This is a genomic window from Streptomyces sp. RLB3-17, assembly GCF_007113425.2.
GTDB classification, from domain to species: Bacteria; Actinomycetota; Actinomycetes; order Streptomycetales; family Streptomycetaceae; genus Streptomyces; species Streptomyces mirabilis_D.
Genome location: NZ_CP041610.2, coordinates 11,144,159 through 11,374,844, shown reverse-complemented (window position 1 = coordinate 11,374,844; position 230,686 = coordinate 11,144,159). Strand labels below are relative to the sequence as shown.

Here is a 230,686-nt window from a genome sequence, read left to right as displayed (position 1 = left end):
GAGCACCGAGCTGGTGCACGTCCGCGCCACGGCCTGCTGAACCACCCGCTTGCCGAACCCACAGACCAACACGCCCCAAGATCAATCGCGGGTCAGCACGTTGGAGCGCCGCGTGCTTCCTCTCGCGTGGAGAGGACCACCGTCCGGACGGCCGTCCACCGGAATGCGGCCCTCCCCCCTCCCCCCGCCTGCTACCTCCGTGTCTCGATCGCTAATATCGGGCCATTCTTCGATTGCCGTCACAGAAATGACACATTTTTCGGGCGTTGGCAACACCCGTTCGCCCCGGGCCTACGCTGTGCCGGTGACCAGTGTCGATGTCGCCGCAGGACCGACCGCCGAGAGCGGTCCCGAGCCGCGTACCCAGTCCCTGATGCTGACCTTCTTCGGTGCTCATGTGCTGGGGCGGCCGATCGCCGTGTCGTCAGGGAGCGTGATCGCCGCTCTCGGAAGGTTGGGCAGTACCGAGGAGGCGGTGCGGACCACCCTGAACCGGATGGTCAAACGCGGCCTGCTGGAGCGTCGTCGCCAGGGCCGGAAGACCTACTTCGGGCTGACACCGCACGCCGTCCAGGTGCTGACGGACGGAAGGGACCGCATCTGGCGGACCGGCGCGGTGAACCGGGACTGGGACGGCCGGTGGACGATGGTGGGCTTCTCACTGCCCGAGGCATGGAGCCGCGAGCGGCACGACCTGCGCTCCCGGCTGATCTGGGCGGGCTTCGGCCCACTGCAGAACGGCCTGTGGGTGGCCCCGGCGCGCGTCGACGTCCGTGAGATGGTGGCGGGTCTCGGCCTGGAGCCGTATCTGCGGGTGTTCCGGGCAGAAGTGGAGACGCCCACCGACGTCCGTGAGGTGCTGGAGCAGGCGTTCGACGTGCCGGCCATCGGTGCACGGTACCGGGCGTTCCTGGAGCGCTGGGACCGCACCGACCCGCTTCCCGCAGCGGTCTCCGGCGACGAACTCGCAGGCCAGCTCCTGCTGCACACCGACTGGCTGGACCTGGTGCGACGGGACCCGCATCTGCCCGCCGAGCACCTTCCGGCGGACTGGCCCGCCGCTCAGGCGGAGACGGTCTTCCGCGGCCTGGCCAGCCGTTGGGAACGCCCGGCCGCGCTCGCGGCCGCCCGACTGCTCGACACCCTGACACTGGCCTGATCCGCGCCCGGCCTTCGCCCTCGAGTCCCGTGCATCCACACGCGGACCCGTCTGACGCATTATTGGGCAGTCTATTGACGGCGATGAAAAAAGAGCCCTACATTCGCAGCGCTCTTCCCGCTCGCTCCCCCACTCGGTCCCCCTCGACTCGCGGAGCCGCCGCCATGCCCCGACCCCGTCTTTCGACCCTCGCCGCCGCCTGCGCAACCGCCCTCGCGACCGCCCTGATCGGGCCGGCGACCAGCGCCCAGGCCACGACCGCCGATCACTACTCCGGCACCCTGTCCGACGGCGCCACCTGGATCGCGGACAAGCCCACGCGGTGGAACGGCAGCCTGCTGCTGTTCAGCCACGGCTTCGGACCGACCACCGCCGCCGACGCCCCGTCGACCGCGGTGCGCCAGGCCCTGCTGAACGCCGGCTACGCGCTCGTCGGCTCTTCCTACGACCCGAACGGCTCGATGTGGGCGCTCGACTCTGCCGAGCGGGATCAGTTCGCCGCGCTCAACACCTTCCGCCGACAGGTCGGTACACCAACCCGGGTCATCTCGGTGGGCCAGTCCATGGGCGGCCTCATCAACGCTCAGGTCGCCCGCGACGGCGTGGGCCGCGTCGACGGCTCGCTCGGCCTGTGCGGCCTGGTCGCAGGCGGCGTAGATCTGGACAACTACCAGCTGGACGCCGAGTACACCCTGGCCGCGTTCTTCGACCCTGCCGATGCCGACAAGCTCGTGAACCTGGACAGCCAGACCGACGCCGGGGCCCTCGCCGACCGGCTCACGAAGGCGGTGGAAACGGCGCAGCAGACCCCGGCGGGACGCGCCCGGATCGCCCTGGCTGCCGCCTACCTCAATCTGGCCGACTGGGCTCCCGGCCGGCAGCCGCCCGCGCGCGACGACTTCGCGGGCCAGGAGGAGCAGCAGTACGCATGGCTGGCTCAGGGCCTGCTCGGGTTCATCGTCCCGGCGCGCTGGTCGGTGGAGCAGTCCGCCGGCGGCAACACGTCCTGGAACAAGGGCGTCGACTACGCCGGGCTGCTGCGCAAGTCCGCCCACGCCAAGCAGGTCGAGGCGCTCTACCGCGACGCCGGGCTCGACCTGCGCAACGACCTGAACCGGCTCACCCGCGGTGCGGACGTCACAGCCGACCCGGCCGCAGTGGCTCATCTGAAGCGGACCTCCACGGCCGGTCAGGGCCTGGCCGTACCGCTGCTGGACATCCACACCACCGCCGACCAGCTGGTGCCCGTCGAGCAGGAGTCGGCCTTCGCCGGGCGGGTGCGCAGGGCCGGAGACTCCGCGCTGCTGCGACAGGCCTATGTGGCACGTCAGAGCCACTGCAACTTCACCATCGCCGAAGTGCTCGCCGGGCTGCACGTCGTGGAGCACCGGCTGGAGACCGGGCACTGGGACAACTCCGCCACCACCGCCGAACTCCAGCACAGCGCCGACGAATTGGGCCTCGACGGCGCCGCCTTCACCGACTACCGGCCGAATCGTCTGACCGGTACCCGCTGATCCCGAAGCGTCCTCTCCCCGTCCCAAGCTCGCGCACCTCAGGAGCCCTCCGTGTCGATGACGACCGAACCCGCCGCCAGAACCGCCACCGGCCGCGGCCTGACCACCGGCACCCTGGTCGCCGGTCTCCTCGCCGTCTGCCTCGCCCAGATCGGTCTGGCCATACCGGCCACCCTCAATGGGCTGTTCCAGTCCGACCTGCACCCGGTCGGCTCGCAGCTCACCTGGATCTCCGACGCCTTCCTGCTCCCGGTCGCCGTACTGGAGCTGACCTTCGGCCTGCTCGGTGACCTCTTCGGCCGCAAGCGGCTGCTGGTCGGCGGCGCTTCGCTGCTGGCCGTGGGCGAGCTGGTCAGCGCCACTGCCTCCGGCATCCACCAACTCTGGGCCGGACAGGCCCTGGCGGGCCTGGGTGCCGCCGCCCTGTTCCCGACATCGCTGGCCATCCTGGCCGCCGGCACCACCTCGCCCGCACAGCGGGCCCGGGTCATCGCGATGTGGGCAGCCCTGCTCTCCACCGGCGGATTCCTCGCCCCGCTGCTCGGAGGCATCACCGCCACCTACGGTTCGTGGCGATGGTCCTTCGTCGTGGTCACCGCCATCGCAGCGGCAAGCGCCGCCGTCAGCGCCCTGTTCGCCGTCAACTCCAGTGCCCCCGGAGGGCGTTCACTCGACGTAGCGGGCCAGCTGACCATCGGTCTCGGCTTGTTCTCCCTGCTCTACGCCATCATCCAGGGCCCGACGGACGGCTGGGCCTCACCCTCGATCGTCATCGCCTTCGTCCTGGCAGCCGTGTTCCTCGCCGCCTTCGTCCTGGCCGAGAAGCGCGCCAAGTCCCCGCTCCTTCGCCTGGACCTGTTCCGCAACCGCGCCTTCGCGGTGGCCTCGGTCGTGGCCGTGGTGGGCATGTTCGCTTTCCTGGGCACCGCCTACGCCGTCAGCATCCGGCTCGGCCCGGTACAGGACCAGGCCCCGATGCGGACAGCACTGGCATTCGTCCTGCTCAACGGCATCACCCTGGTGATGCTGCCACTGACGGAACGGCTGCTGACAACCGCGGCACCCGGGCTGCTGCTCGGCGCGGGACTGCTGCTGATCGCGGCGGGAGACTACTGGGCGGCCACACTGCCGATCACCGACAGCACCTTCACCTCGCTGATCCTGCCGCTCGGACTCGTCGGCCTGGGCTTCGCGATCACCGTCTCGTCGATCACGGCAACAGCTGTCAACACCGTGCCAGTACACCTGGCCGGCATGGCCAGCGCCACCACCAACCTGCTGCGAGACTTCGGCTTCACGCTCGGCCCCGCCGTCATCGGCGCCGTGGCCCTGAGCCGCGCGGCAAACAACTTCTCCGACTCCCTGCACGACTCCGCCCTCCCCGCGGCACTGAAAGGCGCAGGTACGGCCGTACTCGAAGAGGGCGGCCCACTCGCGGTCAACGGCGCCTCCACAGCGTCACCCAAACTGGCCGACCTGCACCCACTCGCCCTGGACGCCCTCGGCCACGGCTACTCCATCGGCTTCATCGTCTGCGGTTCAGCCGCACTGCTCTCCGCACTACTGGCCCTCATCACACTCCACAGCCGAACCACCCCACACGCCGATCCCACAGAGCGCTAGTGCCAGATCCCCGCTTGGGTCCGGTGGTTCTCCGTCACGGTCGCAATCGCTTACCGCGCCCGGGTGGCACGCCAGGCGTCCACAGGCCTCGCGCGGTGGAGCCCGATGATCCAGCCGTGCCTCCCCCTCATTCGTGGAGCGATCAGGAACAGCCAGCAACAACTCGTTCTTCGCGTCCAGGAACATCGCGAGGTTGTTCGCCGTGAATGGAGGAGCCCGAGCTCCGAGTCGCCGGGGCGCCACCCGCGTAGGCGGCGAAGTGGCCGCCAGTCGGGGAAGCGCCGCCGCCGGCCGGCCTTGCGGATCTGGGTAGGGGGATCCGAACCCGTTCCAGCAGCGTGAGGACGGCCGGGCACTGCAACCGCGGCCCCAACACCCGTTCCAGCGACGGTTGGACCTGGGCGAGCAGGCCGTGCAGCCGGTTCGCGACCCGGGCGGCCTCGCCGGCGCGCGGGCGGCGTCGGCGATGATGAACGCGTCGCACGCGTCGGTCTTGGCCTCACCCGGGTAGAGGTCGTCGATCCGCCGCACCGTCGGCCCCAGCAGATCAGCGACCGGACATCCCACGTCCTGGGCCACCGCCGGCGGCAGAGCCCCGATCGATTCCGGCTGGTCGACGACCACTAGCCAGTGGCATGAGTGCCGTCATCGCATCCCGTGAGTTCAGTCGGCCGGTCTTGCCCTTCACCGATGGGAGCCTGCCCCTGGGCGGTCCGGCACTGTGCGGGTCCGCGTGCGGAGCGCGTCTTGACCGGTCGGGTGCCGACGCGCTCCTGTCCCGCAGTGGCCGGACACGCTCCGGTCAGCGGCTGGCGATGAGCTCGAGTGTGTCGATCACGCGGTTCGAGAAGCCCCACTCGTTGTCGTACCAGGCGACCACCTTCACGTGCCGGCCGTCGACCCGGGTGAGGGCCGAGTCGAAGATCGACGAGGCCGGATTGCCCGTGATGTCGGAGGACACGAGCGGGAAGTCCGAGTACTCGAGGATGCCGGCGAGCGGCCCATCCGCCGCGGTGCGGTACGCGCTCAGCACGTCGTCGCGCGTCACGTCACGAGTGACGGTCGTGTTGAGCTCGACAATCGAGCCCACTGGCACCGGCACACGGATCGAATCGCCCGACAGCTTGCCGGCCAGGTTCGGCAGCACGAGGCCGATCGCCTTGGCGGCGCCCGTCGTGGTCGGCACGATGTTGACAGCGGCGGCTCGGGCACGACGGGCGTCGCGGTGCGGACCATCCAGCAGGTTCTGCTCCTGCGTGTAGGCGTGCACCGTCGTCATGAAGCCGTGCTCAATGCCGGCGAGCTCGTCGAGTACCGCGGCCAGCGGAGCGAGCGCGTTGGTCGTGCACGAGGCGTTCGAGACGATCGTGTGCAGGTTCGGGTCGTACGTGTCGCTGTTGACCCCGAACGCCAGCGTGACGTCGGCGCCGTCCGACGGCGCGCTGACCAGCACCTTCTTCGCGCCCGCAGCGAGGTGGGCGCGGGCAGCCTCCGCCGACGTGAAGCGGCCGGTCGCTTCGAGGACGACGTCGACACCGAGTTCGGCCCACGGCAGCTGCGCCGGTTCACGCTCGGCGAGCACCTTGATGCGACGGCCGTCGACGACGAGGGCGTCCCCGTCGACGGTCACCGGGCGACCGAGCCGGCCGGCCGTGGTGTCGTAGGCGAGCAGCCGTGCGAGAGCGGCGGGCTCCGTGAGGTCGTTGACGGCGACGACCTCAAGAGTGCTGTCGCGTTCGAGCAGTGCGCGCAGTACGTTGCGTCCGATGCGGCCGAATCCGTTGATGGCGATGCGAGTCATAAGTGCTGTCCCTTCGGTTCGGCACCAAGGCTCGCTCGGGGCACTCACCGGTGACAGTGGCGGGATAGCCATGGTTCAAAAGGATCGCGCCAAGGGCGCCGACGGCGGGGCTACTCACCCTGGGCGAAGGTGCGCCGGTACTCGCTCGGCGTGGTGCCGAGGATGCGATGGAAGTGCAGTCGCAGATTCGCACCGGTGCCAAGACCGACGTCGGTGGCGATCTGCTCAACGCTGCGCTGCGAACGCTCGAGCAGCTCGCGGGCCATGTCGATGCGGGCCCGCATGACCCACTGCATCGGCGTGTACCCGGTCTCCGCTACGAAGCGCCGCGAGAACGTGCGCGGCGAGACCGCCGCCTGCCGCGCCAGTACCTCGAGGGTGAGGGGCTCGTCGAGCCGGTGCAGCGCCCACTCGCGGGTGTCGGCGAATCGCTCACCGAGCGGCTCAGGCACGCTGCGGGGCACATACTGCGCCTGACCGCCACTGCGGTAGGGGGCTGCGACCAATCGCCGGGCCGCGTGGTTCGATGCGGCCACCCCGAGGTCGCCGCGCAGAATGTGCAGGCACAGGTCGATGCCCGAGGCGGCGCCGGCCGACGTCAGCACGCTGCCCTCGTCGACGAACAGAACGTTCTCGTCGACCTCGACGAGCGGATGCCTCGCCACCAGCGCCCGTGTGTAGTGCCAGTGCGTCGTGGCACGCCTGCCGTCGAGCAGGCCGGTCGCGGCGAGCGCGAAGGCGCCCGTCGAGATGGCGGCAAGCCGCGCGCCCCGGTCGTGGGCAGCGATCAGCGCGTCGACGACTGCCTGCGGCGGATCGTCACGGTCCGGGAACCGATAGCCCGGGATGAAGACGATGTCGGCCCACGCAAGTGCGTCAAGGCCGTCGGCGACGTGGTACGAAAGGCCGTCGCCACCGGTAACGAGACCAGGCGCCGCGCCGCACAGTCGCACCTCGTACGGCATGCTCGCGCGCGTGGTGAACACCTGCGCGGGGATTCCGACATCGAGCGGCTTCGCACCCTCGAGCACAAGGACGGCGACGCGACGCAGGCGGGAGGCTGACACGGAGACAGGGTACGCAGGGGTGCGTCCGTGCGTCGGGTTGGCCGGGCGCGCAGGGTCCGGGTGGAGCCCAGGTCTGAAGGAATCAGAGCGGCTCCGCAAGCTCGGACAAATTGCCGTTCGGGAGCGCGGCTGAAGCGCATGATCATTCGAGCGGACTCGCCTCACGTGCGGGCAGGGCAACCGATGAACAGACCGGTGCCATGCCCGCGCCCGAGGAGCCGCCGCCCAGGTCGGCGACCGAGCCTCCCCCACGGCCGCCGAAGTCCGGGTTTCTGGACAAGGCGGCATACATCGCGGCTCCCGGGACGGTGGCCATCGGGGTGCTTTACTACTTTGGCAACGTCTACCAGCGCGCGTACTACACCACACTCGGGGTGATCCCCGAAGATCTGCAGTTCTCCGTACAGGCCATGCTGGCCGAGAGCCCGGACGCCATCTTCCTGCCGCTGTGGTTCCTGCTCGTGTGCGGGCTGATCGTGCTGCTGGTGCTTGGCTCGGCGGGACAGTCGCTCAGCGAGCCACGGCACGCGACCCGTCGCAGCAAGGTGATCCTCTGGCTGCTGGGCTCGGGCCTTGTCCTGTTGCTGCTGGGCTTCCCTGTCTTCTTCTGGGAGAAGAATCTCCCCACGCTTCCGGGCGGCTGGGCCGCTCAATTCGTGCCTGCGATGCTGGCGGCACTGGGCGCGGCCTTGGCCTTCTTCGCCGTACAACTGCTTCTCACCCACGACGGAGGGACACACGACCGGCCCGGCCGCATAGGGGACCGGCTGTGGCTGTCGGGAGGAGCGGTCCGTATCGCTACGAGTACATCGGCTTCCGCCTGATCGCGAAGTCGCCAAGCCGGTACTACCTGGTCTCCAAGACCGCGGACTACAACAGCACCAAGGTCGTGCTCCTCCCCGACGACGACACCGTGCGGGTGGAGCTGAGCTAGGGGTTGGGTGTCCCCGTGACGTCGGGAGTCGGCGTCGACTCCGTGCCGGTGGCGGTGGGCGAGGCGGGCTCGCTAGTCGGCACCCCGGTCGTGGCCGTCGTCGGCTTCGACGCTCCCACCACCTCCCCGGAGAGGGGCACGGTGAGCGTCGTTCCTTGGGACGTCACGGCCGTCAGAGTCACGCTGAACCGTCCCGGCTCCTCAGCGGTGTGCGAGAGCGTGACCTGGCAATTCTCGCCGGGCTGCAGCTCGACGTTCTCGCAGCCGTTCCCGGTGATCGAGGTCTCACCGGTATCGGTGGCGGCGGCGAAGTCCAGCAACGTCGTCGGCTGAGGTGTCGGCTGCCCGATGGGATCGTCACGCCTTCCGTCGTCCTTGCACCCCGCTGCCGCGGCCAGCGCGGTGAGCATCGCTGTCACGGCAAGGCGTCGGGCGATCACAGACGTCATGGCGTCGGTCCTCCGCTCCCGTCGGTCCGGCTGGCTGGCTGGCTGGCTGGCTGGGCCTCAACCTGGCACACCCGAGGGCCGACACCGATCGGCCCCGCCAGGGGAAACGGCGTGCGCACTCGAAGGGACACCCGAACAACACGAAGGGCAGTCACCCCCGAGAGGATGACCGCCCTTTGCTCATGCTGCTCGCCTACTGGGTCGTACGGGCCGTAGTCGTAGTCCTCCCCCGGCGGGCCGCCACCCGTGCAGCGCCCTTGTGTCGACTGGCCGACGGCCCGGAGTGTCATCACTCTCCGACGCCCAAAGCCGCACCATGCAGGACACCTCGATGCACCAGGCGCTGCATATGGGGTGAGTTCAGATCCGCCAGGAGCGGATGCGGTCGGCTGCGTCGTACCCGTCGACACGGCCGGCGTCGATGTCGCGGGCGAGGTCGATCAGCGCACCGTACGGCGGGTCCACGGCCTCGCCCGCGGCGCCCATGTACGCCGTGACGAGCGCGGCACCGTACAAGGCGTTACGTGCCGGGAGGGGGCGCAGCCGGATGATCGCGTGCATCAGGGCCGCCGCCCGCCAGGCGTTGTCGACGGCGACGCCGACCTGGGGGGTGTTGACCCGGTGGCGCGCGACGGCGGCCACGAGGTTGGAGAAGTCGTGGACCGAAGGGTGCTTGGGCAGCACTTCCGACTGGCGCTCCAGCAGCCAGCGGATGTCGATATGGAGCTCCACGGTCAGGCAGCAGTCCGTCCAGAGGCGTCCAGCCGGGCGGGAGCGTCGTCGGGAAACGCCGCGTCGAACGCGGCCGCGTTGTCGGCGACGAACGCACGGAAGACGTCGGCGGCGCTGTCCAGGCGGGGATCGCGGACCGCGTTGTGCGCGGCCTCGGTGATGAGAGCGGTGACCGTGGTGCCCTCGGCTTCGGCACGCTCCTGCAGCTGCGCGTGGAGCTCTTCGGGTACGCGGATTGTCACTGACTTCGACATGTTCCGACCGTACAGCAAGGCGTACAGCACGGGGATAGGTGCGACGAAACCGAACCCGAACGAGGCACCTTCCCACCTCGGGCCGAGGCGCCGATGACACAGACGATGTGGGTGGCCGCTTTCCGGGAACGGCGCGTCCAACCAGTCGTACGGCCACCTCGTGGGGCAGGATCCTGCGGACCGTCCAAGCCGACGCCGACGCGGCCGGCCGCATCGACTGGTCCGTGGCGAGCGTGGGATTCCACCTCCCATCGCGCCCACCAACACGTCGTCGGAGCGCGCAAGAAGCCGCCGCGAGTGACGGGAAGGACGCACGCCCCGAAAGCACCTCCCCGACGAGGGACTCGGACCCTTCGGGGCGGACTGCCACAAACGTAAGAGCGAGATCGAACGGACGATGACCAGGCTCAAGAACCTCCGGGCCGTGGCCGCGAGGTACGACAAGCGGGCCTGCGTCTTCCACGGCAGCGTCACCGTTGCCGCGATCCGGCTCTGGCTTCGTCCGTGATCCGCTGGATGAACCCTGGCGGTGAGGTGCTCGAAAACCAGTGGAGCAGCGCCGCATTGCGCCATTACCGTGCTGCCGAACCAAGTCGTCTGGTCAAGGACGTGCCGTTGTACACCCTGTGAGACCTCCCGAGCGCTGATTTGTCGCGCGTCGCGCATGTGCGCCGCGCTCCTTTTTGCTGCGGACTTCTCACTGAAACCGGTGTACTTCTGTGCTCGAAAACTGGGTGGTCATGCCCACCTGCCTGCCGCTCGTTCGCCGCCGTTGCCACGCGTGCGCGTCCGAGCGATTCCGGACAAGCGGTAAATTTCGCGTCAACGCCAACCACAAGCTCATCGACGCCTGGCTCCTCGCGCTCTGTACCACTTGCGGGGAAACGGCAAAGATCGCGGTCCTGGAGCGGATGAACGTGCGCTCCGTACGACCTGAGCTGCTGGACCGGATGCATGACAACGACCCTGGCCTGGCAGCTGAGTTGCTCCAGGATCCGGTCGTGCGGCGCCGTAGTCGCATCGCCCTCGACTGGGACAACGCCTGGCGCCTCGACACCGGCGGATCGGATCACCTGGACCGCGAGGTGATCGACGTCTCGGTCCGCTTTGCGGCGCGGATCCCTGTCCGGCCGGTGCGACTGATCGCTGAAGGGTGCGGTCTTTCGCGGGCCGAGGTCGAGAGACTGATCATGGAGGGGAAACTCGTTTCGACAGTCCGGCTGAGCGGCAAGCTCTCCGGCGACTTCACCTTCACGCTCAAGCGCTGAGCCCTCCTCGGGACCAAGGACCTGTCCGGCAGCATCCGCCGGACAGGCCCTAGCTCGTAGCTGCGTTGGGGCGTTCGCAGCCGTTTCGGTGGCAGGGCGTCGTCCCCGTCCGGTGACAGTCGTATCTCCTGACCGGGGCCGCTTGCCTGGACGTTGAACTGGTGGCGGCCACCCCTGCCGTCGCCGACCAGCGGCGTTGGGCAGGACTTGAACCGCTGCAGAGCAGAGCCCCGTCCCGGGCATCACTGCTGCACGCCCGAACCGGCAGAGGAACGCACCTCTGATGACCCCGTCTTCAGGCCCGCGACCACCAGGAACTGCGTCTGGCGCCGGTCTGGGCGATGGACGGGCGTCCGGATGCCTTGGCCGGCTCCACCGCCCGTTGGGGGCCCTTGATCAGACCTTTGGCTTCGGCCACTTGGTGTGGTCAGCCACTTTGACGGCGACGCCGCTCCCCGATCAGCTCGGCCGCCTTTTCGGCGATCATGATCGTGGGTGCGTTGGTGTTTCCGCTGATGACAGTCGGCATGACCGAGGCGTCGACGACACGGAGCCGCTCGACTCCGTAGACCTCCAGGTCCGCATTGACGACGGAGTCGTCTCCGGTTCCCATGGCACAGGTGCCCACTGGGTGATACGACGTGGCACTCCACCTGCGGACGTGCTCTTCGAGAGCCGCGTCGTCCATGCCGTCCAGACAGTCCAGGTCGTCACTGGCCGGCAGGTACGCCCGCGCCAGGTATGCGGCGAACGGTGCGCAGTGGGCGATGCCGATGACCGCTCTGAGTCCGGCGACCATGACCGACACATCCGCGGGTACGTCGAAGTAGCGGGGATCGATCAGCGGCGGGGCCTGCGGATCAGCCGACGCGAGACGGACGGTGCCGCGAGTCCGCGGGTTCAGGGGGCAGCAGTTCATCGTGAACACCGGCCGGTCGGGTACTTCCTCACCGCTGAGAATGAGTGCCGTGGCTCCTCCCACCAGCTGGACGTCAGGACGGCTGTTGCCGTCCGTGACGTTGAGGAACGCGCCGACCTCGCCGTAGTTGGAGGCGAAGGGCCCGTCGCCGTGGGCGCGCCACCGTTCGAGGTTATCCGGGGTGAGCAGGTCCCGGACGATGTCAGTGGAGTTGCGGGTGTCCCACACGACGGGAGCCATCAAATGGTCTTGCAGGTTCCGTCCGACCCCCGGCAGGGGGACGCGGACGTCTATGCCCACATCGTGCAGCTCGTCGGGGTCGCCTATGCCCGACAGGAGCAGCAGCTGGGGCGAGTTGATGGATCCGCCGCAGAGCAGGATCTCCCTGTCGGCGTGGGCCGCCCGCTCCTGTCCGTCCCGGAGATAGGTGACGCCGGCCGCGCGTGATCCGTCGAGTGTGATCTTTGTTGCCAGGGCGCCGGTGCGCACCGTGAGGTTGGGCCGGTCAAGGGCCGGGCGCAGATAGGCGTCGGCCGCGGACCACCGTCGCCCGTGATGGCATGTCACCTGGTACAGGCCGGCGCCGACGGGGGACTCACCCGCGAAGTCGTCGGTGCGGTCCAGCCCCCATTCCACGGCCGCGTCGAGCCAGGACCGTGAGAGTTCGTGGGTGTAGACGCGGTCTTCGACGTGCAGGGGTCCGTCCGAACCATGGTAGGGCTCGCCGAGGCGGCGGTTCGACTCGGACTTCACGAAATACGGCAGGACGTCGTCGTAGCCCCAGCCTCTCGCACCGTACTCGTCACGCCAGCCGTCGTAGTCGTGCCGGTTGCCCCGGGTGTAGATCATGACGTTGGTGGATGACGACCCGCCCAGCGTCTTGCCCCGGGGCCAGGAGAACGTGCGGCCCGGCTGGGGCTGCTCGACCGTCCGGTAGCTCCAGTCGGAATGCGATCCGAAGAGCATTCCGAGCGCGGCCGGGATGTGGATGAGTTCGTCGGTGTCGGGGCCGCCCGCTTCGAGGAGCAGCACGCGGACGCGGTCGTCGCGGCTCAGGCGGTCGGCGAGCACACAACCGGCGCTGCCGGCGCCCACGATGACGTAGTCGAATCCTTCGGTTCCGGTGGAGGTCATGCTGGCTCCCTCGCCCGCCGGATGGTCGTCGCCCGGACTCGCCCGAGCCGGGCGACGCATGCCGGCCGCCGCATCAGGGGTGGTATATCGACTGGACTTGCTGGTATGCGTGAAGCCCCTCGGGCCCCAGTTCGCTGCCGAGTCCGCTGGCCTTCCGGCCTCCGTAGGGGGAGGTGAGGTCGGGCAGATAGCCGTTGAGCCCGACGGTGCCGGTGCGGATTCGGCGGGCCACCTGGGCACCGTGGTCCACGTCCGTGGTCCAGACGGTGCCGGCGAGGCCGTAGGCCGACTCGTTCGCCAGGCGCACTGCCTCGTCCTCGCCGTCGTAGGACGTGATCGTGAGGACGGGGCCGAAGATCTCTTCCTGCGCGATGGTCGATGAGTTCTCGACGTCGGCGAATACGGTGGGTTCGACGAACCAGCCTCGATCGAGGCCGGGCGGCCGGCCTCCTCCGGTGGTGAGCCGAGCCCCCTCGTTGAGGCCTGTCTTGATGTAACCCAGCACACGTTCGCGCTGGCGCAGGCTGACGAGCGGGCCGATCTGGGTGTCGGGGTCGAGCGCGTCACCGACGACGGCGTCGCGGGCCATCGCCGTACAGAACTCGACCACTTCCCGATACCTGCTGCGGGAGGCCAGGATCCTGGTGCTCGCGTAACAGGTCTGACCGTTGTTCAGCAGGCTGGCCATGAAGAACTGCTCTGCGTTCGCGGCGAGGTCGGCGTCGTCGAGGACGACGGCGGCGGACTTGCCTCCCAGTTCCAGGGTCACCGGCCTCAGCAACTCGGCGCATGTGGAAGCCACTTGGCGCCCCGCTCTGGTGGATCCGGTGAACGACACCTTGTCGACGCCAGGATGGGAGACCAGATACGCGCCGGTGTCGCGGCCGCCCGGAACGATGTTGATCACGCCGTCGGGGATGCCCGCTTCCTTGACCGCCTCCGCCAGCAGCACCGAGTCGAGGACCGTCTCCGGCGCCGGCTTGAGGACGAGCACGCAACCGGCCGCCAGAGCAGGGGCTATCTTGAAGAAGGCGATGGTCTGAGGGAAGTTCCAGGTCATGATGGCGGCTACGACGCCTGCGGGTTCCCGGCGGACCAGGGTGGTGCCGCGGGGCAGTCCGGTACGCAGTTCCTCGCACGGCATGCTGTCGGCCAGACCGGCGTAATAGCGCAGCAGGGCTGACGGCACCACACCTTCGAAGGACCGCGCGACAGTGATCGGCATGCCGTTCTGCGCGCTGACGGCGTCGGACGTCGCCCCCTTCCTGGCATCGAGCGCGTCCGCGAGACGGATCATGGCGGCCGCGCGACGTTCAGTGCCCCAGGAGGCCCAGCCGGTCGGTGGGTCGAATGCGGCACGAGCGGCCCCGACCGCCCGGTCGATGTCGCCCTGGGAACCGTCCGGTACGGCACCGAGGTGGTCGCCGGTACTCGCGGACACGACGTTGATGACGCGATCGCCGGACGTGTGCACCCAGCGTCCGCCGATGAACAGATGGTTGGGATTCATGGTGAACTCTCCCCTCGGCATGGCCGTGGGACCACGGCACTCCGTGGTGTTCGATACGTGGATGACCAGCGAGCACGAGGGCCCTCAGCGCGGTACGCGGGCCGCTGCCGGTCTGACTTTCCTACGCCGCGGCCCGGCGCGTCGAACCTGCGAGCGGGCCACATCTGCGACGCCCCTTGCGGCTGGTACCGGCCTTGCGAGGAGCGCTTTCACGATTCACGACTGAATGAATGCGACATTACACCCATCTGGGGTAAATCGTCACCAGATGGGTAGAATATAGGCAGAAAGACTTTGGTCGCCGCCCGATGAGGGAAGGCCGGACCGACGGCTCAAAACCTCACGCCATGCCAGTGAGCATCGAGGTCGGCAGACCGGGTCCCGGTGCGCGACAGCGCGCCATGAGCAGGACGCCTCAAGGAGAGCTCGCACATCATGAGGACATATGGCGGAGCAACGGCGGAACAGCGCACATCGCTCCGCCGTCAGCGCCTCATGGAAAGCGGTCTCGAGCTTTTCTCCAGCCAGGGATACGCCCACACGTCGATCAGCGCGGTACTCCGCCACGCCGGACTGAAGGACAGGTACTTCACGGAGAGCTTCTCATCCCTCGACGATCTCATGGCAGCGCTCATGAGAGACATCTACGAGGAACAGATCACCCGATGCACCGAGGCGATCGGCACAGACCAGCCGCTGCGCGACCGGGCTCGAAACATGATCGACGTCATCGTCGGGCTTCCCCTGCAAGACCCGAGAAAAGGTCGCGTCAAACTCGCGGAATCTCTGGGTGCCGGACCCCTCACAGCACGCGAACGCCGTCTGGGCCTGCAGCGCATGAGCGGCCTCGTGGACTCTCTCCTCAGGGAAGGGCTTCACGATCCCCGGATCGACACCGCCACCATGTCCGTGGCCGTCGTGGGCGCGGTCAGCGAGATGCTGCTGAGCTGGTTCAACGGAGTTCTGGACATCTCGCGAGAGGAGCTGGTGGATCAGGGCCTTCTCCTCTTCGAGGCCATCACCTGCATGCCCGGCGACGCCCCGTCGGCCGCGTAGGGCACGCGCCGGTCGAGGGGATCGGAGCCCGATCCGCCGCCGATCCCCACCGCAAAGGGGGCCGGACCGGCAGGACACCTGGACGAGTTGCCGTGGCAGAGCCTCGTCGCCCGCGCCTGGTGGAGGTGGTGCAGGAGGTGAGGGCCTGGGCCGCTCGCGTGGCGCGCTCACCACCAAGCCCCACCTGAGTGCGGACGCCCGCTGCCGCCCGTTGTCCCCAGTCGTCACGCCAGGGCATTGGGCCGACTGCACCCAGTTCAAGCCCGTGTGGGATGTGTCCCGATTCCGCGAGCAGGTATACCACCACTCCATCCAGCGAGTGTCCAACGAGCGAGACCCGATCCAGACCCAGCACGTCCATGAGCCCCAGCGCGTCATCGCGCATCAACTCAAACAAGTACACCCCAGGCCGACCGCTTCGGTCGTGACCTCAAAGGTCGGGCGCATACAGATACCACCGATCCGCGAGACCGCCCACCGCGAATGGAAGAAGCGCGCGACTCGCCTGGCACACAGCAACTACAGCGACCGGGCGAGTCGCGCGTACAGGTGCGATGTGTGTCCCTGCGGCAACCCGGGTGCAGGGCCTGCCGATCACGGAGTTGCGGCGTTCTGTGATCAGAAGGGGGACCTGTGCCCGTGTCGTGGGCGGTCCCCTAGTGGGCATCGGCGGATGTGACGAGGAGGCCGCCGACGATGGTGCGGATGGGGTTGAGATCGCGTAGGGCGTCGCTGGGGCAGTGGGCGGGGTCCCGGTCCCAGACGGTGAGGTCGGCGAAGCGGCCCGGAGTGAGGGTGCCACGCAGGCTCTCCTCGCCGCACAGGCGGGCGGCGTTGGTGGTGTGCAGGGCGAGGGCTTCCTGGTAGGTGATGGCGTGCTCGGGGCCCTTGACGCCGATGACGGTCTGGCGGGTGGTCATGCCCCAGACGGAGCGCATGGCGCCGAACTGGCCGACGGGGAAGTCGGATCCGGCGCTGACCTGGGCGCCCAGGTCGATCCAACCTCGGGCGGGGAAGAGGCGGGCGACGCGTTCCGGGCCCCAGAAGCCCTCCTCCACCTCGGCGGTGTCGTGCAACAGCGGCTGCTGGATGGTGACCGGGATGCCCAACTCGACGGCGCGGGCGCGCTGTTCGGGGCCGGCCAGGCCGCCGTGCTCCATCACCAGCGTGCCGACAGGCAGGCCGGGGTTGCGGGCCAGGACGCGTTCGTAGACGTCCAGAAGGATGCGGACCGCGCGGTCGCCGTAGGCGTGCGTGCCGACGCGCCAGCCGCGGCGGACCACGGCCTCGACCGCCTCGACCAGCGCGCCGGGCTCCCAGGTCAGCGTGCCGGAGAAGGAGTGGTCGCAGGCGTACGGCTCTTCGGTGGCCCCGGCCTCCAGCCCGCCGTCGAGCCCGAACTTCACTCCCCATACCCGCAGCCACGGGTCGGAGCTGTAGCGCCATTCCTCCATGACGTCGAGCAGATCCTCCACCTGGGCCGCGCTGGTCATGCCGAGTGCCGAGATCAGCGTCCGCACCCGGGTGCTCAGCGCCCCCGCCTCGCGGGCGGCGAGCAGCACCCTGTAGTCCTCGGGGGTGACCGCGCAGTCGCGCACGCTGCCGATGCCGGTGGCGGCGTACTGGCTGGTGGCCAGGCGCAACCCGTCGATCCGCTGGGACCGGTCCGGCGCCGGAACCAGGCGCTCCACCAGGCCCAGAGCGTTGTCGATCAGCCGACCGTCGAGCCTGCCGTCCGCGTCGCGGCCGATCACGCCGCCGGGCGGTACGGGGGTGTCCTCGGTGATGCCCGCCAACCGCAGCGCGTAGGTGTTGACGACGTCGTTGTGGCCGCCGCGCTTGACCAGGACCGGGTGCCGGTCGGTGGCCCGGTCGAGTTCGGCCGCGGTGGGCATGCGGCGCTCGGCCAGGTTGAGTTCCTGCCAGTTCGTGGTGGTGCGGATCCACTCCCCCTCCGGGGTGACCTCGGCCCGCTGCCGGATCAGGTCCAGGAACTCGGAGATCGTGCGTGCCTGGTGCACGGGAACGTCCTGCGCGCCGAGCGCGGCGTAGATCAGGTGGGTGTGAGTGTCGTCGAACGCGGGCAGCACCGTGGCACCCGGCAGGTCGTGGACCGTGGTGCGAGCGGTCACCCAGTGATCGAGTCCGTTCGGGTCGGGGGACAGAGCCGCGATGCGATCACCCCGTACGGCCAGCGCCCGCTGCGGGGCCCGGCCGGGCACCAGTGTGTGCACCGCGTCGGCCCGGATCACCAGATCGGCTCCGTGGTCAGTCATGGTCTTCTCCCCACCATCTGAAAGTCGTCGTTGAGGGCGTGTCAGGGGCCGCAGGGGGTCGGGTCCGCGCCCGGCCGAGGGGTCGTCCACCACGTCCGCCGACAAGACCGTTCTACGGACTCTCTGCCGATTCACATACATTCCAATGCCGGAAACACAGAAACTACGCAACACCTGCCGCCCAGAATGCTGATCATGCGCCAAACACTCGACGACCCGGACCGTCGGCTCGCGGCTGCCGACTGCCCTTCTCGCCTCGCCTCGCCGCGCGCCTCCTGGCACGAGCTGGCCACGCCGCCCGGGCCTGTCCGAGCGCACCGCCGTACGCCGCACGGCACCGCTGTACGCCGAAGGCACATCGCGCGCGACGGTCGTCCGCGACCCGGCGCCACCGACAGCGCCTCCCCAGCCCTTCGGCATCGACACCACGCTGATCACGGCGCACACCGAGGACGGCGTTCCGCGGTGGCCGCCTTCCAGGACGATGACGAGAGGCCCGATGCACCCGGTCGAGCCACAATCCGTCGGGGCTGGAGCACGTAGCGCGTCGCCGACAATCTCGCTCCCCGGATACGCTCCTCCCCAGAGGAAGAAGATCACTGAGGGGTTGGGGTGCCGAAAGTACGCCAGGATCTTGATGCTGTGGATCGACGGATCACGGCCGTGCTGCTGGCGTCCCCCCGCGCCTCCTGGCGACATGTCGCCGACGTCCTGGGTGTTTCGGAGCGCACGGTCGTGCGTCGCGCCGCACCGCTGTTCCACGACCAGACCCTCCGGGCGACGGCGGTGCGCAACCCCGCCCTCTATCCCCACCTCATCCCCATGGTGTTGCGTATCCGCTGCCGCCCCAATCGGATCACGGCCATCGCCGCCACCCTCGCCCGGCGCCGCGACACCGTCTGGGTCGACATCCTGGGCGGAGGGGACGAGATCTGCGCCGTGCTCTTCCTGAACGGACCCGATGCCCGCAACGAGCTTGTGCTGCGCGACCTGCCTGCGACCGCGGCCGTGCAGTCCTGGACGTCGTACGACCTGCTGAAAGTCTTTCCCGCAGGGTTCGCCTGGAGCGCGGGACTACTGACCCAGGAGGAGTCCGCGCAGCTCTGGCCCGGCTTCGACGCCTCCCCCGAGCCCCTGTCTCCGCTACCGGAAGATGACGTACTCATCGATGCGCTGATCGAGGACTCCCGGATGACGTACGAGGAGCTCGCCAGCCGCACCGGCAAGACTCCACGGACCGTACGTCGCCGCCAGGACGCCCTCGTGGAGGCGCATGCCGTCCGGCTGGCCACCGAAGTCGATCTCGCCCTGCTGGGAGTGCACGCCGAAGCACTGCTGTGGATCAAGGCGATGCCAGGGGCATTGCAGGAGACCGGGCAGATCCTCAGCCGGCATCCCCAGGTGCGCTTCACCGCCGCCACAACGGGCTCCAGCAGTCTGTTGGTGGCCGTGGCCGCCGCCGATCTGAGCGCGCTCTATACGTTCCTGACCGGCACGGTGGGGGCCTTGCCGCATATCTCCGACATTGAGGTGACGCCCATTCTCACCGGCGTCAAGCGCACGGGCCTGGTACGTCCCGCCGCGCTTTCGTTGTGATGGCTTTCCACTGCACGCGGATCGGCCAGGGGCAACGGACCCGCCGCCCCTCGCTGCGCTGCGCCGGTCATCGGCTGAAGTCGCTCGGCGGTGGACGCGTGCAGAGTCCTCCAGAGCTTGGCGGCGCCCGGCATCACGATGAAGACCAGGAGCACCAGCACTCCCAGGGTGAAGGGAAGCGGACGCAGCCACTCGTTCCACTCCGTGAACCGGTCGGCGAGTGTCAGGGAATACAGCCGGTCCGCAGGGTAGATGGTTGCCAACAGGACGAGGAACTCGGCCCAGTGGGGCAGGGTTTCACGGCCGAAGACGTGCTTCATGGTTGTTTGCCTTCAGCCGAAGTGTCGGATTGCGGTGGCCGCAGGCGCGTACGGAAGCCAGTCGCTCGCGGAGCCGGTGGCGACGAATGCGAAGACAGCCGTGGCGAAGGAACGCCCCAGTGCCCGCTCGGTGTCAGAGGGCGTCCACAGCATCGGGCTGTAGGGGTAGCTGTCGAACGCCAAAGAGGAAGGGCAGTTCGACACAGCGCGCGGCACCGAGACGGCCGGGATCCTGGGCGGGGTGGTAGTCGAACTGGTAGACGTACGTGGCGTTGCCACCGGCGCCGTGGTGGTCGGCTATCTGCAAGGCGCCGTTGCGGAAAAGCTCATCTGTCTGCAGTGCGGTGAAATCCTGGGTGGGAGTCGCGCGTGCGGAAGTTCGATCGCTTGACTTGCTCCTCGGGCTGAAGCCCGAGGATTCTGGCCTTCTCGTCCGTTGTTGTGCCGCTACACGGCACGGGGTTCGGGGGAGAATCCATGGCTTCCTGCTTCGTTGCACTGTGCCGGGACGAGTCTTGGTCTTACCTGCGCTCCACAGGCTGCGACCGCCAGTCCGGCGGCCGTTTTCACGTTCTTCGCGGCATTGTGGTCCCGGTCATGGACCGTGCCGCACGCGGGGCAGGTCCACTCCCTGATGTGGAGAGGTTTGGGGCCGTCCTTGACGCCGCAGGCGGAACAGGTCTGGGAGGTCGGCTCGAACCTGCCGATCTTCACCAGGGTGCGCCCGTACCTGACCGCCTTGTACTCCAGCATGGCCACGAACCGTGCCCAGCCCGCGTCCTGCACGCTCTTGGCCAGCCTGGTGCGTGCCAGTGCCTTGACCGCCAGGTCCTCCACACCGACCGCTTGGTTCTCGCGGATCAGCTGCGTGGAGAGCTGGTGGTGGAACTCGCGGCACGCGTCGGCCGCTTGCGCGTGGGAGCTCGGGGGACGATCCGGGTGCCTTACCGGGGCCGCTGGAGCACGCTCCCGGCCGGGAAGCGGGCGGTGAACTCCTCCCACGCCAGGATCCGACCCGTCGGAGAGCAGGCCAACGCCACCCTGAAGAGTTGGCGGCTACTGCGCAAACTCCGTTGCAGCACCACCCGCATCACCGACATCGTCAAGGCCGTCCTGGCCTTGCACCTTGCCACGGGAGCCTGAGGTCGCTGCGGCCGGAGGCATGGACAAGGACAGCGCCACCATCAACGACAGCAAGGGAGACCGCTCACCGTGACAGACGTCAGAGTCACCTACGACAAGAGCGTGAACGCAGCGTACATATACCTCACCGATCCGCAGGCCCACGTGAAGTCCGCGCGCATGTATCCCTGCGATCCAGTGGACGTCGACGGCATGATCAACCTCGACTTCGACGAGCAGGGCCGCCTCATCGGCATCGAGGTGTTGGCGGCCAGTTCAAAACTGCCCGAGTACCTGCTCCAGTCCGCGGAGCGACTGGACACCGAAGGTGCATGACCAGTCGAGCACCACGCTCGCGGCGAGCAGGTTGGAAAAGGCTCAAGGCAGCTGAACCCTTATCGTGGTGGGGGTGATTCCGGGTCGGTGATGCGGACTTCGAGGTCGGCGATGCGTCGGTCCTGGAAGCGGCGATTGGACCGGGCGGCCTTCAGTCGTTCGTCGTGATCCTGCCCTGCTGAATGCGTTTCCGGGGACTACCGGAGCGGTCGTTGACGTACATCAGCCGTCTGCAGCGTCCGCCCCCGACGAGACGCTGCGCCCGGACGACCGCGTGGTCGCCGTCTGCGACAACGCTCACGAACAGCTCGGACCCCGGGTTCCCGACCGTCTGCACTGGTCGGTACCCGACCCCACCCGCACCGGCACCGACGACGCCTTCGCCGACGCCCTGAGTGATCTCGCCGACCGGGTCGACCGGCTGGCTCCCGCCGTCCGCCCTCCTGGAGGCAGCGATGACTGGAACCGCGTCCACCCCGCCCCGCAACCTGAGCATCGACCAGCAACTCGCCCTGCGCACCGCCGCCACCCACCTCAGCCGCGAGTTCGACGGGATCTTCGGCCAGGAGACCATCGAGCGCTTCCTGCACACCAGCTACGACCAGTTCGACGGCCGCCGCACCATCCCCAACTTCCTCCCGCTCATCGCCGAACGGTTCGCCCGCCAGCGCCTGCGCGCCCTGGCCAAGGTCGAAGGCCACCACACCGACGGCAAACCCGTCCTGCTCTTCCTCTGCGTTCACAACGCCGGACGCAGCCAGATGGCCATGGGCTTCTTCCAGCACCTCGCCGGGGACAATGCCGTGGCCTGGTCGGGCGGCTTCGAACCGGACTTCGAGTTCAACCCGTCGGCCATCGCCGCGATGAGCGAACGCGGCATCGACATCTCCCGCGAGTTCGCCAGGCCCTGGACCGACGAGGTCGTCCGTGCCGCCGACGTCGTCGTCAGCATGGGCTGCGGCGACGCCTGCCCGGTCTTCCCCGGCAAGCGCTACCTCGACTGGACCCTGGACGACCCTGCAGGCAAGGCCGTCGACGACGTCCGCCCCATCCGCGACGACATCGAGCGACGCGTCCGCGGCCTTCTCGACGATCTCGGCGTCCCGGCACAGCACTGACTGCGGACATTGGTACGGCGGCCGGCCCACGACTCGTCTTCGCCGACGTGCACAGCGACTGGGGCGAGGGGGGCCATGCGGGGTCGTATCGGCTAACGGCGTGGTCGGCGAATGAGGCCGGGGCGTGTTGGGCGGCGGTTCGGCTGGTCGGTGTTCAGCAGGCCACCGTCCGGACGAGTACCAGCTCGGTGCTCGGTTTGCGGGCGGTGGGCCGTTGGGCGGCACGGTCGGAGACCAGAGAGGCGATGGCGCGGTGGTCGTCGGCGTAGTGCTCGCGGTGGCCGAGGTATCGCTGGAGTGGGCGCCATTGCTTGTACTCAGCGTTGGTGTGTTCTACGCAGATCCGGCGGGAGGACTGGCGTCGGCGGATCTCGCGCCAGGCGTGCTGATCTCCAAGTGAAGCATCGGCCTTGCGTTTGCGCGGCGGCGCGCTGACCTGGTGAGGGAATTCGTTGGCCAGACCACGGTAGCCCTCGTCGACCTCGGCTTTCACAGTTGGATGGAGCCGGAGGTGTTCGGCGATGCCTTCGGTGCGCATTGCCGTCTGATCGTGCATACGGCCCGGCCGGACGGCGCCGGAGAAGAGGGTGCTGCCCTGGCCGTCGCTGATCGTGGTGGTCTTGATGGTGTTCTGTTTCTTCTTACCCGACACGAATGCGCGCCGTCCGGGCCGGTTCGCCTGCGGGCGACGGACCTGGGTCTCGGTGCCGTCGATCCGCAGGATGACTCCTTCGGCCTCGGCGTAGGCGAATACGTCCGCCAGGGTCCGCAGCCGTAGGCCCGGCCGGTCGGGGACAGCGAAACCGCGCGCGGCCAGCAACGGCCGCATCTCCCCGATCGCCTCGGTGACGGTGAATCGGCCAACGCCGTACAGCTGCGCAAGCGCAGCATGTGGCAGCTGGGTGCGCAGGTGAACCAGGGTGACCAGTACCCGGTCGGTGAACACCAACTCGTACTTCGGGCCGGCGCCTGCCGCTCGGCGACGTGCACCGCCACGCCGCTTGCCTGGTACGGACTCGCGACGGGACGACCACGGCGCGGCCAACTCCGCGATCACAGTGCCAAGATGCGCACGGGCCAGACCGCAGAAGGCGTGATGGGACAAGGCCGCACGAGCCCACTTCGTTGTCACACCCGAAGAACCCGTGCGACCACGGTCACGTCACGGCCCAAGCCCCCGAATACCTGTGGGGCCGGGCTCCGTCACTGCCCTACGCTGCCGCGCACGCAGTGCAGTCCCACTGTCACCCGTGCGAGTCGATGCCTGCCAGGAAGTCGGTGACGAGCTGCGCAAGTTCGGCAGGGCGCTCTTCGGGGACGAGGTGGCCGCACCCGGGAAGAATGACGCCCTCTGCATCAGGGGCGAGCCGCCGGACGAAATCGATCATGTTCTGTCCGAGGGAGCGTTCACCCGCGATCGCCAGGACGGGAACGTTGAGCGGCACCTGGGCGGCGTCGCGGACCTGGTCGGCGCTGGCCCAGGTGTTGACGTAGTACGCGCAGCTGGACCGCACCGCGTCGTCGTCGCTGTACGCCTTCACGTAGACGGCGATGTCCTCATCAGTGAGGGAGCCCGGGGTGGCACGGCACATCTGGGTGAGCATCCAGGTGAAGAAGGTCTCCTGCCCGCCTCCGCCGATGAGCTGTTGCGGAAGCTCGGGAGTGGCAAGGAACGGGAAGAACCACAACGGGTTCCAGGCCCGGGAGAAGTTCAGCAGATCCTCGCCGCCGGCTCCGGGGATGCTCGCCTCCAGCGCGGTGAACGAGACCACCCGGTCACGCGCGGTGGCGGCCAGGTAGTAGCCAATGGGCGTGCCCCAGTCGTGCCCGATGACATGCGCGCTCGCGATGCCAAGGTGATCGAGCAGGTGGCGGACGTCGGCGGCCGCAGTGGCCACGTCGTAACCATCGGCTGGCCGCTCGGTCTCCCCCCAACCCCGCAGGTCGGGAGCGATCACCAGATGGCGCTCTGCGAGCACCGGGATCAGGTGCCGCCACTCGTACCAGGTCTGCGGCCACCCATGGAGCAGGACCACGGGATCCCCGGCGCCCGCAGTGACCCAGTGCATCCGTATCTGCTCGATGTCGTCGTAGTGATGCTCAAGTGCCACGAATCGCTCCTCGCATCCCTCTGGAAGACCAGTGTTGATCGTACTGAGGGTCCTGGCGCCCCTGCTTGGCATTCACACACTGAGCCTCGCGAGACGCCGCCACCTCCGACTGGATCGGCACCGGTGCCCGTGGACCAGCACGGTGCGGACCTGACGCGGAGCCGATCCTGCACGGCTCTCTGTCGCGATCGAGTTGCGTGGTGCCAGCACCGAGCAGAGCCACCTCGACCTTCAATCGCCGACCACGTCGTAAGCACAGCGACGTGAGCGGTGCACACCACCCCTGCCGGCTGTCCCGGCCAACGCCATGATCACGACATCACCCGACCATCGCCACGCAATCTCGCGTGGCCGTCATGCGCGCCAAAGAGCCGGGCGCAGGCAAAGCAGAAACGCGTGGGGGCGGCGGGCGGAAGGGAGGTACGAATCCTCCGCGCTGGGATTAAGTCGGGCGGTTCGGCCTCTGCGGAGAGCGTATCGCCCGTATCGCCCGTACCCTTCATGGTGTCTACGGCGTCACATAGCGGGCGCCAAACCACTGGAGGCAACACCACGTGCTGATTGCTCAGCGTCCGTCCCTGACCGAAGAGGTCGTCGACGAGTTCCGCTCCCGGTTCGTGATCGAGCCGCTGGAGCCGGGCTTCGGCTACACCCTCGGCAACTCCCTGCGCCGGACCCTCCTGTCCTCGATCCCGGGTGCAGCGGTCACGTCCATCCGCATCGACGGCGTTCTGCACGAGTTCACCACCGTGCCGGGCGTCAAGGAGGACGTCACCGACCTGATCCTCAACATCAAGCAGCTCGTCGTGAGCAGCGAGCAGGACGAACCGGTCGTGATGTACCTGCGCAAGCAGGGCCCGGGTCTGGTCACCGCCGCCGACATCGCGCCCCCGGCCGGTGTCGAGGTGCACAACCCCGACCTCGTCCTCGCCACGCTCAACGGCAAGGGCAAGCTGGAGATGGAGCTGACCGTCGAGCGCGGTCGCGGCTACGTCTCCGCCGTTCAGAACAAGCAGGTCGGTCAGGAGATCGGGCGCATCCCGGTCGACTCGATCTACTCGCCGGTGCTGAAGGTCACGTACAAGGTCGAGGCGACCCGTGTCGAGCAGCGCACCGACTTCGACAAGCTGATCGTCGACGTCGAGACCAAGCAGGCCATGCGTCCCCGTGACGCCATGGCGTCGGCCGGTAAGACCCTGGTCGAGCTGTTCGGTCTGGCTCGCGAGCTCAACATCGACGCCGAGGGCATCGATATGGGCCCGTCCCCGGTGGACGCCGCGCTCGCCGCCGACCTGGTCCTGCCGATCGAGGAGCTCGAGCTCACCGTTCGTTCGTACAACTGCCTCAAGCGTGAGGGCGTCCACTCCGTGGGTGAGCTCGTCGCCCGCTCCGAGGCCGACCTCCTGGACATCCGCAACTTCGGTGCGAAGTCCATCGACGAGGTCAAGGCGAAGCTGGCCGGCATGGGCCTGGGCCTCAAGGACAGCCCGCCCGGATTCGACCCGACCGCCGCCGCACTCGGTGCGGACGACGGCGCGGACGCGGGTTTCGTGGAGACCGAGCAATACTGAACGCTGCGCTGCGCCGGTCGTAGAGACGCTTCGCGCACCGGCTCACCTCCGCTCGCGCGGAGAGCACGCGTACCTGGACCGCGTCTTCTGGGACCCGGTCGGTTCGCCTCCGCTCACGCGGAGAGCACCGCTGGTTCTTCACCGGCGCCCGCTCGGTCGGCGGTTCACCTCCGCTGGAGCGGAGGTGGGTCGCTGTCGATCGAGGCCCAGGCCCAGGGCACGTCGTGCTCTACGCGCCAGCGGAGGTGGGTCGGGCTTCAACTTTCCCTGCTGGAGGATCTCGGGGTGCTCTCCGCGCCAGCGGAGGTGGGTCGAACACCCGGGGCCGTGACCCCGTAGACAGGTGGTGCTCTCCGCGCGAGCGGAGGTAGGTCGGCAAGGAGTCGGTCACCGTCACCCTGTCGCAATGTTCTCTCCGCACCAGCGAGCTGGTCGTCCTTGATATCGAGCGTGAGTTCCCCGTCTGTGTTCTCCTTCCTCAGCGGCGGAGGTGCCATTGGCGAGCATCTGCCCGTCGACGTCGTGCTCTCCGCCGCAGCGGAGTTGGGAGTCCGCTGCTCTGCTCAACGACGAGATTCGTCTCCCTCGCCGCACGCACCGAGCCGTGCCATCAAGCGACCGGGTGCGTCGGCAAGCATGTTGTTGAGCTGCTGGACGCCCGGGAGCTGGTCTGGATCTCGTGTCCGCGGCCAAGATCCGGGCCATTCCCGGAGCAAGTCGCCAACCGCTGCCGACAACGCTCCCGTCTCCGCAGGTCAGAGCAGGCGCCTCGCGTGTATCACCATGAGACGCGGTGGCCTCCGGGATGCACGGGGCAGGCACAGGGCGCAGAGACATCACCGCCCTCCTTGTCTCCCAGCGAGACGGAACCCAACCGGCACCAGACTGCCCGACCAAACAAGATCACCAAAGGCAGTCGCCGAATCCGCCAAGACCGCGTCGGAGTGGACCACGGCGGCACCATCCATGTGGACAAATACGATCAGGCCCTGAAAGCCGCGCATCAGGCCGGCTTCCCCCTGTTCTGCAAACCGGCCTCACTGCCTGGACCTGGTCCGTACCGGACAGTGCCGCCCTCGACTCGCCCGTCGAGGACGGTTTCCTGCTACTGGGGCAAAGGTGCGAGGGCCGCGGCCCCGCGCCTGGCGGCGAGGAGGAGGCCTGCCGCGATGACGGCCGAGGCCAGGCCGAGCAGACCGACGGCGGCGGCCAGGGTGCCGAGGGCGGACTCGGCCGCGATCAGCACCAGCGGGCAGATGAACTGACCGATGAAGAAGGACGCGGTCCACAGGCCGGTGCCACGGCCGCGGTCGGAGAAGTCCAGCTTGGACATGGCGATGGTGAGCAGGGAAGGCAGCAGGAGGCCGGTGCCGAGGCAGTTGAGTACGGCGCCGGCGATCAGCAGTGGCGCGCTGTTCGCGAGCCACATCACCGCGAACCCGGCCGCGCACAGGGCGAAGACGAGTGGCAGCCGGGGCCCCGGGGCTCCGCGCAGCTTGGCGAAGGTGATCGCGCCGGCCACGGTGGCGGCGCTGGCGATGGATGTGGCCGGCCCGATCACGCTGGTCGCCGTCACGCCGAGGTCGTCCAGCAGGTAGGCCATCTCCACCGGGACGGTGTAGAAGACGAGGGCCCCGAACATGGTGAGTCCGCAGATACCGGCCAGCTGTCTGAAGGGGAACGAGCGCTTCGGGACGGCTGTGGTGTCCGTGCCCTCCCCGTCCTCGGCGGCGGCACCGGTGGCCGCGGTCGGCTTCGGCAGCCCGATGGCCATCAGGGGGGCGATGAGCAGGCTGACGGCGTAGATCCAGAACGGGGTCCGCCAGCCGGCCGACCCCGCGGCACCGCCGATGACGAAGAAGGCGGTCGCGGAGGCGGAGGCGCACATGGTCTGGAGGGCGAGGTAGCGGTCCCGCACCCGGCCGGTGTAGTAGTCGCCGATGAGCGTGGTGCAGCAGGTCATGATGGCGGCCTCGGCGATGCCGACCAGGGCGCGGCTGGCCACGATGGCGCCCAGCGACTTCAGCCACAGCGGGGCGGTGCCGAAGACCGCGTACAGAACGGTCGCGACGATCAGCAGACGCTTGCGGCCGAGCCGGTCGACGATGACGCCCGCGAAGGGTGCCAGCAGGCCCAGCGCCAGGGCCGGGACGGTGAGGGCCATCGGAACCAGGGCGGCCGCGCCGGGCACGTCGGCGAAGTGCTCCTGCATCTTGGGCAGCACGGGCGCGATCAGGACGGCCCCGAGGATCGGCAGACAACTGCCGGCCATGAGGAGAGCGACGCGCAGCCGGTGCGCGGCACCGGACGTCGGAAGGGTCGCGAACGGCGGCTGCGCTGATTCCGCGGGAGCGGGCGGGGACGATGGCGATGGCACGGAAGAGGGCATGCGGGAACTCCATGTGGCGAGGGGACGGGCACGCCACCGGGGAACAGACACCCCGAGAGGGGGAGCGTGCGGAGGAACTGGGGTCGACTATGAGTGAGCGGCCCAGCCCTGCCTAGCCTCTGTCCGATCGATCTGCCGGATCGCGATCATCCTTGCCGTGGATGGTCTCCGCGACCCGTGCCGCCGTCTCCCGCAGCCAGATGTGCGCCGCGTCGTGCGTGTGGACCGGGTGCCACCAAAGGGCTTCCCGGAGTGGCACGGCGTCGTAGGGCGGTTCCATAACCCGTACGGGGACGAGTCCGTCCAGCCGGTCGGCGAGATGCCCCTGGATCAGGGCGACCCGGTGGGTGCCCGCGACTAGGAGGGGCATCAACTGGAAGCTGTCGACGGAGACTTCGACGTGCGGCTCGATCCCGAGCATGCCGATCTGGCGGGCGGCGGGCGCGTCGTACGTGCGCTGGTACGTCACCCACGGCAGCCGGGCCAGGTCGTCGAGGGTGAGCCGCTCGCCGACCTCGGGGTTGTCGTCGGCGACGAGATAGACCCAACGGTCCCGGTAGAGCTCCACGGCGGGAAAATCGCCGATGATGCCGTGCGGCAGCAGCAGCCCGTCGGCGGTGCTCAGCAGCGCCCCCGTGTTCTCGGTGATGTCCGTCGGGGACTGTCTGAAGCGCAGCCGGACCCCCGGCGCCTCGGTGTGGACGACACGGGCGAGGTCGGCGCCGAAGACGGCCACCGCGTAGTCGGAGGCGAGCAGGGTGAACTCGTGCTCCTCATGGGCAGGGTCGAACACCGCCTGGCTGGTGAAGACGCGTTCGAGCAGGTCGCAGGCGGTGACGGTGCGGTCGAGGAGGGCCAGGCCGAGGGCGGTCAGTTCGTAGCGTCCGCCGACCCGGGAGAGCAGGTCGTCGTCGAAGTGGCGGCGCAGCCGGGCCAGGGCGGCGCTCATCGCGGGCTGACTGAGGCCGATGCGCCGGCCGGCTCTGGTGACGTTGCGCTCCTCCAGGAGGGCGCGCAGGGCGACGACGAGGTTGAGGTCCAGGCTGGCCAGGTTCACGCGAAATCCCGGTACGGAGGAGGAGACTGCGGGCCCGGGTATTCGCCTCCTGGATCCAGAGCATCCAGGGAATCGATTTCCCCGATCGCAATTTACGGGCCAGATTGGTGGCACCGCAATCGGGAGGACAACTCCGTGAAATCCGCAGCCGCGTCGGCGCCCCTCTTCGCCGGTCCGTTCGCCATCGGCACTCTCTCCGCTCCGGGCGGCACCGCGTTCCCCGGCCTCGCGGTGCCGGACGGCCGCGTGCTCGACCTGCGTACGGCGCTGGCCGAGCCCGCGCTGACCACCCTCGCCCTCCTGGAACGCTGGGACGAGGAACTGCCGCGCCTGCACGGCTTCGCGGGCGATCCCGCCGGTGACTGGCTGCCGCTGGACAGCCTGTCCGTGCACGCGCCCGTCGAGCCCCGGCAGATCTTCCAGTCCGGCGCCAACTACCGGCAGCACGTGATCGACCTGGAGGTCGCGCACCGCGCCCCGGACGACCCGCGCACCGTCGAGGAGGCCCGAGCCGAGATCGCGGCGATCATGGACAAGCGGGCCGCCGAGGACCTCCCGTACGTCTTCATCGGCCTGCCGACCACGATCACGGGCCCCTACGACGACGTCGTCCTGCCCTCCTGGGCCAAGAAGCCCGACTGGGAGCTGGAGCTGGCCGCGGTGATCTCCCGCCCCGCCTACCGGGTCACGGTGGAAGAAGCCCTTGACCACGTCGCGGGCTACACCATCGCCAACGACCTCACCGACCGGGCCACCGTCTTCCGCCGGGACATGCCCGCCATCGGCACCGACTGGCTGCGCTGCAAGAACGCCCCCGGCTTCACCCCGCTCGGCCCCTGGATCGTCCCGACCGGGTCCGTCGCCGACCCGTCCGACCTGCGGGTCACCCTGAAGCTCAACGGCGACACCATGCAGGACGAGTCCACCAAGGACATGATCTTCGGCGTGGCACGGTTGGTCTCGTACATCTCCCAGACGGCCCAACTCCTGCCCGGTGACCTGGTGTTGACCGGCAGCCCGGCCGGGAACGGCATTCACTGGGGCCGGCTGCTGCGCGACGGCGATGTGATGGACGGATCCGTCACGGGGCTCGGTGCCCAGCGCACCCACTGCGTCGCGGAGGAGGCGCCGTGAGCGACCACGCCACCACTGTGCCCGACGCGAAGGACGCCGAGGGCACGATCGCCGAGGCCGCCAAGGCGTACTCGAACTGGGGCCGTTGGGGCGCGGACGACGTCCTCGGCACGCTCAACTTCCTGGACGCCGACAAGCGCCGCGAGGGCGCGGCCCTCGTCCGCGACGGCGTCAGCTTCTCGCTCTCCCAGCGCTTCGACATGAACGGCCCGCAGAAGGGTTGGCGGCGACGTACGAATCCGGTGCACACCATGCTCGACACCGGCACCGACGCGGCCCTGGGCAACCAGGGTTTCCCGCACGGCATCGGCGGCGCCGACGACATAATCGCGATGCCGCTGCAGTGCTCCACCCAGTGGGACGGTCTCGGTCACATCTTCGACCACGGCAAGGCATGGAACGGGCGGGCCGCCGACAAGGTCGTCACCTCCGACGGCGACCTCGTCACCGGCATCGAGCACATGGCGCCGCACGTGGCCGGGCGGGGCGTCCTCCTCGATGTGGGCCTGGTCGTCGGCCGCGACGGCGAACTGCCCGACGGTTTCGCCATCACCGAGGAGCACCTGACCTCCACCGCCGAGGCGCACGGCGTCACCGTCGGCCGCGGCGACCTCGTCCTCGTCCGCACCGGACGGCTGGCCCGCGCCCGGCGCGACGGCTGGGGCGAGTACGCGGGCGGTCCCTCGCCCGGGCTGAGTTTCACCACCGCCGGCTGGCTGCACCGCAGCGAGATCGCCGGGATCGCCACCGACACCTGGGGTTTCGAGGTCCGGCCCAACGAGTTCGACCACGCCTTCCAGCCGCTGCACCAGGTCGCCATCCCCAACATGGGCCTGCTCATCGGCGAGATGTGGGACCTCGACGCCCTGGCCGAGCACTGCGCGGCCGACGGACGGTACGAGTTCTGGCTCACCGCCGCTCCGCTGCCCATCACCGGAGCCGTCGGCTCCCCCGTGAACCCGATCGCCGTCAAGTAACGCCCCGTACGGGCCGAGTGGGCCGCCCCGACGGCCATATCCATGCCATATCCATGCCATCCGGCCCGCACCACCGCCCCCGCCGCTCGAAGTCGCGCGGCTCCACCGCAGGGAGACCCCATGACCGACCCCCGCCCCCGCTCCCGGCCCCGCACCGTCCTCGTCATAGGCGGCGGCGCCTCCGGCAACGCCGTGACCGTGCTGCTGCGGCGAGCGGGCATCACCGTGGACCTGATCGAGGCCAGGCCCGACTGGAACGTCCTCGGCTCCGGCATCACCCTCCAGGGCAACGCGCTGCGCGTACTGCGCGAACTGGGCGTGTGGGGCAAGGTCCGGGAGAGCGGCTACGCCTTCGACTCGGTGGGCCTGGCCACGCCCGACGGCCACGTGTTCCACGTCCAGCAGGACATCCGTACCGGCGGCACGGACCTGCCCGCGACCATCGGCATGCGGCGGCCCCGGCTCCAGGAGATCCTGTGCGAGGCGGTCCGGGCCAGTGGTGCGACGGTCCACCTCGGCACCACCGCCGACGAGCTGGTCCAGGACTCGGCGGGTGTCACCGCCCGCTTCAGCGACGGCACCGAGGGCCGCTACGACCTCGTCGTCGCCGCCGACGGTCTCAACTCCGCGACCCGCGCGATGATCGGCATCAGCGAGAAGCCCGAGCCGACCGGCATGGCCATCTGGCGCGTCGCCGCACCCCGCCCGGCGGGCGTGGAGCGCACGGACCTGGCCTACGGCGGGCCCTGCTACATCGCCGGCTACTGCCCCACCGGCGAGGACACCATCTACGCCTATCTCGTCGAGGCCAACCGCGACCGCGCGTCCATCGACCCGGCCTCCTACGCGGACGAGATGCGGCGCCTGGCAGCCCCGTACGGCGGCGCCTGGCCCGAGATCGCCGCGAGCATCACCGACCCGGCCGAGGTCAACTACACCTGGTTCGACCGGCTGCTCGTCGAGGGACCCTGGCACCGCGGCCGGGTCGTGCTGGTCGGCGACGCCGCCCACGCCTGCCCGCCCACCCTCGCGCAGGGCGCGGCCATGTCCCTGGAGGACGCCTCCGTACTGGCCGAGCTGCTGAGCGCGGAGGAGTCGTGGGACTCCCCCGGGTCTCCCGGGTCCCTCGACAACCTGCTGACCCGCTACCACGAGCGCCGCATCGACCGTGTCCGCATGGTCGTCGAGGCCTCGATGCAGCTCGGCCAGTGGCAGCTGGACGGCGTCCGCGACGCCGATGTCCCCGGCCTGATCGGCCGCACGATGTCCGTCCTGAAGGAGACCCCGTGACGACCCCGGACACTCCGGCCACCCCCACCGTCGACGTCCACGCGCACGTCCTGCTTCCGCAGGTCGAGAAGGCCGTCGCCGGACACCCCGGGCTGGCCGCCGCCCGCGCTCTCGACGCCCGCCGCAACGGCCCCGACGCGCTCGCCGTCAGCGGCCCGATGGTCCGCGACCGCATCCCTCTGCTGACCGACGTCAAGGCCCGGCTCACCGCGATGGACGCCTCCGGCGTCGACGTCCAACTCGTCTCGCCGTCCCCGTCGCACTACCACTACTGGGCCGACGAGGACCTCGCCCGCACGGTGTGGGAACTGGCCAACACCGGCACCGCCGCCCATGTCGCCCAGGCCCCCGACCGGCTGCACGGACTGGGCCTCGTCCCGCTCCAGCACCCGGACCTCGCCGTCGAGGCCCTCGACGACGCCCTCGGCCTGGGCCTGCGCGGAGTGGAGATCTCCAGCCACGCGCCCGGACGCGAGCTCTCGGACCCGGCGTACGACACGTTCTGGGCACTCGCCGAGACGACCGGGGCGGTGCTCTTCCTGCACCCCTTCGGCTGCACGCTCGACGAGCGCCTGAACCGCTGGTACCTGTCCAACACGGTCGGCCAGCCCACCGAGAACGCCGTCGCGCTCTCCCACCTCATCTTCTCCGGCGTACTGGACCGCTATCCCGGCCTGAAGGTGATCGCCGCGCACGGCGGCGGCTATCTGCCGACCCACATCGGCCGCTCCGACCACGCCTGGCGGGCCAGACCGGACACGCGGGGCTGCGCGTTGGAGCCGAGCAGCTACCTCAAGGGGCTGTACTTCGACTCGCTCGTCCACGACCCGCATGTTCTGCGCGAGCTGATCCGGGTGGCCGGCCCCGACCGGGTCCTGCTCGGCTCGGACTTCCCCTTCGACATGGGCACCGAGGACCCGGTCGGCGCGCTGCGCGCCGCCACGGACCTGCCCGACCCCCACTTCCACGCCGTACGCGGCGGCAACGCGGCAGCGCTGCTGCGCCTCTCCTGAGCCTGAGGAGCCCCGACATGACCGACGCCCGCCCCGGCCGCCTGCCGAACCACCCGCCCAACCGCCTGCTCACCCATCTGCGCCACGTCGACCTCGCCGTGCCCGACTACGACAAGCAGCTCGACTTCTACGCCGGAGTCTGGGGCCTGACGAAGGTCGCCGAGGACTCGGGCATCTCCTTCCTGGCCGCCGAGGGCAGCCCCGAGAGTTACGTCGTACGGCTCCGCAAGGCGGACGAGAAGCGGCTCGACCTCGTGTCGTACGGTGCCGCGTCGGCCGCCGACGTGGACACGCTCGCCGAGCAACTCCTCGCGGACCGCGCGCGGTTGATCTCGCAGCCGGGCAAGGTCGACACCCCCGGCGGCGGCTACGGCTTCCGCTTCTTCGACGGCGACGGCCGCACCGTCGAGGTCTCGGCGGAGGTCGAGGCCCGGCAGCACCGGCGTATCGAGGAGAAGGAGGCCATCCCGGTCCGTCTCTCGCACGTCGTCCTCAACTCCCCCGACCTGGACGCCACCCGCTCCTGGTACGAGCGCCACCTCGGCTTCCGGCTGTCCGACACGCTCAGCTCCCCGCACATGGGCCAGGTCATGCACTTCATGCGGATCAGCAGCCAACACCACTCGATGGCCATCGCCAAGGGCCCGCACACCTCCCTGCACCACGTCTCGTTCGAGCTGCGCGGCCTGGACGAGTACATGCGCGGCTCGGGGCGCGTGATGCGCTCCGGCGCCCGCAAGATCTGGGGACCGGGCCGGCACATGGCCGGCGACAACACCTTCACGTACTTCCTCGACCCGCACGGCAACACCGTCGAGTACACGACGGAGTTGGAGGAACTCGACGAGGACACCTGGCATCCGCACGTCTACGACTTCTCCCGGCCCGAGGTCACCGACCAGTGGGGCACGGCGAACCCGATGAACGAGCTGATCGCCAAGGAGTCCTTCAACGACGTCGACCCCGGCGTCTTCGTCGCCCCGCCGGTCTGATCCCCCTCTGCTCCGGGGGCGCGGAAAAGTCCATGCCTGACTCCCGCCGCGCCCCCGGTCCACTCCTACGCCACACCCCAGGACCGCCATGCGCTTCGCCACGTACGAACACCACGGCCGCCGCAGCGTCGCCACCGTCGACGACGACGACACCCTCCACCCCGTCCCCGGCCACGACTCGCTGCTCGACCTGCTCCGGGCGGGCCCCGAGGCCCTGCGCGAGGCGGGCAACGCAACGCTGGACGCACCGGACGTGCCGGGCTGCCCGCATGTCTCGGAGGTGCGGCTGCTGCCGCCTCTCCAGCCGCCGTCCGTACGGGACTTCGTCACCTTCGAGGAGCACGTCGAGGGGGTACGACGCAGCATCGACAACGCGGCCGGGGTCCCCGACGCCTGGTACGACGCGCCGACCTTCTACTTCACCAACCCGTACGCCGTCATCGGCCCGCACGACGACGTGCCCGTGCCGCCCGGCTCCTCGGTCCTGGACTTCGAACTCGAAGTCGCCGCCGTCATCGGCGTCGAAGGCCGCGACCTCACACCCGAGCAGGCCCGCGACCACATCATCGGCTACACCATCTTCAACGACTGGTCCGCCCGCGACCTCCAATCCGCCGAGATGAAGGTGGGGTTGGGCCCCTGCAAGGGCAAGGACACCGCCGCCACCCTCGGCCCGTACCTGGTCACCGCCGACGAGCTGGAGCCGTACCGGGACCGCGACGGTTTCCTGCGGCTGGCGCTGACCGCCTCGGTGAACGGCGAGGTGGTCGGCGAGGACCTGCTGTCCAACATGAGCTGGACCTTCGAGGAGATGGCCGCCTACGCCTCGCGCGGCACATACGTCCGTCCCGGCGATGTGCTCGGCTCCGGCACCTGCGGCAACGGCGGCTGCCTTGCCGAGCTGTGGGGCGTACGAGGCCGACAGGATCCGCCGCCGCTGAAGCCCGGCGACACCCTCACCCTCACCGTCGAGGGCATCGGCACTGTCTCCAACACCGTCGTGCCCGGCGCCGGACCGATACCGATCCCCCGGGCCCACAAGCGCCCGCGGCTGCGCCCGTGAACGGCGGGGCCGTGAACCGGCTGGACGGCAAGGTCGTCGTCGTCACGGGAGCCGCGCGCGGGCAGGGCGCGGCCGAGGTCGAGGCGCTGACCCGGGCGGGGGCGGTGGTCGTCGCCACCGATGTGACCCGGGCTCCGGGCTGTCTGCGCCTGGACGTCACCGACGCGGCGGAGTGGGCGACGCTCGCCGAAGGGCTGCGTCGCCAGTACGGAGAGGTCCACGGCCTGGTCAACAACGCCGGCATCACCTGGCGCGCGCGGCTCCACGAGGTCACGCCCGAGGACTTCGACCGCGTCCACGCGGTCAATGTCACCGGCCCGCTGCTGGGCATCCGGCACCTGGCGCCGTTGATGCCGCCGGGCTCGTCGATCGTCAACATCGGCTCCGCCGCCGGGCTCACCGGGCACTACCCGGTCGCGTACACGGCCAGCAAGTGGGCGCTGCGTGGCCTGTCGAAGGCGGCCTGTGTCGAGCTGGGCCCGCGGGGCATCCGCGTGAACACCGTCCATCCCGGCTTCATCGAGACCGAGATGACCGCCTCCGCCGCGCCCGCCTTCCGCGAGGCGAACATCCGCGAGACGCCGCTGGCCCGCACCGGCACCGTCGACGAGATCACCCCGCTGGTGGTCTTCCTCCTCTCCGACGACGCGTCCTTCATCACCGGCGCCGAGATCCCCGTCGACGGCGGCTTCACCGCCCACGGCGGCGCCAAGTCCATCTCCGACGCCCTGCGGCCGGCCCCCGACTGACCTCACCCCCTGCCTGACCTCCGACTGAAAGGACCCATACGTGAACAAGGTGAGCGCGAGCGCCGCCGCGGCGGTCGCCGACATCCCCGACGGGGCCTCGCTGGCAGTCGGCGGCTTCGGCCTGTCCGGCATACCGGCCACCCTCATCGACGCCCTGCACGCCCAGGGCGCCACCGGCCTGAAGGTCGTCTCCAACAACTGCGGTGTCGACGGCCGGGGGCTGGGCGTTCTCCTCGCCGAGGGCCGCGTCAGCCGTGTGACGGGCAGCTACGTCGGGGAGAACAAGGAGTTCGCCCGCCAGTACCTCAGCGGTGAACTGGAGGTCGAGCTCGTCCCGCAGGGCACCCTCGCCGAGCGGCTGCGAGCCGGCGGCGCCGGCATCCCGGCCTTCTACACCCCGGCGGGCGTGGGCACACAGGTCGCCGACGGCGGTCTGCCCTGGCACCACGCGGCAGACGGCAGCATCGCCGTCGCCTCTCCGGCGAAGGAGTCCCGCACCTTCGCCGGTCGCGACCACGTCCTCGAACACGGCATCACCACCGACTACGCCCTCGTCCACGCGTGGCGCGGCGACACCCACGGCAACCTGGTCTTCAACAAGGCCGCCGACAACTTCAACCCGCTGGCCGCCATGGCGGGCCGGATCACCATCGCCGAGGTCGAGGAACTCGTCGAGCCGGGCGCCCTCGGCCCCGACACGATCCACGTCCCCGGCATCTTCGTCCAGCGGGTCGTGGCCCTCGCCCCCGCCCAGGCTGCCGACAAGCACATCGAGCACCTTCGAATCTCCGCGTCTTCGACACGAGGGACCGTACGCACATGAGCTGGACCCGCGACCAGATGGCCGCCCGCGCCGCCGCCGAGCTGAGCGACGGCAGTTACGTCAACCTCGGCATCGGCCTGCCCACTCTCATCCCCGGCCACCTCCCACCCGGAGTGCACGTCGTCCTGCACTCCGAGAACGGCATCCTCGGCACCGGTCCGTACCCCCGCGAGCACGAGGTCGACCCCGACCTCATCAACGCGGGCAAGGAGACCGTCACCGTCCTCCCCGGCGCCTCCTTCTTCGACTCCGCGCTCTCCTTCGGCATGATCCGGGGCGGCCACATCGACACCGCCGTCCTCGGCGCGATGCAGGTCTCCGCGACCGGCGACCTCGCCAACTGGATGATCCCCGGCAAGATGGTCAAGGGCATGGGCGGTGCGATGGACCTCGTCCACGGCGCCCGCCGTGTCATCGTCCTCATGGACCACACCGCCAAGGACGGCAGCCCCAAGATCCTCGACGAGTGCACCCTGCCCCTCACCGGCAGGGCCTGCGTCCACCGCGTCATCACCGACCTCGGCGTCATCGACGTCACCGACAGCGGCCTGCTCCTCGTCGAGGCCGCCCCCGGCGTCACGCCCGAGGCCATCACGGCGGCCACTGCCGCGAAGCTGCACACCGCCACCTGAGGCACACTGACCTGGCCGCGGCGCACAGCCGGGCCAATAACGGGCCTCGCCTGTGACCTACCCGGACGCTGGTGTGTGGCACGTTTCGCTCGTATTCCGGTCCCACGCCCTATGCGGACTCACAGCCCAAGCATCAAGCGGCGTCGGCGAACAGCCCCTGTATCGATTTTCACGCCGGCGGGGCATCACCGCAGGTGAACGGTCGACTCCTATAGATCGTCAAGCGGTTGGAGATGTCGATGGTGCGCCACTGAAGGCGCTGGTGAGGTGGCGGTAGACCTCGCGCGCGATGAAGCGCTCGAGGCATCTCAAGATGTCCTTCGTCTTGAGCCCTTCGAGGGTGCGACGTAGTCGCGGGTGCGTGGGTCGTGACGCATGCGAACCAGCACGATGGTGTGCAGCGCGCGGTTGGCCTGGCGGTCGCCCCCGCCTCGGTCAAGCTCCTGCGCACAGCGCGGGCGCGCGCCGCCTCGACGGCGCGGCCTGCCTCCTGTCTCCGCCCCGGCTGGCCGCGCCCGGCGGCGCGCTGCGTGCAGCGGGCAAGCACGAGAAAGCCTGCACAGCCCGGAAGGCGGACACGGCGGCATCGCTGAGCGGCTTACGTGGCACGAGCGCGGCCGTCTGCGGCCATAGTGGTAGTGCTGTCGATCAGGCCAGCTGCGGGAGGGGTGGCGTCCGGGCCAGGCGATGTCTCCGGGCGGAAAAGACTGGCGGGGCCGAGCGTCGTACCGCCACCGTCACGGATGTGGGAGCGTGAGCGGACCACCCCAGAGAAATCGGCTGAGGGGGAGCTGGCTGCTGCCGCGCTGTGGCCGAGCCCGTCGTGGGCGCTCCGCTAGGCGCACCGCCGTGGGGCTGCAGGATCACTGATGCCTAATCAGGTCTGATTGCGACGTTTGGCTTCGGGCGACCTGAAACAAGGGTGTACGACTGAGTGCCGGTCTAGATCCAAATACCTCGGCATCAACGCCATCCGCCGCGGCCCCGCACAGCGAGCCGGGTACCGTATGCCCGAACAGCACACCGCCGGACCACACGCGGGTGTGGTCGGGACCGACGGAGAGGGCTGGTAGGAAAGCTATGGAAGAGCCGCGTCGCCTCGGCGGCCGGTACGAGCTGGGCCATGTGCTCGGCCGTGGCGGCATGGCAGAGGTCTACCTGGCGCACGACACCAGGCTCGGCCGCTCCGTGGCGGTGAAGACGCTGCGCGCGGACCTCGCACGCGATCCGTCCTTCCAGGCCCGGTTTCGCCGGGAGGCCCAGTCGGCCGCCTCGCTCAACCATCCCACGATCGTCGCGGTGCACGACACGGGCGAGGACCACATCGACGGGGTCTCGATCCCGTACATCGTGATGGAGTACGTCGACGGGTCGACGTTCCGCACGCTTCTTCACAGCGGCCGCAAGCTGCTGCCGGAGCGGTCCATGGAGATGACCATCGGCATCCTCCAGGGCCTGGAGTACTCCCACCGCGCCGGAATCGTCCACCGCGACATCAAGCCCGCGAACGTCATGCTGACGCGCAACGGCCAGGTCAAGGTCATGGACTTCGGCATCGCCCGCGCCATGGGTGACTCCGGCATGACGATGACGCAGACCGCCGCGGTCATCGGCACCGCCCAGTACCTCTCCCCGGAGCAGGCGAAGGGCGAGCAGGTCGACGCGCGCTCGGACCTCTATTCGACCGGTTGCCTCCTCTACGAGCTGCTGACCGTACGTCCGCCCTTCGTGGGCGACTCCCCGGTCGCGGTGGCCTACCAGCACGTACGCGAGGAGCCGCAGCCGCCGAGCGTCTTCAACCCCGAGATCACGCCCGAGATGGACGCGATCGTGATGCGGGCGCTGGTCAAGGACCCGGACTACCGCTATCAGTCCGCCGACGAGATGCGTTCCGACATCGAGGCCTGCCTCGACGGCCGGCCGGTCGCCGCCTCAGCGGCCATGGGCTCCGTCGGCTACGGCGGCTACCCCGGCGATCAGCCGACGACGGCTCTGCGCACGGACTCCGGCGCCGGCGCGACCACGATGCTGCCGCCGATGAACCGCTACGACCAGCGCCCGGACCGCCGCCGGCAGAAGAAGAACAACAACACGTCGACGATCCTGCTGGTCGTGGCCGGTGTGCTGCTGCTCGTCAGCGCGATCCTCATCGGCAAGTGGCTGGGCAAGCAGTTTTAGTCTGAAAGAGCGCTTTGTCCCGCCGGTCGTAACCACTGGCACTGACAGCGCCACGAGGCTCCGACCGAGTACCGCACCGGGCCGCCCCTGGGCCGTGCGAGGCCGACCGGCGGCGAAAGGCGACACCCACAGGTGACCGCCTCCACCCCGCTCTGGCCTGGGCTGGCGGAGTTGATCTGCGAGACCGGAAGGGTTATGCCTGCACCCGGAGAACTGAGCTGAAGTGCGCTAATCCCAATGCCGTGACTCTGTTGGTGATCTTCGGCGAGTGCTGACAGTCGCTTCGGTCGGTGCTTCAGTGGAGGCAGCGGGGTGGTGCCGAGGTCGGGGCGGGCCTGATGTCGTTGCAGCCGAGGGACTACCAGCGGATTCCGGCGCGGACGGTGCGCACGGCGTGGGCGGCGTGCCCGAAGGGAACCCCCGCGATGCTGGTGCGGGATCGCCTCGATGTGCTGTTCGAGGACGAGGAGTTCGTGGATCTCTATCCCGCTGATGGGCGGCCGGGGTTCTCGCCGGGGCAGCTCGCGCTGGTGTCGGTGCTCCAGTTCGCCGAGGACCTGTCGGACCGGGCGGCTGCTCAGGCGGTGCGCACTCGGATCGACTGGAAGTACGCCCTGGGGCTGGAGTTGGAGGACACCGGGTTCGACTACTCGCTGCTGAGCGATTTCCGAGCCCGCCTGGTGCAAGGCGACGCGGCGGACCGGATGTTGCGTGTGATGCTCAAGCGGTTGACCGAGGCGGGATTGCTGAGGGCTGGCGGGCGGCAGCGTACCGATGCGACGTATGTCCTGGCCGCCGTGCGACGGCTCAGCCGCCTGGAGCTGGCCGGGGAGAGTCTGCGGGCCGCCCTTGAGGGACTGGCTGAGATCGCGCCGGAGTGGCTGCAGCCACTGATCGAACCCGAGTGGGACAAGCGGTACGGGCGGAAGATCGAGATCAGGAAGGTGCCCGGTGGACCGGAGGCCGTGATCGCGCGGGCGGAGACTTTCGGACGGGACGGGCAGAAGGTGCTGGCCGCCCTGTGGTCCCCCGACGCACCGGGCCGGCTGCGAACTCTGCCCCAGGTGGAGGTTCTGCGGCAGGTGTGGGTTCACCACTACTACTGGGACGAACAAGGACAGCTCCGCTGGCGCGACGGGCACGCGCTGCCACCGGCGAGCCTGCGCTTCGATTCCCCCTACGACACCGACGCGCACTACTGCACCAAGAACGGCACCGAGTGGAGCGGCTACCGCGTGCACTACACCGAGACCTGCGAGGAACAGCGGCCCGAGATCGTGGTGCACGTGGCCACCACGATCGCCCCGGTCCAGGACGGCCAGCTCACCGAGCAGATCCACGACGACCTGGCCCAGGCCGCCCTGGTCCCGGCCGAGCACGTGGTCGATGCCGCCTACATCACCCCGGCCCGCGTCCAACGCGCCCAGCAGACCCATGGGATCACGCTGCTCGGCCCGATCGTCGCCGACCACAGCCAGCAGGCCAAGAGCGGCGAGGGCTTCGGAAAGTCCGCCTTCACGATCGACTGGGATCTACGGCAGGCAACGTGCCCCCGCGGAAAGACCAGCACCCCGGCGAGGACGCTCCGCATCAAGGGCCACGAATACCTCCAGTTCCGCTTCGCCAAGGCCGACTGCCTGGCCTGCCCGGACCGCCACCCGTGCACCGCCTCGGCCACCAGGCCCCGCTCGATCGCCCTGCTCCCACGGCCGCTGCACGAGATCCAGGTCCAAAACCGCCTCGACCAGCAGACCGAGCAATGGCAACGACGCTATGCCATCCGCGCCGGCATCGAGGCGACGCTCTCCCAGACCGTCCGGAGCAACGGCCTACGCCGCACCCGCTATCGAGGGCTCGCCAAGACGCACGTCCAGCACGTACTCACCGCCATAGCCTGCAACCTCACCCGCACCGCCGACTGGATCGCCGAAACACCCCGTGGACGCACACGATCAAGCCGATTCCACACCCTCTGCACCGCAGCCGCCGGATGACTCCTGAAGATCACCAACAGAGTCATGCCGTTGCTTTATGCAGTCGCGGGGTGGGGCCGTTGGATGCGGACTGCTCGGGTGCCGGTGTGGGTGGGTTGGGGCCAGGTGTGGTGTTCGGCCCGTTTGAGCCGGTAGTTGGACATCTTGCGCTTGATGACGCGGGGCTGGCTGCGCAGGCGTCTGTGCGGCAGGAGGCGTTCGAGCAGGTCATGCTGGAGCAGGACGAGGGTTCTGACCAGCAGCTCAGGGGGAAAAACTGCCCGGCGTGACGGTCACGCTGCGCCGGGCGGAGCGCAGAGTTTCGGTGAAGGAGATCCGGTCGGCGTCCAGGCCCCGGGTGGCGGCGGTTCTGGCCATCAGCTCACGCAGTGCGTGGTGGACGAGCAGGTGGGCCCAGATCTGCTGCACGACACCGTCGGGGGTCTTGCTGCTCAGCACCGTGCGGCCCCCGCGTTGATGGGTCTTGAGCTCGGCAAAGACGGCTTCTGCTTCCCAGCGCTCTTGGTAGAGCGCGGCCAGCTGGCGGGCGGGATAGCGGCGGGCATCGCTCAGGGTGGTCACCAGCCGGTAGTCCTCGGCCGCCCGGCCGGTGCCGTGCAGCTGGTAAGCCACCACCCGCACCGTGACCGGATCGGTGTGAGTGCGGTCGCCGGCGGCGTGGATGCGCGAAAGCCACGATCCATCACGCAGCATCCGGTCGACGGGCAGGACCCGGTTGGCGGGCACCCGCCACAACAGATCGGCACCGCTGCTGGTGAAGGCCCGCCACAACGGCACGCCCAAGAACTCCCGGTCGGCCAGGATGAGTTGACCGGGTCCGCAGGATCGGCAATCGGTTGACCAGGGTGACTTCGCCAGTGCGGCAGCCGGCCAGTTCCGCGTCCAGCACGAGGTGGGTGCCCACCTCGATCAGGCAGGCCATCCGGACCTGCGGAAAGCAGGACTTGTCGTGGCCGCTGCTGTTTCCGGGACGGCCGAAGGCGGCCTCGTTCGCCGGGCTGTCGGCCACGTCCCAGCAGGTGGCATCCACCGCCAGCAGCCGCAGTCCGCGCCAGAAGCAGCCCGGAGCAGCCTGGGTGCCCATCGGCTTGGCGGTCGTGGCAAACAGCACCCGTAGCGGCTCCGATCCCAGCCGCTGACGGGCCCTGAACAGCGACGACTTCGCCGGGATGTGCCACTCGCCCAGCAGTCCCCGGCCTCGCAGGCCCTCGACCAAGTGCCGCATCACTTCCAAATACGGCGCCGGTGAGAACAGGGCCAGTGCGAGCACGAACTACACCACCAGCCGGGCCGGCAGCAGGCGTCTGCGATGCTCCGAACGACCACAGGCGGCCACCACACGATCCACCAAACCCGGCGGACACACCCAGGTCAGCAGGCTCAACCCCGATAACTCACCGACATCTGCAGACACCCGAACCACCCCCGGAAGCACTGCACAGCAGCGTACGCCGACCAGCTAACGCAACGGCATTGGCCTTAGCCCAGCGCCACCGCCAGCGTCCCGGTCCGCCCGGGATCGGGTGTGGTGTGCGTCCAGCCCCGGTCCGAGGCGGTGCTGCTCCAGCGCCGGCCGTCGAACGTCACGGATGTGGCGTGCAGTTCGGTGGCGTGGCAGACCAGCCACAGGGCGAGGGACCAGCCCGTGGAAGGCTGATCGGTCGGGATCGGGTAGCTGACGCTGCCGCCGTCGGTCGTGGGCAGGGCGGCCGGCGCGCCGCCGAACTCCCGCCGGACGGCTGCCGCGACACCGCCACCGTCACCGGCCTCGCTCGCGGCGCCCGCCGCACCGCTCCCTGCGTCGGAGGGAGTTGGATTGGCCCCGCTCACCGTGCAGCTCAGTGCCGGCCCCTCCCGCCCCGTCAGCACGTCGGCCAGTGTCGCCGCCACGGCCTCGTGCTGGGCGTATGCCTGTGGGTAGCCGCTGTGCTGGACCTGCTGCGCGGCGACGGTGACCGGCAGGCCGCGGTAGTCCGGCACCTTGACCAGCGCGTCGAAGAACCTGCCCGACGTGTAGACGGGGTCGCTGATCTGTGCGGGGCTGCCCCAGCCCTGGGACGGGCGCTGCTGGAACAGGCCGAGGGAGTCCCGGTCCCCGTACGTGAGATTGCGGAGTTTGGACTCCTGGATCGCGGTCGCCAGGGCGATGGTGACGGCCCGTTCCGGCAGACCGCGGGCGTGGGCCACGGCCGCGATGGTCGCGGCATGGGACGCCTGGTCCGGGTCGAGCGTGACGGTCGTGCCGTGTGGGCCGTGGGCCGTGCATTCATCGGGAGTCGCCGGGCGGAGGAAGCGGACGGCGAGATAGCTCACGAGCGCCATGACCACGCCCACCCCGATCACCACCGCCCACGCCCTGCGGCGCCCAGTCCCGCGTGCCGTCACGTCGACCCTCCTCTTACCTGGCCTCGGCTAGAGTTCAGTTGCATTGTTGCGCAACCATATAACTCTGTTGGCCGTGTCCCTGAGCGGGATCCGAGGCGGTGGACCCGAACGAGGGGGAAGGCATGACTGGTCGGCGTGGACCGGCGAAACTGGGCGTGGGGGCGGGCCGGTCGGGGCGCCTGAGCGACCGGGGACTGGAACTGGCCCTGCTGCTCGGCGCGATCCTCATCTGCGTGTTCGGCTACGCCGAGACAGCCCTCGCCCTCACCGGAAAGCTACCGGCCGGCATGGCGACGACGTGCGTGGCAGCGGCCGTACTGCCCCTGGTGTGCCACGTCGTCATACGCCGGTTCGCGCCGCACGCCGATCCGCTGATCCTGCCGCTGGCCACCCTGCTCAGCGGTCTGGGGCTCGTCCTCATCCACCGGCTCGACCTCGCCTACGCGGCCCACTACCATCACGCGACGGCCGCGGCGTCCGGGCAGCTGATGTGGTGCGCCATCGCCGTGATGGTGTTCGCCGCGGCGGTGGCCCTGCTCAGGGACCACCGCAGGCTCCAGCGCTATCCGTACGTCACGATCACCATGGGCCTGGTCCTGCTGATGGCGCCGGCCTTCTATCCCGGTGACGTCTACGGCGCCAAGCGGTGGATCTTCATCGGGCCGCTGTCCTTCCAGCCCGGCGAGTTCGTGAAGATCATCATCGTGGTGTTCTTCGCCGGATACCTGACGCTGCGCAGGGACGCCCTCGCCCTCGCCGGACGGCGGCTCATGGGCATGTACCTGCCGCGCGGGCGGCAACTCGGCCCGGTCGCGGCCGTGTGGATCCTGAGCCTGCTCGTCCTGGTCTTCGAGCGCGACCTCGGCACCTCGCTGATCTTCTTCGGCCTGTTCGTGATCATGCTGTACGTCGCCACCGAGCGGACCAGCTGGGTGGTGTTCGGCGTCGCGATGTTCGCCGTCGGCGCCTTCGTCGTCGGTTCCTTCGAACCTCACGTCCACGGCCGTGTCGTCGCCTGGCTGCACCCGATGGACATCTTCCTCCCGCCCGACAAGCGCCCGCCGGGGTTGATCTCGGACCAGGCCGCCCAGGCCCTGTTCAGCTTCGGCTCGGGCGGCATCCTCGGGACCGGCCTCGGCGAGGGCCACCCGGAACTCATCGGCTTCGCCGGGCGCAGCGACTTCATCCTCACCACGGTCGGCGAGGAACTCGGCCTGGTAGGGGTGACGCTCGTCATCCTGCTCTACGCGTTGCTCGCCGAACGCGGCCTGCGGACGGCCCTGACGGTCACCGACCCGTTCGGCAAGTTGCTCGCCGGCGGCCTGGCCTCGGCGCTCGTCCTCCAGGTCTTCGTCGTCGTGGGCGGGGTCACCGGACTCATCCCGCTCACCGGCAAGGCCCTGCCGTTCCTCGCCCAGGGCGGCTCGTCCATGGCCGCCAACTGGCTGCTGGTCGGCGTCCTGATCAAGGTCAGCGACACGGCCCGGCGGCCCCCGCCAGCCCCGGCCGCCGATGTCAGCGCCGCTGAGACGCAGTTCGTACGGCCGTGAGCCTCTCATCCCCCTCGGCGAAAGAGCGGAGCCGCTGATGATCAGGCTCTCCCGCGTAGGCGAGCCAGGCGCTGTAGAAGAACTCTTCCCACGACGGCTCTCCTTCCGGAACACCTTCCCCGGATAGTGCCAGGCGGGTCCACACCCAGCACCCGCGGCACCGCCCAGACCAGCTCCGGCAGCGCCATCACCAGGCGCAGCACGGTCATCCGGCTGACCACGAAGCCCAGCAGCAGCACCAGCCGGGCCACAGCGCGGGCGGCCGAGACGCGTACGACGCCCGTGGTGGCCGCGAACGCACGGCTCGTTCGCGGCCACCCGTCCCTCGACTATTCCAATAGTCCACAAGGCGGCTAGAGACCTTCAATAGCTGAGGTTACGGCGGTTGAAGGTCGAGGCGGGTCTTGGGGATGAGGCCGTCGATGAGGCCGGGTCGGTACTGACTCCATCACCCGGAGCTTGCCGACCACTCGAAGCCAACGCTCCGTCGCCAGCGGTTCGTCGACATCCGACCCCGGTCCGGTCACGGACCTGTGAATCCTGAGGTCCACTGTCGACGATGGTCAGTGGTGCATTACACGCACACTCCGCGCTGCTCCGGTCCTCGTATGGTTCCTGGCCGAAGTGCCGTGTCACGAGCGCCGGTGAGAGGCCGGCCGCGGCCGCCACCCAGCTCGGCAGCGCCCAGTGCCGCCGGACCGATCCGGACGGTCGGCTCGATCCAGTCGGCGCCTTCGGGGCCGGCGGCGCCGAACGCTCCGCGATGCCCGCGCCGACGAACGCAGCGACCAGCCGACGAGGGTCGTCTGCCGAGTCCGTCCATCTCAGCTGCGTCCGCAAGGGGACGGCACATTCGCTTCGGCTGCGCTTGGGTGAGACGCGGGGAGTCGTTCAAGGCTCTCCTCCAGCTCGTCGAGGGCCTGTCTCGCCTTGGCGATATGAACGCGCAGTTCGTGCTCAGGAGCGTCGGTTGCACCCGCGAGGGCCGCGCCGGCCGAAATCTCCTCGGCTTCGTCCGCCTCCATCTCGCGCGCTTCATCCAGCGAGGTGATGACGACGCCGATGAGGACATTGACGAGGACGAAGGAGGCGAGCAGGACGTAGGAGGCGTAGTAGACGATGCTCCAGCGCGAGATCTCCAGGCCGGCATGGACGGCGTCGCCGATGCCGTCCAAGGTCATGAGGAGGAAGAGGGTGAGGACGGAGCGACCGATGGAGCCGTAGTGCTCCGGGTCGTAGCGGGCGAAGAAGACCCAGCCCACCATCGCGTAGACGTAAAGCAGCAGCGCACCGACGAGGAGGAAGCTCAGCGTGCCGGGGAGGCTGCGACCGACCGCGACCAGCACGATCCGCAGCTGCGGCAGGAAGCGGGCGGTGCGCAGCACGCGAGCCAGCCGCAACAGCCGCAGCACGGTGGTGTTCTCGCGGACGACGGGCAGGAACGCGCTCAGGACCACGGCGAGGTCGAAGAGGTTCCACGGGTCGCGGAAGAAGTCCTTCGGACGGTCGGCGTGCGCGGCGATCCTCAGCAGGATCTCCACGGTGAAGGCCGCGACGCAGGCGTGTTCGGCCAGGCGTAACCAGCCGTGCCAGTCCTCCACCAGTCCGGTGTACGTCTCGACACCGAGCAGTGCGGCATTGGTGAGAATCAGGGCGAAGACGGTGACGGCGAACCACCGTGCCTCCGTGACCGTACGACACCGCCGCGTCAGGACCTCACCTGCGGACTTCATCTCGGCCGTTACGTCCGTCATCCTGCTCTGTTCCTCCGCGCAGCACACTGTTCCCGGCCAACCAGGCCGGAACGCAGGCTTGTTGAGCGATCATGCCCTGGGAGAGACTTCTACAGCACTGTAGATAGAGATGCGTAGCCGGTACGCCATATCGGCCCCTGCCCACCCCTGGGAGAGACCTGATGTTCGGGCTGAGCGAACTGGCCGTGATCCTCGTCGTCGTCATCGTGGTCCTCGGGATCAAAAAGCTGCCCGAGCTGACGCGTTCGGCAGGCAAGGCGGCCCGGATCTTCAAGAGCGAGGCCAAGGCACTCAAAGAGCAGGACTCCCCCGGCGCGGCGTCCGGCTCAGAGCACGTGGTCTCCGGCACCGCCGTCGAACGCAACGAGCCGTCCCCGCGCTCCTGACGACTGCTGCCGGGCGCATCGATCGGGGGCCGTACGGAGCGCGCCGAACGCCCGGCGGAAACCGGAACGCTCGATGCGAACCTGGTTGCTACGCCGCCGTCCGGCAGTTCGACGGTGACACGGTCGCCGATGGCGGGGAAGCATCCCAGCCGGTCGACGGTCAGGCCGGCCACCGTGTCGTAGTCGTCCTCCTCGGGCAGCACGATGCCCGTGACTTCGGCCACCTCGTCGAGACGACGCCCGGCATCCACCGGCCAGCCGTCCCCGTCCGCGACGGCCAACTCGGTGACGCTGTCACTCTCGTCGCCGATGTCGCCCACCAGTTCCTCGGCGATGTCCTCATAGGTGACGATGCCTGCCACGCCGCCGTGCTCGTCCAGGACCACGGCGAACTCATCGTCCTGTTCCCGCACCCGCTCGACCGCGTTCGGAAGAGGCAGCGTGTCCGGCAGCAGCAACAGACGCCGAGCGACCGCGCCCGCCTTCAGCTGCGTAAGGCGGTCGGCGGGCAGCCGCATCAGTTCACCCACGCCCAGCACGCCCGTGTTGTCGTCGGGGTGATCGCCGAGCCAATGCCAAGTGTCCGGCGATCGCGTTGGTGGCCCTGGCAGACCGGAGCGCGCCTCATGTGGGTTGCGCAGGCAAGGCGACTGCCGCGCATGCCAGGCTCACCCGCCACCCGCCACCCGCTTCCAGTGGCATGAAGCCTCGCTGGTAGACGCGTCGCGCGGGTCGCGCCCGGAGGAGTGAAGCCCCGCCGCCCGCTTACGGGGGGGGCCGCGGACGGCGGGGGGCTGTGGGCAACGTCAGACGTTGACGCCGAAGTCGGAGGCGATACCGCGCAGACCGGAGGCGTAGCCCTGGCCGACGGCACGGAACTTCCACTCACCGCCGTGCCGGTACAACTCGCCGAAGACCATCGCGGTCTCCGACGAGGCGTCCTCGGACAGGTCGTAGCGGGCGATCTCCTGGCCGCCCGCCTGATTCACCACGCGGATGAACGCGTTGCGCACCTGTCCGAAACTCTGCCCGCGCGTGTCCGCCTCATGGATGGACACCGGAAAGACGATCTTGGCGACTTCGGCAGGCACGGCGGTCAGATTGACCTTGATGGACTCGTCGTCCCCTTCGCCCTCGCCGGTGAGGTTGTCTCCGGTGTGCTCGACCGAGCCGTCCGGGCTCTTCAGGTTGTTGTAGAAGACGAAGTGCTGGTCGGAGAGCACCTTGCCGGCTTCGCTGCACAGCAGGGCGGATGCGTCCAGGTCGTAGTCCGCACCAGTGGTGGTGCGGACGTCCCAACCCAGGCCCACCAGCACCGCGGTCAGGCCGGGCGCCTCCTTGCTGAGCGACACGTTGCCGCCCTTGGACAGGGAAACTCCCACGGTTCGTCCTCCCGGCTCTGGGCTGTCTGTACGGTCTCTGAATCCCACGCCGAGCCTACCGCCATGGTCCCGATGTTTGCGCAACATCTAAAGTGTTGATGCCGGGAGCGCCCCGGCGACCACCGGCCGCGTAGCCGCGAAGGCGAGGAGCGCAGATGTTCTCCGATGTGGGGCCATTGGAACTGGTGACGCTGGCAGTTCTCGCAGTCCTTCTGTTTGGGCCGGACAAGTTGCCGGAAGTCATCCAGAACGTGACGGCGTTCATCCGCAAGTTCCGCGAGTTCTCCGAGAACGCGAAACAGGAGATCCGCTCCGAACTGGGCCCGCAGTTCAAGGACTTCGAGTTTGAGGACCTGCACCCGAAGACGTTCGTGCGCAAGCACGTGCTGGACGGCGACGACCTCGGCCTCGACGAGATCCGCAGCGCCCTCGACCCGAGGAAAGAGCTCGCGGAGGTGTCCGACGCGGTGCGCGAGGCAGCGGACACCTCCGAGGCAGATACGGCCGCACCAGCGCACGTGAACCTGACAAAGGATGCGGGGGCCGATTCGGCCGCACGCGCATCGTTCGATCCCGATGCCACGTGACGCCTCGATTCGCCAAGGATTCGCGGGTCACATGCCGCCGTGATTCACTTCACATTAATTCAAAGGTTGCGCAATCTGTAAAGTGTCTCATGACACAGGCGGCCAGGCCGGGTTGGAAGCAGCAGTGCTCGACGGGCCCCGCAGGCGGGCTCAAGACGCGGGTCACCGACCGGCCGCAGGTGATCCAGGTGACGTACTCCTGCGAATTGGACACACCGTCGGGTGGTGTGCGCGCAGCGGCGCTGTACATCTACCGCCGCGACTTCGACGTGAACACCCTCCGCTGGGCCGCACGGCATCCCATCATCCCCGGGGTCTCGGCGGGATCTCTGTTCTACGTCATCGAGTCTCTGCCCTACGAGGGCCCCGTCGGCACCCTGCCGTTCGCAGGAGCCATCGGCCTCGTCTTCCTTCTCACCGCCCTCAGCGAGAAGCGTGACGGAAGCTCAACCTGCCGCTCTGCTCCGGTACGGACACGGTGCGGTAGGCGGGATCCGCTACGGCGTCCAGCTCACCGGCTTCCCCGCCCTGCCCGGTCTGCAACGGCTGACGGTCTTCGCCGCGCACGTCTTCAGAACAGCACCATCCGCCCGGCAGTGCCTCGCCCGTGAGACACGTCGTTGACGCCGTCGCCCAGGAAACCGGTCGTGCGCCCGCCGACGCGCAGGGCGGTAGTGATCCGGGCCTTGCGCTCCGGCATGCAGCGGGCGAAGACAGTGGTACGGCAGGCGAGTTCGGTGAGCTCAATATCCTGCCGTCGCGGTCTCAGGCACCGATCTCGCGAAGTCGGCGTACCGGTGCGGACGATTCCTCCGCACGTGCGGCCAGCTGGCCGACCATCAGCCGGACTACGGTCACGACATCGGGGTCATCGACGTAGTAGACCTGACGTCGGCCTTCGCGGCGGGCCCGGACGAGACCGGCGAGTTTGAGTTTCGTCAGATGCTGGCTGACCGCGGGCAGGGACCCGCCCACCCGGTCCGTGAGGTGGGTGACATCACTCTCGCCCTGTGCCAGGACCCACATGATGTGCAGCCGGGCCGAGGACGCCAGCAGCCCGAACGCGGCGGCGGCCTCAGCCAGTACCCCGGCGGGCGGGTCCTCGAAGCCACCTACGTCTGCCGCCACGGCCCTCTCCCGTCCCGCCCGGGTCACCGTCCCCGCGCCTGTGGCGGCCCAGTCTATGCGTCGAGCCCCGGGCAGCCGTGCTTCTCCGGGATGGCCGCCCCGTGCCGGCCGTCCGACAGAACGGGCGCCCTGGGGCTGTTGCGGATAACCGGGGACAGCAAAAAGATGATCTTCCCGTGCAACCACAGGCGCCTGGCAGCGCGTCCACTGGGCATCTGCAGTTTGCGCAATTGAGCAACAGAAGGCACGGCCGACAAGGAGACGACGACATGGGCATCATCGGCTGGATCATCCTCGGGCTTCTCGCGGGAGCGATTGCCAAGATCCTGCTGCCCGGCCGCGATCCGGGCGGTTTCATCGGTACGACGCTCATCGGTGTCGCGGGCGCCTTCGTGGGCGGCTGGATCTCAGCCCGGTTCTTCGACCGCCCCGTGGAGAAGCAGTTCTTCGACCTGACCACCTGGGGCGCGGCCATCGGCGGCTCCCTCGTCCTGCTCATCGGGTACCGCATCCTGTTCGGCAACTCGCGGGACTGACCGGCTACTACGGCTTCCGGCCCTCGACAGTCGGGCTACAGGTGAGCGCTGATGGCGGGCAGCAGGTCCTGGAACGTCCGGCCGGCCGCGGGCTCGCCGAGGGCCTGCAACTGCCAGGAACCACCCTTGCGGTGGAACTTGGCCATGATCTGCGCCGTATGGGTACCGCCGCCGCTGAGGGTGTAGCGCGCCAGTTCGGTGCCGGTGGTTTCGTCGACCAGTCGGCAGAAGGCGTTTTCCACCTCGGCGAACGTCTGGCCGGTGAAGGAGTTGACGGTGAAGACGATCTGGTCGACGTGCGCGGGCACGCGGGCAAGGTCGACGAGAATGGTCTCGTCGTCACCGGCGCCCGCACCACCCGTGAGGTTGTCCCCGGTGTGTCGGACGGATCCGTCGTCGCTGACCAGGTGCTGGAAGAAGACGACGTCGGACAACTGACGGCCGGCGAAGAGCAGGGCCGAGGCGTCCAGATCGATATCGCGCGGCCCGGTCAGCTTGGCCAGGAAGCCCTTGCGGGGAGCGGCCCGCCAGCCCAGCCCCATGCGTACGGAACTCAGTGCGCTGCCATCGGACTTGCTCAGGCTGACCTGCTGGCCCTTGCTCAGGTTGACCGACATGCGTCATCTCGCTTTCTGTAGCTGGTTGTTCGGGGTGCGATCTATGGGGCGAGGGATTCGGGCAGGTGGCTCCGCAGGTAGGGCAGCACACCCCGCTCCAGGAGGGCCTGCCGCCACTTCTCCCGGGCCCCCTCCACAGCGTCTCCGCCCTCAGGTCCCTGGCCGTCGAGCCCTCGGTCACTGCGCCGGCGGACGGCCGTACGCAGCGGAGGACGGAGGCCGACGAGTGCGGTCACCACCGCGGTGAGGGCGAGCACCCACCCGGCAGTGGTGACCGAAGCGGCGAACTCCGGCTCCGCATCGGCCAGGTGGAGTCCATATCCGATGAGCAGTAGGACGGCCGCGGCCGCGCCGGCCACCAGGGGCGTGAGCACGACGAGGGCGGGCCACAAAGCACCGTCAACGGTCGGAAATCTCTTACTCCGCAAGCCTTTTAGGCGCTCTGCGGCTTTCCGCACGGCGAGGTGATCGCGGTACTCGTCACTGGCGGCGGCCGTGATCTCCTCGGCCGCGGCCAGTGCACGGGCGTACAGGCTCGTGGAGGTCCTGACCGTGGGTTCGTGGCGCACCGCAGAGCGGATGTCGACGAGGCCAAGCGCCAGACGCAGCACCGACTCGAAGTCCGCTCGGTCCTCCGGACGAAGGCCGGGGGTGTTGGTCACACGGTCTCCCTGGCGGACTCGGCGGGCACAGTCCGGACGACCGGCTCACCGTACGGGCGGGTGAGGGCCGGGGCGCGACCCCCACCCTGTTCACGGGCGCTGGCCGTTGTCAGACATTGACGCCGAAGTCGGCGGCGATCCCGGAAAGCCCCGATGCGTAACCCTGACCCACGGCACGGAACTTCCACTCCGCGCCGTTGCGATACAGCTCACCGAAGACCATCGCGGTCTCCGTCGAGGCATCCTCGGACAGGTCGTAACGGGCGAGTTCGGCGCCGCCGGCCTGGTTGGCGACGCGGATGAACGCGTTGCGCACCTGCCCGAAGCTCTGCCCGCGGTTCTCGGCATCGTGGATGGAGACCGGGAAGACGATCCTGGTGACATCCATCGGTACGGCGGCAAGGTTCACCTTGACGCTCTCGTCGTCGCCCTCACCTTCACCCGTCAGGTTGTCGCCGGTGTGCTCCACCGAACCGTCCGGGCTCTTCAAGTTGTTGTAGAAGACGAAGTGCTGATCGGAGACGACCTTGCCCGACTCGTTCAGCAGCAGCGCGGACGCGTCGAGGTCGAAGTCGGCGCCGGTCGTCGTGCGCACGTCCCAGCCCAGTCCCACCAGCACCGCGCTCAGGCCCGGCGCTTCCTTGCTCAGCGACACGTTGCCGCCCTTGGCCAGGGAAACACCCATGATCCATCCCTCCACGCATGCGGTCGGCTCAGATCCGGGAAAGGATCCGAGCTAGAATCTACAACACTGTAGAAATCAACGAGAGGACGGCGCGAGCCGACTCCACCGAATGCGCCACGCGCCACCGCAGGCGAACAAAGGGCCTGGGATGAGCGGAATGTGACGAGACGCCAGACACGGCATCGCCGCGCTCCGGGCGAGTTGGAGGCTCAGATACAGGGGGTCCTTCATGCCACCCGTCGGCCGGTACCGACAGCCCGTGTGCGGGAGATGCTCAGCGGCGATCTCGCCCACACCGTCGCTGACCGCGCTGCCCCGGCTCCACGCCAAGAGAATGGCGCTCCGCGAGCGAGGAGGGCGCGCCTTTCTGTGGTCCGGACCCGCCGACGCCCTCGCCGTTCCGTGCACGCGCAAAGTGTTGGAGGGGCACGCGAACCGGCAAGCCGTGCCGGCACGGCTCCGCGCGCCCCTACCGGCGGCCGACGGACGGCCCCTGCGCGCTGCCGGACCCCGGTGGCTGGCCGGCCTCCGGCCGTTGCGGCACCTGCCGAAATCGGAGCCGGCCCGCAGTCGATACCGGACAGCGGGTCTGCCGCTCGCGCGCCGCGATCGGTGAAGAGAAACTGCGGTCACGGCTCTATACGATGTGAGGCGCACGTACGCGCGGAGCGAAGTGGGGTCGATGCGGGAGGGAAATCGAGGGTGGCGGAATCCCCTCTGCGTCGTCAGCGCAGAGCACAGGGCGAGTTGGAGACACAGGTCCTCTCGGCGCTGCATACCGCTGAAGGGCCGGTGACCGCGGGCTGGGTCCAGGAGCATCTGGCCGCCGATCTCGCGTACACGACCGTGATGACGGTCCTGGCCCGGCTGCTGGTCAAGAAGGCCGTCACCCGCAGACGGGAGGGCCGGTCGTTCGTGTGGACGCCCACCGCGGACGAGGCGGGACTCGCCGCACTGAAGATGCACCGCGTGCTGGACGGTGGACACGACCGAAGAGCAGTGCTCGCGAGCTTCATCACCACTCTGCCGATCGACGACGGGCAACTGCTGCGCGAACTGCTGGACCAGGCGGACAACGAGCCGGAGGCCTGAAGCAGTCATGGGTGTCTTCGTCTTTCTGCCGCTCGTGCTGCCATTGACCGCGTGGCCTATCGCGCGCCTGGCCGAGCAGCGTCTGCATCCACGTACCGCCACGGTGCTGCTGACCGGCGTGGCCGGTGTCATGGCTCTGTGCAGCACGCTGTGCCTGGCACTGCTGATGGTGGTCGGCACCGCGCAACTGCCCGGAAACCCGCTGCCGGACGGCTGGTCGGATCCTGAGGTGCGCCGGAGCGTGCCACGCCACGAGATCGCCGGGAAGGCCGCGATTCCCGCACTGATCGCGGTCGTCGTGAGTTGCGGCCGGGCCTTGCTTCGTCACTGTCGGGTACGGCGGCGCGCCCACGAGGCGCTCTCGGGCCTGCCGCGCACAGGAGTGGCGGTGCTGCCCGACAGCGAGCCGTACGCCTATGCACTCCCCGGCGGGCCGCGCGACCGGATCGTGGTCTCCACCGGCATGCTCGCCTGCCTCACCTCTCCGGAGCGCCGGGCCCTGTTCGCCCATGAGCGCACCCACCTCTCCGCCCGGCACCACCGCCACCTCCTGACCGTGCAACTGGCTGCCTGCACCAACCCGTTCCTGTGGCCCCTGCGCTCAGCGGTGACCTACATGGTCGAGCGATGGGCGGACGAGCAGGCAGCCGAGGCCATCGGCAGCCGCAAGGCCGTCGCCCGCGCGATCGGCAAGGCCGCCCTCGTCTCGGGCGGCGCCTCGCCAGCGACGCTCGCGTCCCTCGCCGCACCTGGCCCTCTCCCGCGCCGGGTCGCGGCCCTGCTCGGCCCGCCACCCACGGTGCACGCCTGGCCACCTGCCTTCACCACCGTGGGCCTGGCACTTTGGACCGCAACAGGGGGCGCCACCTTGTCTGCGCTGTTCTCGGCGAACTCGGCGATCACACTGGCACTGCTCCTGCGTGCGGCTACCCCGCTGTAGCTCGACGCCCACGGGCCGGCACCACAGGCCACCAAGCACCCGTCGTCGCTCTCCAGATTCCAGCCTCACATCGCTGTGGCCGACAAGGGTGCCCCTGTCGGCCACCGCGATGATCGCCTCAGAAAGTTCGAGTGATCACAGGTCGAACTCGTGCGGCGGCAGCCCCAGGGCGAAGCAGGCGTCGCGGACCACGGCGCGCTCCGTGGCGTCGAAGTCGCCGTCGGCGCCGCCGATGACGATCTGGATGACCGCGCGTGCCTCGGCGGGCTTCTTCTTCGTCTTGGCGATTTCCTGGAGCACGCTGACCTTGCCGAAGTCGAAGTCGGCGGTCAGCTTGTTCAGGTTGTCATCGAAACGGCGCTGGAGGTCCTCGGCGGGGAAGTTCTGCAGCACCTCATTGCTGAAGATCAGCTGCGCGACGCGCTGCCGCTCGGACGGGTCGATCTTCCCGTCGGCAGCCGCATTGCCGACTCCGACAGCTACGGGCCGCCCACGTCGCGTTCGAGAGCGAACCAGGCAGCCAACTCTTTTCTACAGCATTGTAGAAAATACCAGCGCAAACGGGCCCGCCCCGCGTCTCTGTCGGCACATGTCGCCCGGTGAAGTCTCCAATCAGGTCGGGCACTTGGCCGCCGTCGCGTTCGATGACTGTCCTTCCGCCGGTCCACGACGGGGCGGACACAGCCGCACGCCTCGTACCTCACCGCGCGGGCTAACGCGGGGCGTGACCACCTCTTCCCCCCACCTGGCCCTCCTCAAGACGCCCCAACAGGAACGGCAGGATCCCGCGCTCCATCAGAGCCAGTTCCCATACCTCTCGCGCCTGGTCCACATCTGGATGAGCGCCACCGGACAGTCCGTGCTCAGCGACGGGGCGGTTGCGTGCCGCCGCCATCAGCAACCAGACAAGATCACCGATCAACGCGCCGACGGCCACGGCGGCGGCGATCAGACCTGCCGTGATCAGACCCTCGCCAATGTAGGGGCGCCCACCAAAAGCACGCAGACCGAACCCGGACAGCAGGAAAAGGGCCGCTGCGACGCCCGCCAGGCTCGGCACGAACACCGCTAGAACCGGCAGAAGCCCGCCCCCGCCGCGTGCGCCAGCCGTCGCGGCACCAGAGGTGTCCTGCCGGCCGTCCCGCTCAGTGGCAACGGCCCTCGCTTCGCGATAGCCCTGATACTCGACGGCCACGGCGGCGGCGATGGCGGTACGCGCCTCAAGCGCCTTGGTGCGCAACTGTTCGCGGTTGAGTGCCCCGCCGCAGCGGTCCAGAGCGTCCCTGACCTGCTGGGAGTTCAGGGCCTGGTCCAGAAACCGCTCGAAAGTGGCACTGCTCTCGCCCCCTGAAGGCTCAGGATCCGGCATGTATCCCCCGATGAAAGAAAGCCTTGCGGCGTCCGCGTCCGTGCGGACCGGCCGCACGCGGTTGAGGTGGAAGGGTGGCGAGTCTAATGGTTCCCGGATTGCGCAACCTCTAAAAGGTTTCGCAGCCTGATGCAGCCGACGTACCGGGCGCTCTCGGTCACGTCCAACCGCTCCTCGTTCTCCCTCCCAACAGGCGACCCACCAGCCAGGCGCTGCAACCATGTTGGCCGCGCCGAATGTCGCGCGTCGTCCGCCCCACGCGCCCCGGCGCAACGCAGCGCAATCACGCCACAAGCGCGCTATGACCTCGATGAACAAGCGGGGTGGAGGCGCTGGGTTCGTCGTGCCACTCGGCTGGCCGTTGCGGGCGCTCTCACGAATTGACACTTCTGGCGGTCATCATTGCCGTCGTGGTAGTGATCGCCGTGGCGGCCGTGGCGGCGTCGATGTTCATGCGCCGCCGGAAGCTGCGTGAGCGTTTCGGCCCGGAGTATGAACGAACGATGGGGGATGCCGGCAGCCGCATGGCCGGCGAGCGTGAGCTCAGGGCCCGCGAGAAGCGACATGACGCGCTGGACATCAAGCCGCTGGACAGCACCTTCAGGGATCGGTACACCCGGGACTGGGCCAGCGCGCAGGAAGAGTTCGTGGACCGTCCAGAGGACGCCGTGCACGACGCGGACCGCCTGGTGACCTCCTTGATGCACGAACGCGGCTACCCGACCCAGGACTTTGGCGAACGGGCGGGCGGGGTCGTCCGGCGCTGCGGCGGCCTGGGGTGGCGCGACGGCCACCACCCCAGCCGCGGTCAGTAATAAAGCGGCCAGGGATGCCCATAGGCATCCGCTCCACCCGGGAGATCTTCTTCGAGCTACCAAGTCACCGCTCCGACCGGGGCTTCTCAGACAACCTCAGCGCGGTGGCGGGCCATTGGTCCCTGGATCTCGGTGGCGTGACCAGGGTGAGACGACCGGTGGCGGTGTCATAGCTGTAGCCCGAGACTCGAATACGGCCCGAGACGGACGGCGAATGCACGATTCTGTCGACGTCGATGGGAACTGTGACGGCCGGATCGGTGACCGCGGTGCCCCGCAGGGGCGTCTCCTCGAAGCCGCGCTGGAGGAAGCCGCGCGTCAGCTTGTCGTCAGCCATCAGGGCCGACCCGCAGTCGGTGTGGTGGATGACGGCCAATTCGAACCAATCGGCGTCGGGGGTCACAGTCTCGTGCAGGTAGCTGATCCACGCGAGATCGTCGAGGAACGACTGGTTTGCCCGGCCGCCGACGGTGCGTGCCACGATCGCGTCTCCGAGTCGCAGACCGAGGGTGGCTGCGGGGTCGACGCGAGGATCGATGCAGGTCAAGACATAGACCTGCTGGTTGGGGATGAACGGGATCTCCGGCAGGTGTTCCCTGAAATCGGTGGCCGCGAAACGCTTGTTGTTCTCGAGTAGCTTGTCGAAGTTGGTCATATTCCCAAGGTCGCAGCTTGGCGGGGTCGTGATCGTGCGGATATGGCCAGCTGTCGTCAGAGTCGCGCCATCAGCGCTGTCGTGCCGGGGGCCCGTCCGGGATACGGCGGTGGGTACGGCGGTATTCGGTGGGTGTCGTGCCCAGTGCGCGCGACATGTGCAGGCGCAGATTGCCTGCGGTACCCAGCCCGCATCGCTCGGCGATGAGGTCCACCGGTAGGTCGGTCGTTTCGAGGAGCCGTTGCGCCTCCAGCACTCGTTGTGCGGACAGCCAGCGCATCGGTGTCATGCGGGTTCGTTCGCGGAAGCGGCGGGAGAACGTGCGTGTGGGCATGCCCGCATGCCGGGCCAGGTGGGTCAGCGACAGCGGCTGGTGCATCCGCTGGATCGCCCATTCGAGGGTCCGGGCGAGGTGGTCGGCGTCGTCGTCGCGCGCATCCCTACGCGGGTCTTGGGCATGGTCGCCTGACCGGTGGGTGGCCACGACCATGCGGCGGGCCACCGCATCGGCGACGCCTGCCCCGAAGTCCGAGCGGACCACGTGGATGTAGAAGTCGACGCTCCCGGATTGACCCGCGCCGGTCAGGATGCTGCCACCGTCGACGAACAGTACGTCCGGGTCGAGCCACACGCTCGGACAGCGTCGGCGGAACTCGTCGGCTTCGCGCCAGTGGGTAGTTGCCCTGCGGCCATCGAGCAGACCGGCGGCCGCCAGCGCGAACGCGCCCAGACATACCGAAGCCAGGCGTGCACCACGTTCGTGGGCAGACCGCAGCGCCTCGCGCACGGCGGCGTCCGGTTCTACCGGTGGGTAGAAACCGGACACGATCACCGTGTCAGCTGTTGCCACGGCATCGAGGCCTGCCGCCGCGTCGATGGCGAAGCCGGTTGAGGTGGGGACCGGGCCCGGTCGCAGCCCGCACACGGTGAACGAGTAGTGCGCAGCTTCGTCGCGGAACCCGAAGACCTGAGCAGCGGTCGCGAGATCGAATGCCACGACTCCCGGCAACGCCAGTGCGACGACCACGTGTGGGCGCTGGTGCGGCCATGTCATGAGGCCACCTGGTCTGACAACACCGCGATCCCCTTCCGAAACATGCACGTTCCGACATCGCACGGTTGCGGCACCGCCATGCTCCAGCGTGACGCAACCTGCAGCGGTGCAAGACCGCCGCGGCAGGTGCCGTGCCCAGCCAGGGCACGGATACCGTTCACCGAGTTTCTGCGAATCTCAGTGATTCGCCCATTGCTGGGTGAAGGTCCCCGTCTCACTCGATACCAGGAGGTATCAATGCGGGGTAGACGCTTCAATGCCACCGGCCCCGCAGGACGGGGTCTTACGGTCGGCTCCACGTCCGTTTTCTGTCTCCGGGCCACTCCCGGCGACGTGGCGCTTCACGAGCGCGGCGAGGTTCAGTGCCGCGTTCTCATCCCGGTCGAGGACGAGTCCGCAGTGTTCGCATACGTACATCCGTATCCGGAGAGGCAGTTTGGGTGTCACTGCCTGGCATCCGGAACACGTCTTGCTGCTGGGGAACCAGCGGTCCGCCACTTCGAGCGTTCCGCCGTTCCACCGGGTTTTGTAGGCGAGTTGACGCCGGATCTCGCCGAACCCGGCGTCGGCCACGACGCGGGCGAGTCTGCGGTTCCTGAGCATTCCCGAGACGTTGAGGTCTTCCACCACGATCGTGCCGTACTCGCGGGCCAGGCTGGTGGTGAGCTTGTGGAGCGCGTCCCGCCGCAGGTTCGCGGTGCGGTAGTGCACCCGGTTGCGGGCCGCATCCGCGCGCTGCCAACGCTTCGAAGGCTGCTGCCCGGTGCGCCGGTCAGGGCCCAGCCGGCGGGCGGCCGTGCGGGACAGGCGGCCGAGCTTGCGGCGCGCGCTGTCGTAGTGTCTGGGGTTCTCGGCGGTCGGGCGGCCGTCGGAGAACACCGCGAGGTGCTTGATGCCCAGGTCGACGCCAACCACCGTATCCGCTCGGGACGGGGTACGGTCGGCGCGCTCGACTTCGCAGGTGAAGGACACGAACCAGCGGCCCGCCTCTCGGCGGACGGTCGCCGACTTCACCACCGCCGTGCCGGCCGCGATCCGGCGGTGCAGCTTCCGTGTGGACTCATGCGCCCTGATCGTTCCCAGGACCGGGAGCGTGACATGCCTGCGGTCGTCTTCCAAGCGGATCGTGCCGGTGGTGAACCGAACCGACGGCGTGGTCTTCCGCTTCGACTTGTAGCGAGGAAAGCCCATCCGCGGGCCCTTGCGCTTGCCGCGCCTGGAATCGGACCAGTTCTTCAAGGCCCGGGCGAGCTGATCCAGCCCGGTGGCGTACGCCTCCTTCGAGCATTCCGCCCACCACGGCGCCACCTCCCTCTTCGCTGCGTTCCAGGCCTTGCGCATGGAATACATCGACCAGCCGAACGACGGCGTCAGACCGGCCTCGGCGATGCCGTAGGACCGTTCCGCCTCCCGCTGCCCGAGGTTCGCTTTCACCTGCGTGATACCCCAGTTGAACGCCACCCGGGCCGCACCGGCATGCCGCAGCAGCGCCCTGGCCTGACCAGGCGTCGGGTCCAGTGCAAACCGGTAGGCATGCGTGACGATCACCCGATCAGGCTACCGGCCGCCACCGACAACCCCCCGACCATCAACGGAAGTTGACAAACGCTGAGATTCGATGACGAAGCCCACAGCAGTTAAGAACCCCCATGTCGACGCCATGGAGTGGGCCCCTTCCGATTCCGAAACGGCCCGTGCTGTTCGTGCCCTTGCGGCTCGCCGATGGCCGATCACTCGCCTCTGCGAGGGCGTATGAAGTAGGCGGATTGCCCTTTATATTCTAGTGGGTCCCTAGCTAGGGCGTGTCCGACGGGTCCCCTGACGGGACTGACGGTGGATCCGTTAGTGAGAACGAGGAGGGAGAGCAAGCTCATCGCGTGAGCACGCAGCCAGCCGCGACGCCGAGGAAGATCATGGCTCCGGCGAACAGGCCGACGATCAGAGATAGGCGGTGCTTCCGGGTGAATACCCTTGCGCTTTCCGGCCTTTCGGGGAGGTAGACGACCGGCATATGGGTTCCGAGGGCCATCCCCAGCCCCAGCCCCGTCGCGACGGGCCGGAACCTGACGGGGCGGCCCTGCCGGTCGGTGAACTCGATGACGGGCGTCGAACTATCGTCCCCCGGCCGATGCTCCTGGTCCACCACCACCCCCTCGGCGTGGAGCCCGTAGCGGCTCAGCCGCATCTGCAGCCGTGCCTCCCGCGCACCGGCCCACAGACTCGCCAGGCCCGCCAATACGGCCAGCCCGATACCGATCGTTTCACCCGCCATCCGTCCCCTGCTCTCCCTCGCGCAGCGCCCGCCCGGCACGGCCCGCGCATCAGGAGGACGCGGCACGCAGCCCGATGGTTCACGCAGGTGCGCGGGCACACCGGCTCCACGGGCTTCCGTGGCCGTGGCGGGGGGCCACGAAGGGCCGCCCCGCTCCCTGAAGCCAAGGTCATCACCGGAGCCACAGCCTGATCGCGGCGAGGGTGACCGTCCCGTGAAAGACGTAAGCCCGCTTGTCGCAGCGCATCGCCACGGCCGGTTGATCTTCAGCTTGTTGATCAGGCGCTCGACTTCGCTCCTGCGGGTGTACCGCGCCGCGTCGAAGCCTGTGAGCCAGCCTCCTGCGCTGCCGCGCCGCTGCCGGTTTGCCCGCCGGTTCTCCGGCTCGGGGATGGTGTGGCCGATCTGGCGGCGGCGCAGGTACGGCGGTTGCGCCGCGAGCTGTACGCTTTGTCGCCGCTCAGATGGTCCGGCCGGGTGCGAGGGCGCCCACCGGCCGGACGGGGAACGCGCACGCGTTCCAGGACCGGGATCAGCTGCGGGGCGTCGCCCCACTGGCCGGGAGTCACCAGCAGGGCCAGGTGACGCAGCCCGCCGTCACCGGCCAGGTGAATCTTCGTGCTGAGCCCGCCGCGTGAACGGCCGAGGGCTTCATCGGGACGGTGCTGGGCGGGGCGGGTGCGCTTGCCGGGTTTCCGCGGCGCCTTCTCTCGGGCGCCGGCGGCGTGCTGGTGAGCACGGCACACCGTGGAGTCCACGCCGACCAAGGACCAGTCGATCCTGCCCTCGGTATCGGCGTCGGCCTGGACAGCTTGCAGGATCCTCTCCCACGTGCCCTCACGTGGATTCGGATGCCCGTGTCACCCGTGTCACCCGTGTCGAGGATCCCGTCGACGCCCTGAGCTTGATCATTAACCTCGCTGCTGTTTCAGGCGGACGTGTTCGGTGAGGGTTTCGATTCGTTTCACGGTCTTTCCAGGCTCGTGACGTGGGGCTGGCCTGCGGTTCTTCGAGCCGGGTGGGCGTCCGGGTCCGGGCTTGGAGGGTCTGGGCACGTCGGCGGGACGGGCGGTCTTCACGCGGAGGTGGCGGAACCCCCGGCGGACTCGGGCAGGGGTGAGCCGATGAGGTTGCGCCGGCCGCTCCCAGGGCCGACGAAGATCCTCGGCGAGTGGCCGGGCAAGGCGGAGTTGGGTGTGGGCGGCGATGATCAGCCACGTCCACAGGTCGGCCGTGTGCGGATCGCGGACCTTGGGGACGGTCCAGCCCAGGGTCTGTTTGAACAGCCGGAAGGTATGTTCAAGATCGAATCTGCGGAGGAACGCCTGCCAGCGCAGGTCGACGTCTTCGCCGGTCATCCCGGTGCGCGAGGACCACAGCCATACCGGCTTCGGGTCGCGGTCACCGGGCAGGTGCGCAACTTTCAGCCGGATCAACGTGCCGTGGATCAAAGGGAGTTCGCCGCAGTGGTCGAGCCAGGGGCCACGGGCCTGCAATCGGGGGTGCATGCGGTCCCAGGCGAGGGCTTCGGCTGTGCCGTAGCGGGTGGTGTCGCACGTCGTGGCCTGGTCGGGGGTGTGCCAGGACTCCGGCTTGGAGAAGGTGAGGACGCCGCCGTGCTTGCGGGGCTGTCCGCCGCGCGGGGTGGAGCGGCGTGGGCCGACGTCCCGGAGCATGACGCGGTCCGAGCGGAGCCGGCCGACCAGCTCGACGGGCAGGTCGGCCAGGACGTAGGCGAGGCGGGTGACGTCGTAGCCGGTGTCCATGACGACGAGGATGTCCGCGTCGCCCGGCCGCCACTGCCCGGCGTGCACCAGCCGGGTGACCACCTCGCGCAGTTGGGTGGCGGTCACCGCGGTGGTGTCGTCGGACGGCCCCAGCCGGATCGCGTCCAGCACGGCCGTCCAGGACGTGCGTCCCGTCTCCAGCGCGGCGACGAAGGAGTAAGGCCAGCCGGGGATGAACTGATCCGCGCTGCGGCCCCGTCCGTAGACGTGGCAGAACAGCAGCTCCGGGCTGGTGGGGGCGTCGGGTCGCAGCCAGTTGCTCACGTCCACCGCGAGTACGATCCGCCCGTCGGCGGCACGCGGCAGCGGCGTGGAGGTCAGCAGCCTGCGCAGACGGCGCGGCTCCAGCCAGCCATGGTTGACCGCGTCGTACATCGCTCCGTGCCCGCGCCGGTGCTCGGCCGTGAGCGTCAGCTCGACCAGCGACGTCACTGGCCCGTCCGAGCACAGCACCGCGTCGGTGAGCTCGAAGAGCGCATCCGCCCGGGTGTAGAGGCAGTCGTAGAACTCGACACGAAAGTGGGACAGGACGCCCAACGCGGCGTCAGCGGACTGTTCAGCGGCGAGACTCTTCACCAGCGGCCGTTCCTTCACGCGACGTTGCTCGACACCTCGAAGCGTGAAGAACGGCCGCCCTGCTGTCCCGGGAACAAACCAAGATCAGCAGGTCGGGTGACCGGCGAGGTTAAAGATCAAGCTGAGGGAGCAATGTCCCCTACGCGGTGCGGTATCCATCCGCCTCACGGCCGACATCCCGACCGCCCGCACCTCCGTCCCGACCCGCGCGATCGACGCCGGCTCGCCCCCCTTCGGCCACGTCAACGACGCCGACTTCCGAACGAGACGAATAGGTGAGTTGTCAACAATTTCATTACACTGAGTGCATGAAGGAGACACCGCGCTGGCTCGACCCCGAGCAGAAGGCTGCCTGGGACAGTTTCATCCGCATGCAGGAGAAGCTCATCGGCCGACTGTCCCGCCGGGTGCAGACCGACTCCAAGATGTCCGCCGCCGACTACATCGTGCTCGTCAAGCTCACCGAAGCCGGCGGACGGCTGCGCTTCCTGGAACTGGCCAATCTGGTGGAGTGGGAGAAGAGCCGGATGTCCCACCAGGTCACACGGATGGCCAAGCGCGGACTGGTGGCCAGGGAAGACTGCCCCGACGACGGACGCGGAGCGTTCATCGTCGCCACCTCGGCCGGATACGCGGCGATCGAAGCCGCCGCTCCCGTCCATGTCGAGCACGTCCGCCGACTCTTCATCGATGCCTTGACGCCAAAGGAGCTCAGCACGCTCGCCCAGATCTCGAACCGCGTGCTGGAGCACATGGAGAAGCAGCCGGACTGACCGACGGACGGACGGGTCGGCCTCATGATGGGCCCCGGCAACGCCGGACGCGGTTGCGTACGCGGCATCCGGCGGCAACGGAATCGACAGCGCGCCACACGTCCGCGGTCCCACGCTTCGCCGAAACCGTGTGCGGCCTGTGCGTACTCTGGCGAGCTCTCTCGTGCCGCCAGATCATTGGGTTGCCACTGACGGTCTCGGAGGTGGGCATTTCGTCCTGTACGACGTCCAAGCGCTCGACGATCTCGCCCCGAGGGGCCCGGAAGATGCCCCCGACGAGGACCGCATGCATCCCTTACCGGGTGTCCGGGGCCTCCGTGAGTAGGTCGCGCAGCGTCTGAAGTCCTTTGGGCATGGTGGAGTTGTGCTTGAGCGAAGTTGGGCGGGGCCAGGCACTCCCACGGCCAGCCCTGCAGGCAGCGTGAGATCCGGCCGCCCGGGGCCAGGGGCGCGGCCTCCGGGCCAGTCGGCCGGATTCGTCGCCCGACTGCTCTGGAGCATCAGCCGAAGTTGTACACGGTGACGGTCAGGAATCCGCCTTCGGCGCTGATGGTGTACTCGCCAGGGCCTGTGCACGGCGCGCAGCCGTCGGCAAGGATGTCGTCGTCGTTGATGCCGGTGTCGTCCTCCCCCACGAAGGCGCACACCTCGATGACGGAGTGCGGGACGTATCGGTGTTCGGCGCCGCCGAACAGCAGATAGCGGTGCAGGGTGGGAGTGTTGATGTCCCGGTCCGGGTGTTCCCACAGGGCGGCCTGCTGGCCCCACGGGGCCCTCACCACGTCTGCGGGCCCAATGGCGACAGTGGGCTACGGGGTTGCGGAAGCCCCCGATTCGCTCCCCTTGTTAAATCCCCCGCAGGGATGGGACCGAAGCCCGCGCGGTCGGTGCGCAGGCACACGCGCAGCTGATTTCTTCCAAGGCCTCCCCCAGTGTCACCGGCAGTCGGCAGGTCACGGCGTGGAGAATGCGTGCGGCCCCGACCGGCGAGGGCGCCGGCCGGGGCCGCAGACGAGTTGTGTGGTCGTGAAGGGCGGTCGCCTACGCGGCGAAGGGCTCTTCAGGGCTTCAACCGAACGATGGTCCCGCAGGCAATGGGTGAGGCCCGGGGACACTGTTCGACGTCTCAACTCGTAGCGTGGACCAAGGAGTCCGAGGCAGTTGTCGGTCAGTCCCCCACCGCAGGAGAGCGAAGAGGCCGCCGGCGCGACCGCGTCAGCTCCGGATCGCTCTGCTCGGGAGCCTTCAAGAGTCCTCCGAGGTCAACTCGTTCGGCGGGCAGAAGCCGTGGGGACTCCTCCGCGGACGGTGTGCTGCTGATGGCGGTCGGGCCCGTGCCGAGTCGGCGTCGCGTGGTACTCATGACGAGAGTCTGGCGCATGCCCGAAGGCCCCCGGAAAGGCAGCCCGCATTGCCCATGCCGATACCCATGCCGATGCCCATGGCGGGAACCAGGCTCGGGTACGACACGGCAGGCACGGCGCTGATCAGGATGCACCGCCAGATGGCCCAGTCCTGACAGACCGGCCACAACCGACACTGCGTCCCTACTCCCGCTTCCTGCACGGGACTCCGGCCTGGGTGCCCCGCTGCCACCGGCCGGCGTCTCCGCTGCCGCGCCTGGGTTTCGTCGTACCCAGCACACGGCCACCCTCATCGGGCCATGGCGAATCTGGTACGAACAAGACCACCTGTCGCTCCAGGGAATCGCGGACCGGGAAGCAGCGAGCCTCGCCACCGTGCGACCGGCTCTGCTCAAGAGCGACGTCCCACTTCGCCCCGCCGGGTCCTGTCCGGGCCGCTGCCGAAGGAAGTAGCCCTCGGGGAGCAAGGGCCTGAGCGATCGTCGCGGCCCAACCATCATGACTGCCGCGGGGGTGCAGCAGCCCGACGAGCGAGAACCGAAGTGATCAGCGAAGCCGGAACCGTCAAGGAACCGTCAGGTTGTGCCGGGCAAAACCGTCAAGCGGCAGAGCTTTGCTGAGGGCTTCGCTGACGCCTCTTACGGAAATGGACTGTGATCATGGCTGTACTGCTGCATCGATGGGGGGTGTTCGCGGTACGCCGTCGCCGTACGGTCTTGGCCCTCTGGCTGCTCGTCGTCGCCGCGATCGCCGCTCTGGGCATCGGTTTCGCGGGGAGCTTCGACTCCAAGTCGGATATTCCGGGGTCCGCCGCGCAGAGCGCCCTGACCAGGATGGACCGGCATTTCGGGTCCTCCGACCACCAAAGCGCGGAGATCGTCTTCGAGGCGCCGAGAGGCACCTCGTTCAAGGACCCGGCCAAGGCCACCGCGCTCAAGCAATCGCTGACCGCTGCGGCCACCGTGCCCGGTGTCACGTCGGTCAGTGACCCGATGCGCAGCCAGACCGTGTCGCCGGACGGGCAGACGGCTGTCGCCGAGGTCCAGTTCTCCACGGCCAAGGACCAGGACGTTCCCCAGGCCGACCTTGATGCCCTCAAGGACACCGCGGCCGGCAGCCGCGCCGCGGGCATCGACGTGCTCTTCGGCGGCGACGCCTACAAGCAGTCCAAGCCTCCGGTGGGGCCGACGGAGGCGATCGGCGTGCTGGTCTCGCTTGCCGTTCTGGCGATCACCTTCGGTTCCCTGTTGTCCGCCGGAATGCCGCTTGTCACCTCCCTCCTCGCGGTCGTGGCGAGCATGGCGGGGCTGATGGGCCTGTCCTCGGTGCTGAGCATCTCCGACAACGCACCGACGCTCGCCATCATGCTGGGCCTCGCGGTGGGCATCGACTACGCCTTGTTCATCGTCTCGCGCCACCGCGCCGAGCTGGCACAGGGCCGCAGCGTGAAGGACGCCGTGGCCCGTGCGACCGCGACCGCCGGGAGCGCGGTGGCGTTCGCCGGACTGACCGTGATCATCGCGCTGGCCGGTCTGACGGTGGCGGGGGTTCCGGTGCTCACCTCGATGGGCCTGAGCGCCGCCGCAGCGGTGACCGTCGCGGTCGCCATGTCACTGGGCCTGCTGCCTGCACTCCTGGCGGTCGCCGGGGAGAAGCTGCGCCCGAAGCCCGGTTCACGAGCCCTACGCCGGATGCGCAGTTCGCAGGATCCCGCCGGCAAGCCCTCGATGGGGGCGCGCTGGGTCGGGGCCGTCGTACGCCGTCCGTGGCGAGCGGTCATCACCGTCGCCCTGGCGCTGACCGCGCTCGCCCTTCCCGCCATGCAGCTCCAACTCGCCCTCAGTGACGACGGCAGCGAACCGACGTCGGCCGCGGTGCGTCAGGTCTACGACAAGATCGGTGCCGCTTTCGGCCCCGGCGCCAACGGCCCCCTCGTGGTGCTGGTCACCGATGCGCCGGCCGGCACTCTCAAGACCACCGGCCGGCAGGTCATCAAGGACCTGGCCACCGTCAAGGGCATCGCGCGCATCAGCCCTGTCGACTACTCCGGCGACGGCGCCGCCGCGCGTGTCCAGGTCATTCCCGAGACCGGGCCGCGCGATCCCGCGACCAGCGACCTGGTCACCCGCCTGCAGGACCGGGTCACCCCGCTTGCGGTACAGAGCGGCAGTCACATCGCCGTCACCGGCCAGACCGCCGTCAGCATCGAGGTCTCCGGCAAGCTCAGTGCCTCCCTGCTGCCGTTCGCCCTCGTCGTTGTCGGACTCTCGCTCCTGCTGTTGATGGCCGCATTCCGTTCCGTCGCCATCCCTGTCAAGGCCACCGTCGGCTTCCTGCTGTCGGTCGGCGCCTCCTTCGGCGCGATCGTCGCCGTCTTCCAGTGGGGCTGGCTCGCCGGAGCGCTCAGTGTGCCCTCCACCGGGCCGATCGCCAGCTTCGTGCCCATCATCGTGATGGCCGTGCTGTTCGGCCTGGCCATGGACTACGAGGTCTTCATGGTCTCCGCCATGCGCGAGGAGTACGTGAGGACGAAGCGGCCCCACGCTTCGATCATCGGCGGTGCCCAGCACGCCTCCCGGGTGGTCACCGCCGCCGCGCTGATCATGGTGGCAGTGTTCGCGAGTTTCCTGTTGGGCCACGATCCGGCGATCATGCCGATCGCGCTGGCCTTGGCGGTCGGTGTCCTCGTAGACGCGTTCGCGGTCCGGATGACGCTGGTTCCAGCCGTCATGTCGCTGTTGGGTCATCGCGCGTGGTGGCTGCCGCGTCGGCTGGACAAGTGGCTGCCCGACCTGGATGTTGAAGGGGCACACATGGACGAGAATGAACGCGCACCCGCCCCCGCGGTGTACCCCGTCAGTCCCCGGCAGGACGTCTCTTCATGAACTCCCCGGACACGGTCCTCGTCGTCGAAGACGACGCCGGCATTCGCGACCTGATGGCCTCGGCTCTCAGCTTCGCGGGCTTCGACGTCCAGCTCGCCGAGGACGTTCCCCAGGCCCTCACGCATCTCGCGCAACGCCCCCCGGACGTCATGGTCCTGGACGTGGGCCTGCCCGGAGGGGACGGCTTCGAGGTGCTGCAGCTGATCCGCTCGCGCGGCATCACGGTGCCAGTGCTGTTCTTGACCTCCAGGGACGCCATCGAGGACCGTGTCCGGGGATTCAAGCTCGGCGGCGACGACTACGTCACCAAGCCCTTCAGCGTCGTCGAAGTCACCGCCCGCCTGCAGGCCCTGATCCGCCGCTCCCGCGGCAGCGCGGGTGCCGCGGCCGATGACGGCATCCTGCGCTACGCCGATCTCGAACTCGACGACAAACGCCACACCGTCCGCCGCGGCGGGGACACGGTCGACCTGTCACCCACCGAGTTCCGGCTCCTGCACTACCTGCTCTCCCATCCCGGCCATGTCATGACCCGCTCCCAGATCCTGGAGGCGGTCTGGCAGTACGACTTCGGCGGCGACTCGGTCGTGGTGGAACGCTTCGTGTCCAACCTGCGGCGCAAACTCGACCACGGCCGCGAACCCCTCATCCACACCGTCCGCGGCATCGGCTACAGCCTGCGCCGGCCTGCCTCATGAAAGGACCCGAGCTGCCGTCGCTCAGACCCCGCCGGCTCGCCACCATCCGTGGGCGGATTCTCATCGGCGTCCTGGTGCTGCTGGCCGCCGGCCTCATCGGCAACTCCGTCGCCGGCGCCGTGACGCTGCGCAACTACCTGGATCACCGGGCAGAGGTCTCCCTGCGCGCATCCGGCGACCGCGTCCACCGGCTACTCGCCGCCGGCCCCCAGACGATCAACGGAACCCAGCTGTCCGCCCTGATCTCGCCCATCCTCGGCATGACCGTCATCGGCCCCGACGGCAGAGTCGCCGCCCAGGCGGGGGACGGCGTACCTGGGGCGATCAACCGCCTGACCGCCGGCCGACTCGACCAGGTCGTCACGGTCAAGGACGACCCCTCGGTGCCCGACCTGATCGCCCTGCGCATCCCCACCAGCGGCCTGACCGTGAAGACATCCGAAGGGGAGGCCACCGCCTCCGCGGTCATCCTCACCGTGCGCACCGACATCGACCGGAGCACCGTCACCGACTTCGTCTCCAGCCAGGCCACCATCGTCGGCGTCACCCTCGTCCTGGCCTTCGCCACCGCGCTGCTGATACTCAAGTTCGGTCTGCGGCCGCTGGGGCGTATGGCCAATGCCGCCGACGCCATCGCCTCCGGCGCCCGCGAGGAGCGCCTGCCCACCTACGGGGACCACAGTGAGACCGACCGTCTGGCCACCGCCGTCAACGCCGCCTTCGACGCCCAGGCCCGCGCGGAGGACAACATCCGCGCCTTCGCCGCCGACGCCTCCCACGAACTGCGCACCCCGCTTGCGACCATCTCCGGCTGGCTCGACCTCTACCACCAGGGCGGCCTCACCACCCCCGGCGATCTCGACCGGGCCCTGGAACGGGTCGACGGCGAGGTCGGCCGCATGCGCCTGCTCGTCGAGGAACTCTCCCTGCTCGCCCGCCTGGACGCCGGACGCCCCCTGGAAGCACAGTGCGTCGACCTGCGGCGCCTGGCCACCGATGTGGTCGAGGACGCCGGCGTTGTCGCCCCTGACCGCACCATCCGCCTGCACGCCGACGCGCCCGTCCACGTATGCGGAGACGCTGCACGGCTCCAGCAGGTCCTCAACAACCTCGTCGGCAACGCCATCCAGCACACTCCGGCCGGCACCCCGATCGATGTCTCGCTCGAGTCGTCCGGCGGCGAGGCCGTCGTCCGGGTGGCCGACCAGGGGCCCGGGATCGCGCAGCAAGACCTCTCCCGTGTGTTCGACCGGTTCTGGCGGGCCGAGGCCAGCCGAAGCCGGGCCCGCGGGGGCTCCGGACTCGGCCTGGCCATCGTCCAGGCGGTCGTCCACGCGCACCACGGCACCGTGCGCATCACCTCGCACCCCGGCTCAGGGACCGCCGTCACCGTCACGCTCCCCGCTCTGCCGCCACCACGGTGACCACGTGGAGCGCGTGGAGCGCGTGGTGGCCAGGGACGCGTCGCGGCAACCTCCCGGAAAGGAATGAGCCATGAACCCATTGACTGTTTGCTATAGCAGGAGTCAGTCTGGGCGGCATGACCAAGGACACGCTCGGCCCCATGGAGACGACCTCGCTGGCCGACCAGGCCTACCGGCGGCTGCGTGACGCGATCCGCGGGGGCACCCTGCGGCCTGGCGAGAAGATCACCGAGCGGGACCTCGCGGCTCGTCTGGGCGTGAGCCCCACCCCGATCCGGGAGGCGCTGCGCCAACTGGTCCACGAAAAGGTCGTCGAGCGGGTCGGCCCGCGCTCCCTGCGGATCGCCGACCACTCCGCCGCTGCCCGTGGCGAGATCATCGAGGCCGAGGTCCGTCTGTCCGCCCTGATGGCCAGGCTCGCGGCCCGCAACGCAACGGCCGCCCAGCTGACCGAGCTCGTCGGCCTGCTGGACCACGCCGACCACCTGGTCGCCGGGATCGAGCAGACACTGGCCGACCAGGGGATCGACGCTCCGGTGGCCGACCAGGTCACCGCCGTGTTCCGGCTGCTGCGCGAATTCCACCACCAGGTCGAGGCGTGCGTGGCCAATCCGGTGCTGGAGGGCCTGCTGGCCCAGGCCCGCGCCTTCAGCGATGAGGAACGCCTCGACCTGACCATGAAGTTGGCCCCAGGCCGGGCCGAAAGCTTCCGCAGCCGCTACCGCGAGCACCGCGAGCTGCTGGACGCCCTTCTGGAACGCGACGAGGACCGCGCCGAACAGCTTGCGGCCGCCCACCACCGCGCCGCGCTCGTCCAGCCGTCCAGCACCTGACCCCCTCCCTTCGGCTGTCTGTCCGCCGGCCCCTCGGGGGGTCGTCGGCGCACAGACGCCACTATCTTGCTATAGCATATTGCATAGGAGCCGCCATGTTGCACACCGAACCACCCCAGCCCCCCGCCTCGGCGGCTGCACCGGCCGCGCTCGAGGCCGCCCCCGCGGCCGAACGGTCAGAGCGCATGAGCGGAAGCGCCGTCCTGTGGGTCGCCCTCGCGATCTTCGCCCAGGAGTCGGTGTGGAACTTCTACGACGCCCAAGTCCCCGCCCAGCTACGCCACTTCGTGTCCTCCGCCACCGTCATCGGCCTGATCATGGGCCTGGACACCGGGCTCGGCGTCATCATCCAGCCCTGGATGGGCCTGATCTCCGACCGGCTGGCCCTGCGTCGCACCGGACGCTGGCCCATCGTGGTAGCCGGGGCGTGCGTGGCGGCCGTGCCCTTCGCGCTGATCCCGTGGGCCACCAGCCTGCCGATGCTCATGCTCTGCATCTTCGCCTTCGGCCTGACCGCCAACTCCTTCAAGGGCGTCACCGAGACCCTGGTCTCCGACTACGTCGCACCCCAACAGCGCGGCAAGGCCCAGGGGTTCATCAAGGCCGGCGTCAGTCTCACCATCATCGTCTCGGCCCTCATCAGCCTGCTGGTGGTGGACCACAGCCTCAAGGCCGCCTTCGCCATCCCGCCGATCCTGATGATCGTCATGGTGGCCCTCTCCTACCGCTTCCTGGGCCGCCGCCACCCCACAGCGCTGCGCCGCGAGAACACCGACACCGACCAGGCTGACCCGTTCTCCTCGCCGTGGGCGGTCCTCAAGGACCTCGCACGGGAACCGAGCCGGGCCAGGCTGCTGCTCATGGCCGGCATCTTCTGCTTCGCCGGCATGTGGGCGGCGCTGCGCTCGCTGACCACCCCGTACGGCACCGAGGTCCTCGGCATGACCCGGGGTGCGGCCGGGGGCATCGCCCTGCCTGGCGCGATCGCCTTCCTCATCTGCGTCGTCCCGCTGGCCTACCTCTCGCACCGGCTCGGCGAACTCCGCATGATCCGCTACGGCATCGCCCTGTTCGTCGCGGGCCTGCTCGTCGGCTTCGCCGAACCCACCCCGGCCTTCACCGCCGCCTCCGTGGCCATCGCCTCGATCGGCTACGCCGTCTTTTCCGTCAACGGCCTGGTCGCCCTGTGGAGCCTGGCGCCCAACAGCCGTGTCCTGGGCGCCTACACCGGCCTGTACACGGTGGCCTCAGCTTCTGGAATGGCGCTCGGCCCCGCCCTGCTCGGCGTCACCGTCGACCTCACCGGTTGGCGCTACATGTTCCTCAACGCCGCCGTGTTCGGCGCGGTCACCTTCGCCGTCTTCACGCTCGTGGCCCGCCGCGCCGAGCGGCCACTCGCACCTGCTTCCTGACGCTCACCCGTACAACAGAAAGTCGCCCTTATGGACATACGTATCCTCGCCCCGACCGGAGCCCTCGGTGCCGGATTCGACACAGCCGCCCTCGACCGCGGTGTGGCCGCCGGCCCGCACGTGATCGCCTGCGACGCCGGATCCACCGACTCCGGCCCCGCGGCACTCGGCTCCGGGACCCCCAAGCTCTCCGCCCAGGCCGTCACCCGCGACCTGCGCCTGCTCCTCAAGGCCCGCGACACCCTCCAAGTGCCGCTGATCATCGGTTCGTGCGGCACCAGCGGACGCGACGACGGCGTCGACTGGGTCGCCGGCCTGGCCCGAACTGTCGCCGCCGAGAACAACCTGCACTTCAAACTCGGCCTCATCTACAGCGACCAACCGGCAGAGCGCCTCCAGCACCTGTACGACGAGGGCCGCATCCGGCCGCTCGCCAACGCCCCGGTCATCGAACGGAAGCTGTTCGAACGCAGCCACACCGTCGCCATGATGGGCGTCGAGCCCATCCAGGAACTCCTGCGCGACGGCTACGACGTCATCCTGGCCGGACGGGCCAGCGACACCGCGCTGTTCGCCGCCCTGCCCCACCTGAACGGCGCCGACCCCGGACTCACCTGGCACATGGCCAAGACCATCGAATGCGGCGCCGCCTGCGCGATCCCGCCCGATGCCAACGGACTCCTGGTGACCCTGCGCGACGACCACTTCGACGTCACCACGCTCGCCGACGGCAGCCGGCTCACCCCTCGTTCCGTCGCCGCCCACACGCTGTACGAGAACGCCGACCCGTTCCACATCGCCGAGCCCTCCGGCACCCTCGACACCACCCACGCCACCTACGAGGCCGTCGACGAACGGACCGTGCGCGTCCGCGGCTCCCGCTACATCGAGGCCGACGGCTACACCAACAAGCTCGAAGGCGCCGAACTCGTCGGCTACCAGACCGTCATCGTCGGCGGCGTCCGCGACAAGGTCGTCATCGAGCGCCTCCCCGAGCTCCTGCCCATGGCCAAGAAGTACTTCGCCGCCAAGATCCTCGACGTGTTCGACGGCCGGGTCGACCCGGACACCATCGACATCAACTACCGCCTCTACGGCACCGGGACGGTCCTGGCCGGCACCGAACCCACCCCCCTGCAGCCCCAGGAACTCGGCGTGCTGATCACCGTCACCGCGCCCGATCAGAGCACCGCCCACGCGATCTCCACGTTCGTCGCCCACGCCTCCTCGCACCTGCCCATCCCCGAGTACGACGGTCTCGTCTCCACCCTCGCCTACCCCTATTCGCCGCCGGAGATGGACCGGGGCCCGCTCTACCGCTTCACCCTCAACCACGTCGCCACCGGCGTCACCCCCACCGAACTGTTCCGCACCACCACCGAAGAGGTCTGACCATGGCCACACTGCTCGACTACTGCTCCCTCGTCCGCTCCAAGAACGCAGGACCCTTCACCCTCACCTTCGACTTCATGTGCCACGACCAACACACCTACATGGCACTCACCAACACCGGAATCCTCAACCGGGCCCTGTTCGCCGGACTGTTCAACACCAGCGAGAACGAGATCCTGGTGGTCAACCACCCCCGCGCCCTCGCGGTCAAAGTCTCCCTGCCACGCCCCTCCGTACAGGGCGCCCAACACGACAGCGACTGCTACGCCGGCCAGCAGTACGCCCCACTGATGGAACTCCTGCTGCCTGATCTCCCCTGAGCCCGTGCATCGTGCGAACAGGCGCATACCGAGCGAGATCGCCGAAGCCTTGACTCTGGCCCAGCCGACGTGTGTCGTGCCGACCCAAACCCTCACCGTGGGACCTGGTGTTCGGAGCCATCGGCCGGTTGCGGTGCGCTCTGAGCGGGGACGTGTCACATTCCGGAAGGCCGTGTCGTCGTACTGCTGAGACGAACACACCGTCCAGCGAGCAGGAGACGCTCGGCGGCACCGGCTGTGCCGCCGACGTGGAGCCTTCCGTCCCAGGGCGGACCGTGTCGTTCGTGCACCGAGTTCAAGGCGATGAGGAGGAAATCGATGAGTGACTTTCAGGCCATCGCGGATCGCGTCGAGATCGAGGCGCTGCGCGGTGAGTTCACCGACGCGGTGATGATGCGCGACTACGACCGTATCGCTTTGCTGTTCACACCGGACGGCGTATGGCGTATGCCCAACATCCCCGTTGAACTCGAAGGGCAGGAGCCGATCCGCGCATGGGGCAGGCGGGTGCCGGATGTCGTGGACTTTCTTGTGCAGAACACGCACCCGGGCGTGATCCGGCTAGACGGCGACAGTGCGTCGGGCCGCACGTATATGTCAGAGGTCGGGCGTGGTCGCGACGGCCGCGGAGGGCTGAACTACGCCATCTACCATGACCGTTACCAGCGCACCGGCGACGGCTGGAAGTTCGCCGAGCGCGTCTACGAGGTCCGATACGAAGACTCCTCGCCGCTGGCCGGCTCACCACCCCGCCGCTGAGGACCAAGTCCGCAAAGCAGGTCGAGGCGTACGTCTACCTCGGCGACCCTTGCTCGAACAGTGGTCGCCGTCCGGGCCGGCCGCTCGGCCTCATCGGCAACTCCGTCACTTCGAGCCGTAGTACAGCTGAAGGAAGTCCTCCATGGCCGCGTTGACTCCGGCACGGTCGCCGGTGGCGAGCAGGTCGAGCAGCAGACCGCGGACGGTGGCGAGTCCCAGCCGGGCCCGGTTCCGAGCCACGGCAGGGTCCGCCCCTGCGGCGACCTCGGCGGCCACGAGCGGCTCCAGCCAGTCGTTCACGAGCCCTTCGAGGAGCGGGGCCGCCTCGGGGCGGCCCCGCAGCGCGTGCCCGTAGATCTCGAAGAAGAGCCGCTCCTGACCAGCCAGTCGAGGGTCTGTCAGCTGCTGCCAGAGGAGCCGCGCAGCATCCGCGGGTGAAAGACCGGGTTCCAGGCGGAGCCGGGACAGCAGGTCACGCTGACGCTGCTCCGACGTCCGGACGATCTCGACGAGCAGGTGTTCCTTGCTGCCGAAATAGTGGATCAGCATGCGGTGACTGACGCCGATCGCGGCGCCGAGGCCACGCAGGCTCAGATCTGTGATGCCGTGTGCCGCGACGTAGTCGACGGCCGCGTTCACCAATTGAGCGCGCCGGTCCCCGTCCATGCCGGGCGCTGCCTCGCCCTCAGGATGTGGGCCGTCCGTATTCACCACGTCACGAGTGTACCAATTGGTACATGCCCTGTGTACCGTGTGGTACATGAAGTCTGTCACCGTGTCGATCGACGTGCCGCAGACGCCCGAGCAGGTCTACGACTTCCTCGATGTCATGGCTCACCACGAGCGATTCACCAACCACTACCTGACCGGATGGCGCTACAGCGGCCCCGGCCGGGGCATCGGATCGTGCGCCACGGTCACAGCCGCGCTGGGCGGCGTGAAGACCGACGTCACCATCGAGGTCGTCGAAGCCGACCCGCCGCGGCGCATCGTCGAACGGAACGTCAGCGCGGCCGGCCGACGCCTGGCCCAGGGCACCTACACCATCGAACCGCTGCGGACCGGCGGGAGTCACGTGTCGTTCACGTACGCCTGGGCCCGCGTCCCGCTCGCCGACCGCCTGCTGGGACCCGTCGTCCGGGCGACGATACGACGCGCGAACCGCACGGTCATGCGACGCCTGGCCACCGAGTTGGCTCGGAACGTGTCCCATGCCGGATCCTGACGTCGGCACATGTCGGTTCTTCTGCCCGTCGCAGGACCCGGTGCCCTTGGCGGACCGACGTCCGAGGCGGCACAGCGAGGAGCATCGGTGACAGCCTTTTTGCTCTCCTGACGGGTGGACAGCGGATGGCGGGCCCGCCGCCCTGCCGCCGAAGTCGGCGAGGCGGCAGGGAGTGCCGAACACCGGAACTTCTCCGCCGGTCGCGGCCGCGAGCTCGGCACCCAGGATGGGGCTCACTCCCGGCAGGCTGGCGATCACTTGAAAGGCGTGACGGTCCCGGAAGGGAGTGGCTGTCGCCCTCCAAGGGTGGCCGAAAGACGCCCGCCGGGCGGGTCTCGTGATGACGTACTCGGCGGCCTGGCACAGCAGCAGACAATTCCGGCTCCCGAGCAGCTCCTTGGTCTCCGTCGGGAACGGCGACGTCGGGAACACCCGGTCCAGGTTCACCGTCAGGCGGCCCCGGCGTCTGTGGCCCTGAGCAGTCGGACGTGCAGTTGTCCGCTGTCGGCCTGCCGCGCACGACGCACGCCACGCATGGACAGCCCGGCAGCGCGTCCACCTTTCCGGCCGTCTCCGTCAGGGTCGCGCACCCGCACGCCAGAAGCTGCTGCGCGATGTCGTCAATGACGAGTGCACTCAGGGCCAGTGCTGTACCCGCGGGATCTTGAAGTCCGGTGAGTAGACCCGCGACGGCGACATGAGCCGGTATGGGTTCACGACGCTCATCCACAACTCGCCGAGCGGTAGCCCAGCACGGCCCTACGGTCTCTGTTCTGGGTAGCCGTGCGGTATGTAGATCTCGGCATGGTCGGCGGCCTCCAGGTATGCCTTCAGGTAAGCCTCCGGAGAGTTCATCGGGCGACCGCCCCGACCAAGTCGGCGGTCGCGTCCCACAGCCGACCGGCCATGGCCGGGTCGAGGCCTGCCTTGCCCTGACGGCGGACCGCCGGGGAGCCCCGGAAGCCGCCGAGGCCGTCCGGCCCGACGTAGGAGTTGCCGGGGACGTCCTGGGTGGCGGCGTAGAGCAGTGACAGCGCTCCGCGCTCCGGGGCGTTGGTGAGGAACGTGAGCCGGTTGATGACGTTCGACCGGGAGTGGGCCGCCAGTGTGGTGCGGGCGATGCCCGGACTGGCGAGCACCGAGCGCACCGGGCTTTCGGCGGCGGTCAGTCGGCGCTGCAGCTCCAGCGAGAACAGGACGACGGCGAGCTTCGACGCCTGGTAGGCCTGCATCCCGTTGTGCTTGCGCGTCCGCCAGTCGAGGTCGTCCAGGTCGATCTTGCCTTGCTTGTGCAGCTCGCTGGTGACGTGGACCACTCGGTCGGTGATGTGGTCGAGCAGCAGGGTGGTCAGCAGAAAGGGGCCGGTGTAGTTCGTGGTGGTCTGTAGATCGAGGCCGTCGGCGGTGCGCGCGGCGGGGATGTCCATCACACCGGCGTTGTTGATCAGGATGTCGATGCCGCCGGACCAGGCGTCGGCGAAGGTTCGCACCGAGGTCAGGTCCGACACGTCGAGCGGTCGGATGTCGAAGGTGCCGGGCAGGTCGGCGACGGCGTGACGGGCCTTGCCGGGGTCGCGTACCCCCAGGACGACGTGGGCACCGGCACGGGCGAGTTCGCGCGCCGTGATCAGGCCGAGGCCACGGCCGGCACCGGTGATCACCACCGTACGGCCGGTGAGGTCCGGGAGGTCGTTCGCTGTCCAACTGGTCATGCTGGTCATGGGACTTGGCTCCGTGGCTCGTGGTTCGTGGCTCGTGGTTCGCGGTTCGCGGTTCGCGGTTCGCGGTTCGCGGTTCGCGGTTCGTCGTTGTGGGTTCGCGGCGACCGGTGATCGCATCGCCAGTGAACTCGCCGCACCACGGGCGCTGGAAGGACACGCGCAACCACTGACTGGCAGGTCGTGGCAAGGCCGCGCCGGATGGCCAACGATGGGGACCATGGACCATAAGTTCGACCGCTCGTCCCTGGGTGCCTTCTTGCGCACCCGTCGTACGGCGCTGCAACCGGAGGACGTCGGGATGCGCCGCGGGCAACGCCGACGCGCTCCTGGCCTGCGCCGCGAGGAGGTGGCGGAGCTGTGCACCATGTCCGCCGACTACTTCGCCCGACTGGAACGCGGCGACGGGCCGCAGCCGTCGGAGCAGATGGTCGCGGCCATCGCCCGCGGCCTGCGGCTGACCCCGGACGAACGCGATCACCTGTTCCTGCTCGCCGGCTACCGCGCTGCCCGCCGTGACCTGCGGCTTCAGCATGTGAGCCCCGGGCTGATGCGGGTCATGGACGGCTTGGCCGGCACCACCGCGCAGGTCATGGGCCCGCTGGGCGAGACGTTGCTGCAGACGCCGTCCGCGGTGGCGCTCCTCGGCGAGCAGACCCAGTACACCGGCGACGCCCGCAGCGCGACGTACCGTTGGTTCACCGATCCGGCCGCCCGTGAGCGCTACCACCCCGAGCAGCATGACGACAACAGCCGGACCAACGCCGCGCTGCTGCGCGCGGCCGTCACCCGGGACGGGCCCGGCTCCCCCGCGGCGGATCTGGCAGAGGCCCTGCTGCGCACGAGCGTGGAGTTCGCCCGGTTGTGGGAGCGCCACGAGGTGGGCCCGCGCTGGAGCGAGACCAAACGGTTCGTCCATCCCCAGGTCGGACAGCTGGACCTCTACTGCCAACTCCTGCTGGAGCCGGACCAGGGACAGTCGCTGCTCATATTCACCGCCACCCCGGGCACGGAAAGCCACGAGAAACTCGCCCTGCTCACCGTGCTGGGCACCGACCAATTCGCCGCCGACACCCGGTGACGCCTCCCCCGGCGTCGACGAACGTCCAAGCCGCCGCCGGGCTGCTCTCACACCAGCAGACCGTCACCCTCTCCCCTGGCCTTCGAGCGTGAACTCCGTCTGCGTCACAGGCCTCGACGTGCCACAACCAACCGTGCTCGAGGTCGTAACGAGCTCGTGCACGGTAAGCGGTGAGACGTCGATCCCTTGATCGTTGATCATGGGTGTGTGGTGGGAAACGCGGCTCGTGCAGCGATCATCAGCGACCGAAGGATCACAGGTCTGTCGGCCGGGGTGATCGCCGAACTCGTAGCGGAAGTAGGCCCGTTGTGGCGTGAACGGCACCAGGCCCGGCTTGCCTCCCGGCAACGCAAGCGAGCCGTGGGCGCTGGCGCGAAGCACCAGCTGGTGTTCGTCGACCGGCTGCTCGCAACGCTTGTGCATCTCCGCCACGGGGCCACGCATGACGTGCTGGCCTGCTGGTTCGGTGTGGATCGCTCCACCATCACCCGGGCCATCGGCGAGGTGCGGCCCCTGCTCGCCGAGCGGGGATGCTCCGTCACCCCAGGCGTTCGCCTCCAGACTCTGGCCCAGGTCGTGGACCATCTCGGCACCACGGGGAAGACGGGCATCATCGACGGCACCGAGATCCGCGTCCGGCGGCCGGCCGCCGGACGCAAGGATCGGGACAAGTTCATCTCCGGCAAGAACAAGCAGAACGCCGTCAAGAGCATGGTGGTCACGGACGGGGAGGGCCACGTGCTGTACTGCAGTCCGAGCGAGCCAGGCAGCTGCGCGGACATCACGCACGCCCGCCAGTTAGGGCTGGTCCGGCTCCTGGCCGATGGGCCTGCAGTGGAGATCCTCGCGGATGCGGGCTACCAGGGCTTGGGGGCACAGACCGGCGGACGCGTGGTGACGCCACCGCATCGCAAGTTCAAGAAAAACGCTCCGGACTGGTACGAAGAGATCCACGAGCGCCGACGCAAGGCGCACTCCTCGCGACGTATCCGGGTTGAGCACGGCATCGCCCATCTGAAGAACTGGCGGGCGCTGGCCCGCCACCTCGGCCGGCGCGAGCACATGAGCGACATCGTCCAAGCCGTCGCCGGCCTGCTCTCCCATCAGCGGACCGCTGACCTGATCCCGACACCGCAGACGTGAACAGCGAGCCCCCCCGAGGCCCTCGACGTCTCACCACTTACCGTGCACGAGCTCGTAAGGGCTGTCCCGCAATTGTAGGTCGCAGGGAAGATGATCTCGCTGTGGCCTGGGTGATCGCGGCGTCGGAGCGCGTACATAAAACTCCTGTGCGCCGGCTCGCACACCTCTGCGATCATCCCCCAATGGCGCACAGTCTCGAATCGCTGGTCATCCGGCACACCCACCGCCTCTCCTCCCCCAAGGGCTCCGCCGGGGAAGGAGCCACCGCCGCACGGCAGTTCGACGCGGCGCTGGCATCCGTGGGCTTCAAACTCTCGGCGGAACTGCTGGAGCGGCTGTCGGGGCTGTCCGAGGCCGCGGTCGTGCACACCGCCAAGCGGACGCTGCGCACCGTGAGCGAGATGGTGGGCGACCACGCCCGGCACAACGCGTACTTCATCGACTTTCCCGCGAACGTGCCGGACACCGAAGAGTTCTGGATGCGGTGTGTGACGAAGGCGCTCGGCGACGACAAGTCGCGCGAGAACGTTTTGACGCAGCTGGCACACGGGGTGCTGGACCTGCTCAGCCTCCCCACGTACGGCCGCTACCAGCACACCTACGAGGAAATGCTCGCGGCCCAGGACGAGCTGATCGCCTCGGCGGGCGACCGGGTGACCGTCCTGCACCTCGGGCGGGACCTGGACGACGAACTCACGGACCTGTACCTGGCCTTGGCGGGCAGCACGACGCCTCTGGGCGAGGACCACCTGCGCGACCTCAAGGCCCTCGCCGAGCGGTGCGCGCTCGGCCCCCAGCCGGAGTCGATCCCTGTCCGGGAGAACCGGGCGGTCGTCAACGAGGCCCGTCTCGCTGTCGGCGCGGACCTCCTTCTGGACACCGTCATTGATGTGCTGCGGCTGGCCTGCGCACTGTCCGGCGGCGACGTGACGTTGCAGGAGCCGACCCGGTTTCGGGCACTCTCGCGGCCGACCCGCCGTGCGCTGCTGGCGGGCCTCGACGCCGTGGTCGCGGCGAACCCCGCCAAGCTGGCCGATGTGCACGCGCACCGCGAGCCTTTCAAGCGGCTCGGTGAGCGTCTCCACCCGCACGAGTACCCGCGCTGGCCGCACGCCGCCGATGTGTTCGCGGTTGCGCGGGGCGAGAAGGAGGCGCGGTCCTTCGACAGCCGTGTCGAGAAGCTGCTCGACGAGTTCGACGTCCTCGGTGCGGTGCAGCTGCTGAAGTCCGCTCCCGGCAAGCTGTTCCGCTCCTTGGACCTCCTGCTGCGTATCGCCGCCGACCAGGAGGAGCGGGACGCGGTGGTGGCCGCCGCGGTACGGGTCGCTCCCGAGGTCTCCGGCCGGGTCGTGCTCTCGGTCCGCGAGCACTTCCACAACCGGGAGCGGGAGACCGACGAACCCCGCATCTTCGTCAACCGCCGGGGCCGCGCCTGGGTCGCCCGCGACGTGCGGCCGCCCGTCCCCGCCGCCGACCGTGATCGTCTGATCGCCGCCCTCGACGCCGAGCTGCGCCGCAGGCTCCCGGCGCCGGGCCGGCTGCTGCTCGACCCCGACGTCCTCGACGTGGCGCTCCCGCTCAGCGGCAGGGCGACCGCGGCCGGACTCGGCGTACTGCCGCGGGGCTCGGTCTCGGCGGTCGACGGCGAACAGCTGCGTTTCTTCGTGTACTGGAAGGAGACCGAGAACCGGACCGACTTCGACCTCTCGGCGCTGCTCCTCCACGCCGACTACAGCACCGACTCCTGGCTCTCCTACACCTCCCTCAAGGCTGTAGGGGGCGAGCACTCGGGCGATGTCACCGAGGCGCCGGACGGGGCCTCGGAATTCATCAACCTGTCCCTGGACCGGGTACGCAGCACATTCATCGTTCCGCAGGTCAACATCTTCGCCGGCGAGAGCTTCGAGGAGGTCGAGGAGTCGTTCTTCGGTTTCATGCTGCGCGACGCTGAGCAGAAGGGCCGACCGTTCGAGCCGCGCACGGTGCGGATGAAGTCGGAGCTTCGCGGGGTGGGTCGAGTGGCGCTGCCCCTGGTGTTCCGGCGCGAGGACGACGGTCGGTGGCGCGCGAAGTGGCTGCACCTGTATCTGAAGGGCATCTCGTCGGCCAACCGGGTCGAGGAGAACCAGGTGTCAGTGTCCAAGGTGGTACGCGCCATCGTAGAGCGCGAGCATCTGACGGTGCGGTACCTGATCGACCTGATGTCCGGCGACACGACGGCCGTGGACCTGTGGGACGGCGAGCCGGTCCCGGACGAGCCCGTGACGTACATCGGTCTCGAACGTCCCGAGGGCCTGCACCCGGACTCCCGAGTCATCACCCTCGAAAATCTCCGCGACTTGATCCCGGGGTGAGTGCTAGCGTTGCCCACGGCGAGGCCATGAAGGGGCTTCCTTCTCAATTCCTTTAACGAAAAACAAGCTCTTTCGCTTTCCTCGCCGTCGGCTTCGACTGGGAGGCGCCCGCGCGGCGCCTCCCAGTTTTCGTGGGTGCGCCGACGGTCATCACCCCGGGAAACGCACACGACTTGGTCCCCGGGCCGACTGATAGCATTCCCCGAGGCGAGGCCATGAAAGGGCTTCCTTCTCCTCCGCCGTGAAAGCGGCTTAAATGTATGAGTCCCTTCGCTTTCCTCGCCCTTGACGTCGCTTCGGGCGGTGCCCGCGCTCACCGCGTGAACACCGCCCGAGCCGTTTTCAGGGCCTGTTCCGCGTGGCCACGGCCGAAGTGCACGGTGTGCACAAGCGGCGGGAAGAGCGAGAGTGTCGACCACCTCCGCGTCGCCCCGATGGCCGCCGGCACAGCGAAGTCCGCGATGTCGCTCTCATGGATCGCCGAGGCGTGGGCCTCCGGGAACGTGGCCTTGACCACCCCCCTACCACGGATCGCATGTCTCGGCTTGTGTGGACACTTCTGCGTCCGGGGACGTACTCGACGCACACGTCGTAGTGGGCGCGACAGTTCCTCGCATCAACGCGTCTCGCAGGTCACACCGCGGAGTCCAGGCGTTCGCGCTGATCGGCGGTCAACTCCAGTGACACCCCCGCGACCGCCTCGTCCAGCTGCTCGACCGTGCTGACGCCGACGATCGGCGTGGCAGCCGGGTTCCCTCCGGTCAGCCACGCCAACACCACCCGGTTGCGGTTCGTGCCGGTCTCTGCGGCGACCTCGTCGAGCACCGCGAGGCGGCGGGCGGTGCCGGGATGGTCGTACTCCGCGGGCAGAGGCTTGTCCGCGCGGGTGTAGCGGCCGCTCAGCAGCGGCGTGTACGCCCACAGAGCCATGTCCGGGTGGTGCTCCAGGTAGTGGAGCACTTCGTCGGTGACCGCACCGAACCGGTGCACCACGGTGGGCCGGGTCGCGGGGCGCGGTTGCAGGTAGGTGTGATGCTGCTGCACCGCGGTGAAACCGGCACCGCCGTGGGCCCGCGCGATCTGCCGTGCCCGCTCGATCTGCCAGACGGGGTAGTTGGAGCAGCCGAAGCGGCCGACCGTCCCCGCGGACACGAGCTCGTCGAAGGCGGCGACCGTCTCTTCCAGCGGTGTGGCCGGATCGGGCTTGTGGGCCCAGTACAACTCGACGTGGTCCGTACCCAGTCGTCGGAGACTGCCCTCGATCCCGCTCTTGACGGCCCCGGCGGAGAGGCCCTCGGCCGTCTCCGGGAATCGTCCGGCCACGGTCGGCTCGCAGCCCACCTTGGTGCTGATCCGGACGCGGTCACGGACGCCCGGGCGGCTTGCAAGCCAGCGCCCGAGCAACGTCTCGCTCTGCCCGCCGAAGCCGGTCGGATCGTCCCAGAACGCATAGCAGTTGGCGGTGTCGATCCAGACGCCACCGGCGTCCACGAAACGGTCCAGGAGCTCGAACGATCGACGCTCGGCCTGAGCCGTACCGAACAGCATGGCCCCAAGAGCCAGGTTCTCCATCATGTCCCCCACGCTAGGCGGATTCGGGTCGGCGATACGCTCCAATCTTGTGGCTGTTTCCCAGACCAATCTCGCGTGGGCGACGCTGTTGGCTGTCGGTCCTCCGGATGGCGGTCGGCGCCGCCTGCACGATCGCCTGGCTCACGCGCTGCGCACCGCGATCCGGGACGGCCGGCTGGCGGAGGGCGCCGCCGTGCCACCGAGCCGGGCGCTCGCCGAGGAACTCGGCTGCTCCCGTTGGGTCGTGACGGAGGCGTACGGACAACTCATCGCGGAGGGTTACCTCTCCGCCCGGGTGGGTTCCGCCACGCGTGTCTCGTGGTCACCGGACACCGCACCGCCGCGGCCTCGCGTGCAGCGCGCACCAGCACGGCCACCGATCCGGTACGACCTCGCGCCCGGCCTGCCCGACCTGCGGGCGTTTCCCCGCCGCCGCTGGGCGGATGCCGTCCGGGCGGTCGCGGGCTCGGCCGTCCACTATGACCTCGGCCTGCCCGACCCCGCCGGGCACGCGGTGCTGCGTACCACCGTCGCGCAGTACCTACGGCGCTCGCGAGGCGCAGACGCGCACGCCGTGTCCGTGTGCGCGGGCGTCACCGACGGCCTGGTACGCACGTGCCGGGCGCTGCGCGCCGAGGGGATTGCCGACCTGGCCGTGGAACAACCGGGTTGGGGGCGCCTGCGGGACGCCGCGACGAGCGCCGGCCTACGCGTGCACCCGGTGCCCGTGGACCACGACGGCCTCTCCGTCGACGACCTCGCGCGTACGCCGGCCCGCGCCGTCGTCGTCGGCGCGGCACATCAGTTTCCCACCGGCACGGTGCTGTCCGCGGCACGCCGAGCACGTCTGGTGCGCTGGGCCCGCGAGGTGGACGGTTTCGTCATCGAAGACGACTACGACGCGGAGTTCCGCTACGACCACCACCCGGTCGCCGTCATGCAGGGGATGGATCCGAGCCGGGTCTTCCTCCTCGGCTCGGTGAGCAAGACGCTGTCGCCGGCCCTCGGCCTGGGTTGGCTGGTCGCGCCTGCCACGATGACCCCCGTGCTCCGGGAAGCGAACCTCGTCGCCGCCGCGCCACCGGTGCTCGACCAACTCGCGCTCGCCACCTTCATCGACCGCGGGTGGTACGACGCCCACCTGCGCGCGGCGCGGCGGCGGTTCCGCTCCCGCCGCGACCTGCTGGTCCGGACGCTCGGCGCAAAGGTGCCGGAGGGCCGGGTCGCCGGCACCGCCGCCGGGCTGCACATCCTGCTCCATCTACCGGACGGCACCGACACCCGCGGGGCGGTCCAGGCGGCGGCCACCGCCGGGCTACGCCTGGCGGACCTCGACGACTATCGCGCGCCTGGGTCGGCGGAACCCGCGCTCGTCCTCGGATACGGCAACATCAGCGACACGGAGATCCCCACGGCCGTCGCGCTCCTGCGCGAAGCGTTGCGTTCACCGACGACCTCGCCACCAACGCGTACAGCGCAGCTGAGTCGTGAGGATCGATGACGCGGGGTTGATGGACGGCATCGGGCTGTCCCAGGTCCTGTGAGAAGGGGCGGGGAAGGCGACCGGGGGTATCGCCGGGACGGTGCCGCCGTTGTCGCCGGCCGAACGCGCGGCGGGTCTCAGCCTGCCGGCGGCGGTCTTCCACGGCCCGCAGTCGAGGAGCATGCGGGAGAACGCCGTCGACATCACGTTGATGTGCGACGACGTGTACTCCCTGGAGGAGGTCGCGCACGGCGGTGTGCCGCTGCTGGACGCGTTCGGCCGGCCCGCATATGGGGGCGACGGGTGCAGGGTGCCTGAGGCCGCCCCCGAGGGAACCCGCCCATGGCCTCTTTCATCTGCCGTTCTGTGTGGGTGTCGTGTTCCGGAGTTCATGGGCTTCGGCGAGGAGGAGGTAGCTGCTGGCGGTCCAGGTGTATGCCCGGTCACGCAGGCCGGTACCGGTCAGGGCGTCGAAGTTCTCCGCGAACCCGTGGGTTTCGCACAGTCCGCGGAAACGGGCGCTGATCTCATCCGCGAGGCGGTGGTGGCCGGCGCGGCGAAGGCCGTCCTCGATGAGGACGGTGGCGGGCGCCCAGATCGGGCCGCGCCAGTAGCCGTCGGGGCGGTAGTGCGGTGAGGTGGGCAGTTCAGAGGCCAGGCCGTACGGGGTGAGGTGTGCCTCGATCCGGACGGCCAGGGCCTTGCCCAGGTTCTCGGGCAGGTGCTCGCCCAGCACGATCGGCATCAGGTCGAGCAGGCTGGAACTGCTCCAGGTGTCGCCGCTGTCGGCGCCCCGAGCGAGGAACTTCTCCCCTGTCCACAGTTCGTCGAGCATCGCGGTCTGGGTCGCCTCCGCGGCTCGCAACCAGTCACGGGCCGCTGCAGGGAGGCCGAGTTCCGTTGCCAGGGCGCCGAGTTCGCGCAGTTGGAGGGCGAGGAACGCGGCCAGGTCGGCGGTGACGACCACGCGCTCGGGGTCGAAGGTGGTGGCGTTGTCCCAGCCGCTGTCGTTGCCGTGCTGGTAGTGGGGCAGGTTCGCGCCAGGTGCGCGGCGCGCGGTGAGCCAGAAGTCCGTCCAGCGCCGCAACATGTCGTAGGCGGCGGCGAGTTGCGCGCGACTCAGGGGTTCGGAGAGCCGTCGGCGCAGATGGGCCAGGGTCCAGCCGTGGATGGGCGGTTTGACGAAGTTGCGGAGGACTTCCGAGTGGGTCACGGAGTCGGGCAGGGCGCCGCTTTCGTCCTGGTGGTCGAAGGGCAGAGCGAACTGGTTCCAGGCCAGCGCGGGCGCTCCGGAAGCCAGGGCGAGAGCGTTGAAGCAGTGGTCCCAGCTCCAGACCTTGTCCATCCAGTGCTTGGACATCAGCACGGCGGGCCGGCGGACGAGGCCCGCCGGGTCGACGGTGGCCGACCACAGTACGTAGGCGGCGAGTTCGGCGGCCGGGGTGCCGGGCGATCGCCAAGGGGCGACCGCGTCGGTGAAGGCGCCGATGGCCCGCTCCGCCATGGCCACGACCTCGTCGAACGTCGTCGATGAGCTATACGGCCGGCGTGCGCTGTCGAGTTCCTGGATGGCTGCCTCCCAGATGGCGTCGGCCTCCGCGGTGACCGTGAGGCCACGCTCGGCGCCGCCCAGGGACTGGCTGCCGGAGATCTCGCGAACGATGCCGGACAGTACGGTGATCCGGTAGCGGCGGCCGGTCTCGTACGAGGTGAAGACGTGAGCTCCGTCCACCGGGTCGCGATAGAAGTACGTGCCGGTGAAGGGCGTCAGCGTCTGCGCCGCTGCGGTGACGCGCAGGCCCGCCATCTTGCCGCGCAGGCGGATCGTGTCCGGCGACTCGTAGGCGAGGTCGATGTGCCCACTCTCGTGGGTCCAGCTGAGTTGACTCGGTGTCGCCGTGACGCGGGTCTCGACCCGCTCGCCCGTCGTGGCATCGACGGGGACGAAACACAGGACGGCGTGCATGCCGTTCTGGTGGGACACGAGGTGGAGATCCTCGGCACGCGTCTTCTCGCCCAGCACGGGCGAGATGCCGAACCAGGAGCCGTGCGTGCTGAACGGTATGTCGTGGATGGAGAAGGCCGGGCCGGATCGGGCGGCGGTCATCAAGCGGTACTCGTTTCTTCAGCAGGGTCACCGGCGCTGAGCGGACGGGGTCAGTCCTTCACCGCTCTGGCACTCACGCCGGCGGCGACGTACCGCTGGGCGAGGACGAGGATGACCGTCGCGGGCAGCGAGGCCACGACGGCGGTGGCCATGATCGCGTTCCACTGCTGGTTGTTGTTGCCGATGTAGTGGTAGATGCCGAGCGTGATCGGTTCGTGTGTGCCGCCGCCCGCGAGGGTGCTGGCGAAGACGAAGTCGGACCAGGACCACAGGAACGCGAACAGGGACACCGTGACGACGGCGTTGCGGCTCATGGGCAGGACGATCGACCAGAAGGTGCGCAGGGGTCCGGCTCCGTCCGTCTTCGCGGCCTGGAGCAGCTCGTCGGGGATGCCGGACATGAACGCGGTGAAGATCAGTACGGCGAACGGGACGGCCAGGGTGGAGTCCGCGACGATCAGCCCGGGCACCGACTGGGGCAGTCCGAGGCTGAGGTAGATGGCGTAGAAGCCCATCGCCATGATGATGCCGGGGATCATCTGGGCGACCAGGAAGAGGAAGCTGAGTACGCCGCCGCCGCGCGGGCGGAGTTTGGCCAGTGCATAGCCGGCGGGTGCGGCGAGCGCCACCGTCAGGACGACCGTGCCCAGGCCGATGACGAGGCTGGTGCCGAGGTAGGGCAACTGGTCGTCCAGGACGGCCCGGTAACCCTCCAGCGTGCCGTGCACGGGGAACAGGTCGGGCGGGCTCTTGCGCATGTCCTGGTCGGGGGTGAAGGACGCGTTGAGCATCCAGTAGACCGGGAACAGCATGATCGCGGTGAGGGCGAGGCCGGTGGCGGTCTTCCACCAGCTGGTCCGGCGGGCTCGGCGCTGGCGGAGTGCTGTCGCGATGGTCGTCATGGGGCGTACTGCTTTCGCTGGACCCTGAGATACACCAGGCCGAAGACCAGGGCGGCGACGACGAGCAGGTTGCCGACGGCCGCTCCGGGGCCGAAGGCGGGCAGCAGGTTGCCGAAGCCGAGCCGGTAGGACCAGGTGGCGAAGGTGGTGGACGAGTCGGCCGGGCCGCCCTTGGTCATGATCCAGATGATGTCGAAGACCTTGAGCGTGTAGACCAGACCCAGCAGCAGGGTGATGGCGGAGACCGGGCGCAGCAGCGGGAAGGTGATGTGCCAGAAACGCCGCCAGGCGTTCGCGCCGTCGAGGGCGGCCGCCTCGTACAGGCTGCCGGGGATCGCTTGCAGGCCGCTGTACAGCACGACCAGGTTGAACGGGATACCGATCCAGACGTTGGCGATGATCACCGAGGCCAGTGACCACGACGGCGACGTCAGCCAGTTGACCGGACCGATGCCCACGGCGTGCAGGGCGGCGTTGACCACACCCGAGTCACTGTTCAGCATCCACGACCAGGTGGAGGCCGACACGATCAGCGGCAGCAGCCACGGTACGAGGAACAGGGCGCGCAGGGTGGCGGAGAGCCGGAAGTGCTGGTTGAAGAAGACCGCGAGGGCCAGGCCGATGGCGTACTGGAAGAACAGACAGACGGCCGTGAACACCAGAGTGTGGGTGAGCGCCGGAGCGAAGGTGGGGTCGTCGAAGACGGTGCGGTAGTTGGCGAGGCCGGTGAAGGGGGCGTTGCCCTGGACGAAGGAGCGGACGGTGTAGTGCCGCAGGCTCAGGTCGAGGTTGCGGTACAGCGGATAGGCGTAGAAGAGGCCGAGGTAGAGGGTGACCGGGGCGAGGAAGGCCCAGGCGGCCCACTGCTGGGAGGTGAGACGGCGGCGGGGTGCCGTGCGGGCCGGGGACGGAGCGGCGGTGTCCGCCCCGTTCCGGTCGAGCAGGGGCCCACGGTCCGCCAGATGTGTCGTGTGGTTCATCAACGACCCTTGTGCTCCGGTTACTTGACGGCGTTCTGGGCCGCGGTGAGCGCGTCCTTCGGGGACTTGGACCCGCTGAGGGCCGTCTGAACCGCCTTCCACATCTGCTCCGAGATCTTGGGGTACTTGGTGCCGAGGTCGTTGCTGGTGCGTCCCTCGGCCGCCTTGACCGCCTCGACCCACGGCTTCAATTTGGCGTCGGAGGCAACCTGCTTGTTCTGCACCACGCTGGTGGGGGCCACGTAGGACAGGGTGGTGTCGGTGGCGTAGAGGTTGTCTGTGCTGGTCAGGCAGGCGACCAGCTTGCGTGTGGTGGCGTAGCGGCCGGTGTCGCCCTGGACGGGGACGGTGACGAACTCACCGCCGGTCGGGGCCGCGGCGTTGCCACCGGAAGCGCCGGGTATCGGGAGGACGCCGTATTCGAATCCGGCCTTCTCGGCGTTGGCGAGCTGCCAGGTGCCGTTCTCGGCGAAGGCGTAGTCGCCGGTGGCGAACTCCTGCCAGCTGGTGGTCTGCGTGTTGTTGAGCACCGAGTTGGGCGCGTAGCCGTTCTTCAGCCAGCCGTTCCAGAGGGACAGCGCCGACTCGCCCTGGGAGGAGTCCAGTTGGGTGAGCTTCGCGCCCGCGCCCCAGAACCACGGCAGGAACTGGAAGCTGCCCTCCTCCGTGCCGATCGCGGAGAAGGTGATGCCCTTCTTGCCCGCCTTCTTGACCTTCTCCAGGGCCGCCGTCAGCGACGGCCAGTCCTTGACCGAAGCGATGTCGATGCCCGCGGCCTTGAGGACCTTCTTGTTGTAGTAGAGGGCAAGGGTGTTGGCGCCGATGGGTGTTCCGTACGTCTTCCCGCCCGACTGGCCTGCCGCGAGGAGGTTGGGGTCGACCTTCGAGGTGTCCACCTTGTTGTCGGCCGTCGTGGTCAGCACCCCCGCCTCCGCCAGGGTCGAGACCACGGGATTGTCGACGATGAGCACGTCCGGGGAGTTGTCCTGCTGGGCCGCCAGCAGCGCCTTGTTCGCCAGGTCGCTGGTGTCGAACGCGGTCCGCTTGATCTTGACGCCCGCCTTGGTGCCGCAGCCGTCGAGCAGCTTCGCCCACGCCGAGTCCTTGGCGAACTGCGGGTAGGGGTCCCAGAGGGTGTAGGTGCCGCCGTTCTCCCCTTTCGCGGACGAGCTGCCGCCGGACGAACATGCGGTGGTGCCTGTGGTGAGGGCGACGACGGTCAGGGCCGCGGCGGTGAGCCGCCGTCCGGTGGATCCGTTCATGGCGCGTTCCTTCGTGTTTTCGGCAAGGGCATGCCGAAGCTGCGGGTCGGGAAGCAGCCGGCCGAGCACGGCCGGTGAAGACGCGGAGCTGTGGACGTGGGGGGAAGTGGGTGAAGGTCAGGCGTTCGAGCCGGGCCCGGCATCCGGGTGGGTGTGGGCGGGGCCGGTGCTCGCGCGCAGTGAGATGGGCGGGGTGAGCAGGTGGTGGCGTGGCGCCGCTTCGGGATGGTCCAGCCGCTCGACGAGCAACTCGACGGCGAGGTGTCCCATCTGCTCGGCGGGCACATCCGCCGCGGTGAGCTGCGGGGTCACCGTCTCCGCCCACCGGCCGGCCACGACCCCGGTGACGGAGAAGTCGCGCGGCACATGGCGGCCCGCCGCGGCCAGGCCACGGTAAATACCGCCCAGCGCGGCCTCGTTGAGCGTGACCAGCGCCGTGGTGGCCGGGTCGTCACGCAGGATCTGCTCCACGCACACGTGGCCGGAGGGGGCGTCGTCGCCGCAGTTGTACGTCCGTGCGGTGAGCCCTCGCTCGGCCGCAGCCTTGGTGAAGCCGTCCAGGCCTCGGTGAGCCGACTCGTAGCCGGCGCGCAGCATGCGCTCGGGCCGGTTCACGAGGGCGATCCGGCGGTGGCCCAGGTCGGCGAGGTGGTCGACACAGGCCGCCGCCAGCGCGGTGTGGTCCAGGCCCACCCACCAGTCGCCGTCCGGCTGTGCGGTGCGGCCGATGCAGACGGCCGGGAAGTTCTCGGCGACGAGGTGATCGATCCGGTCGTCCTGGAGTCTGATCTCCATCAGGATCGCGCCGTCGACCCGCCGCTCGCCCAGCAGCCGCTGGAACGAACGGTCGCTGTCAGCGCCGCTCGGGGAGAGCAGCACGTCGTAGTCGTAGGCCGCCGCGGCCTCCACCACGCTGCCGATGAAGTCGAGTTGCATGCCGGTGTAGTGGGTGCCGGCGGGAGGGAAGACCAGGCCGAGGGTGCTGGTCCGGCCGTTGGCCAGGGCACGGGCGCTGGCGTTGGGCCGGTAGCCCAGTTCGTCGATGACCCGCTGGATCTTCTGCCGGGTGTCGTCGGACACCGGACGCTTGCCGCTGAGCGCGTACGAGACGGTGCTCCGGGAGACACCGGCCCGCCGGGCGATCTCACCGATGTTCACGGGACTCCTTCTTCGAACCGGTTCGATGGCGAGCCAGTTGTCGAACCGGTTCGCGTGAAGGGAAGTTAGGAGGGGGCGGGTCGCCTGTCAATACCTGGCGCGCAGTTCAGGAAAACGGCGGCCAGTCCGCGTCGGAGGTATTGCTGCCCCATTTCCACCGGTGCTAGCTTCCGGCGAACCGGTTCGATGCAGCCGCCGCATCTTCCCTGCGCCACACCGAGTCTGACGGTCTGACACCAGGCCCGCCCGGCTCGCTGCCCATCGAACCGGTTCGAATCCCGGACGGCACGGATCACCCCACGGAGACCTCAGTGCGATCCAGACGCAGCAGAAGAAGAGCCGGCGCCGGTGCCAGCACCGTCGCGGCCCTCGCCGCCCTACTCGCCGCACCCACCGTCGGCCCGGCCCGAGCGGCCGAGCCCGAGCAGCTCGCGATCGACCTGGCCGATGACACCGGCGCCTTCCACGGCGGCGCCTCCGGCTCGCTCTACGGTGTCTACGGCGACGGCGTGCCCAGCCGTAACGTCCTCGAGGGCATGCACATCCGCACGGTGTCGACGAAAGCGCAGGACGGACCCCAGCATCCGGGGGCGGACGCCCTGGAGATGCTGCCGCCGTTCGTGGACTCCGGCGGCGAGGACGTCTACATCTACATGACCGACATCTACCGCGGCTTCCCGTACGAGTGGCCGGGTGCCGACGGTCCGGCGCGGCTCGCCGACTTCGAGGCGAAGATCAAGAAGCAGGTCCAGCAGGTCCTGACCATGGGCGACTACAAGAACCATGTCGTCTTCGTCCCCTTCAACGAACCCGAAGGGAACATGTTCGGCACAGGCGAACGGAGCTTCAACAAGGTCTCCTGGCTGAACGACCCGCAGTACTACTTCGAGGCCTGGAAGGAGGTCTACCACCTCATCAAGGACCTCGACCCGGACGCCCGCATCGCCGGACCCAACACCAGCGTCCTCTACAACCAGGTCAAGGGCTTCCTTCAGTACGCCAAGGCCAACGACGTCGTCCCCGACGTGATGACCTGGCACGAGCTGTCCAGCCCCGCCTCGGTCCGCACGAACGTGGCGAAGTACCGGCAGATGGAGAAAGACGTCGGGGTCGGCCCGCTGCCGATCAACGTCAACGAGTACGGCCACAACTACCACCTCTCCGTGCCCGGCCAGGTGGTCCAGTGGGTCTCCGCCATCGAGGAGTCCAAGATCGATGCCGACCTGGCGTACTGGAACATCGACGGCAACCTCAACGATTCCGCCGTCGAGGCCGACAAGGGCAACGGACAGTGGTGGCTGTTCAACGCCTACGGTCAGATGTCCGGCCACACGGTGCAGGTGACCGCCCCGCACCCCAACCAGCAGTACACCCTCCAGGGCGTCGCCACGCTCGACGAGAGCAAGAAGCAATCGAGGGCCCTCTTCGGCGGCAAGGGCGGCGACGCGGACGTGGTCTTCAAGAACATCGACCCCAAGCTGTTCGGCACGACCGTGCACGCCACCGTGCAGGAGATCCCGTGGACCGGCCAGGTCGGAGACTCGGCCCCACCGCTGCGGCTGGCCGATCAGGAGCTCAAGGTCGGTGCCGATGGCGCTGTCACCCTGCCCATGACCGGCATGAACGAGATGTCGGCGTACCAGGTCATCCTCTCTCCCGGCGGCAACGGCGGTGTACCGGACGCGCCCTCCGTCGGTTGGCGCCAGACGTACGAGGCGGAGAACGCCACCTACACCGGCAGCGGTTACTCCAAGAACGGCCCCGAGGGCACGCCCACGAACGTCGGAGGCTTCGCGACCTCCGGCTCCTACAACGTGGGCGGCCTGCGCACCGGCTCCGACGGCGTTCTCGCCTTCGACGTCGACGTCCCGCAGGACGGCACCTACGACCTGAGCGTCTTCGCCAACTCCTACAACCTGTACGACCTGGTGAAGGAACAGGGCCCGACCAACGTCTTCCTGCGCGTCGACGGCGCCGACCCGCAGGAGCTGCGGCTGCCCCTCGGCTACAAGTGGGTGGTCTGGGGTCACACCGACACCCAGGTGAAGCTGACCGCGGGCAAGCACCGCATCACGCTCGCCGCGAAGGATCCGGATCTCGGTGTCACGAAGGGCGACGCCATCGTCGACAAGATGGATCTGTCGCTGCGCGACCGGCATGTGACCGCGCCCGCGGTCTACGAGGCCGAATACGCCACCCTCTCCGGAACCCGGCCCGGTTACACCTACCCCGGCACCTCGGGCGCCGGTGCCGTGCCACTGGCCAAGGGCGACTCCGCGACCTTCTGGGTCTACTCCCGCACCGACGGTGAAGCGACCGTGTCCGTCGACCACTTGGGCGGCGGCCGCGCGAGTCTCTCCCTCAACGGCGAGAAACTCGACGTGCCCCAGGTCGGAGGCGGCAGGAAGGGCACCGACCGGGTCCGGATGTTCCTGTCCGGTGGCATCAACAAGATCACCGTCACCGGCGCCTCACATGAACTGGCCCTCGACCGGCTGCGGGTCACCCCGTCCAGCGGCACCCTGACGACCAAGGTGTACCAGGCGGAGGACGGCACCGTGACCGGCGCCGCCAAGGTGACCGACGCCTACACCTTCGCCTCCGCCGGCAAGGCGGTCACCGACATAGGCGATGGAAAGGCCAACGCCCTCACCATCGATGTCACCGCCCGGCACGCCGGACGGCACGCGGTGACCATCCGGTACTCCAACGGCGAGCAGGCACCCGCGACCCACTACAACCCCGACCCGATCGCCCGGCACGCCGACCTCTCGGTCAACGGCGGACCGGCCCGCAGGGTGCTGTTCCCGACGACCTTCCACTTCGACAACTTCTGGGAACTGACCGTCCCGGTGACGTTGAAAGAGGGCACGAACCGGCTGTCGTTCACCGCGGCGGAACTGCCCGACTTCAACGGCGACACCTACAACCAGTACGACCAGCGGTCCCCGTACGCGCCGGTCATCGACCGGATCGCCGTCACCCCGCTCGCCGTGAAGTAGCGGGCGGCGGTCTCTCCCCCCTCCCCCGACGAAAGAGCCGCACATGCGCCTGCGTTCACCACGCCCACTTTCCACAGCCGCCGTCCTGTTGGCCACTCTGGCTGCGAGCCTGCTGCCCGCCACCGCCTCACATGCCGCCGACACGAGCGTCACCGTGGATTTCGCCACCTCCGGAGGCGCCCCGACGTACCACGCCTCCGGCACGATCTACGGAATGGCCCCGGACGGCTCACTGCCCCAGGACCACTTCTTCAAGGACATCAAGTGGCACTTCATGCGAGCCGGCGGCGCCCAGCTCAACAGCGGCGGCTACGCCACCAACCTCGCCGACTACCAGACCCGCTGGAACTCCACCCTCGCCCAGTACAGGCGGACGGTCGCCCTGGGCGGCACCTTCGTCCTGCTCCCGCACGACCTGTGGGGCGCCGACGGCACCACCAGCCAGGGCTGGCCCGGCGACAACGGCAGCTGGACGCAGTTCGACAACTTCGTCACCCAGCTCATCAGTGACGTCAAAGCCAACAACATGACGGTCCAGTGGGACCTGTGGAACGAGCCCGACGGCAGTAACTTCTGGGGCGCCTCGCAGAGCCAGTACCTGCAGATGTGGTCCCGGTTCTACGCCAAGGTACGGGCCGCCTTCCCCAACCAGCTGATCGTCGGACCCAGCACCGCGAGCCAGCCCAACACCTCCAACACCTGGTGGACGACCTACCTGTCCTACGTCAAGGCCAACAACGTCGCCCCGGACATCTACAGCTGGCACGACGAACCGGGCGACCCGGTCACCGACGTCGGCCGCGCCAACTCGACCCTCACCGCGGCGGGGCTGACCAACTCCCGGCCGTACCAGATCAACGAGTACGCGACGCTGTCCATGCAGTCCCCGGGCGGCGGTGCCTGGTTCATCGGCCGCCTGGAACGGGCCGGCGCCGACGGACTGCGCGGCAACTGGGGCGGGGGCACGAACCTGCACGACTACGAGGCCAACCTGCTCACCAAGAACAGCGCCGGCCAGTACGTGCCGCTCGGCGAGTGGTTCATGTACCGCTCCTACGGCTCGCAGAGCGGCAACATCGTCAACCTGATCCCCGGCACCGGCACCGACGGCCTGGCGACCAAGGACAACACCGCCAAGAACGCCAAGATCCTCCTCGGCAGCAACGGAAACACCGGCACCGTCACCGTCAACCTCACCGGCCTGAACACCACGTCGGTCGTGGAGAGCGGCAAGGTCCGCGCGGTCCTCCAGCGCGTCCCCTACAACAACGGGGCCGCGGTGACCGGCCCGGAGACCATCTCCGACACCACTCTGACGGTGAGCAACAACTCCACGTCGGTGAGCGTCCCCTGGTCGAACGCCAAGGACGGTTACACCATCACCCTGCTGCCACCGTCCAACACCACCATCTCCACGGTCGCCGTCAGCCAGAACAGCGGCCAGTGCCTCGACGACACCGACCTCAGCACCGCCAACGGCACCCAGTACCAGCAGTACTACTGCGAGGGCGGCTATCAGCAGATGCTCGACCTCAAACCGGTCGCCGGCCGGACCAACACCTACACGATCGTCAACGAGCTCAGCGGCAAGTGCCTGGATGTCTCAGGCGCCTCCACGGTCGACGGCGCCGCCGTCGACCAGTACACCTGCAACGGCCAGACCAACCAGATGTTCACCCTCAGCCCCGTCACCGCACTCGGCAACAGCCACGACTACCAACTCGTGGCCGTGCACAGCGGAAAGTGCGTCGACGTCTCCAACGTCTCCACCCAGCCGCGGGCCCTGATCCACCAGTGGACCTGCGATGCGGCGAGCACCCTCAGCACCAAGAAGAACCAGATCTGGCGTCTGCAAGGCAAGGCCTGAGCCTCCGCCCTCTGCTCTCCGTCAATGGGCGAGTGGAGGGCGACACCTTGCGGGACGCCGTCCGCAGCCGACAAAGATCAGAGGGTGTCGGCCAAGCCGGTGAGGAAGCCGTTCACCGAAGCCGTCGGGCGGAGGGACCCACTCGGCCCAGAAACGGGTATTACGGCTCTGCCGTTCCAGAAGGCGTCGATAAGGTCAGCGACGAAGCCTGCGGCTGGAGTCGCAGGCCGGCGCGCCGTCTCACCGGCGCGGACGACGCCGGCGGTAGTGCGCACCCCTGTCAGCACCACGCTTTCCTCGGCTTCTTGTGCCTTCGGAGGCGTGGTCGCGGAGGCCGCGGGGCGCGACGACGCCGATGCACGACCACCTCAACAGCCATGGGCAGAGCGCGGGGTTCACTGCGGAAGTTGAGCCGTTATGCGCCTGTCGTCGAGCCCGGGCGGACGATCATCAGGACCACCACGATCAGCCAGGCGAGGGCGAACAGGCCGGTGATCATCGACAGGCGGGGCAGCCGGGCGATCAAGGATTCCGCGGCGGTCGAGGCCTGGTCGGGCTTGTCGAGCTGGGCGACCACGTCGTCCTGGGTGCCGAGCACCGCGATGCCCAGCAGTACGGCGGCCACCGCTGTCAGAGCCATGGAGACGATGAGCCAGGCGCTGCCCATCACGCCCATCACTTCGGCGGTGCCGATACCGAAGGCCGGGACGGAGACGCCGGCCACGGCGTAGACCCGGCAGATCCGGTGCAGCAGCCGGACCGAGCCCTTGGCCGACTGCTGCTCCGGGCCGGCGGCCAGTGCCTGGCGTGCAAAACGCGGGAACAAGCTCGCCGCAATGGTGACCGGTCCGATGAGCAGGATCGCCGCCAGCACGTGGATGCTGAGCAGAAGTTTGGCCATGGCGGTGTCTCCTTTTCGCGCGCACGCCGGCGCGGGGCGTCAGGCGCACGGTTTCAGTCGGGCTTGAAGTGGCCCGACGGTTGATCACGGCGTCGCCCGGGGGGTCCGGCCGTCCGTCTGACCGGTGCTCAGTTCGCGGGCGGTGCCGGTGTTGATGGCTGTGCTCAGCGATCAACACCGGCTGTTCGGGGGACGTTGTTCGGCCGAAGGTTCTGTGGGCGCCTCGCACCATCCCGTTGACGTGGTGCTTATGCCTCGGCGGATGTCCGGGGACTGTGAACCTTCTGGCGGACGAACAGCAGCGCAGGCACGGCCATGACGATGAGTACGACTCCGCCTATGACGTTGCCCAAGTGCACGGCGTCGGTGAACGCCTTCGGTACCGCCGTTCCCACCACGCGAGCAAGGGATGCGGGGAGGTCCGTCGCGCCGCCGCCGTGTGACGCGCCCTCCACGATCCTGTCCGCCCGCGGCGAGGGGATGCCTGCCTCGACGAGACGGTCATGCAGGTTCCGGGGGAAGCGACTGGTGACGACCGTTCCGAGCACGCTGGGACCGAGCACCGTTCCCAGTTGACGAGCCATGTTCACCGCTGCAGCCGCCATGCCCTCCTGCTGTGGCGGCACACTGTTGACCGCGGCAGCCGTCGAAGGCGCCGTCAACAGGCCCGCGCCGATGCCCGCCACGAGCAGTCCGGGCCACATCGCCCCGTAACCTCCCGAGGCATCGGTCGCGAGCAGCGCGAGAGACCCGGCTCCGATGAGGACCAGACCCGTGCTGATCAAGGATGTGAGGCCGACCCGGTGTACCAGCACCCGGGCCGCCACCACGGTGACCAGGAGGAACGTTCCGAACAGCGGCAGCAGGCGCACGCCGACGTCGAGGGGACTGGTCTGTCCCACGCGTTCCATGTAGAGCACGCTGAGCAGGGCGACGCCGACCAGTCCGAAAACGCTCACAGCAGCCACGCCCATGACGGCCGAGAAGGAGGCGCTCCGAAAGAGCCTCAGGTCCAGCATGGGGTCGGGGTGCCGGAGTTCTACGCGCACGAACATGAACAGGGATACAGCGAAGACCACATACATGGTGATGATCGGCGCCTTGGTGTATCCGGTGGCGCCACCCTGAATGATCGCGTAGGTGGCCGAGGCCGTCATCACTGTGCCCAGGACAAGCCCAGCAGGATCGAGTCTGCGGGTGGGGTGTCGGGACTCGGCCACGAAGACCGGGGCCAGGAGGAGGGCCGCGCCGGCGATGACGATGTTGGCGATGTAGACGGCGTGCCAGGAGAAGTGTTCGAGCAGGGCTCCGGCGAGGATCGGGCCGATGGCCAGGCCCACTCCGGAGCACGCGGCCCAGATGCCGATCGCGGAGGTGCGCTCGTGCGGGTCGGTGAACGTGGCACTGACAATCGCCAGACTCGTCGGCAACACGGCCGCCCCGCCGAGGCCCGCGATGGCCTGTGCGGCGATGAGCATGCCGGCACTGCCGGCGAAGACAGCGACCACGCTGCCGGCCAGGAAGACGGCGGCACCCAGGCTGAACACGCGTCGACGCCCCACGAGGTCGCCGAAGGTCCCGGCGGACATCACGAAGCTCACGACAGCGAGGCTGTACGCGCTGGTGATCCATACCAGCGTGCTCGCGGTGACGTGCAGGTCGCTCTGTATGTCGCCCAGCGCCGAGATGGTGGAGGTGACGTCGACGAAGGCCATCATGACGCCGAGGCAGACCACCAGAAGGCCGAGCCAGCGGGCCCGCCCGCTGCCGGGGCCCGCGGCGCGGGAGGCTTGAGCCGGAACGGACGCCGTCATCGGACCGCCACCGCCCTCTTCTGCGAGACGCCCAGCGACACCACACCCGCGACAGCCATGAGGGCCATCGTGACCAGCCATGCGTGCCGATAGGTCTCCAGGGAGGCTCCGCCGGAGGCGGTGCCGAGCATGGCGACCAGGATGCTGATGCCGACGACCGAGCCGATCTGAGTGGACATGGTCACGATCGCGCTGCCGGTAGCGGCCTGCTCGGGGCGCAGACCGACCGTCGCGGAGGAGACGACGGTCGGGAGCGCCAAGCCGGCGCCGAACCCGAAGAGCAGCCAGCACGGGAGGACTCCGGAGGCGTAGTTCGGGTCGTTGTGCATCAGAACGGCGAAGAGAAGGATGCCGACAGAGGCGATCACACTGCCGACCGCCGCGATGACGCCGGCCGGGATCCGGAATCGACGCTGGAGGGTTTCACTGGCAGTAGCAGCCACCGCGAAGCCGATCGGGCCGGGAAGACTGGCGCATCCGGTTTTGATGGCGGAGTAGTGCCAGTGGTTCTGCAGCCAGAGGATCGTCGACAGCAGGAGGGCGGCGAACGAGGCCAGTTGCAGCATGCCGGCGAGGTTCGCCGAGGCGAAGATCCGGTCACGGAAGAGCGACAGGTCAACTACAGGCACCTGGTGCCGTGACGAGCGGAACAGAAACGCCAGCAACCCGACCACTGCCACAACCAGGGACATGACGACCCGGGTGTCCGACCAGCCCCAGTCGGGCGCCTTCACCACGCCGAGAGCCAGGGCACCGACCACGACGATCAGCAGGACGCCGCCGAGCAGGTCGGGGATGCGGGCGTCCTGTTCGTGCTTGACATTGGCCACGAGCCGGGCGGCCAGCACGATGGCGAGCAGCCCGACGGGAATGTTCACCAGGAACAGCCACCGCCAGGAGACCTGGACCAGCAGCCCGCCGAAGATCGGTCCACACACCCCGGACAGCGAGCCCGCGGTGAACCAGATCTTGACGTACCGCTCCACCTTGTCGGCGGGGGCGCTCGTCAGGACCAGGCCGAGGCTGGCGGGGGTCAACAGGGCGGCGCCCACCGCCTGAAGGGCACGGAAGACGACCAGCACCCATACGTCGCCGGACAGGGCCGCCCCGAGACTCGCCGCTACGAAGACGGCCATGCCGAGAAGGAAGCCGCTCTTGCGTCCGAAACGGTCGGCGAGCCGCCCCGCAGGGACGAGAAGGGCGGCGAAGACGATCGCGTAGCCGTTGAGCACCCAGCTCAGGTCCGACAAAGAGGTCGAACCCAAGCCCTGCCCGATGTTCGGCAGACCGACGTTGGTGATCCACACGTCGAGTTGGCCAAGGAAACTCGCCATGGCCAGCACGGCGAGGATGAGAGCCGGCCGTGTTCTCGATGTACCCCCACCTTCTGTCTGCGCTCGCGCAGGGGCCATCTGATCTTGCGAAGACATGCGTCTCATCCGTTCCGTGGGCTTCGAGGTATGCCGTGAGTAATGGGCGGCAGAGTTCTGGACCGCCTTGTCAAGAACCCTATGAAGTTCTGGAACGACATGTCAAGAATGCTCGGGTGACCTGTAAACTGACCCCATGGGACGCCCACCAGGTTTCGACAAGGACAAGGTCGTACAGGCCATCGAGCGACAGTTCCGCCGTACCGGATACGCCGGTACCAGCGTTGACGACATCGCCAAGGCCGGCGGGCTGGGCCGCGGCAGCCTCTACGCCGCCTTCGGCGACAAGAGCAACCTGTACCTGCAGACGCTGGCGGCCTACTGCGACCGCACCGAGACCGCCTGGGCGGCGGTACTCGAAGGCCCCGACGAGACCGCGCTGGAACGGCTGCGGGCATACCTCGTCAAGTCGGCACGGTTCGTCCACGACGACCCCGACCGGCTCGGCTGCATGGTGACCGGTTTCGTCGTCGAGGGCGTCGACCACGATCCGCAGGCCAACGAACGAGTCCGACAGGCCCTCAGGAGAATCGAGGGCTCACTGACCGAGTGCGTTCAGGCCGCACAGCGCCATGGCGACCTCGAACCCGAGGCGGGCGCCTCCGAAATCAGCCAACTGCTCATGGCCGTCAATCGCGGCATGGAAGTGATGGCCAAGGCCGGGCTCGACGCAGCAGCGCTGGAGCGCGTTGCCGATCAAGCATTCGAAGGACTCCCACTCACAGCACGGGCCCGGTCCCGGCAGACGCCCCGCCCAGTCGCCTCCGACGCCCTCTGAACGCTGCTTGCTCGCGGGTCCGCAGTACGTTCAGCGTTCTGCGGCGAATGACTCGATGTAGGCCAGGGCCCCGTACAGCGCGTCACGCAGGGGTGTGGACTCACCGGCCGCCTGGTCCAGTAGTGCTCCTCCTTGGAACGCGGCGGCGAGCAGGTGGGCGAGCGCGGCCGGATCGGCCTCCGGCCGCAACTCGCCGCGCTCGCGCATCTTGCTCAGGCCGCGCTTGAACAGCTCCTGCCACCGCCCGAAGCCGTCTGCCACCGCGTCCCGATGAGAGGGCTCGGTCTTGACGACCTCAGCGGCCAGCGAGCCGAACGTGCAGCCGCCGCGCAGCATGTCCTGGGATCCGACGTACATGTCGGCCCACCGGTACAGGGCGGCGAAGCTGTCCAGTTCACCCAGCTCGGGCGCCTGGTGGCGGGCGACAATGCTGTCGGCCTGCCAGGCGAGCACCGCGCGCACCAGGGACTCCTTGGTGGGGAAGTGGCGCGTCAGCTGCGAGCCGCTGACCCCGGCGGCCTCCCGGATCTGCTCGTTGTTGGTGTTCTGCGCACCGTGTTCGTAGATCAGCTCGGCGGCCGCCCTGACGATTCGTTCGCGTGTGGCCAGGCCCTTGGCGGTCAGTTTCCGACCCGTCGCTTCGCTGGTGGTGGTCATGGTGACCATCGTACCGCAAAAAGGGGCTTGGCAACCCATTCCTCGAGGTGTCTCCTGGAGGCAGACCAAAAAGGGGCTGTCAAGCCCATTCCTCTGGGAAGGCAGACGGGATGTCCACACAGGCTCCACCGCAGGCGGTCGCCACGACACCGCGAACCGCCCCGGCCCCGGCCGCCACCGAGGCGGGTCACCCGCGCCGATGGAGCATCATGGCGGTGCTGGGAGCCGTCGCCTTCATGGCACAGCTCGACTTCTTCGTCGTCAACGTCGCTCTCGACGGAATCGGGCAGTCGTTCCCGGGCACCAGCGTCGCGAGCGTGTCGTGGATTCTGTCGGCCTACGCGATCGTCTTCGCCGCCGTGCTCGTGCCCGCGGGCCGGATCGCGGATCACTGGGGACGCAAGAAGATGCTGCTGTCCGGAGTGGCACTCTTCACCCTCACCTCCGCCGTCGCGGCCGCCGCACCCAGCCTCGGCGTGCTGGTCGGCGCCCGGGCTCTCCAGGCCGTCGGCGCGGCGATGATCGTGCCGACCTCGCTCGGCCTGCTCTACCCGAGCTTCCCCAAGCGCCAGCACACCCTGGTGGTCGGCCTGTGGGCGGGCGTGGGCGCGATCGCGGCCTCGGCGGGCCCGCCCGTCGGCGGTCTGCTCGTCACCCTCGACTGGCGATGGATCTTCCTGATCAACGTTCCCGTCGGCATCGCCACCCTCGTCGCCGGCGCGCTGCTGCTGCCCGAGGTACGTCAGCCCAGAGGTGCCGCCGTGCCGGACGCGGCTTCCGCCCTCGCGCTGTTGCTGGCCGTGAGCCTGCTGGTGCTCGCCACCGTCCAGGGGCCGGGATGGGGCTGGACGGACCTCCGCACCGTGGCCCTGTTCGCCGCAGCCGCCCTGGCCGCCGCCGCGACCGTCGAGCGCACCCTGCGTGCCAAGGCGCCCGTGATCGAGAAACAGCTGTTCGCCGGCAGGCAGTTCACCGCCGCCACCGCGGCCCTCTTCCTGTTCTCCGCCGGCTTCGCCATCGTCCTGCTCAGCACCGCCCTGTTCATGCAGGAGGTCTGGCACTTCAGCCCGCTGCGCGCCGGCGTCTCCATCGCCCCGGCCCCCCTGACCTCGATCGCCTTCGCGATGAACGCCGGCCCCATCCAGCACCGCTTCGGACGCACCGCCCCCGCCGTGACCGGCACGCTGGCCATGGCACTCGCCGCCGGCTACTGGATCGCGGCCGTGCACACCACCCCCGACTACTGGGGCGGCATGTTCCCGGGCCTGATCCTGGTCGGCCTGGCCGGCGGTCTGACCCAGGCGCCGCTGTTCGCAGCCGCCGGCACCCTCGCACCCGAACGCGCCACCACCGGCAGCGCCGTACTCAACATGAGCCAGCAGATCGGCAGCGGCGTGGGCGTGGCCCTGCTCGTCGCCCTCACCCCCCAAGCCACGACCACCGGATTCGACCACGCCTGGTCCGTCCAGGCCGGAGCCGGAATCGCCGCCGCCGGCGCGCTGCTTGCCCTCCGGCCCCGCCACACACCCTGACCACGTGGCCTTGGCCACTCGGACCGGGCCCGCAACCGCAGCCCCCTGCCGGACGGGCGTCGCACCGCCTCCCACTCATCTTCTGCGGCGCCCGCTCGAAGGACTGACGCTGGATTTCCCACCAGCTCCCTCTCAAGAAACGGAGATCACCATCATGGAACGCAACCTCCTCGTGATCGGGGCCACCGGCAAAACCGGCGGCCACACCACCGAACTCCTGCTCCAGCGCGGGCACCGCGTCCGCGCACTCGTCCGCGGTCTCGACGGGCGCGCCGAGCGGCTCGCCGCCCTCGGAGCGGACATTGTGGAAGGCGACGTCCTCGACCTGGACTCCCTGGCCCAGGCGGCCAAGGGGACCGATGCCCTGTACTTCACCTACCCGATCCGCCCCGGCCTGATGGACGCCACCGCGAACGTGGCCCAGGCGGCGGAGGAGAACGGGGTCCAGGCGATCGTGAACATGTCGCAGATCTCCGCCCGCCGTAACACCGCCAGCAACGCGGCACGCCAACACTGGGTCGCCGAACGCGTCCTGGACCACTCCCCGGTCCCCGTCACCCACATCCGCCCGACCTTCTTCGCCCAGTGGCTGATCGACACCTGGGCCGACGGAACCGGCGAACTACGCCTGCCGTTCGCCGACGGACGCCACGCCCCCATCGCGGAAAGCGACCAGGCGAAGGTGATCGCGGCCATCCTTGAAGACCCCGCCCCGCACGCCGGCCAGATCTACCCGCTGTACGGAGCCGAGGAGCTCAACCACTACGAGATCGCCGAGAAGATGTCGCGGGCGCTGGACCGCGAAGTCACCTACGTGCCCATCGAACTCGACGAATTCGCCGCCATCCTGCACGGGCGCGGCGCGCCGGACCACCTGATCCAGCACCTGCTCGCCGTGGCCGTCGACTACCGCAACGGCGTCTTCGCCGGCACCAACGACCTGGTGAAGACGATCGGCGGCAGCGATCCCCTCGACGTCGAGGGTTTCATCGCCCAGAACCGCGCGGCCTTCGACCTGCCCACTGCCTGAACACCGGAGAAGACAATGAGCGTTTGGTTCATCACTGGATCGTCTCGGGGCTTCGGCCTGGAGATCACCCGTGCCGCCCTCGCCGTCGGCCACCAGGTGGTCGCGACCGCGAGGAAGGCCGAAACCGTCCGCGAGCAGTTTCCCGACGCCGGCGACGCGCTGCTCACCGTGCCGCTGGACGTGACCGACCCGCAGAGCATCCAAGCGGCCGTCGACGCGGCGGTCGAGCGGTTCGGCAGGATCGACGTCCTGGTCAACAACGCCGGCACCGGACTGCTCGCCGCCGTCGAAGAGTCCGACGACGCCGCGGTCCGCGCGGTCTTCGAGACCAACGTGTTCGGCCCGCTCGCCGTCCAACGCGCCGTACTGCCGGTACTGCGGCGCCAGCACTCTGGCCACGTGATCAACATCAGCTCCATCGTGGGCTTCGCCACCGCGCCGGGCTGGGGCATCTACGCCTCCACGAAGTTCGCCGTCGAAGGCTTCACCGAGACCCTCCACACCGAACTGGCCCCCCTCGGCATCCACGTGACGCTCGTGGAGCCGGGCTTCTTCCGCACCGACTTCCTCGACCCCGCCAGCCTGCACACCGGCCCCGACACGATCGACGACTACGCGCCCACCGTCGGCGCGATGCGTGCAGCCGCCGCGAGCCTGAACCACACCCAGCCCGGCGACCCGGTCAAGGCCGCGCGCGCCATAGTCGAGATGGCCGCCGCCCCCGAACCGCCCCTGCGCCTCCCGCTCGGAGCCGACACCCTGCAAGCCTTCGACGCCAAACTGGACACCTTCCGCAAGGAGATGGACGCCTGGCGGCACGTCGCCCTCGCGACCGATCACGACTAGGACACCACCCCTGAATCCGCCTTCTTCGCCACCACGGTCCGAAGCCACTCAGGACCTTCGGCCACGCTTCGATCACCCATGACCGGAAGGACGTTCCCGTGACCGCACAGCAGCCGTCCGCCGTAGCACGCCATTACCGACAAGGCGGCCTGCTCCGGAAGATCGACGAAGCGCTCGACCGCCTCTACCCGGGGCATACGACGCTCACCACCGACGACCTTCATGGCGTGGACGAGTTCCACATCGGCGGCCATGCGGCGACGCGAGAGCTGGCCGAACACCTGGAGCTGAGAGCGGGGCTGCGTGTCCTTGACGTGGGAAGCGGCCTGGGCGGTCCTGCCCGCCATCTGGCCCAGCACACAGACGCCGACGTCACCGGCGTGGACCTGACCGAGGAGTACGTCGACGTCGCGCGCCGACTCACCGATCGCGTGGGCCTCTCCGACCGGGCCCGCTTCCAGCAGGGGGACGTGACCGCACTGCCCTTTCCTCGGGCGAGCTTCGACCGGGCCTGGATGCTGCACGTGGGCATGAACATCGAGGACAAGGGCCGCCTGTTCACCGAGATCGGCCGCGTCCTGACCGACAACGGCCTCTTCATCGTGTACGACGTCATGCTTCTCGGCGACCCCACCCTCGTCCGCTACCCACTGCCGTGGGCCTCGCAGCCCGAACACAGCTTCCTGGCCCGCCCCCAGGAATACCGCTCACTGCTGCGCAAGGCCGGGTTCGACATCGTCGCCGAGCACGATCACCGCTCTCGAGCCATCCAGTCGCTTCGTGACGCGGGCGATGCGCACCGCCGGATCAGCACGCCGCACAACCCTCCGGGCGGGGACACGCCTCCTGCCCCGATCAACGTGGCGATGGGCATCGACGCATCGACCAAGATCGCAAAGTTGCTCCAGAACATCGAGGAGGGTCTCCTTGCTCCGACCGAGCTGATCTGCCGTCTCCGCTGATCTCACGAAGACCGCACCTGGATCGGTGTCTACCGCACCATCGTCCGCGGTCGCCTCACGCCGGTCACACCGACCCACCGACCCACCGAGAAGTAGCGGTTCAACGTCACGTCGTACTGGCCCGCCGGACTGATCAGGAAGGGCTGCCCCTCGGGCACGCCCAGGTCGTCCAGTCGCAGATCGAGACCGGCGGACAGGGCGTGAACCCCCGTATGAACGGGGTCTCTTCGCGCGGCCAGGTGAGGTCCCGGTGGGTGAAGTGCACCCGCCAACCCGTGACTGACACGACGGTGGACGACAGTCCGTGGACTTTCGACCGGCCGAAAAACCGGGTCAGGCGCCGCGGCCCGCGGCGCGGGGCCGACTTCACCGTCCACGTCGCAACTGGAGTACGGACGGGTTCCTGCGCGAACACTACGGCCGTGATCAAGCGAAGTCGGTAGGCATGATGTCGCGCCCCTCATCGTCCCCGATCCGGCGGTGCGCACCGAATCTTGAGACACGCTTTACGCGATGCGCGCAACTGCACCCCACCTTGTCGTTGTCTGACAGGGAGTCGGGCTCGTCAGGGCCGAAGAGCGAGAGAGCGGGGCAGATCGTGGGACGGCGCAAGGGCGGCATAGGGATCGCATTCGTCACGGGTGTGATGCTGGTGGGCGCGAGTGCCTGCGGCGGGGGCGGCAGTAACAAGGCGAGCGGGGACGACGCGAAGGCGTCGGGAAAGCCTAGTGCGAGCGCCTCTCCGTCACCGACGAAGCCCGCGGGCCCGCCGATGCTGCTGGAGACGATCACCCCGCAGACGGGCACCACGGTCGGCGTGGCCATGCCGATCTCGGTGATCTTCACGAACCCGGTGGCGGCAAAGGCACGGGCCACGGTCGAGAAGCACATGAAGGTGAGCGCCTCCCAACCGGTGGCCGGTGCCTGGCACTGGATGGGCGACAAGCGCGCCGACTGGCGCCCCAAGACGTACTGGCCCTCCGGCACGAAGGTAAAGATCGACGCTGACGTAAACGGCGTCAGCAACGGCAACGGGCGCTATGGGGTGCGCAACTACACCCACACCTTCAACATCGGCGACGACGTGCGCGCGGACGTCTCGGTGACCGGCCACACCATGAAGGTGACCCGGAACGGCAAGGCGGTGCGCACCCTGTCGATCAACGCGGGCAGCGCCCAGTATCCGACGTGGAACGGCACGATGGCCGTCATCGACAAGGAGGAGAAGGTCCACATGACCTCCTGCAGCGTCGGCATCAGCTGCACGAAGGGCAGCCCCAACTACTACGACCTGACGCTGCCCTGGGACGTGCACCTGACCCAGTCCGGCACGTACGTGCACTACTCGACCGGCGACCCCAACCCGGGCAGCGGCAGCGCCCGCGGCTCGCACGGCTGCGTCCATCTGTCCATGTCGGACGCCAAGTGGTTCTACGGCCAGGTCAAGCAGGGCGACCCCGTCACCATCACCGGCTCGCCCCGTGCCAAGGCGCCGGCCGACAACGGCTACGCCGACTTCAACCTGGGATGGGACCAGTGGCTCGCGGGCAGCGCGTCCGGGGAGGGGACGACCGCGACGCTGTGACGCGCCGCGGTGGCGGCGCCGGTCAGCAGTCGATGGTGTCGACCGCGAGACCCACCCTCACACTCGCCCTTGGGCTGGCCGGAAACGGCCGGCCCTCCGGCACGCCCCACTCGTCCGACCGCTGGTCGCGGTCAGCGCACAGGGCGCTGAACTCCCGCACGAGCGCCGTCGCCTTGCGTGGCCGCGCCAGTTCCCGGCGAGTCGCGTGCACTCGCCATCCCGTGATCGACATGGCGCCGGACAGTATCCGCGGACAGTTCAACAGCGCATAGCCCAGGCGGGAGGCGGCGGGCGCAGCTCTCCGCCGACCAGGGGTGGGTGGCGCCGCGCGATCAGCTCCGCGAAACCGGTCGCACCCGGCCCCTCCCCCGGCCAGCGACTGACCCGACGATGACCGCGCCGGACCCGTGATCCGGCCTTTCGCACCCTCCGGACCGCGCCGTGTCGGCCGGGAGTTGCCCCGTCGTGCTCTGCGCGATCCGCACCTCGTGTCGGGCACCCTCGCGCGCCAACGCGAAACGGCGCAACTCGTCGCCGAGGCGGCCGGACTCAAGCAGCCGCTCGGCCAGGATCCGCGCTGGTACGCGTACGGCCACGTCGCTCTGCCGGAGCGTGACGCACCACCGCCCCAGGAACGGGGGCGCGGTCGTCGTCACCTCAGGTCCGGCGGCAGTCTCGCCACGCTCCGCGGCACCCCGCTGTCCACGTCACCGGCGACCGTCGCATCTGCTCACCTATCGCTGAGGCCGACCGTCCTCCCGGCCGCGGCCCGCCCGTCAGGTCGTTCCCGGTCCCCCCGGGCCACTACGCCCTGGCCCGCTCGGTCGGCTCGGTCGCCGCCTTCGACGCCACCGGGGATGCGGTGAACAGCGCGTGGACGGCTGTGCGGACCTGGTCGGCCACCACCTCGGGCGTGGAGGCGTCGAGCTTGCCGTCCAGGTGCAGGAAGGCCAAGCCGTGGACCAGGGCCCACACCGTGGTCGACAGCGCTTCCGGATCGGCGTCGGGAAAGGTGCCCCGGACGATGCCGCGGACGTACTCCGACAGGGCGGCGGTCGCCTCCACCCGCTCCTCGTTGCCCGGATCGCAGGGCTCCGCGAACATCACCCGGAACATCGCCGGGTGATCGAGCGCGAATCGGACGTAGGCAACGGCGACCGCGGTGAGATCGTCAGGCGTCGCGGGCGCGGGATGCGCCGCGGTCAGGTATCCGGCGAGTTCGCGGTAGCCCTCGGCGGCAACGGAGGAGACGAGCGCGTCGCGGTCCGCGTAGTGGCGGTACGGGGCGGTCGCCGACACACCGGCCCGCCGTGCGACCGCCCGCAGGGACAGTCCGGCGCTGCCGTCCTCCTCCAGCAGCTCCCGCGCAGCACGCAGGCAGGCCGCGCGCAGATCGCCGTGGTGGTACGAGTCATTCGCTTGTGGCACGGAACACCCTCCCTTATGTTTACACCGCGCACATTGCCCGCTTAATGTGAACGGTGCACACATTGTAATCGATGGAGAGGAGAATCCGGATGGCCAGCGAGCTTTTCTCACCGCTGTCCCTGCGCTCTGGGCAGGTATTGGGCAACCGGATCGCGAAGGCGGCCATGGAGGAGAACATGGCCGGCGACGGCCAGCTGCCCGATGGACAGCTGCTGTCGCTGTACCGGCGCTGGGCCACCGGCGGCACCGGACTCCTGATCACCGGCAACGTCATGGTCCACGCCGAGGCACTGACCGGTCCCGCCGGAGTCGTACTCGACGATGCCGCGCCGCTGGAGCCGTTCGCCGAGTGGGCCAAGGCCGGCAAGTCCGGCGGCGGAGCGATGTGGATGCAGATCAATCACCCCGGCCGCCAGATCCAGGCAGACATGCCCGGCGTCGTGTGGGGCCCGTCCGCGGTGGGGGTCGACCTGGGAAAGCACAGCAGCCGTTTCGGTCGCCCTGTCGCCATGACCCCCGAGCAGATCGAGGCCACGGTGACGCGGTACGCGGTCACGGCCCATCGCGCCGAGAAGGCGGGGTTTGACGGTGTGGAGGTTCACGCCGCGCATGGTTACCTGCTTTCACAGTTCCTGTCCCCGCTGGTCAACCAACGCACCGACGAGTGGGGCGGGTCCCTGGAAAACCGGGCTCGGATGCTGTTGGACGTCGTCCGGGCCGTGCGGGCCGCCGTCTCGCCGTCCTTCGCGGTCGCGGTGAAGCTCAACTCCGCGGATTTCCAGCGGGGCGGATTCGACGCCGACGATGCTCGGCAGGTGATCGCGATGCTCGAACCGCTCGGCGTCGACCTGGTGGAACTGTCCGGCGGCAGTTACGAGAGCCCCGCGATGTCCGGCCGCCCCGCCGATGCGCGCACCCAGGCCCGTGAGGCGTACTTCCTGGACCTGGCGAAGGACCTGGTCAAGACCAGTCCTCTCCCGCTGATGCTCACCGGCGGCATCACCCGGCGCGATACCGCCGAACTGGTCCTCGCCAGTGGCGTGGCACTCGTCGGGATGGGCACCGCCCTCGCCGTCACCCCGGACCTGCCCGACCGCTGGCGCCACGGCCGCGAGGCGGACCGGCAACTGCGGCCGGTGACCTGGTCCGACAAAGCCCTCGCTTCCGCCGCGAGCATGGCGCAGGTCCGTCACCAGCTGCGCCGCATCGCCCGCGGAAGCCGTCCCAAGCCCAACACCCGCCCCGCGTACGCCCTTCTCACCGAGCAGCGTCAGCAGCGACGGGCACTGCGCCGCTACCGCGCGTGGTTGTCGGCGTCCTAGAACAGACTGTTGGCGGAGCGAGCCGACACCGTCCGCTCCACACCGCGCTCATCGCGTCGTGCCGGGCTCGGACGTGCTCCTGGCTCTCCATCGCCAGCCGGCCCCGGAGCTGGCCGCCCGGCGGCGAAGGCTGGGGGAACAGACGCGCCGCCCTCCGGTCCCACCAGCATGCCCCGTGGAGGGCGGTCCCCTCACCCCCCACGGAGGTGCTCGCCGGCCGACGTCGACGCAGCGACAGCTAGGCGTCTTGGACCGGCTGGTAGGTGAGGAAGGCGAGGCCGTCGCCGACGGTCCGGGCGTGAACGAGGCGCATGGGCTTCTTGTCGCTGGTCTCGCCGAAGAGACGCTCGCCGGCCCCGAGCACGACCGGGAACACGGTGAGCCGCAGTTCGTCGACGAGGTCGTGCTCCATCAGCGTGTGCACGAGCCGGCTGCTTGCGTATACGACGAGGTCGCCATCCAGCTCCTGCTTCAGCTTCGAGACCTCGTCCACCACGTCGCCCTTGAGCACCCTGCCCTTGGATGCCGGCGAGTCGCTCCACTTGGGCTCTTGGAGGGTGGCGGACACGACGTACTTGGGCAGGCTGTTCAACCTGTCCGCCCACTCGCCGGTACGGGACAGCCACCGCGTGGCGAACCACTCGTCGGTCCGCCGACCGAGGAGCAGGGCCTCGGCGCCCAGGGCCTCGGCGAGCAAGAGCTTCGCCCACGCCTCGCGGTCGTTGTCTCCCATCTGGAGGTACCAGCCACCCAGCCTGAAGCCCTCCTCACCGGTCGGATCCTGGACGACACCGTCGAGCGAGACGTTCTCGCTGATGATGATCTTTCCCATGGTGCTTCTCCCTGTGCTGTGTGGTCACTTACCACTGAGGTAGACACCGAGAAATCGAGAAAGGGGCGCCCGCCAACCGCCCCCTTCGCCCCTCCGCCGGTGTCCATACAAGAAGGGCGACAAGATGCGGGAAGAGGTGACCCGAGAATGGGCGAAGCGGCAGCCGACTTGATCTCCAGGGCGCGGGCCGGGGACGGCGAGGCGTTCCGGCAGCTGACCGAGCAGTACCGCCGGGAGCTGCACGTGCACTGCTACCGGATGCTCGGATCGTTCCAGGACGCCGAGGACGTCCTGCAGGACACGCTGCTGGCCGCCTGGCAAGGCTTCGGGGGGTTCGAGGGACGCGCCTCGCTGCGTACCTGGCTGTACCGGATCGCCACCAACCGGTGCCTCAACGCGCGCCGGTCGGCCGGCCGACGCCAGGCCAAGGAGTGGGACGTGCCCCATGTGGAACCGCCCGAGCCCACCCGGCTCGGTGAGGTCGTCTGGCTCGAGCCCATTCCCAACGCCCTGCTTGAGGGTGTCATCGACGCACCGCTCGACCCGGAGGCCCGCTACGAGCAGACCGAATCCATCTCCCTGGCCTTCATGACCGCCCTCCAGCTCCTGCCGCCTCGCCAGCTCGCCGTGCTCGTCCTGCGCGACGTCCTCGGGTTCCACGCCGCCGAGGTGGCCGACATGCTGGACGCGAGCGTCGAGTCGGTCAAAAGCGCCCTCAAACGGGCGCGCGCCAGCCTGCACCACCGACGTCCCACGACCGACGATCGAGAACCGCCGCCCGCCTCCGACTCACCCTCCGAGGACGCGATCGTGGCGAAATTCGTCCGCGCATGGGAGTCCGCCGACCTGGACGCACTGGTGGCCCTTCTCACCGATGACGTCTTCATGTCGATGCCACCGATGCCCTTCGAATACCAGGGCCGAGACGTCGTGGCCCGCTTCTGCGCCAGCATTTTCCGCGCAGATCGCAGGTTCGACCTCATCCCGACGCGAGCCAACGGTCAGCCGGCGTTCGGCGCCTACCTGCGCGCCCCCAACGGCATCAGCCACGGGACCGGCCTCTACGTCCTCACCCTCACCGGCGACCGGATCTGCGCCATGACCCGCTTCGAAAACAGCGTGCTGCCGTCATTCGGGCTACCCCGATCGCTCCCTCATCTCCCGAAGCTGGGATAAATCTTGCTGACGGGGCGGGTGACGCACCGCACACTGTCCGCACCTCCCGGCAACTCGCCTGAGGACTTGGCGCGTTGTTCTCTCCGATGTGTCGAGGTGGGTTCGAGTCGAGAACGGCAGGGGCGCTGACACGGGGGCTGGACACGTCGTTCGCGTATCTGCCGAACGCGAGCGCCCAGCCCCCGCCTCGGTCGTGGTTAGGGCGTCACGACCTTGCCGCCGAAGGTCACGGCGAGGTGCCCGTCCGAAGCGAAGGACCAGCCCAGGGTTCCCCTGTAGGAGGAGCAGCGGGAGCCGTTCGTGCCGGTCCAGAACTGGTTCGAGCTGTCGGCGTCTCCGATGGTCTTGTCGTTCGAGCCGCTGACGCTGAAGCGGCACGAGGTGTTGGTCCGGAAGACCGAAGTGCCCGCGTCGAAGGAGAAATTGCGTTGGGCGTTGTCGACGCTCGCGTTGTTCGAGATCGTCATCTTGCCCGGGTTGCTGTTGTACGTGAATCCGTGGTGACCGTTGCCGTAGGCGATGTCGTGCTGGACCACGTGGTTGACCGCGATGTCGTCGCCGCCGAGCTTGTAGCCGTTGCGGTCGCCGTTGGAGTTCACGGTGCCGTCGCTCAGCGTCCCGTTCTTGTAGGACAGGGAGTACTCGATGGTCACCGGGCCGATCGCGCCGGTGTCGGTCTTCGTGTACAGGTCCCAGCCGTCGTCGATGTTGTTGTGGGAGACGTCGTAACGGAAGACGTCCCGGTTGTACGCGGTCACCGTCCGCTCGATGACGTTGTTGCTGCCGCCGACGTAGATGCCGTTGTCGCCGGCGCGTTGGACGGTGATGCCGTACAGACGCCAGTAGTTGGCGTACAGCTGGAGTCCGCGATTCGACGAACTCTCGCTCTGCGCCGAGAAGTTCAGCACCGGGGTCTCGCCCGGGTAGGCGGACAGGGTGGTGCGGGCGCTCGAGGTGCCGTTGTTGCCCGCCGGGATCGTGATCGTCGACGAGTAGGCGTACGTCCCGCCGCGCAGGTAGATGGTGCCGCCGGACGCGATGCGGCTGATCGCCGTGGTGAGCGTCGTCGGGGCGGACTGCGTGCCGGCCGCGCTGTCGGTGCCGCTCGGCGACACGTACTGGGTGGTACTCGCGGCCTGGGCCGGGGTGCCGGAGAGCGCGACAAGCGCGCCGGCCAGCAGGCTTACACACGCGATGACGGGTCTCACTTGCATCGTTCTGCCTCCAGGTTCGTCCGTGACCAGGGGTGCCGTGCAAGAGAAAGCGCTTTCTCACGTTCTCGAAGGGGAACGTAAGCGCGTGCTATGAACGCGTCAATAGATGGGTACGTGATTCTTATTCATACTTGCGAACAACCGTCGGGGCGTCCGAACGGGTTGGCCGGGCGCGCAGGGTCCGGGTGAAGCCCAGGCCTGAACGAACGAGAGCGGCTCCACGACCAGGCCCGCCGGTGCGCGGCGGCAGATCAGCAGCACACCATCAGCGTGCGCCTGCGATCGCCGCGAGGCGGCGACGGAGGCGCCGCAAGGGGCGGAACCCGGAAGGTCGCGGGGTCAGCGTGCGGGGAGGGCGCCCATGCTGATGCGGGTTCAGCAGACGGTGGAGGCGATCGGGACCGGCGTGCCCGGCTTTCTCCGCGAGCGTCCGGCCGTTCTTCCGCCCCGGCTGAGGAGGCGGTCCCCGTAAATGAGCGAGCACCGACTGACGCGGTCTCTCCCGGCTGAACCGATGCACGAACCGCTCGCGCACCGCACTCAGTTCGCCCGTCCGAAGGGTGGCGCCAACAACGGACCCACCCAGTGGCCACGGCAAGCACCGTTGCAGCACCAGCCCGTTGCCAAAAGCTGCCCTGGAAGTGGTGGTGAGGCCGCGGCCTCCAGGGGCACAGCAGTCCGGCTCGGGAGCGGAAGAGTCTGCGCGCGGAGGCGTGCGGTCAGCGGTCGGTCGACCCGAGGAGCCCTGCCACCAGCCGACGCGCGTACGCGGTGTCAAGCCCGTCCGGGCGGAAGAGGATCCGATACATCATGGGGGCGACTACGTGGTCGAGGACTGTCTCGACGTCGGGTGTGTTCTCCGAAGTACTTGAGGGCGAGGACACGGTAGAGCGGATCCGGGCGGGCGGTGTCCTGGTCCGGCAGGGCGGCTAGCCCGTCGCACACGCCGGTCATCCGATCCGGGCCGGCCCAGGGGATGCGTCCCGCCTGGATCGCTTCCTGCCAGCTGCGCGGACTACGGCCCTGTCCCGTGCCGGGGAACTCCGTCTCCCCCGCCTCGACCAGCCCCTGCCGGGCCGCCCAGTCCAGCACCCGGGCGCAATGGTCGGGCACGCGCAGCGCGTACTGACGACGCGCCTCTGCCGTCACGCGCGCGATATCGCTGTCCGGGACGAAATACGCGTCGTCCTTGTCGACCGTGGTGATCAGCGTCCCCCCGGGCCGCAGCACCCTGGCCGCCTCGGCCAGCACCGGGACCGGGTCCAGCAGGAGATGCAGCAGCCAGACGATCACGACGGCGTCCACACTGCCCGACGCCACGGGAAGACCGGACGCGTCGCCCTGTACGACGCCGCCCGGCACACGGCGCGCCGCGAGCCTCAACATCCCCTGGGAACAGTCGACTCCCAGCACCGTACGGTCCGGCCGCAGCAGACGCCTGGTGACGATGCCCGTGCCACAGGCGATGTCCAGGACCGTGCACCTTCCCCGCGGCAGCAGCCGGTCCAGCGCCTCCACCGTCGCCTGCGCCCTCGGTTCGCCACCCCGGGAGGCGTCGTAGTCCAGGGCCTCGCCGTCGTAGTCAATCAACGTTGTCCGTCCCGTACGAGAGGTACGCCGTGCCCGCGGGGAAGTCGCCGTTGTCGAAGGCGAGGTCGAGTTCGATGACCTCGTCATCGCCCTGGCAGGCCAGGAAACGCTCGGCGTGTTGGGCCTCGAGGAGCGAAGCGCACCGCGCGAGCCGCCGACGTGTCCTCCCACCGCTGCGACGATTCATTCGGCGCGATCCAACCACACGGCTGACCGGCGGGTGCGATGGGCTGCTTCTCTCGGTTGGCCTGCCGTACCGCTGATCCGGCGTCACGACCGGATCGGCACCCACAGCTCAATCTGGTCGTGGCGGCGGTAGAACTCGACCAGTGGCCGGGTGTCATCGGCCGGCAGCGTTGCCTGCAGCTCGGCGACGCCATCGGCGATTCGCCCATAGATCTGGGGAGGGTCGCCGACAAGACGGCCGCGCAGGTACCAGCCTCCTGCCAAGGTGCCCAGTTGCAGGCCCAGGCGGTCCGGGCTGTCGTGCTCCTTGACCGGTGTGCACACCGTGTAAGTGTTCTGGCGTTCGTCGATCTGCGCGTACATCTTGCGTCCGCGCAGCCCGACCAGTTGCTCGAACGACGGCCAAAGCCGCTGAATATGGGTCAGCTCATCGACGGTGGCCTGCTGCATGACGGTGATGTCCTGCCGCTGAATGCGATCGGGCGGCGCCGGAAAAACCGATGATGTCATGGCACGAATACAAGCACTCGGCACCGACAGTCGGCCCAACGCCGTCCACGGCAACACGAGTGCCGCCTGGCACGCTGGGCTGGCCATTCCTCTACGGCGGCAGCGTTGTGCTGAGTTCCTGCATGGCCTTCGGTGTCGGCGGCGAAGCAGCGGAACGGAACGTGCGAGTGTCGAAGGGGCCGGCGTCCGTCTGTTGGTGAAGGGCAGCTGTCCGGCGACGACCAGCGCAATCACGGGGGTCGTGGTCACGCCGGTGCGGGCCCCTGCCGGGTAGACGATGGCCGAATACCCGGCCCGGCCGCGGCCCGCCGGGAACGAGCAGCCACCGCTTCGGGCGCGGGCAGAGACTGTCGTCGTGGCCGCCGGCGAAGCCCTCCTCTCACCGACCGCCGCCGCGGACGGCCGGCCATCGATCGCGATCGGCGTACGTATGTGCCGTATCCGGTGGAGGGGCGGGCCGTCCGACCGGGACGGGGGTCGGCGGAGGCGGAGTTGGTCGTCCGCCGAGGGACACCGGGGCCGCCGGGTGTGGTGTTCTCCTGCGGGCGGCGGCCCGGGCGTTGTTGCGCGTGGGTCAGTGGTGGGTGAAGTGGGGCGGGCGCTTGTCGATGAAGGCGCTCATGCCCTCCTTCTGGTCGGCGGTGGCGAACACCGCGTGGAAGAGTCGGCGTTCGAAGCGGACGCCCTCGGCGAGGGTTGTCTCGAAGGCGCGGGCGACCGCCTCCTTCGCCATCATGGCGACCGGCAGCGACATGCCCGCCACGGTCTCGGCGACCGCCAGTGCCTCGCCGAGCAGTTCGTCGGCGGGCACCACGCGCGAGACCAGGCCGGCCCGTTCGGCTTCGGCCGCGTCCATGGTGCGGCCGGTCAGGCACAGTTCCATGGCCTTGGCCTTGCCGACCGCGCGCGTGAGCCGCTGGGAGCCGCCGATGCCGGGGATGACGCCGAGTTTGATCTCCGGCTGGCCGAAGACGGCGGTGTCGGCCGCGAGGAGGATGTCGCAGAGCATGGCGAGTTCGCAGCCGCCGCCGAGCGCGTACCCGGCGACCGCCGCCACGGTCGGCGTGCGCAGCTGTCCGAGCCGGTCCCAGGCGGTGAACCAGTCGCTGAGGTACATGTCCAGGTAGCTCTGCGGCCGCATTTCCTTGATGTCGGCTCCGGCCGCGAACGCCTTCGCCGATCCGGTGAGCACGATGCAGCCCACATCCGGGTCGCGGTCGAGGGCTTCGGTGGCCGCGACGACCTCGTTCATGACCTGGAGGTTGAGGGCGTTGAGGGCGTGGAGCCGGTTGAGGGTGAGCAAGGCGGTCCGGCCCTTGCGTTCGACGAGGATGGTGTCGTACGCGTCTGTCGCGGCCGGTGTCGTATCGGTGGTCATGCCTGTTCTCCGCTCTGGTCCCTGATCGTCCGGACGATGCCCGAGAAGTCCTCGGCGGTGCCTGCTCCCTGGGCGTATGCGGCGTACAACTCGGCCGCGCGCAGACCGAGTTCGGCCCTGACGCCACCGGCCCTGGCCGCGTCGGCCGCCAGGCCCAGGTCCTTGGCCATGAGCGGGGCGGCGAAGCCGGGGCGGTAGTCACGGTTCGCGGGGCTGGTCGGCACCGGCCCCGGCACCGGGCAGTTGACGCTGAGTGCCCAGCACTGGCCGGACGCCACGGAGGCCACGTCATACAGCGCCTGGTGGGACAGGCCCAGGCTCTCGCCGAGTACGAAGGCCTCGCTGACGGCGATCATCGAAATGCCGAGGATCATGTTGTTGCAGATCTTCGCGGCCTGTCCGGCGCCCGCGCCGCCGCAGTGGACCACCTTCCTGCCCATGGCGGCGAGCAGGGGTTCGGCCTCGGCGTACTCGTCCTCGCCGCCGCCGGCCATGAAGGTGAGGGTGGCCGCCTCGGCGCCGACGACTCCGCCGGAGACCGGCGCGTCCAGGGCCCGCATCCCGGCCGAGACCGCCCTGTCGTGGGCGGTGCGGGCGTCGGCGACATCGATGGTCGAGCAGTCGGCGAAGAGGGTTCCGGGCCGGGCGGCCCCGACGATGTCCTGGTACAGCTCCAGCACATGCTGTCCGGCAGGCAGCATGGTGATCACCACATCCGTGCCAGCCACCGCCTCCGTCGCGGATGCCGCGGGCTCGACACCCGCGTCGGCCGCTGCCTTCAGGGATGCGGGTGACAGGTCGTAGCCGCGTACCCGGTGGCCGGCCTTGACCAGGTTGGCGGCCATGGGACGGCCCATGTGTCCCAGCCCGATGAACGCGACGGTCCTGCTCACCAGGGCACCTCCTGCGTGGTGTCGGATGCGGCGAGGCCGAGTTCCCGCTCGCCGAGGGGCGTGAAGAAGCGCTCGACGTCCGCATCCGTGACCTCGGCGAGCGTCGGCGGTGTCCAGCGCGGGCTGCGGTCCTTGTCGATGACCTGGGCGCGGATGCCCTCCACCAGGTCGGGTGCGGTGAGGCCCGCGCAGGAGACTCGGTACTCCTGGTCCAGCACGTTCTCCAGCGGACCGAGCCGCCGGGCTCTGCGGAGTGCCTCGAGGGTGACCTTGAGGGAGGTGGGGGATCTGGTGAGCAGGGTCTCGGCGGTCTCCTTGGCCGCGCTACCGCCGTGTTCGAGGAGGCGGTCGATGATCTCCTCGACGGTGTCGGCGGCGTAGCAGGCGTCGATCCAGGGCCGTGCTGCCGCGAGTTCACCGGACGGTTCCTGTCGTGCGTACTCGCCCAGGACCTGTCGTACCGGCGCGTGGGCGAGGGCGGCGAGCAGCCCTGGCAGGGAGTCCGACGGTACGTAGAGGTCGGCGAGCCCGCACAGCAGAGCGTCACCCGCGCCCGCCGGGGATCCGGTCAGCGCCAGGTGCGTGCCGAGTTCCCCGGGCGCGAGGGCGAGCAGATAGGTGCCCCCGACGTCCGGTACGAAGCCGATGCCGGTCTCCGGCATGGCGATCTTCGAGCGTTCCGTGACAATCCGGACGCTGCCGTGGGCTGAGACGCCGACGCCACCGCCCATGACGATGCCGTCCATCACGGCGACGTACGGCTTCGGGTAGTGGGCGATGCGGGCGTTGAGCCGGTACTCGTCCCGCCAGAAGGCCGCCGACGCCGTCCCGTCCCCGTTCCGGGCGTCGTCGTGGATGGCACGGATGTCGCCGCCCGCACACAGGCCCCGCTCCCCCGCGCCGGTGAGGACGACGGTCTCCACGGCCGGGTCGTGCTCCCAGGCCGTCAGCGCGACGTCGATACGGCGGACCATCGCGTGCGTGAGGGCGTTGAGCACCTTGGGCCGGTTGAGGGTCAGATATGCGGCACGCCCCTCGGTACGCAGCAGCAGGGAGTCGTCGGTACCGGCCGGCGGCACGGTGTCGTCTGTGTCGGTCATCGGAATGCCTCCGTCAGGCCACGGGCCACAATGACGCGCATGATCTCGTTGGTTCCTTCCAGGATCTGGTGGACCCGCAGGTCGCGGACGATCTTCTCAATGCCGTACTCGCTCAGGTAGCCGTAGCCGCCGTGCAGTTGCAGAGCCCGGTCGGCGACGGAGTATCCGGTGTCGGTGGCGAACCGCTTGGCCATCGCGCACAGGTGCGGCGCCTGTGGATCGCCGCGGTCCAGTGCCTGGGCGGCCTGGTGGACCAGCGCGCGGGCGGCGGCCAGCTCGGTCGCCATGTCCGCCAGCCGGAACTGGAGCGCCTGCGCGTCGAGAAGGCGCCCGCCGAACGCCTGCCGTTCGGCGAGGTGGGCCAGGCTGCGGTCGAGGGCGTTGCGGGCGCCGCCGAGGGAGCAGGCGGCGATGCCGAGGCGTCCGCCGTTGAGGCCGTTCATGGCGATGCGGAAGCCCTCACCCTCGTGGCCGAGCAGCCGGTCGGCGGACAGTCGGACGCCGTCCAGGATCACCTGGCGGGTGGGCTGGGCGTTCCAGCCCATCTTCCGCTCGTTGGGGCCGAAGGAGAGGCCGGGGTCGTCCTTGTCGACGAGGAACGCGGAGATGCCGTGCGGGCCGTCGGCGCCGGTGCGCGCCAGGACGACGTACACCTGGGAGGCTCCCGCGCCGGAGATGAACTGCTTGACCCCGGTCAGGACGTAGTGGCCGCCGTCGCGGACGGCACGGGTGCGCAGAGCGGCGGCGTCCGATCCGGCGCCCGGTTCGGTCAGGCAGTAACTCGCCAGGTCCTCCATGGCGCAGAGCCGGGGCAGCCATCGCTCCCGCTGAGCCGGCTCGCCGTACTGGTCGATCATCCAGGCGACCATGTTGTGGATGGAGAGATAGCCCGCGATGGACGGACAGCCCGAGGCCAGGGTCTCGAAGACAAGGACGCCGTCGGCACGGGTGAGGCCCGAGCCGCCCACCTCCTCACGGACGTACACACCGCCGAGGCCCAGCCCGGCGGCCTTGCGCAGGACGTCTAGCGGGAAGTGTTCGTGCCGGTCCCAGTCCAGGGCGTGCGGCGCTAGGTGGTCCTGGGCGAAGTCCAGAGTCGTCTCGACGAGGGCCTGTTGGTCCTCGGTGAGCAGGGTGGTGGTCATCGCGCTCAGCCCATCGTCGGGATGGTGAAGCTCGCGCCTTCCCGAAGGCCTGAGGGCCAGCGCGAGGTGACGGTCTTGGTACGGGTGTAGAAGCGGATCGCGTCCGGACCGTGCTGGTTGAGGTCGCCGAAGCCGGAACGCTTCCAGCCGCCGAAGGTGTGGTGGGCGACCGGGACGGGGATCGGCACGTTCACGCCGACCATGCCGGTGTTCACCCGGCGGGTGAAGTCGCGGGCGGTGTCGCCGTCCCGGGTGAAGATCGCGACACCGTTTCCGTAGACGTGCTCGCTGGGAAGCCGCAGGGCCTCCTCGTAGTCCGCGGCGCGAACCACGGACAGGACCGGCCCGAAGATCTCCTCCCGGTGGATGCGCATCGCGGGGGTGACCCGGTCGAACAAGGAGGCACCGGCGAAGAAGCCGTTCTCGTGCCCGGGCAGGACGAAGTCCCGTCCGTCGACGACGAGTTCCGCGCCCTCCTCGACACCGAGGTCGACGTAACGGCGGACCCGGTCGACGGCGTCCCGCCCGACCAGGGGGCCGAAGTCCGCCTCGGGGTCGTCACTGCGGCCGATCCGGAGCGAGCCGATGCGCTCCTTCAGACGGGCGACCAGGGCGTCGGCAGTGTCCTCGCCGACCGGGACGGCGACGGAGATCGCCATACAGCGCTCCCCCGCCGAGCCGTACCCGGCTCCGATCAGGGCGTCCACGGCCTGATCGAGGTCGGCGTCCGGCATCACGATCATGTGGTTCTTGGCGCCGCCGAAGCACTGGGCACGCTTGCCGTGGGCCGCGGCTGTGGCGTAGACGTACGCGGCGATCGGGGTGGAGCCGACGAAGCCGAGCGCGCCGACGCGGGGGTCTTCGAGGAGGGTGTCGACGGTCTCCTTGCCGCCGTGGACGACGTTCAGGACGCCCGGCGGCAGGCCCGCCTCGAGGAAGAGTTCGGCGAGCCGCAGTGGTACGGACGGGTCGCGCTCGGAGGGCTTGAGGATGAACGCGTTGCCGCAGGCCAACGCGGGAGCCGCCTTCCACAGGGGGATCATCGCGGGGAAGTTGAACGGGGTGATGCCGGCCACCACACCGATCGGGACGCGCAAGGAGTGGACGTCGATGCCGGTGCCGGCGTTGTCGCTGAACTCCCCCTTCAGCAGATGCGGGATCCCGGCGGCGAACTCCACCACCTCCAGGCCGCGTTGGATGTCGCCGTGCGCGTCGGCGATCGTCTTGCCGTGCTCGGAGGAGAGCAGTCGGGCGAGCGCGTCCCGCTCGCCCTCGACGAGTTGGAGGAGGCGGAGGAGGACTCGGGCACGGCGTTGCGGATTCCACTCGCCCCACTCACGCTGCGCCGCCGCGGCGTCGGTGATCGCCGCCTCGGTCTCGACGCGGTCGGCGAGCGGGACGCGGGCCTGCACCTCGCCCGTGTTGGGGTCGTGGACGTCGCCGTAGGACCCTGATGTTCCCGGGATGTGCTTTCCGCCGATGAAATGGCTCAACTCACGTACGGTGGCGCGGTCGTGTTCACGGACCATGGGTGCCTGCTCTCGTCAGGTGGGATCCGGGGATGGCGCGCCGACCACCGGCACACACAGGCAGGGCCTTGTGCGTGCGGGGGCCGCGCGAGACGGCATAGGTCAGAGAAAGGCCGTTCAGACCGCGAGGATCGTGTGAGCGCGTGCCCGATCCGCCGGACGCTCGGGACTCGGCGTCCGTACCGCGGGACGCGTGACGATCCGTACCTGTCCGGGAGGACGCGTTACGGTCCACACCTGCCTGGCGGGACGCGTGACGATCCGTACCCGTCCGGCGGGACGCGTGACGGGCCGTACCTGCCAGGCGGGACGCGCGGCAGTCGATGCCCGTCGGTCCGGACCACCAGGGTCGTGGGTGCACATTGATGCCATGCGTGTCTGCTCCATCCTCGTGGACAACACGGAACAAAACCGCGGCCGGTATCCTGACTCCCGGATCAGCGCGCGCCGTCCGCCTTCCCGACATCTCGCTCGTCAGTGGCGTCCTGCTCGACGACGTACTCCCCGGTCACAGTGGCGGGACCGTGCCGGTTTCACACCGGCTTCCCTGCACCGCGGGTATTCCTCAGGAGCATATAGTTGGACGTCCTAGTAAATCCACCCCGCCACGCCCGCGATTGAGTCGGCCGCGCTCAGCTGGTCACCGCGCGGCCCGGTTGGCCAGAACCATGACGACCGCGACGCGCGGGTGATCCGGATGGCGGCCGCGGTGTGGGGCGTCATGGGCGGTCCGCGCCGTGGTCACCCTGAGCGAGGGCCGAGGCTGAGAACAGCGCGAGCCATGATTCCTGTCCTTCGAGCGGTGGCAGTTGCGCGGTGCCCGTCGGGGAGGGCGGTCCGCCCGGTTCGCCCACCAGGTGCGCGAAGCCGCTCATGGCCTCGACCGGCGTGGCGTATCCGGGTCTGTCGCTGTGGAGACCGTCGGCGCCGTGACCGGAGACACGGAGGGTCCATCAGCCGCCACGGAAGGCGGACTGAGAGGCTGTGGCTCCCAGCAGGTAGCAAACCGGTCGTGGCTTGGGCCCGGGTCACCGGCACATGATGAGTACACGGAGATCCGACGACTGGGCGGACCGAGGTCGGTTACGGCCCCTTGACCGGGCTCGTACAGCCCGCGGCGCCTGTCAGGACACGCCCTGCCGCGTTCCGCAGGACACGCGGCAGGGCGCGCCAGGCAATCGGGGTCGACCACGTCGCCGCCTGGGCCGTTCGCCAGGCTCTCGCCCCGATCCCGAGGGGATACGGCGGCGGCATGCCGACGGGTACGCCATCGCCAACACCCTGCCGATCCAGTGTCCGCACCGCGCACAGCCCGGAGGCATCCGATGAACCACAAGCACCCGGCAACGGATCCGCTCATCGTGACCGTGCTTGTCTTTCCGGGCGTGCGACTGCTCGATGTGACCGGCCCCATCGAGGTGTTCACGACGGCGAACGAGTTCGGCGGGCGTTATCGGGTGCAGATCGCGTCCGAGGACGGGGCGGAGGTCATCACCTCCGCCGGGATCCGCCTCAGCGCCGACCTGTCCGCCGCCGACGTACAAGAACCGTGCGACGTATTGGTGATCCCGGGCGGCCCGGAATGGGAGACGCTGATCAAGGACGACACTCTGCTGGATACGGTCCGGCAACTGAACGAGAAGAGCCGCTGCACGGCATCGGTGTGCACCGGAGCATTTCTGCTGGCCGCAGCCGGACTTCTCAACGGCCGGCGCGCCGCGACGCACTGGCGGCATTCACGGCAACTGGCCTCTCGTTTCCCGTCCGTGCGGGTCCAGCCGGACGCCATCTTCGTACGGGACGGGCAGATGATGACTTCGGCAGGTGTCAGCGCCGGAATCGACCTGTCCCTGGCCCTTGTCGAAGATCACTACGGTGCGGAGGTCGCCCGGTCGGTCGCCAAGGACATGGTCGTCTTCATGCAACGGCCGGGCGGCCAGTCCCAGTTCAGCGTTCGCTCCCGAGCGCCGCACACGCGCCAGGAGATGCTCCGCCGGGTCCTGGACACCGTCGCCGAGAACCCCGGGGCCAACCACACACTCACGGCCATGGCCCGCAGAGCAGGCGTCAGCGTCCGGCACGTGACCCGGCTCTTCGACGAAGAGGTGGGAACCACTCCGGGCCGCTACGTCGAGCAGGTCCGACTGGAGGCCGCCCAGGCGCTGCTGGAGACGGGTGACGACTCCCTGCCGGTAGTGGCACGGCGCACCGGGTTCGGCTCACCCGAGTCGCTCCGCAGAGCGTTTGTACGACACCTGGGCGTGACACCCGGCGCATTCCGGACCAGCTTCCGCACGACCGGCGTGGGCACGAAGGATCCGGCACCCGCAGCGGTGTCCCCGTAGCCAAGCCACAACGAGACACAACCGGTCGACGACGGCGAACTGCCGGCTCCCTGAAGCCGGATCATCCGACGTAGCCCACCGAACCGGCAACAGGCGTCCCGTCCGGCATCGCCGAGTTTCCCCTCTCGCCGCCGACGTCTGCTTCAGCGTCCGGCTCAGGCGACGTCGGCACCCCGAGCCTCCGTCGCCTCAGTGCCGCCGGCTCAGTGCCGCAAGCGATGGAGTGGATCAACAGGCCCAGGTGACGAGAATGCCGGACCCGTCGAGCCGGGCCGTCGAATATTCCCGTGCCATGCCGGTCGATGAAAGTGCAGACTCGCTTCATGGCGGACATCAGCGCATTCCGGGACGCGGTCAGCCGCTGGGCGGCCGGCGGTCCCGGCGAACCGGCGAGTGACCTGGTGGTGCAACTGGGGCTGCGGACGGCGGTGCTGCTGGAAGGACCGAGTGACCTCGCGGCCATCGAGGCGCTGGCCGCACGACGAGGCCGGGACCTGGCCGCCGAAGGGGTGGGCGTCGTATCGATGGGCGGGGCGATGAGTGTCGGCCACTACGCCGGTCTTCTCGGGCCACCCGGTCTTGGCCTGCACCTGAGGGGACTGTGCGACGAGGGCGAGCAGCGCTTCTACGACCGCGGCCTGAAGCGAGCCCGGGCACCGCACCGGGGCTTCTTCGTGTGCGTGGCGGACCTGGAGGACGAACTCATCCGCGCGCTGGGCACGGCGCGCGTCGAGGAGATCATCCAGGCCGAGGGCGACCTGCGGGCCTGGCAGACCTTCCTGCACCAGCCCGCACACCACGGTCGGCCCCGGCAGCAGCAGTTGCGGCGCTTCCTCGGCACGAAGAAGGGTCGCAAGATCCGCTACGGGCATCTCCTGGTCGAGCACCTCGACCCCGGACAGGTACCGGCTCCGCTCGACGACCTCTTCACGAGTCTGTGACCGACGCGCGAAAGCGCGGCTACGGCGACGACTTCGGGCGCTCTGTCCCACTGTCCGTCCGAGGTGGCCAACTGGCGCTGCCAACGACCATATGAGAATTCCGTCTCGGCAGGTTGCCCAACGGGGCCTTGGTTCTGGTGCGGAGAGAGTCGGGCGGGTGTCATGCGGGCAGTGACGGGCGGGTGTCAGAGGGTGTGGGGATCGTTCCCGGGGCCTGCCTGCGTGCGGAGTGACTCCCGCTGCCGCCAGGTCCCGGGCGGCTCGCCGTGGTGGCGCCGGAAGGCCGCCGCGAAGGCATAGGGCGAGCTGTAGCCGACAGTGCGGGCGATATGTGTCATGCCGAGTTCGCCGGTGCGGAGGTGGTCGCGGGCGAGAGCCGTCCGCCAGTCGGTCAGGTACTGCATGGGAGTCTGGCCGAGGGCGTCGCGGAAGGTCCGTGCGAAGGCCGCGCGGGACAGACCGCTGATCGCGGCGAGTTCGGGGACCGACCAGGGATGGCCAGCGTTCTCGTGCATGGCCTGCAGCGCGGCGTTCAGCCGGGGATCCGCGGAGGCCGGGTACCAACGGGTGCGGTCGAGCTCCGGCGGAAGTCGTTGCGGATGGCGAGCGCCAGAAGAACGTCGAGGAGCCGGTCCAGCACGGTGGGCTGGCCGGGCTCGGAGGCGGTCAGCTCGTACGACAGCAGCGCGATCACCTCTCGCATCGGGTCGACTATCGCCGCCGACAGGGTCAGCACCTGCGGCAGTGCCTCCAGCAGCCCGCTGCCGATGTCGCCCGAAAACCGGTAGTCGCCACAGAGGAAGACCGTCGCCCGCGGGTCCTCGGAACTCCCGTCGTAGGCGTGCCGGGCCCGGAAGTCCTCCGGTTCGAGGCACTCGGCGCCCGGCTCGTGCGCGATGTGGTGATCGGGGCCACCGCGGACGAGCGTCACCTCCCCCGGCACGAGTTCCACCGCGCTGCCGGGGTCGTCCAGCCACAGCCATCCCCTCCCCCGGACAACGGTGTGCACGGCCAGCTGGATCGAGCCGGCCAGCCGCAGCCCCCACGGCGGCTCGGCCACCGTCCGGGCGAAGACGGCGCCGGAGGCGCGTGCCCGCGCAAGGCAATCGTGCAGTACGTCCACGCACTCAGGTATCAGCGAGACGACCACGTGACTCCTCCCCGTCCTGAAGGACGGGGCTTCTCGTTACGCCGGGTTGGCGTTGCGACGGACCAGCCCGGCCCGTAGAACGTTGGCGGCTGCCGCTGTGTCGGCGTGCGCGTGGTGGCCGCAGGCGACGCAGTGGCACTTGTCCTGTGTGGGCCGGTTCTCCTTCACCATGTGCCCGCATGCGGGGCAGGTGCGGGAGGTGTTGCGGGGGTCCACGGCGATCACTTCCCGTCCGGCGCTTTCAGCCTTGGCGTGCAGGATCGTCAGGAACACCCCCCCATCCGGCATCTCTGATCGACGCGTTGAGCCCGGCCTTGACGGCGGCCCCGTTGGGCAGGAACGCGCCCGGCCGGCCGGGGTCGGGCTTCGGCGCGGGGGCCTTGCTCATGTTGCGGATCCTGAGGTCCTCGTGCGCGATGACGTCATGTGCGCGGACCAGGCCCAGCGCGGTCTTGTGTGCGTGGTCGAGCCGCCGGCGGCGCACGTTGCCGTGGAGCCGGGCGACCTTCTCCACCGCGCGCCGGTGATTGGCGGTGCGGTCCTTCGCCTTGCGGCGCGGGAACCGGGACAGTGCCCGCTGCGCTGCCTGGAGCTGCCCGGCGGCCGCGGCGCGGGTTGGGCACGAACCCGCCGCCTGAGTCGGCGAGGAAGTTCGCGATGCCCAGGTCGATGCCGACCACGGAGCCGGTCGCGGGCAGCGGCTCGGGCTGGTCCTGCTCGGTGGTGAGCACGACGAACCACTCACGACCCTCGCGCTTGACCGACACGGTCTTGACCCGGCCGGCCACGGCGCGGTGCTGGTTGACCTTGACGTGGCCGACGCCCTGGAAGCGGACGCGGGTAACAGGGTCGTGCGGGGTGGAGTCCCACCGGCAGCCGTCCCCGTCCTTCGCGAACTCCACCGTGTCGAACCAGGTCACCCCACGGAATCGCGTCTCACCGGACTTGACCCGGCGGAAGAACGCGGCGAACGCCGGTCTGCATCCCGTATCTGACGCTCGTCTTCGAGACATGCCGGTAGGCGTCACGGCGTTCCTGCAACGCCCCGTTGTAGAGGGAGCAGTGATCCCACAGCGTCGCGCCGAGTGCCTGAGCCTGCCGGACGGTGGGCCGCATGAGGAACTTGTACGCACGGATCACCCCAACGCCCGCCCCCTCCGGTCGAGTTCACCCCATCCCAATACCCTTGGCTTATGTCACCACGCTGGGAACCAGACCCCCAGCTGCTGGCCAACTCGCTGGCCACCGTCTTCGGGCTCGGCGTCCTGATCACCCTGCTCGGCCCGGTCTCCGGCGCGCACTTCAACCCCGCCGTAATAAGACTGGTGCGCACTACCGCGACCGCGGTCTGGGCCAGGACGGCGAGAGCGCCGATGCATCCGGTCGCCCAGTCCGGCGAACGACGCTGTGACAGCGGGTGCGGCGACCAGGAAGGGCCCAAGGTGGACGTCGGCCGGAGCGAGAATGTCGACCACCGTGACAATCGCGATCAACGCGATCGGTACCGCCAGCAGGACATGACGTGGCTCCCCTGACAAACAGCGACCGTTGCCGAGTCGTCGAGAAGCCATATGTCCTGGATACACCGCATCGCGCCCCGGCGCCCGCGCCGACAGGCGGCACTCCTACCGCGTCTGCCGCACCCCACGGCCGAGAGCACCGATCACCAGGTTTATCTGTCCGCCGGGCAGCTACCACTTGTTTCCGGTTTGTCGAGGTGGACGCGGTAGCCGGTCTCGGCCAGGACGTGCCCACGGCCGACCGGATCAGAGCGTTCCTTCCGTCCCAAGCCCTCCAGCCGTTTCCTGATCTTTCCCGAAGTATCTGCGTCCGGCCCGGCCAGACAGTACGGATGCCACAGCTACTGCGCGGACAAGGTCTGCAGGCGGCGCCGCAGCGCAGTGGTGTGCACGGGACGCGGCCGACAAGCGCCGCGTACGTGCGCTGCCAGTTTGCCTTGAGCCTGATCAGGTCAGGGGGGAAGGGGGGCGTGCGCCACAGCCGTACGTAGGCCATGGGTTCGATTCATTTCCCAAGTCGACGCGCCGACCTTTGTGACGTTCAGCGATACATGGCCATGCTCGGTGATAGCTGGCCAATGCAGTCCAGCCCGCTGCGCAGACCGCCGGTCGCAACCTGGCGAGATGGTCTGCGGTCAACGACCTCGGGTGGCTCCACGCCGCTTTTGTGCGGGCCGGGGTGGGGGCGGGGAGAAGGTGTCTTCCTCCTCGTCCAGCGGCGGCAAGTCGACGGTGTAGCGCGGCTGGAGAAAGAGATCGTTGTGCTGCGGCACAGGTCGCGAGCCTGCCGTGTCCTGTGCGGGCTGGGCAGGATCGAGATGAGGGGAGACAGAAGTCATGTACAACCATCCAGGGTCGAGGGCCGCGCGGATCCAAGGCGGAGCTGTCGACCGGTGATGATCAGTATTCGTCTGCTCCGCGTGCGCCTGCCCTTAGATCCTATTGGCGGGGGCGCGGGGTCAGCCCGCAGTGCGAGGAGCGATGCAGTGGGATCGGGTAGTCCGCGCCGACTTGGACGCCCAGTCGGCAGGCGATGAGCCCGCTACCGGCCAGTACTCCAGCCGTAGATCGTGATCTTTATGGCTGGTAGACGGCCTGGCGCTGGTAGTGGCAGGTACGGGACCGGGCCTGATGGCGGCGTCGCCAGTCGGACCAGCGGAGCCGGTGTGCAGCTGTGTGGGTGGGCTGGGTGGCGAGTGTGGTGAACAGGTGCTGGATCTCGTTGCAGGTCAGTGGGATCAGGTCATCGGCGGCGGGTGCGTGAGTGCGTTCGTGGGCGGTGGCCGTGGCCAGGAAGGCGTGGGCGAGCATGGCGAGGGTGACCCAGCGGTGCCAGGACGTCCAGCGTCTGACCTGGTGCTCGTCCAGTGCGGCCAGACCCTTGCCAGACTGGAAGGTCTCTTCGACGGTCCATCTGCGTCCGGCCACCTTCACGAGGGTGGACAGCGGCACTCGGGTTGCCGAGTAGCAGCGGTAGAAGGCGAGTTTGCCCGTGCTGCGGTGCGGCTGACGAGCAGATGCCGGTGGCCGGACCCCTCGTCGGCGATGTCGGCCAGGGCCCAGTCGTAGGAGCGATGCCCCTTGGCTCCGGCGCCGGCGGAAGCTTCTGCCAGGCCCGTTTCGGGAGCCTCTTGACCAGGGTGTCGGCGCGGATTTTGGCCGCGCGGGTGGTGATCTGGTGGTCGCAGGCGAGGACGTAGCCGAGCTGCCGGTGCTCCAGCGCGGCCCGCAGGTGCGGGTTGCTCCCATAGACCTCGTCGCCGGCCACCCAGGACACGAGGACGTCGGCATCCAGGGCGCGGCCGATCATACGGGCGGCGAGTGCGGGTTTCGTGGCGAAGCGCACTCTCTCGGGTATCCCGGCGGCCTGGCAGCGGGCCGCGTCCCGGGTCCAGGAGCGCGGAACATACAATTCCCGGTCGATCGCCGCGTGACCGCGCGAGGTGGAGTAGGCGAGGTGGACGGCGACCTGGCTGTTCTCGATGCGTCCGGCGGTGCCGGTGTATTGACGCTAGACCCCGACTGTGGTGGTGCCCTTCTTGAGATCGCCGGTCTCATCGACGACCAACACCGCCTCGTCGTCCTGCAGATGTTCGATGACGAAGCCGCAGAGGTCGTCGCGGACCGCATCGGCATCCCTCCTGGCCCAGGTGGACAGCAGATGCCGCAAGCCATCCGGGATCGCGTTCCCGGCATGCTCGGCGAGCATCCAGCAGTTCTTGCGCGGCAGGTCCGACTACAGGCCAAGGACGAACTCCCTTGCCCGGCGCCGCGGTTCCACCCGCGCGAACCGCGGCGCGATGCGGCCCATCAGGGACTCGAACATGTCCTGCCAACGGGCAGGATCTAGTCTGTGACCTGCAGCCACTGACTGATCTTCTGTCTTCACACACTGATGATCACCGGTGGCCGTGCCGGTTCCCGGACCAGTCCATCAACACGATTATGATCTGCGGGCGAAGTGAGGGCCGGCCCAACCGGTGGCAGCCACTACCTCCCGCGCGATGTCAACGACAAGCCGTCCGTCCGTCGCCACTCGCACGGTCTCCGCGGGGGCCCGCTGGTCCAGGAGCCGCGCCTTGCGGACACTTCCTTCCAGCTCCTGCTCTAGCTCTGAGCCAAGTTCACGTCCCACCAGCCGCTCGCGGGCGGTGGCATCGGAGGCGGTGAGCAGGACTCGTATGATCCCCACTCCGGCCCCCATGGCACGCTCGAACATGCCCGCCGCCTCCGGCAACACACTCACGGTGTTCGTATAGATCAGGCGTCGGTAGCCGCGCTGGACGAAGTTCGCCCACACCGCAGTCAGATTGCTCTCGGTGATCTCCGCGCGGTGCGGGTCCCCCTCTGGAGCCGGATGCACCTGCCCCATGAAGTCACCATCGATGATCGCGTGAGCGACCGCCTCGGAGCGCAGCAGCGCCGAAACCTCCCACCCCACCGTCGTCTTGCCGACACCAGCTCGTCCTCCGATGAGCAGTACTTCTGCGTGATCCATGGGGGCAGCGTGCCAGCGGGTGACCGCCTCACGCGATCCGATATCGATCCGGTCGCCTGATCCCAGCCCCACCCACAAGATCACGATCTACGGCTGCAGTACTGGGGCGTGTCCGACGGGTCGGCACAGTCCCTGCCACTCTCCCGGCTACGCTCGCGCGGGAGCGCCCCGCGGCGAGTGGCTGCGGGGCGCCTTGTGGGGTTTAGTCGACCGCCTGGCCGTCGTATGTACCGCCCACGCAGGGGTTGCCCGGCAAGTCGATCCGGGGCTCTCCGCCGCCCTCCCTGCACTGAGAGGGGGTGACGTAGGACGGGGCGCCCTGTGCGGTGGCGGCGGTGGCGGCGCCTGTGAGGCCGAGTCCGGCGAGGGCTGCCGTGGCGATGACGGCGGCGAGGATTCGTTGAATGGGCATTTGGTTCCCCTTTCATGGATTGCCTCGATTGCGGCACTAGCCATCTTGATCTTCACCCATACGGGTGGCACATCATGTTGCGCCATTCGGGTGACATGGCTGTCGGGAGTGGGGCCGCTGACCCGGCCCGCCCAAGGCCTTCGCGGCCGACTGGGAAGGCGGGACGGACGGCGGAGCGATGGCAGCTCTGGCGGTGGGGACGGTCTGCATGACGCGACCCGTCAGACTCGCTCTGGTCAGCGTCGCCCGGACAGTCTTTGATCATCGCCTTGACCAACGTGAGTTTGGTGCTCCAGGAAGAGCGCCCAGACCAGGGAGTCAAGCAGGTCCGGGGAGTCCTCGGCTTCGCCCATGCCGACGAACGTGGTCATCTGCTCCTCCAGCTCCGCAAACACACGGGCACGGCCAACGTGGTTGATGCGCGTCTGCTCGTACAGCTGCGCAACCGGGGCAGCGCGGGCGCGCTTTCCCCTGGTGGCGTGTAAGACGCGCCACGGCACAGTCGGGTCTACCTGTTCCAGTAGAGCTGGCAGGTAGTCGCCTCCGTTGTTTGCCTCGATGACCGCGCAGTCGGCTTCGTACGGGTGGTAGAGCGCAGCGGCGCATCGCTGCGGTCGGTGTGTGGCGCTTCTGCTCGGCGTGCAGGACGTAGCCGCGGGGCCGATTGTCCCCGTACGTCGTGGCGGGCGGGATGCCGCGTCCCGCGACGGTGCAGGCGGTCAGGTCAGCGTTCTCGTGGCTCTTGGTGGCAGGGGCGACGGCAATCACGATCCGGTTGAGGTCGGGCATGTGCTGGCGGTCGACGCGGAAGCCTTCGACTTCGAGCATCCAGCCTTGCCACAAAGGGCGGCTTGGCGTGTGACACGGCCAGGGAAGAGCCCGCAACAACGGCCGCTGACCGTGGCCCTCGCCGCTCTGAGCGTTGTAGCCGCCCTGGGCGAGCCGCACATCGACACACTTCTCAACCGGTTCGGTCTCACCGCCGAGCACCTCCTCTTCAAGCATCTGACCGGTATCGTCGCCGCCGGCAGCGTCCTCGACTTCGTGGCCAACATGGCCGATCGCGGCACCGATCCGCACTCGCGCCGTATCCGCTACGGGCTTGGAGGCCTCACCGGACCGATCATGATCGCGGTATCGCCCTTCATTCCCCGCGGCCCCAGTGGCAGAGGCTTCGAGCTGACGAACACAGATCAGACCTCGGTATTCCTGTACTGGGTGTTCTGGCTCGGCTACATGGGCACGGCAGCGGTCCTGGCCACACGCCTCTGCTGTGAACAAGTCCGCGCGGCATCCCCGGGCCGCCAGCGTCTCGGCCTCGGCATTATCGGGACCGGCACAGCCATCGGCTACGGATACATTCTCAATAAGCCGACTTTCGTTGCGCTCGGATATCTCCCGTGGCTGCGTCTGCCCCTCTCCGGACCACGTACCGAGATGATCAACGACTTCCTGCTGTACACCTCACTGTTCCTGAGCGTGGTCGGCACCACTGTCCCGACTCAGCTGGCCAGTTCCATGGCCAGCCCCATCCCGAGACTCCAGGAACAGCGGGACCTTGAGCTCCTCAGACCTCTGTGGCTGGCGCTCACTCGTTCCCGCCCCGACGTCGTGCTACACGAAGTACCTAAGGGCAATACGCGACTCCAGCGGTACCGCTGTGTCATCGAGATCGACGACGCGGCGCTGGCTCTTCAGGAATACCGCCAGCCAGAGATCGAGAAAGCTGCACGCGCGGCCGGACGGAATGCGGGACTAAGTGCCGCCGAGGCGGACGCCTTTGCCGAAGCAGCCCAGCTGGAAGCCGCACGCAACGCCCAGGGCCAGCGCCACACGCCGTTGCTCCCCACCGAGTATTCCCCCGCAGACAGCAAGGACAGGCGGGGTCACTGAACCGACCGCCACATCAAACAGCACCAGCAGCGCACCATACCGCTCGTGGCGGCGATGGGGGGCATCAAGACGGAGGAGGCGTTCGCCAAGAACTGGGCACAGCTCGTTGAACTGCCGGCCGTCACGCGACCCAAGCCCCTTGTCTGGACCCCCGAACGCGTCGCCCACTGGAAGAAGACGGGCGAGAGGCCGGGCCCTGTCATGGTGTGGACCCCCGAGCAGACCGGCCAGTTCCTCGACTCCGTCAAGGGCGACCGGTTGTACTCCCTGTGGCACACATTCGTCTTCGGCGAGATGTGCGCCTTGCCCTGGCCCGAAGTCAGTCTCGACGCCCTCTGGCTGCATACCTCGGCGCAGATAGTCGAAGTCGCCTACCGCCAGTACGGCGAGGCGCCCAAGGCCGAAAGCGTGCGCACCAACTGGCTGAGCCTGGACCACGGCGAAGTCCTGAGCCGATGGCAAGACCAGGAAACGAAGGAACTCAACGAGTGGGCCGGGGTGGAAGCCCGAGTCGAGTCGGACCGGGTGTGGACGCACGAGAACGGTGAGCCGCTGCACCCCGACTGGGTCTCACGACGTTTCAAGCGCCTGGTGGAACTGTCCGGCCTGCCACCTGTCCGCCTCCACGACCTCCGGCACATCTCCGCAACGCTGGCGCTGCTAGGCAAAGCGGATATCAAGGTCGTCCAAGAGCGTCTGGGTCGCTCCTCCCGGCAGATCACCTCGGACACCTACACCAGCGTGCTGCCCGAAATGATACGAACCGAAGCCGAGTCCACGCTGTCCGTCGTACCCCGCGAGGTGGCGTACGACGTGCACCAGAAGCGGGAGATCTCCCCCAATGCGTTCCGGAGCAAGGTCGCCGTCCTCTTCGCCCACGGCGCCCGCTACACCGGAAGCACGTGGGTGGTCGGAGCGCAGACGGGGCCAAGAGCCCCCTCCTCGGAGAGATTCACACCGTCGGCAGGGGCCAAGAGCACGCGGCCGACGCCGCTCTCAAATGGATCCGGGACCACTGCGCCAGTCAGGCTTTGGAGATACTTCGGGTCGAGGACCTGAACGACCAGTACCCGGAAGACCAGCGACCGCACTTCGCTCTGCTCCGCTTCTTCATCACCAGGCCAGAGAGACCGGATGTCTCTCAATGGGGTGCGCCCGCCTCGCCCAGCCCTCGCTCCGGGGGCTCGCGGAGCCGTGCCGACCGACGTTGTTAACAACGTCCCCGGAAGGCCGCATGACCGCCAACGGGCCCCTCTGGGCGGCTGTTCGACCGTTCGGGCCCCTGTAGGGCCACTTGATCTTGATCTGGACGAGTGAACGGGTGCCGCCGCCTCGGCGGGGCGGCCTCCGTTCCTCAGGTTCCGCAGGTAGAAACGGTTCTGCCCGCGTAGCGCGGAGTGGGGCGGGTGGGACTCGAACCCACGGCCGACGGATTATGAGTCCTTCGAGGATTGTCCGCGATCTTCCCGATCCTGCCTCACGATTCCCGTTTCCACAGGTCAGCGCCGCCTTACTGCACTGGCCAGGCCGATCGCTTCCTGATCTTTCCCGGCCCTTCCGGCCACTTGCGGGCCACCTCGGACCCAGGATTGACCTCTGAGCAACGCCCCCCATCAGCAACAACGGATCTCTCCGGTGCAAGGGCGCAGGCTACTGCTCCACGCGGCGCCTGTCCCGACAATCACCAGCAGCGGAGTGTCCTTCCAACGCACAGAGACTCCGCCCACGCCGGCCACCCAACGCGAACGCCGCATATCTGGGGCGTCGGCGTGGCACCCGGACTGTGGCCAGCCTTGGCATCGGTCCTGGCCCGCCCCGGTGAGATCTGCGGCGGCATCGTACTTCGATCCAGCCGAGTGCTGCCGTTCGGGCACCTGCCCACCCTCACCCCAGGTGAGCACGTGGTCATGGCCCTGGTTGGCACCGGACCGACCAACGACGAGATCGCCGAACACCTCTGCATGACCCCCTTCACCGTCGGGCATCGCCCGCATCTGCCTCTCATAGCGTTTGGGGGAGGCTCTCCATTCGGGCCGAGTTCGAAGGCCGGGTGAAATGGCGGGCGGCGGCTGGGACAAGAACCACCAGGGTGGCCGGTAGCGCGTAGGCGAGACGGAAGTGGCCGGTGGAGCCGAGCAGTCCGCTCAGGGCACCGCCGGTGACGACGCCGACGTAGTTGAAGAGGTTCAGGCGTGCCAGGACCGCCTCCGAGGCCGTGGGACTCAGCCGAGCGGCGGAAGCCAGACACAGCGGGGCCAGGACGGACGCCCCCAGGCCCACCGCCCCGGCCGCGAGAACGGCGAACGGCCAGCTCGGCGCAGCTGCCAGAGCTGCCAGGGCGCCCGCGGCCAGCAGGGCCGCGGTGCGGACGACGGCGACCGCGCCGAGCTTCTGTACGAGCCGATCGGCAGCGGCTCGGCCGATGACCGTGCCGGCCTGGTAGGCCGCGTACGCCAGCGGCGCGACCGCGAGGGAGGCGGTGAGAGTCTGCCGGAGATAGACAGCCGACCAGGCCGAAACGGTGGATTCAACCACGTAGACGACCAGGAGAACCAGGCCGAACGGAATGAGCCGGACCCACAGACGGCGCCCGAGCGACGGCTGCGCGACGGCGTCCGAGGGCGGCACAGGGGCGGGGAGGGCGTGAGTGTGCATACAGGAGACGAGCAGCAGGACGATGCCTGCTTGCAGTGTCAGGTCGCCGGCCACGGGCCACTCCAACCGGGCCGCCCCGGCGGTGAGCAGTGCCGCGAGCACACCGCCCACGCTCCATGCCGTGTAGAAGGAGCCGAAAACACTGCGGCCGTAGGCGCGTTCGATCTCAGCCGCCCGAGTGTTGACGCCGACGTCGAGGGCACCGACAGCGAGTCCGAAGAGGGCATACGCGCAGATGACGGCGGCCTGGCCAGGAGCCCAGCCGATCAGCACCAGCGCGGCAGCCGCCGCGAGCATGGCCCCGCGCGTCGTGGCGACGGGACCGGCTCGGCGGATCGCGGCCAGCCCCAGGAAGCTGCCGCCCCCTGCCGTCAGGGCCACCGCGACCATCAACGCGGTCGTCAGGAGCGGAGCCAGTCCCAGGCGCTCGGTGACGGCGGGAACGGTCGTGTACACGGCTGCGACGGAGGCGCCCTGCGCGGCGAACGCGATGGTGGCGACCCTTCGGGCGCCGACCTTTGAGACCGGGCGCCCGTACCCAGCCCGGGATGATGCATTAAAGGACATGATGCTGTCGCGCCTTCGTTTCCTGTGTGCGTGGGGACGGCCGGCGAGTCGATGCGGGCAGATTGCGGAAACCGTAGCCAGGGGCGGAACGCGAGCGCAGGACGCCAGGGGCCGTACAGGGGACTTCGGAGGCCAGCGACGCGACCGGTGCTGCCCGGCCGCTTACAGTGGTCGCCCAGGAGAAGGTGAGTGCGATGTCCCTTGCCCCCGACCCCGCGAACACTCCGGGGACCAGCCGCAGCACATCGGCGACGATCCAACCGAACATCCTCAGCTATCTCGTCACGGTCGCCGACGAGCGCGGCAACGATCTGCGACCCCTGCTTGAGCAGGTCGGGCTGGACGAGACGGTCATGCGCTCCGCCGCACTGAGGGTGTCGTACCGGCAGGGCAGCGCGGTGATACGTCGTGCGCTGGAGCTCACCGGGGACGAGCACCTGGGGCTGAAGGTCGGAGCGGCACAGCACCTGACCGCCTGGGGCCTGCTCGGCTTCGCCCTGATGGCCGACGACACTCTGCGGCACGCTATCGAGACGGGAGTGAAATACCAGAACCTGTCCGGGGCGATGGTGGTGTGGTCGGCCGGCATCGGCGAGGAGGACGGAGCCTTCGTGCTGCACGCCGAGCTCCCCGATCCGGCCACGGACCCGGCGGTCGCCGTCTTCCTGATCGAGGAGGGACTCGCCTCCGTGGTCACCCTGTCCCGGCTGGCCGTCGGCTCGGCCTTCGCGCCCAGAGTGGTGGAATTCGCCTTTCCTCCACCGCGCCGAAGCGAGCCGTACGGTGCCGTGTTCGGCTGCCCGGTCCGCTTCGGCGCCCCGGCCAACCGCATGGTCATCGACCCGGCCTGGGCCCGTGCCCGGATGCCCGGCCGGGATCCGGTGACCTACGCGTCGACTCTGGAGCTGCTCGACGCGCAGCTGGCCTCACGCCGCGACCAGCAGGATCTGCTGGAGGTTCTGGAGATCTCCGTCGCCCAGAGCCTCCCGGCGATCCCCTCGTTCGCCGAGCAGGCACGGCGACACGCGACGAGCGAGCGGACGCTCCGCCGCCGGCTGGCCGACTGCGACACGACGTACGAGGCTCTCGTCGAGGGAGTACGCCGGGAACGCGTCGAACAGCTGCTGCTCCGCCCGGAACTGACGCTGCGCGACATCGCCCGCCGGGCGGGATTCTCCGACGAACGCGCGCTGCGCCGCGCGGTACGCCGCTGGCACGGCACCTCCCCCGTCCACCTGCGCGAGCGGATGCGTGCAGACCGCTTCTGAGGCCGCGGTCAGCGGGTGCGAATCCAGACCGTCTTCTCCCGGGTCCACTGTTCGAAGGCGTTGGTGGACTTCTCCACGCCACCGAATCCGGACTGCTTCCAGCCGCCGAAGGGGGTGGTGATGTCGCCCTCGCTGTAGGCGTTCACGGAGATCACACCGGCCTCGATGCCGCGTGCCAGCCGGCATGCGCTGTCGAGGTCGCGGGTCCATACGGACGCGGCGAGCCCGTACTCGGTGGCGTTGGCCATACGTACCGCCTGGTCCTCCGTGGTGAAGGTCTGGACGGTGACGACCGGGCCGAACAACTCCTTGGTGAGGACGTCGCTGCCGGCGGGGACGCGGGTGATCACCGTGGGCGGGTAGTAGGCGCCGCGCGAAGGCAGACCGTGGGGCAGTCCCCCGGTGTGGATCTGGGCGCCGCCGACCCGGGCGGCCTCCACGGCTGCCACGACCCGGTCGAAGGCAGCGCGGTTGACGAGCGGCCCCAGCTGCGTGCGCGGGTCGGCCGGATCGCCGATCACGAGTCGCCGCGCCGCCGCCATGAACCGGTCCAGGACCTCACCGGCGATGCTCTCGTGGACCAGCACGCGAGAGCCGGCGGTGCAGTTCTGCCCCATCGTCAGGAACGCGGCCTCGACCATGTCGCCGATGAGCTCGTCCCCGTAGGCGAGCGCGTCGGCCATCAGCACCTGGGGACTCTTGCCGCCCATCTCCAGTGAGACGCGCTTGAAGTTGCTGTCGGCCGCGTCCTTGAGGATGCGGCGGCCGGTCGCGGTAGACCCGGTGAAGGAGAGCGCCCCCACGAGGGGGTCACGGGCGAGGGCCGCCCCGGCTTCGAAACCGTACCCGGGCAGCACGGTGAGTACCCCGTCCGGCAGACCGGCCTCGGCGGCGAGCCTGGCCAGGTGCAGGGCCGAGCGCGGAGTCGCCTCGGCGGGCTTGACCAACAGGCAGTTGCCGGCGGCCAAGGCGGGCCCGACCTTCCACGCGGTCATGGCCAGCGGGTAGTTCCACGGCAGGACCGCCGCCACCACCCCGACCGGCTCGCGGCTCATGAGCCCCAGGCCGTCGGGCCCGCTCGGCGCGACCCGGCCGAAGACCTTGTCGGCCGCCTCGGCGAACCAGCGGATCGACTCGATCGCGCCCGGTACGTCGCCCGTACGGCACTCGGTGATCGGCTTGCCCGCGTCCTCGCTGTCCAGCCGGGCCAGGATCTCGGCGTCGCGTTCCATCAGGTCGGCCATCCGCAGCAATACCGCAGCGCGTTCCCGGACACGCAGCCGCGACCACACCCCGGCGTCGAAGACCTGCCGGGCCCGCTCGGCGGCCTTGACGACGTCGTCGGCGCTCGCGGCGGGCAGAGTGGTGATCGGCTCCCCGGTGGCGGGGTTGACGACTTGCAGCGTCTCGTACGTGGTCATGCTTTCTCCACCAACTCCCAGCGTCCGTCGGTCCGGCGGGCCAGTCCGCGTTGCCTGAGTTCCTCGAGATAGCGGGCCATGCCGCGGTCTCCGCGCCTGCGGAACAGCGGGAGGATCCTGGGAAGCAGGTTCGGTACGAGCATCGCGAGCCGCACGAGGCGGGACTCGCCGGGCCGCGGGTACGCCTCCAGGCGGGGCTTGTCGAGCAGGCTCACCACGGCCGCGACAACGTCGGCGGGCTGCTGGGGCCGGTCCTGGAACTGCATGGAATTGCCGCCATCCACGGCCTCCTGACGCAGCATCCGGGTGTCGGTAGCCGACGGAAGCACCGACCCGGCCAGAATCCCCTTACTCCGCAGGTCGAGGCCGATCGCGAGCATCGCGCCGCGCAGCCCGAACTTCGAAGCCGTGTAGATCGGGGTCTCGCCCAGCGGGAAGATCCCGCCGAGGGAGACGGTGGTGACCACCCGGGCATCCCGGGAGGCCTTCAGCAAGGGAATCGCGATCCTGGTCGCGACCAGCGGGGAGGTCAGGTTGAGGGTGATCTCCCGCTCGATGCTTTCGACGCTGCGCAGGTCGAAACGTTCCGCGCTGGTCATGCCCACGTTGTTGACGAGCACGTCGAGGCGGCCGTAGGAGTCGGCGACCAGCTCGAACAGCCGCTCCACCTGGACGCGGTCCATCAGGTCGCAGCCAACGCCCCTGTGCCCGGCGCCCGGAAGCTCCGCGGCGACCTTCCCGGCACGGATCTCGTCGATGTCGACGACCACGCAGCGGGCACCGCCTTCGGCGAAGCGGCGGCACAGGGCACTGCCGATGCCGCCCGCACCGCCGGTCACCAGCATGACCTTGTCGGAGAAGTCGAACCCGCTCACGCCGCCGCCTCCGCGCGCCGCAGGGACCGTACCGGCGGCGGCTGGCCCTCGGTGCGCCAGCCCATCCCGCCCGCGACTTTGCCCAGGTACTTCACAAAAGCCCCGCTGTCGACATAGCCGGTGTGGCGGGGCGAGTCGACGAACTTGATGCCGCCGGACAGGTCCGGACGGTCGGCGCGGATCATGCGGGCGAACCGCTCCGCGTTCGGCAGCCGGTGCCGGGCGTCGTGGAGGTACCCGGCGATCAGCTGTGCCTGGGTGTCGAAGAGCTGGTACGCGCCGGAGTTGGTCTCGACGAAGCCGATGCCGAACAGGCCCTGGTGCTCGCGGGAGAACGACGACAGGTACAGGTCCGGGTGCTGCTCGTCGCCGAAGTACTTCTGTGCGACCGGCACTTTGTGGACGTAGCCCGTAGCCAGCAGGATGAGATCGAAGTCGTCGCTCGTGCCGTCGGTGAAGTGCACGGTTCTGCCAGCCGTGCGGGCGATCCCGGGCCTGGCGGTGATGTCGCCGTGCTGGAGATGGTGAATCAGCATCGAGTTGATGGCCGGGTGGGTCTCGAACAGCTTGTGGTCCGGCTTCTGCAGGCCGAGGCGAGTCGGATCACCGTTGATGATCCGCAGGAGGGCACCGAAGACCCGCTGCTCCAGCCACATCGGCAGCTTCGGGCCGCCGGCGGCGATCGTGTCCACGGGTCGGCCGAACAGGTGCTTGGGGATGAACCAGTAACCACGCCGCATGCTGATCACCGCGTGGTCCGCGGCCCGGGCCGCATCGCACGCGATGTCGCACCCGGAGTTCCCCGCCCCCACGACCAGGACCCGCTTGCCCCGCAGCTCCTCCGCGCTGCGATAGCCGGCGGTGTGCCGGATCTCTCCGCTGAACTCCCCTGGCAGTTCGGGGATGTTGGGGTGCCACTGCGAGCCCGTACACACCACGACCTGCCCGTGCACGCTTTCCCGGCCGTCGGACCGGGTGACCGTCCAGGTGCCGTCCGCGTTCTTCTCGACACTTTCTGCCTCGACGCCGAACTCGATGCGCTCCGTCAGCCCGTACGCGTCGGCGAAGGACGTCAGATACGACAGGATCTGCCGGTGCGGCGGGTAGTCCGCGAAGTGGTCGGGCATCGGGAAACCGCCGAACCCCGACAGGGTCCTGCTGGAGATGAAGTGGGCCGATTCGTACATCGGGCTGCCGGGATTGTCGATGTCCCAGATACCGCCGGGGCCTGTGTTCCGCTCAAGGTGCGTGTACGGCAGATTCCGCTCCGCCAGAGCCCTGGCGACCGCCAGCCCGGCAGGTCCCGCCCCGATCACACACGTCTCCAACTGGCTTTCCTTCACGGGCCTGCCTCCTCGTTCATCCCGCTTCACGGGGCGGGTCTTGGAGGAAAACGTATTCACCCGCCGTTCATCGTGAACTGACCCGCACGGCCAGGGACCGGACCTCAGCGGCCACGCCGCCACGACATCCGTATCGACGTCCGACTTGTTCGAGCGACTTATTCATAGGACTAAGTCGATATAATGCGGTCGTGGCTCACGTTCCCGCGGCCGAGCGCCGCCCTCAGCTGATCAAAGCGGCCATCGCCTTCATGGCGAGGGAAGGAGTCACGGCCGGAAGCACTCGCGCCATCGCCGCCGAGCTGGGGGTGGCCCAGGCCACGGTGCACTACATCTTCGGCACAAAGGAAGGGCTGTACCGCGCCGTGATGGAGCAGCTCACGCAGGATCTGATCGCACAGGTCGAGCGAGCCGCGCCGACCGATGCCGGATTCGAGCAGACGGTCGGCGCCCTGGCCGCCGCTCTGTGGCACACGGTGCGTGAGCAGCCCGCCAGCCATCAGCTCCTCACGGAACTGTCCCACTTCGCGCTCCGCACGCCCGCCCTGAACGAGGCCCTTGAGAGTCACTACCGAAGGGTGACCGAGGTGACGGCGCGACTGGTGAGCGAGGCAGCCGAGCGCACCGGGCAGCCTCTCGCCCAGCCGGCGGAAACGATTGCGCGTTTCTTCCTCGCCGGATTCGACGGGCTCACGATGCAACATCTCGCACTCCCCGACGAAGAGGCCGAGCACACCTGCCTCCAAGCCTTCGTGTCCGCCGTGGTGGCCATGGCCGGCGGTCGACTGGAGCTGGTGTCCGTACCGGCGAACTGACAACGGGGGCGCACGCCCAGCTGCCGTACTACTCCACTACCAGGACACCTGCCCCCGCCGTACGCAGACGTCAAGAAGTTGTTGATCATCGACAGCATCGCCGGGGCGCGGCGAACCGCGTGACGTTACGGCGGCCCACGTAGAACTACCCGCCGGTCCCGGTCGCTTGACCGTCGCCGAGGTCATAGTCGAGCAGGCCCGCCCACCCGGTCGAGGCTCTTCAGGACGGTCACGGACCTGACTCCCGCGACGAGCTTTCGCGCCGTGGAGAGCCCGGCCGACCCGGCGCCGATCACGACCACCCCGCCCGCTCCACCCCAGCACCCGTTCGCGGCTTACACACCGTGCGTACCGGCCCTGGTCACCCACTGTCTCGCAGCGGACTTGCGGCGAGAGCGCTCGAGGCTACTGTCGATCGACTCGGTCACCCGACTTGAGCAAGTGATAAAGTCTGGTCATCGATCGAGGCTGCCGTCGGCATCGGCCCGTCACGTGGCCGGAGTCCGGCCTGCGCCCCTTCCGTTTTCCCCCGCCCAAGTCCTGCGCTCGGGTCGTGCGGGATCCCCACCGTCCTAGGGAGTTCGAATGGCCGTCCTGCTCCACCGGCTGGGCCGCAGCGCCTACCACCGCCGAAAGCTGGTCCTGGGCATATGGCTCTTCGTCCTGGCCGCACTCATCGCATGCGTCAGCATCTTCAGCGGCAAGCTCGACGACCGCTTCTCGGTGCCCGGCACTGAGTCACAGCGTGCGCTGGACAGCCTGAGCAAGACCCTCCCGGAAGCCTCGGGCGCGAGCGCCCAGATCGTCTTCACCGCCCCCAGGGGCCACCGGGTCACCGAGGCCCCGTACTCCGCGGTCATCGCTCGCACCGTGGCGGAGGCCAAGAAGGCTCCCCAGGTCGGTGAGGTCGTCGACCCCAGCGCCTCCGGTGCCGTCTCGGCCGACCGGACCACGGCGATCCTCCAGGTCCAGTACCCGGAGCAGAACGCGCAGGTCCGCACCTCGTCCGTCGACGTGATCGAGAACGCGGCGAAAGCGGCCGAGCAGGACGGGCTGAAGACCTCGGTCGGCGGTTCCGTCTACAGCAGCAAAGGCGTCCACGTCGGCCCGTCGGAGATCATCGGCATCGCCGTGGCCCTGCTCGTCCTCGTCGTCACGTTCGGTTCGCTGCTGGCCGCCGGCATGGCACTGCTGCCCGCGCTGATCGGTGTGGCAGTCGGTCTGACCGGGCTGCTCGCTCTCGCGCCCGCAGTCAGCATCTCCTCGACGGCCGTCACGCTCGCCCTCATGCTGGGTCTGGCCGTCGGCATCGACTACGTCCTGTTCATCCTCTCGCGCCACCGGCAGCAACTGGCCCGCGGAACGGAGCCGAAGGAGTCCATGGCGCTGGCCACCGGCACGGCCGGAAGCGCCGTGGTCTTCGCCGGCACCACCGTGATCATCGCGCTCGCCGCGCTGAGCGTCATCGGTATCCCGTTCCTGACCACGATGGGGCTCGGGGCTGCCGGGGCCGTACTCATCGCCGTACTGGCCGCGATCACCCTCGTCCCCGCCATCGCGGGATTCGCCGGCTCCCGGCTCACCCCCAAGCACGGCAGCCGCGCTGCGAAGCGGGCCGCCGACACCGAGGGGGGCACCGGTCACACCGCCTTGGGCGCCCGCTGGACGAAGTGGGTCATCGCCAAGCCGCTGCTGACGGTGCTCGCCGTGGCGGGCATTCTGGTGACCCTCACTCTGCCCGCCACGGACCTGCGTCTGGCCCTGCCCGACAACGGCTCCGCCCCGCACGCCTCCACCGAACGCAGGGCCTACGACACGATCAGCGACAAGTTCGGTGCCGGCTTCAACGGCCCGCTCCTCGTCCTGACCGAGACCAAGAACGGTACGAGTGCGGCGAGTTCACAGGCCGGCGCCGAAGTGGCCCAGAAGCTGCGGACCCTCAAGGACGTCCAGGCCGTCCTGCCGCCCCGGCCCACCAGCGACCCGGCGCAGAACGTCATCACCGTCCTCCCCACGTCCGGCCCGGACAGCGTCCGCACCGGCCAACTCGTCCGCGACATCCGCGAGACGGGTGCCGACATCCGTGAGACCACCGGAGCCACCGTCGCGGTCACCGGCACCACCGCGGTCAACATCGACGTCTCCAACCGGCTCAGCGACTCCCTCCTCCCCTTCGCCGCCATCGTCGTCGGCCTCAGCCTGATCCTGTTGATGATCGTGTTCCGCTCGCTGGTCATCCCCGTCAAAGCCGCCGTCGGCTTCCTGCTCTCGGTGGGCGCCTCGCTCGGGCTGGTCGTCGCCGTCTTCCAGTGGGGTTGGCTGGCCGACGTACTCGGTGTGCCTCACAGCGGCCCCGTCGTCAGCTTCCTGCCGATCATCCTGATCGGCGTACTCTTCGGACTGGCCATGGACTACGAGGTGTTCCTCGTGTCGGGGATGCGCGAGGAATGGGCCCGCACCGGCCGGGCCCGCCAGTCGGTCGTCGACGGCGCGCGACACAACGTGCGAGTCGTCACCGCGGCAGCACTGATCATGTTGACCGTCTTCGCCGGGTTCTTCCCCCTGGACGACTCCCTGATCAAACCCATCGCGTTCGCCCTGGCCGTCGGCGTGGCCATCGACGCCTTCGCCGTCCGCATGACGCTCGTACCCGCGGTGCTCGCCCTGGCCGGGCGGGGCGCCTCGTGGCTGCCGGCCTGGCTGGACAGGATCCTGCCCGACCTCGACGTCGAAGGGACCAGCCTCCAGAAGGCTCCGGCGACGGACCAGAAGGAACCCCATCCCGTCGCCTGAGCCGTTGAGTCCATCGGGTGGGCTGCCGGCGCCGGCCCCGTCGCGAGCCCACGCAGCCGAGCGGCGCCACAGCCGACCGAATCGGCCGTTTCCTTGGCTTCTTAGGACCCGCGCCAGACTGACTCCTCGCAGATCTACAAGCCCCGACGGCCGCCACACGAAACGCCCTGAGCTACACGCAGACGAACCTGGCGTCAAACTCGAGAGCAGCGGATTCTTTCCGCTGAGCGAAAGTTGACGCCCCAACACCTCACAAGGAACGTTCCAGCAAGTCAGAGACCTGCACAGGTGGGGCGGGTGGGACTCGAACCCACGGCCGACGGATTATGAGTCCGCCGCTCTCCTCTACGACGAGATTCGCTTCCTCAACGCTCCCCCTGCCACCGACATGCGGCGGGCTGCACCAGGACCAAGTATGCCCTCGTCACACCACCCACTGGGCCTTGCCGACCATGCCGGCGCGTCACTCCTCGTCGCGCAGCCGGGCCGCCAAGGAGGTCAGCGGCTCGGCCTCCTCGGTGTGGGCCAGGGCGGTCAGGAGGGAGATCGCCGCGTCGAGGCGGGTGAGGGCGGGGGCGGGGCGTTCCAGATAAAGGCCCTCCACGGCGCCCGCGAGGCGGACGCACTCGGCCCACTCGCCGGCGCGTTCGTCCTCCCGTCCCGGCTCGCCGAGCAGGGCGAGGGCCTTCTCCAGGGCGGCCAGGGCGTCCTCGTACTCGCCGGCGTAGGCGTTGACCCGCCCGTGTTCGTAGGCCAGGGCGGTGTCCAAGGAGCGGCCGTGGGCCTCGTATTCGGCGGCTCGCGCCTCGTCGGCGACCCGGCCGGCGTCGGTGAGGAAGTTGAGAGCGTCGGCCAGACCGTCGGGGCCCTGCTGCTGGGCCTGAAGGCGGGCGAGTTCGCGCAGGCAGTTGCTGAGGTGCTCGTAGCGCGGTGCCCGGGCGTGGGCGGCGAGTGCCTGGTCGGCGGCTTCGCGGGCCCGACCGAACTCGCCGGACTCGCCGAGGAGTACGGCGGTCTCCGCGGCGATCATGGCGTGGCTCCCCGGGTCGTCGTCCCAGCCGGCCGACTCGGCCGCGACGGTGACGAACTCCGCCGTGGCGGCCTTGAGGTCATCCCCCGCGTGCAGCGCGCGGGCGCGGATGAGGCGCAGCTGAGCGACGAGCCGGTCGTCCACCTCTCCGGCGGTGACATCGGGTTCGGCCAACAGCGAGTCGAGCAGGGCGATGCAGTCCTCGACACGGCCCAGGTCGAGGCCGAGCTGGGCGGCGTTGCTGTAGGTGCAGAACGCTTCCGTCCGGCTGCCGCGGCGAAGTTCCACGTCCGCGGAGCGCGTCAGGTGCCGCAGTGCCTCGTCGCGGCGGCCCAGGTGCATGCAGGCTTCGGCAAGATCACCGTGGAGGCGGGAGGTGTCGATCGTGTCGGCCGGCCAGTCGGCGGCCAGTCGCAAGGCCTCGGTGAGGTCCGCGTGCGCGGCCTGCGCGTCCCGGAGGCCGAGATGGAGCCGGCCGCGCAGTCCGAGTGTGCGGGGCAGGTGCCAGGCGGGGCCCTGCACCTTCAGCCGGTCGAGGAGGGCGTCGATCTCGGTGACCGCGGCGGGCAGGTCGCCGGAAATGGCGTAGGTGCTGGCCCGCAGCAGTAGGGCGCCGGAGAGCTGCCCGACGAGGCCGTGCCGGGTGGCGAAGGCGTGCAGGACGTCCGTCTCGGCGAGGACCGGAGCGACGTGCTCGTCGTTCCTCGAGGTCTGCAGGCGCAGACCGAACGCGGTGGCCCTCAGCCGCAGCAGTCGGGCCTCCTGGAACGGGGCGAGGCCTGGCGTCTCCTCGTGCAGTCGGACCATGGACGCATGGGCGGCGGTCAGCGCGGCGGCCTTCGCCTCGGCTGCGTCGGCGCCCTCCGCTGGAATCCCGGCGGTGGCGAGCAGGGCGCAGGCTCGGGAGAGCGCCGCGTGACCCGACTCTCCGGCGTCGTCGTACAGGGCCGCGGCCTCCTCGTGGAGGGCCGCGGCGTCGGCGAACTCGTCCTTCTCCCCCGCCCGGTTCGCCTCTTCGGCCAGCAGGTCCGCGCGCAGCTGTACGAGCGGCCCCACGGCCGGATCGTCGGGGTGGGCGTAGTCCCGGGCGGCCACGAGCGCGCGCAGCCGCGCCCAGGAGGCATGTGCGTCCGGGTGCCCCTGCTCGTCCAAAGCCCTTGCTTGAAGGATCAGTTCGGACAAGGAGTCGGGCAGGGCGGAGGTCGTGCGGGCGGTGGGCTCGACCACGGGGGCCACTTCGTCGAGGCCGCGGGTGCGCAGGGTCAGTTCCAGCGTCTCCAGGAGCGGGGCACGGTCGAGGCGGCGCCAGCGGCGGTCGGTGTGGGCCGTGGTTCCGTTGCGGGCGTCGAAGCGGGCGGCGAGGTCGTCGGCGCGGCCGCGCACCTCGGCACGCAGGCCGGCCACCGTCCAGGTGCGGCCCGCGTACCCGGCGGTGGGCAGTTCGCCGTGGCCGAGGAGCTCGACGCGCTGGAGGAGGACCTCCACGCCGGTGAGGAAGCCGAGCAGGTCCAGCGGCGAGTCGACCTCGTCGAACAGGTTCCGGTTCTCGGCGAGCAGTTCCAGGCCGCGTGCCTCGTTGCCGGTCAGCGCGCAGAACTCCAGGTGCCGGCCGACCTCTTGGGACATCGAGGGGTTGCGGCGGCAGCTGCGGTAGCCGACGAGGTGCAGTTCGCGGGCCCGGTCGGTGCTGCCGGTACGCAGCAGGGGCAACAGCGCGTACGAGACGGAGCGGGCCGGCTCCTCCTGGCAGGACTCCTTTCCAGCCAGGACGGACTCCCAGGTGCGCAACGCCCGCTCGTCGTCGCCCGCCGTGACGTAGTACAGAGCGCGCTCGCAGATCTCGCAGGCCTCGCAGTCGCTGAGCCTGGTGCGGGTGCGGCCCGCCCACAGCTCGTAGGCGAGGGTGGTGTCCTCGCCGACGTGGGCGGCGAGCTGGTACGCCTGTCCGTAGTAGGGCTGGAGCCCGAGGTCGGCCTTCTCGTAGCGGTCGCGCATCTCCGTCAGCCACTGGCGCAGGCTGGTCACAGGTATCTCGGGCAGCTGGCGCAGAGCGTTGGCCACCCACTTGAACCGCCAGAACAACATGTGGCGCAGGCGCTCGTCGAAGACGTCGGGCTGCTCGTCGAAGAGGGTGAGCAAGCGTGCGAAGACGACGGGCGACTTCCGGGGTTCGGAGCCGTAGGTGTAGGCCTCCTGGAGTTCGAGGAGCGCGTGGACGAGTGGGACGGGCTCCGCGAACTGCTCAGCGGCGTCGACGAGTTCCTCGGCGGTAACGGTGCGGGTGCGGCCGTAGGGGCGCCGGTCGTTCTCCTGCAGCGCCTGGAACAGCTCGTCTGTGTTCTGGGGATGGGGTGCGGTCGGCATCGTCAGCTGTCCTTGCGGAGGGCGTGGGCGAGAAGGTCGAGGAAGGAGCGGTTGATGAGGCTCGACTCGGCGGGCCTCAGCGGGCGCCGGGAGAGCATCGCGGCCTGCCCGTAGAGGGCTTCGGCGCTGGTGCGGGCCAGCTCGGGCTCGTCGATGGCGACGGCGGTGCGGACCAGCGGGTTGAGCTGGTTGAGGATCAGCTGGGCGCGCGGTGCCTCTTGGCGCAGGGCACCGAGGATGTCGCCCCACACGCCACCTTCCTGTTCTCGGGCGAGCTGGGAGCGGGTGCGTTCGTGTCGGGCCTCGCGGCTGTCCATCAGGAGGGCGGGTGCGGAGGCGGGCTGGAAGGTGCGCAGCGCTACGTCGCAGTCGAAGACGGCGAGGGCGTCCCGGGCCAGGGCGAGGTAGGCCGCGGCGGCCAGTTCCGTCTCCCGGTCGACGGGGTCGAGGTGGGCGGTGAGGGTCGCCGGGTCGAGGTCGGCGACGCTGACCTCGGGCCTGATCTCGGGCAGCCGGTGTACCAGTTCACGGTCGTAGGTGTAACCGCCGTTGACGACGCCGAGACCGGCGGCCGAGGCGATGGCCGCGACCTGCCGGAACTCCTCCACGCTGGACGTCACGAGCACGGTGCGGTGGGTGCGCGCGAACTCGTCGAGGGTGCTGTGCCCGTCGGTGGTCTCGAACGGCAGCCAGGGCAGCAGCATCCGCAGGATCTCGTCGTCGTGCACCGCGAGCGACTTCACGGCCAGGTGGTGGGCCTGGAGGAAACGCGCGAGCAGGTCGGGGTCGCTGGCGGCGGCGCGGGCGATCCACGCGCGCAGCCGCTCGGCGAGGGCGTCGCGGACGGCGGCGAGCGTGTCGTCCTCGTACAGGGACTCGCGGGACGCCGTCGGGCGCAGGCTCTCGGCGTCGACGACGCAGCGGACGAAGAAGGCCCACTCAGGCAGGATCTCCTCGGCCTGTTCGGACAGCAGCATGCCCTTGACGTGCACGCGGTGGCCGTGACGGCGCCCGGCCGGCACCGCCTCGGGCAGCACACAGGCGATGCCCTTCAGGCCCACGGCCGGCAGGTCCAGCTCGATGGTGTCCAGCGGCGTGAACCCGAAGACCTCCGCGCCGTACGCGGCCAGCGCGCGGGAGCGGGCTCCCGGCGTGGGGTACGTGCGTGCCCAAGGCGCGGGCTCGGGGTTGACGGGCGCGCCCGGGCCGCCTGTGCCGTCATCGAAGGTGACCGGGTGGCGCAGCAGGGACCCGAAGTGTCGTGCCAGCGTGTGCACTTGGGCCGGGCGGGTCCACTCGCCCGCGTCGGCGCGCGGCGTCAGCGTGACGGTCGTACCGGGCCGGGGGCGGGCGGAGGCGGGCAGGGTGCGGACGGTGTAGCTGCCGTCTCCGCGCCCTCGCCACTCCACGGCGGGCGCTTCGGGCGTCGCGGCGGACCGGCTCAGGACGTGGATCTCGTCCGCGACCAGGAAGCAGGAGAGCAGGCCGATGCCGAACTGTCCGATGAAGTCGGCGCGTTGCTCGGCGATCTTCTCCGCACGCTTGCTGCTGCGGCCGATCGTGGCGAGGAAGGTGTGCACGTCGCCCTCGGTGAGACCGACGCCGTCGTCCTCGACACGTACGACGGATCCGTCGGCGTACAGGCGGATGCCGAACGCGTCGGCGGGTGCGGCAGGTTCGAGACGGCGCCGGGCGGTCAGCGCGTCCACCGCGTTCTGCATCAGTTCACGCAGGTAGACGCGGGGGCTGGAGTAGAGGTGATGGGAGAGGAGGTCGACGAGGCCGCGCAGATCCACCTGGAAGGTGCGGTCGGCGCCGGCCGGGCTCAAAGGGATGTCGGGCAGTGTCATCGGGCAGTCCGGTGTGAGGTGAGCGACGAGCGGCGGTGGGGTGGCTGTATCAGGCGTTGCGCCGGGCGCGGGCGTACATTTTTTCCGGCTGCGCCATGTACTTCCAGGGCCATGGTGTGAAGGCGCCTTGGAGCTGCTCGAAGACGCGGGGCAACGCGCTGTGCGAGGAGGCCAGTGACATCGCCATGGCGAAGGTGTTGAAGTCCTCCTGCCAGCCCGGGAAACGCTCGTAGGCGGGGTGGAGGATGCTGTGCTCGGCTGCTTCCAGCAACTCGTCCTGGATCTCGGGGGTTTCGAGGCAGTTCTTGTTGTCCGACTCCACCCAGTTCTCGATGTGGGCCATGGCGATCACACAGCCGAGACGGTGTCCCTCGGGCGCGCCGGCGAACACCTCACGGGCGAACGCGAGGGCCTGGCCCGGCTCGCCGCTCCAGCGGGGCTGAAGGTACGACACCCACTCGATGCGGGTCTCCAGGTCCAGCGGGTCGCGGCGCAGGGCGGCGTCGCGCCGGGTCTCGTTGACGGCGGGGCCCAGCGACATGCCCCGGCCGGAGGTCAGCAGGCGGCGCCACGGCGTGATCCACTCGGGCCGCAACTCGGCGGCCTCCAGCAGCTGTTCCTCGGCAATGTGGAGCCGCTGGTGGAAGATCCGCCACTGTTCCTGCGTGACGTTCACGGCCCGGTCGGCGGTACGCGCCTCCCAGCCCCAGCTGATATGGCGCGCCCCGGATATCAGCAGGGCGGTCGCCCGGTGCTCCTTGTCCTCCTCGGCGGCACGGCCGATCCAGTCCTGCACCCCGTCCAAATCGGCGAGCTGACCCAGCACCTGGTGGTCGCGCCCGAGGTCGAAGGGGCCCAGCGCAGCCTTGACCGCCTCCCACTCACCCGAGTCGGCCGCCTCGACCAGCGCGAGCACCCGCGTGTCCCCGAGCGCGCGCAGCGTGTACATCCCGTTCTTCTGCCTGCGCGGGACGGGAAGGGCGTGCGGATCCGCCGCCGGTCTCTCCGCGCTCCTTCCGAACAGCTTGCCCAACATAGCCGCGCCCTCCCCTGGTCCCGCGTGATCGTCCGGTGCAGCATAAACGGCACCACTGACACCGCATCCACAGGGTTTTCACCAGTGCTCCACGGTACCCGGCCCCGCCCTCTCGCCCCTCCCGCTCCGCGCCGACACCTCTACAACTCCGGCTTGTGATCGAGCTGTTTGTGGGCTCCGACGGCGCAGTTCGTGGATGGGCGGACCATCGACGACACGGTGCCGGGTACGCCTGCACTCGAAGCCGGGCGCCGCGGGCCGGGCGGCGGCGCGAAGCCAGAAACCGCGCGGCGGCGGACGTCGGCATTCCCGTGACCAGGGAATCCGAGGGCGGATCCAAGATCCGGACCAATACCGGGCCAAGACGCTGTGCAGAGCCTCGAGCACAGGCTTCCGCCCAGGTCATCGGGCATCATGCTCGTGTACCGTCGGCAGCAGGGCTGATGCGTTCTCAGGTTTCGAGATCGAGCAGTTGGAGTGCGTGGTCGGATCGTGACCGGTAGTGGTCGGTGGCGGCGGTGATGTTCGTCCAGGAACTGCTCAACCACGCTCGGCGTAGCCGAGTTCAACTTCCGCGAGCCCAACGCCGGGACGATCTGGACATCGATGGAGCTGCTCACATGCCCCGCTGTCGAGTACTCCGTCATCTCGAGGCACGATCAACTTTCGGTAGGGAGCTGGGAACCAGCAGGGCTGGGTGGCTCCGCAGCCCAGAGGTCAGCAACGCCGGGACGCGACGGCGACCGATGCTGACTGTTTGCTGACCTTGGCTCAAAAAATCATGTCCCTGACCTGCACATATGACCAAACGTCAGATGTTCTTCAAGAACCTTACGACGGCGGACAGTTCGCCTCGAACCCCGCACTCGTACGGGATGAATCTTCTGCGCTCGCGGACAAGTCGGTCCGCATCCGCTGACACGTGCGCAGCAAGGGGTACACAACCGGGCCTTCCTTCGCCGCTCCCAGCAGGCCGACCAGTGTCGGAAGCGCCGAATCCTGTGACCGGGAAACCCAGCGTCGGAAGTCTCAGGGTGTGGTTTCGGCACTTGCCGGCGCGGGCCGATGCTCAGCTCAGGCGGGCTTGCAGGAGGCAGAATTCGTTGCCTTCGGGGTCCACGAGGCAGTGCCAGGGCTCCTCGCCGGTCTGGCCGATGTCGGCCGGGCGCGCCCCGAGCTTCAGGAGGCGTTCGAGTTCGGCGTCCTGATTCCGGTCGGTGGCGTTGACGTCGATGTGCAGCGGCAGCTTGCCCGCCTTGGGCTCGGTGGTGGGGCTGAAGACCAGAGTCGGCTGCAATCCGCCGAACCCTTCCCGTGGTCCGATCTCCACCGCGCCGTCGTCGATGTCGATGTCGAGCACGATGAAGCCCAACACCTCGCACCAGAAAGCCGCCAGCCGTTGCGGGTCCCGGCAATCGATCACCAGCTCGGAAATGCGACAAGCCATAACCGGGACCCTACAAGGCATCAACCCCACACAGCCACTCCTTAAACAGCCCAGGGCCGCAAGGCAATGGGCACCCGGGAGCGGCGGGCCTGCCAAGTCCGCGCCCGGCTTTCAATGCCGCCGGACTCTGCCCAGTTGGTCGTGGGAACCAACAGGACACGCGGTTCCAGATCAAGCCGGGTGGTAGGGGCTGGTCGGGTGGGCTGAGGCGGAACCCGCGACCCCTTTCTGCCGTATGCGCCGTCCTAGCTCTCCAGCCCGCGTACTTGAACGCCGCCGCTCCTCACCCGAGGTGATGTTCGCGCTGATCGCGGACTTCTTCGACGCTGGAGAAGCTACGCCCAGCCACTGCCCCGATGGGAACGAATCACGGGACGACCCGCAGCAGCGCCGGCGATCTGTATGTCGTGGTCGGAGCGGGCTTGACCTTGACGCTGGGTCAACCCTCCATCCTTCCGGCAGAGCTTCCGCGCAGTCGCCCGGAACAGCTCCACAAAGGAGGCAGATGCCCATGACGGCCGAATCGATCGCCGGTCCGGCGATTCGCGTGCAGGGTCTCGAGAAGTCGTACGGAAAGCTCGAAGTGCTGCGCGGCGTGGACTTCGACGTGGCGCGGGGCACCATCTTCGCCCTGCTCGGCTCCAACGGGTCGGGCAAGACCACGACCGTGAGGATCCTCGCCACGCTCCTCAAGGCCGACGCGGGGACGGCGAGCGTAAATGGCTTCGACGTCGCCACGCATCCGGCGAACGCGCGGGAGTCCATCAGCCTCACCGGGCAGTTCGCGGCCGTCGACGAGATCCTCAGCGGTCGGGAGAACCTCGTACTCGTCGCCAAGCTGCGCCACCTCAAGGACCCAGCCGCGATCGCGGATGACCTGCTCCATCGTTTCTCGCTGACCGAGGCGGGCGCGCGCAGAGTGTCGACGTATTCGGGTGGGATGCGCCGCCGGCTGGACATCGCGATGAGCCTCATCGGGAATTCGCCGGTGATCTTCCTGGACGAGCCGACAGCCGGGCTCGACCCCGAGGCGCGCATCGAGGTGTGGGATGCGGTCAAGGAGCTCGCCGGCAATGGAACGACGGTGCTGCTCACCACGCAGTACCTGGACGAGGCCGAGCAGTTGGCCGACCGGATCGCGATCCTCCACCAGGGTCGGATCATCGTGAACGGCACCCTCACCGAGCTCAAGCAGCTCTTCCCGCCCACCACGGTCGAGTACGTCGAGAAGCAGCCGACCCTGGAGGAGATCTTCCTCGCGATCACCGGCGGCGACGACAAGAGCGACGCCACCGGCACGAACAACTAGGGGACAAGGATGACCACGTACTTCTTCGGCGACACTGCTGTTCTCACGGGGCGGACCCTGCGCCATGTCACACGCAGCATGGACACCATCATCACGACCGTCATCACGCCGGTCGCCATGATGCTGATGTTCGTCTACGTGTTCGGCGGGGCGATCGACACCGGCTCGGTTTCGTACGTGAACTACATGCTGCCCGGCATCCTGCTCATCACTATCGCGTCGGGCATCTCCTACACCGCGTACCGGCTGTTCACCGACATGAAGAGCGGGATCTTCGAGCGATTCCAGTCCATGCCGATCGCACGGTCAGGTGTGCTGTGGGCACATGTCTTCACCTCTCTGGTCGCCAACCTGATCTCGCTCGTGATCGTCGTGGGTGTCGCTCTGCTCATGGGCTTCCGTTCAGGGGCAGGAATACTGGCATGGCTCGCGGTCGCCGCCATCCTGCTCCTGTTCACCCTGGCGCTGACCTGGATCGCCGTGATCCCCGGGCTCTCCGCGACGTCGGTCGAGGGCGCGGGCGCGTTCGCCTACCCGCTCATCTTCTTGCCGTTCATCAGCTCGGCGTTCGTGCCCACGGAGACCATGCCTGGCCCGGTGCGCTGGTTCGCCGAACATCAGCCGGTGACGTCGATCGTCAACACGATCCGCGACCTGTTCGCCCGGCAGCCGGTCGGCGACGACATCTGGATCGCGCTCGCGTGGTGCGTCGGCATCCTCGTCGTGGCGTACGTCTTCGCGATGATCGCCTATCGCCGGAAGATCGCCTGAGGCAGGCTGAGACCCATGCTCACCATCAGCCAGCTTGCGGCGTATTCCGGGGTGACGGTGCGGGCGGTACGCCATTACCACCAGATCGGGCTGCTGCCGGAGCCCGAACGCGACCGATCCGGGTACCGGACCTACGACTCCGCCGCGGTCGTACGACTGATCCGGATCCACACCCTGGCAGATGCCGGCGTGCCGCTGGCCAGGGTGCAGGAACTCCTCGACGCCGACCCGGAGGCGTTCTCCGATGGCGTCCACGAGATCGACAAGGACCTGCGTGCCGAGATCCGGCGGCTGCAGGGCACGCGCAGACGGCTCGCCCGGCTCGCCGCCGGAGAGCACCTGGCGCTTCCCCAGAGCGTCGTGGACTACCTCGACCGGCTGCGCGGTCTCGGTGTCGAGGAGCGGTACATCGAGCTGGAGCGGGATGCCTGGATCATGATCGCCGCCCAGGTGCCGCACCTGATCGACGCCGTGATCGCCAAGAAGCACGAGCAGCTGGACGACCCCGACATGGTGAGGCTCTACAGCTTTCTCAGGGGGGCGCTCGACTGGCCGGCCGACGATCCGCGGGTCGTCGAGGTCGCCGACATCCTGGAGCGCCTGAGGATTCGGGCTGTGGAGGCCGGCGAGGTGGGTGCCGACGGCTTCGACGACCGGTTCGTCGACCTGCTGGACTCAACCATGGTCGAGTCCTCACCGGGCGCCGAGCGGGTGTTGGCGATCCTGGAGGAGCGGGGCTGGAGGGGCTGGACCCGTATCGAACGAGTGCCTGCCGACAGGCTCAACACTGAGCTGCCGCCGTCTTGAAGGCAGTTCAGGAGCCTGGTGTGACGCCGGTCGGGCGTGATTGTGCTCTCCGGGGCGGCAGTCTGCCGCGCAGATCTCCTGGCAGGACGCTTCCGGGGCTTTCCGCTCGACGTCGCCGGTGTTGCCCGCACGATCAGCCCCATGACGGACCCCGCGGTGCTGGAGCGGATCGCCACGCGTCGTTCAGAACTGGACGGACTCGAAGAGCAGTTGGCCAAGCATCTGGAGGAGGTGCACGCCGAGCGGGACGAACTCGTGGTCGCCGAGCAGGTGCCGGCGCGGCTGAGCGAGAAGGTCGCCGCGGCACAGGCGACGACCGCGCCGGTGTCTGCGCAGGTGGGCGGGAGCGGGGCGCCGCCGGTCCCGCACCGCGCGCCGGCGCGGACAAGGGGGCGCTGCCTCCGGAGTACCAGCGCATCCTCGCCGTCGTGCAGCAGGCCGCGGGGCCAGTGATGACCCGGCACGTCGGCGAGGCGCTCGGGCTGACACCGAGGTGCGGGGCGCCCTGGAGCCGCTGCGCGCGAAGCTGACCAAGCTGGCCGACCGCGGCCGGCTGCGGAAGCCTCCCGACGGGAAGTTCACCGCCCGGCTGTGAGCGTAACCGCGGTGCACCGGGCGGCCGTTGAGTTTGTGTGACCAAAACCAAAGAGCCCGCCAGGGGCACCGCCTCCCTTGTCTACGGGTGTCGTCTACCGCTGTCCACGCGCACCTTGACCTACGTCGCCGACCTGCTGCGCCGCCACCTGAAGGCGATACGCTCACGCCGGCGGGCGCCGCCGGCCGGGAAGATCGCGCTGATCGTCCTCGCGGTGCTTCGGCACGACCCGCGCCTGGCCGACATGGCAGGCGGCAACAACATCTCCGCCAGCTCCGTGCGGCGCTAGTGCGACGAGATCATCGGCCTACTCGCTGCGAAGGCTTCGCGGCTGGACCGCGCCCTGAACAAGATCGCCAAGCGGGGCAGCGAAGTCGTCCTGATCGACGGCACCCTCATCCCCACCCAGCGCCGCGCCGGCGCCGCGAACCGCCCGAACCATTCCGGCAAACACCACCGTCACTGCCTGCACGTCCTGGCCCTGACCGTCGAGCGAGGCCGGATGGTCTTCAAGATGTGCATGCTCACCGTTCGTCAAATACTTCCTCGGACCGTTGATCCTGGGAAGACAGCTCCGTTTCTGAACCGTTGAATGCGACGGCCCGGTCGATGTGTGGCCGTCCGGGGCGTGACCGTCCAAGACCTGTCCGAACGAGGAAGAGCGGTGATCACGCGATGAAGGCGGTGCAGTTCCACGAGTACGGCGGGATCGATGTGCTGCGGGTGGAGGAGGTGGAGCGGCCGGCGCCCGGCCCCGGGCAGGTGCTGGTCGAGGTCCGCGCGGCCGGGATCCAGCCCGGCGAGACGATGATCCGCAAAGGCGCGCGGCACGGACGCTGGCCGGCGACCTTCCCTTCCGGGCAGGGCAGCGATCTGGCCGGCGTCGTGGTGGAAGCCGGTCCGCAGGTGCGTGGCTTCGCAGTAGGCGACGAGGTCCTGGGCTTCACCCATCACAGGGCGAGCCACGCGGAGTTCGTCGTGGTCGACGACGTGAATCTGACCTCGCGCCCGGAGGGGCTTTCCTGGGACGTGGCCGGGTCGTTGTACGTGGCCGGCACGACCGCGTACGCCACCGTGTTCGCTGTGGACCCCCAACCGGCCGAGACAGTCGTCGTGTCCGGTGCGGCGGGCGGCGTCGGGTCTTTTGCCGTACAACTCGCGCGGCGACGCGGCGCCACGGTGATCGGGCTGGCGAGCGAGCAGAACCATGCCTGGTTGAAGGATCGCGGTGTCATACCGGTCGAATACGGGCAGGACGCGGCCGAACGGATCCGGCAGGCTTCCACCGGGAACGTCGACGCGTTCATCGACACGTTCGGCGACGGCTACGTGGAACTGGCCGTGGAGTTGGGCGTGCGGCCCGAGCGGATCAACACGATCAGCGACTGGCAGGCCGCGGCCAGGGTGGGGGCGCGAACCTACGGAGAAGGTGCGGCGGCGTGCGCCGTCGTGCTCGGCGAGCTGGCCCGGCTTGCCGCGCGCGGAGAGCTGGAAGTGCCGATCGCCCGCACCTACCCACTGGAGCGGGTGCGAGACGCGTTCCGCGAACTGGAACGACGGCACACCCACGGCAAGATCGTGCTCCGACCCTAGGTCCTTCCTGTCGTCACATTCCCGTCGTCCGCCCGGAGGGCGGGCCCTGCGGCGTCAGGTACGTGCTCTCGGCGTGCCGGGCACAGGCCCTCGTACTGGATGTACTTGGGTCTGTGCCCGGTGCGGCGAAGGGGGTCCCTCCCTGTTCGAGCGAAGCCGAGAACTTGGGGGCGCGTGCATGGCGTCGCGGGGCAGACGGGAATGTGACGACAGGGCCTAGCCCCGGCTGCCCGAGGCGACCATCGAGCAGCTCAAGCAGGCAGAGGCCCAGCCGCATCCCCCCGGCCGCCACGGCGACCACGCGAGGTCGCCACCATCCTGTGCTTTCACCGGCCCCGCCACCGCCTGGCTCACCGGCCAGGCGGTGGCGGGGCCGGCAGCCTGGATCTGACACAGCCACCCACTCCGGAACACCAACGCAATGTCATCGCTGACGGTCGGCTGACTCCCCATGAAGTGGCCGACCGACGGGGAATCACAGCTGACCAATGACAGGCCGTCAGCTGCAGGTGCCGTAGACGGTGGTCCTGGCACGAGGGACGGTGGCCGGTCGGCGGGTGGAGCCGGCTCGAGGAACGACTGCGGACTGCGCCAGCGCATGATCTCGTCGTGCTGGGCGGCGCGCCGGGACAGTGCGAGCTCCTTGAACTCGGTCAGCTCTTCGATGGTCGCGTCCCGGTCGGTGACGCGGTCCTTCAGATCGGGGTTCTGTGCCTTCAGACGCTCCATCTGGGCCTCTTTGGGGCCTGGCGGCCCTCCCCGGCTTCCCGGAGGGCCGCCGAACGGCGTACGAACTCGTCACCGAGGCGCTGGTAGGAACCCTCCTCGGACGCTGCTGTCGCGGTCCTCCTGCGGGTAGAAATCGGTGCGGGTCACTCCCGCAGAGCAGACGCAGGGCCCCGAGGACCTTGCCCAGGATCTGCGCCTCGTCGCCAGGGATCGGCGAGCACGACGGGGTTCGAGGCATGAGCCACACCTGTCCGTAGATCGCCGCGTCGATCATGCTCTCGCCGAAGACCGTCAGGGCGAATAGGTCGCCCCCCACGACTTGGCGTTCTGTGTACGGACAGTGTGTTGCTGGAGGTCGTGTTGCCGTACAAGGAGCGTGAGGTGCAACTGAAGCGCAACAAGCTCACCCACAAGCGCGCTGGTCGCCGACAGGCGCAGTGCGGGACCCGGGAGCAGAGTCATCGAGCGAGCGGGAGACTCCACATCACCGGGGTGCGCTCACTCGGATGGCCCGTGCGCCGGGACATGCCGACAGATGTCCTCGACGCTGGGATCCCGGGCGTCGCTCGACGCCCTCGCACAGAAGGAGTGGCATGCGAATACCCTGCAAGTCGCGCCGCAACTTGAACATCGTCCGTTGGAGTGCGGCACTTCTGGCGGTATCAGGAATCACCTCCGCCCTGACACTCGTAACGGCGCAGGCAGGTGGCCCGAGCGGTGATCCCGGCAGGGAGAAGCCCACTATCGTTCTCGTGCACGGCGCCTTCGCCGACTCGTCGAGCTGGAACGGTGTCGTGAAACGGCTCCAGCAGAACGGCTACACGGTGGCCGCACCGGCCAACCCCCTCCGCGGTATCCCCCAGGACTCGACTTACCTCGCGAGTTTCCTGAAGTCCGTCAAGGGACCGATCGTCCTGGTCGGTCATTCCTACGGCGGAGAGGTGATCTCGCAGGCTGCCGCCGGAAACAACAATGTCAAGGCCCTCGTGTACATCAACGCGATCATGCCCGATGTGGGAGAGTCGTTCTCCAGCCTCTCCGCGAAGTTCGCTCCCTCTCCACTCACCAAAGCTCTGAAGCAGGTGCCCTTCCGCAACGGCGACGGCACCACCGGCACGGACGTGTACGTACAGCCGAACAAACTGCACCAGGTCTTCGCCGCGGACCTGCCCACGAGTCAGACCGAGATCATGGCAGTCACACAGCGTCCGATCGCGCTGTCGGCGTTCACGGACAAACTCACCGGCGCCGCATGGCGGAACAAACCCGTCTACGTCCTTGTCGGCAAACAGGACCAGGCGATCAACCCGAGCCTGGAGCGGTACGAGGCAAAGCGAGCGAACGCCCGAAAGACAGTGCAGATCGACTCCTCGCACGTGTCCCTGGTCTCGCATCCGCAGGCGGTCGAGAATCTGATCGTCGACGCCGCCGAGAACTACATGTGGAAGTAGGACGACCGGAAACAGAGCGACCGCGCAGCATTAGACTCGTAAGTCCTATATCTGTGCTGGTGCGCGGGCATGAAAAGAGGGCGTTCAGGTCATGTTGTGATGTAAGCGCCTTGCCGTGACGTGGCGCAGGCCCTCCTCGGCCACCACTCCTAGGCACGCATGCTGCGCTTCGCCCGCAGGTGCCCGACCGGCATGTTCCCCTAGCCCTTGGTCAAGCCGATGATCCGGGAGCCGGCCATGGACGGCGACCTCTGGTTCGACAACCACTGGATCATCGACTCCACTCCAGTGCCGTGTGGGATGAGCTGCGGTGAGATGTCCGATCCCCCGTTTACTTACTCAGGCAAACCTTCGCGCCCCAAGAAAATGCATCACCGAAAACGCTTCACCAAAACTGGGTGTATTCGTGGTGCACGTTTCCTGTATGGCGGCGTCGAAATCACGTTGAAATTCCGCGAGGCCGATGTGTGCACGCCTGGGTCGGCCACAAGTTGCCGACCCCCAGATGCCCGCTCACACTTGATGGGCACATGAAATCCGGTCGCATCATGCCCGTTCCAGGGCAACGTCTTACCGAGGAGCGACTCATGGCCAAGATCCTGTGTGTGCTGACCGGCGCGAGCTATTGGACCATGAAGGACGGGCACCGACATCCCACCGGGTACTGGGCCGAGGAGTTCGTGGCGCCTTACAGCGTGTTCACTGACGACGGACACGAGGTCACCGTGGCAACTCCGGCTGGGGTCGTTCCCGTTGTGGACACGATGAGCCTGGAGCCCCGTATGGCGGGCGGCGAAGAGAACGCACTCCGGGAGGAGGCCGTCATCGAGTCCGCGGATGAACTGAGGCATCCCATCTCCCTCCAGGAGGTGCGCCTGGAGGACTATGACGCGGTCTACTACCCCGGCGGTCACGGTCCGATGGAGGACCTCTCGGTCGACCCCGACTCCGGGGCACTGCTGCGGGAGGCACTCGCTTCCGGCAATCCGCTCGGCATCGTCTGCCATGCCCCCGCCGCTCTCCTCGCGACCCGTGACGCAAACGGCAAAACGCCGTTCGCGAACTACCGCGTGACGGGTTTCTGCAACGAGGAGGAGGCCGGTGTCGGTTTCGCCGACAAGGCCAAGTGGCTGCTGGAGGACGAGTTGAAGAAGCTGCCCACCCAGTATTCGCGGGGGGCCGCCTGGGAACCGTACACAGTCGTGGACCGCAACCTCTTCACGGGGCAGAACCCCGCCTCCTCGGGCCCTCTCGCCAAGGAGCTCGTCACGGCTCTGTCCTGACCAGGGGGAGGACGTGCGACCCCGATAACCTTCAACTCGAGTTCCTCGCCGCCCTAGATATCCGCCTGATGTCCGCGAGGCGCACACGAGTCGGCCGCCTGAGTGCTCTGCGCTTACGAGCACAATTACGAGCACAATCGGGAGGTGATCGTCATTCGCAGACGATGACCTGGCGTCCGACAACGTTGCTTTCGCGGCGCCCTCCTCGACCGGCAATGGCGTGGGCGATACTCCACGGCCATGTACTCGGCGAAGCCGCGTGGTGATCGACAGCGGGTGGGGTGGTGGCCGCTTGGCCGGTCGTCGCACGGCGGGGTTCTGGCTGATCTCGAAGGTATGGCTCCCTCCCGACGACGAACCTGCCACTTCATGGGTCCCATGCGAGGCAAATGGGCGAATTGCCTACTCTATCGGACGGTCATAGCGTGGATTCATGGCTATCGCAACGACGAGTCCCGTGACAGGTGAGGTCCTGAGGAGGTTCGACGAACTGACTCCTGAGGAACTGGAGGACAAGCTCGCGCGGGCGGCGGCTGCGGCCGCCTCGTACCGGCTGACGAGCGTCGAGCAGCGGGCGGAGTGGCTGCACCATGCGGCCGACCGTCTGGAGAAGGAGGTCGAGAGCGTCAGCGCGATGATCACCACGGAGATGGGCAAGACCTTTCGGGCGGCGGAGGAGGAAGTGGCGAAGTGCGTGCGCGGGCTGCGCTTCTACGCCACTGAGGGCCCCGCGTTCCTGCGGGATCTGGAGGGTGACGGCGGGCGCGTGGGCGCGAAGCAGACGTTCGTGACGTACCAGCCGATCGGTGCGGTGCTCGCTGTGATGCCGTGGAACCTGCCGTTGTGGCAGGCCATGCGGTTCGCCGCACCCGCACTGATGGCGGGGAACGTGGGCCTGCTCAAGCACGCCTCGAACGTGCCACAGTGCGCCTTGTACCTGGAAGAACTCTTCCGCGACGCGGGCTTCCCTGACGACGTGTTCCAGACCCTGCTGATCTCCGCGGGGAGGGTGGAGCAGGTGCTGCGCGACCCGCGGGTGGCGGCAGCGACGCTGACCGGCAGTGAACCGGCGGGACGGTCGGTGGCCACCATCGCCGGCCACGAGATAAAGAAGGTGGTCCTCGAACTCGGCGGCTCCGACCCGTTCATCGTCATGCCCTCCACGAACCTGGAGCGAGCCACCGACGTCGCGGTCAAGGCGCGGTGTCTGAACAACGGGCAGTCCTGCATCAACGGCAAGCGGTTCTTCGTGCACGAAGACATCGGTGACGCGTTCATCGAGATGTTCGTGGCGAAGATGGGCGCGCTCGTGGTGGGCGACCCGATGGACGAGGGCACCGACGTCGGACCACTGGCCACCGAGTCCGGCCGGCGGGACGTGGAGTCCTACGTCGACGACGCCGTCGCCAAGGGCGCAACGGTCCTCTTGGGCGGCGAACACCCGGACAGGCCCGGCTGGTTCTACCCTCCCACCGTGCTCACCGGCATCACACCGGATATGCGGATGTACCACGAGGAGGTCTTCGGCCCCGTGGCGCAGGTGTGGACGGTCCCCTCCCTGGAGGATGCCTTGCGGGAAGCCAACGCGCACCCCTACGGCCTCGGGTCGAACCTGTGGAGCGAGGACGAGGCCGAACGCGAACTCTTCGTCCGCGACGTGCAGTCGGGCATGGCCTTCATCAACGGCAACACGACCAGCTACCCCGAGATCCCCTTCGGTGGCGTCAAACGCAGCGGCTACGGACGCGAGCTGTCCGACCTCGGCATGCGGGAGTTCATGAACGCCAAGACCGTCTGGATCGGCCAGGACGCCTGAACCTCCCGATACCGGGCGGCAGTCGACACCACTGGCATGCCCGCCGACCGTCGCGACGCGCGGCGCGTCGATCGTGTGGAGGCGCGTCGATCGTATGGAGGCGCGACGATGAGCGGAACGAACCGGACCCCGTCGTCCGGGCAGGGAAGGCCCGTGGTCGCCGTGCTCGGCACGGGGACCATGGGGGAGGCCATGGCACGCAACATCGCGGCGGCTGGAGTGGGGCTGCGCGCGTGGAACCGCAACCGCGCCGCCGCCGAACCGCTGGCCGACACGGGCGCCGCGGTGTGCAACACGCCGGCCGAGGCCTGCCAAGGCGCCGACATCGTACTGACCGCGCTCGCGAACGAGAAGGTGGTCGCCGACGTGATGGACCAGGCTCGCGAGGGGCTGGGCGGCCACACGGTGTGGGTGCAGACGTGCACGGTCTCTCCGGACGGGTCTCGCCGTCTCGCGGAACAGGCGACCCGCCTGAACGTCGCCTACGTCGAAGCCCCCCTCCTCGGCACCAAGGAACCGGCCGTGGCCGGCACCCTGACCGTCCTGGCTGCCTCGCCCCAGCAGGAGGCACGGGAAGCGGTGCGACCCGTCCTGGAGGCGGTGGGCACACGCACCGTGTGGCTCGACGAGGTCGGCCAGCCGAGCAGCCTCAAACTCGCCTACAACGCCTGGGTCCTGACCACCGTCGAGGGCATCGCGGAGTCCCTCACCCTCGCCGGCACCCTGGGGGTGGACCCACGCCTGGTCATCGAGGTCATCGACGACAGCGGCCTCAACAGCCAGTACGTCCAGAACAAGGGCCCGAAGATGATCGACGACGACCTCGACACCCCCTCCTTCCCCCTCGAAGCGGCGGCCAAGGACGCCAGCCTGATCACCGACACCGCCCGTGCCGCCGGCCTGCACCTGGGCATCGCGGAAGTCGTACGCGAACGCCTCCGCCGCGCGGCCGACGACGGGCTCGGCCGCGCGGACGTCGCCGCGACCTACCGCATGTCCCGCCAGGCCGCATCCTGACCGGGCCGTCCAATCGAGAGAGGCTATGGGGAGGAACGATGACCCATGCCGGCATCGCTGCCGCACGTTCAAGCACGGCGCAACTAGCTGAGATCATCCCCCAGGTGGACGACGAGCAATGGGAGCTGCCGTCCGCGCGCGGCGGCTGGCGTGTCATCGACGTGGTGGCCCACCTCGCGGCCCTCGCCTCCGAGGCGGTGGACCCACCACCACCCGACCCCTCCCTGCCGAAGAACCGCGAGCGGTACCACGACCTACGCGTCGACGAACGCCGTGGCTGGAGCCATGCGGAAGTCCTCGACGAGTGGCGGCGGAGCACCCCCCGGCAGCTGGACCTCCTGGAAGCGGCCCAGGAACCGCCCGGGGCCGACCAGGCCGTCGAGGTGCCCGGGCTCGGTACGTATCCGCGCCACCTCCTGGCGAACACCATGGCGTTCAACGTCTTCTGCCACCTGCGCAACGACATGCTCGCCCCGGACGGCCCGCTCCCGTTCACCCTGCCGGAACCGACCGACAGCCAGGTCGCCCCCGCCGTCGACTTCATGCTCGCCGGTCTCCCCCAGATGCAGGGACCCGAACTCACCGCCACCGTCGATGGGCCCCTCGTCCTCGACCTGACCGGGCCAGGCGCCACCACCGTCACCGTCTTCCCTGCGTCCGGGCCGGACGGGGAGCTGACCGTGGCACCCGGTGCGGACGCCAGCACCCAGGTCCACAGCACGGCACTCGACTTCATCGCGTGGGCCACCACCCGCAAGCCCTGGCGCGACCACTGCCGCATCACAGGAAACGCCTCGGCCGCCACACCGTTCCTCGACTGCCTCAACATCATTTAGCGGAGGCGTGGACACCACCGCCGCGATGAGCGAGCGCGACATCGACATCTCCCCCGAGTTCGCCAAACCCTGGGCCGACGCGATCGTCCGCGCCACCGACGGTGTCGTCAGCTTGGGCTGCGGCGACGCCTGCCCGGTCTTTCCCGGCAAGCGCTACCTCGACTGGACCCCGGACGACCCCGCAGGCCGTCCTGTGCGGGCAGCCCTTCCCACGAGGGCCGGACCCGGTCGGCGCGGGGTGGTGCGGGTCGCGGCAGAGAATTCCCTTGCGCTCGAGGGCCATCAACCAACGGATCGACCCGTTCGGGTTGCAGCGCCCGCTGTCACAGGGGGTGTGCCGTGCTCATCAGCACGTTGCCGTTGCCCTTCCTCTGCCCACCCCAGGGACGGTCTGGTGCGATCGCGGGCGTATCGCCGCCCCGCTACCCTAATGAAAGGTGCATATATCTATGCAAATAGTGCATCTGACGTCATTACTGCCCCCCAACCCGCAGGGAAAGGAAGATCAGCATGCCTTCAGTGTTTCCCACTCCGATCCTGGAGTCCGCGGCGCAAGAACTTGCCGAGGCGACCTCCCCGCACCCCCGGATCTACGAGGTGTCGCCGAATCAGGGACGTGACATCCTGGCCGGCCTGCAGACCGGAGAAGGTGTCACGAAACCCGACGTCGAGGAGGAATGGGTGACCGTCGACGCCGGCAAGTGGGGGCAGGTACGCACCCGCATCGTGCGCCCGGCCGGCATCTCCGGGACTCTTCCGGTCATCCTCTACATCCACGGAGCCGGGTGGGTGTTCGGCGACGAGAACACCCACGACCGCCTCGTACGCGAACTCGCCGTCGGCGCCGGCGCGGCTGCGGTCTTCCCCGTCTACGACCGGGCCCCCGAGGCCAAGTACCCCACCCAGATCGAGCAGAACTACGCCGTGGCCCAGTGGTCCGCCCGCGAAGGCGCACAGCACGGCCTGGATGCCTCGCGCCTCGCCGTGTGCGGCGACTCCGTGGGTGGCAACATGTCCGCGGCCCTCGCCCTGATGGCCAAGGACAGGGGCGATGATGTCCGGGTCGGTTGCCAGGTCCTGCTCTACCCCGTCACCAACGCCGACTTCGACACCCCGTCCTACCTACAGTTCGCGGACGGGGAGTACCTGACCCGGGACGGAATGATCTGGTTCTGGGACCAGTACACCACCGATGCCGCCCAGCGCGCCGAGCCCTACGCCTCGCCACTGCGGGCCAGCATCGACCAGTTGCGCGGCCTGCCCCCGACCTTGGTCATCACCGACGAGGCCGACGTCCTGCGTGACGAGGGCGAGGCCTACGCGGCGAAGCTGCGTGAAGCCGGCGTCGACGTCACCGCGGTCCGCGTTCTGGGCATGGTCCACGACTTCCTGATGCTGGACCTCCTCCGTGACACCAACGCAACCAAGGTCGCCCGCCACCTCGCCATCGACGCACTCAAGACCGCCCTGCACGACTGACACCGATGATGTCCGTGGTGACGCTTCGGCGATGCCTCTTAGCCTAGGACTCCCAACGAAAGTGGTGGACTTGACCTGATCAGAGGTCGGTGTCGCGCACGAGGCCGCCGGGTATCGGGAGGCGGTCAGCCGCGTAATCGCACGCGATAAACCCGGCGACGTCGGCGATGATCCCCGGGATACTGGTCACCCATGGATGAGGTCAAAGTCGTCGTCGCCCATTCCGAGCGCGCGACTCTGCGCGTCGGTGACGTGTTCTTGAAAGTGGACGTCGATCAGGCGCGCATCGACGTCGAGGTCGAGGCGATGTCCCTCGCGCCGGTCCCGACCCCGGAGGTCCTGTGGCGCAAGCCGCCCGTGCTCGCGCTCGCCGCGCTCCCGGGGACGACGCTTGGGCGCCTCGGCGGGCCGTCGACCGGGTCACCGGCGGCATGGGCCGCGGCGGGCGCCGCCATCCGGAAGCTGCACGACGCGCCCCTGCCGCCCCTGCCGGGCCGCGCCGGCCGGAGCATCGTCGCGCTGGCGGCGGAACTCGACGACGAGTGCGAGTTGCTCGTGACGAACGGTGTCCTGCCCTCTGACCTGGTCACCCGCAACCGCCAGGTCGCCGAGGCCGCGCTCCGGCCGTGGACTCCGGCGTTCACGCACGGCGACCTGCAGATCGCGCACGTCTTTGTCGACGGCGGCAAGGTCACGGGCATCATCGACTGGTCCGAGGCGGGCCAGGGTGACGCCCTGTACGACCTCGCCACCTTCACGCTCGGACACGAGGAGCACCTCGACGACGTCATCGCCGGCTATGGCACCGACATCGACCTCGACGTGATCCACGCATGGTGGTCGTTGCGAAGCCTGCTGGTGATTCGCTGGCTGATCGAACACGGCTTCGACCCGTTCGAGCCGGGCTGTGAGGTCGACGTGCTGAGATCCCGGATGTGAGGCTGCGCGAGCCCGACTGCTACGTATGCGTCCTGACGCATCGAGCAGGCCATCCCCAGGGGCGCATCGTCTGCCCTTGCTCTCGACACAGTGCGGTGCGCAGTCGTCGCCGGCAGATGACGGCACAGCCGAGGGCGACGAACGCGTGGCGGATGTCGTCGCGAATCTCCCAGCGGATGCGCAGGCGGCGGAACCAGTGCAGCAGCGCGATCGCTCCTTCCACGACCCAGCGGTACACGCCCAGGCCGGAGCCGTGCCCAGTGCCGCGCCGGGCGAGGTGCGGGGTGATCTGGAACCGGCAGACCTCGTCCCGGTAGCCCTCGTGGTCATAGCCGCCGTCGGCGTACAGATACCCGGGGCGGCGCAGTGGCTGGCCGCGCTAGCCGCGGATCGGCGGGACGACCTGGATCAGCGGGATCAGTTGGGTGACGTCGTTGCCGTTGCCGCCGGTGGTGATTGCCGCGAGCGGGATGCCGTGCGCCTCGACGATCAGATGGTGCTTGCTGCCGGCCTTGCCCCGGTCCACCAGGGACGGACCGGTGGCCGGCCCGCCCTTCATCGCGCCGATGTGGCTCGAGTAGACCACTGCGCGGGAGAAGTCCAGCAGGTCTGCGGCCCGCAGCTCGGACAGCAGCAGCTCGTGCAGGCGCTGCCAGACCCCGACCTCGTTCCAGTCCCGCAACCGTCGCCAGCAGGTCATCCCCCAGCCAAAGCCCAGCTCCTGGGGCAGAAACTCCCAGCGGATCCCGGTGTACGGCACGAACAGGATCCCGCACAGCACCTTGCGATTATCCAGACGCTGACGACCTGGACGCTGCGGATTGCGCGGGACGACCGGCAGCAGCGGCTCGATCCGCGCCCACAACTCGTCGTCGATCTCCCACGGTCTTGCAGCGGTCTTCCTCGTCTCGGCTGGCTCGCACCCCCTTCGGCCAGCATCAACGAGAACTGACCCACCGTCATTCCCAGAGGTCCAGAAACCTCCTTTGACTACCCCTGTCTGAACTGACTACTTGGCGGTCCAACGTCCCGAGTCCTTTCCGCCGACGTCTTCCGTTCGCCGCGGCGCCTCCGGGGAACCCAGCATGCCCTGCGGCAGATAGCCGGACCGGACACCCAAATCCCACCCATGCACTTGTACCGCAAGGGCGGCCAGAGCAAGGGCGCTGAGCGGCAGCAGAGTACGGGGAACGGGATCGGATCCCATGCACTCCCGGTGCTCGGAGAGCCGGGCCGCGAGAGCCCGCTCAAAGGCGTGCTGGTCGTCGTCGAGAAGCACGCGAAGGAGGCGCTGATCCGATGTCAGGGGGCGGGCTGCGTCCAGTTTCCGGGCCGCCTCGGCGCGCTCGTCGGTGTCCGGCTTGCACAGGGTCACGGTGGGCCAGTCCCGGGGCAGGTGCCCGCGCGCCTGGGTCAGGTAGCCGCACAGTGCGTCCATCGCAGCGAGGTCCGCCGGATCCGACGTCGAATTCAGCTTCGAGTACGGCACCCCGTCTCGGATCGCGGGCGCGTAGTCGCTCCGCAGCAGCAGACCGATCGCCCGCTGCCGTTCCCACACCAGTCCGCTGACCAGGCACATCGCAAACGTGTCGCACCACCATCTGGCCGTGGGGACCTGCTCGATGGCGTCGCCGAAGGCGATGTCCTCGCTGCTGAGCGTCTCGCCGATCAGCGGGAAGTAGATTTCCTGGTCACCGTCGGGGAAACAGCCAACACTCAGCGCCCCCAGGGAGCACTCCGCCGCGGTCCGCAGTGCCGTGCGCGATGACTCGTCGAATGCGGGATCCTCAACGGTGCGGGCGGCAATGTGGTCGAGGAGCTCGTCATGCATCTCCTGCAGCTTCTGGGGGGACGGGTCGTCGTAGCGCAGCCAGTGCCACCGCCGCCGGGTCCGTCGACCGATGTCGTCGAGTGCCTGGGCTATTCGCTGTCCGCTGACCTCATGGCGCGTCACTTCCTGCACGTCTGCCGTCCCCCCGTGATCTCTTCCGCTGGACGCGGCACGCTATCAGCGGGTTCGGACATCGCCCCAGGTCCGGCCGCGCGACCCCGGCGCTGACAGGGGCGCCAGGTGGGCGGTACCGCCGCGTTCGCGCGAAGGCAAGTGGAACGTCGGCGACTTCAGGCCGGAATCGAATGAAGGAAGTCGAGCAACACCCCGCCGGTGGGTGAGCAGCTGTGCCTGAGCCCTCCACGACAATGATTCAGGGCTCTGAGACGCGGGCCTCTGAGCTGTGCGATGTGCATGGGCTGAGCCGGGTCGTACGGTGACCGCATGGGCAAAGCCCGGTTGCCCCGGCTGAGGCTGGGCGTCGTGGCCGGTCACGATCCTGAGACGGGCCATCAGATGCGCCCGCGCTTGCGGCGGCCCGCCGTGGACGTGTCCGGCTTGGTGCACAGGGGACCGAGACCAGCACCGGCGTTCGGACGGGTGATGAAGGCCAGCGGGCCGGCCTGAAGCTCGCCGTTGAACGGGGTGGGCGGGCCGGTGAAACCGCAGGGTACGGCGTCCGCGAGGTCGTTGAACCAGAAGCCGACGTGGAAGGTATTCGTCGGCTGCAAGGCGACGTCCGGATCGAAGCCGCGCCGTCCTCGCGCCAAGACACGACCCCGGCAAGGCCGTTGGCGTCGAACGGCAGCGCGCACAGGTCGTACCGCACGCACGCCAGTCGCTCGCCCGGCCCGAGCGACTCGAGGACGACGAGGAGCGCGAACCCGGACCACGAGGAGCAGCTCACCGACAGCACCCGGCAACCCGCCGACGAGAGCAAGACCTCCCGTACGGGCTTGGAGACCACCCTCGTAGAGCTCCACGGCGTCCGTCCCGGAGTACGTCGCCCCTGAGGCCCCGACGCCGCCGGAAGCGTCCTCGGCACCTCCCCTCGATCCCGATCCGAGCCTGCCCCCTTCCGCGACGCTTCGTCGCTTCTCCTGGCCGTGCCGGGGATTTCGCCGTTGACAGGGTTGGTTAATGGGATTAGCTTTTAGCTAACAGAGTTAGCCAGACAGGGGATGCCATGACCGAGTACCTTGCCGTCGACGGCGGCACGATCGCATACGAGGTGGCGGGGTTCGGCCCGCTGATCGTTCTCGCACACGGCATGGGCGACAGCCGCACCGCGTACCGTGCCGTGATCCCGCCACTGGTGGCGGCGGGCTATCGGGTCGCCGCGGTCGATCTGCGGGGCTGCGGCGAGTCCAGCGTCGGCTGGCCGGCCTGGAGCCGCACCGCCATCGCCGGCGACCTGCTCGCCGTGATCCGCCACTTGGGCGGCCCGGCCGTGCTCGTCGGCCACTCCATCTCCGGCGGCGCCGCCACCATCGCCGCGGCGCAGGAGCCCTCGCTGATCACCGCGGTTGTCGAGTTGGCGCCGTTCACCCGCAAGCAGTCGATCCGCCTCGGCGACCTGCGGGTGAAGCGCTTCCGGCAGGGCATGCTGCGGCTGCTCGGCGCGGGCGCGTTCGGCAGCGCGCCGCTCTGGCGCTCGTACCTCGACGTGGCCTACCCCGGCGTGAAGCCGGCCGACTGGTCCGAGCGGCTCGACCGCATCGACTCCCTGCTGCGCGAGCCTGGCCGGATGAAGGCCATGCAGGGCATGGGCCGCTGCGCCCCGACCGATGCCGGCGCGCAGCTCGGCAACGTCCGCTGCCCGGCCCTGGTCGTGATGGGCACACTCGACCCCGACTGGGCCGACCCGCGCGCCGAGGGTTCGGCGATCATTGACGCCCTGCCGTCCGGCCTCGGTCGCCTTGAGATGATCGAGGGCGCCGGGCATTACCCGCACGACCAGTTCCCCGAACAGGTGGTTTCGCTCATGCTCGCCTTCCTCGGATCGGACGCCGCTCGTGCCTAGGGTCGGTCTGGACCCGACGGCCGTGGTCGCGGCCGGCGCCGCCCTCGCCGACGAGGTGGGCCTCGCCAACCTGACGATGGGGTTGCTGGCCGAGCGGGTGGGCGTGCGTACGCCGTCCCTGTACAAGCACGTGGGCGGCCAGGAAGACCTCAACCGGCGTATCGCGGCCTTGGCGTTGAGCGAGGCCGCCGACGCCGTCGGCGGCGCGGTCCAGGGGTACGCGGGTCGCGACGCCCTGGCGGCCGCGGCGCGCGCCTTCCGCGCCTTCGTCCTGGAGCACCCCGGCCGGTACGCCGCGACGATCGGCGTGGAACCGTCCGGCCCGGACGACCCGCTGGCCATCGCGGGCCAGCGGCTGCTGGGCGCGTTCATGACGGTCCTGCGCGGCTACGAGGTCCCGGAGTCCGACGTGGACCACGCCCTGCGTATGCTCCGCAGTCTCTGCCACGGATTCGCCACGTTGCAGGTGGCCAACGGCTTCCAGTGGAGCGCCGACATCGACGAGAGCTTCGAGTGGCTGATCGCCTTCGCCGACCGGGGCCTGCGCGCCATGTGAGAGTGCTGCCGCCGCCGACGATCACCACATTTCCGGGGCCAGGCGTACGGCTTCCGGCGCCCGGAACAGCCGTACGTCGAAGAAGCCACGCGCCCGCACCGAGTCGTCGTACATGGATCGGAACGTCGGATTGAGATGGGCGGCTGGAAGCATGTGACCCGGGCTCGCGGTCACCGGGCTTGCGAGGGCCTACGGCGATGCGTAGTGCCGGAGGACGGCTTCCCACTCTTCACCGCGTGATCGCACTGAACCGCCGAACGGCCAATCGAGATGACATGTAAGGGCCCACGCGGCGTCACCCCGGCCCGGGCCCTACGCCTCCTGACGGCTCAGCCATTCCTTCTCCTGACCCGGGTCGGGCAGGACCTGGCCGCCTTCGACAGCGGAACGTGCGGGACTGTCCTGGATCACCACCAGGATGCGGCGCTCGGGGATCCCGGTGACGCGGGAAGCGGCCGCCGACAGCTCGAGTGCCAAGCGGGTCGTCTCCTCCTGCGGGTGGCCGCGGCGAGCCCAGCCGCCGATCAGGAGCGGCGCTCCTGGTTCTCCACCGACGTAGACGCTGTCCTGAGGCAGCTCGGAGAAGACCACGTTGACGTAGGCGGGCGGGACGTGGTTGATCTCCGCGTGGATCCTGGTGATCTCGGTAGCCAGTGCGCCCTTGGCGTCGGCCCTCAGCGTTCCCTGGGCGGTGGTGCAGGTGTAGATGGGCACGTCGACTCCTGAAATGTGAGAGCGGCGGGCGTGCCCCCAGGACATCAGGGGCACAGCCGCGTTGGGGATGCTTCGTTCTCGGGGGACGGGCCACCGGGGTGGCGGCTGGTGGCGGGGCCCTCGTGGCGTATGGGCTGACTAGTTGCTGTGGTCGATGAGGGTCTTGAGGTCGGTGACCGTGTAGGCGAGGTCGAAGTGGAATCCCCTGCCCGTGCGCTGGATGGGCAGGTCGGCGAGTTCTTCGCCGCGGGCGGGGAGGAAGGCAAGGTCGGCGGTGCCGGCCCAGGCGTCGCTGACGGCGGCGCCGTCCAGGACGGACATGACCAGTTCGTGGACGGCGGGCTTGTCATGTTGTCCGGCGGCCAGGCGGGGGAAGTGCCGGAGGTTGACCACGGGGCGGCTCATCAGGGCGGCGGGGTCGAGGACCGGCTGTTCGAGGGTGATCTTGGCTTCGGCGATGCGCTGTCCGGCGGCGGAGGCGGTGGCGCCGAACTGTCCGCCCGGGCCGAGGACAGGGGTGCCGGGACCGCCGACGGAATAGGCGCGGGTCTGGTGTACGGCGCCGAGCTTCTTGGGGAAGCCCTGGACCCAGCCACGGGCCATGGCGGAGTCGTTGTCGACGTAGATGTAGGGGCACCAGGCCACCGGCGCGCCGTAGTAGTGGGCGTCCAGGGTGACGAGGAACTCCCGGTACTGCGAGCGTGCGGGGTCGAGGTACTCCAGGTCCGTGGAGGAGTACTGCCAGTCGATGAACATCGCGACGCCCCGGCCGGCGGAGTCCGGATCGGAGGCCAGACCCTCGGGCAGAGTCGCTGCGGCGGCGGCCGGGTCGGTGAAGAACTCCACACCCACCACGGTGCCGGCGTAGTGCCACGGCGGGGCGGGCGCCAGGTTCGCGACGCCACCGGGAGACAGGGGGACGGTGTAACCCTTCATGCCACGTCCTTCGGGAAGAGACTGGAGTGAAACGATACGTAGCGTTTCATCGATGAACGCGACGCTAACACACCTTGACCCGCATACGAAACGATACGTATCGTTTAACTCATGGCACCCGTCTTCTCTTCAGGTCCGGCGGCTGGGCCGCGCTCCCTTTCAAAGATCCTCGACGCGGCACGTGACGTCCTGTCGGGACAGGGATACCCGGCGCTGACCATCGAGGCCGTCGCGGCGGCCGCGGGCGTCGGCAAATCGACCATCTACCGCTGGTGGCCCAGTAAGGAAGCACTCGTCGCCGACGCGCTCGCCGAGATCTTCCGCGCCGAGGAGATCCCCGATCTTGACGACACCCACGCCGAACTGCGTCACGCCGTCGACATGACCATCGACAACTACGCCAACGAGGACATGGCCACTTCGCTGCCCGCACTCGCCGGTGGCCTCCTCCCCCACCCCGAACTCATGACCCGGTTCCGGGAGGCTTTCCTGTACCGCAAGCGCGAGAACATCGCCGCAGCACTGCGCCGTGGAATCCAACGCGGTGACCTGCCCCACGACCTCGACATCGATCTCGTCCAGGACATTTGGGCCGGCACCATCCTCTACCGGCGACTCATGACCGGCTCCCCCCTCGACACCGACCTCGCCGAACACCTCGTCCGACTCGTCACCAACACTCCCCCGCTGCTCCCCCACCGAGAAGCAGGGGTGCACCCGAATACGAACGCGTGACACGGGCTGCGTGCAGGAGTCTGCGGTGCGGGTGGCGCATGCCGAGCCGCAGCCACGTCAGCTCTCGTTAACCCGATTGCCGGATGGGTCCGCCCGACTAAGGTGCGGGCGAGGGAGGTGGGCCGATGGGTGCGTCGATGCTCTACGAGGTGCTGGAACCGCTGCCGGACGCGCGCAGCGCTCTACTGTTCGCTCGTCAACTGCTCGCCCGATTCGGCGCCGGAGCGCCGGACCTGCCTGCCCTCTGCTTCAACGACATCGCCACGCAGGAACAGTTCCAGTACGCCCGGCAGTACTTCACCTGCGGTACTTTCCTTTGCTCACAGCGGGACCTCCAGGACTCGCGCGTCCAGGAACTCTGGGAGACCCTGGACCGCTTGGGCTTCCGCGACACGTCCTTGGGCTGGGTGGAGACGGAGCTGCAACCTGAACTGGCGTCCCTGTGGCCCTTGCCGCAGGGAGTGCAGTTCCAGCTGATGCAGGGGAAGACGCCCTCCACCTTTCCCCTCCGTGACTGCGACGAGTGCACCGAGACGGAGATCGACGGCGCGGTCGCGGCCTGCGGCCCCCTGTCCATCGGCATCTCCTGGTTCTCGGCACTGCGCGGCCTACCGAACCCCAACCTCTGCGGCGTCCAACTGTGCCTCAACAGCACATGGACCGAGCAGTGCAGTGAACCTGATCCAGGCAGGCACACCGTGTACCTGTCCATCGGCACACGTAACTCCGATGCGGACGCACGGGATTGGCTGCAAGACACCGGACTTCGTTTCGGGGAAGCCCAACTGGGTTGGTAGACAGTTCGCCAGGCCCCTCAGGCGGCGAGGAGAACGGCTACCCGCCCACGGTGAAGACTCACGCAGCACTCCCCGAGAACCCAGCGCCACAAACCGGCGAACCCATGTGGTCACGCACTGGAGCGGGTGCCGAGTTCAGGTCTTCAGCCGCGCTCGCGCCTTCGGGAGTGGCGCCAGGCCGTCGAAGATGATGGCCAGCATCCGGTCTCGTACCTCTCCCTCGAGGTGAGCCTGTGCGGAGGCTCGTGATGTGGCAACGAGCAGGGCGTACACCTCGGGCAGTTCGACGTCATCTCGGACGGCGCCGGCGCGTTGGGCATGCTGAAGCAGAGCACCGACGGCTCGACGCAGTCCGTACGATGCCTGAGCCGCGTCTCCGCCGTTGTCACCACCGGCCTCGAACAGCGCCTCGGTTATGGCGATTTTACCGGCCGCGTCGGCGACGAGGTGGCTGAAGAAGTCGAAGAAGGCCGCACCCGGGTCCGGGGCGTGATACAGCGTTTCGGCTTGCTCGCGCAGGCGATCGAACCGTTGCACGAGAACGGCCTCCAGCAGCGCCGCTTTGGTGGGGAAGTGACGGAAGACCGTGGCGATGCCGACGTTGGCCAGGCGGGCCACCTCCTCGGTGGACGCAGACTGGCCCCCCTTACCGAAGACTTCTTCGGCGACGTTCAGGATCCGCTCGCGGTTCGTTCGCGCGTCAGCGCGTTGCGGCCGTCTGCCGCCCATGTCTCGGTTACCTGAGGTGCTCATGGCGCTTTCACTCGTATCTCGCCGTATCCCGCCGTATCTCGCTATCCGAAGTCACGACTCCGTATACTCGGAGTCCGCACTCTGGATAGTAGTGCGACACCACTGCACGTCGGCGCCGACGACAGGAGAGTGCCATGACCCAAGTCCTCAGCCCGCGGGAAGTCTTCCTCGCGCTCGTGAACGGTGTTGCGGAGGGCCGTTGGAGCGAACTGCCCGATCTGTACGCGGAGCAGACCCACGTCGTGCACCCGTTCGACCCGCTTCGTGCCGCTGCGCTCCGTACCCGTGACGAACTGCGCCAACACTTCAGGCCGACCGACGCGGGCCCCCGGCTGCAACGTCGGGCAGCCAACATCACGATCCACGAGACGACCGACCCCGAGGTCATCGTCGCCGAGTTCGAGTACCAGGGAACAGTCGCGGAGACCGAAGAACCCTTCGTGCTGCCCGGCATCTTCGTGCTGCGGGTGCGCGACGGTCAGATCATCAGTTCCCGCGACTATTTCGACCATGTCACCGCCGCCCGAGTCCGCGGGCAACTCGACACACTTGTCGAAGCCGTGCAGGCGAGCAGTACCACCTCGGCCTAGAGCATGGACCGATTCAGATCTTCATCGGAGGCTGCGGAGACGGATGACCGCGCCGCGTAGGACCAGGGCCCGTACCAGGCGCTGTGGACAAGGATCGAGACGTACTGGGTGAGCGGTTGGGACGGGGCCGGGGTCTGGCATCGCGCCCACAGTCTGGGCTTGTTGATCACGGGAGTGGTCGCAAGCGTGACCCTGGCTTCGAAGGACCCGGTGGCGAGTGCGTTGACCGAGGTCAGTGTGTACTACCCGCCTGCCGTAGCGGTTGCTTGCGGTTGTCCCTGAGCCTTCCGCTCCTCCATCGAGAGGCTCAGCTTCGCACCGCGGTCCCAGCGGATCCCGAAGGACACCGGCTTCCCCGGAGCGCAGCCAGTGCCCTTGAGCGTGATCGTGCCGCCGGGCACGGTCTCGCCCGGCGAAGCGACCAACGACTTCGTGGACTCGGTGACCCCGGGCTGGAGTGCGCTGGGCGCCGTCGGACCGGGCGCGCTGGATCCGGAACGCCCGGAGCCGACCAGAGGGAGGACGGCCAGAGGGAGGACGGCCAGAGGGAGGACGGCCAGAGGGAGGACGGTCACCGCCATGGCCGCAGCCGCGACCGTCGCGGCCTCACGGAACGTACGGCGACGCCGGGCACGGCGCCGCAGGTCAGCGACCGGCGGTTGCCGTGAGGCCCGGGTGCCCTCCTCGACGAGATCGCGAAGACTGTGCTCAGGGTCGGCCATGGCGGGACAGGGCCCAGCTCACGCCGCAGACGATGGGTGTCGCCGAGATGCTGCGCCGGGTGCCGGTGAACCAGCGCCCCGTGCTGTTGCTGCTGCGGGCGCTGGGCACCCAGGCGCAGCAAAGCCGGAGCGCGTCGGCGCAACCTCCGGATCTCGCTGACCGCAAGGTTGATCGCCACCCGGCGCACCCACAGCTCCGGCACGTCATAAGCCTGGATCCGGGGCCAGCGGTCCAGGGCCCGGATGAACGCCTCCTGCACGACGTCCTCGGCCTGCTCGAGACTGCCGGTGACCGAGAACAACTGACCGACCAGGCGCGCGTACGCCGACTGGTAGAACTCCTCGAAGCCCGTCAGGTCGGCCTGCCGCCCTCGGCCACCGTTGCGTTCACGTTCCACTCAACTGGCGCCCACCGGGGTCGCCTCCACGCGCTTCTGAGCGGGAGTCAGCGCCAGCCACGCAAGTTGCGCCGGTGGCCCTGCCTTCCGCCTTCAACTGCCCGACCAGCTTGTTGGCCTTGGTGACGTGGTCCGCGGTCGGACCACCGGACGACGCCTTGATTTCTATCTGCATCTTCAAGAGCAGTTGGTTCTCCTCGGACATCTGGGACTTGGTCCCGTCGCTGGAGGACACCTTCGTCTTCGCGGGCTGCTGGGCCGCGGTCTGCGACTGCTTGGTGCTCCCGCCACAGGCTTGACGCCGAAGGACGCCCCCGGCTTCGCGGCAGCCGTCTGCGACTGCTTGATGGCCTGACGCTCGGTTCCGTGATCGGACGCGGCGAGCGCCGTAGTGGCCAACACGGCGCAAAGACCCCCGGTGGCCACGCCGACAGCGGCAAATCCCCATGTGCAGTGCTGCATAGTCGATCCTTCGTTCGTCCTGGAGGAAGGGTCCGACGGCCTGAACCACTGGGGCGAGCCCCACCGCCGTCTCACCACCCCCACGCCACAGACGTCCGCCCAGCACACACAGCACGACCCTTCGTCATCAAATCGTGACGAAATACGAGTGCCGCGGCCAACGCGGATGGCCCAAACAGCAGTTGCCAGTGCTGGACTACCGAACAACCGTCATCTTTCCGCGTCACCCGTGGAACGATCCTTTTCTTCGCCCTCTTCGGACAGGCGCCCCGGCGAAGCCGTAGAGCGGTAGAGCGGGGCGACGGACAGGTTTCGCGAATCCTGCCGTGCCTCCCTGCCGGGTGGGGACGCCCAGCCGACGGAGCCTGTTTGCGCAGACCTGTCGTGCGCCTTTCCCACGGTTGGTGGGACAGGCGATTAAATACCGGAGCATGACTACAGAGCCGCAGCGCTTCCGTATCTTGTTGGTACCTGAACACATCGAGGGCAGAGGCGGCGCCTCTGTGGAGGACTCGGCCGTGCGATCGGCGGTCGTCGAAGCGACGGGCGAGACGGGCGCCTCGGGCTACCCCCGCTACGCAGGGGACGGGATCGTGGCCGACATCGACCCCAGTACACGCACGGTCGAGGCGGTGCTGGTCGATGGTTCAGAACTGGACTACGGGCTGAACGCCAGGATCGCTTCCTGATCGTTCCTGGTCTCCCGGTGGCGCCACGTAGCGAATGCCACTGCCTGATCGATGGCCCGTTGAACGCAACGGGCCATCCAGCAAGGTGCCAGAACATTCGGGAGCGCCGACTGACTTCGTAACCGACAGCCGCCACTGCTCGTCGCCGAGTTTGGGCTCTCCGAGCCGAACGGAAGTTCGCGCAGCGGCGCGCTTTCTGCGACGGAAACTGTTCGAGCCAGCGCTTTGCGCACGGCTCCAGAGGGGACGTCGGACTGCACACAGGGGCACGACGTAGGTTCCGAACACCCTTTGCCTCCGGCATTCACTCCCGGGGCGTACTACTTTCACCCGTTCACCCGGTTGGAGTGCTGGCCGAGCCTGCCGGTGCGGACGCCTGAACAATCCGTGTCATAGGTCTCACGGAAAGCGAGAACGGCATGCCAGCATTTCCGGTCCCGGGTTCACGGAGCCGAATACATCGCGTGCACGTCATGGCGGCCGGGTGCGCCGTGGCCTTGTCCACGGTCCTGGCGGTCCCTGTCGCCGCGGACGCCGGCAAGACCACAACCACGGCCACGACCAAACCCACGATCGTGCTGGTGCACGGGGCGTTCGCGGACGCCTCCAGCTGGAATGGGGTAGTCGAACGGCTCGAACGCCGCGGCTACACGGTCATCGCTCCCGCCAACCCGCTGCGCGGGCTGTATACCGACTCCACCTACATCGCCTCCGTACTGGACAGCATCAAGGGCCCGATCGTGCTGGCTGGTCACTCATACGGCGGCGCCGTGATCAGCACGGCCGCCGCGGCCAACCCCCGGGTGAAGTCCCTGGTGTACGTCTCGGCACTGATGCCCGATGTGGGCGAGAGCGGAATGTCCCTGGGGGCCAAGTACCCCAGCGAACTCGGCACCGCCACGAAATCCGTTCCCTACCGGGCCGGTGGCGTCAGCGGGACAGACTTGTATCTCAAGCCCGACAGGATCCATGCGGTCTTCGCCGCGGACCTGCCGGTCAACACCGCGAGGGTCATGGCGGTCACCCAGCGACCTGCGGCAACGACCGCGTTCTCGGAGACAGCCAAGGTGGCCGCCTGGAAGCACATCCCGTCGTGGTTCCTCGTCGCGAAGCAGGACAAGACCATCAATCCCGATCAGGAACGCTTCGAGGCGAAACGCGCGGGTTCACACACCGTGGAGATCAACTCCTCCCACGTGGCCATGATCTCCCACCCCGACGCGGTCACCGCCCTCCTCCTCCAAGCCGCCACTGCGGCCGATCCCGCCCGGCCTGCGCTGGCCGCCACCGGAACCACCCATGACGCCCGGGCCGAGACCGCACTGACCGGCATCGCCGCCGGCACCTTGATCGCCGGCACCGGAGCCATCCTCCTGGGCCGCCGTCTGAGGCGCTCCCGGCCCTGACAATCCTCCGAGACGGCGTCATCCCGCGGCTGATGGAGAGAGTGGCGGGCGAGCAGCGTGTGTGGGTCCGCCGACCGTCCGGTCGGCGGACCCGGTGATCAGCAGCGGTCAGCTAACGGTCACGGAGTCCTTCGCGGCGGAATGACGTCGGGGACGGCTGCGGGGACGGAGGAACATGCGGCCTCCCGGCGGCGCGAGAAGCGCGATGGTGACGGATTGACGGCAGCACGGCCAGTGCCGGGCCGCGGTCGGTCCCAACGGGTCGCGCTCCAGGGGCGGTTGGCGGGACAAGGCTAGAGGTCTCGCTGATACCAGGTGCCTGGCTTGCCGCCGACATCGGCCGGGTCGGCAGGGCCGACCGGGACGAACCCGGCTTTGGTCAGCACCTTCTGTGACGCGGCATTCTCGCGTGCAGTAGCCGCCCTGAGTGTGTGCAGCCCGTGCCGCGTCGCCGCCAGCTGGCACAGGTTCCGGACAGTCGCGGTCGCCACGCCCCGCCCGGCAACGTGTTGCGCGACCCGGTAGCCGAGTTCCGCGGTGTGATCCTCGATGTCGACCAGGTTGAACCGGCCGAGCACCGAGCCGTCTTCGGCGACGAGCACATAGAAGGCGCAGGTGTCTGCCTCCTGCTCAGCCAGCAAGGCGTTGTACCGGTCGGTGAACTGGTCGAAGTAGTCGTCGCCGCGGTCGGAGACCGCGGCAGCGAAGTAGGTGCGGTTCGCCAGCTCGAAGGCCAGGACCGCCGACGCATGGTCGGCCTGAAGCCGCTGCAGCTCGGGCATGGCTCGACTCTACCCAGATGGTGCGCTGAGGCCACCTGGGTTTCCGCCGGGCCCGCCGGCCTGCCTGGCGCTTGGCGAACGTCATGTGGGCACAACGGCCAAGCGACACGGCGGTGCCGGCAAAGTGGAATCTCCGTGGATGCGTTGAGTACCCACCCTTCGAGACCGTGCCCGGACTGTGGTGCGGTATCCCGTCGGGTGCACAGCCGCTACCGTCCCACTCTGGCCGACTGCCCTGTAGGCGGTCGTCCGTGGCTGGTCCGCCTGACCGTTCGCCGGTTCTTCCAGGATGCTCCAACCTGCCTGGTTTGTAGGTTCGTTGAGGAAGGCTAGGCCTGACGGAACGCCACCACCAATACTGAACTACGGAGCCGGCTCCGAGCTGTCGCGGCAGAGTTGGGTGGCCGGGTCGGTCGGCGCACGGCTGTGAAGGAACCATCGTTGTCGATGTCGATGGCCGACACCCGGTCGACGTCCTTCCGGACCGGACCTCCGAGACGCCGGTCGCTTGGTTGCACGATCACCCTGGGGTCGAGGTGATGTGCCGTGACCGGGCAAGTGCCTATGCCCGGCCCGTCAAAGAAGCCGCCCCGCAGGCAATCGAAGTGGCAGATCGCTGGCACCTGCTGCGCAACCTCACGCTCGCGGTGGAGAGGACCTGCCATGAGCATCGCCCCTGCCTGCGGAAGTATGCCGAACGCACCCAGCGGGCCGGGCCGAGGATGCCAGCGCAGGAGGCCCAACCGCCGACCTTGATCGTGGACCGGTTCGTACGGCGCCACGAGGAGATCAGCCGGATGGTCGACGTCGGCTACCCGCTGAGCGGGATCGCCCGCCGCTTCGGGCTGGACCGCAGGGCCGTGCGCCGCTACCGCGACACCATCTTCGACGTCCTGCTCGCATCCGCCCGCGACCGCAGGGACGTACCCTTCGACCGGATCAAGCCGTATCCGCAGGCCGAGTTCGCCGCACACAACACCCGTTGTTCCATCCCTGCGCCCCGCAAGATCACCGGGTGGACCATGCGACCACATGAGAACCTCCCACCGCGAGAAACGCACGCCTCCGAGCGTGAATTCTCACCCCACCGTGGTGCCGACCCCCGTGCCGAAACTCACCTCGGGTCGCGCGGAGATGCGTTGCGCAACCTCCAGATTTCCTTCCACTGCCGGGCGTGATCGGCCGCCAACAGCGGGTCGGGCGCTTCGGCCCGCCGCACCGCGAGGCTGACCCCGCATTCCCTGCACAGCTGATGGATCCGGTAGACGCCGTCGTGCCAGGCGCTGGTGTTGTCCCGGCTTCCGCACACACGGCACGTCAGCGCATGAGCTTCATCGGGCGGGACCGACGAACTGAGCACCCGCTCGACAACCACTGGCAGCGGCTCGTCGGGATGGATCGTCGGCTCGGGACAGTAGGCGATGTTCCCCCACCCACGCTGCCAGCCCCGCCAGGACTCGTCGGCTTTCACCTGCCGAAAGCCGCGCGCTTTGTCCGCTCGGCGACTGTTGGCATAGGCACGTTCGTCAGCGAGCCAGAGCTGTCGGGCGTGGTGCAGCTCCTCGACGGCGCGTATCAGGGAGCTCGGATCCTTCTCCAGATTCTTGGGAATCCCCGCACTGACGCAGAGGTGGTGATAGGTGGCTCGGAAGCCATAAGGCGCGAAGTGGACGAGGCAAGAACGCAGATTTGTATGCCGGACACGCGCGGGCCGGCCCTCGTCGTAGACCCGTCTCTGGTGCGTGTTGAAGCTGCTCATCCCAGGACGCTGCGGCCTGCCGAGCCCGCATCGCACTTCACTTTGGCGGCCCAAGGTCTCGCCCCGGCAGTGCCCTTCACGAAAATGCTGCCGGAACCAGATTCAAGTAGCCCCACCAACGTCCTTTACCTGGCGAGCACATGCGGGCGGTGGAGGACTTCCTGCCGCTCAGCGCGTGAGAGACGGCCGGCACGATGCCGCCCACGAGGTGCGCGCCGGGCACCGGCAACGGACTGTGTCTCTAGTCGGTGTCCGTCGCCGCCAGCACGGCGATCCGGCGGCAGTCAGGGGAGAGTGCGGCTAAGCCGTAGTCGGAGCCGATGTCGTTGTGGAACCAGTCGGTATCGGCCTCGAAGTGGAACCATGTGCTCTGCCTGGCATGGCGCTCCGCCTCGTCCGCGTTCGCGCCCTCCGGAGCGCCGCTGAGATCTACTCGTAGAGGCCATCACGCGATGCGTCGCGGCACGCCTGGAGTGCCGCGACGCATCGCTGTGTTCATCGAGAACCGGATATCCTCCGAGCGCATTTTGATCCTCAGAGGTATTTGCGATGCAGAACACGCTCCAGGCTGATCAATCGGAGAACCGATGACCCCCTTCGATCGCATCGTCAATCCAGCAACCGTGGTCGGAGGGAGCCGGTGAAGGCAGACCTACTGAGGACGGCGTCTGTGAAGACGCTGAGCTATGCCGTGACGGTCGGCTTGGCCAGCCTGCTCAGCTATTGGCTGACCGTCACCATCATGTCGGACGTCCATCTGTCACACGAAGACGGTCGACTCGGCGGTATGTGTGCCGTGATCGCCACGATTTTTGTGCTGCGGGCGAGCCGGCAGAAGAGCCTCCATGCGGCGTTCGCCCGCATGTCGGCGACGCTCGTGAGCTTCGCGCTGTGTCTGGCCTACTTGGCGATCTGGCCCTTCCACCCCTGGGGCCTCGCTCTGCTTGTGGCGATCAGCGTGCTGATCCCCGGACTGATCGGCCAGCCCGACGCCGAGGTGACCGCGGCCATCAGCACCACGGTCATCATGGTCGTCGCAAGTCTCAGCCCGCGGGAGGCATGGAAGGAGCCGATCCTGCGACTGGCCGACACCATCATCGGTGTGGCGGCCGGTGTCGCTGTGGCGATCCTCCTGAACGAGATCGGCAGAGGGAGGCGGGGAGGCCGCCGTTCTCAGCACGAAGGGCCGCAGGCAGATCCGCCCGGCTGACCTCCTGAACATCGCCTCGATCTCCGGGCGCCGCGTCGTTCGCCCTCCGCGCCACGCACGCCTCAGTCGTTGGCGACCCGGCATCGCGGGCCCTGCTCTCCCGGCCGGCCGCGCCGACGCCGAAGCCATGGAGTTGTCACACCATTTCCCGCAGGTGCGGTTCCCGTGACGTGCAGTCGCCACTAGCCTCGTGCTTTCACGAGATGGGATGTCCGGCAGGTGATCGACTGAAGGAGAAGAGCCTCTGCCCAGCGAAAACGAGCATGGCCGAGGTCCTCCTTCCGCACCGGTCGGGAGCACTTCTCCGGTGAGCAACGGCTGTGCCGCCCGAACGTACGGCGGCTCGGGAGTTGGTCCAGTTAGAACGGCGGCGACCATCGACCTGCCCAGGCCGCTGTGTATCCGGCTTCGTCTGAAGGCCAGACGCGTACTCCGGGGAACGATGGGTGGGGCCACATGTGGCCCACCCACTCGCATTCCGGGATCGCGCCTTCCCAGTCGTCGACGCAGCGATCGGCCCAGTCGCGGCCGATCAGCACCGGCCGGGTCACCAGTCCGCGTGCCGTGTCTTGCACTCGCAGGACCAGGCCCAAGTCGTTGATCCCGGGGTTACCGCGCGGTCCATAGGACACGCCGCCCATCGAGTCGGGGAGATCGAACAGCCAATTCTCCAGCTCGGCCGGGTCGCCGCCGGCCAACTCCATCCCGTTCAGCATGATCTGCGGCCCGCGAACGGCATCAGTCGCAACGCAGAACAGTCGGCCGGAGCCATCGAAGTACTCGTAGACGGTGGGTTCCGCCGGGCTAAGCCCCAACTGGATACCCACGACCTCTGGGCGAAAGGGCTCCGCCTGGAACCGGCGCAGCTCAGAGGCCTCCGGCAGCGCCGTCGCGGCCTCATCCATGCTCATGCCGAACCGCAACGGCCCGACGCTCTCCAGCGGTGTGAGCGTCCAGACCGACCGAGCCCTTGCGGCGGCCTCTTGAGAGCCTTGCGACGTCATCGCGCCTATCCCCCTCTACCCACCCCGCGCCTCGACGAGGTGAACTGTCCCTCAGGTGATCAGCTAACCGAAAAGTGCCTCTGACCTGCAAGAATGAGGATTGTCGAGGTCCCTGTTCCCGCACCGGCCGGAGGCACTTCTCAGGTGAGCCAGCGTATCGGTTCCTACCCGCGGCTGCGGATGTCGGGTGGCGGCAACGGGGTGATCACGCAGGGCGGCGGGGTGCTGCTGGTGGAGACCGCCCGCCGGACCGGCTTGGACGCCGCGCTGTCGGCGGCGCTCGCGCCGTGGCGAAAGCCGCGGGCGGTGCACGATCCGGGCAAGATCCTGCTTGACCTTGCCCTGGCGGTCGCGCTGGGCGGTGACTGCCTGACGGATGTGGCGATACTGCGGGCGGAGCCTGGAATGTTCGGGCCGGTCGCTTCGGACCCGACTGTGTCCCGGTTGGTCGACACCCTCGCCGCTACCGGTCCCGGTGGACTGGTGGCCTTGCGGAAGGCACGGGCCGAAGTCCGCGAGCGGGTCTGGACGTTGGCCGGTGAGGCGTCGCCGCACGCAGGCGGCCAGGTGATCGTGGACATCGACGGCGTGCTGGTTCTGGCCCACTCGGAGTATCAGGACGCCGCCGCGACCTGGAAGAAGACCTTCGGACACCACCCGCTGTTCGCGTTCGTCGACCACGGTTCCGAGGGCTCCGGCGAGCCGGTCGCGGGCCTGCTGCGGCCTGGCAATGCAGGCAGCAACACCGCCGCCGACCACATCGAAGCGGCCCGCCTGGCGCTGGCTCAGCTGCCGAATAGGCACCGGCGCGGGCGACGGACCCTGATCCGCACCGACTCCGCCGGCGGCACCCACGACTTCCTGAACCGGCTCACCGCACGGGGACGTTGGCTGTCCTACTCGGTCGGGATGGTCAATACCGACGCGATCCACCAGGCCGTCCTCCTCGTCCCCGCCGCCGCTTGGACGCCCGCGATCGAACCGGACGGCAACGTAAGCGACGGAGCCTGGGTTGCAGAGCTCGCGGGCGACGTGCTCAATGGCTGGCCGAAGGGCATGCGGTTGATCGTGCGCAAGGAACGACCACATCCGGGCGCCCAGTTGCGGATCACCGACGCCGACGGCATGCGGATCACGTGCTTCGCGACCAACACGATCGACGTTCCGATCGCGCGGCTGGAGCTGCGGCACCGCCAGCGGGCCAGGGCCGAGGACCGCATCCGTGCCGCCCGCGACACCGGACTGCGCAACCTCCCTCTGCACGACGCCGCCCAGAACCGCGTCTGGCTGGAGATCGTCCAGATCGCTCTGGACCTGCTCGCCTGGCTGCCGATGCTCGCCCTCAGCGGCGCAGCCCGCCGATGGGAGCCCAAGCGATTGCGGCTGCGGCTGTTCTCCGCCGCCGCTCAGCTGGTCACCACCGGCCGCCGCCGGCTCCGTCCGGCCCGCCACTGGCCCTGGACGCACGTGATCACCACCGCGTTCGAGCGGCTCCAGGCGCTACCGAACCCCGGCTGACCAGCAACGGCGCCCCGTCCCGACGAGACACCCCCTGCCGGAGCCGTGGAATCCGGCGCCCACCCGACGCGACAGCCCGGCCGCAGCCATGCCCACCATCAGCCCGAACGGCCGAAACGGCCCGCATGGCAGACCGACGGACGGTCACGAAAGATCAAGGCTAGTGTCTTCTTCTGCCCGACCCCCTCTTCGATCTCGATTCCTCGATCTCAGCACTCGACGTTTCTGCCGGCGCTGGAGCCGACGCCGACGCGGACTTCGATTCCGCCCTGTCGACGTCATCATGGACGACTCCTGGCGGCGGGGGGGCGGTGCCCACGACGGGCGCCGTCCGCCCGGACCGTCCCACCGCGCAGCGGAAGGTTCACCGTGACTCCGCGGCACTGGTTTCGTCGTACCGCACCGGATTTCCGCCGTAGCGTACGGGGATTTCGCCATACCGTATTGGTTCGGACGGAAACCGTCTCCTACCGTTCAGCCCTGCAGACCCTTGGCACGACGGCCTTCTTCCTGGCCTCGGCTCCTGCCCGGGTCGGGGTGGCCATGGCCGGCCTCGGCATCGTCTGGCTGGTCCATGCCGAGACCGGGTCGTTCGGGGTGGCCGGCTTGGTCACTGGCTCGTTCGCCGTGGCGGAGACCCTGGTGGGCCCGCAGACGGCCCGTCTCATGGACCGTTTCGGACAGCCGCGCGTCCTCGTCCCCCTCCTGTGCGCTCACGCCGGTGCGATCGCCGCCCTGGTCGCGCTGGCCTTGACGGGGGCGCCGGCGCTCCCGCTGATGGCGGCCGGCCTCGCCACCGGGACGACCATCCCGCAGTTCGGTGCGCTCTCCGCGGCCCGCTGGTCGGCCTTGCTGCACGGCAGGGCCGAACTCACCCCGGCCTTCGCACTCGAAACGTTCAGCAACGAAGCCGCCTTCCTCCTCGGCAGCCGGGCTCCTGTACGGACTGATGAGCGCGGCAAGCCTGCTGGCGGGTCTGGCCTACGGGCGACACCGCCGGCACACCCCGCCCGCGGCCCAGCTGCCCCTGATCCTGACCTTTCTCGCCTGCGCATCGCTGCTGCCGCTCCTGGCCAACTCCCCCTGGCAGCTCGGCCTTGCCCTCCTTCTCCCCGGTGCGGGCGTCGCTCCGTGCATCATCGTCTCCTCGACGCTTATCGAGTCGGTCATGGACCGGTCGGTCCTGACCCAGGCCTTCACCTGGACGAACTCCGCGAGCGCGGCGGGCATCGCCGTCTCCGCCGCCGCGGTCGGCCGACTCGTCGACGGTCCAGGCGGCCCACGAGCCAGCTTCATCATCCCCTTCCTCGCCCTGACCGCAACTGCGGCCCTGACCTGGTCCAGCCGTCACGCACTCACTACGGGTGACACGGCATCCGGACAGACGCCGTCGACCGGTAGTGGTCGGCCGAGGGGGTGATGTTGGTCCAGCCGGCGTGACGGCGTAGACCGTCTTCGTCTGGACGTCGCCCGTCTTGGTGTAGACGCGACGTCGCTTGATCTCGACGGCTCGGAGGGCGTGAGGAAGAGGCTTGGAGGGCGTGGGGGAAGAGCGGTCCGGCTTGGACGGTGCACACCTTCAGCCGTAGGGCCTCGCGTCGGCGGTGACGACCACGCGGCGCAGGTCGAAGCGGGCCAACAGCGCGGTGAACGCCGGGATCTCGTTGCTTTTGGCCGCTACCTGGGGCTGGGCGATGACGGTCTGGCCGCCGTGCAGGGCGGCAGCTGGCGGGGGAACCGCCGTTTTGCTGCCGGCGCGCGAGCCGCGCACCGCCTGGCTGTCCGGGTCGAGTCCGGCGCGGACCTCCGAAGCGGTGTCCGCTGCGTACCCAGCGGTCTGCGCCTGGAAGCGGGCTTCGCCGAGCACCCTCGTCAGGCACAGGGCCGGCAGCACGCCGAGGTGGTACCGGCGCCCGCGCACACGGCGGGGATCAGGCTCGGCGGCCGGCACCTCGGATTGGGATTCCCGGCCCAATGAAGCTTTCTCAACGTGATGATTTCACCGATCGCCCTGGCGCAGTGCCCGCTGCGGCTGGCCCGGGACGTAGTCCCGGAGGACAATGAGGACACGGCCTGGATGGATCTCGTCCGATACTTCTGCGATCGGAGGGAACGCGGTGGGAGACCAGGAGACTCGAGCGGCGCTGGACCGGCACTGGGCAGCGTCTGCTGCCGGGGACCAGGACGCCGAGCACGAGATCTATCACGACGACGTCATCACTGACTATCCCCAGTCGGGTGAGCGCATCCACGGTCGCCGCAATCTACAGGCGCTGCGCTCACACCACCCGGCCAAGCTCAGCTTCACCGTCCGCCGGATTCTCGGTAGTGGGGATCTGTGGATCACCGAATATGTGATCGACTACGACGGGAAACCGGCATCCACGATCAGCATTATGGAATTCCACGACGGCAAGGTCGCCCACGAGACCCAGTACTTCGCGGAGCCGTTCACTCCGCCCGCCTGGCGTGCCAAATGGGTGGACTCGATGCCCCGGCTCTGAGTTCTTTCTTTGACCTTTCAACCGCTGCAAGGCGTTGATCGTCTTCTCGACACAGCGCCACCTTGCGGACGTACACCGTAATGCGCGCCCCTGTGACACGAGTTGTTCCACACTCACGAAAATAGCGCTTCAAGGTCCTTGTTTTTGCTTCCTCCTGGGAGTTCGTGTCCGAGTGTGCACCCTCTGGATCGCGGACCGCGACGATCCGGCTGAATTTCAGAATGCGTGCCGGTATGTCTTGGGCGGGAAGCTCGATTCCGGCGAGCGTGTTCGAAGAAGTGGGGTCCTGGACCAGGGCAAGATCCGTCAGGAACCGGGTGTCTTCAGGGGTGGCTCCCGTCCAGACTCGGTGCCGGCCCGGCAGATAGAGCAGTCCGTCGCCGGAACGACCTGCATGCCGTACGGCGTTGCCGATGGCGATCACATCATCGTGTCGACTTTGGGGCATCCGCAGGTAAAGGCTCGGCGGGAGGAGCGCGGCCAGCACCGCAAGGGCTGCGACCCACGAAGTCCGAGAAGACGGCTGCCGTCTGTGGAAACGATCGATCCCTGCACCCAGCAGCAACGCGAATCCGATACTGCTGTAGAGAACGTATCGGTCGACAAAAAGAGGCTTGACCGGTGAGAGAAGCAGCAGCAGGAGGCCGGGGAGTACGAGGATCGGCAGGGCCAGGGCCGGCAGTTGCATCGCCCCCCTGACGTTCATCGGACGCCGGACACATCTCATGCCCACGGTCACCATGGCCAAGAACCCCAGAAACTGCACCGGATCGGGCCAGGCGATCCAGGAAACCTGTCCCGACTCCCCCGAACTGCGGATGGCCAGCGGCAGCAGCCCGACCACGATGCACGCGACGGTCACGCTCCACGCCCTCAACGCTGGACGTGGAACGCCGGATACGAGCAACGTGATGCCGTGTGCGGCCAGGGCGAAGACAGCGAACTCATGGAGCAGACAGGCAAGCAGCATGGTGGAGCCGTAGGCCGTCCACCGCCACCGCGTGTGGCGTACGACGCAGGCGACCAGCGCATAGGTCGCCCAGGTGACGAGGGCGCACACCATGGCGTAGGAACGGCCTTCTTGTGTGTACTGCTGGATCTGCGGGACAAGGGGAAACACCAGTCCGGCCAGCAGCCCGGCGCGAGGTCCCGCCAGGCGTAGCCCCAGAAGTCCGACTCCGGCGGCTGCCGCGGACATCGCCAGCACCGACGGCAGCCGCAATGTCAGCAAACCGCCACCGACGAGGCCGTAGATTCCGTGCATGATGGCGTAGTAGAAGGCGTGGACCAGATCAACGTGCTGGGCGGTGCGCCATATTTGGGTCAGATCGCGGTGCGCGAGCTGATAGGTGACGGACTCGTCGCCCCACATACTGTTCTGCCTGCGGATGCCCCACAGTCCAAGCGTGAACGTCACGGTCATGGGCACCATCGCGACACAGGCCTTGGTGCGGAATCGGGTGCGGCCGCTGGAGAACAGGGCAGCCTTTGCCGGCTGCGGTGCTTGCTCACGGATGGTACTGATCTCGAACTCCAAGTCTTGGACCGCGTGGACGGGGACGCGGGAAGTGAGCAGACGGAGCGGTGAAAGCGAAGAAAAAGCTCACAGCCTCAGCTCACCGAGCAGGGCTGCGGGTCCAGGAGGGGCGACTGTCCCGGGTACGGCGGGGCCGCGGTCGTCACAAGGCATCGGCAGCAGGGTCTTTCAGAGGCAACAAGGGCGCCGTCAGCGTGCCCGGCCTCTGCTGACCCGATGCTGACCCAACCTGATCACGGCATCAGGAAGCCGTGCGGGGACTGTGCGACGCTGCACAGCATGCGCATCTTGGTGATCGAAGACGAGATGGATCTCGCTCGGACCCTGCACACCGGTCTGACCGCCGAGGGCTACACCGTCGATCTCGCCCACGACGGACGACAGGGACTGTGGATGGCCCGCACCGGCGAATACGCTCTCGTCGTCCTGGACCTGATGCTGCCCGGACTCAACGGTTACAAGGTGTGCGCCCAGCTGCGCCGCGAGGGCAACACGACTCCCATCCTGGTGCTCACCGCGAAGGACGGCGAGTGGGATCAGGCCGAGGCCCTGGACACCGGGGCCGACGACTACTTGGCCAAGCCGTTCTCCTACGTGGTGCTCGTCGCGCGGCTGCGCGCCCTGGTGCGGCGGGCTCCCACGACCGCACCACCGGTCCTTGCCGTGGGCGACCTCTCGGTGGATGTCGCCACCCGCGTCTGCCGCCGGGCCGGCACCCGGGTGGACCTCACGCCCCGCGAGTTCGCGGTGCTGGAGCTGCTGGCCCGCCGGGCGGGACAGGCGGTCTCGAAGGATGACCTGCTGCATCATGCGTGGCCCGACGAGGCGTGGGACCCCAACCTGGTGGAGGCGCGCGTCAGCGCGCTCCGCAAGAAGGTGGACGCCCCGTTCGACCGGCGGTCCCTGCAGACCGTCCGGGGTATCGGCTACCGGCTGGTGGACGACCGTGAACGCGCTTGAGCCGCGGCGCCGTTGGTGGCCGCGTTCGGTACGGGCCCGCGCCGCCCTCGCCGCCGCCTCGGCCGCCGCCGTCGTCCTGGTCGGCATCGGCTGGTGGGTCCACCGTGACGTGTACCGCCAGAGCATGGACACCACCACGGCGCAGGCCCAGGAACAACTCTGGGGACTCGTCGGGCAGTTGGAGCAGGGGGTCGCTCCTGACGACAGAAGTGCCCTGCCCTACGAGATCGTCGCCACCGGCCGCCGCTCGTCAGTCGCCCACAGCTTCGTCATGGACGGCTTCGACTCCGGAACCCGGCACGTGCTGCCCGCCCCGCCGGTGGCCGGACAGCCCGAGTGGAACATCCGTACCGTCCGCATGCCCGCGCGGCACGACGACGTGTACGGCAGTGCCGACCTGTCCGACCGGACCTTCCGGGCCATGACCGCCGACGTCGAGGCCCGCGCACTCGGCCATGCCAAGGCCGCCGCCCTGGGCGTCACCGACGACGCCAGGCTACGGGTCTACGTCGTCCTGGCCCCGCAGGCCGCCGAGGCGGTCGTCACGACCGCCGACGGCCTGCTGCTGCGCGCCGGGATCGCCGGTCTCGTCCTGATCGCCGCTGTCGCCTACACCGCCACCCGGCTCGCCCTGCGGCCGGTCGAGGCCATCCGCGCCCGCACCGCCTCGGTTACCGCGACCGACCCCCGCGAACGCGTCGACGTCCCCGACACGGGTGACGAGATCGCCGCCCTGGCCAGCACCATCAACGTCACCCTTCAGCGCCTCGACGACGCCGCCACCCAGCAGCGGCGCTTCGTCGCGGACGCCGCCCACGAACTGCGCAGTCCCCTCACCACGCTGCTGGCGAGCCTGGAAGTCGCGCTCGCCTATCCCGAGCGCACCGACTGGCCTGCCGCGACCACCACCGCCGCACGGCAGACCCGCCGGCTCCAGGCTCTTGCCGAGGATCTCCTGCTCCTTGCCCGCCTCGATGCCCGCGTCCCGGTGGCCAGGCCCGCCACGGTCGACCTGGCAGCTCTCGCCTCCCTACTGACCGAGCAATACCCGCTTGCCGACCGTCCGTTGTCCCTCACATGTGACACCACTGGTCCCGCACTCGTTCACGGCAACCGGAACGAACTCGAGCGGCTGCTGCGCAACCTCGTCGACAACGCCGTCCGCCATGCCGCGGAGCACATCCTGATCACCGTCCGGAATCACGGCGGCTGGGTCGTCACCACGGTGCGCGACGACGGACCGGGCGTGCCCGCCGGGGACGTTGAGCGAATCTTCGAACGCTTCACCCGGCTCGACGACGCCCGCTCGCGCGATTCCGGCGGCACCGGACTGGGGCTCGCCATCGCCCGCGACCTCGCCCGCTGTCACCACGGCACGCTCACCCTCACGGGCCGGACACCGGGCGCATGTTTTCTGCTGCGCCTGCCCGAGGCGCCCAGCCCAGCCGGAGAATAATGTGCCCTCCGCGGTGCGAGCGGCAGGGCCTTCATGGACCGAGGCTGGAGACATCTCGCGTGCCAGGTGATCCCGCGACGCCGGGTCGTCGAGCGGACCTGGGGCCGACTCATGCACCACCGTCATCTCGCTCGCGACTACGAGACCCGGCCGCACCTCTCCGAAGCGCGGAGAGTCACGACTTCGCGGCGAGGACGGGCCCTAGTAGGTAGCCGCCGTCGGCGACGAACTCCACGCCGGTCGAGTAGCCCGCGTCGTCCTACGCGACGAACAGCACGAGGCTGCTGATCTCGTCGACGTCGGCCAGGCGCGGAATCGGCTGGTCGTCGATGCCGACGATGAGCTCACCGGTGGCACGGCAGCGGTCCAGTCCTGTTCACTGGTGACGTCGAGCTGGGCAGGTCGGCGACCTGCTCCCGTTGGCGGGCCCCGATGACCACGCGGGCGCCCGCGGCGGCGAAGCGGCGGACCATGCCGATGCCCAAGGCACCGGCGGCGCCGGTGATGATGACGGTCCTGTCGGTGAAGCGGGGCATGCGCGGATGTCCTTTCCGGTGGGTCGGCAACAGGGCGTCACTGCGAGGGTGGGGTGAAGTCGTCCCGGTCGGTGGAGAAGGCGATCTCGCGCTGGGCCTCAGCGCTTTCCAGCCGAGCGGTGAGGGCGTCGTGGACCAGGCTGTAGGCGTCGGAACCGAGGAGCTGACGCCGCGGCGGCTCCTTGAGGTCGCCGATGCGGATCATGGCTTCGGCGACTTTTCGCGGGTCACCGGGCATGGCCTCCAGGGGGACGCTGTTCTTGCCGTGGGTGAAGTCCGCGGCCTGCGTGCCGGCGTAGGCGGGCAGCGTTGAAGGGGTGATGTCCGCCGCGCCGTAGAAGTCGGTGGCGACCATGCCCGGTTCGATCAACGTGGTGTGGATGCCGAACGGCTCGGTCTCCAGGGCGTACGCCTCGAAGAAGCCCTCGATGCCCCACTTGCTGGTGTGATAGAGCGACATGGCGGGGAAGGCGATGTGGCCGCCCATGCTGGAGGTCTGCAGGAGATTGCCGCCGCCCTGGGCGCGCAGGTATGGCGTCACCGCGCGGGCGAGCTGGATGGGTGCGATCACGTTGGTGTCGATCTGGCGCTGGATCTGCTCGTCGGTCAGCTCCTCGGCCAGGCCGATGAGACCGTAACCGGCGTTGGACACCACCACGTCGATGCGTCCGAGCTCGGCGAACGCGCTGTCCACGGCCTTCCTCATGTGCGCGGTGTCGGTCACGTCCAGCTCCGCGCGCCACAGCCGGCCGCCGTGGCGCGCGGCCAGGTCGTCGAGGCGCACGGGATTGCGCAAGGTGGCGGCGACTCGGTCGCCGCGCTCCAGCAGCAGCTCGGTCATCTGGCGGCCGAAGCCACTGGAGGTTCCGGTGATGAACCAGGTCCTCATGTCGGTACTCCTCAGGTCGGGCGGTTGGGTTCCTGACCTTCACTACAGCGCTGCGCCGCGGCACGATCAACGACGAACGCTCGCATGTTCAACAGGCAGAACCTGTCAATATGGGGGCATGGAGCTACGCCAGCTGGAGTACGCCGTTGCCGTCGCTGAGGAACTGCACTTCGGCCGGGCCGCGGCCCGGATGCATGTCACTCAGCAATCGGTCAGCGAGCAGATCCGCCGTCTGGAACGCGAACTCGGCGCCCCTCTGTTCACCCGCACCAGCCGCCGCGTGACCCTGACCGAGGTGGGCGAGGCGTTCCTGCCCGAGGCACGCAGCGCCATCGCCGCCGTCCGTCATGCTCTCGACGTCGGCCGCCGCGCCGCCACCGGCACGGTCGACGAACTCCGTCTGGGGTACGCAGAGGATCTTGGGCCGCGCCTGTTCGAACTCGCGGTGCCCGCGCTCCACGCCCGCTTTCCCGCCATCCGGCTGGCCCCGCGGCCGATGACCACTACCGCCCAGTTGTCCGAGCTCAGCGACCGCCGCCTCGACCTCGGCTTCTGCTGGACCGCCCAGCACCCTCCCGAGCTGGCCTCACTGCTGGTGGCCCGCGAACCGCTCGTGGTCGCACTCGCCGCCGGTCATCCCCTCACGGCCTCGGACACGATCGACCCCGTCCAGCTGTCCCACCAGCCCCTTGTCATCGTCGAGCGCGAGGTCAACCCGTGGCTGCACGATCACTTCGTCAGCCAGCTCGAGTCCCGCGGCGCCACGGTGACCGTCCACCGCGAGATCTCCAGCCTCGACCGGCTCCTCCCCTTGGTGCTCACCGGCTCGGCCATCGGACTCACCATCACCAGCGCAGCCGCGGCAAGGCCCTTCGCGGGAATCGTCTACCGCCCCTTCACCGACCCGAGCCCCTACGCCGACCACCGCATCGTCTGGCGCCGCGACAACACCAACCCCGCCGTCACCGCGCTCGTCGACATCGTCCGCGAGCTGCGCGACACAGCGGCCTTCCTCCCGCCCGAAGCCCCACACGCATCCGACATGCCACACCGAGGCAGCACCACCGGCGGGGTGGGGCCGGACTGACCGAATTCGGTGGCGGCGGCAACGACTCGCCGGTTCCCGGCAGCCCCAAGGCTGCTGAAAATGATGGGCCGGTACGCGGGTTGCGCGTACCGGCCCCTCATGTGTGTTCATCCGCCGCGAGGCTACTCCTGGGCGGTCTTGCGGCGGCGCATCCACCACACGAGCGCCCCGCCGGCCACGGCGAGGGCGGCGGCGATACCCGAGATCAGGCCGATCGGGGAGTCGTTGCCGGTGTGCGCGAGGTCACCGCCCGGCTCGCTGGGTGCGGGCGTGGCGGGTGGCGGGGTGTGCGTGCTTCCGCCGCCTCCACCGCTGTGGGTCGGGGTGGGGGTCGGCCTACCCGTGTGCGTCGGTGTCGGGGTCGGCGTGGGTGTGGGTGTGGAGGTGCCGGTGTCGTCGGCAGCCGTGTTCGCGCCGAGGAGGACCCGTCCCGTCATGTCGGTGTTGTCGGTGAGGGTCTTCACGCTGGTCTGCGCCTGTCGGGGCAGGTAGCGGTGCTGGGCGGTGAAGCGTGCCTTGCTGACGTTGTGCTTGGGCTGCTTGGACATGTCGACGCCGCCCACGAGGTAGACCTGGACGGTGCCGTTCGCAGGAATCTTGTACTCGAACTCGCCGTGGGTGTAGATGTACCGGTACTTGTTGAACAGGGCCTCGCGGGTCCAGTTCTGGTTGGGCGCGCGCAGCGGCCAGCGGGAGACATCACCACTGTTGATGATCTTGTGGTAGTCGGTCGGCGCCTTGGCGTCCTGCTGGCGAATGTACTCGGCCGCGACACGGGCGGTGTAGACGCGCCGCAGGTCGGCGTACTGGGGTGCGGTGTTGATGGTCTTCTCCACCGCGGGGACGATCATCTGGTCGATGACGCGCTGTGCCGCCTTGGTCTCGGCCTCGTTCGGGGTGCAGATCGGCGTGCCGGGGCCGGGAGTGATCGTGGTCTGCGCGGTCGACTTCAGACGCAGCGGGGTGTCAAGGATGTAGATGCCACCGTCCTGCTCGCGGACCTGCGCGGTCTTCGGCTCGATCCAGTTGCGCAGGCCGGGCATGCACGGGTAACCGTTCTGCTTGGGCAGGGCCGCCCAATAGCGTTTGCCGAGGTCGGTATCGGGGTCCATGGCCTTGTAGAAGTCGTGCTTCATCTGGAGATCGGCTTCCAGGAGCACACGGCCGGCGTCGGTCTTGCCGAACTTGGCGTCCATGATGCGGTCCGGCTCATCCGGGTTGAGGTTGACCCAGAACTTGTCGGGGCTCAGGGCGAGCCAGGTGAAGAACGCGTCCGAGATGAGCTGCGCCTTGGCCTTGCCTCCCCATCCGGACTTCTCGGTGGGGTCTTCGTTCGCGTCGAACGCGAAGTCGACGCCCTTGCCCTTGACCGGCTTGCCGATGTACTTCAGGTCCAGGGTGGAGAAGTCGACGCCGCCGGGGCCACGGGGCAGACCACCCGGGTTGGCGACGTTCCTGCGGTTCAGGTATTCCGCCATGTCCTTCGGGGTGGGCCGCGACTCGCGGATCAGGTCGGTGGCGCCGCCGCGGGTGGTGCCGGACTGACCCGGGGGCTCCAGCAGACCGCTCGTGGCGCGCTGTCCGCCCTTGGGGGCGAGCTCCACGCGGTCGGAGCGGTAGTTGTACTCGGTGACCCGGTCCCCGGCGATCTGGCGCATGTCTCCCAGGAACTTCTTCGCGTCGGCCTTCTGGGGCTCGGCGAAGACGAACTTGGCCCGACTGTCCTTCCAGTTGGGGTCCTTGGCCCATGCCAGGTCCTTGGGGATTTCTCTACGGTCCGGGCTGCCGTTGGACTTGATCTCCAGGATCTGCTTGGTGCGCGTGTTGAAGGCGTCGAGCTTGCGCCGGTAGGTCTTGCCGGTGTCGGGGTCCTTGAACTCGACCTCCTTCTGGCAGATCCAGTCCGGTCCGACCAGCCCGTGATCCTTGATCACCTTCCGTTCGAAGGCCTTGCCGCGGGGGTCGTTCCCGGAGTTCGTGATGAACTTCGCGTCCCGGTAGTCCTCGAACTTGGGGTATTTGTCCTTCTGTTGGAGCCACCTCCACCAGACCCGGTCAGGCTGTGTCGCCGGGGCCTTGGTCAGCTGGGACAGTGCGGCTTCCTTGGCGGCGGACGGCGGCCCGAGGCCGTCCCACTCCTTGGCAGGGTTGACGTACTCGTATTCGTCCCACTGGGACTTCGCGCGGGAGGCGTCGAACTCCGGCAGATCAACGGTCGGACTGGTGCTGCTGGGCAGGCCGTACAACTCGTCACAGCGCTTGCCCGGGTCCAGCGGCTTCGGTGCGGCGGTCGCTAAGGTGATTCCGGGAAGCCCGGTGAGGGCCATGACCGAAGCGCACGCGAGTGCGACGGCCGACCGGCGCAGCGCACGCAACCGCCGGTTGCGTATGGGTTTTGGCACGTGATGTCCCCGTGGGGGCCCAGTAGGGCATGGGGTGTTCGTGGCGCCAGGGGCCCCCGTGGTCGATGTGGCGCCGACGAACGGAGCTCACGCTAGACACACGTGCGTACCGGCCGTAGCCGATACACGGTTCGGCAACCGGGTCAACTCCCCTTCTCCACAGGACCGTTACATCCGGATCGCGGGCTGCGGCATACGCTCGGCGACATGAGTCCCGTATCCCCCGGAACGCAGGTGAATCCCCGTCACAGCGGGCACGCGCATCTGGTCATCGTCCATCCCCCCTTCGCGGCCCCGCTCCGGCCCAACGAGCGGCCGTCTGCCACTGCCCACGACCCGGGGGCGGCCAGGGCTGCGGTGCTGTCCCTGTCGACCGTCTCGGCGATCCACCATGAGTACGCTCCGTCCCGGCTGGGGCATCCTGGAAGCCCGGCCAACCGGGAAGAGCTGGACGGCGTACGCGCGGCCGCCTGGGGCTCCACGGTGAAGATCAGTGACCCGGCGCTTGTCGAAGACGGGGTCATGGCCACTGCTTTGGAGGACGAGTTCCAGGCGCAGAGGAAGAAGCATCCGGACGCCCGAATCGTCGCTGTCTGCGAACGCGACTTCGGCGCCTCGTACACGAAGATCCTCGTTGCTGTGCCCGGTACCCCGGATCTGATGGTCGAGGGCTTCGACGAGCTGGAGATCACCGGCGACCCGCGTGCCACGCTGGCCGCTGCGGGGATCGACCTCGACCCGTTGGGTGAGGGATACGACATCAGCGATGAAGGGTTCTTCGACTACGACGGCTTCCTCCATATGCTCACCGGCGGCGCCCTGTCCGTCTACGCGGATGAGCAGCGCTTCGAGTCGGCGTTCGTTGTCGACCGGAGCGAGGACGGCGAGAACAGCATCTGCGAGGTCTGGTTTCCGTAGCAGGCACCCCTGGTGCCACCGCCGGGGTTCTTGCGGCTGAGGACAGAGCCCGCCCGGAGCACGGTCGCCCACGCGCTCACGCGCATCCCCCACAGTCCCCGCCTCGCCCGACAGCCGACGGGACGGAACCGTCCACGACCTCGGCGAAGTCCGCGGGCCGCAGCTGTCATTCCGCGTTGTCTTCGAGCGCTACCGAAGCGGGCTCGCCGCTGCCCCCAGCGCGTGCTGATCACCTGGTCTCGGGCCGGGTGCACCCAGCAGCGCCGAAGAACTCCTCGCCGTTCGGACTCCTGCAACTCCTGTCGAAGCTGCGGACTCCCTCCGTCGAAGTCCTCCGCGATGAGTTCACCTGCCAGCGGTGATGTGCGCGGCTGAGTCGTCTCGGTCAGCGCATGACTATACGATGTACATCGTCGACGTACAGGTACGGGTGACCATGTACAGAGTATGGTTGTCAACCATGAAGAAGAGTGGAAGCGATGGGCGGACGCGCGAGAGGCTCAGCCGCGAGGCCATCGCAGGCGGTGCCGTGGCGCTGGCGGATGCCGAGGGCCTGGAGGCGGTCACCATCCGCCGTCTCGCCCAGGACCACGGCGTGTCACCGATGGCGCTGTACTGGCACTTCAAGGACAAGGACCAACTCCTGGACGGCATTGCCGACCGGCTGTTCAATGACGTCGACCTGCCGCCGGTAAGCACGGAGCCCTGGCCTCAGCAGCTGCGCGCGGTGCTGCAAGCGCTTCTGGCCGCCCTGCGACCCCACCCGGCGGTGGCCGGGCTCGTGACCTCTCGCATTCTCACCTCGGAGACCGGCCTGAACATCGCCGAGCGCACCCTCTCCCACCTGCGGCAGGCCGGGTTCTCGCCGGAGCAGGCTGCCGAGATCGGCAGCTACCTCCTCGGTGCGGTCGTCACCCTCGTCACCTGCGAGCCCGGCCAGCGGCACGGTGAAGATGACGAGGCCCACGAGGACGCCATCCGCGTCAAGGCGGCCTCGCTCGGCGCACTCTCCCCGCGCCGCTACCCCAACATCATCGCCTCATCAGGCGCCCTGGCGGCCTGTGCGAGCCCGGACGCCTACTACAGCCTGGGCCTGGACATGCTGATCACCGGCGTCAGCGGAATCGCCACCGAGCCCGTGAAGGCCGAGGCCGGAACGACTTCCTGAACGGCGGAGCGAACCGCGCGCCACGCAGGATGGTGCCGGACCGCGCCGCCGTCACCCGACGGGGCTACGTTGGCGTGCCGGCATGGCGACAGCGGCTGCCTAAGCTTTCGGGGCGAGTTGGAAAGTCTCCGCCAGCAGCTCGTACGAGCGCAGCCGGTCGACCGGGTCATGGGTGAGCGTATTGACGATGATCTCGTCGACCTGGTGGGCGCGGGCGAGTCCGATGAGTTCGGCCTTCACCTGATGGGGGGTCCCGGCCACCAACTGCCGACCGCTGTGGCCGACTCGCGCGTCTTCCTCGGCGGTCCAGCTGTGGCTGCGCACCGTGGCAGGCGAGGGGAACGGCTCGTTGTGGCCGAGGTCTTTGCGGCTGCGCCAGAGCAGGAAGCCTGCGGTCAGCTCTTGGGCCTTGGCTTCGGTGTCCGCCACCACCACCCGTACCGCGAGTGCGCTGCGGGTGGAGGCATGCACCGTACCGCTGCCGTGGAAGGTGTCCAGTGCGGCAGTGCTCAGCTGTGGGCTCAGGAAGTGAGCGAAGGCGTAGCGGGTTCCGAGGGCGCCGGCGAGGCGGGCGGATCCGCTGCCCGCACCAAGCAGCCAGACGGTCGGTGGGATGTAGCCCGGGTAGGGCTTGCCGAGGAGATCGATGACTTCGGCGAACCTGCGCGGAAAGTCCCGTGCGATGCCACCCGCACGGCCGATGCCGAGGTCGACGCGTCCCGGGTGGAGTGCGCCCAGGACGCGGAAGACTTCGGCGACCTTGCGTGGCTCATAGCGGGGCAGGAGCACGCCGCCGGAGCCGATGCGCAGTCGGCGGGTGTTCTCGAGCAGGCTGGCGACCATGATCTCGGGGGCGGTTCCGGCGAAGCCCGCTGCCCCGTGGTGTTCGGCGACCCAGAAGCGGTGGTATCCGAGGCACTCGGCGCTTCGGGCGAGCTGGAGGGTGGCGATGAGCGCCTCGGCCGGCGCTCCGCCGGCCGGGATCGGGGACTGGTCGAGTATCGACAGGCGCAGGGTCATGCGGCCTGCCCGTGTGTGGTGGCCGGGATGATCCGGTAGTCGCGCTGGAAGACGAGGTTGTGCAGCTCCGCCGAGGCGATGGCGCGCAGTGTGGGGAGTTCCGCGGCGGCCTGCGTGGGTGTGAAGGCGTTCAGGGGCCAGTCGCCCACGGTGCCGCCGCGCAGGTGTGGGTGGTGGAATCCGGCGCCGTAGAAGGCGTGGAGGGTGATCGGGTTGATGCCTACGGCCCGCTGCTCGGGCCAGGTCAGCGCCCATACCGCCGCTGTGCCGTCTTGGGACTTCCGGGCGCCGGTGGCGATGACCTCCCCGGTGCCGAGGAGGAGGTGTGTGTTGGTCTCGTCGAGTGCCTGGCGGGCGTAGGGATCGAGCAACTCGACCGTGGCGGCGAAGAGTTCTTCCTTGGCCTGTCGGGAGACTGCGTCGCCGTGGGTGCCGTCGCGGAGGTCGGCGAAGTGCTTCAGCAGTGCGGCGGTGTATGCAGGGTCGGCGTCGTACATGAGGAGGCTCTCCTGGTCGGGGTGGTGTTGCCTTGTGCGTGAGGCAGAGGTGAGTGACAGACCCCAGGTGCTCGGTCGTCGTCAGGGCCATCTGCCTGCTGTTGCGCGCTCCCCCACTGGGCATTGACCCGATCCGGGTCTGGCGGGTCATCGCGCAGAACGAACAACACACCCGGATCGGCAACGAACTTGGTGCCGGGCATCCGCCGCATCGACGACCCCGCCCCATCGGCAGCACCGCAGTCATCCGAGGGCTCTCTCCGGAACAACTCGCCCACCCGCCAGGTCTTCCCATGCCGCCGCACGACGCGCCCCGCACGGCGCGCTTTGCCCGGCACGGGAGGGATTCCCCTCTCGTGCCGGGCCGGAAGGCGCCGCGGTGCCCCGCTCGGGATCACAGCAGTCGGCCGTGATGTGTCAAGGTGCTTCGGTCATGCGGTCGACTGTCCGGGGGTGACGGTGATGCCCTTGGGACCCCAGATCCGGCGGTACGAGCCGTGGACGAGCTCGTCGAGCAGCGGCGGGCCCTGCGGCGCCCACCCCAGTTCGGTGCGCGCCCTGGTCGAGTCCACCCGGCTGTTGCTGCCCAGGCCGGCAGCGGGCAGGGGGCCGAGGGCCTGGGCGAACTCCTCCTCGGTGGCGGAGACGGCACCCCCGAAGCCGAACAGTTTCGCGATGGCCTCCGCGATGCGACGGAAGTCGCACTCGTCGGTGGCGAGGTTGTAGACACTGCCGGCGGGGGCGTGTTGCAGCGCGAGCAGATAGGCGTCGGCCAGGTCGTCGAGGTAGACGTTTCCGTACCGGTTCAGGCCGCGGCCGAGGTAACGGCTCACCCCGTCGCGCAGAGAGGCGCGGAGCATCATGGGGAGCTGTTCGCTGCCGCCGTAGCCGTAGATCATGGTGGGGCGCAGCACGACGGTGTCGTCGCCCGCCTGTGCGGCTTCCTGCACCATGACGTCCAGGCTGTAGCGGGGCGCCAGCGGGGGGATGGGCCTGTAGCCGTCGTCCTCGGTGTGGACGATGCCGGTGGGCTCGCCTCCGGCGAGGTCGGTGTAGATGCCGGTGCCGCTGGTTCGGATGAAGCGCTTTCCGGTGCCGGCGATGGCCTTCAGCAGAGCGGTGGTGGACTCGGCGTGGTCTGCGCTCGCGGTCTCGATGACGGAGTCGGCGCCCTCCACCGCTGCGCGCAGGGAGTCCGCGTCGTCGAGTGCACCGTGCACGGGCTCGATGCCGGCCGTGGTCAGTGTGCGTACGCCGAGTTCGTTGCGGACCAGGCCGGTGACGTCGTGCCCGGCAGTGAGCAGTCGCTGGGCCACAGCCCGGCCGATGTAGCCGGTCGCGCCGGTGATGAGTACCTTCATGATCGTCTCTCTTGGTGGGGGTGTCATACGTGGTGGGGGGTGTAATGCGATGGGGCAGGGGCATCCCGCGCAGTCGGTGACTACTGAAAGCGAGTTACCGTATGCGCAAGGTCTTGAGGGTGCGCAGTGAAGCGGTGAGCAGTTCGGCATAGCCGGCCTTGCTCATCCGGGCTGGGGGGTCGAAGCCGAGCACGTGCTGACTGGACACGTTCTGGGGTTCGGTGTACTTCAGGAGGCCTGCCCGGCCATGGCGGCGTCCGAGGCCGGAGTCCTTCATGCCGCCCATCGGGGCGCCCTGGGAGGCGTAGGCGGAGGCGTAGCCCTCGTTGATGTTCACGGTGCCCGCTTCGATTCGAGCGGCGAGTCGGCGGGCTCGGCGGACGTCGCGGCTGAAGACGCTGGCATTGAGCCCGTAGACGGAGTCGTTGGCAGCACGTACCGCCTCCTCCTCGTTCTCGAACGGGTAGACGGACACCACCGGCCCGAATGACTCGTCCCGCCACAGCGGCACCTCAGGGGTGACGCCGGTGAGCACGGTCGGCTCGTAGAAGTAGGGGCCGAGGTCCCGGCGTGGCCGCCCGCCCGCAACGACGGTCGCACCTGCGGCGCGGGCCTCCTCGACCTGCGTGCTGATCCGGTCCAGCTGCGCCTGGGAGGTGAGTGAGCCCATGTCGGCCGTGAAGTCCAGCTGCGCTCCCAGCTTCATGGCCCGGACACGTGCGCCGAAGCGTGTGACGAACTGCTCGTACAGCGAGGTGTGGACGTAGATGCGCTCGACCGAAACACACAGTTGTCCGGAGCTTGCGAAGCATGCTCGGACGGCGGAGTCCACGGTGTGGTCGAGGTCGGCATCGGCCAGCACCAGGAGCGGGTTCTTGCCGCCGAGTTCGAGGGAGCAGCCGATCAGGCGTCGACCGGCCTGTTCGGCGATGGTGCGGCCGACGGCTGTGGAGCCGGTGAAGCCGATGAAGTCGGCATGCTCCATCATGGGCTCCCCCACCACGTTCGAACGTCCCAGCACCACCTGCCACAGGTCTGCGGGAAGGCCCAGCTCCTGGAGCAGGGCGCGGGGCCAGAGGCTGGACAGCGCGGTCTGGTTGTCGGGTTTGTGGACGACCGCGTTGCCGGCCAGCAGGGCCGGGATCACGTCCATGCCGAGGGCCAGGGGGTAGTTCCACGGCGTGATGATGCCCACGACACCCTTGGGGTGGGGTGTCTCGACCGCCTGAGTGAGCAGGGGGAAGGCTCCTTGCCTGCGGTGGGGCCGCAGCACCTTCGGGGCCTGCCGGGCGGCATACAGGGTCGACGACGCCGCTTCCAGTAGTTCTTCGAAGGCGTGGTGGCGAGCCTTGCCGTTCTCCCACTGGAGCAGATCGAGGATCTCGTTCCGGCGGGACAGCATGACGTCGTGGAGCCTCAGGAAGGGCTCGGCTCTGCGACGCGCCGGCAGGGCCGCCCAACTGCGCTGGGCCTCACGCGCAGCGGCGAAGGCATCTGCGACGTCCGCGGCCGTGGACTGGGGAAGAACGGCGAGCGCGTCGCCGGTGAACGGGGCGGTCGTGGCCACCGGCTCGCCGGTGGCGGCGACCCCTGCCGTCAGCCTCCGGACCAGCGGGGCGTCCGGCCGTCCCGCGCCGACAGCAGAAGTGCTCCTTCGACTCTCCGAGGACTGTCTCATCGGTCACCTCCAAACAGGATTCCATCCATGCCATGGCGTTCTCACTGAGCGAGCACACCATGCGACGTACATGGACGATGTATAGGAAAACATGTACTAAGTACAGGCGTCAAGGGGAGAGGGGCACTACGCCCGGAGACCCAACGGCCGCACGGCGGCCCCCACGTCGCTTGCAGCGGCCTCGTACGCGAGCGGGCACCGGCGGCCAGGCGTGGGGTCACCCCCTCCGCCTTGACACTCGTACGCCGTACATGTTCACCTGTACAGCATGCATGTACAACGTACAGTCCAGGAAGGTGGGACTCGGATGAACCAGGAAGTTGGGTCTCGGATGAATGAGAACCGAGCAGGAGGCGGGCGCAATGCGCTGGCCAACCCGCTTGTCCTGCGCAGCGGCGTCACGCTGCCGAACCGGCTTGCCAAGGCCGCGACCAGCGAGCACCTCGCGGACCGCCATGGGGCACCCACGAATCAGCTCATCACCGCCTACCGGACGCTGGCGCTCTCCGGGACCGGGTTGCTGATCAGCGGCAACGTCATGGTCGACGGCACTGCGCTGGAAGCGCCGCGCAACGTGGTCATCGAGGACGGCCGACACCATGAGCAACTGCGCCGTTGGGCCGCGGTGACCAAGGGCACCGACGCCAAGTTCATCCTGCAGCTGTCACACCCCGGGCGGCAGACCATGCGAGGCAACGTGCTCCCCGGGCGTCGGCACGATGTCGTCAGCTCCTCCGCCGTGCCCCTCGCCGTGGGTGGCACCGCGCTGTTCCGGACGCCGCGCGCGCTGTCCGACGCGGAGATCACCGCGATCATCGGCCGCTTCGCCCTGACCGCCAAGGTCGCCGCCGATGCCGGCTTCCACGGCGTAGAGATCCACGCCGCACACGGCTACCTGTTCAACCAGTTCCTGTCGCCGCTGGTCAACCAACGCACGGACCGCTGGGGCGGCTCGCTGGAGAACCGAATGCGGTTGCTCATCGAGACGGTGCGCGCGGTCCGGGCAGCGACCTCCGACCAGTTCCTGATCGCGGTCAAGCTCAATTCCGCGGACTTTCAGCGCGGCGGCTTCGACGCCGAGGACTCACTGGCCGTCGCCCGGGCCCTGGAGCAGGAGCGCATCGACCTGTTGGAGATCTCCGGCGGAACGTTCGAGAGCGCAGCCATGGTCGCGGGTGCGTCGCAGCGGGAGTCGACCCGTAAGCGGGAAGCATTCTTCCTCGAGTTCGCGGAGCGATTCTCCCAGGAGGTGTCGGTGCCCCTCATGCTGACGGGCGGATTCCGCAGCCGGCAGGGCATGAACGACGCGCTGGACAGCGGTGCGGTCGACGTCGTCGGACTGGCGCGCCCCATCACCTACGAGCCGGACCTGCCGCAGCGCCTCCTGGACGCAACCGCCGAAAAGAGCCTGGTGACGCCGAAGACACTCGGCCACAAGAACATCGACGACCTCCTCAACAGCGCCTGGCACCAACAGCAGATCGCCCGCATGGGCCGCGGCAAGGCCGTTCGCCCCGATCGCGGCCCCGCGACCGCCCTCGCGATCGCTCTCCTCACCACCGCCCGGGACCTCTTGCTGCCCCGACTGGCGCCCAGCTGAGCGCAGCGTTCTGCCCGTCCCGCGCGCTGCGGTCAGCCGTCCGCACCGCTGGCCTCACACCCAAAGGAGAACGTCATGGATCTGCGACTGGCGGACAAGGTCGTGGTCGTCACCGGTGCCGCCTCAGGCATCGGACAGGCCACTGCCCGTCTGCTCACAGAGGGAGGAGCCGTTGTGGTCGGTGTCGACCGCGATCCGGTAGACACCGGGCCCACTCGCACCCCACTGGAACACGGGTCAGCCGTCAGGGCCGCGACAACCTCATGAACCCCGACGACCACGCCGAGTCGATGGACGTGAGACGAGGCACAACGTTCCATCCCCAGGAGAGCCCCATGTCCGCGATCGGTAAGCCGAGGACCGGCACGATCGTCCTCATTCACGGTTTGTGGATGACTCCGCGCAGTTGGGAACAGTGGAGCGACCGATACACCGCCTCGGGCCACCGCGTACTGGCACCGGCCTGGCCCGGGTTGGAGCGCGAGGTGGAGGAACTGCGACGCGACCCGTCCTCGATCGCGGGTGTCGGACTGGGCGAGATCGCCAACCACTACGAACGGACCATCCGCGGCCTGGACGAGCCGCCGATCATCATGGGCCACTCCTTCGGGGGCGCACTCGTCCAGATCCTTCTGGCCCGGGGACTCGGCGTCGCCGGCGTGGCCATCGATTCAGCGCCGGTCAGGGGTGTGCTTCCGGTCCCACTGTCCACGCTCAGGTCGGCCTGGCCCGTGCTGGGCAACCCTGCCAACAAGAACAAGGCAGTGGGCCTGACCCCCCGCCAGTTCCATTACGCGTTCACCAACACACTGAGCCATGAGGAATCGCAGGCAGTCTACGACCGGTACCACGTGCCCGGCTCCGCGCGTGTCCTCTTCCAGGGCGCGTTCGCCAACTTCAACCCCCGTGCCGCCACCCGTGTCGACTTCCGCAACAACAGCCGCGCACCGCTGCTGTTCATAGCCGGAGGAGCGGACCACATCGTCCCACCGAAGGTGAACAAGGCCAACGCCCGGCTCTACCGCAAGTCGTCGGCCATCACCGACTACCACGAGTTCCCTGACCGCTCCCATTACACCGTCGGACAGGACGGCTGGGAGGGCGTCGCCGACTTCGCCCTGGCCTGGGCCGTCCGCAACAGCCAGGCCCGCGCCTGAAACGCCCGACGTCCCGACCTGCCGGCAGTCACCACCCTGGCGTCCTCAGCGTGATGGTCTCGCTCGAACAAGCCCTGTACTCCGCGCAGTTCTGCCACTCAGGGCCGCCCCGCGTACGTCGGCGATCACGGCTGCGGAGGCACAGTGTCCTTCGGCCCGGCGTCCGCCGGTTTCCCGGCCTCTTGCAGGGCATCGCGGAGCGCTGCGCGAGAGGTGATGCCCAGTTTGGGGAAGACCTGGTAGAGGTGGCTTCCCACAGTCCGCGGCGAGAGGTGCAGCCGTTGACCGATCTGCTTGTTCGTCATTCCCGCGGCGGCCAGCCTTGCGATCTCGTACTGCTGAGGTGACAGGCGGGTGTCTGGCGAGGCGCCGGCCTGTACGGCCGCGAGGCCTGATGCTCGCAGTTCGCTCAGCGCGCGGTCGGCCCATGGCGATGCCCCCAGCCGCGTGAAGGTCGTGAGGGCGGCGTTGAGCTGTTCACGCGCTGTCTGCGTGGCCTTGGCGCGCCGAAGGCGTTCGCCGTAGAAGAGCCGGATGCGGGCGAGGTCAAACGGCCAGGTGTCGGCGCCCGGTAGGGCCAGCGCGCGTTCGAACCGTGCCACGAACCGATCGTCGTCGGCCGTCATGGCTGCCGCGCCGTGCGTCACCAGCGCCAGCCTGCCCGATATCGCGGGCACTTGGGCGCGGCGCAGCGTTGCGACGTGGGCCTCGGCTTCGGCATGCCGACCGGAGAGAAGGGCCGACTCCACGAGGTCCGGGATCAGCCACAGCGTAGGTCCCTGGAAATGCGGAAGGACCCCGGCGGGGCTGACCGAGGTCGCCTGCAGGAATGCCGCTTCGTATTCTCCGCGGCCGAGAGCCGCTCTCGTTCTGATCTCCGCGGCCAGGGTGAGGAGGAGCTGGACACGCCTGGGTGCCGCGAAGCGCGTGATCTCGTCGGCGAGGTCCTCCGCCCGGTCGGTGTCTCCGCGTGTCGCTGCGAGCAGGGCTTGATGGTGGAGGAACGTCTGGGCGAGGAGGTGGTAGCCGTGCAGGCGGCTGAGCCGCAGGCCTTCCTCGCTGAGGTGGGCGAGCTGATCCCACTCCCCGGATTCGTAGCAGTGGCGGCTCAGCAGATTCATCGCGTGGATCGTGAGCGTGACATGTTCGCCTTCGCGCCCCTCCTCCAGCAGCCTCTGCAGTGCCGGACGGCAGGTCTTCAAGCGGCCGACGTACTGGCCGGCCATGCCGATCCGGATCACCTCGACGGGGTCCGCCGCCGCGAGTCCGCCGACCGCGTCGTCGAGTCGGCGCAGGTCAGGGAGCGAGGTGTGGACCGGATCGCCGAGACAGCTCATCAGCAGCGCCAACGATTCCGGGACGCGGGAAGTCAGACGCGTCACGGCTCGTTCGAGGGGTTCCCGGAGTTCCGCGCGGGCGCCGAAGAAGCTGATCCACGCCAGCGTGTACAGGCCCTCCTGAAGGACGTCGTGCGGTGTGTCCACCCGGCTCAGTCCGGTGTCGACGGCCTTGATCAGCAGACGGTACGCGGAGTCGACGTCCCCGATGCCGCTGAGAAGGAGATGGTGTGCGGCCGCGAGCGCCGTCGTCAACAAGGTCGCGTCGGCGTCGTGGGTCGGCCGGCACGCTTCCAGGAGCCGCGGCACGTCGAGCAGGTTTCCGGTCGCGTCCGTGCCGAGGTAGGCGGCTGCGGCGGCCCTGCGGCTCCGGTCGCGCCTGTCCTGGCTGAGAGCGGCCGCTCGGGTGAAGGCGGCGACCGCACCGGCGACGTCGCCGCGTCCGCGCGCCCGGCGGGCCAGTTGCTCCAGCAGCTCGGCGACCTGCTCGTCCGGCTCGACCGCCGCGTGCGCGAGGTGCCAGGTGCGGCGCTCCTCGTCTGCGTCGGGCCGCCGCGCCAGCACCTCGTGAGCTCTGCGCTGCTCACCGGCGGTGGACAGCTCCACCACGGCCGAGCGGATCAGCGGATTGCGGAAATCCAGACGCGTCTTCGCACGATCCAGGTCTATCAGTCCGGACTCTTGTGCGTCTCGCAAGGCCTCCGTCACCACATGGTCAGGCAGCAGCGACCGGAGGGCCGACAGGTCACCGGTGCCGTCCAATACCGCCAACAGCAGCAGATGCCAGCTCGGCGGTGGGAGTTCGGCCACTTGGGAGGCGAAGACCGCCTGTAGGCGTCGGCTGAGCGGCAGTACGTGAGGCAGCGGCGCGGATCCCGACCGTTGGGCCGCGTCGAGTGCGGCCGGCAGCTCCTGGAGAGTCAGCGGGTTGCCGAGCGCCTCGGTCAGAAGCCGCCTACGTACCTCCGGGGGCAGCGCGGGAAACCGATCCGTCAGCAGCGCGGCCGCCGACTGATCGTCCAGCGGCGCGAGTTCGTGGACGCGTGTGGCGCCGGATCCGCGATGCGCGCCGTGATCGTCGCGGGTGACGGCCAGCATCCCGATCCGGGTCGCGGCGAGGTCGAGTGAGCGCAGCACCGTGGCGCTCCCCCGATCCAGCCACGGAAGATCGTCGATCACCAGCAGGAGGGGACGGGCTTGCGAGGCGTGTCGAAGCAGGGCCATGGTGGCGCCCGCGACGGCGTGCCGCGCAGGGGCCTGTCCGGATGCGAAGCCGAGGGCCACCGTGAGTGCGTTCCGGTACTGGTCGGAAAGGTCGGCCAGCCCGTCGAGCAGCGGATGCAGAATCTGGTGGAGCCCGGCGAAGCGCAGATCACCCTCGAACTCCGCGCCGGCCGCCCGCAGTACGCGGACACCTCCGTCGACGGCTCGCGCCGCTGCGGCATGTAGGAGCGCGCTCTTGCCGACACCTGCTTCTCCGGTGACGAGTAGGGACCCGCCGCCTTTGTCGGCGACGCCGTCGACGAAGGCGGCGATGACGGCGAGATCGTGGTCGCGGCCAAAGAGCATCTGCCGTGGGTCGGCTGGTGAGATGACGCCGGTGCTCATGACATGCCTCGCAAGTGTCTCTCGGCCGAACATACGCCGTCGGACCGACGGGTGATACGGCTGAACGGCGGGAGGTCCCGGCCGAATGTGGCCCGGCCGGGACGGTTGTACGGTCGGTTCACGGGCCGGTGGCGGCTCGCTTGATCAGGTCGGCGACGGCATCGGGTCGCGATTCGTAGATGGCGTGGCTGCCCGGCACCTCGACGACGGACGCGCCGGAGCGCTCGGCCATCGCCCGCTGCGCCGGGGGCGGGATCATCCGGTCGTCGGCGGCGACCAGGCACCAGCTCGGCTTGTGCCGCCAGGCCGGCTCGGTCACCCTGCCGCCGAGCGCGTCCACGCCCCACGGAACCTGCGAGTCCGCGAGGAAGGCCGCGCGGTCGGCGGGGAGGTCGCCGGCGAGCGACGGCGCGAAGTCTGCGCGGTCGAGGAACAAGTACCCGTCCTTGGGCGGCAGGATCGGCGGGACCGGGACGCCGGGCGGCGGGTCGGCGGTCAGAGACCCGACGGACTCGCCCTTGTCCGGCGCGAACGCGGCGACGTAGACGAGAGCCGCGACCTTGTCGTGGGTGCCCGACTCGCTGATGACGGCGCCGCCGTACGAGTGGCCGACCAGCACGGTGGGACCGTCCTGCAGCCCGAGCACCTGCCGGGTCACGGTGGCGTCGCCATCCAGCGACAGGGTCGGATTCTGCACGATGCTCACGTGGGAGCCGTCCGCCCTGAGCAGGTCGTACACCGCCCGCCAGCCGGAACCGTCGACGAAACCGCCATGCGCTAAGACCACGTTTCGGGCGGGATCACCGGTATGCATTCGCTTCCTCCTCACGCGTGCTGCCGCCACGCTAGGCCCGTCAACAGCCCAGCCGATTCAGTCAAATGACGTGGATCGTCAGAAGGGAGACCCCGCCCGGCCTTGTCGCCGGTCGGCGGCGGAGGGCGAAGCTCCGCACCGGACGGCGGGCGGCGGCTCACTCCGTGGTGGGCTGCTCCTCGTTGCTCAGAGCGTCACGTAGTCCGGCCCTGGTGGTCACGCCGAGCTTGGGATAGATCTGATAAAGGTGCGTGCTTACCGTGCGCGGCGACAGGAAGAGGCGCTCGGCGATCTGCTTGTTCGTCAGACCCGCTGCCGCCAGTTTCGCTATCTCCCGCTGTTGCGGCGTCAGTGCTGCGATGCCACCCGCCTGAAGCTTCCCCCGTGATCCGCCGGCGGCCCGCAGTTCCTTGCCGGCGAGGGCGGACCACGGTGTGGCATCGAGCCGCTGGAAGGTGTCGAAGGCCTCGCCGAGATGTCTGCGTGCCTCGGCCATGGCTCGGCCGTGGCGCAGGCGTTGCCCGTAGGACAGCTGGATCCGGGCCCGGTCGAAGGGCCACCGTTCCGCTCCGGCGACGGTGAGCGCTGCTTCGAAGTGGTCCGCGAACCGCCCGTCGGGAGACACCATGCCGGCGGCTCCCGCTGTGACGAGTGCCAGGCGGGGGGAGATCGCGGGGATGTCCGCGTCCCTCAGCGCGGCGACGTGCCGAGCGGCCTCGGTGCGCAGGCCGGCGCGTACCGCTGCCTCGACGAGATCCAGAGCGGTCCACAGGGCGTAGGGGGCATAAGACTGCAACTTCCCCGGCGGAGTGATCGAGGACGCATGGACGAAGGCCTCCTGATACTTACCGCGTCCGAGCGACAGGAGGGCCTCGATACCGTGCCCATACGCGCGGAGAAGCCCGACTCCGCGCGGTGCCGCCCAGCGGGTCATCGCCTCGGCTGCGGCCCGCGCGCGCTCGGTCCGGCCCCGCGCCGCCGCGATCACAGCGTCCTGATGGACGTACAGCCATCTCAGCAACGGGTAGCCGTGCAGTTCGCAGAGGCGTTTCCCTTCGTCGCACAGCCCCAGCGCCTCATCCCATTGGCCGGCGAAGAAGTCGTCGTTGGCCAGGATGACCTCGATCTGGATCTGCGAGGTGACGGCACCGCCCTCCCTGCCGTGGTCGACGACCGCCTGCGCGGGGCCTCGGCACGCGCGCTGTCGATCCACGTAGGCACCGGCGATGGCGACACGCGCCACGTATGCCGGATCGGGCTCCTGGCTCAACCCACCGATCAAGCCGTCGAGTTCGTCGAGTACCGGCAGAGCCTGATGCGCGGGATCGCCGAAGGCCTTGGCGAGGACGGTCAGATATCGCGGTGGCGCCGGTCTGAAACGTCCCATCAAGCCGTCCAACGGCTGCCACAGTTCCGCCCGGCCGCCGAACACGCAGATGGCGATGAGGAACCAGAGGGCTTCGATCAGGCCGTCGTCCTCGCCGTCCAGCACCTCGCGAGCCGCGATGGCCCCGAAGAGCATGCGGTGCGCCGCGTTGACGTCGCCCTCACCGTTCAGCAGGTACGCGGACGTCGCGACCGCCGCGGCCAGCGCGTCGGCACCGCCTGGGTCGGCATGGTGCGCGTCGGCCAACAGCCGCGGCACACTGCCGATGTCCCCGGTCACCTCTGCTCCGATGTACGCGGCGCGTGCCAGTCGCCGGCCCCGGTCCCGGCCGGCGGGAGTGAGGTCGGCCGCGCGCAGCAGGGCGGAGAGCGCGCCGACCGCGTCGCCTCGACGGAGGATCCGGTCCGCCGTCTGCTCCAGGAGCACGGCGATGGACTCGTCCGGGGCTGCGGCGGCCTCGGCCAGATGCCAGGCGCGGCGGTCGGGCTGGTCCGGCATCTGCGCGGCGATCGCCGCGTGGAGGTCGCGCCGCTGCTGATCGGTGGACATCGCGATGACCGCGGACCGCATCAGTGGGTGACGGAACGCCAGTCGCCGCCGCTCACCATTGACCCGTATCAACTGTGCGCGCTCCGCCGGGGCGAGGTCGTCGATGGCGTTCGAGCCGAAGGCCGCGACGAGGATGCCGAGGTCACCGGTGGCGTCGAGCGCGGCGAGCAACAGGGCGCGCCGGGTCGCGGCCGGAAGCGGATCCACCCTGGCGGCGAACAGATGCTCCAACCGCTGGCTCAACGGCAGTGCCGGAGCCGGCTGCCGTTCATGGCTGCGATCGGTCACTCGCGCGGGCAGTTCCAGCAGCGCCAGCGGATTCCCGGCCGCCTCGGCGAGCACGTGTTGGCGCACTCTGGGCGCAAGTGCCGGGAAGCGCCGGTCGATCAGGCTGCCGGCGGCGGTCTGGCCGAGCGGCATCACCTCGACGGCAGCCAGCCCACCGCCGTCGAAGAAACTCGACTCGCCCGTGCGGAAGGCGCCGAGAAACCCGATCCGGGCGCCGGCGAGCCGCCGCGCGACGAACGCCAGTACCGCCGCGCTCATACGGTCCAGCCACGGCAGATCGTCCACGATCACCAGGAGCGGCCCGTCACCCCTGGCCAGCCCGAGCAGCGACAGCACCGCGTTCGACACGGCCAGCCGGTCGGGCGGCGGCCCCTCGTCGAGCCCGAGCGCCGTCGCCAGCGTGCGACGCTGCTGCCCGCTCAACCCGTCGAGCTGCGACAGGAACGGCGTCAGCAGCCGGTACAGAGCGGCGTACGCCAGATCCGTTTCGACCTCGACGCCGACGGTGCGCATGACGGGAACTCCGCTCTCGGCAGCCGCTTCTTCGGCCGCGTCGAGCAGGACCGTCTTACCGACGCCGGCTTCCCCGTAGAGCACCAGGGCATCTCCGTCACTCGCTGCCCGAAGCACGAACTCCTCAACGACCTTCAGCTCGTGCTCCCGCCCGACCAACATGCCATCCGCTGCTGGCGATTGGCCGTCGTGCGGGCTCTGTCTCGGGCTCTGTCTCGGGCTCTGTCTCGGGCCGGCAGCCCCATCGTCAGGTGTCACAGCCCGCACGCTACCTGCGGTCCTTCCGCCACACCACGGGCAGGAACAGGGGCACTCGGCTCGGTGTGAAGTGGGGCAGGACCGGGCGTGAGCTGCCCGCCCGGACGATCCGCACAGCCACATCGTGATCGTGGCCGGGCACATGGTGATCGTGCCGGGCACATCGTGGTCCTGTCCGCGGTGTTCATGGGAGGCCAACACCCGCCAGAGGGCAGTCTGTGGCCTCGGCCACGAGGTCGGACCGAGCCGCCTGGACAGGCTCTGGTCGACAGCGCCGTGTGGTGTGCCGCTGGGACTTGGCCGGGCTGAAGTAGCGGCGTGGGTTGTCGACGAGCATGGTGTCCAGTTGCGCCTGGGTGACCCCGCCTTGCAGCAGCGCTGGAAGGACGTGGTCGTGCAGGTGCGTGTAGTGCCAGTTCCGTGCGATCTGCTCGCGGACGCCTGGGGGAACCAGTCGATGTGGCAGAAGGCGTCGTGGGAGAGGACCATCCGGTCGGCCAGTCCTTGCCGGTCAGCTGGTGGCCCGGGCGGCGGCCTCGATCTGCTTGGCGGTGGTGATCGGGTGGCTGATCATGGGGACGTGCGAGGCTCCCTCGACCTCGATGACGTGGGACTTGGCGCGCTCGTAGAACCAGCGCTCCAGATCGGGCGGGATGGCCTTGTCCTCGGTGGCGACGATGGCCCAGGAGGGGATGGTGCGCCAGGCGGCGGCCTGGGTGACGTCGGTGAGGGACGAGGCCGAGAAGGGCCGCTGGGTCGCCTGCATGAGCCGGGTGGTGGAAATGGGCAGGTCGGCTGCGAAGGCGGCCCGGAACTTGTCGGCCTGCAGATAGAGGTCGGTGCCGGTGGTGCCGTCCGGGTTGGGGTAGGGCACTCCCTGTACGGAGGAGCCGATCAGGCTGCCGGGGTACTTGTTGAGCAGGACGCCGAGCTGCTCGCCCTTGTCGGGCGCGAACGCCGCGACGTAGACCAGTGCCTTGACGTCGGGGTTGCCCGCGGCGGCGTTCGTGATGACGGCGCCGCCGTAGGAGTGGCCGACCAGAACGATCGGTCCCTCGATCGATTCGAGGACGCTCGCGATGTAGGTGGCGTCGGTGGGAATGCCGCGCAGCGGGTTCGCGGGGGCGATGGTCTTGTATCCGTCGTGCTGGAGCCGTTCGATGACGCCGTTCCAGCCGGAGGCGTCGGCGAATCCGCCGTGCACGAGAACGATGGTCGGCTTGGCCTTCGACTGGGCCTTGGTGTGGTCGGCGGCCGCGGCGGTGGAGCCGGCCGGGACGACCATCGAGGCCGTCGCGGCGACGGCGACTCCGCTCACGAGCGCCCGACGGCGGGTGATCATTCGGCGGACGTGCATGGCGAAACTCCTTGGGGAGAAGGCGGGAAATGAAGTCCCGCCCGGCCGGAGGCACCGGGCGAGACGGACTGGGCGGCGACGCGGGAGGCGACGCCTCCGCTAGCGGGCGGAGACCGCGTGGGCCGCCTGGTTGATGACGGCCGCCACGGCCGCGGGGTTGGACACGTAGACGGCGTGGCTGCCCGGGGTCTCGGTGACGGTCGACCCCGCCCGCTCGGACATGACTCGCTGGGCGGGCGGCGGGATCATGTGGTCATCGGTGGCGACCAGGTACCACGAGGGCTTGGTCCGCCAGGCCGGTTCGGACACCGTCCCGCCGAGCGCGTCCACGCCCCACGGCACCTGCGAATCGGCCATGAAGGCGGCCACCGCCGAGGGCACGTCGGCGGCGAACGACGCCGCGAACTTGCCCCTGTCCAGGAACAGGAAACCGTCCTTGGGCGGCAGGATCGGCGGAACCGGCGCACCGGGCGGCGGGTCGGCGATCAGGGAGCTGACGGACTCGCCCTTGTCCGGCGCGAACGCCGCGATGTAGGCAAGCCCGGCGACGTTCGGGTGGTTGCCCGCTTCGGTGATGACGACGCCACCGTAGGAGTGGCCGACCAGCACGGCAGGGCCGTCGAGGTCGTCGAGGATCTGGTGCGTCGCGGCGACGTCCCCGGCCAGTGACAGGGTCGGATTCTGCACGACGGTGACCCGGTAGCCGTCGGCGGTCAGATGATCGTAGACGCCCTGCCAGCCGGAGCCGTCGACGAAACCGCCGTGGACCAACACGATGTTCTTCACTTCGCTCACGGCATTGCCTCCTTCGTCCGGAATTCCGTTCCGGACTCGGTCGGGATGATGACCCGAACGCTAGAAGGGCGGCGACGGCCTTCGATTGAGCCAAATGACGTAGTTCGTACGGTGGCTGCCACGGCTACGTCATCTGACCTATGCGCGAGCACGGGGCAATGCCGGTTGCCGTGGCCCTCATCGCCGGTATCGCCAGGGACGCAACCACGGCGCCGACAAGTACCGCGGCTGAACGACCAGGGCCGGGACGAAGGGGACGGCGCCGCTGCGGCCTTGCCGGCTGTCGTCGGCTCAGGATGTGGAAACGGGACCGGGCGGCAGGTGGACCGTCATGATCAGGTGGCAGGGTTCGGTGCCGGCGCCGCGGTAGGTGTGGGGGGCGTCGCCGTCGAAGGTGGCGGTCTGTCCGACTTCGACGGTGTGCTCGGCGCCGTCGACGATCAGGTTCATCCGGCCGGCGGTGACGCTGACGGTTTCCACGACTCCGGCCTGGTGGGGATGGCTGGGGTACTCCTCGCCCGGTTCCAGTTTCCAGCGCCAGACCTCGACCGGTGCCGTGCCCGAGGTCGTCAGCATCAGGCGGGCCTCGCTGCCCTGCGCTCCGGTCCACAACGGCATCACGGCGTCGGCGGCCACGACACGGACGCGACCTTCGGACGGCCCCTCCAGCAGAGCGGACACCGAGACGCCGAGGGTGTCGGCCAGCCGGACCAGGGTGGCGAAGTTCGGGTTGCCCTGCGCTTTCTCCAACCCGACGAGGGCGCCCTTGCTGACCTTGGCGCGACGGCCGAGCTCGTCCAGGGACAGGCCCGCGCGGGTGCGGGCCGTCCGGACGTTGTGCGCGAGCGTCCGCAGGGCTGCCTCTGTCTCGGCCATCCGATCACCATCCTCGCCAGTGGATCACTTTAGTGCACCGCCCGGTCGTTTGGTTGACACACGTCAGTCGGTTCGTTGTACCGTTCAGTCGTTCCATCGAAATCGTAAGGGATGTACCGTGATCGCTCTGCTGCTGGCCCTGGGCAGCTCACTCGCCTACGGATGCGCCGATTTCCTCGGCGGTCTGGGGGCCCGTAAGGCTCATGTGCTGCGTACCGTGATGATCGCGGCCCCGGCCTCTCTCGCGGTCGAACTGCTGCTGTGGCCGTTCCTCGGTGCCTCGTTCAGCGCCGGCGCCCTCGGCTGGGGCGCCGCGTCCGGCATCGCCTCGGCCGCCGCATTCGCTCTGCTCTACCGCACGCTGGCGATCGGCCCGATGAACGTGCTCTCGCCCGTCACCGCCCTCGTGTCCGCCGTGCTGCCCGTGGCCGTGGGCCTGCTGCAGGGCGAGCACCTGGGAACCGCCGGGCTGGTGGGCCTGCCGCTCGCGCTGGTCGCGGTGATCCTGGTCAGCGCCGGACATGGCGCCGGGTCGGCACGCCCGTCGCGCACCGCGCTGCTGTCGGCCTTCGGCGCGGGCGGCGCCATCGCCCTCCAGCTGGTCTTCCTGCACCAGGCGCCCTCCGACACCGGCGTGGCCCCACTGATCATCGGCCGGGCGGTCTCCTCTGCCGTCATCCTGGCCGCGGCCGGCCTCATGTACCGCAGGCTCGGCTCCGAGCGCCCCGCGTACGCGATGTCGACGGCCGCCGGCGTGCTGGACTCCATGGCGAACCTGCTGTTCCTTCTCGCCGCCCGCAGCGGGGACCTCACCGTCGTCGCCGTGATCACGGCTCTCTACCCGGCCGGCACCGTCCTGCTCGCCCGCAGCGTGCTCGCCGAACGCATCCGTCGTGGCCAGCTCGTCGGGCTGGGCACCGCCGCCGTCGCCGTCAGCCTCCTCGCACTCGCCTGAACCCCCGCTCCCCTCCCCCACCACCTCCACCAACTACGCAAGGAGCACAGCATGTTCATCCAGCCCTGGGACACCAGCCTGGACGAGGCCGAATGGCAGAGTTGGATCGCCGAAGGGCACGACTTCGGGATCCTGAGCGTCAACGGCCTGCCCAGCCACCCGCCCGTCGCCGTCCCCACCCACTTCACCAGCGGCGGCGACCACCTCCTGGTCCACCTCGCCCGTCCCAACCCCGCCTGGAAGTCGATCGACCACGACCCGAACGTCCTGCTCACCGTCTTCGGCGATTACGCGTTCATCCCGGGCCCCTGGCGCGCCACAGCCGGCAGCCCGCCCACCGACGGCGTCCCCACCAGCTACTACACAGCCGTCCAGTTCACCTGCCGCGCCCACATCGTCGACGACCCCGAGGCCAAGGCCGAGCTGCTGCGCCGCCAACTCGCCCACTTCCAGCCCGACGGCGACCACGCCCCCGTCGCCGTCGACCAGCCGCCCTACGGCCGGATGCTGCCCGGCATCCGCGGCCTGCGCCTCGAAGTCACCGACGTGGTGGCCAAGTTCAAGTACGACGACCACAAGCCCATGGAGCATCGCACCGCCGTCGCCGACCACCTCACCGCACGCGGCCAGGGCCTCGACGTGCCCACCGCCCTCCAGCAGCGCCGCCGCCTGGACCGCATCGGACCCTGGAAGCCCTGACCCGCACCCATCCGCGCCCACACAGGAACGGAGCACCGCCCATGACTGTCTTCCGCCTCAGCCCCGCCGTCGCCGACGCCTTCCCCGACACCCTTGTCGCCCTGATCACCGCGACCGGCCTGCGCAGCCATGAATCCTGGCCCCACACCACCGCCGCCGTGGAGGAACTGGAGCAGCAACTTGCCGACGGCGCCTGGCAGCCCGCCGACGAGAACGACCCCCGTATCGAGGCGTGGCACACCGCCTACCGCGCCTTCGGCACCAACCCCCGCCGCATCCGCCCCAGCGTCGACGCGCTCGGTCGCCGCCTCGCGAAGAAGGGGGCCCTGCCGCGTATCAACCCGGCCGTCGACTCCTACAACGCCGTCTCCGTCCGCCACGGCCTGCCCGCCGGCGCCTTCGACCTCGACCACGTCACCGGCGACGTCGACATCCGCCACGCGGACGGCACCGAGACCTTCACCCCGCTCGGCGAACCCGACACCACCGAGAACCCCAAGCCGGGCGAGATCATCTACGCCGACACCACCGGCGTCCTGACCCGCCACTGGAACCACCGCGACGCCCACCGCACCCGCGTCACCAAGGACTCCACCCACGTCACCTTCATCCTCGAAACCCTCCACGCCACCCGTGACGGCGACGTTCTCAAGGTCGCAGCCGAGGAGTTGCAGGGCCTGCTCATCCCGCACGCCGAACAGACCGCCGTGCACTACCTCAGCCCGGCACACGACCAGGCCACCGCCTGAAGCCCCCAGGCGAGTCCTTGCCCAGCGCCGCCGGTCCCTCCCCGGGCATGGGTCGATCGGGGCGTCCACGCACCAGACAAAGGCCAAACCCCCCTTCAGGGGCAAGTAGCCAGTAGCGGGGCACGGTCAGTTGCCTCGATCAGACGTCAACTACCGGTTCTTCTCAAGCTCCGCAACCAGTTGTTCGGCGTCCGCCGCGCTGACGCGGTAGTTGATCGCGGCGGTCGCTCCGTCCTGCGCGAGGCATTCAACGACGCCTTTACCGATGGCGCGACCCGGCTCCGGCGACCAGCACAGCGTTACTGGTGGTTTCCCAGCGAACCAAGGCCGAATTCGCGCGCCACATGCCTGTCACCTGCCGAGGTACGGACCCTCGGGCTACGACGCCATGCGCCTCCCGGAAGCCATCCCCCCGACAGCACCGACACCCGCCAGAGAACCACTCGCAAAACAAAACCGCTCGGCCGGTTTCACTATAGCCTCACCCGAGACCCACACAAGAGACCCCAACACACCCCCACAACCACCCGACCCCGAGCCTCGCACACCACCCCCAACCCCCGGAAGACACCCGCAGAACGGAATCAAAACCCCCGCTTATCCAGCGAAGATCCCCACCACACACCCACAGCGAACCAATGAATATGCACCCTGCACACCCCAACCGACCCCCGAGCCAACCCCCGGCCCGCCCCCGCGAAAATCCCCCTGCCCTTTTTTTGAAAAGAAAACCGGTAGGTTCGTATCTTTATGACCCTGCACGGTCCATCCCGGCACCTCCCACAGCGCCACGGAGACCCACATGACCCTGCTCACCGTCCACCAGGACAACCACCCCACCCCCGACACCACGGAAGCCAGTGCGGGAACCGACCCCGACACCGCGGCAGGAACAGCGACACACACCAGCACGGCAACAGACCCCGGCACACGGACCAGCACCAGCGCAAAAACACCCGTCGACCCCACCCGCATGCCCCGCCTCACCACCACCGTCCCCCGCGAATACGTCCACCGCTCCACCCTCGCCGAGGTCTTCCTCACCGGCTGCGAACAAACCGGCAACACCCACTACACCCTCACCGCCCAATGGCCCCGCGCCCACACCTTCTTCACCACCCCGACGGCACCCACCACCACCCTCCAAGCCGCAGAAACCATCCGCCAAACCGGCATCTACCTCGCCCACGCCGAACTCGGCATCCCCTCGGCCACCACTTCCTCATGCGCAACCTCCACCTCACCACCCACCCCCAACACCTCACCATCGGCCCCACCCCCACCGACCTCACCCTCACCGCCACCTACACCCCCACCACCCCCACACCAAACGCCCCACCGACTTCACCATGCACATCACCATCACCCGAAACGGCCACCCCACTGCCACCGGCACCGGCCGCTTCACCTGCCCTCACCCCCACCACCTACCAACGCCTCCGCCACCCCCACACCACCACACCAGACACCACCACAGCAGCCACCACCACCAGCACCAGCACCGTCCGCACCCAACACCAACCCCCCAACCCCCACCCACCCACTACGGACGCACCCTCCCCCCACGACATCGTCCCCACGCCCCACCCCCAAACCCCCACACCTGGCAACCCACCCCCAACCCCCACCACCCCCCATACTCTTTCGACCACACCACCGACCACATCCCCGGCATGGTCATCCTCGAAGCTGCCCACCCCTGCCACCGCCCACACCCACCCCCCCCCCACCCCCACCCCCACAACCCACCCCACCCACCCCACCACCCTCCACGCCACCTTCCACCACCACTACACCGAACACCACACCCCCACCTACATCACCACCCACACCACCACCAACGACAACAAACCAAACCCCCACCACCCACATCACCGCACACCAAAACAACACCACCGTCTTCACCGCACAACTCACCACCCACACCCCCACCCACACCGACACCGACACCGACACCGACACCGACACCACCCAAAAGAGCGTTTCATCCCGGTGAGGTCGTTTGGTTCGAGGTTCAGGTGTCGCGCCAGTTCGAGGTGAATTCGCGGGTGAGCCGTCGGCTTATGAGGGAATGACTTTGAATCCTTCGACGCCGAGGTCGCGTTGGACGACTTCCACGTCGAAGCCAAGGCGTGCGCCTTGGTCGATGGCTCTACGCGGGCACGTTCTCGGAGGTGTTCTCGCTCCGCGCGTCCAGCACGCAGGCGCTCTGCTCGCCGTCGCGGCCTTCGGCCGTCCGCTCCCGCACGGTGCAAAGTCATGTGGCCGGTATCGCCGGGAAGGGCCGGTACGCGCGACGTAGAGGATGACGTCGATTTCCAGGCTCACCGACTGGACCTCGCCGAGCCCGAGCACCGCAACCCACCCCTCGCAGCCGGGCTGGGACCGGGCTTTGCCGCGACCGGCCGTAATCAGCTTGACCTGGCCACGGGTCAACGCTGCACTGTGGCGGGACACCACGAGTCGTGGTGCCGGTACCCCAGGGAGGCAGCGGCAGCAATGGAGATTCGTCCCACGACCGACCAGGACCTCGACGTCTTCGTCGACACACTCCATGCCGCGTTCGGGCGCTTCCCTGAAACCCCGACCGAGGGCGGCGGGGTCTGGTGGTCGGCGCTCGAAATGGACCGCAACCTGCTCGCCCTGACGGCGGACGGGCGGCCCGTCGGCACCGCCGGTGCGTACTCCTTCGAGCTCACCCTGCCCGGTGAGATCCTCGTCCCGGCCGCCGGGGTGACCGCTGTCGGCGTCCTGCCCTCGCACCGACGCCAGGGCGTGCTCAGCGCGATGATGCGGCATCAGCTCACCGAGCTGCGAGCGCGCGGGGAGTTCCTCTCCGTACTGCTGGCCTCCGAGGCCCTGATCTACCGCAGGTTCGGCTACGGACCCGCGACCTACACACAGCGACTGACGGTGCCGCGCCACCAGGCCGCCCTCGCCCTCCCCCGGGCGCGCGGAACGGCCGAGGCCCCAGAGACCGGCTCGGTCGAGGTGCTGCGGCGTGCCGAGTGCGGCGAGATCCTGGAAGACGTCTACGACCGCTACCGCCGCGCACAGCCCGGCGCGCTGTCCCGGCCGCATCGCTGGTGGGCCTTGGGCGCGGGGCAGCCCCCGGTCGCTTCGGCGCCACGCTACGTCGCCGTCCACCGGGACGCCGACGGCGTCCCGGACGGGTACGCCAGCTACTCGATCGGCGATCCCAGCACCTTGACGGTGGACGAGACCATCGCCGCCGACGACGCCGTCTTCACGGCCCTGGCCCGGTTCGTGCTCGGACACGACCTGGTGACTCAGGTCGTGTTCAAGCACTTCCCGCCCGAACACCCGCTGCGCTGGCAGCTCGCGGACTTCCGCGCCGGCCAGGTGAGCCATGACACCGACTGGCTCTGGGTACGGCTGCTGGACATCCCGCGTGCGCTGACCGCGCGCGGCTGGTTCATGGACGGCGAGCTCGTCCTCGACGTCGACGACCCGTTCCTCGGCGAGCACAGCCGCTACCTGCTGACCGTCCGGGACAGCAAGGCCGACTGCGTCCCGACGGACCGGGAACCCGACCTGTCCCTGGACGTGAGCGACCTGGGCTCGATCTACCTCGGCGGCACCGCCCCGAGCACGCTCGTGCGCGCCGGACACATCCGGGCCCACCGCCCGGGCGCGGCCACCCTCGCTGACGCCCTCTTCCGCGCCGACCGCTCCCCGCACTCCCTGCACTGGTTCTGACCGCACGCTCGCCGACCCTGCACGAGTGATGAACAGTGGGAGCGGTTCGGTGAGTACCCGCGCGACCAACGGGGGGCTTTGACCGGACCGAATCCGACCGACCCACCGACCGCGGCAAGAAGGGATCGAAGATCCATCTGACCTGCGACCGCAACGGTCTGCCGATCCCGCTCGGCATCTCCGCCGCCAACGCTGATGGCTTCGAAGCGGCCAACACCGATGGCTTCGAAGCCGAGGCATCCACCCCCGGCTCGCACGCGGCGGGATCGACCCCCTCCGGCCGCCTGGGCTGCCACTGGGTGGGTAATCGAGCGAACCGTCTCCTTGCCGGCGAGCTGCCCGTCGCCTCCAACGACGCTACGAACGCAAAACGGAACACCTCCTCGGCCTCCTCGGCTTCCTCGGACTCATCCGCCACGCACACGCGCCGGCGCATTGGGAAGGAGATCAGCGGACCGCTGGCCTCTCGGATGCGAATCCTCCCAGGAGCAAACGCCCAGGGCTCCTCGCAGGAATCAAGCTGAAGGCTTCCGGACTCGGAGCCCGCTCTGCCACTTCCGTCGTGGCGGCGGCCAGTAGTCCGTCACGACTCGCCCTCGGCTGGAAGCTCGAGGTGCAGTTCGTAGCCCCCGTCGGCCGTTGGGCCGGAGGTGACGGTGCCTCCAAGGAGTGCGGCACGCTGCCCCAGGCCGACCAGACCGTGGTGCGCACTGGGCAGAGGGAGAGGTGGCCGGGTCGGTGCGGTGTTGGTGACCGTGGCGCGGATGGCGCCACCCTCGTTGCGGATGCGAACCGTCGCGCTGGTCCCGGGGGCGTGCTTACGTATGTTGGTCAGCGCTTCTTGGACGGTGCGGTAGATGGCGCGCTGAACGGTGGGCGGAAGGTCGTCGGACACGTCGGTCTGCAGCTCGACCTGGATGCCGCTGTTGTCGACCAACCGCTCAAGGTCGGCCAGGGACGGCTGCGGTGTCAGCTCCGTGGGGCGGCCCCCAGAGGCGCGCAGGACGCTGACCATGTGCCGCAGTTCGTCCAGGGTCTGCACGCTCAGCCGCCGGATAGTGGCGGCGGCCTCCTTCACTTCGGCGTCCCGGGCGCCGACCTGAAGGGCTCCGGCCCGCACCGCGATCAGGCTGACCTGGTGGGACACCACGTCATGCATCTCCCGGGCGAGCTGCGCACGTTCCCTGGCCAGCACGGCCTGGGCGGTCAGCAGCCGCTTGTGGTCACGCGCCTCGGAGATCTCGGCGAGCCGCTGTGACAGATCGCGCCGGGTCTGGACGAGTTGGCCCAGGAAGACAGGGGCGGCCGCCGTCGCCGCGGTGTAGCCCAGAGTGACGAGGGTCGAGGTGGCCACGAAGTTCAAGTGCAGTGACGGCCACGAGGTCATGTCGCAGATCGTGAATATCGTTACGCAGACGGCCAGCAGGGCGCGGTGTCGGGTGAATGAGGCCAGGGTGTACAGCGCGGCCAGCGCGGCGAAAACCGCGTCGGAGACCAGGACGGCGGGCAGCGTGAGCAGGAAGGTGAGCAGCGGCCGGCGACGGCGCAAGAGAAGGGAGAAGGCGGCAACCAGGGCGCACCCCAGGCGCAGCGGCTCGTCGATGTGGACTTTGACCCAGACATCGACCAGCGAGGCTCCGACGAGGACGGCGTCCAACAGCGGGGCGGGCGGGCGGCGAGGGGTCATCCCCCCTCCTGGTCCCGCGGCGGTTTGAGAAGGCAAGCCCCTTCGGCGGTCCGGGAGGCCTGGACGCGGCCGTCCACCTTGAATTCCGTGAGGATGGCGCTCACGTCGTCCTTGACCGTGCTCGTGCTCAGATGCATCCGTGTGGCGATGTCGCTGTTGGACAGTCCCTCGCCGATGAGGACGAGTACGGCGCGCTCGCGGTCGGTGAGTCGGACGAGGCTGCGGGCAGCGGGTTCCTGGGGGCCGGCGTTCGGACAGACGTCCACGCCCGTCCGGGTGACCTTGGACGACAGTACGGTGCCGCCGGCGGCCAGGGTCCGCACCAGGAACGGAAGCTGCTCGGGGTCGGTGTCCTTGAGCAGGAAGCCCGCGGCGCCCGAGCGAAGTGCCGTTGCGACGTGTTCATCCATGCCGATTGTCACGAGCATGGCTACCACCGGAGGGTGGGAAAGCCGACGGAGGCCGGCCAGGACGGTGAGGCCGTCGACGTCCGGCATCCGGATGTCCAGAAGCACGACGTCAGGACATATCTCCTGCGCCACCTGAACCGCCTGGCTGCCGGGAACCGCCGCAGCGACCTCGATGTCCTGTGCCGCGTCGAGGATGTGCTGAAAACCCTTGCGAATCAGGGCCTCGTCGTCGACCACCAATACTCGGATCACGGGTGCTCCACTCACCATGGGGCCACTGTCCGATTCGTACCATGTCGTGACACTCCCGGCTGGTTCACAGCATCGAATCCAGCCACTCGGCGGGGGCTGCCTCGGCCAGTCGGCGGGGGCGGTTCCGGACACCTGCCGGATGGTTGTGGCGCACACCGTCCAGGACCCTGGATCACATGTTGCACGCCGTATCAGAGGTCGCACCGTCCGGGGCGGCATCCGCTGTGGGGGCAGGTCCCGCCCCCTCCCTTACGGCGTCAAGTCCCGCCCCCTCCCTTACAGCGTCAACAGGACGGCTGATCGGACTCGACCTGGCCCGCGGCCTGGCGGTGTTCGGCATGTACGCGGCCCACGTGGGTCCCGACCCGTCGGTGGGCGGCCCGCTGGGCTGGGTGATGGAGGTGGCACGCGGCCGGTCCTCTGCTCTGTTCGCCCTGCTCGCCGGGTTCACCCTGGTCCTTCTCACTGGTCGGCCACAGCCACGGACGGGGCAGGCCGGGCGGCAGGCCATGGGCAGGGTACTGATCCGCTCCGCCGTCCTGGTCGCCCTGGGATACGCCCTGACCTGCCTGGACACCTCGGTCGACGTGATCCTCGCCGCTTACGGAACGGTCTTCCTCCTCGCCCTTCCGCTGTATCGGCTGCGGGCCGACACCCTGGCCGTCATCGCCGCGGCGACCGCGCTCGTACTGCCCCAGGTCCTGTATCCGCTTCGAGCCGCGGTCGAGGGTGGGAGCTGGGCCGACGCAGTCATCGCCCACGACCCGCTGGCCCGGATCACCGATTCGGACGGGTTCATTGAATTGTTCATCACCGGCGCGTACCCGGTGCTGACCTGGCTGCCCTTCGTCATCGCCGGAATGGCAGTGGGCCGGCTCGACCTCACCAGACCCGGCATGCGCTCCAAGGTTGCTCTCCTCGGCGGCACACTGGCTCTGCTCGGCTACGGCGGCTCCTGGCTGGCCCTGCACCTGGTCCCCGGCGCGCAGGCAGCCGTGAGCGCTACGGCGGACGGCGGGTCGGCCGCATCGGCCTGGTGGTCCGACGCCGTGGGCTACCCCACCACCCTTACCCCGGACTGGCTGTTGGTGGCCGCACCGCACAGCCAGACGACATGGTCGATCCTGGGCAACACCGGCGTCGCCCTCGTGATCATCGCCGCCTGTCTCTTCGCCACGGACCGGTCGGCCCGCCTGCGGCGGCTTGCCGCGCCCGTCATCGCGGTCGGCTCGGTCTCCCTGACCGCCTACGTCGGCCACATCATCGCCATCAAGACCCTGGGCATCGACGACCTGCCGACCTCCGCTGCCCTGCCGGCCCTGGCCTGCTTGGCCGCAGCCAGCATGCTGCTGGCCGTCGCCTGGACGCGGGCGTTCCGGCGAGGACCACTGGAGTACATGCTGCACGCCGCCACCGCACCCGCCCGCCTGCTCAACTAGCCGGCTGTGGTCCAAGCCCCTTCCAGGACACAAACTCCATCGCCGATTCCGCGGCGCCCACGGTTTCCGAAGGTCTCGAACCATCCGGCGTCACGCCGGGCCAGGAAAGAGGTAAGCCGATGTCGGTCCGCCTGACATTCATGTGCGCGACAGCCGGGGACACCAGCAGGAACGCAGTCTTCGGTGACGGTCTCCTCAGCGAGCACGGCCTGCACGAGGCACGCCTCGTCGGGGCCGCACTCCCCCCGTACTCGCTGGCCATCCGGGCACCGTCGACCCGTTGCGGGCAGATCGCCGACGCTCTCGGCCTGAACGCCACGCTCGAACCGGCACTGCGCGACTTCGACTACGGCACCTGGCGTGGGCGCACAGTCGGCGAGGTCACCGCGTACGACCCCTACGGGTACGGCGCCTGGCTTACAGACCCGGATGCCGCGCCACACGGAGGCGAGTCGGTACGCCAGCTCTGTCGCCGAACCGCCGGCTGGCTGAGCAGAGTGCCGCCTGGCACGGGCGACGCACTGGCCATCACCGAGCCGGCGATCATCCGGGCCGCGCTCGTCCACGCTCTGTCCGCACCGCCGACGGCCTTCTGGCACTTCGATGTGCCACCCCTGTCCGCGGTCTCCCTCACATTGCGCGGTGACCACTGGAACGTCCGGCCCGGGCCCGTCATCCCTGGAGGCGTCGGTACCAGTCGCACTGTTCCCGTGCCGTGTGTCGCTGCACGGAACCAGACGACACTCCTGTGGGACGAGACGGCGAACGACGAGCGGTACGACCTCGTCGCCTGGGTGTGACCCGCGAGCACGCTCATGTGCTGCCGCCGGATCGGCGGCAGCCGTGGGGGCCCTGGGAGCCCTCCATAAGGCGTGCGGCGGTTGCGAAGTCCCGCTTGTCGAGCGGACGCCGCAGTTCACCGAGATCGGTGCCGGAATCCGCACCGTGCCTTGGCCCCTGAGGTGCCCCCCCTCAGTTGCCCTGAACACCATGGTCCGAATTTCCCGACGCGCTCGACCGGTACGCGCGCCGGCGGCTCTCGATCGCCACGAGCGTGCGGGCCGGTTCCGCGCGGGCGAGCGAGGACCACCACCTGCCGATACGGTGCCGAGCGGCAGCCTCACGCAAGAGCTCGACCACCACCCGGACTTCGGGTGCGAAGCCACGAGCTCCGGGCACCGGTTGCCCGCTGGTCCGCGATCGCTGAGGGAGACCGCGAGGGAGCTTGCCGCCGGGGGGACGCTGAAGCACGGCCCGAAGTGACGTCGAGGAACTCGACTCCACCATAAAGGAGTTGGCCCGCAGCTCGTCGAGCGTACGGTTTCCTCACGAGTGAAAGACGGCGTGAAGGCACCACGCATGCCCCGCCATAAAATGGGCACGGCTTGCTGGCATGAGCGTCACGAATATGCCAGCTTTTATTCCCGGCCTGGAACTCTCCCGCCGCTTCTACACCGAAGCAGTACGCCCCCTGTTGGAGGAGGCCTCCCCCGCAATCCCTCACTCCGCAGCACGCCTGGGCAGCGGCTCCGAGGTGCTCGGCTTCGACACCCCACGCTCCGCCGACCACGAATGGGGCCCGCGTCTCCACCTCTTCCTCCGCCGCCAGGACGTCTCCCGGCACGCGGGACGCATCAGACACGTACTCGCCGAGCACCTCCCGAAGACCTTCCACGGCTACCCCACCCACTTCGCCCCCACCGGCGACCGCGACATCCGCGTCATGCGGGCCACTGACGGCCCCGTCCACCACCGCGTCGAAGTCACCCACCTCTCGGGATGGTTCACCGACGCACTCGGCTTCGACCCGACCTCCGGCATCACCCCGCGGGACTGGCTCGCCACCCCCACCCAGCTCCTCGCCGAAGTCACCGGCGGAGCCGTCTTCCACGACGGCCTCGGTGAACTCGCTCCCTTACGAACAACCCTCCGCTGGTACCCGCACGATCTCTGGCTCCATGTCCTGTCCTGCCAGTGGCAGCGCATATCCCAGGAGGAGGCCTTCGTCGGCCGCTGCGGCGAGGTCGGCGACGAGCTCGGAT

Annotated in this window: 204 protein-coding genes, 18 pseudogenes and 1 riboswitch (2 of these 223 cut by a window edge); of the genes and pseudogenes, 111 read left to right on the top strand and 111 right to left on the bottom strand. The window is 68.8% G+C overall.

Annotated elements, in window-relative coordinates:
- From FNV62_RS56550 to FNV62_RS51285, 4 genes are all read left to right on the top strand, one after another.
- A protein-coding gene (locus tag FNV62_RS56550) for a hypothetical protein (RefSeq protein ID WP_225900708.1) crosses the window boundary here: on the top strand, positions 1-40 show its 3' portion. The gene continues 128 nt to the left of window position 1, outside the view; only the last 40 of its 168 coding nucleotides appear in the window; its start codon lies beyond the left edge, outside the window; it ends in the stop codon at positions 38-40.
- A gap of 258 nt (positions 41-298) precedes the next feature.
- A complete protein-coding gene (locus FNV62_RS51295) occupies positions 299-1,159 on the top strand; it encodes a PaaX family transcriptional regulator C-terminal domain-containing protein (protein WP_143611713.1) in 861 nt (286 codons plus the stop codon).
- Positions 1,160-1,323: 164 nt separating this feature from the next.
- Positions 1,324-2,676 carry an alpha/beta hydrolase gene (locus FNV62_RS51290; RefSeq protein WP_143630245.1) on the top strand — a complete coding sequence of 451 codons (1,353 nt, stop codon included), beginning with the start codon at positions 1,324-1,326 and terminating at the stop codon, positions 2,674-2,676.
- Positions 2,677-2,733: 57 nt separating this feature from the next.
- The gene (locus FNV62_RS51285) at positions 2,734-4,299 is read left to right on the top strand and encodes an MFS transporter (RefSeq protein WP_143604755.1); all 1,566 of its coding nucleotides are present in this window, start codon (positions 2,734-2,736) and stop codon (positions 4,297-4,299) included.
- 281 nt (positions 4,300-4,580) lie between these two features.
- Here the strand turns inward: FNV62_RS51285 and FNV62_RS51280 are convergent.
- From FNV62_RS51280 to FNV62_RS51270, 3 genes and pseudogenes are all read right to left on the bottom strand, one after another.
- Positions 4,581-4,926, bottom strand: a pseudogene (locus tag FNV62_RS51280) (IS110 family transposase); the annotation flags it as partial.
- A gap of 175 nt (positions 4,927-5,101) precedes the next feature.
- Entirely contained in the window at positions 5,102-6,100 is a 999-nt protein-coding gene (gene gap / locus FNV62_RS51275) for a type I glyceraldehyde-3-phosphate dehydrogenase (RefSeq protein WP_143630243.1), read from the bottom strand.
- A 110-nt stretch (positions 6,101-6,210) separates the two neighbouring features.
- Complete coding sequence (locus tag FNV62_RS51270) at positions 6,211-7,167, bottom strand: GlxA family transcriptional regulator (protein WP_060894525.1); 957 nt, start codon at positions 7,165-7,167, stop codon at positions 6,211-6,213.
- 200 nt (positions 7,168-7,367) lie between these two features.
- On the opposite strand from FNV62_RS51270, the gene FNV62_RS51265 reads away from it, so the two are divergent.
- The gene (locus FNV62_RS51265) at positions 7,368-7,991 is read left to right on the top strand and encodes a hypothetical protein (RefSeq protein WP_143630241.1); all 624 of its coding nucleotides are present in this window, start codon (positions 7,368-7,370) and stop codon (positions 7,989-7,991) included.
- Complete coding sequence (locus FNV62_RS51260) at positions 7,937-8,101, top strand: hypothetical protein (RefSeq protein ID WP_164331901.1); 165 nt, start codon at positions 7,937-7,939, stop codon at positions 8,099-8,101. Before FNV62_RS51265 ends, FNV62_RS51260 begins: the two co-directional genes overlap by 55 nt.
- On the opposite strand, the gene FNV62_RS51255 is transcribed toward FNV62_RS51260, so the two are convergent.
- The 3 genes from FNV62_RS51255 to FNV62_RS51245 all read right to left on the bottom strand — a co-directional run bounded on the left by FNV62_RS51255 (position 8,098) and on the right by FNV62_RS51245 (position 9,536).
- Positions 8,098-8,550: a hypothetical protein gene (locus FNV62_RS51255; RefSeq protein WP_143630239.1), complete on the bottom strand. Its 453-nt coding sequence runs from the start codon at positions 8,548-8,550 to the stop codon at positions 8,098-8,100. The two genes, FNV62_RS51260 and FNV62_RS51255, sit on opposite strands and share 4 nt — an antisense overlap.
- Positions 8,551-8,910: 360 nt before the next feature.
- Positions 8,911-9,288 (bottom strand): toxin Doc, encoded by a 378-nt coding sequence (locus FNV62_RS51250; protein ID WP_164331977.1) that lies wholly within the window; start codon positions 9,286-9,288, stop codon positions 8,911-8,913.
- Complete coding sequence (locus FNV62_RS51245) at positions 9,285-9,536, bottom strand: YlcI/YnfO family protein (RefSeq protein ID WP_060894546.1); 252 nt, start codon at positions 9,534-9,536, stop codon at positions 9,285-9,287. The genes FNV62_RS51250 and FNV62_RS51245 overlap by 4 nt, the downstream gene beginning before the upstream one ends.
- A gap of 158 nt (positions 9,537-9,694) precedes the next feature.
- Between FNV62_RS51245 and FNV62_RS56545 the strand changes: the two are divergent.
- From FNV62_RS56545 to FNV62_RS51235, 3 genes and pseudogenes are all read left to right on the top strand, one after another.
- Positions 9,695-10,044: pseudogene (locus tag FNV62_RS56545) on the top strand (hypothetical protein); the annotation flags it as partial.
- On the top strand, positions 10,041-10,166 hold the full coding sequence (locus FNV62_RS57335) for a hypothetical protein (protein ID WP_263986811.1): 126 nt from the start codon (positions 10,041-10,043) through the stop codon (positions 10,164-10,166). The pseudogene FNV62_RS56545 and the gene FNV62_RS57335, both read left to right, overlap by 4 nt.
- A gap of 89 nt (positions 10,167-10,255) precedes the next feature.
- A complete protein-coding gene (locus FNV62_RS51235) occupies positions 10,256-10,804 on the top strand; it encodes a DUF1062 domain-containing protein (RefSeq protein ID WP_143630235.1) in 549 nt (182 codons plus the stop codon).
- A 427-nt stretch (positions 10,805-11,231) separates the two neighbouring features.
- Here FNV62_RS51235 and FNV62_RS51230 read toward each other — a convergent pair whose 3' ends face one another.
- Positions 11,232-12,857, bottom strand: a complete 1,626-nt coding sequence (locus tag FNV62_RS51230; protein WP_143630233.1) for a GMC family oxidoreductase — start codon at positions 12,855-12,857, stop codon at positions 11,232-11,234.
- Positions 12,858-12,930: 73 nt separating this feature from the next.
- On the bottom strand, positions 12,931-14,367 hold the full coding sequence (locus FNV62_RS51225; protein ID WP_143604749.1) for an aldehyde dehydrogenase: 1,437 nt from the start codon (positions 14,365-14,367) through the stop codon (positions 12,931-12,933).
- A gap of 435 nt (positions 14,368-14,802) precedes the next feature.
- On the opposite strand from FNV62_RS51225, the gene FNV62_RS51220 reads away from it, so the two are divergent.
- Positions 14,803-15,423, top strand: a complete 621-nt coding sequence (locus tag FNV62_RS51220) for a TetR/AcrR family transcriptional regulator (protein ID WP_097282082.1) — start codon at positions 14,803-14,805, stop codon at positions 15,421-15,423.
- Between the two features lie 656 nt (positions 15,424-16,079).
- Here FNV62_RS51220 and FNV62_RS51215 read toward each other — a convergent pair.
- A complete protein-coding gene (locus FNV62_RS51215) occupies positions 16,080-17,699 on the bottom strand; it encodes an amidohydrolase (RefSeq protein WP_143604748.1) in 1,620 nt (539 codons plus the stop codon).
- A gap of 642 nt (positions 17,700-18,341) precedes the next feature.
- Between FNV62_RS51215 and FNV62_RS51210 the strand changes: the two genes are divergently transcribed.
- On the top strand, positions 18,342-19,295 hold the full coding sequence (locus FNV62_RS51210) for an AsnC family transcriptional regulator (protein WP_309171851.1): 954 nt from the start codon (positions 18,342-18,344) through the stop codon (positions 19,293-19,295).
- A gap of 453 nt (positions 19,296-19,748) precedes the next feature.
- Here the strand turns inward: FNV62_RS51210 and FNV62_RS51205 are convergent, their stop codons facing one another.
- Together FNV62_RS51205 and FNV62_RS51200 are read right to left on the bottom strand one after the other, a co-directional pair.
- Positions 19,749-20,114 (bottom strand): carboxylesterase family protein, encoded by a 366-nt coding sequence (locus tag FNV62_RS51205; protein WP_225900707.1) that lies wholly within the window; start codon positions 20,112-20,114, stop codon positions 19,749-19,751.
- Positions 20,063-20,536: pseudogene (locus FNV62_RS51200) on the bottom strand (RNA-guided endonuclease InsQ/TnpB family protein); the annotation flags it as partial. The gene FNV62_RS51205 and the pseudogene FNV62_RS51200, both read right to left, overlap by 52 nt.
- Here FNV62_RS51200 and FNV62_RS51195 point away from each other — a divergent pair.
- Together FNV62_RS51195 and FNV62_RS51190 are read left to right on the top strand one after the other, a co-directional pair.
- Positions 20,534-20,758: pseudogene (locus tag FNV62_RS51195) on the top strand (transposase family protein); the annotation flags it as partial. The pseudogenes FNV62_RS51200 and FNV62_RS51195 sit on opposite strands and share 3 nt — an antisense overlap.
- A gap of 69 nt (positions 20,759-20,827) precedes the next feature.
- The gene (locus FNV62_RS51190; RefSeq protein ID WP_143604746.1) at positions 20,828-21,073 is read left to right on the top strand and encodes a DUF2283 domain-containing protein; all 246 of its coding nucleotides are present in this window, start codon (positions 20,828-20,830) and stop codon (positions 21,071-21,073) included.
- Between the two features lie 151 nt (positions 21,074-21,224).
- On the opposite strand, the gene FNV62_RS51185 is transcribed toward FNV62_RS51190, so the two are convergent.
- The gene (locus FNV62_RS51185; RefSeq protein WP_164331900.1) at positions 21,225-21,374 is read right to left on the bottom strand and encodes a hypothetical protein; all 150 of its coding nucleotides are present in this window, start codon (positions 21,372-21,374) and stop codon (positions 21,225-21,227) included.
- 154 nt (positions 21,375-21,528) lie between these two features.
- On the opposite strand from FNV62_RS51185, the gene FNV62_RS57750 reads away from it, so the two are divergent.
- A complete protein-coding gene (locus FNV62_RS57750) occupies positions 21,529-22,191 on the top strand; it encodes an arsenate reductase ArsC (protein WP_143630231.1) in 663 nt (220 codons plus the stop codon).
- Positions 22,192-22,345: 154 nt separating this feature from the next.
- Here the strand turns inward: FNV62_RS57750 and FNV62_RS51175 are convergent, their stop codons facing one another.
- On the bottom strand, positions 22,346-23,248 hold the full coding sequence (locus FNV62_RS51175; protein ID WP_225900706.1) for a transposase: 903 nt from the start codon (positions 23,246-23,248) through the stop codon (positions 22,346-22,348).
- A 187-nt stretch (positions 23,249-23,435) separates the two neighbouring features.
- A complete protein-coding gene (locus FNV62_RS51170) occupies positions 23,436-24,302 on the bottom strand; it encodes an alpha/beta fold hydrolase (protein ID WP_164331899.1) in 867 nt (288 codons plus the stop codon).
- Positions 24,303-24,856: 554 nt separating this feature from the next.
- Here FNV62_RS51170 and FNV62_RS51165 point away from each other — a divergent pair.
- The gene (locus FNV62_RS51165) at positions 24,857-25,873 is read left to right on the top strand and encodes a DNA-directed RNA polymerase subunit alpha (protein ID WP_097282087.1); all 1,017 of its coding nucleotides are present in this window, start codon (positions 24,857-24,859) and stop codon (positions 25,871-25,873) included.
- Between the two features lie 1,105 nt (positions 25,874-26,978).
- Here the strand turns inward: FNV62_RS51165 and FNV62_RS51160 are convergent.
- Entirely contained in the window at positions 26,979-28,262 is a 1,284-nt protein-coding gene (locus FNV62_RS51160) for an MFS transporter (protein WP_143604743.1), read from the bottom strand.
- A 112-nt stretch (positions 28,263-28,374) separates the two neighbouring features.
- Positions 28,375-29,319 carry a LysR family transcriptional regulator gene (locus FNV62_RS51155; RefSeq protein ID WP_144316270.1) on the bottom strand — a complete coding sequence of 315 codons (945 nt, stop codon included), beginning with the start codon at positions 29,317-29,319 and terminating at the stop codon, positions 28,375-28,377.
- Positions 29,320-29,454: 135 nt separating this feature from the next.
- Here FNV62_RS51155 and FNV62_RS51150 point away from each other — a divergent pair, with 135 nt between their 5' ends.
- The 11 genes and pseudogenes from FNV62_RS51150 (at position 29,455) to FNV62_RS51095 (ending at position 42,164) form a co-directional block, all read left to right on the top strand.
- Entirely contained in the window at positions 29,455-30,453 is a 999-nt protein-coding gene (locus FNV62_RS51150; RefSeq protein ID WP_143604741.1) for a fumarylacetoacetate hydrolase family protein, read from the top strand.
- Positions 30,450-31,430: a cyclase family protein gene (locus tag FNV62_RS51145; RefSeq protein ID WP_143630229.1), complete on the top strand. Its 981-nt coding sequence runs from the start codon at positions 30,450-30,452 to the stop codon at positions 31,428-31,430. The genes FNV62_RS51150 and FNV62_RS51145 overlap by 4 nt, the downstream gene beginning before the upstream one ends.
- Before the next feature lie 120 nt (positions 31,431-31,550).
- On the top strand, positions 31,551-32,720 hold the full coding sequence (locus FNV62_RS51140; protein ID WP_144316269.1) for an FAD-dependent oxidoreductase: 1,170 nt from the start codon (positions 31,551-31,553) through the stop codon (positions 32,718-32,720).
- Positions 32,717-33,733: an amidohydrolase family protein gene (locus FNV62_RS51135; RefSeq protein ID WP_143630225.1), complete on the top strand. Its 1,017-nt coding sequence runs from the start codon at positions 32,717-32,719 to the stop codon at positions 33,731-33,733. Before FNV62_RS51140 ends, FNV62_RS51135 begins: the two co-directional genes overlap by 4 nt.
- A gap of 17 nt (positions 33,734-33,750) precedes the next feature.
- Positions 33,751-34,725 (top strand): VOC family protein, encoded by a 975-nt coding sequence (locus FNV62_RS51130; RefSeq protein ID WP_143630223.1) that lies wholly within the window; start codon positions 33,751-33,753, stop codon positions 34,723-34,725.
- A gap of 88 nt (positions 34,726-34,813) precedes the next feature.
- Entirely contained in the window at positions 34,814-35,788 is a 975-nt protein-coding gene (locus tag FNV62_RS51125; RefSeq protein WP_143630221.1) for a fumarylacetoacetate hydrolase family protein, read from the top strand.
- Positions 35,785-36,537 (top strand): SDR family NAD(P)-dependent oxidoreductase, encoded by a 753-nt coding sequence (locus tag FNV62_RS51120; protein WP_143630219.1) that lies wholly within the window; start codon positions 35,785-35,787, stop codon positions 36,535-36,537. The genes FNV62_RS51125 and FNV62_RS51120 overlap by 4 nt, the downstream gene beginning before the upstream one ends.
- Before the next feature lie 40 nt (positions 36,538-36,577).
- Positions 36,578-37,360: a CoA transferase subunit A gene (locus tag FNV62_RS51115; protein WP_143630217.1), complete on the top strand. Its 783-nt coding sequence runs from the start codon at positions 36,578-36,580 to the stop codon at positions 37,358-37,360.
- Complete coding sequence (locus FNV62_RS51110) at positions 37,357-37,992, top strand: CoA transferase subunit B (RefSeq protein ID WP_143630215.1); 636 nt, start codon at positions 37,357-37,359, stop codon at positions 37,990-37,992. The genes FNV62_RS51115 and FNV62_RS51110 overlap by 4 nt, the downstream gene beginning before the upstream one ends.
- Before the next feature lie 1,080 nt (positions 37,993-39,072).
- Positions 39,073-40,152: pseudogene (pknB, locus tag FNV62_RS51100) on the top strand (Stk1 family PASTA domain-containing Ser/Thr kinase); the annotation flags it as partial.
- A 356-nt stretch (positions 40,153-40,508) separates the two neighbouring features.
- Entirely contained in the window at positions 40,509-42,164 is a 1,656-nt protein-coding gene (locus tag FNV62_RS51095; RefSeq protein ID WP_143611788.1) for an IS1182 family transposase, read from the top strand.
- Positions 42,165-42,407: 243 nt separating this feature from the next.
- Here the strand turns inward: FNV62_RS51095 and FNV62_RS56525 are convergent, their stop codons facing one another.
- The 3 genes and pseudogenes from FNV62_RS56525 to FNV62_RS51085 form a co-directional block, all read right to left on the bottom strand.
- Complete coding sequence (locus FNV62_RS56525) at positions 42,408-42,941, bottom strand: transposase (RefSeq protein ID WP_240361548.1); 534 nt, start codon at positions 42,939-42,941, stop codon at positions 42,408-42,410.
- Positions 42,847-43,500: pseudogene (locus FNV62_RS56520) on the bottom strand (transposase domain-containing protein). Before FNV62_RS56520 ends, FNV62_RS56525 begins: the two are co-directional and overlap by 95 nt.
- 143 nt (positions 43,501-43,643) lie before the next feature.
- The gene (locus FNV62_RS51085; protein WP_413083926.1) at positions 43,644-44,486 is read right to left on the bottom strand and encodes a hypothetical protein; all 843 of its coding nucleotides are present in this window, start codon (positions 44,484-44,486) and stop codon (positions 43,644-43,646) included.
- Positions 44,487-44,671: 185 nt separating this feature from the next.
- On the opposite strand from FNV62_RS51085, the gene FNV62_RS51080 reads away from it, so the two are divergent.
- Positions 44,672-46,099: an FtsW/RodA/SpoVE family cell cycle protein gene (locus FNV62_RS51080; protein WP_143604732.1), complete on the top strand. Its 1,428-nt coding sequence runs from the start codon at positions 44,672-44,674 to the stop codon at positions 46,097-46,099.
- 824 nt (positions 46,100-46,923) lie between these two features.
- Here FNV62_RS51080 and FNV62_RS51075 read toward each other — a convergent pair.
- Positions 46,924-47,853 carry an ion transporter gene (locus FNV62_RS51075; RefSeq protein ID WP_143630214.1) on the bottom strand — a complete coding sequence of 310 codons (930 nt, stop codon included), beginning with the start codon at positions 47,851-47,853 and terminating at the stop codon, positions 46,924-46,926.
- 161 nt (positions 47,854-48,014) lie between these two features.
- Between FNV62_RS51075 and FNV62_RS51070 the strand changes: the two genes are divergently transcribed.
- Entirely contained in the window at positions 48,015-48,239 is a 225-nt protein-coding gene (locus FNV62_RS51070) for a twin-arginine translocase TatA/TatE family subunit (protein WP_079089155.1), read from the top strand.
- An 86-nt stretch (positions 48,240-48,325) separates the two neighbouring features.
- Here FNV62_RS51070 and FNV62_RS51065 read toward each other — a convergent pair.
- Together FNV62_RS51065 and FNV62_RS51060 are read right to left on the bottom strand one after the other, a co-directional pair.
- Positions 48,326-48,808: pseudogene (locus FNV62_RS51065) on the bottom strand (transporter associated domain-containing protein); the annotation flags it as partial.
- A gap of 237 nt (positions 48,809-49,045) precedes the next feature.
- Positions 49,046-49,621, bottom strand: coding sequence for a TerD family protein (locus tag FNV62_RS51060; RefSeq protein ID WP_143604731.1), 576 nt, complete (start codon positions 49,619-49,621; stop codon positions 49,046-49,048).
- 155 nt (positions 49,622-49,776) lie between these two features.
- On the opposite strand from FNV62_RS51060, the gene FNV62_RS51055 reads away from it, so the two are divergent.
- A complete protein-coding gene (locus tag FNV62_RS51055; RefSeq protein WP_143630212.1) occupies positions 49,777-50,208 on the top strand; it encodes a sec-independent translocase in 432 nt (143 codons plus the stop codon).
- Between the two features lie 435 nt (positions 50,209-50,643).
- On the top strand, positions 50,644-50,832 hold the full coding sequence (locus FNV62_RS51050) for a hypothetical protein (RefSeq protein WP_164657678.1): 189 nt from the start codon (positions 50,644-50,646) through the stop codon (positions 50,830-50,832).
- Between the two features lie 141 nt (positions 50,833-50,973).
- On the opposite strand, the gene FNV62_RS51045 is transcribed toward FNV62_RS51050, so the two are convergent.
- On the bottom strand, positions 50,974-51,336 hold the full coding sequence (locus tag FNV62_RS51045) for an ArsR/SmtB family transcription factor (protein WP_143604729.1): 363 nt from the start codon (positions 51,334-51,336) through the stop codon (positions 50,974-50,976).
- Positions 51,337-51,605: 269 nt separating this feature from the next.
- Here FNV62_RS51045 and FNV62_RS51040 point away from each other — a divergent pair, with 269 nt between their 5' ends.
- On the top strand, positions 51,606-51,872 hold the full coding sequence (locus tag FNV62_RS51040) for a GlsB/YeaQ/YmgE family stress response membrane protein (RefSeq protein WP_097282100.1): 267 nt from the start codon (positions 51,606-51,608) through the stop codon (positions 51,870-51,872).
- Between the two features lie 35 nt (positions 51,873-51,907).
- On the opposite strand, the gene FNV62_RS51035 is transcribed toward FNV62_RS51040, so the two are convergent.
- The 3 genes from FNV62_RS51035 to FNV62_RS51025 all read right to left on the bottom strand — a co-directional run bounded on the left by FNV62_RS51035 (position 51,908) and on the right by FNV62_RS51025 (position 53,836).
- Positions 51,908-52,489 carry a TerD family protein gene (locus FNV62_RS51035; protein ID WP_143604728.1) on the bottom strand — a complete coding sequence of 194 codons (582 nt, stop codon included), beginning with the start codon at positions 52,487-52,489 and terminating at the stop codon, positions 51,908-51,910.
- 41 nt (positions 52,490-52,530) lie between these two features.
- Positions 52,531-53,151: a hypothetical protein gene (locus FNV62_RS51030; RefSeq protein ID WP_143604727.1), complete on the bottom strand. Its 621-nt coding sequence runs from the start codon at positions 53,149-53,151 to the stop codon at positions 52,531-52,533.
- 109 nt (positions 53,152-53,260) lie between these two features.
- Positions 53,261-53,836, bottom strand: a complete 576-nt coding sequence (locus FNV62_RS51025; RefSeq protein WP_060894503.1) for a TerD family protein — start codon at positions 53,834-53,836, stop codon at positions 53,261-53,263.
- Positions 53,837-54,538: 702 nt separating this feature from the next.
- Here FNV62_RS51025 and FNV62_RS51020 point away from each other — a divergent pair.
- The gene (locus FNV62_RS51020) at positions 54,539-54,928 is read left to right on the top strand and encodes a BlaI/MecI/CopY family transcriptional regulator (protein WP_143604726.1); all 390 of its coding nucleotides are present in this window, start codon (positions 54,539-54,541) and stop codon (positions 54,926-54,928) included.
- Between the two features lie 7 nt (positions 54,929-54,935).
- Positions 54,936-55,868, top strand: coding sequence for a M56 family metallopeptidase (locus FNV62_RS51015; protein ID WP_143604725.1), 933 nt, complete (start codon positions 54,936-54,938; stop codon positions 55,866-55,868).
- A 135-nt stretch (positions 55,869-56,003) separates the two neighbouring features.
- On the opposite strand, the gene FNV62_RS51010 is transcribed toward FNV62_RS51015, so the two are convergent.
- Positions 56,004-56,384, bottom strand: a complete 381-nt coding sequence (locus tag FNV62_RS51010; RefSeq protein WP_143630210.1) for a tellurite resistance TerB family protein — start codon at positions 56,382-56,384, stop codon at positions 56,004-56,006.
- Between the two features lie 196 nt (positions 56,385-56,580).
- Entirely contained in the window at positions 56,581-57,237 is a 657-nt protein-coding gene (locus FNV62_RS51005; protein WP_143630208.1) for a hypothetical protein, read from the bottom strand.
- A 380-nt stretch (positions 57,238-57,617) separates the two neighbouring features.
- On the opposite strand from FNV62_RS51005, the gene FNV62_RS51000 reads away from it, so the two are divergent.
- Entirely contained in the window at positions 57,618-58,052 is a 435-nt protein-coding gene (locus tag FNV62_RS51000) for a hypothetical protein (RefSeq protein WP_313905100.1), read from the top strand.
- A 64-nt stretch (positions 58,053-58,116) separates the two neighbouring features.
- Here FNV62_RS51000 and FNV62_RS50995 read toward each other — a convergent pair whose 3' ends face one another.
- From FNV62_RS50995 to FNV62_RS50970, 6 genes and pseudogenes are all read right to left on the bottom strand, one after another.
- Positions 58,117-58,707 (bottom strand): carbonic anhydrase, encoded by a 591-nt coding sequence (locus FNV62_RS50995; RefSeq protein ID WP_143630206.1) that lies wholly within the window; start codon positions 58,705-58,707, stop codon positions 58,117-58,119.
- Between the two features lie 70 nt (positions 58,708-58,777).
- Positions 58,778-59,734, bottom strand: a complete 957-nt coding sequence (locus tag FNV62_RS50990) for a GlxA family transcriptional regulator (RefSeq protein WP_225900705.1) — start codon at positions 59,732-59,734, stop codon at positions 58,778-58,780.
- A gap of 261 nt (positions 59,735-59,995) precedes the next feature.
- A complete protein-coding gene (gene tnpB / locus FNV62_RS50985; protein ID WP_143630204.1) occupies positions 59,996-61,309 on the bottom strand; it encodes an IS607 family element RNA-guided endonuclease TnpB in 1,314 nt (437 codons plus the stop codon).
- 322 nt (positions 61,310-61,631) lie between these two features.
- Positions 61,632-62,033, bottom strand: coding sequence for a DUF3592 domain-containing protein (locus tag FNV62_RS50980; protein ID WP_143604720.1), 402 nt, complete (start codon positions 62,031-62,033; stop codon positions 61,632-61,634).
- Between the two features lie 172 nt (positions 62,034-62,205).
- Positions 62,206-62,872, bottom strand: a pseudogene (locus tag FNV62_RS50975) (IS5 family transposase); the annotation flags it as partial.
- A 72-nt stretch (positions 62,873-62,944) separates the two neighbouring features.
- A complete protein-coding gene (locus FNV62_RS50970) occupies positions 62,945-64,396 on the bottom strand; it encodes an NF041680 family putative transposase (protein WP_143604719.1) in 1,452 nt (483 codons plus the stop codon).
- Positions 64,397-64,704: 308 nt separating this feature from the next.
- On the opposite strand from FNV62_RS50970, the gene FNV62_RS50965 reads away from it, so the two are divergent.
- Complete coding sequence (locus FNV62_RS50965) at positions 64,705-65,169, top strand: MarR family winged helix-turn-helix transcriptional regulator (RefSeq protein WP_054236208.1); 465 nt, start codon at positions 64,705-64,707, stop codon at positions 65,167-65,169.
- 500 nt (positions 65,170-65,669) lie between these two features.
- On the opposite strand, the gene FNV62_RS50960 is transcribed toward FNV62_RS50965, so the two are convergent.
- Positions 65,670-65,951: a hypothetical protein gene (locus FNV62_RS50960; RefSeq protein WP_143630202.1), complete on the bottom strand. Its 282-nt coding sequence runs from the start codon at positions 65,949-65,951 to the stop codon at positions 65,670-65,672.
- A 1,241-nt stretch (positions 65,952-67,192) separates the two neighbouring features.
- On the opposite strand from FNV62_RS50960, the gene FNV62_RS50955 reads away from it, so the two are divergent.
- From FNV62_RS50955 to FNV62_RS50920, 8 genes are all read left to right on the top strand, one after another.
- Positions 67,193-69,418 carry an MMPL family transporter gene (locus FNV62_RS50955; RefSeq protein WP_144316268.1) on the top strand — a complete coding sequence of 742 codons (2,226 nt, stop codon included), beginning with the start codon at positions 67,193-67,195 and terminating at the stop codon, positions 69,416-69,418.
- Positions 69,415-70,116, top strand: coding sequence for a response regulator transcription factor (locus tag FNV62_RS50950; protein ID WP_143604708.1), 702 nt, complete (start codon positions 69,415-69,417; stop codon positions 70,114-70,116). Before FNV62_RS50955 ends, FNV62_RS50950 begins: the two co-directional genes overlap by 4 nt.
- On the top strand, positions 70,113-71,540 hold the full coding sequence (locus FNV62_RS50945) for a sensor histidine kinase (RefSeq protein ID WP_143630198.1): 1,428 nt from the start codon (positions 70,113-70,115) through the stop codon (positions 71,538-71,540). Before FNV62_RS50950 ends, FNV62_RS50945 begins: the two co-directional genes overlap by 4 nt.
- Positions 71,541-71,656: 116 nt before the next feature.
- On the top strand, positions 71,657-72,373 hold the full coding sequence (locus FNV62_RS50940) for a GntR family transcriptional regulator (protein WP_143630196.1): 717 nt from the start codon (positions 71,657-71,659) through the stop codon (positions 72,371-72,373).
- A 185-nt stretch (positions 72,374-72,558) separates the two neighbouring features.
- Positions 72,559-73,785, top strand: a complete 1,227-nt coding sequence (locus FNV62_RS50935; protein WP_225900704.1) for an MFS transporter — start codon at positions 72,559-72,561, stop codon at positions 73,783-73,785.
- 30 nt (positions 73,786-73,815) lie between these two features.
- The gene (locus FNV62_RS50930; protein WP_143630193.1) at positions 73,816-75,177 is read left to right on the top strand and encodes an acyclic terpene utilization AtuA family protein; all 1,362 of its coding nucleotides are present in this window, start codon (positions 73,816-73,818) and stop codon (positions 75,175-75,177) included.
- Between the two features lie 2 nt (positions 75,178-75,179).
- Entirely contained in the window at positions 75,180-75,497 is a 318-nt protein-coding gene (locus FNV62_RS50925; RefSeq protein ID WP_143630191.1) for a DUF4387 domain-containing protein, read from the top strand.
- Positions 75,498-75,815: 318 nt separating this feature from the next.
- Positions 75,816-76,256, top strand: a complete 441-nt coding sequence (locus FNV62_RS50920) for a nuclear transport factor 2 family protein (protein WP_097282112.1) — start codon at positions 75,816-75,818, stop codon at positions 76,254-76,256.
- Between the two features lie 105 nt (positions 76,257-76,361).
- On the opposite strand, the gene FNV62_RS50915 is transcribed toward FNV62_RS50920, so the two are convergent.
- Entirely contained in the window at positions 76,362-76,970 is a 609-nt protein-coding gene (locus FNV62_RS50915) for a TetR/AcrR family transcriptional regulator (protein WP_225900703.1), read from the bottom strand.
- A gap of 46 nt (positions 76,971-77,016) precedes the next feature.
- Here FNV62_RS50915 and FNV62_RS50910 point away from each other — a divergent pair, with 46 nt between their 5' ends.
- Positions 77,017-77,481, top strand: a complete 465-nt coding sequence (locus tag FNV62_RS50910) for an SRPBCC family protein (RefSeq protein ID WP_143630187.1) — start codon at positions 77,017-77,019, stop codon at positions 77,479-77,481.
- 851 nt (positions 77,482-78,332) lie between these two features.
- Here the strand turns inward: FNV62_RS50910 and FNV62_RS50905 are convergent.
- Positions 78,333-79,202 carry an SDR family NAD(P)-dependent oxidoreductase gene (locus FNV62_RS50905; protein WP_205522491.1) on the bottom strand — a complete coding sequence of 290 codons (870 nt, stop codon included), beginning with the start codon at positions 79,200-79,202 and terminating at the stop codon, positions 78,333-78,335.
- Between the two features lie 208 nt (positions 79,203-79,410).
- Here FNV62_RS50905 and FNV62_RS50900 point away from each other — a divergent pair, with 208 nt between their 5' ends.
- The 3 genes from FNV62_RS50900 (at position 79,411) to FNV62_RS50890 (ending at position 83,777) form a co-directional block, all read left to right on the top strand.
- Complete coding sequence (locus FNV62_RS50900; protein ID WP_205522490.1) at positions 79,411-80,280, top strand: helix-turn-helix transcriptional regulator; 870 nt, start codon at positions 79,411-79,413, stop codon at positions 80,278-80,280.
- A 273-nt stretch (positions 80,281-80,553) separates the two neighbouring features.
- A complete protein-coding gene (locus FNV62_RS50895) occupies positions 80,554-81,423 on the top strand; it encodes a transposase (protein ID WP_225900196.1) in 870 nt (289 codons plus the stop codon).
- A 182-nt stretch (positions 81,424-81,605) separates the two neighbouring features.
- Positions 81,606-83,777, top strand: coding sequence for a hypothetical protein (locus FNV62_RS50890; RefSeq protein WP_143604700.1), 2,172 nt, complete (start codon positions 81,606-81,608; stop codon positions 83,775-83,777).
- A 633-nt stretch (positions 83,778-84,410) separates the two neighbouring features.
- Here FNV62_RS50890 and FNV62_RS50885 read toward each other — a convergent pair.
- Positions 84,411-85,352: an aldo/keto reductase gene (locus FNV62_RS50885; RefSeq protein WP_143630183.1), complete on the bottom strand. Its 942-nt coding sequence runs from the start codon at positions 85,350-85,352 to the stop codon at positions 84,411-84,413.
- A gap of 46 nt (positions 85,353-85,398) precedes the next feature.
- On the opposite strand from FNV62_RS50885, the gene FNV62_RS50880 reads away from it, so the two are divergent.
- Positions 85,399-86,850 (top strand): PLP-dependent aminotransferase family protein, encoded by a 1,452-nt coding sequence (locus FNV62_RS50880; RefSeq protein ID WP_225900702.1) that lies wholly within the window; start codon positions 85,399-85,401, stop codon positions 86,848-86,850.
- 334 nt (positions 86,851-87,184) lie between these two features.
- Here the strand turns inward: FNV62_RS50880 and FNV62_RS50875 are convergent, their stop codons facing one another.
- The 5 genes from FNV62_RS50875 to FNV62_RS50855 all read right to left on the bottom strand — a co-directional run bounded on the left by FNV62_RS50875 (position 87,185) and on the right by FNV62_RS50855 (position 93,241).
- The gene (locus FNV62_RS50875; protein WP_143630178.1) at positions 87,185-88,939 is read right to left on the bottom strand and encodes an amylo-alpha-1,6-glucosidase; all 1,755 of its coding nucleotides are present in this window, start codon (positions 88,937-88,939) and stop codon (positions 87,185-87,187) included.
- 50 nt (positions 88,940-88,989) lie between these two features.
- On the bottom strand, positions 88,990-89,841 hold the full coding sequence (locus FNV62_RS50870; RefSeq protein ID WP_144316267.1) for a carbohydrate ABC transporter permease: 852 nt from the start codon (positions 89,839-89,841) through the stop codon (positions 88,990-88,992).
- Entirely contained in the window at positions 89,838-90,821 is a 984-nt protein-coding gene (locus FNV62_RS50865; protein ID WP_097282121.1) for a carbohydrate ABC transporter permease, read from the bottom strand. Before FNV62_RS50865 ends, FNV62_RS50870 begins: the two co-directional genes overlap by 4 nt.
- Before the next feature lie 20 nt (positions 90,822-90,841).
- Positions 90,842-92,083 carry an extracellular solute-binding protein gene (locus FNV62_RS50860; protein ID WP_143630173.1) on the bottom strand — a complete coding sequence of 414 codons (1,242 nt, stop codon included), beginning with the start codon at positions 92,081-92,083 and terminating at the stop codon, positions 90,842-90,844.
- A gap of 117 nt (positions 92,084-92,200) precedes the next feature.
- A complete protein-coding gene (locus FNV62_RS50855) occupies positions 92,201-93,241 on the bottom strand; it encodes a LacI family DNA-binding transcriptional regulator (RefSeq protein WP_097282123.1) in 1,041 nt (346 codons plus the stop codon).
- A gap of 311 nt (positions 93,242-93,552) precedes the next feature.
- Between FNV62_RS50855 and FNV62_RS50850 the strand changes: the two genes are divergently transcribed.
- Entirely contained in the window at positions 93,553-96,243 is a 2,691-nt protein-coding gene (locus tag FNV62_RS50850; protein ID WP_143630172.1) for a cellulosome protein, read from the top strand.
- A gap of 88 nt (positions 96,244-96,331) precedes the next feature.
- Positions 96,332-98,110: an RICIN domain-containing protein gene (locus tag FNV62_RS50845; protein ID WP_225900701.1), complete on the top strand. Its 1,779-nt coding sequence runs from the start codon at positions 96,332-96,334 to the stop codon at positions 98,108-98,110.
- A gap of 415 nt (positions 98,111-98,525) precedes the next feature.
- On the opposite strand, the gene FNV62_RS50840 is transcribed toward FNV62_RS50845, so the two are convergent.
- The 3 genes from FNV62_RS50840 to FNV62_RS50830 all read right to left on the bottom strand — a co-directional run bounded on the left by FNV62_RS50840 (position 98,526) and on the right by FNV62_RS50830 (position 102,159).
- Complete coding sequence (locus FNV62_RS50840) at positions 98,526-99,011, bottom strand: DUF2269 family protein (protein WP_097282126.1); 486 nt, start codon at positions 99,009-99,011, stop codon at positions 98,526-98,528.
- A 248-nt stretch (positions 99,012-99,259) separates the two neighbouring features.
- A complete protein-coding gene (locus tag FNV62_RS50835; protein WP_144316266.1) occupies positions 99,260-100,825 on the bottom strand; it encodes an MFS transporter in 1,566 nt (521 codons plus the stop codon).
- The gene (locus FNV62_RS50830; RefSeq protein ID WP_205522489.1) at positions 100,822-102,159 is read right to left on the bottom strand and encodes an MFS transporter; all 1,338 of its coding nucleotides are present in this window, start codon (positions 102,157-102,159) and stop codon (positions 100,822-100,824) included. Before FNV62_RS50830 ends, FNV62_RS50835 begins: the two co-directional genes overlap by 4 nt.
- Before the next feature lie 232 nt (positions 102,160-102,391).
- Between FNV62_RS50830 and FNV62_RS50825 the strand changes: the two genes are divergently transcribed.
- On the top strand, positions 102,392-103,033 hold the full coding sequence (locus tag FNV62_RS50825) for a TetR/AcrR family transcriptional regulator (RefSeq protein WP_143630164.1): 642 nt from the start codon (positions 102,392-102,394) through the stop codon (positions 103,031-103,033).
- 30 nt (positions 103,034-103,063) lie between these two features.
- Here FNV62_RS50825 and FNV62_RS50820 read toward each other — a convergent pair whose 3' ends face one another.
- A complete protein-coding gene (locus FNV62_RS50820) occupies positions 103,064-103,690 on the bottom strand; it encodes a TetR/AcrR family transcriptional regulator (RefSeq protein ID WP_060898735.1) in 627 nt (208 codons plus the stop codon).
- Between the two features lie 110 nt (positions 103,691-103,800).
- On the opposite strand from FNV62_RS50820, the gene FNV62_RS50815 reads away from it, so the two are divergent.
- From FNV62_RS50815 to FNV62_RS50795, 5 genes are all read left to right on the top strand, one after another.
- A complete protein-coding gene (locus FNV62_RS50815; RefSeq protein ID WP_143630162.1) occupies positions 103,801-105,222 on the top strand; it encodes an MFS transporter in 1,422 nt (473 codons plus the stop codon).
- Positions 105,223-105,376: 154 nt separating this feature from the next.
- On the top strand, positions 105,377-106,252 hold the full coding sequence (locus tag FNV62_RS50810) for an NmrA family NAD(P)-binding protein (RefSeq protein WP_097282131.1): 876 nt from the start codon (positions 105,377-105,379) through the stop codon (positions 106,250-106,252).
- A 15-nt stretch (positions 106,253-106,267) separates the two neighbouring features.
- A complete protein-coding gene (locus tag FNV62_RS50805) occupies positions 106,268-107,098 on the top strand; it encodes an oxidoreductase (RefSeq protein ID WP_143630161.1) in 831 nt (276 codons plus the stop codon).
- Positions 107,099-107,196: 98 nt separating this feature from the next.
- Positions 107,197-108,060, top strand: coding sequence for an SAM-dependent methyltransferase (locus FNV62_RS50800; protein WP_164331898.1), 864 nt, complete (start codon positions 107,197-107,199; stop codon positions 108,058-108,060).
- A 646-nt stretch (positions 108,061-108,706) separates the two neighbouring features.
- Positions 108,707-109,645, top strand: a complete 939-nt coding sequence (locus FNV62_RS50795) for a L,D-transpeptidase (RefSeq protein WP_097288609.1) — start codon at positions 108,707-108,709, stop codon at positions 109,643-109,645.
- An 804-nt stretch (positions 109,646-110,449) separates the two neighbouring features.
- Here FNV62_RS50795 and FNV62_RS50790 read toward each other — a convergent pair.
- Positions 110,450-111,073: a TetR/AcrR family transcriptional regulator gene (locus FNV62_RS50790; RefSeq protein WP_225900700.1), complete on the bottom strand. Its 624-nt coding sequence runs from the start codon at positions 111,071-111,073 to the stop codon at positions 110,450-110,452.
- Between the two features lie 89 nt (positions 111,074-111,162).
- Here FNV62_RS50790 and FNV62_RS50785 point away from each other — a divergent pair, with 89 nt between their 5' ends.
- Complete coding sequence (locus FNV62_RS50785; protein WP_143630154.1) at positions 111,163-112,395, top strand: NADH:flavin oxidoreductase/NADH oxidase family protein; 1,233 nt, start codon at positions 111,163-111,165, stop codon at positions 112,393-112,395.
- 238 nt (positions 112,396-112,633) lie between these two features.
- Here the strand turns inward: FNV62_RS50785 and FNV62_RS50780 are convergent, their stop codons facing one another.
- On the bottom strand, positions 112,634-113,227 hold the full coding sequence (locus FNV62_RS50780; protein ID WP_143630152.1) for a dihydrofolate reductase family protein: 594 nt from the start codon (positions 113,225-113,227) through the stop codon (positions 112,634-112,636).
- 147 nt (positions 113,228-113,374) lie between these two features.
- Between FNV62_RS50780 and FNV62_RS50775 the strand changes: the two genes are divergently transcribed.
- Positions 113,375-114,403: a sigma-70 family RNA polymerase sigma factor gene (locus tag FNV62_RS50775; protein ID WP_054237314.1), complete on the top strand. Its 1,029-nt coding sequence runs from the start codon at positions 113,375-113,377 to the stop codon at positions 114,401-114,403.
- Positions 114,404-114,600: 197 nt separating this feature from the next.
- Here FNV62_RS50775 and FNV62_RS50770 read toward each other — a convergent pair whose 3' ends face one another.
- From FNV62_RS50770 to FNV62_RS58275, 11 genes and pseudogenes are all read right to left on the bottom strand, one after another.
- Positions 114,601-115,617, bottom strand: a complete 1,017-nt coding sequence (locus FNV62_RS50770) for a right-handed parallel beta-helix repeat-containing protein (RefSeq protein ID WP_144316264.1) — start codon at positions 115,615-115,617, stop codon at positions 114,601-114,603.
- A gap of 373 nt (positions 115,618-115,990) precedes the next feature.
- Positions 115,991-116,203 (bottom strand): annotated as a pseudogene (locus tag FNV62_RS56515) (IS701 family transposase); the annotation flags it as partial.
- A gap of 188 nt (positions 116,204-116,391) precedes the next feature.
- Positions 116,392-117,207, bottom strand: a complete 816-nt coding sequence (locus FNV62_RS50765; RefSeq protein WP_143630148.1) for a class I SAM-dependent methyltransferase — start codon at positions 117,205-117,207, stop codon at positions 116,392-116,394.
- Positions 117,200-117,394, bottom strand: coding sequence for a hypothetical protein (locus FNV62_RS50760; protein WP_143630147.1), 195 nt, complete (start codon positions 117,392-117,394; stop codon positions 117,200-117,202). The genes FNV62_RS50765 and FNV62_RS50760 overlap by 8 nt, the downstream gene beginning before the upstream one ends.
- 83 nt (positions 117,395-117,477) lie before the next feature.
- The gene (locus FNV62_RS50755; protein WP_143604680.1) at positions 117,478-117,903 is read right to left on the bottom strand and encodes a hypothetical protein; all 426 of its coding nucleotides are present in this window, start codon (positions 117,901-117,903) and stop codon (positions 117,478-117,480) included.
- 574 nt (positions 117,904-118,477) lie between these two features.
- Positions 118,478-119,281, bottom strand: coding sequence for an enoyl-CoA hydratase (locus tag FNV62_RS50750; protein WP_143630146.1), 804 nt, complete (start codon positions 119,279-119,281; stop codon positions 118,478-118,480).
- Positions 119,278-120,174 (bottom strand): 3-hydroxyisobutyrate dehydrogenase, encoded by an 897-nt coding sequence (gene mmsB, locus FNV62_RS50745; protein WP_263986810.1) that lies wholly within the window; start codon positions 120,172-120,174, stop codon positions 119,278-119,280. The genes FNV62_RS50750 and mmsB overlap by 4 nt, the downstream gene beginning before the upstream one ends.
- A complete protein-coding gene (locus FNV62_RS50740; protein WP_143630144.1) occupies positions 120,171-121,274 on the bottom strand; it encodes an enoyl-CoA hydratase/isomerase family protein in 1,104 nt (367 codons plus the stop codon). The genes mmsB and FNV62_RS50740 overlap by 4 nt, the downstream gene beginning before the upstream one ends.
- Entirely contained in the window at positions 121,271-122,419 is a 1,149-nt protein-coding gene (locus FNV62_RS50735; protein ID WP_143610735.1) for an acyl-CoA dehydrogenase family protein, read from the bottom strand. The genes FNV62_RS50740 and FNV62_RS50735 overlap by 4 nt, the downstream gene beginning before the upstream one ends.
- A 5-nt stretch (positions 122,420-122,424) precedes the next feature.
- Positions 122,425-123,948, bottom strand: coding sequence for a CoA-acylating methylmalonate-semialdehyde dehydrogenase (locus tag FNV62_RS50730; protein ID WP_143610734.1), 1,524 nt, complete (start codon positions 123,946-123,948; stop codon positions 122,425-122,427).
- A gap of 397 nt (positions 123,949-124,345) precedes the next feature.
- Positions 124,346-124,520, bottom strand: a riboswitch (cobalamin riboswitch).
- Between the two features lie 147 nt (positions 124,521-124,667).
- Positions 124,668-124,880: pseudogene (locus FNV62_RS58275) on the bottom strand (CoA transferase); the annotation flags it as partial.
- A 393-nt stretch (positions 124,881-125,273) separates the two neighbouring features.
- Between FNV62_RS58275 and FNV62_RS50720 the strand changes: the two are divergent.
- Together FNV62_RS50720 and FNV62_RS50715 are read left to right on the top strand one after the other, a co-directional pair.
- The gene (locus tag FNV62_RS50720; protein WP_082417875.1) at positions 125,274-126,293 is read left to right on the top strand and encodes a GlxA family transcriptional regulator; all 1,020 of its coding nucleotides are present in this window, start codon (positions 125,274-125,276) and stop codon (positions 126,291-126,293) included.
- 323 nt (positions 126,294-126,616) lie between these two features.
- Positions 126,617-127,234, top strand: coding sequence for a TOPRIM nucleotidyl transferase/hydrolase domain-containing protein (locus FNV62_RS50715; protein ID WP_143630143.1), 618 nt, complete (start codon positions 126,617-126,619; stop codon positions 127,232-127,234).
- A gap of 185 nt (positions 127,235-127,419) precedes the next feature.
- Here FNV62_RS50715 and FNV62_RS54905 read toward each other — a convergent pair whose 3' ends face one another.
- From FNV62_RS54905 to FNV62_RS50705, 3 genes and pseudogenes are all read right to left on the bottom strand, one after another.
- The gene (locus FNV62_RS54905) at positions 127,420-127,749 is read right to left on the bottom strand and encodes a helix-turn-helix transcriptional regulator (RefSeq protein WP_205522488.1); all 330 of its coding nucleotides are present in this window, start codon (positions 127,747-127,749) and stop codon (positions 127,420-127,422) included.
- 17 nt (positions 127,750-127,766) lie between these two features.
- Positions 127,767-128,384: a cupin domain-containing protein gene (locus FNV62_RS54900; protein ID WP_205522487.1), complete on the bottom strand. Its 618-nt coding sequence runs from the start codon at positions 128,382-128,384 to the stop codon at positions 127,767-127,769.
- A 36-nt stretch (positions 128,385-128,420) separates the two neighbouring features.
- Positions 128,421-129,524, bottom strand: a pseudogene (locus tag FNV62_RS50705) (RNA-guided endonuclease InsQ/TnpB family protein).
- Between the two features lie 80 nt (positions 129,525-129,604).
- Between FNV62_RS50705 and FNV62_RS57330 the strand changes: the two are divergent.
- Positions 129,605-129,700 (top strand): annotated as a pseudogene (locus tag FNV62_RS57330) (aquaporin family protein); the annotation flags it as partial.
- A 1,281-nt stretch (positions 129,701-130,981) separates the two neighbouring features.
- Here the strand turns inward: FNV62_RS57330 and FNV62_RS50695 are convergent.
- From FNV62_RS50695 to FNV62_RS58270, 4 genes and pseudogenes are all read right to left on the bottom strand, one after another.
- Positions 130,982-132,215, bottom strand: a pseudogene (locus FNV62_RS50695) (IS701 family transposase).
- A 132-nt stretch (positions 132,216-132,347) separates the two neighbouring features.
- Positions 132,348-132,902, bottom strand: a complete 555-nt coding sequence (locus FNV62_RS50690) for a hypothetical protein (protein WP_143630141.1) — start codon at positions 132,900-132,902, stop codon at positions 132,348-132,350.
- A gap of 202 nt (positions 132,903-133,104) precedes the next feature.
- On the bottom strand, positions 133,105-133,314 hold the full coding sequence (locus FNV62_RS50685; RefSeq protein ID WP_143630138.1) for a hypothetical protein: 210 nt from the start codon (positions 133,312-133,314) through the stop codon (positions 133,105-133,107).
- Positions 133,315-133,550: 236 nt separating this feature from the next.
- A complete protein-coding gene (locus FNV62_RS58270; RefSeq protein WP_399223766.1) occupies positions 133,551-133,874 on the bottom strand; it encodes a hypothetical protein in 324 nt (107 codons plus the stop codon).
- Positions 133,875-133,935: 61 nt separating this feature from the next.
- Between FNV62_RS58270 and FNV62_RS50675 the strand changes: the two genes are divergently transcribed.
- Positions 133,936-135,207, top strand: a complete 1,272-nt coding sequence (locus FNV62_RS50675; protein ID WP_144316262.1) for an MAB_1171c family putative transporter — start codon at positions 133,936-133,938, stop codon at positions 135,205-135,207.
- A gap of 54 nt (positions 135,208-135,261) precedes the next feature.
- Complete coding sequence (locus FNV62_RS50670) at positions 135,262-136,266, top strand: tyrosine-type recombinase/integrase (RefSeq protein ID WP_225900940.1); 1,005 nt, start codon at positions 135,262-135,264, stop codon at positions 136,264-136,266.
- A gap of 942 nt (positions 136,267-137,208) precedes the next feature.
- Here the strand turns inward: FNV62_RS50670 and FNV62_RS50665 are convergent.
- On the bottom strand, positions 137,209-138,429 hold the full coding sequence (locus FNV62_RS50665) for an MFS transporter (RefSeq protein WP_143630132.1): 1,221 nt from the start codon (positions 138,427-138,429) through the stop codon (positions 137,209-137,211).
- 194 nt (positions 138,430-138,623) lie between these two features.
- Here FNV62_RS50665 and FNV62_RS50660 point away from each other — a divergent pair, with 194 nt between their 5' ends.
- Positions 138,624-139,697, top strand: a complete 1,074-nt coding sequence (locus FNV62_RS50660) for an AraC family transcriptional regulator (protein WP_143630130.1) — start codon at positions 138,624-138,626, stop codon at positions 139,695-139,697.
- A gap of 8 nt (positions 139,698-139,705) precedes the next feature.
- Here the strand turns inward: FNV62_RS50660 and FNV62_RS50655 are convergent, their stop codons facing one another.
- The 3 genes from FNV62_RS50655 to FNV62_RS50645 are packed head-to-tail and all read right to left on the bottom strand — an operon-like array spanning position 139,706 to position 143,336.
- Positions 139,706-141,118: an aldehyde dehydrogenase family protein gene (locus tag FNV62_RS50655; RefSeq protein ID WP_143630128.1), complete on the bottom strand. Its 1,413-nt coding sequence runs from the start codon at positions 141,116-141,118 to the stop codon at positions 139,706-139,708.
- On the bottom strand, positions 141,115-141,993 hold the full coding sequence (locus FNV62_RS50650; RefSeq protein ID WP_082417668.1) for an SDR family NAD(P)-dependent oxidoreductase: 879 nt from the start codon (positions 141,991-141,993) through the stop codon (positions 141,115-141,117). The genes FNV62_RS50655 and FNV62_RS50650 overlap by 4 nt, the downstream gene beginning before the upstream one ends.
- Entirely contained in the window at positions 141,990-143,336 is a 1,347-nt protein-coding gene (locus FNV62_RS50645; RefSeq protein ID WP_186003185.1) for a flavin-containing monooxygenase, read from the bottom strand. The genes FNV62_RS50650 and FNV62_RS50645 overlap by 4 nt, the downstream gene beginning before the upstream one ends.
- A gap of 191 nt (positions 143,337-143,527) precedes the next feature.
- Here FNV62_RS50645 and FNV62_RS50640 point away from each other — a divergent pair, with 191 nt between their 5' ends.
- Complete coding sequence (locus FNV62_RS50640; protein WP_143610723.1) at positions 143,528-144,151, top strand: TetR/AcrR family transcriptional regulator; 624 nt, start codon at positions 143,528-143,530, stop codon at positions 144,149-144,151.
- Between the two features lie 182 nt (positions 144,152-144,333).
- Here FNV62_RS50640 and FNV62_RS50635 read toward each other — a convergent pair whose 3' ends face one another.
- Positions 144,334-144,447: an NAD(P)-binding protein gene (locus tag FNV62_RS50635; RefSeq protein WP_225900939.1), complete on the bottom strand. Its 114-nt coding sequence runs from the start codon at positions 144,445-144,447 to the stop codon at positions 144,334-144,336.
- A 289-nt stretch (positions 144,448-144,736) separates the two neighbouring features.
- On the opposite strand from FNV62_RS50635, the gene FNV62_RS50630 reads away from it, so the two are divergent.
- Positions 144,737-146,944, top strand: a complete 2,208-nt coding sequence (locus tag FNV62_RS50630; protein WP_144316261.1) for an MMPL family transporter — start codon at positions 144,737-144,739, stop codon at positions 146,942-146,944.
- Between the two features lie 463 nt (positions 146,945-147,407).
- On the opposite strand, the gene FNV62_RS50625 is transcribed toward FNV62_RS50630, so the two are convergent.
- From FNV62_RS50625 to FNV62_RS50610, 4 genes are all read right to left on the bottom strand, one after another.
- On the bottom strand, positions 147,408-150,338 hold the full coding sequence (locus FNV62_RS50625) for a hypothetical protein (protein WP_144316260.1): 2,931 nt from the start codon (positions 150,336-150,338) through the stop codon (positions 147,408-147,410).
- Between the two features lie 2 nt (positions 150,339-150,340).
- Positions 150,341-152,188, bottom strand: coding sequence for an HSP90 family protein (locus FNV62_RS50620; protein WP_143604664.1), 1,848 nt, complete (start codon positions 152,186-152,188; stop codon positions 150,341-150,343).
- 49 nt (positions 152,189-152,237) lie between these two features.
- Positions 152,238-153,224 carry a hypothetical protein gene (locus FNV62_RS50615; protein WP_143604663.1) on the bottom strand — a complete coding sequence of 329 codons (987 nt, stop codon included), beginning with the start codon at positions 153,222-153,224 and terminating at the stop codon, positions 152,238-152,240.
- A gap of 1,069 nt (positions 153,225-154,293) precedes the next feature.
- Positions 154,294-154,671, bottom strand: a complete 378-nt coding sequence (locus tag FNV62_RS50610) for a VOC family protein (protein ID WP_143605840.1) — start codon at positions 154,669-154,671, stop codon at positions 154,294-154,296.
- Between the two features lie 511 nt (positions 154,672-155,182).
- Here FNV62_RS50610 and FNV62_RS50605 point away from each other — a divergent pair.
- From FNV62_RS50605 to FNV62_RS54885, 5 genes are all read left to right on the top strand, one after another.
- Positions 155,183-155,980, top strand: a complete 798-nt coding sequence (locus FNV62_RS50605) for an ABC transporter ATP-binding protein (protein WP_143604662.1) — start codon at positions 155,183-155,185, stop codon at positions 155,978-155,980.
- Positions 155,981-155,989: 9 nt separating this feature from the next.
- Positions 155,990-156,751, top strand: coding sequence for an ABC transporter permease (locus FNV62_RS50600; protein WP_143604661.1), 762 nt, complete (start codon positions 155,990-155,992; stop codon positions 156,749-156,751).
- Between the two features lie 15 nt (positions 156,752-156,766).
- The gene (locus tag FNV62_RS50595) at positions 156,767-157,558 is read left to right on the top strand and encodes a MerR family transcriptional regulator (RefSeq protein WP_143604660.1); all 792 of its coding nucleotides are present in this window, start codon (positions 156,767-156,769) and stop codon (positions 157,556-157,558) included.
- 141 nt (positions 157,559-157,699) lie between these two features.
- A complete protein-coding gene (locus FNV62_RS54890; protein WP_225900698.1) occupies positions 157,700-158,011 on the top strand; it encodes a hypothetical protein in 312 nt (103 codons plus the stop codon).
- 179 nt (positions 158,012-158,190) lie between these two features.
- A complete protein-coding gene (locus FNV62_RS54885) occupies positions 158,191-158,442 on the top strand; it encodes a hypothetical protein (protein ID WP_181360974.1) in 252 nt (83 codons plus the stop codon).
- 18 nt (positions 158,443-158,460) lie between these two features.
- Here FNV62_RS54885 and FNV62_RS54880 read toward each other — a convergent pair whose 3' ends face one another.
- A complete protein-coding gene (locus FNV62_RS54880; RefSeq protein WP_181360973.1) occupies positions 158,461-158,691 on the bottom strand; it encodes a hypothetical protein in 231 nt (76 codons plus the stop codon).
- A gap of 137 nt (positions 158,692-158,828) precedes the next feature.
- Between FNV62_RS54880 and FNV62_RS50575 the strand changes: the two genes are divergently transcribed.
- Positions 158,829-159,746, top strand: a complete 918-nt coding sequence (locus FNV62_RS50575) for an NADP-dependent oxidoreductase (protein ID WP_143630122.1) — start codon at positions 158,829-158,831, stop codon at positions 159,744-159,746.
- Positions 159,747-159,962: 216 nt separating this feature from the next.
- Here the strand turns inward: FNV62_RS50575 and FNV62_RS50570 are convergent, their stop codons facing one another.
- Positions 159,963-160,475, bottom strand: a complete 513-nt coding sequence (locus FNV62_RS50570; RefSeq protein ID WP_164331896.1) for a hypothetical protein — start codon at positions 160,473-160,475, stop codon at positions 159,963-159,965.
- A 752-nt stretch (positions 160,476-161,227) separates the two neighbouring features.
- On the opposite strand from FNV62_RS50570, the gene FNV62_RS50565 reads away from it, so the two are divergent.
- The 7 genes from FNV62_RS50565 to FNV62_RS50535 all read left to right on the top strand — a co-directional run bounded on the left by FNV62_RS50565 (position 161,228) and on the right by FNV62_RS50535 (position 169,296).
- Complete coding sequence (locus FNV62_RS50565) at positions 161,228-161,926, top strand: alpha/beta hydrolase (protein WP_313905099.1); 699 nt, start codon at positions 161,228-161,230, stop codon at positions 161,924-161,926.
- A gap of 587 nt (positions 161,927-162,513) precedes the next feature.
- Positions 162,514-163,209 carry a type 1 glutamine amidotransferase domain-containing protein gene (locus tag FNV62_RS50560; RefSeq protein WP_143630118.1) on the top strand — a complete coding sequence of 232 codons (696 nt, stop codon included), beginning with the start codon at positions 162,514-162,516 and terminating at the stop codon, positions 163,207-163,209.
- 433 nt (positions 163,210-163,642) lie between these two features.
- Complete coding sequence (locus FNV62_RS50555; RefSeq protein ID WP_143630116.1) at positions 163,643-165,025, top strand: NADP-dependent succinic semialdehyde dehydrogenase; 1,383 nt, start codon at positions 163,643-163,645, stop codon at positions 165,023-165,025.
- Positions 165,026-165,133: 108 nt separating this feature from the next.
- A complete protein-coding gene (locus FNV62_RS50550) occupies positions 165,134-166,042 on the top strand; it encodes an NAD(P)-dependent oxidoreductase (protein WP_164331895.1) in 909 nt (302 codons plus the stop codon).
- Positions 166,043-166,080: 38 nt separating this feature from the next.
- Positions 166,081-166,878 carry a maleylpyruvate isomerase family mycothiol-dependent enzyme gene (locus FNV62_RS50545; protein WP_143630112.1) on the top strand — a complete coding sequence of 266 codons (798 nt, stop codon included), beginning with the start codon at positions 166,081-166,083 and terminating at the stop codon, positions 166,876-166,878.
- Positions 166,879-167,388: 510 nt separating this feature from the next.
- Entirely contained in the window at positions 167,389-168,357 is a 969-nt protein-coding gene (locus FNV62_RS50540) for an alpha/beta hydrolase (RefSeq protein WP_143604654.1), read from the top strand.
- 192 nt (positions 168,358-168,549) lie between these two features.
- On the top strand, positions 168,550-169,296 hold the full coding sequence (locus FNV62_RS50535; protein WP_143630110.1) for a phosphotransferase family protein: 747 nt from the start codon (positions 168,550-168,552) through the stop codon (positions 169,294-169,296).
- Positions 169,297-169,315: 19 nt separating this feature from the next.
- Here the strand turns inward: FNV62_RS50535 and FNV62_RS50530 are convergent.
- The 3 genes and pseudogenes from FNV62_RS50530 to FNV62_RS50520 form a co-directional block, all read right to left on the bottom strand.
- Positions 169,316-170,173, bottom strand: a pseudogene (locus FNV62_RS50530) (IS5 family transposase).
- A 132-nt stretch (positions 170,174-170,305) separates the two neighbouring features.
- Complete coding sequence (locus FNV62_RS50525; protein ID WP_143630108.1) at positions 170,306-171,259, bottom strand: immunity 49 family protein; 954 nt, start codon at positions 171,257-171,259, stop codon at positions 170,306-170,308.
- A gap of 380 nt (positions 171,260-171,639) precedes the next feature.
- Entirely contained in the window at positions 171,640-171,858 is a 219-nt protein-coding gene (locus FNV62_RS50520; RefSeq protein WP_164331416.1) for a hypothetical protein, read from the bottom strand.
- Positions 171,859-172,313: 455 nt separating this feature from the next.
- Between FNV62_RS50520 and FNV62_RS50510 the strand changes: the two genes are divergently transcribed.
- Together FNV62_RS50510 and FNV62_RS50505 are read left to right on the top strand one after the other, a co-directional pair.
- Positions 172,314-173,150: an alpha/beta fold hydrolase gene (locus tag FNV62_RS50510; RefSeq protein ID WP_143630106.1), complete on the top strand. Its 837-nt coding sequence runs from the start codon at positions 172,314-172,316 to the stop codon at positions 173,148-173,150.
- A 22-nt stretch (positions 173,151-173,172) separates the two neighbouring features.
- Positions 173,173-173,706 carry a TetR/AcrR family transcriptional regulator gene (locus FNV62_RS50505; protein WP_097282185.1) on the top strand — a complete coding sequence of 178 codons (534 nt, stop codon included), beginning with the start codon at positions 173,173-173,175 and terminating at the stop codon, positions 173,704-173,706.
- 312 nt (positions 173,707-174,018) lie between these two features.
- Here FNV62_RS50505 and FNV62_RS50500 read toward each other — a convergent pair whose 3' ends face one another.
- Positions 174,019-174,420 (bottom strand): tautomerase family protein, encoded by a 402-nt coding sequence (locus FNV62_RS50500; protein ID WP_054235726.1) that lies wholly within the window; start codon positions 174,418-174,420, stop codon positions 174,019-174,021.
- Between the two features lie 138 nt (positions 174,421-174,558).
- Positions 174,559-175,356 (bottom strand): acetoacetate decarboxylase family protein, encoded by a 798-nt coding sequence (locus tag FNV62_RS50495; protein ID WP_143630104.1) that lies wholly within the window; start codon positions 175,354-175,356, stop codon positions 174,559-174,561.
- 111 nt (positions 175,357-175,467) lie between these two features.
- On the opposite strand from FNV62_RS50495, the gene FNV62_RS50490 reads away from it, so the two are divergent.
- Both FNV62_RS50490 and FNV62_RS50485 read left to right on the top strand, forming a co-directional pair.
- Entirely contained in the window at positions 175,468-176,091 is a 624-nt protein-coding gene (locus FNV62_RS50490) for a TetR/AcrR family transcriptional regulator (RefSeq protein ID WP_143630102.1), read from the top strand.
- A gap of 125 nt (positions 176,092-176,216) precedes the next feature.
- Positions 176,217-176,888: a hypothetical protein gene (locus FNV62_RS50485; RefSeq protein WP_143630100.1), complete on the top strand. Its 672-nt coding sequence runs from the start codon at positions 176,217-176,219 to the stop codon at positions 176,886-176,888.
- A gap of 135 nt (positions 176,889-177,023) precedes the next feature.
- Here the strand turns inward: FNV62_RS50485 and FNV62_RS50480 are convergent, their stop codons facing one another.
- A complete protein-coding gene (locus tag FNV62_RS50480) occupies positions 177,024-177,641 on the bottom strand; it encodes a TetR/AcrR family transcriptional regulator (protein WP_225900697.1) in 618 nt (205 codons plus the stop codon).
- Positions 177,642-177,775: 134 nt separating this feature from the next.
- Between FNV62_RS50480 and FNV62_RS50475 the strand changes: the two genes are divergently transcribed.
- Entirely contained in the window at positions 177,776-178,231 is a 456-nt protein-coding gene (locus FNV62_RS50475; protein WP_143604646.1) for a nuclear transport factor 2 family protein, read from the top strand.
- 242 nt (positions 178,232-178,473) lie between these two features.
- Here the strand turns inward: FNV62_RS50475 and FNV62_RS50470 are convergent, their stop codons facing one another.
- Genes FNV62_RS50470 through FNV62_RS50460 form a run of 3 tightly spaced genes read right to left on the bottom strand, consistent with a single transcriptional unit; the run spans position 178,474 to position 179,556 of the window.
- The gene (locus tag FNV62_RS50470; protein WP_143630098.1) at positions 178,474-178,812 is read right to left on the bottom strand and encodes a hypothetical protein; all 339 of its coding nucleotides are present in this window, start codon (positions 178,810-178,812) and stop codon (positions 178,474-178,476) included.
- A complete protein-coding gene (locus tag FNV62_RS50465; protein ID WP_143630096.1) occupies positions 178,803-179,351 on the bottom strand; it encodes a sigma factor in 549 nt (182 codons plus the stop codon). The genes FNV62_RS50470 and FNV62_RS50465 overlap by 10 nt, the downstream gene beginning before the upstream one ends.
- Positions 179,341-179,556, bottom strand: coding sequence for a hypothetical protein (locus FNV62_RS50460; RefSeq protein WP_144316259.1), 216 nt, complete (start codon positions 179,554-179,556; stop codon positions 179,341-179,343). The genes FNV62_RS50465 and FNV62_RS50460 overlap by 11 nt, the downstream gene beginning before the upstream one ends.
- 688 nt (positions 179,557-180,244) lie before the next feature.
- Here FNV62_RS50460 and FNV62_RS50455 point away from each other — a divergent pair.
- Together FNV62_RS50455 and FNV62_RS50450 are read left to right on the top strand one after the other, a co-directional pair.
- Positions 180,245-180,502 carry a hypothetical protein gene (locus FNV62_RS50455; RefSeq protein ID WP_054230231.1) on the top strand — a complete coding sequence of 86 codons (258 nt, stop codon included), beginning with the start codon at positions 180,245-180,247 and terminating at the stop codon, positions 180,500-180,502.
- 473 nt (positions 180,503-180,975) lie between these two features.
- Positions 180,976-181,908 (top strand): alpha/beta fold hydrolase, encoded by a 933-nt coding sequence (locus tag FNV62_RS50450; protein WP_225900696.1) that lies wholly within the window; start codon positions 180,976-180,978, stop codon positions 181,906-181,908.
- A 293-nt stretch (positions 181,909-182,201) separates the two neighbouring features.
- Here FNV62_RS50450 and FNV62_RS50445 read toward each other — a convergent pair whose 3' ends face one another.
- Positions 182,202-182,690 (bottom strand): GNAT family N-acetyltransferase, encoded by a 489-nt coding sequence (locus FNV62_RS50445; protein WP_143630090.1) that lies wholly within the window; start codon positions 182,688-182,690, stop codon positions 182,202-182,204.
- On the opposite strand from FNV62_RS50445, the gene FNV62_RS56490 reads away from it, so the two are divergent.
- Both FNV62_RS56490 and FNV62_RS50440 read left to right on the top strand, forming a co-directional pair.
- Positions 182,658-183,023 (top strand): transposase family protein, encoded by a 366-nt coding sequence (locus FNV62_RS56490; protein ID WP_225900695.1) that lies wholly within the window; start codon positions 182,658-182,660, stop codon positions 183,021-183,023. The genes FNV62_RS50445 and FNV62_RS56490 overlap by 33 nt on opposite strands.
- A gap of 104 nt (positions 183,024-183,127) precedes the next feature.
- Positions 183,128-183,868, top strand: coding sequence for a transposase (locus tag FNV62_RS50440; RefSeq protein ID WP_143630087.1), 741 nt, complete (start codon positions 183,128-183,130; stop codon positions 183,866-183,868).
- Here FNV62_RS50440 and FNV62_RS50435 read toward each other — a convergent pair.
- Complete coding sequence (locus FNV62_RS50435) at positions 183,805-184,449, bottom strand: hypothetical protein (protein WP_143630085.1); 645 nt, start codon at positions 184,447-184,449, stop codon at positions 183,805-183,807. The genes FNV62_RS50440 and FNV62_RS50435 overlap by 64 nt on opposite strands.
- A 241-nt stretch (positions 184,450-184,690) precedes the next feature.
- Positions 184,691-184,864, bottom strand: a pseudogene (locus tag FNV62_RS56485) (DUF6183 family protein); the annotation flags it as partial.
- Between the two features lie 255 nt (positions 184,865-185,119).
- On the opposite strand from FNV62_RS56485, the gene FNV62_RS50430 reads away from it, so the two are divergent.
- Positions 185,120-185,659, top strand: coding sequence for an FUSC family protein (locus tag FNV62_RS50430; RefSeq protein ID WP_054236149.1), 540 nt, complete (start codon positions 185,120-185,122; stop codon positions 185,657-185,659).
- A 359-nt stretch (positions 185,660-186,018) separates the two neighbouring features.
- Here the strand turns inward: FNV62_RS50430 and FNV62_RS50425 are convergent, their stop codons facing one another.
- Entirely contained in the window at positions 186,019-186,663 is a 645-nt protein-coding gene (locus FNV62_RS50425) for a hypothetical protein (protein WP_143630083.1), read from the bottom strand.
- Positions 186,664-186,807: 144 nt separating this feature from the next.
- Between FNV62_RS50425 and FNV62_RS50420 the strand changes: the two genes are divergently transcribed.
- Positions 186,808-188,181: an IS1380 family transposase gene (locus FNV62_RS50420; RefSeq protein ID WP_143630082.1), complete on the top strand. Its 1,374-nt coding sequence runs from the start codon at positions 186,808-186,810 to the stop codon at positions 188,179-188,181.
- Positions 188,182-188,655: 474 nt separating this feature from the next.
- Here the strand turns inward: FNV62_RS50420 and FNV62_RS50415 are convergent, their stop codons facing one another.
- Together FNV62_RS50415 and FNV62_RS50410 are read right to left on the bottom strand one after the other, a co-directional pair.
- On the bottom strand, positions 188,656-188,898 hold the full coding sequence (locus tag FNV62_RS50415) for a hypothetical protein (RefSeq protein ID WP_144316258.1): 243 nt from the start codon (positions 188,896-188,898) through the stop codon (positions 188,656-188,658).
- Positions 188,895-189,086, bottom strand: coding sequence for a hypothetical protein (locus FNV62_RS50410; RefSeq protein ID WP_143630080.1), 192 nt, complete (start codon positions 189,084-189,086; stop codon positions 188,895-188,897). The genes FNV62_RS50415 and FNV62_RS50410 overlap by 4 nt, the downstream gene beginning before the upstream one ends.
- Before the next feature lie 44 nt (positions 189,087-189,130).
- Here FNV62_RS50410 and FNV62_RS50405 point away from each other — a divergent pair, with 44 nt between their 5' ends.
- Complete coding sequence (locus FNV62_RS50405; RefSeq protein ID WP_143630078.1) at positions 189,131-189,601, top strand: hypothetical protein; 471 nt, start codon at positions 189,131-189,133, stop codon at positions 189,599-189,601.
- A 159-nt stretch (positions 189,602-189,760) separates the two neighbouring features.
- On the opposite strand, the gene FNV62_RS50400 is transcribed toward FNV62_RS50405, so the two are convergent.
- Positions 189,761-190,102, bottom strand: a complete 342-nt coding sequence (locus FNV62_RS50400) for a hypothetical protein (protein ID WP_143630076.1) — start codon at positions 190,100-190,102, stop codon at positions 189,761-189,763.
- Between the two features lie 196 nt (positions 190,103-190,298).
- On the opposite strand from FNV62_RS50400, the gene FNV62_RS50395 reads away from it, so the two are divergent.
- Entirely contained in the window at positions 190,299-190,685 is a 387-nt protein-coding gene (locus FNV62_RS50395; protein WP_225900694.1) for a nuclear transport factor 2 family protein, read from the top strand.
- Here the strand turns inward: FNV62_RS50395 and FNV62_RS50390 are convergent.
- Positions 190,633-192,222, bottom strand: coding sequence for a glycosyltransferase family 39 protein (locus tag FNV62_RS50390; RefSeq protein ID WP_313905098.1), 1,590 nt, complete (start codon positions 192,220-192,222; stop codon positions 190,633-190,635). The two genes, FNV62_RS50395 and FNV62_RS50390, sit on opposite strands and share 53 nt — an antisense overlap.
- 279 nt (positions 192,223-192,501) lie before the next feature.
- Between FNV62_RS50390 and FNV62_RS50385 the strand changes: the two genes are divergently transcribed.
- The 3 genes and pseudogenes from FNV62_RS50385 to FNV62_RS56480 form a co-directional block, all read left to right on the top strand.
- Positions 192,502-193,182: a response regulator transcription factor gene (locus tag FNV62_RS50385; RefSeq protein WP_097288612.1), complete on the top strand. Its 681-nt coding sequence runs from the start codon at positions 192,502-192,504 to the stop codon at positions 193,180-193,182.
- Positions 193,169-194,638, top strand: coding sequence for a sensor histidine kinase (locus FNV62_RS50380; protein WP_143630072.1), 1,470 nt, complete (start codon positions 193,169-193,171; stop codon positions 194,636-194,638). The genes FNV62_RS50385 and FNV62_RS50380 overlap by 14 nt, the downstream gene beginning before the upstream one ends.
- A gap of 66 nt (positions 194,639-194,704) precedes the next feature.
- Positions 194,705-194,926: pseudogene (locus FNV62_RS56480) on the top strand (hypothetical protein); the annotation flags it as partial.
- A 56-nt stretch (positions 194,927-194,982) separates the two neighbouring features.
- Here the strand turns inward: FNV62_RS56480 and FNV62_RS50370 are convergent.
- Both FNV62_RS50370 and FNV62_RS50365 read right to left on the bottom strand, forming a co-directional pair.
- The gene (locus FNV62_RS50370) at positions 194,983-195,174 is read right to left on the bottom strand and encodes an SDR family NAD(P)-dependent oxidoreductase (RefSeq protein WP_143630070.1); all 192 of its coding nucleotides are present in this window, start codon (positions 195,172-195,174) and stop codon (positions 194,983-194,985) included.
- A gap of 37 nt (positions 195,175-195,211) precedes the next feature.
- Positions 195,212-196,063: an SDR family oxidoreductase gene (locus FNV62_RS50365; protein ID WP_143630068.1), complete on the bottom strand. Its 852-nt coding sequence runs from the start codon at positions 196,061-196,063 to the stop codon at positions 195,212-195,214.
- 118 nt (positions 196,064-196,181) lie between these two features.
- On the opposite strand from FNV62_RS50365, the gene FNV62_RS50360 reads away from it, so the two are divergent.
- On the top strand, positions 196,182-197,150 hold the full coding sequence (locus FNV62_RS50360; RefSeq protein ID WP_164331893.1) for a LysR family transcriptional regulator: 969 nt from the start codon (positions 196,182-196,184) through the stop codon (positions 197,148-197,150).
- A 122-nt stretch (positions 197,151-197,272) separates the two neighbouring features.
- Here FNV62_RS50360 and FNV62_RS50355 read toward each other — a convergent pair whose 3' ends face one another.
- Positions 197,273-199,552 carry a hypothetical protein gene (locus FNV62_RS50355; RefSeq protein WP_164450337.1) on the bottom strand — a complete coding sequence of 760 codons (2,280 nt, stop codon included), beginning with the start codon at positions 199,550-199,552 and terminating at the stop codon, positions 197,273-197,275.
- Positions 199,553-199,759: 207 nt separating this feature from the next.
- Between FNV62_RS50355 and FNV62_RS50350 the strand changes: the two genes are divergently transcribed.
- Together FNV62_RS50350 and FNV62_RS50345 are read left to right on the top strand one after the other, a co-directional pair.
- Positions 199,760-200,470 (top strand): DUF6333 family protein, encoded by a 711-nt coding sequence (locus tag FNV62_RS50350; RefSeq protein ID WP_143604631.1) that lies wholly within the window; start codon positions 199,760-199,762, stop codon positions 200,468-200,470.
- A 460-nt stretch (positions 200,471-200,930) separates the two neighbouring features.
- Positions 200,931-201,638 (top strand): TetR/AcrR family transcriptional regulator, encoded by a 708-nt coding sequence (locus FNV62_RS50345; protein WP_097288613.1) that lies wholly within the window; start codon positions 200,931-200,933, stop codon positions 201,636-201,638.
- Between the two features lie 99 nt (positions 201,639-201,737).
- On the opposite strand, the gene FNV62_RS50340 is transcribed toward FNV62_RS50345, so the two are convergent.
- The 4 genes from FNV62_RS50340 to FNV62_RS50325 form a co-directional block, all read right to left on the bottom strand.
- Entirely contained in the window at positions 201,738-202,658 is a 921-nt protein-coding gene (locus FNV62_RS50340; protein WP_143604630.1) for an MsnO8 family LLM class oxidoreductase, read from the bottom strand.
- Complete coding sequence (locus tag FNV62_RS50335; RefSeq protein WP_054236160.1) at positions 202,655-203,155, bottom strand: hypothetical protein; 501 nt, start codon at positions 203,153-203,155, stop codon at positions 202,655-202,657. The genes FNV62_RS50340 and FNV62_RS50335 overlap by 4 nt, the downstream gene beginning before the upstream one ends.
- A 431-nt stretch (positions 203,156-203,586) precedes the next feature.
- Positions 203,587-204,516, bottom strand: coding sequence for an NAD-dependent epimerase/dehydratase family protein (locus tag FNV62_RS50330; RefSeq protein WP_164331891.1), 930 nt, complete (start codon positions 204,514-204,516; stop codon positions 203,587-203,589).
- Positions 204,517-204,610: 94 nt separating this feature from the next.
- Positions 204,611-206,194, bottom strand: coding sequence for a succinic semialdehyde dehydrogenase (locus FNV62_RS50325; protein ID WP_143604628.1), 1,584 nt, complete (start codon positions 206,192-206,194; stop codon positions 204,611-204,613).
- 331 nt (positions 206,195-206,525) lie between these two features.
- Between FNV62_RS50325 and FNV62_RS50320 the strand changes: the two genes are divergently transcribed.
- The 3 genes from FNV62_RS50320 to FNV62_RS50310 all read left to right on the top strand — a co-directional run bounded on the left by FNV62_RS50320 (position 206,526) and on the right by FNV62_RS50310 (position 208,951).
- A complete protein-coding gene (locus tag FNV62_RS50320) occupies positions 206,526-207,794 on the top strand; it encodes an NADH:flavin oxidoreductase/NADH oxidase family protein (RefSeq protein ID WP_164331890.1) in 1,269 nt (422 codons plus the stop codon).
- Positions 207,795-207,869: 75 nt separating this feature from the next.
- Positions 207,870-208,061 carry an SDR family NAD(P)-dependent oxidoreductase gene (locus tag FNV62_RS57320; protein WP_143604626.1) on the top strand — a complete coding sequence of 64 codons (192 nt, stop codon included), beginning with the start codon at positions 207,870-207,872 and terminating at the stop codon, positions 208,059-208,061.
- Positions 208,062-208,129: 68 nt separating this feature from the next.
- Complete coding sequence (locus tag FNV62_RS50310) at positions 208,130-208,951, top strand: alpha/beta hydrolase (RefSeq protein WP_097288614.1); 822 nt, start codon at positions 208,130-208,132, stop codon at positions 208,949-208,951.
- 125 nt (positions 208,952-209,076) lie between these two features.
- Here FNV62_RS50310 and FNV62_RS50305 read toward each other — a convergent pair whose 3' ends face one another.
- The 7 genes from FNV62_RS50305 to FNV62_RS50275 all read right to left on the bottom strand — a co-directional run bounded on the left by FNV62_RS50305 (position 209,077) and on the right by FNV62_RS50275 (position 218,733).
- A complete protein-coding gene (locus FNV62_RS50305; RefSeq protein ID WP_143630066.1) occupies positions 209,077-211,896 on the bottom strand; it encodes an AAA family ATPase in 2,820 nt (939 codons plus the stop codon).
- 118 nt (positions 211,897-212,014) lie between these two features.
- Complete coding sequence (locus FNV62_RS50300; RefSeq protein WP_143630063.1) at positions 212,015-212,710, bottom strand: alpha/beta fold hydrolase; 696 nt, start codon at positions 212,708-212,710, stop codon at positions 212,015-212,017.
- A 157-nt stretch (positions 212,711-212,867) separates the two neighbouring features.
- On the bottom strand, positions 212,868-215,609 hold the full coding sequence (locus FNV62_RS50295) for an AAA family ATPase (protein WP_143630061.1): 2,742 nt from the start codon (positions 215,607-215,609) through the stop codon (positions 212,868-212,870).
- Positions 215,610-215,889: 280 nt separating this feature from the next.
- Positions 215,890-216,078 (bottom strand): hypothetical protein, encoded by a 189-nt coding sequence (locus FNV62_RS58265; RefSeq protein ID WP_376330463.1) that lies wholly within the window; start codon positions 216,076-216,078, stop codon positions 215,890-215,892.
- Between the two features lie 138 nt (positions 216,079-216,216).
- On the bottom strand, positions 216,217-217,062 hold the full coding sequence (locus tag FNV62_RS50285; protein ID WP_144316257.1) for an alpha/beta fold hydrolase: 846 nt from the start codon (positions 217,060-217,062) through the stop codon (positions 216,217-216,219).
- A 99-nt stretch (positions 217,063-217,161) separates the two neighbouring features.
- The gene (locus FNV62_RS50280; RefSeq protein WP_143630058.1) at positions 217,162-217,857 is read right to left on the bottom strand and encodes an alpha/beta fold hydrolase; all 696 of its coding nucleotides are present in this window, start codon (positions 217,855-217,857) and stop codon (positions 217,162-217,164) included.
- 291 nt (positions 217,858-218,148) lie between these two features.
- On the bottom strand, positions 218,149-218,733 hold the full coding sequence (locus FNV62_RS50275; protein WP_054236169.1) for a helix-turn-helix domain-containing protein: 585 nt from the start codon (positions 218,731-218,733) through the stop codon (positions 218,149-218,151).
- 118 nt (positions 218,734-218,851) lie between these two features.
- On the opposite strand from FNV62_RS50275, the gene FNV62_RS50270 reads away from it, so the two are divergent.
- From FNV62_RS50270 to FNV62_RS58255, 7 genes and pseudogenes are all read left to right on the top strand, one after another.
- Entirely contained in the window at positions 218,852-219,688 is an 837-nt protein-coding gene (locus FNV62_RS50270) for an EamA family transporter (RefSeq protein WP_143630057.1), read from the top strand.
- Between the two features lie 51 nt (positions 219,689-219,739).
- Positions 219,740-220,387 carry an FMN-binding negative transcriptional regulator gene (locus tag FNV62_RS50265; RefSeq protein WP_143630055.1) on the top strand — a complete coding sequence of 216 codons (648 nt, stop codon included), beginning with the start codon at positions 219,740-219,742 and terminating at the stop codon, positions 220,385-220,387.
- Positions 220,388-220,428: 41 nt separating this feature from the next.
- On the top strand, positions 220,429-221,136 hold the full coding sequence (locus FNV62_RS50260; protein WP_143610685.1) for a B3/4 domain-containing protein: 708 nt from the start codon (positions 220,429-220,431) through the stop codon (positions 221,134-221,136).
- Between the two features lie 802 nt (positions 221,137-221,938).
- Positions 221,939-223,132 carry an AfsA-related hotdog domain-containing protein gene (locus FNV62_RS58260; protein WP_144316256.1) on the top strand — a complete coding sequence of 398 codons (1,194 nt, stop codon included), beginning with the start codon at positions 221,939-221,941 and terminating at the stop codon, positions 223,130-223,132.
- Positions 223,133-223,635: 503 nt separating this feature from the next.
- Positions 223,636-224,856 carry a GNAT family N-acetyltransferase gene (locus FNV62_RS50250; protein WP_143630052.1) on the top strand — a complete coding sequence of 407 codons (1,221 nt, stop codon included), beginning with the start codon at positions 223,636-223,638 and terminating at the stop codon, positions 224,854-224,856.
- 101 nt (positions 224,857-224,957) lie between these two features.
- A pseudogene (locus FNV62_RS56465) lies at positions 224,958-225,047 on the top strand (IS5/IS1182 family transposase); the annotation flags it as partial.
- 23 nt (positions 225,048-225,070) lie between these two features.
- A pseudogene (locus FNV62_RS58255) lies at positions 225,071-225,241 on the top strand (IS5/IS1182 family transposase); the annotation flags it as partial.
- A 198-nt stretch (positions 225,242-225,439) separates the two neighbouring features.
- Here FNV62_RS58255 and FNV62_RS50245 read toward each other — a convergent pair.
- Both FNV62_RS50245 and FNV62_RS50240 read right to left on the bottom strand, forming a co-directional pair.
- Positions 225,440-226,543 carry a sensor histidine kinase gene (locus FNV62_RS50245; protein WP_143630050.1) on the bottom strand — a complete coding sequence of 368 codons (1,104 nt, stop codon included), beginning with the start codon at positions 226,541-226,543 and terminating at the stop codon, positions 225,440-225,442.
- Positions 226,540-227,205: a response regulator gene (locus FNV62_RS50240; RefSeq protein ID WP_054234914.1), complete on the bottom strand. Its 666-nt coding sequence runs from the start codon at positions 227,203-227,205 to the stop codon at positions 226,540-226,542. Before FNV62_RS50240 ends, FNV62_RS50245 begins: the two co-directional genes overlap by 4 nt.
- A gap of 176 nt (positions 227,206-227,381) precedes the next feature.
- Here FNV62_RS50240 and FNV62_RS50235 point away from each other — a divergent pair, with 176 nt between their 5' ends.
- The 3 genes from FNV62_RS50235 to FNV62_RS50225 all read left to right on the top strand — a co-directional run.
- A complete protein-coding gene (locus FNV62_RS50235; RefSeq protein WP_097288302.1) occupies positions 227,382-228,644 on the top strand; it encodes a DUF418 domain-containing protein in 1,263 nt (420 codons plus the stop codon).
- 119 nt (positions 228,645-228,763) lie between these two features.
- Complete coding sequence (locus FNV62_RS50230; RefSeq protein ID WP_097288301.1) at positions 228,764-229,444, top strand: histidine phosphatase family protein; 681 nt, start codon at positions 228,764-228,766, stop codon at positions 229,442-229,444.
- 593 nt (positions 229,445-230,037) lie between these two features.
- Positions 230,038-230,686 carry the 5' portion of a DUF4037 domain-containing protein gene (locus tag FNV62_RS50225; protein WP_225900693.1) on the top strand. 464 nt of this gene lie beyond the right edge of the window, so 649 of the gene's 1,113 nt are visible here — the first part of the coding sequence; the start codon lies at positions 230,038-230,040; the stop codon falls past the right edge of the window.

Coding starts and splice junctions, on each gene's coding strand:
- FNV62_RS51290 (WP_143630245.1), top strand. CDS start 1,324: ATGCCCCGACCCCGTCTTTCGACCCTCGCCGCCGCCTGCGCAACCGCC.
- FNV62_RS51285 (WP_143604755.1), top strand. CDS start 2,734: ATGACGACCGAACCCGCCGCCAGAACCGCCACCGGCCGCGGCCTGACC.
- gap (WP_143630243.1), bottom strand. CDS start 6,100: ATGACTCGCATCGCCATCAACGGATTCGGCCGCATCGGACGCAACGTA.
- FNV62_RS51265 (WP_143630241.1), top strand. CDS start 7,368: ATGCCCGCGCCCGAGGAGCCGCCGCCCAGGTCGGCGACCGAGCCTCCC.
- FNV62_RS51255 (WP_143630239.1), bottom strand. CDS start 8,550: ATGACGTCTGTGATCGCCCGACGCCTTGCCGTGACAGCGATGCTCACC.
- FNV62_RS51245 (WP_060894546.1), bottom strand. CDS start 9,536: ATGTCGAAGTCAGTGACAATCCGCGTACCCGAAGAGCTCCACGCGCAG.
- FNV62_RS51230 (WP_143630233.1), bottom strand. CDS start 12,857: ATGACCTCCACCGGAACCGAAGGATTCGACTACGTCATCGTGGGCGCC.
- FNV62_RS51225 (WP_143604749.1), bottom strand. CDS start 14,367: ATGAATCCCAACCATCTGTTCATCGGCGGACGCTGGGTGCACACGTCC.
- FNV62_RS51220 (WP_097282082.1), top strand. CDS start 14,803: ATGAGGACATATGGCGGAGCAACGGCGGAACAGCGCACATCGCTCCGC.
- FNV62_RS51215 (WP_143604748.1), bottom strand. CDS start 17,699: ATGACTGACCACGGAGCCGATCTGGTGATCCGGGCCGACGCGGTGCAC.
- FNV62_RS57750 (WP_143630231.1), top strand. CDS start 21,529: ATGACTGGAACCGCGTCCACCCCGCCCCGCAACCTGAGCATCGACCAG.
- FNV62_RS51160 (WP_143604743.1), bottom strand. CDS start 28,262: ATGCCCTCTTCCGTGCCATCGCCATCGTCCCCGCCCGCTCCCGCGGAA.
- FNV62_RS51140 (WP_144316269.1), top strand. CDS start 31,551: ATGACCGACCCCCGCCCCCGCTCCCGGCCCCGCACCGTCCTCGTCATA.
- FNV62_RS51130 (WP_143630223.1), top strand. CDS start 33,751: ATGACCGACGCCCGCCCCGGCCGCCTGCCGAACCACCCGCCCAACCGC.
- FNV62_RS51125 (WP_143630221.1), top strand. CDS start 34,814: ATGCGCTTCGCCACGTACGAACACCACGGCCGCCGCAGCGTCGCCACC.
- FNV62_RS51110 (WP_143630215.1), top strand. CDS start 37,357: ATGAGCTGGACCCGCGACCAGATGGCCGCCCGCGCCGCCGCCGAGCTG.
- FNV62_RS51095 (WP_143611788.1), top strand. CDS start 40,509: ATGTCGTTGCAGCCGAGGGACTACCAGCGGATTCCGGCGCGGACGGTG.
- FNV62_RS51085 (WP_413083926.1), bottom strand. CDS start 44,486: ATGGCGCTCGTGAGCTATCTCGCCGTCCGCTTCCTCCGCCCGGCGACT.
- FNV62_RS51080 (WP_143604732.1), top strand. CDS start 44,672: ATGACTGGTCGGCGTGGACCGGCGAAACTGGGCGTGGGGGCGGGCCGG.
- FNV62_RS51075 (WP_143630214.1), bottom strand. CDS start 47,853: ATGACGGACGTAACGGCCGAGATGAAGTCCGCAGGTGAGGTCCTGACG.
- FNV62_RS51070 (WP_079089155.1), top strand. CDS start 48,015: ATGTTCGGGCTGAGCGAACTGGCCGTGATCCTCGTCGTCGTCATCGTG.
- FNV62_RS51055 (WP_143630212.1), top strand. CDS start 49,777: ATGTTCTCCGATGTGGGGCCATTGGAACTGGTGACGCTGGCAGTTCTC.
- FNV62_RS51040 (WP_097282100.1), top strand. CDS start 51,606: ATGGGCATCATCGGCTGGATCATCCTCGGGCTTCTCGCGGGAGCGATT.
- FNV62_RS51035 (WP_143604728.1), bottom strand. CDS start 52,489: ATGTCGGTCAACCTGAGCAAGGGCCAGCAGGTCAGCCTGAGCAAGTCC.
- FNV62_RS51025 (WP_060894503.1), bottom strand. CDS start 53,836: ATGGGTGTTTCCCTGGCCAAGGGCGGCAACGTGTCGCTGAGCAAGGAA.
- FNV62_RS51015 (WP_143604725.1), top strand. CDS start 54,936: ATGGGTGTCTTCGTCTTTCTGCCGCTCGTGCTGCCATTGACCGCGTGG.
- FNV62_RS51005 (WP_143630208.1), bottom strand. CDS start 57,237: ATGCCGGATCCTGAGCCTTCAGGGGGCGAGAGCAGTGCCACTTTCGAG.
- FNV62_RS50995 (WP_143630206.1), bottom strand. CDS start 58,707: ATGACCAACTTCGACAAGCTACTCGAGAACAACAAGCGTTTCGCGGCC.
- FNV62_RS50980 (WP_143604720.1), bottom strand. CDS start 62,033: ATGGCGGGTGAAACGATCGGTATCGGGCTGGCCGTATTGGCGGGCCTG.
- FNV62_RS50965 (WP_054236208.1), top strand. CDS start 64,705: ATGAAGGAGACACCGCGCTGGCTCGACCCCGAGCAGAAGGCTGCCTGG.
- FNV62_RS50955 (WP_144316268.1), top strand. CDS start 67,193: ATGGCTGTACTGCTGCATCGATGGGGGGTGTTCGCGGTACGCCGTCGC.
- FNV62_RS50950 (WP_143604708.1), top strand. CDS start 69,415: ATGAACTCCCCGGACACGGTCCTCGTCGTCGAAGACGACGCCGGCATT.
- FNV62_RS50945 (WP_143630198.1), top strand. CDS start 70,113: ATGAAAGGACCCGAGCTGCCGTCGCTCAGACCCCGCCGGCTCGCCACC.
- FNV62_RS50940 (WP_143630196.1), top strand. CDS start 71,657: ATGACCAAGGACACGCTCGGCCCCATGGAGACGACCTCGCTGGCCGAC.
- FNV62_RS50935 (WP_225900704.1), top strand. CDS start 72,559: ATGAGCGGAAGCGCCGTCCTGTGGGTCGCCCTCGCGATCTTCGCCCAG.
- FNV62_RS50930 (WP_143630193.1), top strand. CDS start 73,816: ATGGACATACGTATCCTCGCCCCGACCGGAGCCCTCGGTGCCGGATTC.
- FNV62_RS50925 (WP_143630191.1), top strand. CDS start 75,180: ATGGCCACACTGCTCGACTACTGCTCCCTCGTCCGCTCCAAGAACGCA.
- FNV62_RS50920 (WP_097282112.1), top strand. CDS start 75,816: ATGAGTGACTTTCAGGCCATCGCGGATCGCGTCGAGATCGAGGCGCTG.
- FNV62_RS50910 (WP_143630187.1), top strand. CDS start 77,017: ATGAAGTCTGTCACCGTGTCGATCGACGTGCCGCAGACGCCCGAGCAG.
- FNV62_RS50905 (WP_205522491.1), bottom strand. CDS start 79,202: ATGACCAGCATGACCAGTTGGACAGCGAACGACCTCCCGGACCTCACC.
- FNV62_RS50900 (WP_205522490.1), top strand. CDS start 79,411: ATGGGGACCATGGACCATAAGTTCGACCGCTCGTCCCTGGGTGCCTTC.
- FNV62_RS50890 (WP_143604700.1), top strand. CDS start 81,606: ATGGCGCACAGTCTCGAATCGCTGGTCATCCGGCACACCCACCGCCTC.
- FNV62_RS50885 (WP_143630183.1), bottom strand. CDS start 85,352: ATGATGGAGAACCTGGCTCTTGGGGCCATGCTGTTCGGTACGGCTCAG.
- FNV62_RS50875 (WP_143630178.1), bottom strand. CDS start 88,939: ATGACCGCCGCCCGATCCGGCCCGGCCTTCTCCATCCACGACATACCG.
- FNV62_RS50870 (WP_144316267.1), bottom strand. CDS start 89,841: ATGACGACCATCGCGACAGCACTCCGCCAGCGCCGAGCCCGCCGGACC.
- FNV62_RS50865 (WP_097282121.1), bottom strand. CDS start 90,821: ATGAACCACACGACACATCTGGCGGACCGTGGGCCCCTGCTCGACCGG.
- FNV62_RS50860 (WP_143630173.1), bottom strand. CDS start 92,083: ATGAACGGATCCACCGGACGGCGGCTCACCGCCGCGGCCCTGACCGTC.
- FNV62_RS50840 (WP_097282126.1), bottom strand. CDS start 99,011: ATGGCCAAACTTCTGCTCAGCATCCACGTGCTGGCGGCGATCCTGCTC.
- FNV62_RS50835 (WP_144316266.1), bottom strand. CDS start 100,825: ATGACGGCGTCCGTTCCGGCTCAAGCCTCCCGCGCCGCGGGCCCCGGC.
- FNV62_RS50830 (WP_205522489.1), bottom strand. CDS start 102,159: ATGGCGAGTTTCCTTGGCCAACTCGACGTGTGGATCACCAACGTCGGT.
- FNV62_RS50825 (WP_143630164.1), top strand. CDS start 102,392: ATGGGACGCCCACCAGGTTTCGACAAGGACAAGGTCGTACAGGCCATC.
- FNV62_RS50820 (WP_060898735.1), bottom strand. CDS start 103,690: ATGACCACCACCAGCGAAGCGACGGGTCGGAAACTGACCGCCAAGGGC.
- FNV62_RS50815 (WP_143630162.1), top strand. CDS start 103,801: ATGTCCACACAGGCTCCACCGCAGGCGGTCGCCACGACACCGCGAACC.
- FNV62_RS50810 (WP_097282131.1), top strand. CDS start 105,377: ATGGAACGCAACCTCCTCGTGATCGGGGCCACCGGCAAAACCGGCGGC.
- FNV62_RS50805 (WP_143630161.1), top strand. CDS start 106,268: ATGAGCGTTTGGTTCATCACTGGATCGTCTCGGGGCTTCGGCCTGGAG.
- FNV62_RS50795 (WP_097288609.1), top strand. CDS start 108,707: ATGCTGGTGGGCGCGAGTGCCTGCGGCGGGGGCGGCAGTAACAAGGCG.
- FNV62_RS50785 (WP_143630154.1), top strand. CDS start 111,163: ATGGCCAGCGAGCTTTTCTCACCGCTGTCCCTGCGCTCTGGGCAGGTA.
- FNV62_RS50780 (WP_143630152.1), bottom strand. CDS start 113,227: ATGGGAAAGATCATCATCAGCGAGAACGTCTCGCTCGACGGTGTCGTC.
- FNV62_RS50775 (WP_054237314.1), top strand. CDS start 113,375: ATGGGCGAAGCGGCAGCCGACTTGATCTCCAGGGCGCGGGCCGGGGAC.
- FNV62_RS50770 (WP_144316264.1), bottom strand. CDS start 115,617: ATGCAAGTGAGACCCGTCATCGCGTGTGTAAGCCTGCTGGCCGGCGCG.
- FNV62_RS50760 (WP_143630147.1), bottom strand. CDS start 117,394: ATGAATCGTCGCAGCGGTGGGAGGACACGTCGGCGGCTCGCGCGGTGC.
- FNV62_RS50755 (WP_143604680.1), bottom strand. CDS start 117,903: ATGACATCATCGGTTTTTCCGGCGCCGCCCGATCGCATTCAGCGGCAG.
- FNV62_RS50750 (WP_143630146.1), bottom strand. CDS start 119,281: ATGACCACCGATACGACACCGGCCGCGACAGACGCGTACGACACCATC.
- FNV62_RS50740 (WP_143630144.1), bottom strand. CDS start 121,274: ATGACCGACACAGACGACACCGTGCCGCCGGCCGGTACCGACGACTCC.
- FNV62_RS50735 (WP_143610735.1), bottom strand. CDS start 122,419: ATGACCACCACCCTGCTCACCGAGGACCAACAGGCCCTCGTCGAGACG.
- FNV62_RS50730 (WP_143610734.1), bottom strand. CDS start 123,948: ATGGTCCGTGAACACGACCGCGCCACCGTACGTGAGTTGAGCCATTTC.
- FNV62_RS50720 (WP_082417875.1), top strand. CDS start 125,274: ATGAACCACAAGCACCCGGCAACGGATCCGCTCATCGTGACCGTGCTT.
- FNV62_RS50715 (WP_143630143.1), top strand. CDS start 126,617: ATGGCGGACATCAGCGCATTCCGGGACGCGGTCAGCCGCTGGGCGGCC.
- FNV62_RS54905 (WP_205522488.1), bottom strand. CDS start 127,749: ATGCACGAGAACGCTGGCCATCCCTGGTCGGTCCCCGAACTCGCCGCG.
- FNV62_RS50690 (WP_143630141.1), bottom strand. CDS start 132,902: ATGGATCACGCAGAAGTACTGCTCATCGGAGGACGAGCTGGTGTCGGC.
- FNV62_RS50685 (WP_143630138.1), bottom strand. CDS start 133,314: ATGCCCATTCAACGAATCCTCGCCGCCGTCATCGCCACGGCAGCCCTC.
- FNV62_RS50670 (WP_225900940.1), top strand. CDS start 135,262: ATGGGGGGCATCAAGACGGAGGAGGCGTTCGCCAAGAACTGGGCACAG.
- FNV62_RS50665 (WP_143630132.1), bottom strand. CDS start 138,429: ATGTCCTTTAATGCATCATCCCGGGCTGGGTACGGGCGCCCGGTCTCA.
- FNV62_RS50660 (WP_143630130.1), top strand. CDS start 138,624: ATGTCCCTTGCCCCCGACCCCGCGAACACTCCGGGGACCAGCCGCAGC.
- FNV62_RS50655 (WP_143630128.1), bottom strand. CDS start 141,118: ATGACCACGTACGAGACGCTGCAAGTCGTCAACCCCGCCACCGGGGAG.
- FNV62_RS50630 (WP_144316261.1), top strand. CDS start 144,737: ATGGCCGTCCTGCTCCACCGGCTGGGCCGCAGCGCCTACCACCGCCGA.
- FNV62_RS50625 (WP_144316260.1), bottom strand. CDS start 150,338: ATGCCGACCGCACCCCATCCCCAGAACACAGACGAGCTGTTCCAGGCG.
- FNV62_RS50620 (WP_143604664.1), bottom strand. CDS start 152,188: ATGACACTGCCCGACATCCCTTTGAGCCCGGCCGGCGCCGACCGCACC.
- FNV62_RS50615 (WP_143604663.1), bottom strand. CDS start 153,224: ATGTTGGGCAAGCTGTTCGGAAGGAGCGCGGAGAGACCGGCGGCGGAT.
- FNV62_RS50610 (WP_143605840.1), bottom strand. CDS start 154,671: ATGGCTTGTCGCATTTCCGAGCTGGTGATCGATTGCCGGGACCCGCAA.
- FNV62_RS50605 (WP_143604662.1), top strand. CDS start 155,183: ATGACGGCCGAATCGATCGCCGGTCCGGCGATTCGCGTGCAGGGTCTC.
- FNV62_RS50600 (WP_143604661.1), top strand. CDS start 155,990: ATGACCACGTACTTCTTCGGCGACACTGCTGTTCTCACGGGGCGGACC.
- FNV62_RS50595 (WP_143604660.1), top strand. CDS start 156,767: ATGCTCACCATCAGCCAGCTTGCGGCGTATTCCGGGGTGACGGTGCGG.
- FNV62_RS54890 (WP_225900698.1), top strand. CDS start 157,700: ATGACGGACCCCGCGGTGCTGGAGCGGATCGCCACGCGTCGTTCAGAA.
- FNV62_RS50575 (WP_143630122.1), top strand. CDS start 158,829: ATGAAGGCGGTGCAGTTCCACGAGTACGGCGGGATCGATGTGCTGCGG.
- FNV62_RS50570 (WP_164331896.1), bottom strand. CDS start 160,475: ATGGAGCGTCTGAAGGCACAGAACCCCGATCTGAAGGACCGCGTCACC.
- FNV62_RS50560 (WP_143630118.1), top strand. CDS start 162,514: ATGGCCAAGATCCTGTGTGTGCTGACCGGCGCGAGCTATTGGACCATG.
- FNV62_RS50555 (WP_143630116.1), top strand. CDS start 163,643: ATGGCTATCGCAACGACGAGTCCCGTGACAGGTGAGGTCCTGAGGAGG.
- FNV62_RS50550 (WP_164331895.1), top strand. CDS start 165,134: ATGAGCGGAACGAACCGGACCCCGTCGTCCGGGCAGGGAAGGCCCGTG.
- FNV62_RS50545 (WP_143630112.1), top strand. CDS start 166,081: ATGACCCATGCCGGCATCGCTGCCGCACGTTCAAGCACGGCGCAACTA.
- FNV62_RS50540 (WP_143604654.1), top strand. CDS start 167,389: ATGCCTTCAGTGTTTCCCACTCCGATCCTGGAGTCCGCGGCGCAAGAA.
- FNV62_RS50535 (WP_143630110.1), top strand. CDS start 168,550: ATGGATGAGGTCAAAGTCGTCGTCGCCCATTCCGAGCGCGCGACTCTG.
- FNV62_RS50510 (WP_143630106.1), top strand. CDS start 172,314: ATGACCGAGTACCTTGCCGTCGACGGCGGCACGATCGCATACGAGGTG.
- FNV62_RS50495 (WP_143630104.1), bottom strand. CDS start 175,356: ATGAAGGGTTACACCGTCCCCCTGTCTCCCGGTGGCGTCGCGAACCTG.
- FNV62_RS50490 (WP_143630102.1), top strand. CDS start 175,468: ATGGCACCCGTCTTCTCTTCAGGTCCGGCGGCTGGGCCGCGCTCCCTT.
- FNV62_RS50485 (WP_143630100.1), top strand. CDS start 176,217: ATGGGTGCGTCGATGCTCTACGAGGTGCTGGAACCGCTGCCGGACGCG.
- FNV62_RS50480 (WP_225900697.1), bottom strand. CDS start 177,641: ATGAGCACCTCAGGTAACCGAGACATGGGCGGCAGACGGCCGCAACGC.
- FNV62_RS50475 (WP_143604646.1), top strand. CDS start 177,776: ATGACCCAAGTCCTCAGCCCGCGGGAAGTCTTCCTCGCGCTCGTGAAC.
- FNV62_RS50470 (WP_143630098.1), bottom strand. CDS start 178,812: ATGGCGGTGACCGTCCTCCCTCTGGCCGTCCTCCCTCTGGCCGTCCTC.
- FNV62_RS50460 (WP_144316259.1), bottom strand. CDS start 179,556: ATGTCCGAGGAGAACCAACTGCTCTTGAAGATGCAGATAGAAATCAAG.
- FNV62_RS50455 (WP_054230231.1), top strand. CDS start 180,245: ATGACTACAGAGCCGCAGCGCTTCCGTATCTTGTTGGTACCTGAACAC.
- FNV62_RS50450 (WP_225900696.1), top strand. CDS start 180,976: ATGGCGGCCGGGTGCGCCGTGGCCTTGTCCACGGTCCTGGCGGTCCCT.
- FNV62_RS56490 (WP_225900695.1), top strand. CDS start 182,658: ATGGTCGGCCTGAAGCCGCTGCAGCTCGGGCATGGCTCGACTCTACCC.
- FNV62_RS50445 (WP_143630090.1), bottom strand. CDS start 182,690: ATGCCCGAGCTGCAGCGGCTTCAGGCCGACCATGCGTCGGCGGTCCTG.
- FNV62_RS50435 (WP_143630085.1), bottom strand. CDS start 184,449: ATGAGCAGCTTCAACACGCACCAGAGACGGGTCTACGACGAGGGCCGG.
- FNV62_RS50425 (WP_143630083.1), bottom strand. CDS start 186,663: ATGACGTCGCAAGGCTCTCAAGAGGCCGCCGCAAGGGCTCGGTCGGTC.
- FNV62_RS50405 (WP_143630078.1), top strand. CDS start 189,131: ATGAGCGCGGCAAGCCTGCTGGCGGGTCTGGCCTACGGGCGACACCGC.
- FNV62_RS50385 (WP_097288612.1), top strand. CDS start 192,502: ATGCGCATCTTGGTGATCGAAGACGAGATGGATCTCGCTCGGACCCTG.
- FNV62_RS50370 (WP_143630070.1), bottom strand. CDS start 195,174: ATGCCCCGCTTCACCGACAGGACCGTCATCATCACCGGCGCCGCCGGT.
- FNV62_RS50365 (WP_143630068.1), bottom strand. CDS start 196,063: ATGAGGACCTGGTTCATCACCGGAACCTCCAGTGGCTTCGGCCGCCAG.
- FNV62_RS50360 (WP_164331893.1), top strand. CDS start 196,182: ATGGAGCTACGCCAGCTGGAGTACGCCGTTGCCGTCGCTGAGGAACTG.
- FNV62_RS50350 (WP_143604631.1), top strand. CDS start 199,760: ATGAGTCCCGTATCCCCCGGAACGCAGGTGAATCCCCGTCACAGCGGG.
- FNV62_RS50345 (WP_097288613.1), top strand. CDS start 200,931: ATGAAGAAGAGTGGAAGCGATGGGCGGACGCGCGAGAGGCTCAGCCGC.
- FNV62_RS50340 (WP_143604630.1), bottom strand. CDS start 202,658: ATGACCCTGCGCCTGTCGATACTCGACCAGTCCCCGATCCCGGCCGGC.
- FNV62_RS50335 (WP_054236160.1), bottom strand. CDS start 203,155: ATGTACGACGCCGACCCTGCATACACCGCCGCACTGCTGAAGCACTTC.
- FNV62_RS50330 (WP_164331891.1), bottom strand. CDS start 204,516: ATGAAGGTACTCATCACCGGCGCGACCGGCTACATCGGCCGGGCTGTG.
- FNV62_RS50325 (WP_143604628.1), bottom strand. CDS start 206,194: ATGAGACAGTCCTCGGAGAGTCGAAGGAGCACTTCTGCTGTCGGCGCG.
- FNV62_RS50320 (WP_164331890.1), top strand. CDS start 206,526: ATGAATGAGAACCGAGCAGGAGGCGGGCGCAATGCGCTGGCCAACCCG.
- FNV62_RS57320 (WP_143604626.1), top strand. CDS start 207,870: ATGGATCTGCGACTGGCGGACAAGGTCGTGGTCGTCACCGGTGCCGCC.
- FNV62_RS50310 (WP_097288614.1), top strand. CDS start 208,130: ATGTCCGCGATCGGTAAGCCGAGGACCGGCACGATCGTCCTCATTCAC.
- FNV62_RS50305 (WP_143630066.1), bottom strand. CDS start 211,896: ATGAGCACCGGCGTCATCTCACCAGCCGACCCACGGCAGATGCTCTTT.
- FNV62_RS50300 (WP_143630063.1), bottom strand. CDS start 212,710: ATGCATACCGGTGATCCCGCCCGAAACGTGGTCTTAGCGCATGGCGGT.
- FNV62_RS50295 (WP_143630061.1), bottom strand. CDS start 215,609: ATGTTGGTCGGGCGGGAGCACGAGCTGAAGGTCGTTGAGGAGTTCGTG.
- FNV62_RS50285 (WP_144316257.1), bottom strand. CDS start 217,062: ATGCACGTCCGCCGAATGATCACCCGCCGTCGGGCGCTCGTGAGCGGA.
- FNV62_RS50275 (WP_054236169.1), bottom strand. CDS start 218,733: ATGGCCGAGACAGAGGCAGCCCTGCGGACGCTCGCGCACAACGTCCGG.
- FNV62_RS50265 (WP_143630055.1), top strand. CDS start 219,740: ATGTTCATCCAGCCCTGGGACACCAGCCTGGACGAGGCCGAATGGCAG.
- FNV62_RS50260 (WP_143610685.1), top strand. CDS start 220,429: ATGACTGTCTTCCGCCTCAGCCCCGCCGTCGCCGACGCCTTCCCCGAC.
- FNV62_RS58260 (WP_144316256.1), top strand. CDS start 221,939: ATGACCCTGCTCACCGTCCACCAGGACAACCACCCCACCCCCGACACC.
- FNV62_RS50250 (WP_143630052.1), top strand. CDS start 223,636: ATGGAGATTCGTCCCACGACCGACCAGGACCTCGACGTCTTCGTCGAC.
- FNV62_RS50245 (WP_143630050.1), bottom strand. CDS start 226,543: ATGACCCCTCGCCGCCCGCCCGCCCCGCTGTTGGACGCCGTCCTCGTC.
- FNV62_RS50235 (WP_097288302.1), top strand. CDS start 227,382: ATGTTGCACGCCGTATCAGAGGTCGCACCGTCCGGGGCGGCATCCGCT.
- FNV62_RS50230 (WP_097288301.1), top strand. CDS start 228,764: ATGTCGGTCCGCCTGACATTCATGTGCGCGACAGCCGGGGACACCAGC.